Raw genomic sequence first — 230,686 nt, 5'->3', positions numbered from 1 at the left:
TTTCAAAAGAGAAGTTAATTAGCCAGTAAGTATAAACCTAAAGATTATCCCTAATGAAATTTAAATGTGTGTTCGTTAATAAAAGAACAAATAAAATTATAAACAAAGATTTTACTGTAGCCCAAATTGATAAGTATCTGGGCGAGTATATAAAAGATCGTGCAATCAAAAGAGGTCACACAACTACTACTGTTGTTAAGAGAGGTGATAATTGGAAAGTAACAATTACATATTCAAAGTAATTATTTTTCCACAGAATTTTTGTGGGATATTTTTATAACTCATTTCAAAACACGTTAAGCTTAAGTCTAAACGTTAGACTAAAGGTAAAATTATTTAACATCCTTTTATGAAAATAAAGGGATGGGGGTGTTAATCAAAAACCTTAAACTCAATCGTTCTACCTCCCCTAAAGGTGTGTGGACTCATAGTTTTGATTCCACCGCACTCTCACCGCAATAGGTGTGGTAAAGAATATACTTATGGGATATTATGATTGTTATAACTTTAACAATTAGTCTAGTGTTGTGAATGTTATTTGTGGATTTAGTTGAGTGATGGTGCCCCCGCACGGAGTCGAACCGCGGACCTATTGATTACAAATCAATTGCTCTACCAGCTGAGCTACAAGGGCACATTGTTTTTAGTTTATTACTTCAATTAGACAAATAAATCAATCTACAAAAATTTGTTTTATAGTTTTTTTAAATGATTACTAAGTTGTTTTATATCCAATGTTTTATTGAGTAGTAGCTTATATTTAGTAATATCAATAAATAATTTAATTTTAATTTATGAAAGAATTACGCAATTATCAGTGGCCACAATGTTTTATAAAAAAGATAAAATTTTCTTATAAAAATTCTACAAAAAAAAATCTTAAACTTATTCATAAGATTGAAAATTTTTTTTATCAAAAGTTTAAAAGAAAAGCTGTCTTATTTCCCTCAGGAAGATCATGCTTAGGAGCCATACTGGAATTTAATAAATTAAACAGATCAAATGAAATTTATTTAAACAAGTGGGTTTCAAATTGTTTATTTAATGCAGTAGGTTATTTTTCAAACCCAACAATCAATTTAGTTAAACCAGATATGATAATTTACAATAATATTTGGGGATCAAAACAAAAAATTTTATTAAAAAAAACGATAAATAAAAAAATACACTTAGTTGATGACTCGTGCGATAGCATAATTCTAAATTCAAATACACTTTTTCCTAATAAATCTGAATATGAATTTTTTTCATTACCGAAAATTATTGGAAGCATATCTGGTGGAATAATTATTTCAAAAAATATAAAGTTTTTAAAATTTTGTAAAAAAAGACAAAAAAAAAATATAAAACTTGGAAAAATTCAATCAATTTTAAAGTTTAATGAGATTAATAATAAATCAAAGTATGATTACAGATATAATGAAGTAATAAATTCATATTTAGATACCAATGCACTGAAAGATATTGATAATAATTTAGATAATTATGAATTAAATAAAAAAATTATTTTAAAAAGAATGAATGAACTTAAAAGCATAATAAGTATAGAAAAAAAACCCAAAAGAGTTGGTCCTTTAATTCCTATAGATATAAATAAATTAAAAAATCACGATCAATTAAAAAAAATTTTTTTATTTAGACATAAGTTATTTAATACTAAAAATAATACTTCAAAGACGTATTTGCTTTTTCCTATACACTATAAAATAACTAGTCTAGTGTTTAATAAATACATAAATACTTTAAAAAAAAATATAAAATGAAATTTAATCTAGATACTTATATTAGTGGAACTAACGTAGACTTATGTATACCTGATGAGAATTTTGTAAATAAATCTAATTGGTATAAGTTCTTAAATAAAAAAAAAATAAATAATTATCTTGAATTATTTGGAAAATTTCCAAATACAAAAAAAGATCAAATTGCATTTCTTCGTAGCTCACAAGAGTCTGGTAAAATAGTACTGGTGGCTTTAAGCAAAGATAAAAATTCATTTTATGGTATCGTGAGTTTATCAGCCATAAATTTTATGTTACGCAAATGTGCAATAAGTTTTATATTTGATGGCACATCTTATAATTCAAATATTTTAATTTCCCTTGAAAGTGTCTCTTTGTTGACAGAACATGCAATTCAAGATCTTGGTGTAGATAGAGTTGATGGATTTCAAAACGTTGATCTACATGCTATGACTGAAATATGTCAACTAATTGGTTATAAAATTGAGTCTATCCAAGAAGATAACTTTATTAAAGGAAGGAGGGTTGAAGATACAATACATTTTACTTGCCTATATAAAGATATTCAAAAAATAAAAAAAAAAGAAACGGCTTGATTTGGGATGGTAACAAAGCAATGTTTAAAAGAATAAAAAAATTAAGAAATATTGAAAGTTTCTATGAAACATTAAAAAAATTGAATAAGAAAAATAAAAAAGAAATATACAAAAAAATATTTGATATGTAAAAAATCATAAAAACTTGATGTTAAAAAAATTGCTAATTCATAAGTCTCTTTCAAGGATAATTCAAAAATTTAATATGCACCAAAGATTTAAAATAATTAATGTTTCTTAATAATTAAAGTGGAAAAATACTTTTTAAAAAAAATTAAATTTGATTTTATTAAAAAAGATATTTTATTTAACTTTGAAAACATTGATGATTCTTATTTTACAGGATTTTGGAATAATTATCCTGACGCAATAACATATGTTTTACAGAATATAAAAAAAGAAAGGATTGGCTGTTTAACTGTAATTAGTAAAAAAATTAATTTAGGCAATAAAAAAATTAAAACTGCTTGTTTAAGTAATATTTGTATATTTAAAAAATTTCAGTCTAAAGGTTTATCAAAAATTCTTTTTTTAGAAACTGAAAAAGAACTTAAAAAAAAAAATTTTGATGTAATGCTTTTAATTGCAAGAAAAAAGTTAGATAATTTTTATAATAAATTTGGTTTCTTAGGAAATTGCAGATTTAGCGAAGTTGAAGTCAAGAATTTAAACAACAATAAATCAATACATAAAAATGATTTTATAAATAACAAGATCAAAAAAATTTATAATTCTAATTATAGATTTAATAATGGATATGTTTTTAGAAATAAAAATGATTGGAAAAACATAGCTTATAAAATAAAAAAACTTAAATTAAATCTTAAATCTATTAAAAAAAATAAAAAGCTAATTGGGTACATTGTTTTCAGGCAAAATATAATTTTAGAATGTTTTTTTGATACAGAAAAAAATTTTTATTTTTTTTACAAGTGTATAAAAAAGTTTTTTAATAAAACTTTTTTTATAAAGTGTCCCACAAAAAATTTAGGAAATCTTATTTCTTCCTATGATCAAGTTTTGTTAAAAAAAAAATATATTTTAAATGGTGGTCACATGATTAAAAGCTTAAAAGATAAATCAATTTATAAATTTAAATATGATATAAGTTTTCTTGATGAATTTTAATTTTTATCTTTTAAATATTTATTTAAGTACATTTATAGATCTCTGATGATTATATTTTTTCTTAAAGTATTATATCAATTAAGATTTTTTTTTAAGATAACTTAAATGATGAAACACAATCGCTGCACTATTTGAGATATTTAAGCTTTCTACATTCTTATTTATATCAATCTTAACTAAAAAATCTGTGTACTTTCCGGTATGTTCTCTCATACCAAATCCTTCAGATCCAAATAAAAGAACATTTTTTCCTTCCCATTTAATATCTGTAAAGTCTTTTTCTCCTCTTGCATCAAATCCATAAACCCAAAAATTCTTTTCTCTTAAATTTTTAAGCGTGGAATTTATGTTTGATACTTCAAAAATATTAATATGTTCCATGCAGCCACTTGCAGCTTTATACATAAGCTTACTATCAGATGGGAATTGTCTTTCTTTAACTATTAATCCGTCTATATGAAATGAAGAAGCACTTCTAATTAATGATCCAATATTTCTTGGATCAGTTACTTCATCTATACAAACAAACGTTAGATTATTTTTTCCTTTTATAAATTCTTTTAAGTCTGGTTGATCGATATGCTCTACTTCAGCAATATAACCACCATGCATCATTTGATCTTTAGAAGTATACTTATCTAATTCTTTTTTTGATTTAAAATAAACCTTAACGTCTTCAAGAACATTTTTCTTTGGGTTTTTTCTGTGAATATTTTTTTTACTTTCTTCTGTTAAAAAAACTTTTAAAACTTTTCTTTTTGGGTTTCTTAAAGCCTCAATAACCGCATGTTGACCAACTATTAAAAATGATGATTTATTCATAAAATTATCTTTGTTTTATACGTATTTTCCACCATTTTCACAGTAAATCTCGTGTTGCAATTGCATAATAAAAATATATAAAACGCATGTTGTTTGAAGCTTTATTGAAGAAGGGGACACTTCCCCAAAAGGAGGGGTTCCAGAGCGGTCAAATGGGGCGGGCTGTAAACCCGTTGACTTCGGTCTTCGAAAGTTCGAATCTTTCCCCCTCCACCACTCAATAAAATTTCTTATAACAGTGGAGTGTTATTCTTGATGTTGTGCGGGTGTAGTTCAATGGTAGAACGCTAGCCTTCCAAGCTGGATGTAAGAGTTCGATTCTCTTTACCCGCTCCAAGAAAAAAAGAAATTATTAATAAAACTAAACTGAGGTAAAAAAGTAATGTCAAAAGAAAAGTTCATAAGAAATAAACCACACTGTAACATTGGTACAATCGGTCATGTCGACCACGGTAAAACAACATTAACTGCAGCGATCACAAATGTTTTAGCAGAAACTGGTGGTGCAAAAGCTGTAGCTTATGATCAAATTGATAAAGCCCCTGAGGAAAAAGAAAGAGGAATTACAATTTCAACTGCTCACGTTGAATATGAAACTGAGAAGAGACATTACGCACACGTAGATTGCCCAGGTCACGCTGACTATGTAAAAAACATGATTACTGGTGCAGCTCAAATGGATGGAGCTATCTTAGTAGTTAACGCTGCTGATGGTCCTATGCCTCAAACAAGAGAACATATTCTTTTAGGAAGACAAGTTGGTATTCCTTCAATTGTTGTTTACTTAAATAAAGTAGACCAAGTTGATGACAAAGACATGATTGAACTTGTAGAAGAAGAAATTAGAGAACTTCTAACTTCTTACAAATATCCAGGTGAAACAACTCCTATCATTAAAGGATCTGCATTAGCAGCTGTTGAAGGTAGAGATGAAGAAATTGGAAAAAATTCTATTTTAGAATTAATGAAAGCTGTTGATGAATTTATTCCTCAACCAACTAGAGATGTTGACAAACCTTTCTTAATGCCTGTTGAGGATGTTTTCTCAATTTCAGGTAGAGGAACTGTTGCAACTGGTAGAATTGAATCCGGTGTTATTAAGACTGGTGAAGAAGTTGAAATCGTTGGTGTTACTGAAACTAAAAAATCAGTTTGTACTGGTGTTGAAATGTTCAGAAAACTTTTAGATTCTGGTGAAGCAGGTGATAACGTTGGCATTCTATTAAGAGGTGTTGAGCGAGATGACATTCAAAGAGGACAAGTTCTTTGTAAAACTGGTTCAATTACACCACATACCAAATTTGAAGCTCAGGCTTATGTACTTAAAAAAGACGAGGGTGGAAGACATACTCCTTTCTTTACTAAATACAGACCTCAGTTTTACTTTAGAACAACTGACGTAACTGGAGAAGTTACATTACCAGCAGGAACTGAAATGGTTATGCCTGGTGATGACGCTAAATTCACCGTCACATTAATTACTCCAATTGCGATGAGCGAAAAATTAAACTTTGCTATTCGTGAAGGTGGTAGAACAGTTGGAGCTGGAGTAGTAACTAAAATTATAGAGTAAACTCTATAGGAGTGTAGCTCAATTGGTAGAGTGCCGGTCTCCAAAACCGGAGGTTGAGGGTTCGATTCCCTCCACTCCTGCCAATAAGCCAAACAGTATATTATGAAAAACCCGATAAAATTTATCCAAGAAGTTAAACAAGAAGCCTTCAAAGTCTCTTGGCCCACTGGAAAAGAGACCATGCAAGGTGCATTAATGGTATTTGCTATGGCAGTTATTATGTCTCTTTTCTTTTTACTTCTTGATCAAGTGCTTAAATTTTTATTGGAAGCTTTACTAAAGGTAAGTATTTAATGAAAAATTGGTATATTGTTCAATCTCATTCAAATTTTGAGAATAAGGTTGCTGGATTAATTAAAGAAGAAGCTGAAAAAGCAAAAATTTCTGATAAAATTGAAGAAATTGTTGTTCCTACACATGATGTAACAGAAGTAAAAAGAGGAAAAAGAATTCAGAGAAAAAAGAAATACTTTCCTGGTTATGTTTTAATTAAAAGTGAAATGGACAATGATCTTTATCATATGATTAAAAATTTAAAGCGTGTTAGTGGATTTTTAGGTTCAAAAGGTATTCCTGTTCCTGTTTCTGATAAAGAAATAGAAAAAATTTTAGGACAAATAAAAGATGGTGTAGCTCAGCCAAAATCTGGTATAGAATACAGCATTGGTGAAAAAGTTCAGGTTGTTGACGGTCCTTTTGCATCATTCAGTGGTATGGTTGAAGATATAGATGAAGAGAAATCAAGACTTAAGGTTTCAGTTTCAATATTTGGAAGACCAACACCAGTTGATTTAGAATATAACCAAGTAGAGAAAGCAAGTTAATGGCAAAAGAAATTAGCGGATATATAAAATTACAAATTATAGGAGGACAGGCTAATCCTGCTCCACCTGTTGGTCCTGCATTAGGTCAACGTGGAATTAACATAATGGAATTTTGTAAAGCATTTAATGATAAGACTAAAGCATTAGCTGGAAAACCAATCCCAGTTATTATTACAGTTTACAAAGATAAAAAATTTGATTTTGAAATTAAATCTCCACCAGCATCTCACTTTATTAAAGAGGCTGCAAAACTTAAAGGTGGATCAAAAGAACCTGGCAGAAGTATAGCTGGATCGATTACAAAAAAACAAGCAGAAGAAATTGCAACACAAAAAATGAAAGATCTTAATGCACATAGTTTAGAACAAGCTGTAAAAATCATTGCGGGCTCTGCAAGATCAATGGGTATAGAGGTTAAAGACTAATGGCATCAAAGAGATTTAAAAAATTACCAGAAAAAACTAAGGATCTAGTTTCTGAATTGATAGAAAAATTATTATCAGATGTTAAAAAGAACTGTACTACAAAATTTGATGAGTCTATCGATCTATCTTTTCAAGTTAATAACAAACAAAAAAAAGGTGAAGTCAATATTAGAACAGTAGTTAATTTACCTGGTGGAACTGGTAAAAAAGTAAAAGTCGCCGTTGTATGTGAGGATGATAAAGCACAAGACGCTAAGGACGCAGGTGCAGATATAGTTGGAAGCGATGAGTTTATTGATAAAATTAAAGCAGGTGAGTTAGATTTTGAAAAATTAATTTGTACGCCAGGTATGATGGTTAAACTTTCAAAACTTGGAAAAGTTTTAGGACCAAAAGGTCTTATGCCCAATCCTAAACTTGGATCTGTTTCTGATGATGTCAAACAAGCGGTAACTGATGCTAAGTCTGGTCAAGCTGAAATTAGAAACGATAAAGATGGAAACATTGGTGTCAGCATTGGAAAAAAATCTTTTCATGACGATCAGCTATTAAAAAATTATTATACTATTTTAGACACTTTAGAAAAAGAAAAAGGTAACCTTACTTTAAAAGGTGATTTAATTAAAAATACTTTTGTAACATCTAGTATGGGTGTTTCGTATAAAGTTAAATTAGGAAAAGTCATATAATTATGCTGAACAAAGAACAAAAAAAAAATTACATTAGTGAAATGGAAAATCAGTTTCAAAATAATGAAGCTGTATTGGTAACTCACTATCAAGGTCTTACAATGTCTCAACTTGATGAGCTTAGATCTCAAATGAGAGAGCATGGCATCAAGTTTACTATAACTAAAAATAAAATTACTAAAATTGCACTTGAAAAAACTAAGTGTAAGGAACTTTCTAGTTTATTTACAGGAGCTACTGCAGTAGCTTTTTCTGATGATGCTATAATGTCAGCTAGAATTTTATCTAAATTTGCAAAAACAAACGAAAATTTGAGGCTTTTGGGTGGAATTATGGGTAGCGATATTTTAGACCAAGCTGGAGTTCAGAATGTAGCTAATTTGCCAACACTAGATGAGGCTAGAGCAAATATCGTGGGTATTCTAGCAGCACCAGCGTCAAAATTTGTGAGTATTTTACTTGCACGTTCCGAAAAAATGAGTAGTTTGAGCCCAGAAAATTCTTAAAAAACAACCTAAAGAGTAAAAAAAAATATGCCTGATCTAAATAAAATTATTGAAGACCTATCAAATTTAACTGTTGTTGAAGCAGCTGAACTTTCAAAACAACTTGAAGAAAAATGGGGCGTTACAGCTATGGCTGCAGCAGCACCAGCAGCAGCAGCAGGTGGAGCAGCAGAAGAAGCAAAAGATGATTTTACAGTTATGTTAATTTCTGCAGGTGAGAAAAAAATTAATGTTATTAAGGAAGTTAGAGCAGCAACATCTTTAGGTCTTAAAGAAGCAAAAGATTTAGTTGAAGGTGCACCGAAAGAAGTAAAATCTGGTGTTAATAAAAAAGATGCTGAAGAGCTTAAAGAAAAATTAGAAGCAGCCGGCGCAAAAGTAGAACTTAAATAAATTAATTAGAAAGAACTTAATTACTGATTATTTTTAATTGGTAACTATTTATAAATGCAACTATCTTTTACTCAAAAGAAAAATGTAAGGAAAAGCTTTGGAAAGCTTGTAGAAACATTATCTATTCCAAATTTAATTGAAGTTCAAAAAAACTCATACAAACAACTTACAGACTTTGATAGTGAAGCAGGGGATTTATCAAAAGGATTTGATAGGGTTTTTAAAAGTATTTTTCCAATAGAGGATCTAAATGATAAAGCAACATTGGAATACGTTTCTTATAGACTTGAAAAACCAAAATTTGATACTGAAGAATGTATCCAAAGAGGATTATCTTTTACTTCAGCATTAAAATGTACTTTAAGATTGGTTGTCTACGAGATAGATCAAGAAAATAATACTAAAGATATTTTATCTGCAAAAGAACAAGAAGTTTACATGGGTGAAGTGCCTATGATGACTGACAGTGGAACTTTTATAACTAATGGTGTTCAAAGAGTTGTTGTAAACCAGATGCACAGAAGTCCTGGAGTTTTCTTTGATCATGATAAAGGTAAATCACATGCAAGTGGTAAATTATTATTTAATTGTAGAGTTATTCCTAACAGAGGATCTTGGTTAGATTTAGAATACGATGTTAAAGATTTCTTATATTTCAAGATAGATAGAAAGAAAAAAATATTTGCTTCAACTCTTTTGATGGCTTTAGGTTTAACTAAATCTGAAATAGCCGATGAGTTTTACGATAAAGAAATTTATTCATTTGATGGAAAAACAGGTAAATGGAAGACTAAATTTAATTCTGAAAATTATAAAGCTAAAAATTTTTCTGAAGAAGTTACCGATGCTAAAACTGGAAACGTTGTAATTAAGCTTGGTGATAAAATTAATTTTTTAAGTGCAAAAAAACTAGCTACTGATGGACTTAAAGATATTTTAGTATCTCAAGAATCTTTAATTGGAAAATATTTACATAATGAAGTTAAAGTTAGCGACGATGAAGAAGAGGGAACCTTTGGAATTGGCACTGAGCTAAATGACACTATTATCAAACAAATTTTAGAAGCTAGCATAAACTCAATTGAGATTTCTATTACAAATTCTATCAATAAAGGTTCTTATTTATTATCAACAATATTACATGATAAAAATAATTCTAAAAATGATGCAATTACTGAAATTTATAAAGTTTTAAGACCAGGTGAACCACCAACAGTTGAGATTGCCACACAAATATTCAACAACTTATTCTTTAGTTCAGATAGGTATGACCTTTCAGATGTAGGTAGAGTTAAAATGAACTCAAGATTGAGCCTTGAATGTTCTGACAAAATTACAATTTTAAGAAATGATGACATAATTGCCATTGTTCACAAAATGTTAGATTTAAGAGATGGTAAAGATGAAGTTGATGATATTGATCATCTAGGTAACAGAAGAGTAAGGTCTGTTGGTGAACTTGTTGAAAACCAAGCTCGTATTGGTGTTTATAGAATGGAAAGAGCTATTAAAGAAAAAATGACAACTCTTGATATTGAATCAGCAATGCCACAAGATTTAATTAATGCAAAACCTTTAACGGTTTCCCTTAAAGATTTTTTTGTAAGTTCACAACTTTCTCAATTTATGGATCAAACAAATCCACTATCTGAAATTACTCACAAAAGAAGAGTTTCAGCTTTAGGACCAGGTGGTCTAACAAGAGAAAGAGCTGGATTTGATGTTCGTGATGTTCACCCAACTCACTACGGAAGAATTTGTCCAATTGAAACGCCTGAAGGACCAAATATTGGTTTGATTAATAGTTTATCTACCTATGCTAAAATTAATAAATATGGTTTTATTGAAAGCCCATATAAAAAAGTAGAGAGTGGTGTAGTTCAAGATAAAGTTGAGTATCTATCAGCGATGGAAGAGACAAAATACACAATCGCACAAGCTAACGCCAAACTTGATAAAAATGGAAAAATTTTAGAAGAACTTGTTCCTTGCAGAGAAAACTTAAACTTTGTTTTATCAAAACCTGAGAAAATTGATTACATTGATGTTTCACCTAAACAGTTGGTTTCTGTAGCAGCATCACTAATCCCTTTCTTAGAAAACGATGACGCGAACAGAGCCCTAATGGGATCTAACATGATGAGACAGGCAGTCCCTCTTTTAAAACCGGAATCTCCATTAGTTGGTACTGGTATTGAAAGTGATGTAGCTCTTGACTCAGGTGTTACTATAGTTGCTAATCGTGATGGTACAGTTGATAAAATTGATGGAAAAAGAATTGTAATTAAAGCAACTGAAGAAACAGATTTCACAAAATCAGGTGTAGATATTTATAACTTACAAAAATTTAAAAGATCAAACCAAAACACATGCATTAACCAAAAACCACTTGTTAGAGTAGGTGATAAAGTTAAGTCAGGTGATATTATTGCTGACGGACCATCTACTAAACTAGGTGAATTAGCACTTGGAAAAAACGTGACTGTAGCATTTATGCCTTGGCAAGGTTACAACTTTGAAGACTCTATTCTAATTTCAGAAAGATGCGTTACAGACGATGTATTTACATCAGTTCATATCGTTGAATATGAAGTTATGGCTAGAGATACAAAGTTAGGTGAAGAAGAAATCACTAGAGATATTCCAAATGTAAACGAAGAAGCTTTAAAAAATCTTGATGAATCTGGGATTGTTTATATTGGTGCTGAAGTAAAAGCTGGAGATATATTAGTTGGTAAAGTTACACCAAAAGGTGATTCAGCATCAGGACCTGAAGAAAAATTATTAAGATCAATTTTTGGTGAAAAAGCAATTGACGTAACTGATACATCTTTAAAAATGTCTAGAGGTAGCAGTGGAACGATTGTTGATGTTAGAGTATTCAACAGACATGGAATAGAAAAAGATGAAAGATCTATAACAATCGAAAGAGCAGAAATTGAAATTGTTCAAGAAGATAAGATCGTAGAGGAAGAAATTTTAGAAAGAAGTATAAAGCAAAGAGCTAACCAGATTTTGTCTGGTGCTTCTTTAACTAAAAAAATTAAAGATTTAGAGGAAGGTGCCAAACTTGACTTTGATATAATTAACAAGATTAACGTTAATGATGTATTCAAAATAACAGTAGGTAATGTTAATGATGAAGCAAGTATTGCCCAATTAAAAGATCAATACAATCAAGCAAAACAAGATATTCAAGAAAGATTTGAAGATAAGGTTTTAAAAATTAGAAGTGGTGATGATTTATTACCAAGTGTTATGAAAATGGTAAAAGTTTTTGTTGCAATTAAAAGAAGATTAAGACCTGGTGATAAGATGTCAGGTAGACATGGAAACAAGGGTGTAGTTAGTAAAATTGTACCCGTTGAAGATATGCCTTATAGAGAAGATGGAAGACCAGTTGATATCGTGTTAAATCCACTTGGGGTTCCCAGTCGTATGAACGTAGGTCAAATCTTAGAAACACACTTAGGGTGGGCCTGTAAAGAATTTGGTGAAGAAGTTAAAAGATTAGTAAATGAAAATAATAAAAAATTTGAAAAAACTCAAAAAATTTCATCCTTTTTAACATCAGTTTATGGAAAAGAAGTTTTTGATGGAGGTATTGACAAATTAAACAAGACTGAATTTGCAGATTTATGTGAAAATCTACAAAATGGTATAGCAATTTCGACTCCAGTATTTGATGGAGCTAAAGAAAAAGACGTCTCTGAAATGCTTGAATTAGCTAAATTACCAACGTCTGGACAGACCAATTTATGGGATGGAAGAACAGGCGAAATGTTTGATAGACCAGTAACTGTTGGAATTATCTATATGTTAAAACTTCATCACCTTGTTGAAGATAAAATTCATGCAAGATCTACGGGACCATACAGTCTTGTAACTCAGCAACCTTTGGGCGGTAAAGCTCAATTAGGCGGTCAAAGATTTGGTGAAATGGAAGTTTGGGCTCTTGAAGCATATGGTGCTTCTTATACTCTACAAGAAATATTAACTGTTAAATCTGATGATGTTGCTGGAAGAGTTAAGGTTTACGAAACAATTGTTAAAGGTGAAGAAAACTTTGAATCAGGAATACCTGAATCATTCAACGTACTAGTTAAAGAAATTAAATCATTAGCACTAAACATTGAGTTAAATTAAATATGAAAAAAGAATTAACAGACTTATTTAAAAATAGTGAAGTTTCTGAAGCGCAAAATTTTAATAGCATTAAAATTACTTTAGCTAGCCCTGAAAAAATTAAATCTTGGACGTATGGTGAAATTAAAAAACCTGAAACTATTAACTACAGAACTTTTAGACCAGAAAAAGATGGCTTATTTTGTGCTAGAATTTTTGGACCGATAAAAGATTACGAATGCTTGTGTGGTAAATACAAACGTATGAAGTTTAGAGGAATTATCTGTGAAAAATGTGGAGTCGAAGTAACAAAATCAAACGTAAGAAGAGAGAGAATGGGTCACATAAATCTCGCTACTCCTGTTGCTCACATTTGGTTTTTAAAATCATTACCTAGTAGAATTTCCTTAGCCGTCGACATGAAGCTAAAAGAAGTTGAGCGAGTTCTTTATTTCGAAAATTTCATAATTATTGAGCCTGGTTTAACTGGTCTTCAAAAAAACCAATTACTTAACGAAGAAGAACTAGCAAAATACCAAGATGAGTTTGGTGAAGAATCATTTGAAGCTGGTATAGGTGCTGAAGCGATTTTATCGATTCTTAAGTCTATGGACCTTGAGCAAGAAAGAAAAATTTTAATTAATACAATTAAAGAAACAAAATCTAAAGTTAATGAAGAAAGATCGATAAAAAGACTTAAGTTAATCGAGTCTTTTATAGAAACTGGTCAAAAACCTGAATGGATGATTTTAACTGTGATACCAGTTATACCACCTGAATTAAGACCTTTAGTTCCATTAGATGGAGGAAGATTTGCAACATCTGATCTTAATGATCTTTATAGAAGGGTTATAAACAGAAATAATCGTCTTAAGAGATTGATGGATTTAAAAGCTCCTGACATTATCGTTAGAAATGAAAAAAGAATGCTTCAAGAGTCTGTTGATGCTTTATTTGATAATGGTCGTAGAGGAAGAGTAATTACTGGAACTGGTAAACGTCCACTTAAATCTTTAGCAGAGATGCTTAAAGGTAAGCAAGGTAGATTTAGACAAAACTTATTAGGAAAAAGAGTTGATTACTCAGGAAGATCTGTAATTGTTGTAGGTCCTGACCTTAAGCTTCATGAGTGTGGCTTACCGAAAAAAATGGCTTTAGAATTATTCAAGCCATTTCTGTATGCCAGATTAAATAAATTAGGATTAGCTTCTACAATTAAACAAGCAAAAAAATTAGTAGAAAAAGAAACTAATGCTGTTTGGGATGCGTTAGAACTTATTGTAAGAGAACACCCGGTTTTACTAAATCGTGCACCAACGCTTCACAGACTGGGGGTTCAAGCTTTTGAACCTAAGTTAATTGAGGGAGATGCAATTGAATTACACCCGTTATGTTGTGCAGCTTTTAATGCTGATTTTGATGGTGACCAAATGGCTGTCCACGTTCCTCTAAGTTTAGAGGCTCAACTAGAAGCTAGAATTTTAATGCTTTCAACGAACAACATTTTAAGTCCATCAAATGGTAAACCTATCATAGTACCAAGTCAGGATATGATTTTAGGTCTTTACTATTTATCTCAAGCACCTTTTCAAACGGAAAAGCCAGATGGTTACTTTATAGATAATGATGAAATTGAGCATGCTTTATCAACGGGTCAGATAAAAGTACACTCTACTATTGTTTCAAGGTTCGAAACACTTGATCAGAAGGGTAATAAAAGGGTTGAAAAACACACAACAACTGCTGGAAGATTTTTATTAGCTAATTTATTACCAAAAAATAAAGACATAACTTTTTCAATGATAGACAGACTGCTTCCTAAAAAAACTGTTTCAGAAATTATTGATAGTGTTTTTAGATTTTGTGGTCAGAAAACTACAGTTATTTTTTGTGATCATTTAAAAGATTTAGGATTCAAACATGCATTTAAAGCAGGTATTTCTTTTGGTAAGGATGATTTGGTTATTCCTGCAAACAAAGGACAATTGATTGATGACACTAAAAAATTAATTGCTGACTATGAAAATCAATATTCAGAAGGTTTAATTACTAGAGGTGAGAAATACAACAAAGTAGTTGATGCTTGGTCAAAATGTACTGACAAAGTAGCTGGTGAAATGATGAGAGGTATTTCTGCTACGGAAAGTACTCCTGATGGCATGAAGATTAACTCAGTATTTATGATGGCGGATAGTGGAGCTAGGGGTTCAGCTGCTCAAATGAAACAGTTAGCTGGTATGAGAGGTCTTATTGCAAAACCATCTGGTGAAATTATTGAAACACCTATTATTTCTAACTTTAAAGAAGGTTTAACTGCTTTAGAATATTTTAATTCAACGCACGGAGCCAGAAAAGGTTTAGCTGATACAGCCCTAAAGACTGCAAGCTCAGGTTATTTAACTAGAAGACTTTGTGATGTAGCTCAAGACCTTACAATTTCAAAAATTAAATGTGATAATCCAGGGTTTATTGAGTTAGCAGAAATTTTAGAAGGTGGAAACGTAGTTGTTAGTTTATCAGAAAGAGCACTTGGTAGAGTTACAGCTTTTGAAGTAAAAAATCCTATTACAGGTGAAGTGGTTATTAAAAAAGAAACTATGATTGATGAATCAGGTTGCGATAAAATTGATGCAGCTGGTGTTAAATTTATCAAAGCTTATTCAGTTATGACTTGTAGCTCTAAAATTGGTGTTTGTGCTACTTGTTATGGAAGAGATCTATCTAGAGGAAAAATGGTTCACGTTGGTGAAGCAATTGGTATGATTTCAGCTCAATCAATTGGTGAGCCTGGTACTCAGTTAACAATGAGAACTTTCCACGTTGGTGGTACCGCTTCTGTTAAGCAAGAGTCTGAAATTGTTTCAAAATCTGCAGGTACTTTGAAAATTATTAACACTAATTTATTAGAAGATTCTAAGAAAAATCTAATTGTTATGGGAAGAAACACCCAACTATCAATTGAAGATAATAACGGTGTTCAAGTTGCAATTTATAAAGTTGCTTATGGATCAAAATTATTTTTCCAAAATGGTGATAAAATAAAAGCTAATGAAAAAATTTGTGAGTGGGATCCTTATACAACTCCAGTTATTGCAGAAAAAAGTGGTATTGCTGGTTATGTAGATTTAATCGATGGTGTTTCTATTCAAGAGACAACTGATGATGCTACTGGAATTTCTTCTAAATCAGTTGTTGATTGGAGAGCGCAATCTAAAAACACAGATTTAAAACCAAGAATTACCTTAAGAGATGAGAAGGGTAATGTAATTAAGAAAGCTGACGACAATGAAGCAAGGTACTACTTGGTACCTGATTCAATTCTTTCTGTTAAAGATGGTCAAAAAATATTTGCTGGTGATATAATTGCAAGACTTCCAAAAGAAACAACTAAAACAAAAGATATTACTGGAGGATTACCACGTGTAGCTGAATTATTTGAAGCTAGAAAAGCAAAAGATAGTGCAATTATTGCTGAGAATGATGGACAAGTGTTATTTGGTAAAGAAGTTAGAGGTAAACAAAAAATTTCAATTCAACCAGATGATGGAGAACCTTCAAATTATTTAATACCCAAAGGTAAACATATCAACTTTAACCAAGGTGAGAAAATTAAAAAAGGTGAGTACCTATTAGATGGTCAGCCTTTACCTCATGATATTTTGAGAATTTTAGGCATTAAAGATTTAACAGAATATTTTGTTAATCAAGTTCAAGAAGTTTATAGATTACAAGGTGTTATTATTAATGACAAACACATTGAAACAATATTAAGACAAATGCTTAAAAAAGTTGAAATTAAAGTGTCTGGTGATTCGTCTTATTTACCTGGTGAAATGATTGACAGAATTAAGTTTGATAATGCAAATGAAAAACTAGTTGCTGAAGGAAAAAATCCTGCATCTGGTGAAAGAGTTTTAATGGGTATTACTAAAGCGTCACTTCAAACAGAGTCATTTATTTCTGCCGCTTCATTCCAAGAAACTACAAGAGTTTTAACTGATGCCGCGATTAAAGGTAAAGTTGACCCTTTAAATGGCTTAAAAGAGAATGTTATTGTTGGTAGATTGGTTCCAGCTGGAACTGGCCATATCAAGAATAAATGGAATGAAAATGCCATTGCAGCTGACAATAAATTTTTAGCTGATCAGGAAAAAATTGAGCCTGTAGAAGCCACAGAAACTCCTGCTAATTAATTAAAAAAACACGTTTGACTTGTAGTTTTAGTTTGACAATCAGAGATTTAATAGTATTTTAACGATGTTTTTGGTTGGAATGTAGTACCTACTTTACGGAACTAAACGCTGCCACAAAATAACCTGTCAGTTATTTTCATTCAAAAATAAATTAATTAATTAATTAAAAAAATTTATGCCAACTATTAACCAGTTGTTAAGAAAGAAAAGAACTAGACCAGTTGCAAGAAATAAAGTTCCTGCACTTGAAAAACAACCTTTAAAAAGAGGTGTGTGTCTTAAAGTTTACACAACAACTCCTAAAAAACCGAACTCTGCATTAAGGAAAGTTGCAAGAGTTAGACTTTCAAATGGCTTTGAAGTTACAGCTTACATTGGTGGTGAAGGGCATAACCTTCAAGAGCACTCAGTAGTTTTAATTAGAGGTGGTCGGGTTAAAGATTTACCTGGTGTTCGTTATCATATTCTCAGAGGAAATCTAGATACACAAGCAGTTGCAAATAGAAAGAAACGTAGATCTTTGTATGGAACTAAAAAAGGTAAATAATTATGTCTAGAAAAAAAACGCAACCAAAAAAAGTTGTCACTCCAGATCCGATTTTTAAATCAACTATTATTCCAAAACTAATTAACTCAATTATGTACGATGGAAAAAAAGTTGTTGCTGAAAAAATTGTATATGAAGCAATTGAAAAAATTAAATCAAAAACTAAAGAAGAGCCAATTAATGTATTTAACGAAGCAATAAACAATATCAAACCTACTGTAGAAGTTAGATCTCGTAGAGTTGGTGGTGCAACCTATCAAGTTCCTGTTGAAGTAAAATCTAACAGAGCTCAAGCACTTGCGATTAGATGGCTAGTTGATGCTTCAAGAAAAAGAAAAGATAAACATATGTCTGATAAAATTTTTAATGAACTGTACGATGCGTATGAAAAAAAAGGATCAGCAGTTAAAAAAAGAGAAGATGTGCATAAAATGGCTGAGTCGAATAAGGCTTTTGCTCATTTTAGGTGGTAAAAAATTATGGCTAGAATTAATACATTAGACACATATCGTAACATTGGAATTATGGCTCATATTGATGCTGGTAAAACCACTACTACTGAAAGAATTTTATACTATACTGGAAAAAGTCACAAAATTGGTGAAGTTCATGATGGTGCAGCAACAATGGATTGGATGGAGCAAGAACAAGAAAGAGGAATCACAATTACTTCAGCTGCAACTACCTGTTTTTGGAATGATCATAGAATTAATATTATCGATACTCCTGGTCACGTAGATTTTACCATTGAAGTTGAAAGATCATTAAAAGTTTTAGACGGTGCTGTATGTGTTTTTGATGGTGTTGCAGGTGTTGAGCCTCAATCAGAAACAGTATGGAGACAAGCTGATAAATATAAAGTTCCAAGAATTTGCTTTGTAAATAAACTAGATAGAACTGGTGCAGATTTTTATAGATGTGTGGATATGATTAGAGATAGACTTGGTTGCAAACCTTTGGTTATACAAGTACCAATTGGTATGGAAGCAGATCTAGTTGGAGTTGTTGATTTAGTTAAGATGAAAGCCCAGGTTTGGAAAAATGAAGCCTTAGGTGCAGAGTGGGAATACAAAGAGATTCCTGATGATTTAAAAGAGATTTCTCAAAAATATAGAACTGAACTTGTTGAAACTGCTGTAGAGCAAGATGAAAAATTAATGGAAAGCTATTTAAATGGTGAGGAAATTAAAGAAGAAGATTTAGTTAAATGTATAAGAAAAGGAACACTAAATTTCAGCTTTGTCCCGATAACTACTGGTTCAGCATTTAAAAACAAAGGTGTTCAACCTTTACTTGATGCTGTTATTAATTATTTACCAAGCCCAATTGATATTGGTTCAATTAATGGAACGATACCAGGAACTGAAGATATCAAAGAAATGAAATTTGATGATGGAGCTGGTTTTTCAGCTTTAGCTTTTAAAGTTGCGAACGATCCATTTGTTGGATCATTAACTTTTATAAGAATTTACTCTGGAACAATTAAAACTGGAACTGCTGTTTATAATACTTCAAAAGAAAAAGAGGAAAGAGTTGGCAGAATGCTCTTAATGCATGCAAATTCTAGAGAAGATATTAAAGAGGCAAATGCTGGTGATATCGTTGCATTAGCTGGTCTTAAATACACAATAACTGGTCACACTTTATGTGATGAGGCTAACCCAGTTTTACTTGAGCCAATGGAGTTTCCTGAGCCAGTAATTGAAATTGCAGTTGAACCTAAAACAAAAGCTGACCAAGAAAAAATGGGTGAAGCCTTAGCTAGATTAGCAAAAGAAGATCCTTCATTTAGAGTAACTTCAGACGAAGAATCTGGTCAAACAATAATCAAAGGTATGGGGGAATTACACTTAGATATTATTGTTGATCGAATGAAAAGAGAATTTAATGTTGAAGCAAATATTGGAGCACCTCAGGTTGCTTACCGTGAAACTATTCAAAACGCATCTGAGTTTGAATACACACACAAAAAACAAAGTGGTGGTGCAGGACAGTTTGCAAAAGTTAAACTTTTAGTAGAACCTCAAGAACCAGGCAAAGGTAGAGAGGTTGATAGCAAAATTAAAGGTGGATCAATTCCTAAAGAGTTTATTCCAGGTGTTGAGAAAGGTATTGAAACAATATCTGACGGTGGAATTCTAGCTGGATTTCCCATGATTGATTTCAAAGTTACAATTTTAGATGGATTACACCATGATGTTGACTCTAGTGTGCTTGCATTTGAACTTGCTGGTAGAGCTTGCTTTAAAGAAGCTTGTACTAGAGGTGGATTGAAATTATTAGAGCCAGTAATGAGAGTTGAAGTTGTAACTCCTGAAGATTACATGGGTGATGTTATTGGTGATTTAAATAGTAGAAGAGGCCAAATAAGTGAGCAAGAAAGCAGAGGAAATGCGACCGTTATAACTGCAATGGTTCCTTTAGCGAATATGTTTGGATATATAAACAGCTTAAGATCAATGTCTCAAGGAAGAGCTCAATACTCAATGTTCTTTGATCATTATTCTAAAGTCCCACAAAACGTGCAGGATGAAGTAACTAAAAAGATTGCTGGATAAATATTATGGAAAAACAAAACATTAGAATTAAATTAAGAGCTTACGACAATAAGATCTTAGACGCCTCTACCGAAGAAATTGTAAACACTGTTAAGAGAACGGGTGCTACAGTTAAAGGGCCAATACCACTACCAACTAGAATTGAAAAATATACAGTTTTAAAAGGACCTCACATTGATAAAAAAAGTAGAGAGCAATTTGAAACAAGAACACATAAAAGATTGATTGATATCATTGAACCTACACCTCAAACTGTAGAAGCTTTAATGAAACTAGATTTAGCGTCTGGTGTCGATGTGGAGATAAAAATTTAATTATGACTGAAATAGCTTTAGTTGGAAAAAAAATAGGTATGACAAGAGAGTTTTACCATACTGGTCGTTTAGTTCCAGTTACAGTAATTAAAATGGAAAAAGCTAGAGTTATCAGTGTGATTGAAGAAGATAAACGTGGATATAAAGCTATACAATTAGGTTTTGGCAACATTAAAAGCTCAAAACTTACAAAAGCAATGAAGGGCATGTATGCTAAAAAAAATACTGAAGCAAAGAAAAAATTAAAAGAATTTAGAGTAAAAGATACAGAGCCATACAAAGAAGGTAATGAATTTGGTTTAGAAATTTTTAATGAAGTCAAATTTGTTGACACTACTTCAAAAACTATTGGAAAAGGTTTTGCTGGAGCGATGAAAAGACACAACTTTGGTGGTTTAAGAGCTACACACGGTGTTTCTGTTTCACATAGATCTCATGGCTCAACGGGTCAAAGACAAGACCCTGGTAAAGTTTTTAAAGGAAAAAAAATGGCTGGTCATATGGGTGACAGAGTTAGAACCATGCTAAATTTAGAGATAATTAAAACTGATTTAGAAAACGAATTATTATACTTAAAAGGCTCAATACCAGGCTCTAAGAACTCTGAAGTATTAGTCAAACAATCAGTTAAAGTTATTAATAAACTAACTATTAAAGAAAAAATTGCTGCTGCTGAAGAGGCTAAAAAAATACCTGATAAAAAGAAAAGATAATGAAAATTGATAAAATAAATTTAGATGGAAAAAAAGACTCGATTGAAGTTTTAGATAAAATTTTTTCAGCAAAAATAAATAAAAAACTAGTAGATAATGTTTTATACAAAACTAATGCTAACTACAAAGGTAGACACGCTAAAACAAAACAACAGAATGAAATTGCTGGATCTACTTCAAAGATTTATGCTCAAAAAGGAACTGGTGGAGCGCGTCATGCCAGTAGAAAAGCCCCTATATTTGTTGGTGGTGGTGTAGCACATGGTCCAAAAGGGCAACTAGCTTATAAAAAAAGAAAACTTAACAAAAGTGAGAAAAAATTAAGCGTAGCATCACTGATTACCGAAAAAAATAAACTTAATAATTTATTAATCTTTAGTGATTTTGCTACTGAAATTAAGAAAACTAAAGAAATGCACTCAATCATTAAAAAATTTGATTTAACTCATTCATTAATAATCCTAGATAAGATTTCAAAAGATAAAGTTGAAAAATCAATGAGAAACATACCAAATGTCAAAGTTACTGATATAAACCACTTTAGCGCCTTTGATATTATTAAATTTAAAAAAGTTGTGTTTACTGAAAGTTCAATAAAAGAACTAGAAAAGAGATATTCTTAAAATGGATAAGATACATTTATATGATAAAATTTTATCACCAATGCTAACTGAAAAGACAACAAATCTTTCTGAGCAAAATAAAATTGTATTTAAGGTTCCAAGAGAAGCTAACAAAACTAATTTAAAAAAAAATATTGAAAAAATTTTTAAAGTAAACGTTATTAAAATTAACATAATCAACAAGCAAAACAGAAAAGTTGTTAAAAGAGGGAAAAAAGTAAATATTCAAGGATATAAAAAAGCAATTATAACTCTAAAAAAAGGTCAAAACATCGATCTAACGACAGGAATTTAAATAATGGCATTAAAAACATTTAAACCATATACAAAATCTACTAGAGGAACTGTTCTAGTTGATAGAACTGGTCTCTGGAAAGGCAAACCTTTTAAAATGCTAGTTGAACCTAAAAATTCAATGCGAGGAAGAAATAACAACGGTCATATTACTTCTAGAAACATGTCGGGTGGCGGACATAAGAAAATGTACAGACTTGTTGATTTTTATAGAAAAAAATTTGATGTACCAGGTACAGTTGAGCGTATTGAGTATGACCCGAATAGATCGTGTTATATTATGCTAATTAAGTTTGAAGATGGAACTCATTTTTACTATTTAGCACCTCAAAAAATTAATGTTGGTGATGTCGTTGAAAATGGCTCTGCAAAAGAGATTAAAGTTGGGAATTGTATGCCGTTAAGAGACATTCCAGTCGGTGTAAACGTGCATAACGTTGAACTACAACCTGGTGGTGGTGGAAAAATAGCTAGATCCGCTGGTACCTCTGTTACTATAAGTGGTTTAGATGGTAATTATTCATTAGTTAAAATGACCTCTGGTGAAGTTAGAAGAATAGATTCAAGATGTATGGCAACAATTGGTGTCTTGTCAAATCCTGATCAAAAAAATATTAAAATTGGTAAAGCTGGAAGATCAAGATGGTTAGGTAGAAGACCTCATACAAGAGGAGTTGTGATGAATCCAGTTGATCACCCACACGGTGGTGGTGAAGGTAAGAGTGCTGGTGGTAGACATCCAGTATCACCGACAGGTCAAGGTGCAAAAGGATTAAAAACAAGAACTAACGCAAGAACAGATAAGTTTATAGTTAAAAGAAGAAACAAAAGAAAGGATACTAAAAAATAATGGCTAGATCTGTATGGAAAGGTCCTTTTGTTGAAGAGAGCTTAATTAAAAAAGTTGAAAAACAAAAATTAGACCCCAAAAAAATGCCAATTAAAACTTGGTCAAGAAAATCAACTATAATTCCTGAATTTATTGGTGTTAGCTTTTTGATTTATAATGGAAAAAAATTTATACCTGTTACCATTTCTGAAGATATGGTGGGGCACAAACTTGGTGAGTTTTCACCAACAAGAACATTTTTTGGACATACACCTGCAGATAAAAAGGCAAAACCAGCAACAGCTAAGAAATAAACATGAATAAGAAAAAGAAAATTAATAGAATTAAAGTAGATACAGTTAGATCAGTAAATAACAATATTAGATCTAGTGTAAGAAAACTTAATCCAATTCTTAAGGCAATTGTTGGAAAAAAAGTTGATGTTGCTATTAGAGAATTACAATTTTCTGCAAAAAGAATAACTAGAGAGATTAGAAAAACTGTTTCATCAGCTATTGCTAATGCTGAAAATAATAATCAATATGATATTGATAAGTTAATTGTTAAAGAAGCTTATTGTGGAAAAAAAGTTGTTATGAAAAGATTTAGACCTAGAGCAAAAGGTAGAGCTGCACCAATTTTAAAACCATATTCAACAATTACAATTATATTATCAGAATCAAAACAAATGGAGAGTCATGGGACAAAAAGTTAATCCGATAGGTTTTAGACTTGGTGTTAATAGAGGTTGGGACTCTGTTTGGTATGCTAAAAAGAAAGATTTTGGAAATTATTTAATTGAAGATTTTAAAATTAGAGCCTATATCAAGAAAAATGTAGTTAACTCTGGTGTATCAAAAGTAATGATAGAGAGAACTTCAAACAAATGTTTTGTTACAATTTATACTTCAAGACCAGGGTTTGTTATTGGTAAAAAAGGTAGTGATATTGATAAAATTAAAAACAATTTATCTAAATTTACAAGCAATGAAGTATCTTTAAATATTAAAGAAGTTAAAAAACCTGAAACTAATGCTTTTTTAGTAGCCGAAAATATTGCACAACAACTAGTAAAAAGAATATCCTACAGAAGAGCAATGAAGAGAGCCATGCAGTCTTGCATGAGATTAGGTGCCAAGGGAATTAAGGTCGCAATAAGTGGTAGACTTGGTGGTAACGAAATCGCAAGAACAGAGTGGTTGAGAGAGGGTAGTATTCCTTCCCACACATTGAGAGCAGATATTGATTATGATGAAGCAGAAGCTTTAACAACATTTGGAATTATTGGAATTAAAGTTTGGATTTACAAAGGTGAAGTTTTTGCAAGAGAATTTAGTCAGGAAACAAATAAAGTTAAACCTAAAGAGGTTAAAGAGTAATTATGTTACAGCCAGTAAGGACAAAATATAGAAAAGCTCACAAAGGTAGAATTCATGGAACAGCTACACGTGCTGCGAAGATTAATTATGGATCATTTGCTTTAAAAGCTATGGCCCCTGATAGAATAATTGGTAAACAAATTGAAGCTGCTAGGGTCGCTTTAACAAGACATATGAAAAGACAAGGGCGTGTTTGGACTAGAATTTTTCCAAATATTCCAGTTTCAAAAAAACCTGTTGAAGTAAGAATGGGTAAAGGTAAGGGTGCTCCTGAATATTGGGCATGTAGAGTTAAACCTGGTAGAATTTTATTTGAAATTGACGGTGTTTCTGAAGCAATTGCAAAAGAAGCTCTTTATAAAGCATCAGCTAAATTACCTATTAAAACTAAGTTTATAAAAAGATTTGCATAATATGAAAATACAAGAAATAAAAAAATTATCTAAAGACGAACTTTTAAATAACATAGACAAATTGAAAAAAGATTTATTTAATTTTAGATTTCAAAGAATCAATTCTGAAATTAAAGATCCATCAAAAATTGGACAAACAAAAAAAACGATAGCAAGGTTAAAAACTATACTAAAAGGAAAATTAAATGCCTAAAAAAATATTAACAGGAGTAGTTACTAGTGATAAGCCTAATAAAACTATTACTGTAGCGGTAGAGAGAAAATATTCACATCCTGTGCTAAAAAAAGTTGTTAAAGTTCAAAAAAAATACAATGCGCATGATGAAAATAATAAATTCAAAACTGGAGATAAGGTTTCGATTATTGAATGTAAACCGTTTTCAAAAAATAAAAAATTTCAAGTAATGGATGGTTCCAAATGATACAGGTACAAACTGAAATGTTAGTTGCAGACAATACTGGTGCAAAAAGAATTGAATGTATTAAGGTTCTAGGTGGATCAAAACGTAGATATGCTAGTATTGGTGACACAATTGTTGTTGCTGTAAAAGAAGCGATACCTAAGGGTAAAGTGAAAAAAGGTTCTGTCCACAAAGCAGTCGTAGTTCGGGTTAAATATGGAATTCATAGAGATGATGGTTCAAAAGTTAAATTTGATAACAATGCAGCAGTGTTGATTGATGATAAAGGTGAACCAGTCGGAACTAGAATTTTTGGACCTGTAACAAGAGAATTAAGAAATAGAGGTCAAATGAAAATAATTTCACTTGCCCCTGAGGTATTATAAAATGATTAAAAAAGGTTCTAAAGTAAAAGTATTAACTGGAAGAGATAAGAAAAAAGAAGGTGAAGTTATTGAAATAGACAGACCCAACAATAGGGCAAAAGTTCAAGGAATTAATATTGTGAAGAAGCATGTAAAGACTACAAAAGAAAAAAAAGGTGGAATTATTTCTAAAGAAAGCTTTATTCATATTTCAAACCTTGCACTTGTTGATGAAAAAGAAAAAATAAAAAAAACTGAGGCTAAAAAATAATGACACCAAGATTAAAAGAGCTTTATTATAAAGAAATTCAACCTGCGCTTAAGGAGCAATTAGGATTTAAAAATACCTTTCAAGGACCAAAAGTACTTAAAGTTGTCATTAATATGGGTTTAGGTCTAGATGGTGCTGACGCTAAGATTATGAAATCTACTGAAGAAGATTTGGGAAAAATTACAGGACAAAAACCTACAATTACAAAATTTAAGAAATCTGTTGCCAATTTTAAAACAAGAAAAGGTAGCAATGCAGGTCTAAAAGTTACTTTAAGAGGTAACAAGATGTATGAATTTATTGATAGATTGGTTAACATTGCGCTGCCTAGAATTAAAGATTTTAGAGGCCTATCACCTAAAGGTTTTGATAAATTTGGTAATTACACTTTTGGAATTAAAGAGCATATTATTTTTCCTGAAGTTAATTTTGACAGAATAGACAAAATTAGAGGTCTTGATGTGGTGGTTGTAATTGCTGCTATGAATAAAGATCATAGTTTTGCACTTTTGGAAAAATTAAATTTTCCATTTATTAAAAAAGGAGATAATTAAAAATGGCTAAAGTAAGTGCAGTTCAAAAAAATGATAAAAGGATTAAACTTTCAGATAGATTGTTTAAAAAAAGATTAGCTTTAAAAAAGATTATTATGGATAAGAAAATTTCTCTTGAAGAAAGATTTAAAGCACAACAAAAATTATCTAATTTGCCTAGAAATTCAGCAAAAAATAGAGTGATGAATAGGTGCCAAATTACTGGAAGACCACATGGTGTTTACAGAAAATTAAAAATATCAAGAATAGCTTTAAGAGACTTAGGATTGCATGGATTAATTCCAGGTATGACGAAGTCGAGCTGGTAGAAAGGAATATATGAGCTTAAGTGACCCAATTGGGGATATGATCGCAAGAATAAAAAATGCTTTAGTGAGAAATCATAAAAAAGTTGCACTGCCTTCTTCTAACTTTAAAGTAAAAATTGCAGATATCCTAAAAAATGAAGGTTTTATTAAAGAATATAAAATTGATACTGAAGATAAAAAACCAGTTTTATCTATAGACCTAAAATATTATTCAGGAAATCCAGTTATTAGCACATTTGAAAGAGTATCAAAGCCAGGAAGAAGAATTTTTTCAAGTGCCGACAGTTTACCGAAAATTAATGGTGGGCTTGGTGTGGCAATAGTTTCTACTCCAAAAGGTGTGATGACGGATGTTGATGCTAGAAAGCAAAAAGTTGGTGGCGAAATAATTTGTAAGGTATTTTAATGTCTAAAATTGGTAAAATAAGTATTTCCATTCCTGAAAAAGTTAAAGCAGTGCTATCCGGTAGTGTGCTTAATATTGAAGGACCATTAGGAAAAAAATCTCTTAATGTTGATTTAGAAATGTTTAATGTTGATATTACTGAAGGAAAAGAAATATCAATCAAACCAAAAAAAGTTGACCAAAATTCAAAAAGACTATGGGGAATGAATAGAAGTTTAATAAACAACGCTGTTATTGGCTCTAGCACTGGATATGAAAAAATATTAGAGTTAGTTGGTGTTGGTTATAGAGCTGCACTAAAAGAAAAACAATTAAATCTACAGCTTGGTTATAGTCATGATATAAATTTTGATATACCAGAGGGTATTAAGATTGTTGTTGAAAAACAAACAACTGTTAAAGTTAGTGGATCTGACAAACAACAAGTTGGTATGGTTTGTTCTGTGATTAAATCTTTTAGAAAACCTGAGCCTTACAAAGGTAAAGGGATTAGAGAAAAAGGACAGTATATATTAAGAAAAGAAGGAAAGAAAAAATAATGAAATTAAATGCAATTGAAAGAAAAAAGTTCAGAGTAACCAATAAAGTAAAAAAGGTTTCTTCTCCTGATAGATTAAGATTAAGTATTTCAAGATCTTCAAAAAATATATCTGCTCAAATAATTGATGATGTAAAAAATATCACTCTAGTTTCTTCCTCTTCAATCGAAAAAGATATTAAAGCTATGAGCAAAGTTAATAAAACGGATATTTCTAAAATTGTTGCTGAAAAATTAGCAAAAAAAGCTGTAGAAAAAAAAATAACAAAAATTTATTTTGATAGAGGTGTTTATAAATATCATGGTAGAGTTAAGGCATTTGCTGAAACGTTACGTAAAAATGGAATGGAATTTTAATTATGGATTTTAAAAAAAAAATTGACGATGGAATTTTAGAAAAACTAGTTCACATTAATAGAATTACTAAAGTTGTAAAAGGTGGACGTAGATTCGGTTTTTCAGCATTAGTTGTTGTAGGAGATCAAGCAGGCAAAATTGGTATAGCTCATGCTAAAGCTAAACAAGTTCCAGATGCAATTAAAAAAGCAAATGAAACCGCTAGAAGAAAATTAATTCATATACCTTTAAGAGAGGGTAGAACTATACACCATGATGTTTATGGTAAAGATGGGGCAGGTAAGATTATTTTAAGGTCAGCTCCAAAAGGAACTGGTATCATTGCTGGGGGTCCCGTGAGAGCAGTTTGTGAAGTTTTAGGAATTAAAGATATAGTTGCTAAATCGATGGGCACATCAAACCCTCATAACATGATAAGAGCTACAATGAAGGCTCTTTCAAAACAAAATTCACCAAAACATATAGCAACAATTAGAAATAAAAAAATTTCTGACGTAATCGAAAAAAGAGGATAATGAGCACATTAAATACTACTGGAAAAGTTTTATATAAAAAGAAAATGAGAGTTGGTAGAGGTATCGGTTCTGGAAAAGGTAAAACTTCTGGTAGAGGAGTTAAGGGTCAAAAATCTAGATCTGGTGTTGCTATCAAAGCTTTTGAAGGTGGTCAAATGCCTTTATATAGAAGATTGCCCAAAAGAGGCTTTAATGCAATTAAGAGATATCAAGCTGTTATAGCAATAATGAATTTAGAAAAAATTCAATCGTACATTGATGAAAAAACTATTAATTCAAGCGATGTTATAAACATAGCTTTGCTTATAAAATTGAAATTAATTAACAAGAATTCTCAAAAATTAAAAATACTTGGCACAGGAGACATTAAAGATAAAGTTAGCATTGAAGCTGATCTAATATCAAAAGCTGCTGTAGTTAAATTAGAAAAAGCTGGCGGCACAATACAATTAAAAAAATAATTAAGATATTATGAGTGCATCTTCTCAAACTAATGATCTTAAAAATCGAATACTTTTTACAATATTTATTCTAGTAGTTTATAGATTTGGTACTTTTGTACCAATTCCAGGTATTGATCCTGAACAATTACAAACAATGATGAGCGGTAATCAAAAAGGATTACTTGGGATGTTTAACGTCTTTTCAGGTGGAGCTGTAAGTAGAATGGCTATATTTGCACTTGGGATCATGCCATATATTTCATCTTCAATTATAGTTCAATTGTTAACTGGCGTATCTGATTATTTTAAAAATTTAAAGGCACAAGGTGAAACTGGAAGAGCAAAAATTACTCAGATCACAAGGTATGGAACAGTTGTTCTTGCTACCATTCAAGGTTATGGATTATCTATAGGTTTACAATCTTCTGCCGACTTAGTTATTAATCCAGGGTTATTTTTTACTGTAACAGCGGTATCAACAATTGTTGCTGGTACAATGTTTTTAATGTGGCTTGGTGAACAAATAACACAAAGAGGTATTGGTAATGGTATTTCATTGATTATTTTTGCTGGTATTGTTGCTGAAATTCCACGTGCTTTAGTTACTACATTTGAACTTGGTAGAACTGGTGCAGTATCTACATTTATGATTATTGGAATTTTTGTATTATTAGTTGCAACAATAATGTTCATTGTTTTCATGGAAAGAGCATTAAGAAAAATTTTAATAAACTATCCTAAAAGACAAATGGGAAATAAAATGTATGGTGGTGAATCTTCTCATTTACCTTTAAAAATTAACCAAGCTGGAGTTATACCAGCAATTTTTGCATCAGCTTTATTGCTATTACCTGTAACTTTTTCTAATTTTAGTTTTTCAGACAATGACACATTTTTAAACTTAAGTTCATACTTTACACAAGGACAACCTCTTTACATGTTACTTTATGCTTCTGGAATAATATTTTTTACTTTTTTCTATACATCGATAACATTTAATCCAACTGAGACTGCTGATAATTTAAGAAAATATGGTGGCTTTGTTCCTGGGATTAGACCAGGTGAAAACACTGCTTTGTATATTGATAAAATTGTAACAAAACTTACAACAATAGGTGCACTGTATTTAACAATAGTTTGCTTAATGCCAGAATTTTTAATTGCTAATTATCCAATACCCTTTTACCTAGGTGGAACTTCTATTTTAATTGTTGTTGTAGTTGCAATTGATACTGTTACACAAATCCAAACTAGATTGATGAGCTCTCAATATGAGCAATTAATTAAAAAAACAAAATTCGGAAAATAACAAAGTGAATATAATTCTTTTTGGTCCTCCAGGTGCAGGCAAGGGGACTCAAGCTCAGTCTATAGTAAAAAAACACAATTACTTTCAACTATCAACAGGAAACTTATTAAGAGATGAAGTTAAATCTAAAACAGATCTTGGTGCTGAAATTGAAAAATTGATATCTAATGGTAAATTTGTTTCAGATGAAATTGTTAATACCTTGTTGAGACAATCTTTAATTAATTTAAAATATAGAGATAGAATTATTTTTGACGGATATCCAAGGAATGTTGAGCAAGCTAACAACTTGGAAGTTATATTAAAAGAGTTTAAACAAACAATAGGGCACACTATATTTTTAAACGTCTCAAGAGACATTATTGAAAAGCGTATTATGGGTAGAATGACCTGTGAAAAATGTAATATGACGTTAAACGAGTATTTCAATAAAGAAGAAATAGAGCTTCATCCATGTGGTGTTGAGCATTTAAAGAAAAGAAAAGATGACAATCTTGACATTGTAATTTCCAGATATGACACTTACATGTCTTCTACAAAACCAGTATTAGATTTCTATTCAAAAAATTCAAATTTCACTGAAATCGACGGAGCAGGTGAAATTGATCAAATAACCAATAAAATTAATGAAATTCTTACGGTTTAAGACGTTGACTTTGGAACATCTTCTTATATAAAAGGCTAAATTTATTTTCAGAAATATGGCTCGTATAGCAGGTGTAAACATTCCACAAAACAAACTTGTCCACATAGGACTAACGTACATCTATGGTATTGGTGATAAATTTTCTAACCAAATTTGTACTTCTTTAGAAATTCCTAAAGCAAAAAGAATTAACGAACTTACCGACGAAGATATTTTAAAAATTAGAGAATATATTGATGCAAACTTTAAAGTAGAAGGTGATCTTAGAAGAGATTATTCTTTGACTATTAAAAGATTAATTGACCTTGCATGCTATAGAGGATCTAGACATAGAAAAAAACTTCCTGTTAGAGGACAAAGAACAAGATGTAATGCAAGAACAAGAAAAGGTAAAGCAATCGCAATTGCTGGTAAAAAATTAACTCCACTTAAAAAATAATTAATTTATGGCTAAAGTAGATAAAGTTGAGAATAAAGAAGCTGTTGTAGAAAAAAAAGTTGATAAAAAATCTAAGAAAAGTTCTTATTCAAAAAAAAAGAAAATAAAAAAAAATATTCTTAACGGTATCGCTTACGTACAGTCTACTTTTAATAATACAATAATTTCAATTGCAGATACTAACGGAAATGTAATTTCTTGGTCATCTGCTGGACAAAAAGGTTTTAAGGGTTCAAGAAAATCAACGCCTTATGCTGCACAAATTGCTGCAGATTCTGCTGCATCTAAAGCTTTAGAATATGGAATGAAAACACTAACTGTGCAAGTCAAAGGACCTGGTTCAGGAAGAGAAACTGCTTTAAGAGCTTTACAAGCGAAAGGATTTAAGATTCTTTCAATAAAAGATACCACACCAATGCCACATAACGGCGTAAGACCACCAAAAAAAAGGAGAGTTTAATAAATGGAAAGTTTAAATGTAAATGCTAAAAATTGGAAAGCATTAATTAAACCAGCTCAATTAGATGTTAAAATTAGTGATGACAAATCACATGCAAAAATTATCGCTGAACCCTTAGAAAAAGGATATGGATTAACTTTAGGTAATTCTTTAAGAAGAATTTTACTTTCATCAATAAGAGGTGCTGCTGTAACTTCAATTCAAATTGATGGTGTTTTACACGAATTTACATCTATTAAAGGTGTTAGAGAAGATGTTACTGACATAGTTTTAAACGTTAAATCGCTAGCTCTAAAAAGCTCTTCAGACGCTACTAAAAAACTTATTTTAGATGCTAAAGGTCCTGGAGAAATTAAAGCTTCAGATATAGTACCAGTTACCGATATTGAGATTTTAAATCCTGATTTAGTTATTTGTAATTTGGATGAAAATACTCATTTCCATATGGAAATGAATGTTGGAACAGGCAAGGGATATGTCCCTGCAGTTATGAATAAGCCAGAAGAGCCACCTTTAGGTTTAATTGCTATAGATTCTTTGTATAGTCCAGTTAAGAAGGTTTCATACTCTATAAGTACTGCAAGAGAAGGGAAAGCCTTAGATTACGATAAATTAACTATGGAAGTCGAAACTAATGGATCTATTTCTGCTGAAGATGCTGTTGCTTATTCTGCTAGAATTTTTCAAGATCAGCTTAATATGTTTGTTAATTTTGACGAACCTGTTGAAGCACCAGTAAAAGAAGTTTCATCTGAGCCTGAATTCAATAAGAATTTATTAAGAAAAGTTGATGAGCTTGAATTATCTGTGCGTTCTATGAATTGTCTTAAAAATGATAACATTATTTACATTGGAGATTTAGTTCAAAAGTCAGAAGGTGAAATGCTTAGAACACCTAACTTTGGAAGAAAATCACTTAATGAAATAAAAGAAGTTTTAACTGGTATGTCCTTATATTTAGGTATGGAAATACCAAACTGGCCACCAGAGAATATAGCTGAAATGTCTAAAAAGTTAGAGGAACAAATCTAATGAGACACGGAATGGCTAATAAGAAGTTAAATAGAACTTCTGAACATAGAAAAGCTTTATTAAAAAATATGCTTAATTCTTTAATAAAATATGAGCAGATAACTACAACGCTTCCAAAAGCTAAATTCTTAAAACCTCAAGCTGACAAAATCATAACTTTAGGAAAAAAAGAAACTCTTCAAACTACAAAAATGTTAATGTCTAAGTTACAAGACATAACATCTGCAAATAAAGTTAAAAAAACATTATCAAAAAGATATGTAGCAAGAAATGGTGGTTATACTAGAATTATCAAAGCTGGCTTTAGATATGGTGATAATGCACCTATGGCTGTAATTGAATTTGTAGATAGAGATGTTGAAGCAAAAAGAGTGGATAGAAAGAAAAAAGATCCAGCAAAAGATAAAACTGAAGAGAAAAAATTAGCTACTGCTTAATTTTTTATATAAAATCATATCATCATGAAAAAGTCTTTTAACGTTGATTCAACGTTTAATGATATGCGTATCGACAGGTGGATACGTAACAACCTAGGTAATTACCCACAAGGCCTAATTGAAAAAAGTTTAAAGAGAGGAAAAGTTAAGATTAATAGTAAAAAAATAAAAAGTTCTCATAAAGTAAAGACAGGCGACATTATAGATTTATTTAATTTTGATTTTAAAGAAACAATTGTTCAAAAAACAATTAAATTTGTGCCTTCGGAAGAAGTTATTAAAGAGAATGAAGAATTAATAATTGATAACAATGATGATTTTATTGTTCTTAATAAAAGTTCTGGTATTTCAGTTCAAGGTGGAACTAAATCTAAAAAAAATCTTGTAGATATATTTGCTCGTAGTGAAATTTTTCAAGATACAAAACCATTTTCTGTACATAGACTTGATAAAGATACGTCTGGAGTTTTTATTATGGCGAAGCATAGAGAGTCTGCCCAGTTATTAACCTCTTTATTTAGACTAAGAAAAGTTCATAAAACTTACTTAGCTATATGCCATGGAGAATTACAGAAAGACTCTGGTGAGTGGAATGATGATTTAACTAGATATGACAATGATAGGGAGGTAGTTGAAAAAGCCAAAACACTATACAAGGTATTAGATAAAAATTCTATATGCAGTCTTGTTGAAATGAAGCCAATTACTGGAAGAAAGCATCAATTAAGAAAACAACTTTATGCAGCTGGATGCCCAATCTATGGAGATCAAAAATATAAATTTAGTAATACTGATAAAGCAATAAATAAAAATTTAATGCTTCATTCATACCAAATTAAATTTATGATTAATGATAAAAAATATACCTATACTGCACTGTTACCAGATTATTTTAAAAAACTTTTAAAGACAAAAAGACTTAGATTTCCAAATTCTTAGAAAACGTATCAATAATAATCTTATCTAAATTCTTATAGTCTTGGTCTTTAATTTCTTTAAGATTGATTACTCCTTTATCTGAAATACCACATGGAATAATGTTTTTATATTTTGAAAGATCGTTATTAATATTTATTGCAAATCCATGATAAGCTATCCACTTACTTACCCTTACACCTATTGCTGCGACTTTGTTAATTTCACCTTTATGGTCAGTCCAAATGCCAATATTTTCTGGATCACAAAATGTTTTAATATTAAATTTTGATAAGCTATCAATAATCGTATCTTCAATTAAAGTTATAAATTTTCTAATATCCTTTTTTCTTTTTTTTAAATCTATAACAAAATAACAAATCATTTGACCTGGACCATGATAAGTAATTTTTCCTCCACGATTTGTTTTTATTAGATTTATATCTTTATTAAGAATTTCTTTTTCTTTATAGCTATTACCAGCCGAGTAAACCTCTTCATGTTCTAATATCCATATTAAATCCTTTTTTTGACCACTGTTTATCTCCAACAATCTTTCCTCAAGGAGTTTTATTGCATCCTCGTATTTTATCGGTTTTATTGACTTTTTAATCTCTATATTCATTTATAAATTGTATTATTCTTATTATACACTATTAGTGCAAAATTGATTTATAGGTAAATTTATGTCTTTAATAAAAAAAATAAAAGATAAAAAAGTTAATTTTGAGTTTAACAAAGAATACATAAAAGTTGTTACTTCCAAGATAGCTAACAATGATGCTCAATTTATTACGAATTCTTTTAATGAAATGCACCCTGCTGATGCAGCTGATATAATTGAACATCTTGGTCAAAATGATAGAGAAAGTTTAATAAAACTTAATAATTTCAATATAGATCCAGAAGTTTTTATTGAGTTAAACGAGTCAGTACAGTCTGAAATCATAGCTTATCTATCACCCGACACTATTGTTAGACTATTAAAAAACCTTGAATCTGATGATGCGATAACAATTTTAGAAAATGTTGACGAAAAAGATAAAAATACAATATTAAGCTCTTTACCTCCAAAAGATAGATTTGCTTTACTAGAAAGCTTAAGTTACCCAGAAGACACAGCGGCTAGAATAATGCAACGTGAGTTTACGGCTATTCCTAGTAATTGGTCAGTCGGCCAAACGATTGATTACTTAAGAGAAAATAAAGATTTACCTGAAGAATTTTTAGAAATTTTCATTATAGATGAGGGTTTTAAGCCAATTGGAACTGTTCCATCATCAAAAGTTTTAACCACTTCGAGAGAAACTAAAATGCTTTCTATTATGTCAGAATCTCAGCTACTTATTCCTGTAGATATGGACAAAGAAGAGGTTGGAAACGTATTTGAAAACTATAACTTAAATTCAGCAGCAGTTGTCGATAAATCAAACAAGTTAGTCGGTATGATCATGTATGACGATGTCCTAACTGTATTAAAAGAAGAAGCTGAGGAAGATGCTTTAAGATTAGCTGGGGTAGGTGATGAAGAGATTACTGACGGAGTATTTAAGAAAACCAGAAGAAGGTTTAACTGGCTTTTATTAAATCTATTTACCGCATTTCTTGCAACATGGGTTATAAGCTTATTTGGTGCAACAATTGAACAAATGGTTGTTCTTGCATTTCTGATGCCAATCGTTGCTTCTATGGGTGGTAATGCTGGAATGCAAACCTTAGCAGTTACAGTAAGAACTTTAGCAACAAATGACTTAACAAAAAATAACTTTTCACAAAATATTTTAAAGGAATTTAATATTGGTATTTTAAATGGTATTATATTTGCTTTAATAAGTGCATTAGTGGTTCAAATTTGGTTTCAAGACTCTTTACTTTCTCTAATAATTTCTATGTCAATGATAGTTACGATGATTGTTGCTGGATTATTTGGAATTTTAGTGCCTATAACTTTAAAAAAAATGGACATTGATCCTGCTATTGCATCAAGTGTATTTGTAACAACTATTACTGATGTTATTGGTTTTGTTTCATTTCTTGGTGTTAGCGCTTATTTTCTCTAAAAATTATCAATTAATCGGACATTATTGATATAGTAAGCCACAAAAAGTTTAAAAGGTTTCTTCAAAATACCAGTACTTAGATTTTGCGTGTTTCTACATTCCAAATATTCAATCTTAATATCAAAATTTTTAGATAGTTCTTTCTTTAAATTGAATATTAATTTTTTGTAATTCTTTTTATTTTTATTGATATCATTTTTTAATTTTAGTAATTTTTTTGAAATTATTCCAGACTCAATAAAACTTTGCTTACTTAATAAAGAGTTTCTTGAAGATAAAGCTAACTTGTTTTTAGCCCTGATTGTTTTACATGCGTAGACTTTGGTATTGTACTTATTTTCAATATAGTTCTTAACTAAGAAAAATTGTTGAAAATCTTTCTCCCCCATAAATATTTTTTGTGGAGAGATTAATTCAACAAAACGATCCAGAACATCAAGTACACCTTCAAAATGTCCTTTTCTAAATTTTGCGCATAATATATTTTGTGATTTATTTAATTTAATTTTATTATTTTTTTTCCAATAAATTTGCTTAATTGTTGGCAAATATATGTAATCAACATTAAGTTTTTTAAGGTAATTCAAATCCTTCTTTAAATTTTTTGGATATGTTTTGTAATCTTTTTTATTATTAAATTGAGTTGGATTAACAAAAATACTTACTAATGTTTTTTTACAGTTTATCTTTGATTTTTTGATTAATGCTTTGTGACCATCATGTAAACTTCCCATTGTTGGCACAAAACCTAATCTTTTATCAAACTCAATTGCCTTAATTAAATCAGTTTTTAATTTTATTAATTTCATTTGTAATAAGAATATTAATAAGTAAAACATTTGTATGATTAAACAAGCTATAATTCCTTTAGCTGGTCTTGGGACTAGACTGCTACCACTAACTAGTGTTTTTGCAAAAGAGCTTCTACCTATCAATGGAAAACCAGGTCTAGAATATATTCTCGACGAATGTATCGAAGCAGGTATTAAGGAAGTTGTATTTATTATTTCTAAAAAAAAAATGATGATAAAGAAATACTTCTATAATGATAAATTTTATAAAGATATAATTAAAAAAAAAGGTGATCCAAAAATTATTAAAGATTATAAAAAAATTCTTAAATACAAAAAAATGATTAAATTTGTTTTTCAAGATAAACCATTAGGAACTGGTGATGCTGTCTATAAGACCAAGAAATTTATTACAGATAAATATTTTTTAATGTTACTGCCTGATGATTTGATAATTAAAAAAAACTGCTCTAAGGCCATGATTCTGGTTCATAAAAAATTTAAAGCATCAGTTATGGCAAGTATGAAAGTTAATAAAAAAGATGTATCTAGATGGGGTATCTACAACATTAAAAAAAAAATTGATAAAAATAATTTTATTATAAATAATGTTGTTGAAAAGCCTTCTATAAAAACCTCGCCTTCTAATAATGCTGTAATTGGAAGATATATATTACCTAAAACAATTTTTTCTAAATTAAAATCATTAAAACCCGGCAACAGTGGAGAATTCCATATCACGGATGCTATTCAAGCTTTAATAGAGGATGATCATCAATTCATTGGTCACAATTTTTCAGGTAAATACTTGGATTGTGGAACAATGAAAGGTTATATTAAATCAACGTTGGAGATTTCTAAACAATGAAACTTTGCATGATAGGAACTGGGTATGTTGGTTTAGTAAGTGGCGTTTGTTTTTCCGATTTAGGAAATGACGTTATTTGTGTTGATAAAGATTTAAATAAAATTGAAAACTTAAAAAATGGTACTATCCCAATATACGAACCTGGTTTAGAGGAATTAGTTATTAAAAATTATAAAAATAATCGTTTAAAGTTCTCTACAGATTTAAAAGATTCAATTATAAAATCAGACATTATTTTTATTTGCGTTGGCACACCCACTAAAAAAAATGGAAATAATGCTGATTTAGGTCAGGTATACAATGTTGCAAAAGAAATTAGTAAATCTATTAAAAAATTTAAAATTATTATAACTAAATCTACCGTTCCAGTGACAACTGGTGATGAAATAGAAAAAATTATTTCAAAAAATGTATCAAAAAAATTTTTTTCAGTAGTTTCAAATCCTGAATTTTTAAGAGAAGGTGACGCTATAAGAGATTTTACCTACCCTGATAGAGTAGTCATAGGTACGAATAATAAAAAATCTAATAAGATTTTAAAAAATCTTTATTCACCACTGATATCAAAAGGTGCAAAGTACGTTAATACGTCTCGTAGAGCAGCTGAATTAATAAAGTATGCTTCTAATGCTTTTCTAGCAACAAAGATTACTTTTATTAATGAACTAGCTAATTTATGTGAAAAAATTAATGTTAACATTGAAGATATCTCCATTGGCATGGGTCTCGATAATAGAATTGGTAGCCGTTTTTTAAGAGCAGGTCCTGCTTATGGTGGATCTTGTTTTCCAAAAGATACTAAGGCCATTACAGCTACTGCAGATAAATTTAAAACAAATTTAACAGTTATTAAAAGTGTTATTAAATCAAATGAAAATAGATCATCATTAATGCTGAAAAGAGTTTTTGATATTTTAAAAAATAAAGTAAAAAATAAAAATATTTGTTTCTTAGGGGTAACATTTAAAGCTAATACAGATGATATGAGAGATTCTTCAAGTCTAACTATGATTCCTGAATTAATTAAAAAAGGTGCAAAAATAAATTATTTTGATCCAACTGGAGAAAAACCAGATTTTAAAAAATTTAAGAGTGTTGTTTTTTCAAATAATATTAAAGATGCAATTAAAAAATCTGATTTAATTATCATTCACACAGAGTGGAATGATTTTAAAACTATTAATTTCAAAAAAGATGTGAAAAATAAAAAGTTCTCAATTTTTGATATGAGAAATATTTACTCAGTTAACAAGATGAAAGTCCAAAAAATAAAATATTTTAGTATTGGAAATTAATTTAATTCAAAGATAGCATCAACCTCAACAGACACACCAAGCGGCAAACTGTTTGTACTAACAGCTGCTCTTGTATGCATTCCAGAGTCTCCAAAAACTGAAACTATTAAATCTGAAGCACCATTTATTACTTTGGGTTGTTCTATAAAGTCTTCTGTTGAATTAACAAACCCTGTGAGCTTTATACAAGATTTTACTTTTGAAAGATCATTGCCACAAGCCTTTTTAACTTGAGATATTATGTTTAGGCCACAACGTTTAGCTGCTTCATATCCGTCTTCAGTTTTTAAATCTTTACCAACCTTACCTTTGATCAATTCTCCATTTGCTGCAATAGAAATTTGTCCTGAGATAAATAACATTTTACCAATTTGTTTTGACGCAAGATATGATCCAACCGGATCTCTTGCCTCTGGTAGCTCTAAGTTTAATTCTTTAATTTTATCTTCATATGACATGATTATTTCTCCATAAATTCAGTTAATGATTTGCTATTCTTAAATTTAACAAGTTTTTTTTTTAAATTAAGTTTGTCAAATTTCTTTTTTCCACTTTTAGCATTAGTAGTTATTTTTTCTTTAAGTTCTTCAGCTCCAACTGTTGCTTTTAATTTAAGTTCTGAAGATTTTTCTTTTAGATTTTTCGTTGAACACTCTATATATTTTGCACTAACTTTATCAAACTGAGTACAATCAATTTTTTCAGCCATAGCATTAGACATAATAAGCACCGATGTAATTAATGTTATAAATATTATTTTTTTCATTTTTTTTTCTTTTTCTTAGCTTTTTTATTTTTATCGTATTCTTTTCTTTTCTCAATTAATATTAAAGCTTCTTCCATATTAAGTTCTAAGGGGTCTTTTTCCTCTGGGATTGTTGCGTTAAGAGATTTATATTTAATATAAGGCCCATATTGACCCTTCATTACTCTAACAGGTTTTTTGTCTTCAGGGTGCTCTCCTAGATCTTTTATAATTGACGCAGATATTCTACCTGGTTTAGCCTCCGCTATCAAAGTTATTGCTCTATTAAGACCAATTGAGAAGATCTCCTCAACATTTTCAATTCTTGCTGATTTGTTTTCACATTTCAAATATGGACCAAATCTTCCTGAGTTTAATATTATATCTTTTTGATTTTCAGGGTTAATACCTAAACTTTTTGGTAATGAGCATAAAAATTTAGCTCTATCAAGATCCACGCTATCTAATGTAATTCCTTTAGGTATAGAGACATTTCTTAAATTATTATCTTCTTTTTCTATCTTCTTTTTTTTTGCTTTCTTTTTCTTTTTTGTTTCAACTGTAATTTCTTCTTTTATTTCCTCAATTTTCTCATACTGTAAGTAGGGACCAAACCTTCCATTTTTAAGGTACATGTCATTTCCATTTTCATGCTTACCTATAAATTTTGGTTCAGCTAGTTGGGATTGAGCTGTTGCTTTTGCTTTAGACAGGGGTCTGGTAAATTTACAATCTGGATAATTTGAACAACCAATAAAAGCACCACCTCTAAAACTATTTTTTAAACTTAATGAGCCACTTTCACATAACTTACATTGTCTATTAATATTTCCATCTGTATCTCTTTCAAAAATTAAACTTCCTAGACTATCGTTTAATAGATCTAAAATTTCTCTAGTTCTTTTCTCTTTAACGTCAGATACATTTTGATTAAAGTCTTTCCAAAATAACTCTAGAACTTTTATCCATCCTTCCTTACCGGTAGTAATATCATCAAGTTGATTTTCTAAACTTGCAGTGAAGTTATAGTCAACATATTTAGAGAAAAGTTTTTCAAGAAAAGCAGAAATTAGTTTACCACGATCAGTCGGGTGAAATCTTTTATTAATTGCTTCTGCATACCCTCTAGTAGATATAACAGATATTATACTTGCATATGTTGAAGGTCTTCCAATACCCAGTTCTTCTAATTTTTTAACTAAACTTGCTTCAGAGTATCTTGGTGGTGGTTGTGTAAAATGTTGTTCATCTAATAAAGCTTCTATATTAACTGGACCTTTGTTCATTTTAGGAAGGATATCTTCATCATCATCTTTTTTTGTATCTTTCATAACCTTTAAAAAGCCATCAAACTTAATTACAGATCCGCTAGCTTTACAGATTGTTCCATTATCGTCTGAGGTTATCGTTATAGTATTTCTATCAAATTGAGCAGGTTTCATTTGAGAGGATAGGGCTCTACTCCAAATTAAATCATATAATTTATGCTGATCTGGACTTAGAAATTTTTTAACTGTTCCTGGTGCTCGCATAATATCTGTAGGTCTAATTGCTTCATGTGCTTCTTGAGCATTTTTAGCTTTTTTCCCAGAGTAACTTGCTGCATTATCTGGAACATATTCATCGCCAAACTCATTTTTTATATATTTCCTAAAGGTGTCTATAGCGTCCGTAGATAAGTTGGTGCCATCTGTCCGCATGTACGTGATAAGACCAATAGTTTCACCGTCTATTTCTATACCTTGATAAAGTTTTTGAGCTATTTGCATTGTACGTGATGCTCCAAATCCCAGTCTACCAGAAGAAACTTGCTGTAATGTAGAGGTAGTAAAAGGGCCCGAAGGGTTTCTGTTAACAACTTTGCTTGAGATGTCATTTATATTGAACTTCTTAGACTTAACTTCATCCATTGCTTTATCAATTTCAGCTTTATTTTTAAAAGAAAATTTTTCAATTTTTTTATCATTCAATTGAGTGATACTTGCTAATATAGAATTTTTATCATTATCGTTGAATTGAACACTTAAAGTCCAAAATTCTTCAGGATCAAAAAGCTCAATTTCATGTTCTCGTTCTGTAATTAATTTTAAGGCAACTGACTGCACACGACCTGCAGATTTAGAACCAGGTAACTTTGTCCATAAAATTGGTGATATGTTAAAGCCAACTAAATAGTCTAAGGCTCTTCTAGCCATATAGGCATCAACAAGTAGTGGCTCTATTTGTCGTGGGTTTTCAATTCCATGAATAACAGCTTTTTTTGTAATTTCATTAAAAACAACTCTTTCTACATGTTTGTCTTTAATTAATTTTTTCTCATTTAAATATTCTTTAACATGCCAAGCTATCGCCTCTCCCTCACGGTCAGGGTCAGTTGCTAATATAATTTTTGATGAAATTTTAGCTGCATCTGTAATTTCTTTAAGATATTTTTTAGAAAAACTATCTACTTCCCATTCCATTTTAAAATTATTTTCTGGATCAACAGAACCATTTTTTGAGGGAAGGTCTCTAATATGACCATAACTTGCTAATACAATATAATCATCACCTAGATATTTATTTATAGTTTTTGCTTTAGCTGGGCTTTCTACGACTACAAGATTCATTACTAAACAAATTACTTATAAGACTTAGATAGTCAAATCAATAAATTTTAGTCTTGGTTTCTTCTTTATTTTTTAATCGTTTGACGTTTTTTCTGTGTGTGTAGAATATGAGCACAAACATTATTATGAAAAAAATTGAATTATAATTTTCAAAAATTATTAAATACATTGGAACCATTAAACTACCAATTAGTGATGAAAGTGATGAATATTTTGAAATAAGAAATGTACCAGCCCAACTAATAATAAATACTAAACCCAAAATTATGTTTATTGAAAATAATATTCCAACATATGTTGCAACACCTTTGCCCCCTTTAAACTTAAGCCATACTGGAAAAACGTGACCTAAAAACGCGCTTAATGATGCAATAAAGATATAATCGGGATAATTAAATTTTACATATAAAACAGGTAATACAGCTTTTGTTATATCCAGTAATAAAGTTGTGTAACCTAATGTTTTATTACCTGTTCTAAGAGCATTTGTAGCTCCAATGTTTCCTGAGCCAATATCTCTAATATCTTTTTTTAAAAATATTTTTGTAAGTATAAAACCAAAAGGTATTGATCCTAATAAATATGAGCTTAATGCAATAATTAAATATTCCATTATTATAACTTAAATAATTCTTCACCTTTTACAAATGTATTTGTGACTTTACCTTGGAGTTTTTTGTCTTCAATGGAGGTATTTTTTGATTTGGATATAAGCTTATCTTTTTTGACAACCCATGGCTTATCAATGTCTACAATACAAAAATCTGCCTCATTACCCACTGAAAGATTACCCTTATCAATTTTTAAAATTTTTGCAGGGTTTGATGTTAAGGCTTTAATTATGGTTTCTAATTTAACAGAGCCATTGTGATATAACTCTAGACTTAGTGATAAAAGCGTTTCTATTCCAGAAGCTCCTGTAGATGCTTGTGCAAACGTTAATCTTTTTTGTTCTTCATCTTCTGGTTTGTGATCAGATACAATAACATCTATCATTTCATCTTTTAATCCTTGTACTAAAGCAATTCTATCTTCTTCAGTTCTTAATGGTGGTGATAATTTTAAAAAGGTTCTGAAATCTCCTATATCATTTTCATTTAATGAAAGATTATTTATGGAGACACCTGTCGTGAATTTAACTTTATTTTTTCTTTCCTCAATAATTTCAACTGATTTTGCGGCTGAGATTTGTGATATATGATATCTGCATTTAATGTTTTCAAGTAACGTTAAATCTCTTTCAATAATTATTCTTTCGGCAACAGCAGGTATTCCAGATAACCCAAGCTTGGTTGCAATAATTCCAGAATTAATCATTCCATTTTTAGATAAATCATAATCTTCAGCATGCTGCATAATCAGTGTGCCTAAATCTTTTGTTGAGTTCATTATACGAGACATCAGTCTAGTATTTTGAATTGTTTTAACTCCATCGGTAAATCCAATTATTCCTCTGCTTTGAAGTAGACCAAATTCAGTCATGGTAGTTCCTTCAATGTTTTTTGTAAGAGCGGCACTTGGAAAAACATTAATTCTAGACTTATCTCTTCCACGTCTTTTTAAAAAATCTACTATTGAAACGTTATCTATAATTGGATCAGTATTAGGCATAGTAACAACTGAAGTAACACCACCTGCAAGTGCTGCATTACTTAGTGTTCTAAAATTTTCTTTATATTCGTAACCAGGTTCACCTGCAAAGACGCGCATATCAACAAGACCTGGGAATATATATTTGCCATTTAAGTCTATTACTTTTTCTCTTGAAGGAATGTTATTAGAATTTACTTTTTTACCAATAGCCTCAATTAAACCATCTTCTCCAATAATTAATCCACCATTCTCATTTATATAATTGTAAGGGTCAATTATATTTGCATTTATAAAGTATTGTTTTTTCATTTATTCACAAAATATTTTTAAACAAGCCATTCTAACAGCAACACCTAGTTCAACCTGTTCCTTAATTACGCTTCTGTTAATGTCATCCGCCAATTTTGTATCAATTTCGATCCCTCTATTCATTGGACCTGGATGCATAATCAAAGCATCATCTTTTGCATGAGCAAGCTTATCTGGAGTTAGTCCATAATATTCATAGTATTCTCTATTTGAAGACAAGAAAGAACTAGTCATCCTTTCACTTTGTAACCTTAGCATCATTACAATATCACAATCTTTCAGACCTTTTTTCATATCTGTAAATGTATTAACTCCAAACTTTTCTATTTCTTTTGGCATTAAGTTTGATGGTGCTATAATGTTAACTTCTGCACCCAACATATTTAGAAGATAAATATTTGATCTCGCAACACGTGAATGAGTTATATCACCACAAATCGCAACTCTTAAACCTTCAATTTTCTTTTTACGATTTATAATTGTTAAAGCATCTAATAAAGCTTGAGTGGGGTGTTCACGGCTTCCATCACCAGCATTAAGTACTGCACAATTTACTTTTTGGGATAAAAGATTACATGCACCTGAATCTTGGTGTCTAATTACAATTATATCTGGATGCATTGCATTTAAAGTCATTGCGGTATCTATTAGTGTTTCACCTTTCTTAATTGCTGAGTTAGCCATATTCATTGACATAACATCTGCACCTAATCTTTTCCCCGCTAATTCAAATGAACTTTGTGTTCTAGTGGAGGGTTCAAAAAACAAATTAATTTGAGTTTTACCACTTAATACATTTAATCTTTTATTTTTACTTTGATTTAATTTAATGAAACTTTTAGCTTCTTCTAGAATGAAATTAACATCATTAATTGAAAGATCTTGAATACCTAGGAGGTGTTTTTGAGAAATCTTAATAGCTTTATTTATTTTGGTTGCCATTAAAATTAACTCTATAACTATTAACCATCACTATGGCAAGTATTAATTATTTAAAAAGTCTATTGCCCCTTGTAAAATAAAGGCTGCAGCGTTTTGATCAATTGTTTTAACTCTTTTTGAAACATTAACGTCTAATAAACTTGATAGATTAAATGCGCCAACTGTTGAAAGTCTCTCATCCCACAATATTACAGGCAGGTCTATAGATTTTGATATATTTGATGCAACGTCATTAACTGATTGAGCAGATCTTCCTAGACTGCCATCCATATTAACTGGGTTCCCTACAATTATTCCACCAATATTATTATCTTTAATTATTATCTTAAGTTCATCAATTAGTTCGTTTGTGTTGGTTTTGTTTATGGTTTTAAAGGGTGTGGCTATGGATTGTCTTTCATCACAAATTGCGACGCCAATTCTTTTAGATCCTAAATCTAAACCAATAAATCTTACCTTATTTGAGTATTTTATTTTAAAATCTTCAATTGTGATCATATTGTATATTTTATACTTAAGTGATAGTTTGCCAACATATTTAATTACCACATGACAATTAATCTTAAAACAATAAAGCATATATCTAAATTATCAAGAATCTCAGTTGATGATGCAAAAGCTAATAAATTAGCTGGAGATCTTAACTCTATATTTGATTTCATTGAAAAATTGAATGAACTCAATACTGACAATGTTGAACCTTTAACCTCTGTTGCAGAAACCACATTAAAATTAAGAGCTGATGAAGTTAAGAGTAAAAATATAAGAGATCAAATATTAAAAAACTCACCAGAAGAAAATGAAGATTTTTTTGTTGTACCAAGGGTTGTTGAATAATGTCAGATATCACATCGCTCACTTTAACTGAATTAGTTAAAAATATTAAAGATAAAAAAATTTCTTCTGAAGAAACTGCTAAAGCTTTTATTGATAGAGGAGAAAAGTCTAGAGATTTAAATGCATACATAACAGAAGATTTTTCTAATGCACTTTTGAAAGCTAAAAGTTTTGATCAAAAACCTAATTTTGATTTAAAGCTTCCGGGCGTTCCAATGGCAGTTAAAGATTTGTTTTGCACCAAAGATATAAAAACTACAGCAGGTAGTAAAATTTTAAATAATTTTATTCCACCGTACGAGTCTACTGTTACTCAAAATATTTGGAATGAAGGTGCAATATTACTTGGTAAGTTAAATTGTGATGAATTTGCAATGGGCTCATCTAATGAAACTAGTTTTTTTGGAAATGTACAAAGTCCAGTAGATAAAGGTTTGGTACCAGGAGGCTCTTCAGGAGGCTCTGCATCAGCTCTAGCAGCTAATTTAACACCTATTACAATTGGAACTGATACTGGTGGCTCTATTAGACAACCTGCTTCATTTACAGGTACAGTTGGATTAAAGCCAACTTATGGAAGTTGCTCAAGATACGGAATAGTTGCTTTTGCATCTTCATTAGATCAAGCAGGGCCAATGTCTAAAGATGTAAAAGATTGTGCATTGCTTCAAGAAGTGATCAGTACTTATGATGAAAAAGATTCAACATCAATTGATTTTAAAAGAAATGAATACAGTAAAGAATTAACAAACAATATTAAAGGTAAGAAAATTGGAATTCCAAAAGAATATAGAGTTGATGGAATGCCAAAAGAGATAGAAGATTTATGGACTAAGGGAATTGAGTATGCAAAAGATTGTGGTGCTGAAATTGTTGAAATTTCATTACCTCATACAAATTATGCTTTACCTGCTTATTATATAGTAGCTCCAGCTGAAGCTTCTTCAAACTTAGCTAGATATGATGGCGTCAAGTATGGTTTTAGATCTAAAGGTGAAAACCTTATTGATATGTACGAAAAAACAAGATCTGAAGGTTTTGGTAGCGAAGTTCAAAGAAGAATAATGATAGGAACATATGTTTTATCCTCTGGTTATTATGATGCTTATTATCTAAAGGCACAAAAAGTTAGAAAATTAATTAAAAATGATTTTGATGAAGCTTACAAAAAAGTTGATGCAATTTTAACCCCATCAACACCAAGTGCTGCTTTTAAAATTGGTGAAAAAACTAATGACCCAGTTTCAATGTACTTAAATGATATATTCACAGTTCCAGTTAATTTAGCTGGATTACCTGCGATTTCTATTCCAGCAGGTGTGGATGCTAAGGGTTATCCATTGGGATTACAAATTATTGGTAAAGCTTTTGATGAACAAAATATTTTAAACATTGCTTATGCTATGGAAGAAAAAATCCAGTTTAAAAATACAATTACTGATTGGTGGATTAAATAAATGACTAAAGATAATTCAGAATATTTAATCGAAAGACGAGACAATGTTTACGAAGTAGTAATTGGCCTTGAAGTTCATGCTCAAGTTACATCAAATTCAAAATTATTCTCATCTTCATCAACAACATTTGGTGCTGAACCTAATACGCAAGTAAGTTTAGTTGATGCGGCATTTCCAGGAATGCTTCCAGTTATTAATGAGTACTGTGTAAAACAAGCAATTAAAACGGGCATAGGTTTAAGAGCTCAAATTAATAAAAGATCAGTTTTTGATAGAAAAAATTATTTTTATGCAGACCTTCCACAAGGTTATCAGATTTCACAATTTAAATATCCAATAGTAGGAGAGGGTACAGTTGTTCTTGATATGGCGCATGGTCAAAAGGAAGTAGGAATTGAAAGATTACACCTAGAGCAAGACGCTGGAAAAAGTATTCATGATATGGACCCACAAAATACATTAGTTGATTTAAACAGATCAGGTGTAGCTTTGATGGAAATTGTTAGTAAACCAGACATGAGAACTCCAGATGAGGTTAGTGCTTATGTTAAAAAATTAAGATCTATTATGAGATATCTCGGTACGTGTGATGGAAATATGCAAGAAGGTTCATTAAGAGCTGACGTTAATATTTCTGTTAGAATTAAAGGTTCAGATAAACTTGGAACTCGTTGTGAGATTAAAAATGTTAACTCAATTAAATTTATGCAAATGGCTATTGATTATGAAGCTAACAGACAAGTTGATTTAATTGAAGAAGGTAAAACAATCGACCAAGAAACAAGGTTATTTGATACTAAAAAAAATGAAACAAGATCTATGAGATCTAAAGAGGATGCTCATGATTATAGATATTTTCCAGATCCAGATTTATTACCATTAGAAGTAACTGATGAATTTATTGAAAAACTTAAAGCAGATATCCCTGAACTGCCAGACGAAAAAAAGAAAAGATTTATTGATAAGTTTAAAGTGTCTTCTTACGAAGCAACAATTTTAGTATCTGATATTGAAACAGCGAAATACTTTGAAGAAGTAGTTGCAAAGATGGGTAAGAACCAAGATATGAAGTTAGCAGTTAACTGGATTACGGGTCAATTGTTTGCTGTATTAAACAATAAAAATTTAGAAATATCTGAAAGCCCAATAAGTGCAAAAAATTTGGCAAAGTTAATTAATCTAATTAAGAATGGAACAATTTCTGGCAAAATAGCTAAAACAATATTTGAGTTAATGATGGATGGAGACATAGATCCCCAAATAATTGTTGAAGAAAAAGGTTTAAAGCAAGAAAGCGACCCTAAAGCATTAGAGGCTTTAATAGATAAGATTATCAATGATAACAGGGAAAAAGCTATTGAATATAAGAATGGCAAAGAAAAACTGTTTGGTTTCTTTGTGGGTCAAGTAATGAAAGCTTCAAGTGGTAAAGCTAACCCTCAATTAATAAATGAGATATTGAAGAAGAAACTTTAATATCATGGGTAAGAACCTTGAAATTACTGAAAAACTTGAAAAATATATAAATAATTTTAGTTTAAAGTTAAATCCCATTCAGCAAGAAATAATCGATTACAATAATACACTTGGAGACGTTAAGAGAATGCAAGTAGCAATATCTCAATGCCATTTTCTTCATTTGATTATAAAAACTTCTAACATTAAAAATGTACTTGAGATTGGTACTTTTACTGGGTTAAGTGCACTTTCTATAGCATTAGCATTACCAGATGATGGTAAACTTGTAGCGCTAGATAAAGATGAGGGAACGAACAAAATCGCATTAGTTTTTTTTAAAAAAGCTAATCTGAATAATAAAATTCAAACAATTGTTAAGCCTGCATTAGATAGTTTAGATGAATTAAAGAATAGTAAATTTGATATGGTTTTTATTGATGCTGATAAAATGAATTATAAAGAATATTATGAAAGATCACTGAAGTTATTGGAGAAAGGTGGGTTGATTATTGTAGACAATGTCCTATGGCATGGTGAAGTTGCTGATGAAGATAATTTAGATAAGTACACAATAAATATCAGAGATTTTAATACTTATGTTGCAAACGATAAAAGAGTGGAACAAATTATTGTACCTTTAGGTGATGGAATGACTGTTTGTAGAGTGTTATAATGTTCGATGTATTTGGTTTTTACAAATTTAAAAAACTTACCTCTTTAAAAAAAAATAAGGTTTTATTACAAGATTATTTAATTAAAAAAAATATCCGAGGAACAATAATTATAGCTAGTGAAGGAGTAAATGCAACAATCTCAGGAAAAGCTAGTGATCTAAAGTCAACCATCACAAAGATTAAAAAAATATTAGATTTTAAAAAGTTTGATAGTGAAAATATTTCAAAAAGTAAATTTCAACCGTTTCATAAACCAAAAGTTAAGATTAAAAAAGAAGTAGTTCCAATGGGTCTTTCTTTATCATCAAAAAATAAAAAAGATAATCATGTAGATCCTAATAAATGGAATAAGTTGATTGGTGATAAAGAAACATTAGTTTTAGATTCTAGAAAACCATTTGAGTATAATGTGGGTACCTTTAAAAGATCTGTTAATCCTGATGTTGATAATTTTAGAGAATTTCCAAAATACTTAAATAAACTAAAAAAAACAAAGCCAATTGCAATGTTTTGTACTGGTGGAATAAGATGTGAGAAAGCTTCAGTATTTTTAGAAAAAAAAGGCTTTAAAAATGTTTATCAATTAAAAGGTGGAATTTTAAATTACTTAAAAAATGTTAAGAAAAAAGAAAGTCTATGGAATGGGGAATGCTTTGTTTTTGATAACAGAATCAGTGTTAAACATGGATTGGTAACTGGCACATACTCAATATGCAGTGGATGTAGAAAACCTGTTTCACTAAAAGATAAGAAGTCTAAAAAATATGAGGAGGGTGTTTCATGTGTAAACTGTCATGATAATTTAACTCAAACTCAAAAAGAGAGATTTCGAATGAGACAAAAACAAATAAACCTTGCTAAAAAGAGTGGTTCAAAGCATATATTTCAAAAAGAATTTAAATAGGAAAAACAATTGTCTAAAGCCATAAATTTAACCAAAGATCCAATTTGGTCACTACTTAAAAAAGTAACTATTCCAGCTAGTGTCGGTTCTTTGTTTCAAACATTCTATAATTTAGTTGATACATGGTTTGCGGGTAGAATTTCTGCAGAAGCTATAAGTGCAATAGCCAAATCATTTCCAATTTATTTTGTCATCATTGCTGTTGGCGTTGGTATTGGTGCTGCAACTAACTCTGGCATTGGTAACTTATTAGGTGCTAAAAAGATTAATAAAGCATCACTATTTATTGCCCAATCAGTAATTTTTGCATTGGTCACGTCAGTTGTCGTTACTTTATTTGGATTAAATGCTTCAGATTTTCTCTTGGGTGTCATGGGTTCTGATGCCACTGGTATCGCTTTAACTAGAGAATATTTAGATATAATTTTTTATGGAACATTTATAGTTATGATCCAAATATCTTTAAATGGAGCTTTGAATGCACAGGGCGATACTAAGAGCTATAGAAATGTTCTTATCTTTAGTTTCTTTTTAAATATTTTTTTAAACCCATTATTTATCTGGGGATACGGAATTGTTCCAGCTTATGGTATAGGTGGTCTAGCAATAGCAACTGTTATTGCTCAATCTATTGGTACAATTTATTTAGCTTACAAAATTAACTCATGTAAATTAAGAAAGTATCTATCTATTAAATGCTTTATTCCTAAATTTATTCTTCTTAAAGAATTGTTCTCACAAGCAATGCCAATAATGATTAGTATGTTGTTTATTGGTGTAGGTATTTTTAATATTTTATATTTTATTGGACAATTTGGTGACCTTGCAACAGCAGGTTATGGTGCAGCTTTAAGAGTTGAGCAAGTTTTTTTGCTTCCAGTAATTGGTTTAAATACAGCAGTACTTTCTATTGGTGGACAAAACTTTGGTGCTAAAAATTACAACCGTATAAGAGAGCTTTATACTAAAGCATTATTTTTTGGATCATCATTCATGGCTGTAGCGGGTATCATTTTATTCTTCGGTGCAGAGTTATTTGTATCTCAATTTACAGATAATGCAGAAGCCATTTATCATGGTGCTATATATTTAAAAGTTGCTGCATTAATTGCTCCTATTTATCCTGTGTTCTTTATTACAACGGCAGTTTTTCAGGCACTTAAAAAGCCAGTTTACAGTCTTTACTTAAGCGTTCTAAGATTAACCGCATTTCCTTTCTTATCATTATGGTATGTAATTAATATTAAAGGTGGAGATTACGAGGATATTTTTTACACCATCATGGCAACCAATTGGTTTATGGGTATTGCAGTAATCATCTTTATTGGATACTTTTTAAATAATGTTTTTAAACAAAAGAAAAGCCATTTTTCTTATTAGTGTTTCAGTACTAATATTCATTTTAACTATTAACCAAGTTAAATCTCAAACAATCAAAATTGTTGATGGAGATACAATTCATCTTAATGGAGAAAAAATTAGATTTACTGGAATAGATACACCTGAATTGAAACAAACTTGTCTTAAAGAAGGTATTAAAGTTTTTTGTGGTGTTACAGCAAAGCAAATTCTTATTGATAAAATTGGAAATAATAATGTTGAATGTATTAGTGAAGGAAAAGATCAATACAAAAGAACACTAGCAGAATGTTTTGTTAATAATGAAAGCCTATCAAGCTATTTAGTTAAAAGTGGCTATGCATTTGCGTACAGAAGATATTCAAAAAAGTTTGTAAGTGATGAAGATTATGCAAGAATCAATAAAATAGGCATGTGGTCTATGGAGTTTGACTACCCTTGGGATTATAGAAAATCTAAGAAAAATTAAAGTTAGAAGGGTAGTTCTGTTACCCAGTGCCCCAGACCGTGCTTCTATAATCCTTATTTTGCAACGATGTTGATGCAACCTAATCTAGAACCTATTTAAAGTTTGAGTGAAATTGTGAACTGTATATGAACTGATTTTGTGCTAGGATCTAATACATGAAAAAGCTTTTAGGAATCGTGGTTCTGGGTTTGTTGTTGAGTGCAAATGCTTACGCAGCAAAATTCTCTGCCAAAGTAGGTGACATAGTTGAAAATGAAGTATCTTTTGGAAAAAGAGATAAGTTTCCGTTACCACCAGGAAAATTTACAGTTGCAGTAATTAAAAAATCAAAAGAATTTAGAGACGTTATGTTGGTTCAAATTGATGAAGATACTGGAGTTCTAAGGTGGTCAATAAAAATTATGGCAACAGGTGGCACTCAATGGGAATGGTGGAACCCTGGAAAAATGTGCAAGAGAACAAATGTTTATTTTATAAAAAAAAAATTAGCTAATAAGAAGTTTGCTTGCTGGATGGTAAATCATTCGAGATCTGATATTGGGGCTAACAAAGGCTTTTGGAAAGAAGTTAGAGACTATGAAATTGCAAATAAAATAAAAAGTCCAGATATATTTGTTTATAGCAAACATGATTATGCAAAGGGATCAAGATTATATGAGTCAGAATACTATTATAACCCTGAACTTGATGGAGTACCAAAGCCTAAAAGTTTAGAATGGGACACAAATGAATTTCATATGCAAAAGGTTATGAATTACCCAAAACATGAGGAGTTTTTAAAAAAGTATATTAGCATTTCAGCAAATTTAGTTGATCGATTTAATAAACTTAATAAAGTTAAAGGTGGACTAACACTTAACCCTGAAGAAAACTTTACACAGGCATCAATTAATGTTGAAAAAGCAGGAACTAAAAAGGTTAAAAAATCTACAGATGCAAATAAAGGTGACATTGTAGGTCAGATAAAAGGTTTGAAAGAGCTACTAGATGCTGGTGCAATAACTCAAGATGAATTTGATAAGGCAAAAAAGATACTTTTAAACTAAAAATTGTGAGCTATGTGTGAACAGGCGCAATTAAAATACCAATCAGCATTATAAATAAAGAGAAGTAGGAGAGTGTGAAGGGGCGTTCTGTTACCCAGTGCCCCAGACCGTGCTTCTATAATCCTTATTTTGCAACAAAGTTGAAATACTAGAGGGTACAAAATTACCTAAAATCCCGACACTAGCCCGACAAAGATATTGGTGCTAGGATCGTGGTTCATGAAAAAGATTTTAGGGATTATAGTTCTGAGTTTGTTGTGGACTAATACTTCTTTTGCTAACGACCATAGGCCAAATAATTTTGATGCTTTTGTTTGGTCAGATGGAAAAAAATTAAAAATTCAGAAAGGTAGAGATATTGAAAACCCAGAAAACAAAATCATAATTATTTTCAATCATGGTGGGTGGGGATGGGATAAAAGCTGGGGACCAGGCTGGGCTTCTAGCTTAGCAAAATTAATGGCACCTAATCTTTCTGGAAAAAATATTAAAGGAAAAGAAACCGTTTTATGGATGAATGGAAGTTTAATTGACAAAAAGAATGATCCTTTTAAAGGGAAAGAAATTGGATATGCTTGTGGATGGAAACTTAGAGGAGGTTATCATCCTCCATGGTATGACTGTGTTATAAATAATTTTCCTACTTATTTAAGAGAAAAAAGAACAAAGGAAGCTATAGATTATTTTGCAAGTAAAGGCACACCTAGAAACCAAATATTTTTATCAGGACATTCTTGTGGTGCATGGAACGCACTTAGACTTAAAGGAAAATACCCTGATGCTTTTAACAGTGCTATCGCTTATATGCCTAATTGTTGGGACAGAAAGCCAAATGGGCCTATAAGAAAAATGTTAATTGATGAAATAAAAACTTTTAAAGAACTTTCTTCAATTAGTTTTTCAAGTCCCGTTGACGGTCATGCAGACTGGCATAGTGATTACAAATATTTAAAATGGATAGGAGATATACCGGGTGCCACTATGATTGAATTAGCTGGTCACAATGCAAAAAATGGTAGAGAAATTTCTGTAAATGGAAAACTGTGTAAAGATTTGCCAAGAATGCAAGCGGGATGGGAAGAGACCCATGATGTTAAAAAAAAACATAAAGGATTTAAGCCAGTTGATAAAAAAGAAAAGAAAGAAATGAAGAAAAAAGCTAGAGGGCATGTAATGCTTTATTATTCTTGTTTTCAAGATTACTATCCTCAAATTTTAGATTTTATTGTTTCAAAAGTTAAATGAAAAAACTTTTAGGGATCGTGGTTCTGGGCTTGTGGTTGAGTGTGAATGCTTATGCAGACTCAAAATTTGATAAAGAATTAAAAAAAATTTCAAAAAACAATGGTTTTGTTGATACTAAAGGAAAAGTTTATTCTAAAGATCAAATAACTGATAAAAAAAATACTATTTTAATTATTTATAATCATGGTTCTGATTATGATCAGGTGACTGACAAGTGCACAAGTCCTTCGAACAATGTTCCTAGAGTTATAAGATATCTGCATAATAAAAAGATAAGAAATTTTAATATAAAAATCTATCGTCTTTGTACAGGCGCAAAAGGGTGGTCAAAAAAAGAACAAACTAAAATGTGGAAAGCCCATGAAAAATCAGGAAAACTAGCAATAGAATTAAAAGATAAAGATGGAACCCCTTTAATTAATAAACAAAAACAAAATCAAAGACGAAGAGTTATTAAAAAAAAAGTTGATAGCTTTATAGAAGAAGGATTCGAAAACATTATTCTTGCAGGTCACTCCTCTGGTGGTTGGCAATCAATTAAAATAAAAGCAGAATTTCCTGAACTAGCAAAAGGTGTTATAGGTCTTCACCCAGGAGCTGGTGGTACAGTTAAAAATAGAAAAGATTGGCCTTGGTGGGAAGACGTAAGATATTATGGTTTTGTTGAAGATTTATCAAAACTAAATGCATTTATTATAACACATGATAAAGATGAATATAATTCTCCAAAAGATTATTCATCATTTTCAAATTTAAATTCTGTTAAATTTTTAAATTTAACTCAATCAGGATGTAAAAAAGGAGAACCCTCAAAAACTTATCATGGTATAGCACTAACTAAATGTTATGGTGATTATGAAACGAAAAACAAAAATATAATTAAATATTTAGAAGGAATATTTTAAAAAACTTTTAAGTAAAATCCCGACCTGTGCCCGACAAAAAGTAATCTAAACGTTAATCAGCATTATAAATAAAGAGAAGTAGGAGAGTGATAAGGGGCGTTCTGTTACCCGGTGCCCTGGATTACCTACTTACACTCTGTCACGGGTAAAGTTTACTGTTTTAATTCTTGTTAATTAATTTTGATTTATATGAAAGAAGAAATTTATTAAATCATGAAAATTAAAGAAATACATAAAGATCTTAAAAAACAAGTAAATATTGCTGAAAAAGAAAGAAAATCAAAAAGAGGACAAAAAACTTGGTATGATTTAAGAACGCTAAAAAAACTTAAATTAACAATGAAGGATAAGCTTTCAAAAATAATTTAAACGTTAATCGATATTATTAACTAAGCTCAAGATAAAGAATGTTGTTACCTGGTATCTCAGAATTTTAACTAACCTCTATTTAGTTGATCTTAAAAAGTTTTTCACCTAGGGGACTGATTGGGTCTTGAGGCGTAGGTTTGAGTTTAGTTTTTTCCTCAACAATACTTAGTAGCTTTTTAGCAAGTCCTTGACGTCTAAACATGGGATTAACAAAAATATATTCTACTTCAGCTGTCTCATTATATCTAACAAAACCAAGTGTAGTATTAATGTTTTTAAATGTAATAACACCATCACTTAGGTCTATATCGTAATTTGTATTATTTAAATTATTCATTAATTATTTCCATCTTGTTCAAGTTTTTTTTCTAATTTTCTCACAAAGAATGAAACAATTAATATTAAAATTAAATACTCTAAAATTAAAAATGTATAAATTTCTAACGGTCTATAAGTTGACACAACTAATTCATTAGCTTTTCTTGTTAAGTCACCAATACCTATAATTGATACTAATGAAGACATCTTTAACACATATACAAACTGGTTACCTAATGCAGGAAGGATGTTTTTAATTGCTTGTGGAAGGATTACTAATCTTAATCTTTTATAGAAAGTTAAACCTAGTGACGAACCTGCTTCCCACTGTGATTTTTTAATTGAGTTTATGCCTGCTCTAAAGATTTCTGCTTGAAAAGCACTCTCACTTATTGCTAGTGCAATTATTCCAGACACAAATGGACTGAAACTTAAACCAGTCATTATAGGTAGACCGTAATAAATCCATAAAATTAAAACAAGTAGAGGTATTGCTCTTACAATTTCTACATATCCAATGTTTATGTATGTTAAAAATTTATTTTTAGCTAAAGAGGGTATTGCAACAATAAAACCTAAAATTGCAGAAATAATTATAGATATTACTGAGATATAAATAGTTGTTGTTAAACCACTTAGTAAAAATTTTAGGTTAGTTAATCCCTCAACATTATTAGGTGAAAGAATAAACCACCCTAACTCTTGACCACTACAAGAGTTAAGGGGTAAAATTAAAAGTAAAAAAAGTAAATTTTTCACTCTTAAAGTTATAATGAATTAGAGATTAATATCTAATTTTTTATAAGCTTTTTAAATTATATTTAGCGAGTAGTTTATTAAAGAAACCAGATGATTTCTTATCCTTAATCCACGCATTAACATAATCATTCCAAATTTGATCATTCTTACCAACCATCATTGCTAAAAAGGCAGGATTTTTCTCTCCATCAGGAACAATTGCTAATTGAGGGTATTTTATAACTAATTTATTGGCCTCTGTTGAACTTGTAATGTTTCCATCTGCTCTTCCAGCTAATACTTCTTGAAAGTCTCTTGCAGGAGATTCAACTGATTGCAATTTAGATTTTGGAAAAAATTCTTTAGCTTTTTCCTCTTGAGAGGTCCCAAGTGTTGTAGCAATAGTTACACCTTTATTGTTCAAAGAGTTCCACGTTGAATATTTTTTTAAATTCTTTTTAAGTACTAGTGGAACAGTTCCATACTTGTAGTAAGTATCTGTAAATCCAGCAACTTCTGCTCTTTTTGGAGTTTTAGTTACACTTGTAGAAATATCATATCTTCCTGCAGTAATTCCTGAAACAATAGTTTTCCATTCTGTAGGTACAAAAGTAATTTTTACACCCATATCTTTTGCTAGTTCACTCATTACATCAATATCAAAACCAACATACTTATTAGTAGCTGGATCCTTCATCGTCATTGGATCCCAGTCGCCTGTAGTTCCAACTTTTAACTCACCAGTAGATATAATCTGATCAAGTTTAGATTCTGCGTTAAGAGAGAAGGGTAAAAGTGCTAATAGCACCACAAGGAGTATTTTTTTCATACACCTCATATAGCAAAGATTTAAGAAAATATAAGGTTATAACCTTGACGCACTATCACTCATCCAAGAGTGTAAATGTTGAGAAAAAGAGCGTCTAACAAATAAATTTACCTCATTTATTTCCGTAAGATAAATAATTACATCAATATGAGATAAAATTGTCTGAACAACTGAACCTTTCTTATTTTTAAATTCATTAAAGTTAAAAGGCGACCCTGTAGCAAATAAATCAAAAACTTTACTGCCTTTTATATTCAGCATTACAAATTGGTCACTCACATCAGTTACTGCTCCCAATTTAACTTTAGATATATTTTTGATTAATTCATCTTCAACATGATAAGTGTTATTATTCTCATTCACAGTTTCATTTGATATCAACATCCATTCATCAGGACTTAACCAAAATGCAGTTAATTTCTCTGCTTTTGTTGATGTATTAGCTTCAGTAGGTAAGGCCATATTAAGATTTTTACCAATAGCCGTAATAAAATCTTTTGTTTTACCTCTTATAATCAATTTCATAATAGGTTTAATTTCTTTAATTACTAAATCAGAATAAGTTATGCCTCCCTTAATAGAGGTTTTATAATTAAGCATTTAACCTCACATTTTCTTTATCAAAAAAAACAGGGTCAACAATAGTTACATTAATATTTTTATCTTCCATAGGAATGAATAATTTTTGTCCTAGCATATTTTTTCCACCTCTAACTACTGCCAGTGCAATTGATTTATTTAAATTAGGACTATAGTAACTTGATGTAACGTGACCTAACATCTCAACAGGTGTTCGGTTTGTATTAGCAACTATCTGAGCTCCTTCTTCTAAAACTTCAGTTGGATTATCTGTCACTAAACCTACTAATTGTTTTCTATCATCTTTCATGGTGTCAGATCTATAAAGAGATCTTTTACCAATAAAGTCATATTTCTTTTTACTAACAATCCAATCCATTTGTAAATCTATAGGTGTCATTGTTCCATCAGTATCTTGGCCAACAATAATAAATCCTTTTTCAGCTCTTAATAAGTGCATTGTCTCAGTACCATAAGGAGTGATATTAAACTCTTCACCTGCTTCCATGCATTTCTTCCACAAATCTTCACCATAGTTCGCCTGAATATTGATTTCATAACTATGCTCACCTGTAAAACTAATACGCATAATCCTACATTTGATATTATCAATTTTTGTGTTCTTGAAAGACATGTGTGGAAAGCTTTCATCTGAAAGATCAAGATCAGGTATTAATTTATTTAAAATTTTTTTACTATTTGGTCCACAAATACTAGCTGTTGCATAATGATCGGTTACTGATGACAAATAAACATCTAGCTCAGGCCATTCTGTTTGAAGGTAATCTTCTAATTTTCCTAATACGTTTGCAGCACCACCAGTTGTTGTTGTCATGATATAATGATTTTCATCAAGTCTAGTTGTAACTCCATCATCATAAACCATACCATCTTCATTAAGCATTAAACCATAACGACATTTTCCTATGGCTAGTTTTGACCATGCATTTGTATAAACTCTATTTAAAAATTCTGAAGCGTCAGTGCCCTGAATGTCAATTTTACCAAGTGTTGAAGCATCTAATATGCCAGCACTATTCCTTGCAGCTTTACTTTCTCTTTGAACTGACTCATGCATAGTTTCGTTATTTTTTGGATAGTACCAAGCTCTTTTCCACTGACCTACATTTTCAAATTCAGCTTTGTTTTTTTTATGCCAGTCATTCATTGGCGTTCTTCTAAATGTATCAAAATATTGACCAACATTTCGACCAACAATTGTTCCAAATGTTAAAGGTGTGTAGGGGGGTCTAAACGTTGTTGTTCCAAGCTCGCCCATCTTAATTCCAGCAGTTTCCGCAATAATACCAAGGGCATGCATATTACCAAGCTTACCTTGATCTGTACCCATTCCAGTTGTTGTATATCTTTTTACATGTTCAATTGATCTAAAGCCTTCTCTTAGAGCAAGTTTAATATCTTTTGCAGTTGCATCATTTTGATAATCAACAAAAGGTTTTGTTTTTCCTAAAACTTTATTAGATGGAAGTAACCAAATAGTTCTAATCTCATTATCTTTTGGACAATTTATTTCTAAATTATCAAATTCAGTTTCTTTTATATTTAGAAATTCTTTTAAAGCTTTTGTAGAATTTTTTATAATATCATCTAATTCAAAATCCCCATTACTTGAGCCAATACTAATTTGATCTGATGGGTATGTATCTGGAATAAAAACTTGATCTTTTTCTCTAAATTTTAACTTACCTCCAGATTGAGTAAATAAATGAACAGCTGGCGTCCATCCACCAGCAATAGCTAGACAATCACAATCAAGTTCTATTTTCTCCTGGTTAGCAAAAGATTGTCCGTCTCTTGATAATTCCATTATCGTAATTTTATTAATTTTTTTATAACCCCTTGTATTTACAACTGTGTATGACCTATAAATTTTAATCCCTAAATCTTCAGCTTCTTTAGTAAATGCGGTATTAGATTGTTCTCTAATATCTATGATAGCTTCAACTTTAATACCTTTTTTATTTAATGACATCACACTTTCATAGGCAGTATCATTATTAGTAAAAAATACATTCTTTTGACCAGTTGCAACACCATAATAATCTGCATATTTTTTAACTGCAGATGAAAGCATAATACCTGGTCTGTCATTATTATTAAATACTAGAGGTCTTTCTAAAGAGCCAGTAGCAACAATAACTTTTTTAGCTCTAATTTTTAACAATCTTTGTCTTATTTTTTTGTTTTTTTCATTTTTTGGAAGGTGATCAGTTAAATTTTCTCTTGCTAATAAATAATTGTATCCATGATAAGCGGCAACACTAGTTCTTGTTTTAATTTCTAAATTTTCAATACTTCTTAATTCATTAATTTCATTTTCTAACCAAGTAGAAGAATTTTGATCATTTATTTTTATATGTTCAGAGTTTTGGAAAATTGTAGATCCTCCAATTTCATTTTTTTCATCAAGTAACAATGTTTTAAGATTATTTTTTGCTGCAGTTTTTGCAGCCATAATTCCACTAATACCAGCTCCAATTACCAAAACATCACAATGAATGTATTTATGATCATATATGTCTGGGTCAGGCTCAGTTGGTGATTTTCCTAGTCCAGCAGAATGTCTTATTACATATTCATATTTTTCCCAAAAGTTAGCAGGCCACATAAAAGTTTTGTAATAAAAACCAGCAGGCAGAAGAGGAGATAGAAAATTATTTATACCTCCAATATCAAAATCAACACTAGGCCAACAATTTTGGCTATTTGCCTCAAGACCGTGATAGATCTCAAGTTCAGTAGCCCTAACATTTGGTTCTGTAAGTGCTGTATTGTTATTAACCTGTACGATTGCATTAGGCTCTTCAGAGCCAGAAGTCATTATTCCACGTGGTCTATGATATTTAAAACTTCTCCCTACTAAATGAACATCATTAGCGAGTAGAGCTGAAGCAAGAGTATCACCTTTGTATCCAAAATATGATTTTCCATTGAATTTAAAAGAAACTCTAGAAGTTTCATCAATATACTTGCTGGTTGTAACTCTTAAATTTTTCAGCATTAAATTATTTTACAGGAGGTTTTTCACCCATTTTATATACGGCTTTAATTTTGTCGTTAGAAGTATCCCTAACCATATTGAACCATTTTCTACAACCATGTGTATGGTTCCATCTTTCAAATTGAATACCTTTAATATTTTTCCTCATAAATAAATATTCTGCCCATTCATCATCGCTTAGTTCTGTAGGTTGTTTAGGTCTTTCAATATGAGCTTCACCACCAGCTTTAAATTCACTTTGTTCACGTTCACCACAAAAAGGACAAGTAATTAAAAACATTAGTGAGCTACCGCCGCTGCACCATGTTCATCAACAAGGTCTCCACTAATGAACCTATTCAAATTAAATGCTGCATTTAACTTATGTGGTTCATCGTTTGCTATTGTGTGAGCAAATAAATCACCTGATCCAGGTGTTGCCTTAAATCCACCAGTTCCCCAACCACAATTAAAATACAAACCCTTTACAGTTGTTTTGCTAATAATAGGACTAGCGTCTGGGCAAATATCTACTATTCCACCCCATTGTCGAAGCATTCTCATTCTACTAAAAATTGGATAAAGCTCTAAGATTGCATTCAATGTACCCTCAACAATATCATGACTACCTTTTTGTGAATAAGAAATATAATCATCAGTACCAGCACCTATTACAAGTTCACCTTTGTCAGACTGACTAACATAAGCATGAACAGCGTTAGACATTACCACTGTATCAATAATTGGTTTAACTGGCTCTGAAACTAGAGCTTGAAGAGGCTTACTTTCTAAAGGCAACCTTAAGCCTGCCATATTCGCTAATACACTTGAATGACCAGCGGCAACTACTCCAACTTTTTTAGTTTTTATAAAACCTTTTGTTGTCTCAATACCTTCTACTTCATCCCCGTTTCTTTTAATTCCTTTAACTTCACAATTTTGAATTATATCTACACCCATTTCATCTGCACCCCTAGCATATCCCCAAGCGACAGCATCATGTCTTGCGGTACCAGCTCTTCTTTGTAAAGTTCCACCCAATACGGGGTATCGAATATCTTGTGAAGTATTAATGATAGGACAAAATTTTTTAACTTCTTTTGTGCTTAAGTAAACTGCATCTATGCCATTTAATCTATTAGCATGTGTTCTTCTTTTTAAATCTCTAACGTCTTGTAAGTTATGTGCAAGATTCATTACACCTCTTTGACTAAACATAACATTGTAATTTATTTCTTGAGATAAACCTTCCCATAATTTTAATGCATGATCATAAAGACCAGCACTAGCATCCCATAAATAATTGGATCGTATAATCGTAGTATTTCTTCCTGTATTTCCACCACCAATCCAGCCTTTTTCTACAACAGCAATATTTTTCATATTATGTTTTTTTGCTAAATAATACGCAGTTGCCAAACCATGACCACCACCACCAATAATAACTGCATCATATTCTTTTTTTATAGCGGGATCTTTCCAAGCTTTTTGCCAATTTTCATGATAGGAAAAAGCATTTTTAACTAATGAGAATATTGAATACTTATTTTTCATAATATTATTCAAGAATTACTTTATAAATATTGAATATTCAATACAATCGGTTATATCAATGTCGCAGTGGAAGAGTGGGTGAGAGGCTGAAACCAGTCGTTTGCTAAATGACCGTGCGGGGAAACTTGTACCGAGGGTTCGAATCCCTCCTCTTCCGCCATTAAAATAAAGGGTGATCTTTAAAAAAGTTCTTCATTTTAATAGGCTTTTTTTCCAAGATATATCTATACACATTATAGTTTTCCATAACACGCTGAACATAATTTCTTGTCTCTTTAAATTTAATTAATTCAACCCAATCTACAAAATCAACTTGTTTTTTTTGTGGGTCTTTATTTATCTTTTTCCAATATTTAACTCTTTTTGGACCAGCGTTATAAGCAGCTGCAGCAAAAGGATAGGCCCCATCATATTGTAAAATTAAACCAGCTATATAATGAGACCCTAGATTAATATTATATTCAGGGTCAGAGGTTAACCTTGATTTTGAATAGGGTAACTTTGCTTGTTTGGCAACCAGCTTAGCAGTGTAAGGCATTAATTGCATTAATCCCTGAGCACCAACATGACTGTTTGCTCTCATGTCAAACTCACTTTCTTGACGAATAAGAGAAAGAATAAAAGCAGTTTCTGGTATTTTTCTTCCATTAACGTATTCTGGTGTACTTATTATTGGATAGTTAAAATTATTGTGAAATCTTTTTTGATAAGATGCAATCTTTGAAACTTGTATTGCAAAATCATATCTTGATATATTAGTTGCAAGTTCGGCTGCTAAAATTTCACTTCCACCTTTAATATTATCATTTGCTAAGTGTCTTAATATATTTTTTGTATACCTATCCTTATTTAGCTCATCTAAAAGATGAACAATTTTTACTAATTCTTTTTTATAAAAATATTTTCTATAATCATCAGATACAATAGCTTGTTCATCTAACTCAAATGTTTCATTGGGTTTAATTTTTAAAAATGCTAGTTGACCATAATATGTTGATAAATATTTAGTTGCCTCTTCATACCATTGTTTAGATTGCTCTTTATCACCAATTTTTTCATAAGATCTCCCAAGCCAATAAGCGCCACGAGATAAACTAATTGGGTAACTCACATTTTGATAAAAATTATTAAAATGGTCTATTGCTAAAATAGGATCATCTAAAAAGCTTAATGCAATCCAACCACTCATCCATTCAGCGTCTGCATATTCTGGGCCTATGTCCAAAGAATGTTTGCTCGCAACTTTATAAGCTGACTCATATTTCTTCTTATAAATAAGAGCTCGTGTCATTATTGCTCTTTCTTTCCACCACTTGTCTGGCCTAACTAAATAATCTTTATTGTTTGGAACTTTAAATATAATCTCCAAAGAGTCATCGACTCTTCCTCTTTTTCTTCTCCATTTAAGTCGATCGTAATTTAGTCCAGCATCATTTTTAAGTTTTGTTGGAACATTTTTGATTGCATTGTCAACACCATAAGACTTGCTCATTAAAATTTGTCTAGCTGTATAAAGCAACTCATAGTCTTTAGGTAAATATCTTAACATTCTTTTTAAATCCCAAGATTTACCTTCCCAAGCCAAATAATCTGCACGTTTAATATAATCATTTGCGTCTAAATATTTTTTATATCTTTTCCTAAAAAATTTCATATTAGCTCTATTTAGATCTGCGGTTATCCAGCCATCTTTAATTAGAGAGGTACCTTTGGCGATATCACCAGATAATATAAAGCTTTCTCCAAGTATTAGTTTTCCATAACCACTTAATGGTTCTTCAGAATTAAACCAATCTATAATCTTATTTGGTGAGATCCTATCTGTTGAAAGCTTGTGTTCAGCTAAATACCTAATTCTACTTATTCTTGGGTAGTTTTCATTATTTTTTATAAATGTTAAATAGTCATAAAAACTTGCTTGGTTTCCCGTGGTTAGCAAATGCCTCCATTGAATAAAATTATATATAGATTTGTCCTTAGCTTTTTTAGACCGTGATAGTGCTGTTGACCACTGACTTTTTTGCATTGCCACAATAGATTTTTTTGCAATTCCATAATCTTTTTGACTGTAGTATTTTGACTTATTCTTGACTGCTGGCTTGTTCTTTTTAACAACCAAAGGTTTACTTTTAGGAATAAGAAAATTAATTTTTTTTAGATCTTTTTTGACTATTGTAGTTTTGGGTTCCTCTTTTTTTTTGGATGGTTTAGGTTTGGGTTTAAGAATACCCTGTGATATTTTTACACTCTGAGCCTCTTCATTTAAAAAAGGTTTTTTTAAAGGAATTATTGATATTTCAGTAGCAAATACATTTCCTATTATTATCGAACTTAATAATAATGATTTTATAAAAAAAAATATCTTTCTGGGCATAAATTTACTAAATGAATCTTTAAACTATGTTATAAGTATTTATGTTCAAAGGATCAAATGTTGCTTTAATAACCCCATTCAAGAATAATGAGCTCGATGTTGAAGCTTATATTAAGCTTATTCATTTTCAAATATCAAATGGTACTAATGGTTTGGTGCCTGCTGGAACAACTGGTGAATCGCCAACATTAAGCCACGATGAACATCAAAAAGTAATAGATTTATGCGTTAAAGAAAGTGATGGAAAAACTATAGTTATTGCTGGTACTGGTTCTAATTCAACTAAAGAAGCAATTTCTCTAACAACACACGCTGAAAAAGCAGGTGCGGATGCAGCTCTAATAGTAACCCCATATTATAACAAACCAACTCAAGAAGGATTATATCAGCATTATAAAGCAATAAACGACAAATGTGGGATACCAATTATAATTTATAATATTCCTGGAAGATCTGTAATTGATATGACTGTTGATACAATGGGTAGATTATTTGAATTGAAAAATATTGTTGGTGTTAAAGATGCTACGGGTGATTTAGATAGAGTTAATCAACAAAAAGATAAAATGGGAACTGATTTTATTCAGCTGACAGGTAATGACGATAACGCTTTAGAATTTAATAACAGAGGTGGCATTGGATCTATAAGTGTAACTGCAAATATTGCTCCTAAGTTATGTTCTGATTTTCAGAAAGCCTCAAAAATAGAAAATGATGAGAGCAAGCTTGAAGCGATCAGATTAGATAAAATTTTACAACCCGTTCATAACTCCATGTTTGTAGAAAGCAATCCAAGCCCGGTTAAGTATGCTGCAAAACTTTTAGGTCTTTGCGATGACGATGTTAGATTACCTTTAGTCAAGGTTACAGACCCAACCAAGGATATTGTTAAAAAAGCTTTAGTATCAGCAAATCTACTCTAATGAACAAGAAAGCCAATTCTGGTTTAAAAATTATTTGCTTAAATAGAAAAGCAAGTTTTAACTTTTTTTTTGAAGACTTAATTGAAGCAGGAATAGTTCTTAAAGGATCAGAAATTAAATCCATTAGAGAAGGAAAGGTGAATATTGCAGACTCTTACGCTGTAGAGAAAGAAGGTGAAATAGTTTTAATTAATTCTCATATTGCAACTTTTAAACAAGCCAGTTATTCAAATCATAACCCCACTGATGAACGAAAGTTGTTGTTAAATAAAAAAGAAATTAACAAATTAATTGGTAAAATGCAGAGAGATGGTTTTACTCTTGTTCCAACAAAGATGTATTTTAAAAAGGGAAAAGCTAAAATAGAAATAGCAGTAGCAAAAGGTAAAAAACAATTTGATAAAAGAGCTACTAAAAAAAATAGAGATTGGAATCGTGAAAAAGCAAGACACATTAGAAAATCAAGTTAAACAATCATATTTAGCAATAGGATCAAATTTAGGTAACAAAATTACTAACATTCATATGGCTATGTCTGAATTAGAAAAAAATAAAATTAAGATAACAAAAGTATCATCTCATTATTCATCAAAATCTTGGCCAAATCCTTTAATGCCAAATTTTATAAATATTGTTATAAAAATTGAGGCAATCTTAGAACCGTTAGAATTATTAAAAATTTGTAACTTTATTGAATTAAAATTAGGCAGGGTTAGATCAAAAAAAAATGATCCACGAACATGTGATATTGATATAATTGATTATGATAAAAAAATTTTGAATATAAACAGCAATAAACTAACAACTCCTCATCCAAAAATGACTAAGAGAAATTTTGTTTTGTTGCCATTATTTGAAATAGATAGGGGTTGGAAACATCCAGAATCTAAGATTAATATAGTTAATTTAATTAATTCTTTACCAATTAAAGATTTAAGATCTATCAAACAAATATAAATTGATGTTATAGTTAAAAATGCTTAATTCAGAAGAGTTAATAAATAAAGTCAAAGTTTATAATAAGTTTTTAAATCCAGAAAAATTAAATAAAGCTTATAATTTTGCTGTTAAAGCACATAGAAATCAAAAACGTGATTCTGGCGACCCATACTCAATTCACCCTATTGCTGTAGCTAATATATTAACAGAACTAAAGTTAGATAGTGCAACTATAGCAACAGGACTGCTTCATGATACCATTGAAGATACACACGCTACTTACGAAACTATAAAAAATGAGTTTGGTCAAGAGGTTGCTGATTTAGTTGATGGTGTAACAAAAATATCAGTTTTTGAAAATCAAGCCACATCTACATCAAAAGCAGAAAATTTTAGAAAATTAATCATAGCAACCTCAAAAGATATTAGAGTTCTACTTGTTAAAATTGCTGATCGATTACACAACATGAGGACCATTGATGCAATTTCAAAAATTGAAAAAAAAGAACGTATCGCTAAAGAAACTATGGAAATTTATGCACCATTAGCAGATAGAATGGGGATGCATAGAATTAGGGATGAACTAGAAGATTTATCTTTTAAAGTTCTAAATAACAATGCAAGAGAACTTATAAAAAAAAGATTAGATGAAATTAAAGATGATAAAGTAAATAGCTTTAATGCAATTTCATTGCAATTCAGTGGATTGTTAAATGAACACAAAATAAATGCTGAAATTATTGGCAGGGAAAAAACTCCTTTTTCTATTTGGAGAAAAGTTCAAAAAAAAAGAATATCACTAGAGCAAATTTCAGATATCATTGGATTTAGAATAATACTTGATAACATTGAAGACTGCTATAAAGCTCTTGGTATATTTCACAAAGAGTGGAATTGTATACCTGGAAAATTTAAAGATTATATTTCGTCGCCTAAGATTAATAAATATCAATCATTACATACTTCAATTATAGGACCCAATAGAAGGCCAATTGAAATACAGCTTAGAACATTGCAAATGCACGAGTATGCAGAAAGAGGCATAGCATCACATTGGAAATATAAATCTTCTGAAAAATTTAATTCATTAACGTGGAAAGAATATGATTGGCTTGCCGATTTAGTTGAGATTATTGATAAGAATGAAAACCCAGAACACTCTTATGAGTATACCAAACTACAAATGTTTCAGGAAAATGTTTTTTGTTTCACCCCAAAAGGATCAGTAATTAAATTACCAAAGGACGCAACACCGATTGATTTTGCATATGCTGTGCATACCAAAATAGGTAATAGTACTATAGCTTGTAAGATTAATGGTAACGATAGTGAGTTACAAAGTATACTTTATAATGGAGACGTTGTGGATATTATCACCTCTAAAAATAAATCACCTTCATTGCACTGGATACCTGTTACAAAAACTGGAAAAGCAAGATCAGCAATTAGAAAGTATTGGTATAAAAAAGGAGAAGAGAAGGCTCAAAGAATTAAAAAATACAATACTACGCTATGGATTTCTTTGCCTGATAAACCAGGGAAACTAGGAGAGATAACAACTTTACTTGGTAGTCATAGTTTAAACATCTCGAGTGTTGAAATGAAAGAAAAGTCTAAAGAATATATTAATTTTAAATTCAATCTAATTATAAAAGACTTGAAAAACTTTACAAATTTTATCAGTGAGTTAAAACAAAAGGAAATAAAATTTAAAATTATTAGACATGAGGATAACTGGTTAAAGGAACGTAATGCTTTCACACGAAAAATCTTTAAATATTTTAAAAAAAACTAACGCACTTTTAGAAGGTCATTTTATTCTTTCATCGGGCTTGCATTCACCTAAATATATTCAATGTGCTAAACTTTTAAGCTTTCCACATTTAGCTAAGGATATTTGTAATTCATTAGCAAAAAATATTAAAAAAAAATTTAAATCTATAGATTTGATTTTAGCCCCTGCAATGGGAGGTGTTATTATTGGTTATGAAATTGGTAAACTTCTAAAAAAAGAAACAATATTCTGTGAAAGAGTTAATGGTAAATTTGCCTTAAGACGTGGGTTTCATATAAAAAAAGGATCAAAAGTTTTAATAATTGAAGACGTTATAACAACTGGTAAATCTAGCTTAGAGTGTGTTAAGTTGATTACAAAACCAGGTGCAAAACTTATTGGCTTTGCATCGATTATTGATAGATCAACCAAGAATTCACTAAAGATAAAAAAGAATATTATCTCACATATGAAGATAGACGTTCCAACATTTAAGAAAAATAACCTTCCAGAAAACCTTAAAAATACTCCAATTACAGTTCCTGGAAGTAGATTTATTAAATGAAAAGACTAGGTGTTAATATTGATCATGTTGCTACAATAAGAAATGCAAGAGGGTCGTTTCACCCAGATCCGTTAACCATTGCTAAGCATGTAACTAAATGTGGAGCTCATTCAGTAACTATACATTTAAGAGAAGACAGAAGGCATATCAAAGATACTGATGTTATTAAGATTTGTAAAAATAAAAAAATAATCACTAATTTAGAAATTTCGCTAAACAAAAAAATAATAGATATAGCATTAAAAAATAAACCTAATTTTATTTGCATAGTTCCAGAGAAAAGAAAGGAAATAACAACAGAAGGTGGATTAAACCTGATAAAAAATTTAAAAAAAATAAAAGAAATAATATCATTATTTAATAAGAAAAATATTAGAACAAGTTTATTTGTTGACCCAACGTTAAAAGATATAAAAATTGCAAAAGAATTAAATGCCACTTGTGTTGAATTACATACTGGGAAAATTTCTAATTTAGTAAAAGAAAATAAAAATTTTAAAAATGAATATCTAAAAATTAAGAAATGTTCAGAACTTGGTGTTAAGCTTGGAATTGAAGTTCATGCTGGTCATGGTCTTGACTATAAAACTACTGCTATACTAAGTAAAATTAAAGAAATTACAGAATTTAATATTGGTCATTTTATAATTGGTGAGTCACTTACTCATGGTTTAAAAAACACCATTAAGACATTTAAAAAAATAACCAATAAATAGATATGAAAATTCTTGGTATCGGTGTTGATATAGTAGAAAATATTAGAATACATAAATCTTTAAAAAACATTAGTTTTATTAAAAAAGTTTTTTCTAGCTCAGAAATATTGATAGCCAAAAAAATAACAAATAAAAAATCCTATTATTCTAAAAGATTTGCCGCAAAAGAAGCGTTTTCTAAAGCAATTGGAACAGGTATTAGAGACAATTTGAATTTTAAAGACATAGCTATAATTAACGATAAATTAGGCAAACCCTCATTTGTAGTCACAGATAAAATTAAAAAAATTGTTAAAGAACAATTTAAGATATCATCTTTTGATTTCTTTCTGTCAATTTCAGATGAAAAAAAATATTCTATAGCCTACGTGATTTTACAAAAAAAATGATAACTAAAATTATTATAATTGATAATATTAAGACAATTTTTTACGCTTTAGTAATAGCTATAGTTATTAGATCACTTTTTATTCAACCATTTTATATTCCATCTTCATCAATGGAACCAACACTTTTAATCGGTGATAGATTGTTTGTTACGAAATATTCCTATGGTTATAGTAAACATTCTTTCCCTTTTAGTCCACCAATAATAAAAGGAAGGTTATTTTCTAACAAACCTAAGGTTGGTGATGTTATTGTTTTTAAAACACCAGCTGATAATAGGACGGATTATATTAAACGTTTAATTGGCCTACCAGGTGATAATATTCAATTCATTAATGGTGATTTATTTGTAAACAATAATCAAATATTAAAATCCAGAACTTCTCAAAATGATAAAATTTATTGTGGAAATGAAACTATAGACGTTAATACATTTGAAGAAAAACTTCCAAATGGCAAAACACATAATAGTGTATATTTAAAAAGTTATAGTTTTAAAAATTCTGATAATTTTATAGTTCCTTCTCAACACTACTTTTTTTTAGGAGATAACAGAGATTGTTCTAAAGATAGTAGATTCTTGACTAGTGTTGGGTATGTTCATGAAGATAATTTAGTAGGTAAAGCTCAATTTATTTTTTTTTCATCTGATTTCAGAATCGCCAATATTTTTTCTTTTTGGAAATGGCATAAAACAATTAGGTTTGATAGGTTTTTTAAGAAAATTATTTAATGAAAATTAATCCCACAACATTAGAAAAGAAATTAAAATTAAAGTTTTCTGATCAAAAAATTTTTATTAAAAGCCTAACACACAAAAGTTTTGACTCAATAAACAATAATGAAAAAATTGAATTTTTAGGAGATAGAGTTTTAGGTTTAATCATTGCAAAAAAGTTACTAGAACTTTATCCTGAAGAAAGAGAAGGGGTATTAGATAAAAAATTTGCTTCATTGGTAAATAAAAAAAAATGCTTAGAAATTGCTAAAAAGATTGAATTAGAAAAATATATTTTAGTTTTAAATCCTAAAAATAAAAAAATTGAAATTGAAGATAAAATAGTTGCAGACTGTTTAGAGGCTTTAATTGGAGCGATTTACCTTGATAAAGGTTTAAATTTCACGGAAAAATTTATTCTCAATCTATGGAGTGAGCATATTACAGCAAGCGTTGTAACTCAAGTTGATTCAAAGACAAAACTCCAAGAATACTCGCTTAAAATTTTTAAAGTTTTGCCTATTTATAAGCTAATATCTAATACTGGGCCTCGACACAAACCACTCTTTAAAGTTGCTGTTAAATTAAAGAATACTAAATTTTTCACAGCAGAGGGATCATCTAAAAAAGACGCAGAACAGAATTCAGCTTCTTTATGTTTTGAGGATGTTTTTAAAAAATGAATTGGGATGATAGTGCTTATTTAGTTTCCAAAAATAGATACAGTGAAAACTCAATAATTGCTGAAGTTTTTACAGAAAACCATGGAAAAATTTCAGGGATAATTTTTGGTGGTACATCAAAAAAAATCAAAAATTATTTACAAATTGGCAATAAAATTTATGTAAACTATAATTCTAAAAGTGTTACTAGAATTGGATATTTTAAAATAGAAATTCTAAAAGCCCTAACCCCACTCTATTTTGACGAAAATCGAAAACTATCATGCATTACCTCAGCAATGCATCTTATAAAGCTTCTTACTGCTGAAGCTCAGTCTAATAAAGAAATTTTTAAATTAATTGATAAATTTTTTGAAATATTAACTTATGATAATTGGATACAAAAATATATTTTCTGGGAGTTAGAACTTTTAAAATTATTGGGATATGATTTAGAATTAAAGAATATGGTTGAAAAAGAGATTGTTGATAGTGAAATCAATTATTTTGTTAAATCGTCAACAGAGAAAAAAAATATTCCAAATTTTTTAATAGATGAAAGCAATCTAGATGTTAATTTAAAAAATTTACTCAAAGGTTTAAAACTTGTTAGTGATTACCTTGAAAAAAGTATTTTAAAACCAAATAATTTAAACCTTCCAACTTCTAGGACTCATTTTATTAATCTTTTAAAATAATTATTTGATTAAATCGTTAATTCTATCAGCGTAGTAGCTTATTATAGCGTTTGCCCCAGCTCTTTTAAATGAAATCAAACTTTCTAATACTGAGTTTTTATCTATTAGCCCTGTTTTTATACTATTACTTAATAGACTATATTCGCCTGAGACTTGATAAGCCAAAACGGGAATTTTAAAATTATCTTTAACTGCTTTAATTATGTCTAGATAAGGCATGCCAGGTTTAACCATAACCATATCAGCCCCTTCTTTAATATCTAGAGCTACCTCTCTTATCGCTTCATCACTGTTTCTAAAGTCCATTTGGTAATTTTTCTTATCATTCTTTAGTAAACCTTTTGAACCAATTGCATCTCTGAACGGACCATAAAAACTTGATGCATATTTTACCGCATAAGAAAGTATCTGAACCATTTTGTGACCTTCTTTATCCAAAGCTTTTCTTATTTTACCAATTCTTCCATCCATCATGTCTGATGGAGCCAAAACATCACAACCAATTTCTGCTTGTAACAATGATTGGTTTATCAAGACTTCAATAGTTTCGTCATTTAATACGTAACCTGATTTTATTAAACCATCATGACCATGAGAAGTGTAGGGATCTAAGGCTACATCACACATAATACCAATTTCATTTTTATATCTTTTTTTAATATATTGAATGGCTTTACAAACAAGATTGTCTTCATTTAAAGCTTCAGTTCCAATAGGATTTTTTTTTGTTTTGTTTGTATTCGGGAATAATGCAACCATAGGTATCTTGTTTTTGATTGCTCTATCAACAATAATTCCAAGTTTATCTATTGTATATCTATAAACATCAGGCATTGTTTTAATGGATTGTTTTATATTTTTTCCATCAATTAAGAATATAGGTAATATAAAATCACTAGATGATAGGCTATTTTCTTGAATTAATCTTCTAGACCAATCGTTTTTACGACTACGTCTAAGCCTTAAATTTGGATAATTTCCTGTAATCATGTTTAAATCTATTTTTAAAATGCGACAAATGTATTATACAAATATATATTAAATTAAGTAAAAAACAATCAGCAATGAGTATTGAAAATAAAAATATTGTAAACTTGGATCTAATAAAAGACGAGAAGGTTTTAGATTTTAGTGATTTTCAAAAACAAAATATCAAGTTTGATATTGATAAATTACAAGAAGCATACAATCAAATTATTCAAACTAAAAAATTTGATGATGGTGGAGGAATTGCGCACTTTGGAGCTATTTCTCTAACACAAATTCCTGGTGACCCAGACTCTGTAAAAGGAAGCAAAGCTAGAGGTGTTTATTGGACAAAACCAGATAAGTCAGGAAAAGAAGTTTCAAGAGATGTTCCAATTGATGAAGCTGCTTATTCAGAATTTATACCTGACTACGAAAACACCTACTTTAAAGAAGTGTTTGATGTGCTTTCTTCAAAATATAAATTGGGTAGAATTAGGATTTTATTAAAAGAACCAAGATCAACATTGAGTTGGCATAGAGATCCAGAACCAAGATTACATATACCCCTAATTTCAAATCCAGGCTGCCTAATGGTTATAGACAATGTTGCAAAACATATGCCTGCAGATGGATCGGTATGGGTTACTAACAATACAAAATATCACAATGCTTTTAATGGTGGAGAAGAAAATAGAGTTCATCTAGTAGCATGTGTTTTAGATTATAACTTTAATTAGATTGAAAAAAATTTTTTTATCATCAGATCACGCTGGTTATAAGTTAAAGGAATTAATTAAACTTCATTTAGATAAAAAAAAAATTAATTATACAGACTTAGGCCCATACAATAGTGATAGAGTTGATTATCCTGATTATGCTCATAAAGTTGCAAAAAAAGTTAGAACTAATAACAATCATACCGGTATATTAGTTTGTGGCTCTGGGATGGGAATGAATATTGCTGCAAATAGACATAAAAATATACGTGCAGCTCAATGTTTTAATTTAAAATCTACTAAATTATCAAGATTGCATAACGATGCAAATATCATTACATTAGGATCTAGACTGCTTACTAAAAAAAATGCTTTAAATTGTGTTAGTGTTTTTTTAAATACAAAGTTTGAAGGTGGAAGACACGCAAAAAGAATTAAGAAAATTTAATTATGTCTAGTGAAAAAAACTATTTAAACGAAAACTATAAAAGCTTTTTTGAAGATAGCTTATCTGTAACTGATCCAGAATTATATAAAGCAATAAGTGATGAATTAAAAAGACAACAACAGCATATAGAATTAATTGCTTCTGAGAATATTGTTTCACAAGCTGTTCTAGAGGCACAAGGTTCTATTTTAACAAATAAATATGCAGAAGGATATCCTGGAAAAAGATACTACAATGGATGTGAGCATGTTGATGTTGCTGAAAACTTAGCTATTGAAAGATTAAAAAAATTATTTGATTGTAAATTTGCAAACGCTCAGCCACATTCTGGAGCTCAAGCGAATGGAGCTGTATTTTTAGCACTATTAAATCCTGGTGATACTTTTATGGGGATGAGCTTAAATTCTGGTGGTCATATTACGCATGGATTAAAAATTTCAATGTCAGGTAAATGGTTCAATCCAATAGGGTATGATGTTGATAAAGAATCGGAACTTATCGATTATGATAATGTTGAAAAACTTGCATTAGAACACAAACCAAAACTTATAATTTGCGGGGGCAGTGCTTACTCTAGAGTAATTGATTTTAAAAGATTTAGAGATATTGCTGACAAAGTAGGTGCATATTTAATGGTAGATATGGCACACTTTTCAGGTTTAGTTGCTGGTAAAGGTTACCCAAATCCATGCGAACATGCACACGTAGTAACTTCAACAACTCATAAAGTTTTTAGAAGTGCTAGAGGTGGAATTATTTTAACTAATCATGAAGACTTAGCAAAAAAATTTAACACAGCAGTATTTCCTGGTTATCAAGGTGGACCGTTGATGCACGTCATTGCAGCAAAGGCGGCTGGTTTTTTAGAAGCATTAAGACCAGATTTTAAAGATTATATTAAATCAGTTTTAGCTAATGCTAAAATTTTATCAGAGACCCTTAAGAGTAATGGCTTTAAGATTTATTCTGGTGGAACAGATACACACTTAATGTTAGTTGATCTAAGACCTTTTAATGTTAAAGGTAATTTAGCAGCCGAAAGCCTTTCTAATGCTAATATTACCTGTAATAAAAATGGAATACCTTTCGATTCAGAAAAGCCGATGATTACTTCTGGTATAAGATTGGGAACTCAAGCCGCTACAACTAGAGGTTTTGGATTAAAAGAATTCGAAAAAGTAGGTGAATTAATAACTAAAGTTGTAAAAGGTTTGTCTGATAACCCTGAAGACAATAGTAAAATTGAAGAAGAAGTTAGAAATGAAGTTACAGAGCTTACCTCTCACTTCCCAATATATAAAAATTTAAAATAATGATTTGTTCGATTTGTAAAAAAGGTGAAACATCAGTCGTAGACTCTAGACCTACAGAAGATGGTACTGCCATAAGAAGAAGAAGACTTTGTGTATGTGGAGCCAGATTTACAACTTTTGAAAGAGTTCAATTTAGAGAAATAATGGTTATTAAAAAGAATGGAAGAAAATCATCTTTTGACAGAGATAAGCTTTCAAAATCAATTTACATAGCATTAAAGAAAAGACCGATTGATACTGAAACAGCAGAAAAGTTTATTAGCAGGACTTCAAGAGCATTAGAGGAACTTGGCCAAAGTGAAATTTCATCAAATACGATTGGCACAATGGTTATGGAAGGTTTGAAAGATCTTGATCCAGTCGCGTACGTTAGATTTGCATCTGTATATCGAAATTTTAGAGAAGAAAAAGACTTTGTGCAATTCGTGGACAAATTAGATGTCTACAAAAAAAGATAAATTTTCAAAAAAAGATAAAACTTTTATGGAGCTTGCCTTAAATTTGGCTAAAGCACGACATGGACTAACTGGTGTTAACCCTTCCGTTGGATGTGTAATTGTTAAAAATAATGAAATACTTTCAATTGGTCAAACAGGTTTTGATGGCACACCTCATGCTGAATTTAATGCAATTAAAAATTCAAATGAAAACCTAGAAGATGCAAAAATGTATGTAACTCTTGAACCCTGTAGTCATTATGGAAAAACCCCACCGTGCACAAATATTATAATTAAAAATAAAATTAAAGAAGTTGTGTATGCGGTAGAAGATACTGATAAAAAAGTTAAAGGTAAAACTTTAAAAATTCTTCAATCCAAAGATATTTTAGTAAAAAAAAATTTACTTAAAAATGAAATTAATAAATTTTATATACCTTATTTCTTTAATAGAAAAAATAACCTTCCTTACGTTACTGGTAAAATTGCAATATCTAAAAATAATTTAATATATAGTAAAGATACAAAAAGAATTTCAGATATTCATACCGATAAATTTACACATTTTCTTAGATATAAAAATGATTCAATAATGACTTCTTCCAAAACTCTAAAAAAAGACAACCCAAAACTTAACTGTAGACTAGAAGGTTTGAATAAATTTTCTCCTAAAAGAATAATTTTAGACAGAAATCTAGAAACTAAAAAAAATTCGTATATTTTTAAAACAGCAAATAAAAACAATACTATAATTTTTTATCATAATGCCAAAACTAAAGAAAAATTAATGTTTAAAAAGAAAAGTATAACTTTAATCAAAGGTAAATTAATTAAAAATAGCTTTGATATTAAGTCAATTTTAAAAAAACTCTATGTCCTTGGCTGCAGAAATTTATTAGTTGAAGGAGGAAATGATCTTTCCAAACACATTGTTAAAAAAAGATTATTTAATGAGTTTTATCTATACAAATGTGCAAAAAGTCTTTCAAAGTTGGTTAACTATAAAGAGTTTAATTTTCTTAATGAATTAAAGAAAAATTATAAAAATAAATTAAAAATTAATAAAAAATTAGGCAAAGACTTAATTACACTTTACAAATAATATTATGTTTAATGGAATAATTTTCAACCAAGGCTTAATCACTAAATTTGAAAAAAGATCAAAGGGTATTAATATTTTTGTAAAAGCTAATTTAAAATTAACACGCAAAGATTTAGGTGTATCAGTTGCTTGTGACGGTGTTTGCTTAACATTAATTGATATTAAAAATAAAATAATGGAATTTTATCTTTCAGATGAAACTATACAAAGATCAAAGTTTAAATTCTTAAAAATTAATGATAAAATTAACCTTGAACTTCCTTTAAAATTTGGTCAAAAAATATCAGGCCACATTTGCCAAGGTCACATTGATGCAGTAGGTAAAATTCAGAGCATTAAGAAGATTGATAAATCATATTTATTTGATTTTGAGCTTGTTAAAAAAGAAAGAGCAAACTTAATTGAAAAAGCTTCTATTTGTATCAATGGAATTTCATTAACAATTTCTAAAGTAACTAAAAAGGGTTTTCAAATATGGGTAATACCACACACATTTAATCTCACCAATTTATCATCCCTAAAGAAAAATAGTCTCATTAATATAGAGATAGATATCTTATCTAAATACGTTAGAAATTATTTTAATGAAAAAAAATAGTTTTACTCCAATAGAAAACATAATTGCCATTGCGAAGAGAGGTGGCATGTTTATTTTGGTTGATGATGAAAAAAGAGAAAATGAAGGAGACTTAATAATATCAACAACAGACTCAAGTGCCAAAAATATTAATTTTATGGCCAAATATGGTCGTGGATTAATTTGTCTAGCACTAGATAGCGTACAGGCAAAACGGTTAAATTTATCCTTAATGTCACCAATAAATCAATCAAGGAATAAAACTGCTTTTACAATTTCTATCGAAGCAAAAAAAGGAATTACAACTGGGATTTCAGCAAAAGATAGAGCTAAGACAATTAAAATTGCATCAAAGAAAAATGTAAATAAAAAAGATATTGTTTCGCCTGGTCATGTTTTTCCAATCATTGCCAAAGATGGAGGTGTTTTAGTTAGAGCCGGTCATACAGAAGCATCTGTGGATATCTCGAAACTAGCTAAAAAAAATAATTCAGCAGTTATTTGTGAAATAATGAATGAAGATGGTACAATGGCTAAGGGTCAAGATTTATTTAACTTTGCAAAAAAACATAATTTAAAGATTGGCAAGATAGAAGATCTTATTGCTTATCGTTTAAAAAAAGAAAAACTAATTAAACTCAAAAAACAATCTGATATCGAAGTTAAAAATCAGAAATATAAAATTAGAATTTATGAAAATCTTTTAGATGGATCTGAGCATTTTGCTCTAATTAAAGGAAATATTAAAAAAGGGATAGTACCAAGAGTTAGAGTAATTTCATCTAACGTAGTTCAAAATTATTTAATCAATCAGCAATTACCAAATTCATTTGATAAAACTTTAAATTATTTTAAGAAATTTAATAACTGTGTTTTAGTTTTTATAAAAGATACAAACTTAAAATCTGTTACACAAACACTCAAGGATTATAAGAACAAAGATTTTTATAAAAAAGGAAATGATAAACTAATAAGAAATTATGGTATTGGGGCTCAAATAATTAAAGATTTAAAGATTAAAAATATGATATTAATTACCAAATCTCTTAAAAAAGTTATTGGTTTAGAAGGTTATGATATAAAGATCACTAAACAGGAAATCATTTAATGAAAAAAAAAATCTTAATAGTTATTGCAGATTATTATAAGGACATTGCTAAGGGGTTACTTCTTAGTGCTAAAGAAGTATTACCAAAATCTAGTTTAATAAAAGTTATTAGTGTTCCAGGTGCTTTTGAAATACCAGTCACAATTTCAAAAAATATTAAGAAATATGATGCTTTTTTAGCACTTGGCTGCGTTATAAAGGGTGAGACACCACACTTTGATTTCATTTCTCATACTTCAACTGAAGCGATAATGAAACTATCTATAGAAAATAAAAAACCTATTGGTAACGGAATTATTACCTGTCTAAATATGCGTCAAGCTATAGCTAGGAAAAAAAAGGGGAGAGAGGCAGCTCAAGCTGTTATATCTGTCTTGTCTCAATAAATATGAGAACTCCATACAATCCCAATCAAAGTCCAAGAGTTATAATTATCCAAAAATTATATGGAAATTTTTTTAATGATGACACAGATTTAACTTTTCCTAAACATAGATTTAAAAAGTTTATTAAGGATGTAGTTTTAGGTACAATAGAAAGAGACGAAGTGATTAAAGAAGAGGTTAAAAAATATTTAAGTGAAGATATTCAACTAACTAATTTAGATAGAGTTTTTCAAATAATTGTTAAATCAGCTATATTCGAGTTTTTATATAAGCCAAAAGTATCTACAAAAATAATTATTAAAGAATATCTTGATGCATCAAATTTTTTTTTAGAAAACTCTCAAACAAAATACTTGAATGCTATACTGGATAAAATAGCTAAAAAAATAAGAACAACTAATGCATGAATTTGAATTAATAAAAAATTACTTTCAAAAACTTTCCGCAAAATCTCCTAGTGCCCTAAATTTAAATGATGATGTTTTTTTTGATAAAAAAAATAGATTAGTTGTTTCAGTTGACACATATACTGAAGGTAATCACTTTATAAATTTTAAAAAACCAGAATTAGTTATTAAAAAGATAATTAGATCGTCCATATCAGATCTTATTTGTAAAGGTGTTAAGCCAAAATATTATTTTATTTCGGGGTCAGGTAATAAAAAAAGTTTTTCTAAATCAAATTTATCAAAAATTAGCAAAGCACTTAACCAAGAACAAAATAAATATAAGATATTTTTAAGTGGTGGAGATACAGTTTTTTCAAATAAGTTAAGTTTTACAATTACCTCAATTGGTTTTGCTAATAATATTATCTATAGAAATAAAGCTAAAATTAATGATGATATTTATGTATCTGGCAATCTAGGTGATAGTTATTTGGGTTTATTAGTTTTAAAAAATAAAATTAAACTTAATCAACGATTAAAAAAATATTTTATTAACCAGTATTTTATGCCAAATATTCAATTACAATTAACAGAAAAAATTAAGAAATTTGCTAACACGTCAATTGATATCTCTGATGGATTATTAGGGGATCTTGATAAAATGATTAATAGTCAAAAATTATCATACAAACTTTTTTTAAAAGATATTCCAATTTCAGATAATCTTAAAAAAGTACTTGATTTTAAGAAACTATCTAAGATCAATTATATTTCTAATGGTGATGATTATCAGATTTTATTTACAGCCTCAAAAAACAAGATGGGAATCATAAAGAAAATAGCTTCTAATTGTAGAGTTAAGCTTACAAAAATTGGCTCAATCCAAAGCTATGTTGAAAAATCATCCATTATTGGTGGCAAAAATCTTAAAATATCCCTTAAAAACATAGGTTATTTTCATAAGTTTTAGCAAGTTAAATATTGCCTTTTATTGCTTTTTTTGTATTGTCCGGACTTTAAATAATAAAATTTTAACAACCAAACAACTAAAAAGGCATCATGAACTCACTTATAGAAACAATATTACTTTACACCATAGCAGCAGGATCACTTGCAATCGTTTATGGGTTTTTTACTGGTTTAAATATTCTTAATCTAAGTGCTGGAAATGCAAAAATGCAAGAAATTGCATCTGCAATTCAGATTGGAGCTAAAGCTTATTTAACAAGACAATATAAAACGATAGCCGTGGTTGGAGTTGTTGTTTTAGTTATCATTTGTGCAGTGTTTAGCCCTTTAGTTGGTCTTGGTTATTTTATTGGTGCAACACTTTCTGGAATAGCTGGATATGTCGGAATGTTAGTTTCGGTTCAAGCTAATGTTAGAACTGCTGAAGCTTCGAGAAAAGGTTTAGCAAGTGGTCTTGCCGTAGCTTTTAAATCAGGTGCTGTCACAGGAATGCTTGTTGCTGGTTTAGCTTTATTAGCTATAGCTGTTTATTATTATATTTTATTAAGAATGGGCGTTGATGACAGAGAAGTAGTTAATGCATTAGTTGCCTTAGGTTTTGGTGCTTCATTAATATCAATTTTTGCTAGATTAGGTGGTGGAATTTTTACTAAAGGTGCTGATGTTGGTGCTGACTTAGTTGGTAAAGTTGAAGCTGGAATACCTGAGGATGATCCTAGAAACCCCGCGGTTATAGCAGATAACGTTGGAGACAATGTTGGTGACTGTGCTGGAATGGCGGCAGATTTATTTGAAACTTATGCTGTAACTATTGTTGCAACAATGGTTTTATCTTCAATATTTTTTGTAGGTGATATGAATATGATGATCTACCCTTTAACAATTGGTGGAGCCTGTATTTTAACTTCAATTTTAGGAACTTTCTTTGTTAAACTAGGAAGAAGCAAGAATGTTATGAATGCTTTATATAAAGGATTTGTTGTCTCTGCCGTTTCTTCATTGGTAATTTTATACCCTGTAACTGATTATGTAATTGGTTTTGCGAGCGAATATACTGTGAATGGTAAAAGTTTTACTGGTATGAACTTATATTATTGTGGAATAATTGGTTTAGTTATTACTGGTTTATTAATTTGGATAACAGAATACTACACTGGAACAGAATACAGACCAGTGAGAAGTATTGCAAAATCTTCAACAACAGGACATGGAACAAATGTTATTCAAGGATTAGCTGTTTCTATGGAAGCTACAGCAATACCTGCATTAATTATTGTTGCTGGGATTTTAGCTACAAACTCAATTGCTGGTCTTTATGGTATTGCAATATCTGTTACTACAATGTTAGCTTTAGCTGGAATGGTTGTTGCTCTTGACGCTTATGGTCCTGTAACTGATAATGCTGGTGGTATTGCTGAAATGGCTAAATTACCTAATAATGTGAGAAAGACCACAGATGCATTGGATGCAGTAGGTAACACAACTAAAGCTGTTACCAAAGGTTACGCAATTGGTTCAGCTGGTTTAGGTGCATTAGTTTTATTTGCAGCTTACGTTGAAGATATTAAACATTTTTCTGGAACAGCAGGATCTAAATTAGAGGGAATAGTTGTAACCTTTGACTTAACTAATCCTTATGTTGTTGTCGGTTTATTAATTGGTGGAATGCTTCCATATTTATTTGGATCAATGGGTATGCAAGCTGTAGGCAGAGCAGGTGGAGCAGTAGTTGTAGAGGTTAGAAGGCAATTTAAAAAGTTCCCAGGAATTATGAAAGGCACTCAAAAACCAGATTATGCTAAACTTGTTGATTTATTAACTCAAGCTGCAATTAAAGAGATGGTAATACCATCTTTACTTCCAGTTCTATCACCAATAGTTCTGTATTTTGTAATTCTACCTATCGGTGGTCAAGCTGAAGCGTTAGCTGCTGTTGGTGCAATGTTATTGGGTGTAATTATAACAGGTTTATTTGTAGCTGTTTCAATGACAGCGGGTGGTGGTGCATGGGATAATGCAAAAAAGTATATTGAAGATGGAAATCACGGTGGAAAAGGTTCTGAAGCACATAAAGCTGCAGTTACAGGTGACACTGTTGGAGACCCGTACAAAGATACTGCTGGTCCTGCTGTAAACCCAATGATTAAGATTACTAATATTGTAGCTTTATTATTGTTGGCTGTAATTGCTGGATAAAAGATTAAGTTTATCTTTTTCTTTTACCTAAAGGGTCATTAATTTTCTGTCTCATACTAGATAGAAAGTCGTATACAAATGTATTTTTCTTGTATTGATTTTTTGTAGTTTGTTCTACAAATTTCAATTCTTGCATATTAGTGAGGTCTAGAAATTCTTTTGTTTCTAGAATACCCATATTATTGATCTCTAATAATAGAACGTTATTAACTATAATTCTTTCACTACCAAATTTTGTAAGAGATGAATTGTCAGTTTTTCTTTCAATATAAATCCATAAATCATTGTCAAAAGTACTTTTTGTTGATGGTGAACCTAATAATTCTAAAATATCATTTTTATTTGACTGATTAACAGTAAGTTTTTCATGTTTTTTATTTAAAAATTGCACACCGTGGTGCTTTACAACCTTTTTTAAAGTACAAGCTGAAATAAATAATGATATTATAATAAATATAAATAATTTTCTCATGGATAAAAACTACATAAATATTTACAACAATTTAGTTAAATTAACTAGAAATAAAGATTTGTATAAAGATTTTAAAAATCAAGATACTTTTTCTGATAGATTGATATTCTTTTTATTGCATTTTGCTTTCTTTTTGAAAGTTTATAGGGAAAATAATGATAAAAAAATACTCCAAGAAATTTATGATTTTACCTTCAGACAAGTCGAATTAAGCATCAGGGAAATTGGTTATGGTGACCAATCAATTAATAAAAAAATGAAAGACTACCTAAACTTATTCTATGGAATGATTGATAAAATTCATAGTTGGGATGAATTAGATATAGAATCTAGAAACTCCATTTTGGTAAATTTTTTAGATAATTCATCTAATATTGAGTATTTGGTTAAATATTTTGAAAATTATAGGTTAAATTTAAAAAATAATACTTTAAATTCTTATATAAAAGGTGTAGTTAAGCATTAATTTTATTATGGCTGTACCTAAACGAAAACAATCACCGTCAAGAACTGGAATGAGAAGAGCTCAGAATATGAAGTTCAAATCTACCAATATTGTTGAAGATAAAAAATCTGGAGAATACAGATTACCTCATCACTTAGATCTAAAGACTGGCATGTACAGAGGTAGACAAGTTTTAGACCCTAAGGAATAAAAGTCCAAAAAATTAAATGAGCAAAATAATAAAAATTGCAGTTGATGCAATGGGTGGAGATAACTCACCAAAAAAAATTATAGATGGAATTAATCATCACTATAAGAGTAATGCTAATACTTTTTATAAAATTTTTGGTGATAAGGAGAAAATCCAAAATCATATCAATGACCAGTTACCCTCATCTTCATTTGAAATAATTCATACTAAAGATATAGTTAAAGGAACTGATAGTCCTTTAGAGGGAGCCAAAAGAGGAAAAAACACCAGCATGTGGTTAGCCATACAAAGTGTAAAAGAAAAAGAATCCGATATAGTTATTTCTGCTGGTAATACAGGGGCGTTACTTGTCATTTCAAAACTTAACCTTAAGATGATTGAAAATATAGATAAACCAGCACTCTCAGCTTTATGGCCAAATAAAAATAACATGAGTGTTGTGTTAGATTTGGGGGCAAATATTGAATGTAGCCCAAAAAACTTAATTGACTTTACTATTATGGGATCTTCATTATTTAAATCTTTATATCCAGATGACACAGCAAAAGTTGCCTTATTAAATATTGGATCAGAAGAACTTAAAGGAAATGAAATAATAAAAGAAACTTATCAGCAACTTAATCAAAGAAATAATACTGGTTTTGAATTTAAAGGTTATATCGAAGGTAATCAGTTAATGAATGGTGATGTAAATGTTATTGTTGCAGATGGATTTACTGGAAATGTTGCTTTAAAAACAGCTGAGGGAACTGCAAACTTTATTACGAGTGAATTAAAGAAAGCTATGACAGGTAATATTATTGGTAAAATTTCATCTTTATTAAACATTTCAAATTTAAAAAAATTTAAAGCAAGACTAGATCCGAGACTTTATAACGGTGCAATTTTTATAGGCTTAGATTCTCCTGTTATTAAAAGTCATGGTGGAACAGATCATATAGGCTTTTCAAACTCTTTAAGTGTTTGTACTAGAATTGTTAGTGGTAATTTAATAGAAAAGATAAGAAACAACATCAGTTAATGCAAAGAACTAACTTAACAAAAAAAGACCTTATAAACTCAATTTATATGCAGATTGGTTTTTCAAAAAATATATCTGAAAATTTGATTGATGATTTTCTAATCACAATAGTAGAAAATTTAAAAAAAGAAAAAAAATTAAAGCTTTCAAAATTTGGTACTTTTTCTATAAGGGCCAAAAAAAGTAGAATTGGACGAAATCCTAAAACAAAAGAGCAAACAACCATATCTAATAGAGATGTTGTTTTATTTAAAGCTTCTAAGGAATTTAAAGATTTGGTAAATTCTAAGAATGATTCATAAAAATAATGATGCTTATAAATCAATAGGGGAGGTTGCTAAAATTCTTGATCTTGTAAATAAGAAAAAAGGAACTCTGAATACTCATACCATTCGTTTTTGGGAGAAGGAATTTAAGCAAATTAAGCCAAAGATTTTAAATGGTAATAGAAGATATTATAACAATGATACAATAGAGGTTTTGAAAAAAGTTAAATATCTCCTTAAAGATCAGGGAATGACAATTATTGGTGTTAAAAAAGTTCTTAATTCTGATAAATCATTAAAACTTGACGAATTACCAAATAATTCTATAAATGCTGATTATAGTATAATAAATAAACTTAAGAAATTTTCTGAATTAATAAAAAAAATAAAAAGCTTAAAATAATATGGCAAAAAAAACACACGTTAAAGTTAGATTAGTACCAGAGGCTAAACCAGATAGTCCATTTTTTTATTATGTTAAAAAACCTGCGGGTGGTGAAAAAGCTAAAGTTAAATTATCTGCTAAGAAATATAATCCTTCTACAAGAAAACATGAAATGTTTGTGGAAAAAAAATTACCTCCACACAGTAAATAATATTACTTTTTTCTAAAATTTCTTTTTTCGTAATCAATAAAAGACCAAATCATATTTTTCCATATTCTATTTGTAATTTTTGGGTCTATGTTGGTTTGTATTGATTTTTTTTTAATCTTTTTAAGAATAAAATTGATCCTTTTTTGATCAATTATTTCTTTCTTATGTATTTTTACTTTTAATACTTCATTAACTAGTGATGATCTTTTTTTGATTAATTTAAGTAAATCATTATCAAGTTTATCAAGCTTTAATCTTATCTGATTTAGTTTTATTTTATTAGTAGGCGACATTTATTCAATTGGTTATTAAGATAATTATTATAAGTATAATTTATGTTTGTAAATAGCGACAACTATATAAAATATTTAAAATTGTGGTTAATAACTTTATTTTCATTAATTGTTCTCATGGTAGTAGTTGGTGGTCTTACTAGATTAACGGACTCAGGTCTATCAATCACAGCTTGGGAGCTCTTTACTGGAATACTTCCTCCTTTGAATATTAATGAATGGAATTTTTATTTTTCAGAGTACAAAAAGATACCTGAATATCAAAATATTAATTACGGCATGTCTTTAGATGAGTTTAAAATAATTTTCTATTGGGAATACGCCCATAGATTATTAGCAAGATTTGTTGGCCTGTTCACATTGGTACCTTTACTTTTCTTTAGTCTATATTTTAAAAATATCCAACATTATTCAAATAAATATTATTGGATATTTTTTCTTGTGTGTCTTCAAGGATTCATAGGTTGGTATATGGTCTCTAGTGGATTAATTGAAAATAACGACGTTAGTCACTTTAGACTTAGCATTCATTTATCTTTAGCTTTATTCATTCTATGTTTAATTTTTTGGTATATTTTAGACATTTATAAAACTAAAAAATTTCACAAAAGAATTCCAAATTTACTTTTATTATTCATACTCAAGTTGATAGTTTTACAGATTGTATTGGGTGCTTTTTTATCGGGCTTAGATGGTGGTCTAATCTATAATTCGTGGCCTGATATGAACGGTAGCTTTTTCCCAAATGATATTGGTTATAACGATATAATTAATACTCAATTATTTAACAACCCATCAATTGTTCAATTTCTGCATAGAGTTACAGCATATTTACTTTTATTTTTTATTATTATCTTAAATTATCTCTATATAAAAAATAATTATGGAACTAAAAATATTATACTATTTGATATTGCAATATTGCTTCAGATCTTTTTGGGAATTATAACTTTACTATCTGGTGTAGAGATTAAATATGCATCACTACACCAGTTAGGTTCAATTTTTGTATTAACTACTTATCTTGCAATTATATATAAAAACTCTAACCAACAGCTTTAGCTTTATTAATGTCTTCAACATTATCTGTTCTTTTTAGAGCTTGTTCTAAATCTTCAATAATGTCGTCAATATGTTCAAGACCAATACACAGTCTTACATATCCTGGTGTTACACCTGAGGCTAAAAGTTCTTCTTCATTTAATTGACTGTGTGTTGTTGTTGCTGGATGAATTGCTAAACTTCTAGCATCACCAATATTTGCTACATGATAAAACATTTTTAAAGCTTCTATAAATTTTTTACCAGCTTCAATACCGCCCTTTAACTCGATACCAACTAAAGCACCATTTCCACCATTTAGGTATTTTTTAGCTCTATTTCCAATTTCACCCTTATATTGATTTGGATAAATAACTCTGGAAACTTCAGTATGTTTAACTAAATAGTCGACAACTTTTTCAGCATTTGAACAATGTTGTTTCATTCTTAAAGCTACTGTTTCAAGTCCTTGGATTAATCCAAATGCATTATCAGGAGATAATGCTGCACCCAAATCTCTTAATAAGACAACTCTAGCTCTAACTGCAAAAGAAACGTTCGCACCAGTTAACTCGGGTACTACTTTACCCCATACCGCACCAGCATAACTTGCATCAGGTTCATTAAATAGGGGCTGCCTTTTAGGATCTGCTGTCCAATCAAAATTACCACCATCGATTAAAGCTCCACCTACAACCGTACCATGTCCACCAATATATTTAGTAAGTGAATAAACAACTATAGCAGCACCGTGCTCTAAGGGCTTACATAGAACGGGAGAGGCGGTATTATCCATTATTAGTGGTATGTTATATTTTCTACCTATGTCAGATACTTCTTTAATAGGAAAAACTCTTAAGTACGGATTTGGTAAAGTTTCTCCATAAAATGCTCTAGTTTTATCATCTATGGCTTTTTCAAAGTTTTTAGGATCAGCAGGGTCTGCATACCTAACTTCAATACCAAGTTTACTTAAAGTATGCGTGAATAGCGAAATAGTACCTCCGTATAGATCTGTTGAACTCACAATATTATCACCGGCCTTTGCAACGTTTAAAATTGAAAAAGTTGATGCCGTTTGACCAGATGATACCGTTAAACAAGCTAAGCCCCCCTCTAATGCAGCAAGCCTTTTTTCTAGGGCATCATTAGTAGGATTCATTATTCTTGTATAAATGTTTCCAAACTCTTTAAGGGCAAACAAATTAGCAGCATGTTCAGTGCTATCAAATTGATAAGAGGTTGTTCTGTATATTGGTACAGCTACCGCTTTTGTTGTTGGATCACTTCTGTAATCACCACCATGTATGGCTATAGTCTCAGGGTTTTGTCTTTTTGTGCTCATCTTAATACTCCTTTTTTAGTACTTTTGCTTAATGCAAGGCGTACAATACAGTTCAAATGTGCCTACCGATAATGTATGTAAAAATCCTTTTTAGCATTAACTAGCCTGCAATAGGAACAAATCGGCTTAATCAAACTATCATTTAAGCATGATATTACAAGGAAAATATAAAATTGACATTATATCTAATAATAGTATTAATCCTCGCACAATGACAAAATTTCTAAAACAAAGTGAATTAACTAGCAACTGGTTTGAAATTGACGCAAAAAATGCTGTAGTCGGAAGACTTGCATCTATAATAGCCATGATTGTTAGAGGAAAAAACAAAACTACTTTTACACCTCATATGGATGACGGTGATTTTGTTGTAGTTAAAAATGTTGAGCAAGCAAAATTTACTGGAAAAAAATTTAAAGACAAAAAATATTACAGACATACTGGTCACCCTGGTGGAATTAAAGAAATTACTCCTGAAAAATTATTAGAAAAAAACAAACCTGATGAGACACTAAAATTAGCTATTAAAAGAATGTTACCTGGAGGAGTTCTTGGTAGAAAGCAGTTAACTAAAGTAAAAATTTATGCTGGTGAAGAGCACCCTCATGCAGCACAAAACCCTAAGCTTTTAGATCTAGGTAAATTAAACAGTAAAAATTTAATAAGAAATTAATATGGAAACAGCAGTTGCACCAACTAAAGTATCTACAAAAAAACCTAAAATTAAACTAGATTTTAAAGATAGTAAGTACGCAACTGGTAGAAGAAAAAAATCTATTGCAAAAATTTGGGTGAAAAAAGGTACTGGTAAAATTTATGTAAATGGCAGAACTATGGATGAATATTTCACTAGTGGAAGTCACAAAATGCAAATTACAAGACCATTTGAAATTATAAACCAAGCAACAGATTTTGATGTAAGATGTAGCGTTGCAGGTGGTGGTCACACAGGTCAAGCTGGTGCAATGGTTCATGGTATTGCTAAAGCATTAATCTTATTTGATTCAGAGAATAGAGCGGTACTTAAGACTGAAAAGCTAAATACCAGAGATTCTAGATCAGTTGAGAGAAAAAAACCTGGTCGTAAAAAAGCTAGAAGAAGCTTTCAATTCTCGAAAAGATAATTCTTTTTTAACACTAAACTGCTATAATATAAAAATGCCTAAGCTTAATGTTTTAGTTGCTGGATCTACTGGTTATATCGGTGTTCAATTAATTAAATTATTAGTTAAACACAGTGATATTAAGATTAAATATCTTTGTGGAAATTCCTCTGTTGGAAAAAAAATTTCTACTTATGAAAAATCACTAAATTCAAAGAAATTACCTAAAATTATTAGATACAATAAAGCACTTTTAAAAAACATAGATCTTGTTTTTACAGCTTTACCTAATGGCGAGGCGCAAGATATTTCAAATGATTTATTAAAACATAATGTATTAATTGATTTAGCTGCAGACTTTAGACTTAATAAAGCTTCTGATTATCTAAAATGGTACAAACAAAAACACAGATCTGTCAAAAATATTAAAAAATCAATTTATTCATTACCGGAAATCAATGGTGACATAGTAAAGAAATTTAATATTATTGGTTGTCCAGGTTGCTATCCCACTTCTATACTTTTACCACTTATTCCTTTATTTAAGAAAAATTTAATAAAATCAGATAATGTTATTATAGATTCAAAATCTGGTTACTCTGGAGCTGGTAGAGGAGTACATGATAAATATAAAGATAAAAACCTTTATGAGTCCCTTAGTGCTTATGGTGTAGGTTTTCACAGACATAACTCTGAAATTCAACAAGAAATTGATAACCACACTAAAAAGAAATTTTCTTTTACATTCACACCTCATTTAAGTCCGATGTTTAGAGGGATACTTAGCACTATTTATGTAGATCTTAATAAAGGTGTAAGTATTAAAAAATTAGAAAATACTTTAAATAGTGAATATTCAAAAAACAGATTCGTTAAAATTTTAAAAACAAATTCATTGTTAAGTACAAACGACGTAATTAACACAAATAATTGCTCTATAGTAATTTGTAAAACTAAGTATAAAAATAGAGTTATTATTTTATCTGTTATTGATAATTTAATTAAAGGTGGAGCAGGTCAAGCAATACAAAATATGAATATCAAATATGGTTTTAACGAAACAAAAGGATTAATTTGAAATACTTATTTTTACCTTTAATATTATTTTTAACTTCGTGCTCATTAAACAAAGACTCTGCTTATTGGAATGAAGATCCCATAAAAAAGTCTACTGATGATAAAAAACTATCAAAGATATTAGAAAAAACTAGTGATTATAAATCTATGACTTTTGATGAATTTAACCTTTTTCTTAAAGATTATTCAAATAACACTGAATACCCAGATATTAACCAATAGATGAAAAATATAATTAACATTGCTGTAGTTGGTCTAGGACAAGTTGGTATCTATTTGTTAAATGAACTTAACACTAAAAAAAAAGATATTGAACTTAAGACGGGTAAAAAGATTAATGTAGTAGCTGTTTCAGCAAGAAGCATTTCTAAAAAGAGAAGATTTAAAGTTAATAAGAAAATATTTTTTAAAAACCCATTAGAAATTTTTAATAAAACCAAAGTAGATATTTTATTCGAAGCTATAGGTATGTCGGATGGGATTTCTAAAAAAGTTGTAGAAACTGCCTTAAAAAATAAAATACATGTAATCACTCCCAATAAAGCTCTCATCTCTAAACATGGCGATTTTTTAGGAAAATTAGCTGAGGATAATAATGTTAATTTAGAATTTGAAGCATCCGTAGCGGGTGGAATTCCAATATTAAGAACCATTAAAGAGGGTCTTGCAACTAACAAGATTTCTAAAGTTTATGGAATTTTAAATGGTACTTCTAACTATATTCTTTCAGAGATGGAAAATTCTAATGATAGTTTTTCCAACGTATTAAAGAAAGCTCAAAAATTAGGATATGCTGAACCAGGGAACCCTAAATTAGATTTAAATGGCTTTGATGCATTTGCTAAAGTAAGAATTTTATCTACCCTTGCATTTAATACTAAAATTTCAAAATATAAATGCCTAATGGAAGGTATTGAGAAAATTGAATTAAAAGATATTGAAATTTCCAATCAATTAAATTTACGTATTAAGCTTCTTGGTATTTCTGAGCTGATTAATGGTCAACTTTTTGAGACTGTACACCCGTGTTTAGTTAGTAAAAATTCATATATCGGTAATGTTGGTGGTGTTATGAATGCTGTTATTCTTGAAGGAAAGCCAGTAGGTGAGAGTATATTGCAAGGGGAGGGAGCTGGTCCTGGCCCTACATCCTCTTCTTTGTTATCAGATTTACTTTCAATTTTAAGAGGTAATATTAAGAAGCCATTTGGTATTCCTGGCAATAAACGTAAATCAATTAAATGTTACAATGTTGATAATTATGTGAATTCATTATATTTGAGATTTGAAGTTAAAGATAAACCTGGTGTTTTATCAACAATCACTAACAGATTAGCTAAGTATAAAATTTCAGTAAAAAGGTTAATTCAAACTCCTGATAAAAAAAATAACAAAGCTACTATTGTTATTATTACTCATAAAACTAATGAGCTTAATTCTAAGAATTGTCTTTCTGTCTTCAAAAAAGATAAAAATATTCTTAAATATCCTACACTTATTAGAATTTATAATTAATGGAAATATATTTAAAACTGTTTGAGGTTTTATTTCCTGTTTTTTTTGTTGTTGGTATTGGGTATTATTTAGGTAAAAATAATCCAAAAATTGACACCACTTTCATAACTAATTTTGCTGCTAATATTGGAACTCCAGCAATGATTATATATGCGTTAACTTCAACTGGTATATCTTTTGAAATATTTAAAGATTACTTTTGGTATTTTTTAATTGCAATTGTTGCCTTTACTTTTATCGGAATTGTCTTTTTATTCTTCTTAAAAACTAAAGACATCATCCGCGAGCTTCCACCATTTATTATGCCAAATACTGGAAATATGGGATTACCAATATGTTTGTTTGCTTATGGATCTCAAGGATTAGGTGTTGCTGCTGCTATTTCAGCTTTAATAATTCTATGTCACTTTACTTTAGGAATTTTTCTTGCTGATAGAAAATTCAATATTAATGTTGTTCTTAAAAATCCACCATTTTATGCAATTATAATTTCAGTGATTTTTCTATACTTCAAAATAGAACTTCCTGTCTTTGTAGAAAACACAACTTTTTTGTTAATGTATGCTACGATTTTTTTAATACTAATGTCTTTAGGAATTGCCTTAACTCGTTTTAAAGTTTTTTCTTTTAAGAAAGCTTTAATTTCATCAATTGGAAGAGTTGTCTTAGGTCCTATTGTTGCTTTATTAATCATTAGATATTATGATTTATCAGGATTTGCAGCGGGTGTTCTGTTAATTCAATGTTCAATGCCTAGTGCTGTTTTAAATTACCTTTTAGCTTCAATTTATTCACCGAAAAAGATTGTAGATAGCGTTGCTAGTACCATTGTTGTCTCTACAGTTATGTCTTTTGCTACTATTCCAGTGGTCGTATTCTTTGCTTTAAAATACTTTAATTAAACTGTATCTATTGGCTTATGAAAGCCATCACATTTAACCTTTTAGCCTGGGTAATGCTTCCAATTATGGATGGTTTTGCTAAATATTTAAGTGCCGATATGCCCGTTTTACAGATTACGTGGGCTAGGTACTTCTTCACGGTCGTATTCACACTTCCAATAATGTTCTTCTTTTATAATAAGCAGCTTGTTTGGACAGATAAGCCTAAATTACAAATAATAAGAGGATTAATACTGCTTTGTGCAAATGTTTGCTTCTTCTATGCAATATCTGTTATCTCTTTAGCTAAAGCTTTAACACTTGCTTTTGTGGCACCCTTAATTGTTACTGCATTTTCTCCCATATTGTTAGGTGAGAAGGTGGGTATAAGAAGATGGACTGCCGTAATTATAGGGTTTATTGGTTCTCTAGTCGTTATAAGACCAGGTTTTGTAGAGATAAACTTGGCTAGTCTAGCTGCATTAGGGACAGGTGTAATGTATGGTTTCTATTTGATAATTACACGTAAATTGAGCACTTCAGATAACCCTTTATTAACCTTATTATTAACAGGATTAGTTGGATTGGTAGCTGTTTCAGGTATAATGCCTTTTATTTGGGTTAATCCAAGTGCCTCACAATGGTCTATGATGGTCTCTATAGGCGTATTTGCCTGCATTGGTCACTTATTTCTTATATTATCCCTTAAATATGCTGATGCTTCTAAATTAGCCCCATTTAGCTACTTTGAAATCATTACTAATATCATTATTGGGTATTACTTCTTTAGTGACTTTCCTGATAATTGGACATTCTTAGGTTTGTCCATTATTATTATGAGTGGAATTTACATTTCAAAAAGAGAATCTTATATTAAATCTAATTAATTAGGTATTATTTGTTTACTAGTACCTGATATTATACATTAATATTATATTTTAAACTATTGAAATCATTAATTTATATGTAATATTATAAATTTATAAAATTATAGATAAAATATATCAATACTTAATAAATAGTCAAATTATAGTTACTAAAATAAGACTATAATACAATAAAAGTAGCATAAGTATTTTTTTCTATAGTTGAAAAAGTGAGAATTGAGAAATTTAAATTTTTAGGAAATCAAATATAATATTTATAGCTAGGTTCAACCGTCATTTAGCATTGATATTAAATGCTTATTTCAATTAATATGGTAGTTAAGTAAAAATTAGATTGCTCAAATGGTAGAATGGAGGGTTAAAAAACCCTTTAAAATGGTCTTTTTTTGTCCTTTTATAATCGTTGCTATTGTTGACAAGTAGAGCAATGCAATATGAGAATATGCCATTTAAACGTCCATAGGATGGCCTATTTTAGCTGAAAGTCCATTTGCAGTACAACTGAAGGATGCATTATATCAATTAGACAAAAATATGGCCAAATAGCTATAAAGTGTTTAATGCCAATGGTTTTTGGTATTTTTTAAGGTTAAAAGTACTATTTTATGAAGACCTTCTCAGATCTCAATAATCTTCTTTTTTCATGGATTCCACCTTTTCCCGAGTATCCGCCAATGCTTCCATCTGATCTGATGACTCTATGACAAGGTATTTTGGGTGGATATGGGTTTTTACCAACAGCATTAGCAACAGCTCTGAATGCCTTAGGTTTTCCAATGGCTTTAGCAACTTCTAAGTAGGTCTTAACTTTGCCTTTGGGTATTTTCTTCAAGTAATTCCAAACTTTTAGCTGAAACTTAGTTCCCTTTAAGTTCATAGAGTTCAAATCCAGTGTTATTGCCTATTTTATCGTATAATTTCTTTGCATTTTCATTAGAAGAGTGGGTGATCCAACGAATTCCATTCCAATTATTTTCTTTAGATAAGGATTTTAGATGACTAATAAGCTTTTGAGCTATTTTTTGACCTCTAAAATCGGGCTCTACAAATAAATCATCTAAAAAACCAACATATTCGCCCTTAATTGGTCTTGGCATTGTTCTATAATGGGCAATCCCAACGATTTTATCCTCTAATTCAAAGCAAATAGCATTAACATCATGAGTTTCATCATGAATCCATCCCCAAATAGTGTCTAAAATCCCTGTATTCATTGGAACTTTATAGAAATCAGCATAACCATTATATAATTTGGCCCAATTTTCCTTATCATTTAGCTCTAATTTCCTAATCATTTACTTAAATTTTAAACTTTAAATTGTTGATATTTAACATTTTAAAGGATTTTGTTAAAAATTTTTCTTATCCATCCAGCTATATTAAATAAAATTATTGGCAAAAAAGCTAAAAATAAACCGTCTTTTGTTGGTATAGAATGTATTCCCCAGGCTATTAAAGTTGGATGATCTATGATTGATATAAGTACAAAGGATGACAAAATAATACTTATAACAATAAATATTTTTTTCATTTTATATATTTAACATATTGACAACATAAGCAACCTAATATATTACTAACGATAATTAATGGTTATCAATAGTAATAGATATGAATAACAATATAGTAACAGACATAAAAGCTTTACAAGAAGAAACGCTATTAAACTTAAAAAGCTCTAAGGCTGATAATACTGTAAGAGCATATAAATCAGATTTTAGAGATTTTGGAATTTTTTGTACTCAAAACGGATTCAAACCTTTACCATCAGAACCAAAAATAGTTTCCTTATATTTAACGTATTTATCAACAAAAGACTTTAAAATTAGCACTTTAAAACGCAGATTAGTATCAATAGGTGTGATTCATAAGTTAAAAGGGCATTATTTAGACACTAAACATCCTGCAATTATTGAAAATATTATGGGTATAAAAAGAAGAAAAGGTAGCATTCAAATAGGTAAAAAACCAATATTAATCAGTAGTTTAAAACAAATAATTAATGTTATTGATCAACAAAAAAAGGAAGAAATTAAGAAATCTAGAGATAGATCCATAATCCTAATCGGTTTTTCAGGTGGATTTCGAAGAAATGAGATAGTTTCATTAGACTATGATGATCTAGATTTTGTTCCAGAAGGGGTAAAAATCAATATTAAGAGTTCTAAAACAGATCAGTTTGGTGAGGGTTTTGTAAAAGCACTCCCCTATTTCAACGGATCTCAATATTGCCCTGTAGTATCATTGAAAAAATGGATAGAAATATCAAAGATAGCCTCAGGTCCAGTGTTTAGAAGGTTTGTTAAAGGTTCAAAGTTATCAGAAAAAAGGTTAACAGACCAAACAGTAGCGTTGCTTATTAAAGAGTATTTAAATTTAGCTGGAATAGATAGTAAAAATTACTCTGGCCATAGTTTAAGATCAGGTTTTGCAACCTCTGCAGCTGAGTCGGGAGTGGAAGAGAGAAATATTATGGCAATGACAGGACATAAATCTTCTGAAATGTTAAGGAGATATATTAAAGAAGCAAATTTATTTAAAAATAATGCACTAAATAAAATTAAACTTTAAATCAATTAATATTTTTTCTAAGTGGGTCGTTTCTAAAGTTATTAGCTAAAATTAGTGAGTTTTTTTTAGCGGCTGATAAGTAATCTTTGTAATTATCTTTGATTTTTATTATTTTAATTATAGCATCATCTAAATTGTTTGATTCTTCATAGGACTTATGAGTAAGAACATCTTTCATATATTTTAAATTTGAAGGAAGTATCATTGGTATTTGATGAGTTATACTTGAATATATAGTAGAGGGGTTTCCATTATTAATTTCTTCCGAACTATGTAAAATTGGCATAATATCAATCATTTGAAGAGTTTCTCTAAACTCCTTATAATCAAGGTATTTTTGTAGGACCTCGATATTGGGATTTGTTTTACACATTTCGTGAAGCTTATCACTAGTAGACTTTACAGAAGGATTTACTTTAGAGTATTGGATTAAAAATTTAAATCTATCTGATTTATTTTGTAATTTTTCTATTAACTCAGGCAATAAATTAAAACCCCTGCTCTCTCTAGCATCTCCCATATATCCAATTGTTATATATTGTTTGTCAAAAGCTCTATCATAAAAGACCCAGGGAATATTAGATTTAAAAATTCCATTATTATTATTAGTGAAATCAATAAATAATTCTAAATTTTTTTGAGTTAATACGTATAAAAAAATTTGATTCTGCTTTAAAAAATATTTTATTTGTTTTAAAAAGTAATAAAAACCACCAAATTTTCTCTTAGCTGAAGGAGTATATAAAATTCTCAAATGAACTTTAGGAATGTCAACTTTAATTCTTGATAAGAAATTTGCTAGAGCCATATGTTTATTTCTAGTTGTTTGAAAGAAAACATGATCATTAGAAGAAAAATTATTTTTTTTAAGGAAAAAAAATAATTCTAAAAAATAACGAGGCAAAATAAATCCATTAGATAATAGTGCATCGAAGTAATTTAATAAATTTTTTTTGTATAAAAAATAAGGAATAAATATGATTGATAAAAGAAATCGTTTTAAAATTGATATTAATTCAAAACATACATAAAGAGATTTATTTTCTTTTTTTTCAAAATTATTTCTATTTAAAATTTTATCAATTTTAAGTTCATCTGGAATAAACGTTCCTTTAGAACTAAATTTTTTATTCAACAAACAATAAATATCAAAATCATTCTTAAAAAAATAAAAAGACTCAAGCAAATTATCTAAATAATGACCACCAGGACCATTCATTTCTGTTTCTAGTAATAATAATTTTTTTTTCATTTATTTAATTTGATATTTTAAAAGTCCATAATTTCTTTTAAGATTTATGCTTATAGATGTTTTGAGTTTCTGATTTGGTTTTATATCATTTATTAGAATTCTTTCACCGTATGGCAAATCAAACATAATTTCATTAAAGCGAATTTTATTTTTGTTTAGAAATTCTATTGTTTTTTTTTTGAATTTTTTTTTTCTACTAGTTGTAATAATTATTATATCTTTTGTGGGGATATTTCTAAAAAAAACACTAACACCATCTAATAACGAATCTTCTTTATCAACTATATACCCATTGTGTTTTACAATTGAACCATCAAGATCAATAAACCAAGTATGTGATAAATTTTTTGATAGTTTAATTTTATTCATTTAATTTAGTGCTTCGTTCATCCAATAAATACCATTATAAAAACTTGCTAAAATTGAGTCTATATCATCTTTAACGTAGCCACTTAATGATAACCAAATTAGAGCGTGAATTAACTCAATCTTAGCTAAGTCCTTCTTAAAGTAAGACTTAAATATGCCCTCAGCACCTTTTGGATAAATACTATCCATCATTATTTCAATACTATTATTATCAATGTATAATTTAAATTTACGTCTATTAAATAAATCATAATTTCCAATTAAAGAGTAATAAAGTTTAGAATAATCGTAATATTTATCACCCAGTATATTGGATTGATTTGAAAAATAACCTCTAGGATCAAAAAAAACAGGTTTTAAATTTTTTTTTATAAGTATATTCGAAAGTGTTGGGTCTCCATGTATTGAATTAAAATTTTTATTAAATAAAATTTTATTAATTTGTTTAAAAACATGTTTATTATTAGGATGTAAATAGTTTTTACATTTTTTTCCATTAATAGTAAAAGTTTCAGTAGAAGAAAAGTTAGGAATTATTTTTGATATTGAGCTTAATCTGTTTAATGTTTTATTAACATAAACTTCATTTAAATCAGACAAAATAGATGGTTCTATTTTTTTTTTATGTAAATTATCAAGGCTATCTAAAATGTTTTCAATTATTTTATAGAATTTTTTTGAATCTAAATCTTTAAAATCAAATAAATGTTTTCCATTTATATTTTCCATTTTAAAAGGTTTATTAGAATAAATTTTTGGCACGTCCTTGAATTTAAGTTTAGAGACCTCGGAATACCATTGTTGTTCCTTTTTAATTAGATGACTAAAATCTTTATTTATTGCTTTTTTTAATACAAAATTTTTTTTAATTTCAATTTTATTAAAATATCTCCCATATCCAATTTTATTATATGAATCTTCTATTGTTGAAAAATCTCCTAATTCTTTCAATGTATTAATTTGTTTGGAGCTAAATTTTTTAAGATTTTGTGAGCACCATTTAACAAATTCTCCAGATTTTGGAATTTTTTTTAAAATTTCTTTATTTTTAAAAAAGAAAATTCCTGGGATACCTGTATTCATTGAAATTAATTCTTGTATTTTATTATCTTTAATTGACCATCTACACATGAAGGATGAGGTTGTAACTATTGTTGGTGATTTCACAAATAGGGGAAGATTATCAATAATTAAATCTGACCATATTATTAATATTTTTTTATTTTTATCTATGTTTTTAAGAACTTTCTTAATACCAGCGCAAGTACCACTTTCCTTAGTTTTATATACTTTATAAGGAACTTTAGGTGGACTAATCAAAAAATACTTATTAATTTTATCAATTTGATAATCAGCAATTATATGAAAATTTGATTTATCAAGCTGTTCAAATAAATTAAAAATAACTGGTTTTCCTTCATAGGAAACCAAGCATTTTGGTTTATTCCATGTATAGTGCCTTAATCTAGAACCACGTCCTCCGGCCTGAACTATAACCTCATAACTTTTATTTTTAATAAACATACCCGATATTAATTATAATTGATTAGAGTTAAATATATTTTTTGTAATTTATTTTTAATTAATTCATAATAAAAAATTATATTTTTATCTGGATCTTTAAGTGGTCCATCATATTCATTAAAATTTAAAATTTTATTTTTATCAAGCCCTGATTTTAAATAAAATTTTTCAAAAAAATTTATACTAATACTCCATTTTTTTAAAAAAATTTTATTTCCCCTATTACCTAAGTAGGTAAATAGATCTTTATTTTTTTTCCTAGTTGTTATAGAACCAAAATGGTAAACTGAACATCTACCCAAACCTTTAAAAATCCTTATATTTAATTTCCATAATTTCATTGCAAAGTCACTATCATCTCCACCAGTAGGTGAAAATTCTTCACTCCACCCACCAACTTTAAACCAGATATCTTTATGAACAAGACCAGGACATTTTGTTGTACCCTGAAAGTTGATAGTTTTGATTTTATCTAGATTATTGAGAAGTTTATTTTCATCAAAGGTTTCTACAGTGTAACCTGCATCAAATAATGGCGGTGCCAATCTATTTTTTAAAACTAAATTCTGTCCAGCATTAATCATGATTCCTGATAAATAAAAATTATTATGATTATACAAAGATAATTCTTTAACAAATTCAATGTCCCAATCTGGACAAAAATAGAAATCATCATGTGAGATTAAAATATAGTCAAATTTTGATAATTTAGAGGATTTATTAAGAGCTTTAGGCATACCAATATTTTTTTCTGAATAAGTATATTCAAAATTATTTTCTTTTACGTATTCTAAAGATCCATCTGTACCTTCATTAATATGCACAATAATTTGATGAGTGTATTTAGAGTTTTTTTTTAAACTATTAATACAGGTTTTTAGATATTCTAAATTATTGTAAGATGGTATTAGTATAGAAAACATTAACTTCTACTTATAAAATCTTTAATATAATTTTTAATATGTACTTTTGCAGAAAAACTAAGTATTTTTTTTGCATTATTATTTGATACAATTGATCCAATAAAACCTGCACCTCCTGTAACTATTATTATGTTTTTCATATATAAACTTTAGTATTAGCTCTTTTTTCCCAAAAATATTTCTTATTAATATTGAAAGTTTTATTTATTATAAATTCTGCAACAATAGTTGAATTGAAAAATTTAAAATACTTATCCTTACCCTTTTTAGCAATTTTTTGTCTTAATACGTCATTATTTGAATATTTTTTAATTTTTTTTGATAAATCATTAATATCGCTATAAGTAACAATTTCATCTTTATTAAAAAAATCACCGTATTTAGTTTTTTTGTCAATTAATACTAGCAATCCATTACCAATTAATTGAGCCAATCTATCACTAGTATAGTATTTAGAGCTATGACCCTGACTTAAATTTAAAGCAATCTTTGATTGAGAAAGCGCTTTGATAAAATTATCAGCCCATATTGGCTGATTACCTTCAATACCATATATATCAAACTTTATGTTTGGTAATTTATCTGTTAATTTTTTAAGAAAATTTTCACGTTCATCAAATTTTCCTTTCTTTAAGACACCCCTATGAACACCGTGGCTCATTGCAAAAAAAACATCATTTTTTAAATTTTTATATTTATAATTATCTAGTTTTTCAAAAGATTCATCTACAGGGTTTGGAATGTAATAAATAGCTTTCTTTCCAGGAAATTTTAAAACATTTGGGTCAGTTGTACAAAAACTTGCATCCATCATATCAATTTTATTAAGAAATCTATTTTTATTTAATTTCCAACTTGAGTCCATTCTGTCTAAAAACCACTGAGAAATTTTTATTTGTGGGTAAAACTTCTTAATGATTCTCAGAGTTTCAATTTTAATTAAATCAGCATGACCTAGTATTATTAAGTCAGGGGTATAATTACCAATTACCGCAAGTAATTTTTTATTTAAATATTTTGAACCATTTAAATCATTCAATTTTCTATGATTACTGAGTATATCCCTATCACTAAACTCCAAAACACTATGGCCTAAACGTACTAAACCATTGTTAATTCTTTTGCCGGTATTGTAAAATAATCTACCATTATGCCTTTCATTAAAATTAGTTATATGAATAATTTTTAATTTTGATTTTAATATTTTGGCGACATTTTCTTTAAGTTTATTATTTAAAATATCTGATCTATATGAATCAATTTCTTTACAAGCATGTGTATTAGTTAAAAAAAAATTTTCATATGATTTTTTTTGCAAATCTAACAATTTTTTTTTATTTTTTATTAATTCATCAATTGCATTAAAAATATTATTGATTGTGTTTTTTTTAATTATAATACCGTCAGTTATAGTTTCCTTTAAACCACCTCGGTCTGATATAATTACAGCACAACCTCTACTAGCTGCCTCTAAGCTAGTACGACCAAAAGGTTCCTCCCATCTTGAACAAGCAACAGCTATACTTGTTTTTTCAAGTATTTTTAAAACTTTTTTATGCTCTTGAAAACCCAATAAATTAAGATTTTTATGTTTAAAAAATAATTTTTCACGAGGTTCATCACCAATAACTAACGCATTCCAATCTTTATGTTTTTTTAAAATTTTTAATATTGCACCACCAAATAAATCATAGCCTTTTGCTGAATTTAATTTTCCAACAAAAGTTATTACTTTATTTTTTTTTGTAAAATCTATTTTTGGCTTGTTGGTAGATTGATTTATGACTTCAAGCTTTGAACTACCACTATAAAAGTTGTCTAAACCATTTATAAATTGGTTTTTAGACCATATACTATTAAAAATAATTTTTTCACATATTTCCAATAAGTTTAATCTGTCTTTAACTTTCTCAGAACCAGCCATTTCTAGTGGATCGTTATGAAAATATAAAACAATTTTAGAATTAAGTTTCCTAATATATTTTAAATAATTCGGTCTATTATGAATTTCAATAATATCTGCTTTAATAGATTTTTGTAATTTAATAAATCTATTTACATAAAATCTACTTTGGCTTTGAAGTAAACTATTCTTATTTAATTCTATATTTTTATAGTTTTTCGATAATTTAGATTTGAAATCTGTACTACCAAATACAGTTATATTCTTTTTATATTTACTTAAATTTGTAGTGTCATTTATAAATAAGGATACAGCACCTGCATAATTATCTGAGTAATTTTCTTTATATGGTAAAAGTATTGAAATTTTCATTAAGATGATTTTTCTAAGATTTCTTTTCTTAATTTTTGATTTTTTTTTAATTTATATTCAAATGACATAGCTTCATTCTTTGTTTTAAATTTTTTACTATAAATTAACAACCATTTATAGCCCATTGTTGATTTTGCACCTTTGTTTGAATTATGCTTATCCAGTCTAGAAATCAGATTATTTGTATATCCTACGTAGGTCTTTTTAAAACCAGGTGAAATAGATTTAAGCATATATGTGTAATAAAACATATTAATGGCGGTCCCTGGGGGAATCGAACCCCCCTTTGCAGGATGAAAACCAGCTGTCCTAACCGATAGACGAAGGGACCGTGTTGTGATCTTTTATTTTAAAAGTGATTATTTATCAAGAGTAATTAAACTACAAGATAAGGTCTCTAATAGTTAATTGAAGAGTTTTTTTATTATTCCAGATATTTTCATTGATTTGACCTATTACATTAATGTTATTTTTAAAGTTCATTAAGTGCTCACCAATCTTAGTATTAATAGAATTAAATGATATTGATTTAATCGAAAATCCTGTTTTTGATTTTAATATTGAAGAAATATGCTTGCTATTTAATACTATGGGCTTAATTATTCTCAAATCTCTTAACATGAAGGTTGGTACTGAGTTTCCTGTACCGAATGGTTCTAGTTTTTTAATATTATCATAAAAATCTTGATTAAATGCTAATGGTGAAACTTCTGATTCATATGTAAATATATTATTATTTACAGTATTAGATTTTAAAAAATCCTCTAATATATAATTTTCAAAATCTTTGAGGTTTGCTTTATTTAGCGTAAATCCTGCAGCCATATTATGACCACCACCTTTTAAAATTATACATTGATCTAGTGAATTTTTAATTACACGACCAATATTATAACTATAAATTGATCTTGCCGATCCTTTTAATAATTCATTAGACGCAGTAATAACAATGGAGGGTTTATTAAAATAATCTTTTAATCTTGCTGCAATAATTCCAATTAAACCTTCATTTATATTTGGATTATAATAAATAATTACTTCTTTATTTTCTTTTTCAATTTTTTGAAAATCAATTTCATTTAATACTAAAGTTTCAATTTCTTTTCTTTTATTATTCAATTTGATTAAATAATTAGACCTATCTTTGATAACTTGATCATTATTAGAAGATAATAATTCTGTAGCATATTGAGACTTACCCAGTCTGCCGCCAGCATTCAATATAGGACCAATTAAATACCCTAAATCATTAATATTAATTTTGTTTTTTTTTTCATTTAATTCAAACAAAGTTTTCAGAGGTAAATTTTTTGTTATATCAAAATTTTTAAGAGCATTTAATGCAATTAATCTGTTAAGCTTTCTTAAAGGCATCACATCACACACTGTAGCTAATAAAACATATATCAAATAATCAGATATATTTATTTCAGTTTTAATTTTTTTAATTAGTAAATCTAAAAAAAAATAAGAAAGTGATGTGGCGCATAAATAATCATATTCTTTATAACCATTATCTTTTTTAGGATTTATAATTGAGTTTGCATTTGGAAATGGATTATTAATTTCATGATGATCAATGATTAGGGATTTAATTTTATTTTCATTTAAAAAATCTATTGCTTCATTAGAAGTAGAACCGCAATCAACCATTATAATCAATCTAGGCTTTTCTAAGATCAGTTTTTGGAATAATTTTTTGGTGGCACCGTAACCATCCTTTTCCCTGTCAGGTATATAATAAAAAAAAGAGTGTTTTATGCTTTTTAAAAATTTTACAAATAATGAGGTAGCAGCAGACCCATCTACATCATAATCACCTAAAATGCATATTTTCTCATTGTTATTAATGCAATTAACAACAAGTTTAATAGATTGATTGAAATCTTCATTATTTAAAAAAACGTTGTTTAAATCTAAATCTGTATTGATTGTTTCAATTTCATCAACTTCAAATTTTCTTGAAATAATTAGTCTAGATAATATGTCACTAAAATTAAAATCTTGTTTTAATTTATCAACTAAGTTTTGATTAATTTTTTTTTGTTCCCATTTCTTACCTGAAACAGAAATCATTCTTCAATAAAATTTGTTCTTTTTATCGTTTCTTTAAAATTTAAACTTTTGTGTGTAACCAATGTTTCGGTTATATATTTATTATCGTTTATTACAACACCATTCAACATCTCGCTTGAGGTAATCCCTGTTGAACAAAATATAGAGTCACCTTTTATAATTTCATTTAATTCATATTTTTTATTTAAATCATTTATTCCCATTTTTTTTGCATCTTTAATATCTTTGTCGTTATCAAATATAAATCTCCCTTGAAAATGACAGTCAAAAGCATCAAGAGCTGATGCTGCCAAAACTCCTTCTGGACCACCTCCTATACCTAAAAATATATCAACATTATATTTTGGATTAGTCACATATAATGCACCAAGAACATCACCATCAGTAATTAATTTAATATTAATATTTAGTTGTTTTAATTCATCAATTATTATTTTGTGTCTTGGCCTATCCATTACACAAGCTGTGAGTGATGAGATATCTTTGTTTAGGAAATCTGCAAGATTTGAAAAATTTTTTTTTAAAGAAAAATCTAGATCAACCAATCCTTTTTCAATTGGTACAGTTGCAATTTTATCCATATATGTTTCTGGTGCATTAAAAAGATTTCCTTTTTCAGCAATAGCAATAACTGAAGTTGCGCCGGGTAAATTATTTGCTGCAAAATTTGTTCCTTCTAAAGGGTCAACTGCTATATCAAAATATGGTCCATTTTTATTTCCAAGTTTTTCACCAGTGTAAAGCATAGGTGCCTCATCGAGTGAACCTTCACCAATAACAACTTCACCATTCATATCTATTTTATTTAACTCATGTCTCATTGAGTCAACAGCTGCTTGATCTGCTGCAATCTTGTCTTTTTTTCCAACCAAATAAGATGATGCTAGAGCTGCCTTTTCAGAAACTTTTATAATTTGATCAACATATTTTTTATCAATAGACATTAATCTTTTTGAATAGCTATTTCAGTAGAATTTATTACACTCTCAAATTCTCTTAGACGTTTATAAACACTTGCCAACTCTATAATGGTAGGCCAAGCTTTCAATAGGTATTGCATAGAACCTTCAACCCTTCCAAAAGCTCTTATAATTTGCTGCATAACACCTAATGTTACAACACCTGCTACAATAGCTGGAGCTAAGAAAACATAAGCAGATAATACATTTGCTTGCAAGTAAGCCATACGACCAATATTAAAATATAAATACCTTGTGTAGCTTAAAAAGTGAATTGAACGAACGTCATCAAATAATTCATTTATTGTTTTAGGTCTAACGTTACCATCATCTTCAGCTACTACTAATATCTTTCTGTATGCAGCCTCTTTTTTTTGTAGATCATATTCCACTCCAACTAAACGCAATATCCATCCTAATCCTATCAAGAATGCTGTACCACCCAATGTCCAAAGTAATGCACCAGTTATCAATCCATATTGCCAATCACCAAAAAAGAAGATTGGTATACCGACTGATAGCCCTAATAAAATTGGAGTAAATTGTATTAATACCATGACTGATTCAATAAAACTTGTACCTAGAGATTCCATAATACGGGTAAACTTAATTGTATCTTCTTGAACTCTTTGTGAGGCACCTTCTATCTTACGAGCTCTATCATAAACAGAATGATACCATTCGACCATTGCAGTTCTCCATCTAAACAAGAAGTGAGCTGTAAAAAAACTAATTACAACGTAAAGAGCTATATATATTCCAGCTAGTGTAATAAATGATGCTAAATTTTCCCAGTACTCTTCAATTGTAATAGCGTTGGGTTTAGCAAGTGCTTTTTGAATCATGTCGTAGAACACGCCAAACCATTCATTTATTTTTACATCAATTTTTACTTGAACCCACAATGAAGATAAAATTACAAATGAACCTAACCAAGACCATAATTGCCATTTTTTTTTTGTAAAAAATTTAAACATATAGATTATTTAAGAAAGTTATCAGCGTATGATTTTTTAATAACTTTTCTTTTTTGTGGTTCAATAATTTCAAAATCTATTTTATTTTTTTTTGCATATTCAGTTGCTAGTTCTTTGGTTGAAAATTCTAAATTTAATTCTGAAAGAGTATTGGTGCTTGTCTCCCAACCCATTAGAGGGTTAACACCAGCATTTTCAGTATCAAATTTGATAACCCATTTGTCTGATTTACTCAGGCCTGACTGCATGGAATTTTTTGTAGGAATATAAATTTTTGCTTTTTTCATAAATTGGTCGGGGCGGCAGGATTTGAAACTAGTGATCATATCGCCTCGATACGTTGTTATATAACACTTCAACCCCTGTTAGCAAAGATCTAGTTGTCACTTATGCCTATTAAATAAGGGTTGTATTTATTGTGATATCTCAAATTGAGACATCGCACACTGTCGCTTTACTGTCGCTTTTTTTTGATTTTAAAATGTGGTTTTTAATGGGGTTGCAGGTTTCTATCCTGCCGCCCCTACTCAGATCAAATCTATGAAATTATTAGAGTCATTTATAGAGGTGTATCTTTTTTCTCCTCTTTATCTTTTGGTTTATTCTTTAAAAACTTATTTGATAAATCTTTACCGTCGATCGTTGAGCCTAAATTAGTTATTACCTCTACACAATTATATACACCTGCAATAGAGTTTGGTTTTAAATTATAAAGCTTAACTTCAGCTTCAGATCTCATAATTCTACCAATATTACCGTCAATGGCTACTCTGTTTTCTCTATTATGAATTGAAAAATAATTGAATCCATTATTTAAACAAATCTCAGCACCCTTAACCATAATATAGTTTTCTAATTTTGACATACTGTCGTTTAAAGCTCTGAAGGCTATTCTGTAACTACTACTCTCTATTTTTGTAACAACAGCCTTATCGTAACGACCAGTTGCACAGCCATTTAAAGAAATCAGGATAAATAACAAAATTAATAATCTCATCAAAAAATATTTTATTTCTAATAATATATTATTGCTTTTTAATAACCTTGTAACCTCTTTTTGCATAAACCCATATAATAGGAAAAGAAATCACCATTAAAGCTATTTTAGAGACGAAATTTGTGTCTATCACGCAGTAAGTAACTCCTACAATCAAAATATATATCAACAATCTATTTCTACTTTTAGTGTCGACATTTTTTTCTTTAATTTTCTTAAATGCAATTTTAAGAGCAAAAAACATATTTCCAAACATCCAAACAAAAGAGAGAGGTGCTCCTATTGGTATCCAGAAAGGTAATTTGATTAGAGCAAATCCTATGTAAGCTTTAGGGAAAATATCAGCACACAAGTGAATAGCAATACCAATTAAAAAACCAATATAAACATAATCTAAAAAATCATTTTTAATTTTTTTATTAGTTATAAACTTTGATAAATATTTACTTAAGAAAGGTTTGTCAGAATATTTTGTTAGAAATCTATAGATAAAAAAAGGAACAAGTATTCCATGAGTAATTATTGATCTATGTCCAAGAAAAATTAAAGCTAAATCTAAATCAGGAAAGTTAATTCCAGCTAACAACGAAACAAATAATACTAGTAAGTATTTTTTTTCCATGAAGAAAGTTAGCAAAAAAAATAAAGGTTGTCTTGCTCACTGTCGCTTTTACTGTCGCTTTTATCTTTTTATGAAATAAGTATTGTGTGACAACACTTATTTGGTCGGGGCGGCAGGATTTGAACCTGCGACCCTCTGGTCCCAAACCAGATGCGCTACCAGGCTGCGCTACGCCCCGATTGAGGTACTAATACATTAGATATTGATAATTTCAAAGAATAAAGAACATCAAAAATAAGGCTTTTTTATAAGAATCAGATATACATCATTTATGATCATTACTTGTAATAATTGTAATAAAAAATTCGATATAGACTCAACTTTAATTCCAGACAAGGGTCGTTTGTTGCAGTGTGCTAGCTGTGATCATAAGTGGTTTTTTAAAAAAGATGTTCTTGAAAAAAAAATAAGCCCAATTAATGATAATACTAGTATTGATAATGTTAATATTTTTGACCAAAATAATTCATCGATCAATGATGAAGAAAGTGTATTAAATACACCTAAAGATGAAGTTGAAGTAGATTTAGAAGAAGAAAATAAAGAAAAAATTGAGATTAATGTAGATGAAAGCCCACAAGAAAATACTAAACCAAAAAAACAAAAAAACTTTAAAATATTAAATATTTTTGTTGTAACAATTATTTCATTCGTAGCTTTTATAATTATTGTAGATACGTTTAAATATCCTATCGGGAAAATTGTCCCAAATATTGAAATTATACTTTATAATCTGTATGAAAGTATTAAAGATATCTCATTATTTATTAAAGACTTAACATAAAATTATGATCAAGAATCTTTCAAAGCCTTTTAAATGGTTTTTTCAGCTAGAAGCAGCAAGTGGTCTTGTATTATTAATTGCTGCAATTATTGCTCTTGTAATAAGTAATTCTATTTTTAGTAATTTATATTTTGACACATTAAACCAATACCTTTTTGTAGGTATTAATAATTTTGGTTTAAAACTTTCCGTACATCACTGGATTAATGATTTATTAATGGCAATTTTCTTTTTCTTTGTAACTCTGGAAATTAAACGTGAATTTATTCAAGGTGAACTTTCTAACTTAAAAAAAGCGTTACTTCCAATAATTGGTGCTGTCGGAGGAATGGTCGTCCCTGCTCTAGTTTATGTTTTTATAAACCTTGGGAATTCTGAAACATTGAATGGTTGGGCAATTCCATCTGCTACTGACATAGCATTTTCACTTGGAATTTTATCTTTACTTGGTTCAAGAGTTCCAATTTCTTTAAAAATTTTTTTAACGGCTCTTGCTATTATTGATGACCTTGGTGCGATATTGATTATCGCTTTTTTCTATTCTGGCGATTTAAGCATAAGTTATTTGAGTTTAATCTTAATTTCATATATTTTATTACTAACTCTAAATAAATTTGGTGTTAAAAAGTTTATTCCCTATTTATTAATTGGTGCCTTCATGTGGTTCTTCACATATAAGTCTGGAATTCACGCGACAATAGCAGGTGTTCTTTTAGCATCAACCATACCTCATAGAATTAAAGACAAAGATTTCTCTTTATTAATTAAACTTGAGCATGCAATCAGTCCTTATGTTGCTTTTATGATAATGCCTATATTTGCATTCGCTAATGCAGGTGTATCTTTAGAGGGATTATCATTAACTTCATTATTAGAACCGGTTCCATTAGGTATTCTTTTAGGGTTATTCGTGGGTAAACAAGTTGGAGTAATGTTGATTTCTTTCGTTGCGGTTAAATTTGGCGTAGCTCAGATGCCTGATAAGTCTAACTGGTTAAGTTTATATGGAGTTTCAATATTAACAGGTGTTGGTTTTACAATGAGTTTATTTGTTGGAAACTTAGCCTTTGCAGAAAATATACAGTATATCGATGGTGTAAAAATTGGTGTACTTGCAGGATCTTTACTTTCTACAGTATTTGGATATTTTATATTATTGTATGCTTCAAAAAAGTAAGTCATGTTTTATAAAAATAATTTATTAATCTTACTAATTATATCTATGTTTACTTTTTTTGAAAAAGCTGAAGCTAAATATGAAAAGCTTTTTTTTGATCACTCAATAAAAAATATTAATAATGAGACCATGGATCTAAATCAATACAAAGGAAAAACTATACTTTTAGTAAATGTTGCTAGTAAGTGTGGCTTTACTAAACAATATACAGGCCTTCAAGATCTATATGAAAAGTATAAAGGCAGGGGCTTCTATGTAATTGGTGTCCCATCAAATCAGTTTGGTGGGCAAGAACCAGGTACTAATTCAGAAATTAAAGATTTTTGTGAAACTAATTTTAATATTACATTTCCGATAACTGACAAAACTGATGTTAAAGGTAATAATGCTCATGAACTATATAAATGGGCAAAAAAAAATTATGGCAACTCAACTGTTCCTAAGTGGAATTTTCATAAAATTTTAATTAATAAAGAAGGAAAAATACAGGACACGTTCAATTCTTTTATTACACCAATGTCAGATAAGATAACAAAACAAATAAATTTAATTCTATAGTCCAACAGTCATACCATCAAAACCAGGAATGATATTTTTAGGTAATCTTTTCTTAAGTTTTGCATAATCTAAATCACTATGCATATTTGTTAATATAGTTTTTCTAGGTGTAAGGATTTTAACTAATTCCAAAACTTGATCTAAATTAAAATGTGCTGAATGATTACGGTACCATAAACAGTCAATGATTAAGTATTTTAAATTTTTTAATTTTTTGTAATCTTTTTTAAAGAATAAACTAATGTCACTTGCATAAGCTAATTTATTATTAATTAGATAGCATATGCTTTTAATTTTACCATGTTGAACTGGTATTGATTCTATTTTAATTTTTTTATTTTTATTTGTAAATCGATGTTGTTTTTTAAGACTATTGATACTTAAAGTTGATGGATAACCATAAGATGATTTAAAACAATATTTAAAAGTAGAAAATAAATATTTCTTAGTATTAGAATCTGCATAGATTGGAATTTGTTTCTTGTTTATTAAAAAAAATGGACGAAGGTCATTAATACCATGTGTTTGGTCAGCATGGGGATGAGTATAAAATACTTTGCTAATGGATTTAATTTTATTTTCAAGAAGTTGCGATCTCAAATCAGGTGATGTGTCTATTAAAATATTTTGATTATTAAATTTGATTAAAGCAGAACATCTAGTTCTAAAATTTTTTTTATTATTTAAATCACAATCACCAAAATATCCATCTGCTCTAGGCACACCCATTGAGCTACCACTACCCAAAATGACAAATTTAAGAGACATTATAGATTAAAAAGTTTATTAAAATTTTTAGTAGTTAAATCAGACATTTCTTGATCGGTCTTTCTTTTTAAAATAGATAATTTTTCTAGAGTATATTTAATAAAACTTGGTTCATTTTTTTTTCCTCTCATCGGTATGGGGGCCAAGAATGGACTATCTGTTTCAACAAGTAGTTTATCTAAAGGAATATTTCTAAAAGTTTCCTGAAGATCTAAACTATTTTTAAAAGTAATTATTCCACTTGCCGAAAAAAAGGCATTTAATTCAAGTAATTGATTTGCAAAATTTAATGAACCTGTAAAACAATGCATTAAAATTTTAAGCTTTTCTGATTTATATGATTTTAAAATTTCATATGTTTCATCCTCAGCATTTCTAGAATGTATGATAATAGGCATATTAAGGTCTATAGAAGCCTCTATATGGGCTTTAAAGCTATCAATTTGTCTTTCTTTGTTACTATGATTATAAAAAAAATCTAAGCCTGTTTCACCAATACCAATAATTCGTTCATTTTGATTTATTTGATTTATTATATAGCTTTTATCAATTAAATGGCTTTCCTCAGTCTCGTGGGGATGAATGCCAAAAGTTCCATAAATCATTGGATCGATTTTAATAATTTTATTGATCCTATTAAAACTTTCTACTGTAGTGCATATGGTTAATAGTTTTGAGATACCAACTTCTTTAGACCTTTTTATAACTTCATTTAAATTTTCAAGTAAAGGTTCGTGATCTAAATGACAATGAGAATCAATCATTTTTCTTTTCAATTTTTTTAAATAAAATATCTATTTTGTTGATAGGTTTTCCGGATAGAAGATAGTCATGTTTTGCAATAGATTCTAAATTAATTGCATCAACGTCTAAATTAAAAATCTTTAAGGCTTTTTCTATTGAGCTTGGGATTATTGGATAGAGCATGAAAGAAATTTTTCTAATCATTTCTAAAGATGTATAAACAATTGTATTTAATCTATCTTTATCACCTTTCTTTTTCCAAGGTTCTTGATCATTAAAATACTTATTTGCTTCAAATAAAGCACTAACAATGAAATTAATATAATAATTAATATTTTGATTATCAATTTCAGTTCGTATTACATCTAAATTATCAGTAAATTTATTTAACATAACTAAATCTTCATCATTAAATTTTATATTATCTGGTACTAATGAAGAGCAATTTTTCTCGGCAAATGCAGTCACTCTTTGACATAAATTACCATAATTATTAGCCAAATCACTATTGATACAATCCTCTAATCTATCTTGTGAAATATTACCATCATTTCCAAATGAAACTTCTTTAATCAAATAATATCTTAATGGGTCAAGTCCATAAATTTCAATAATGTCTAAGGGGTCAAGAATATTTCCTTTTGATTTTGACATCTTTTCATCACCAGATAAAATCCAGCCATGACCATATACTTTCTTAGGTAAAGGTATTTTCGCAGCCATTAAAAATGCAGGCCAATACACAGAGTGAAATCTTAATATATCCTTACCTATTAAATGAACAGATGCAGGCCAAAATTTTTTAAACAGTTCATCACTTGTATCTGGGTAGTTTAAAGCGCTTATATAATTAGTTAGAGCATCGAGCCAAACATAAATTACATGATCTGAACTATTAGGAACTTTGATGCCCCAAGAGAATGCTTTACGGCTTATAGAGAGGTCTTTTAAACCACTTTTTACAAAACTAACAACTTCATTTTTTCTTGATTTTGGTGCAATAAAGTCTGGATTTTTTTCATAATAATTTAGTAGTTCATCTTGCCACTTAGATAATCTAAAAAAATAAGACTCTTCCTCTATCCATTCAACCGGTGAACCAGATGAAGTGGCTGTTTTAACATTTTCTTTTTCACTAATTTCTTCATCACTATAATAAGCTTCATCAGAAACAGAATACCAACCAGAATATTTTGATAAATAAATATCGTCATTTTTTTCAAGCTCATTCCATAGATGTTGAACTGTTTTTTTGTGTCTTTCTTCAGTAGTTCTAATGAAATCAGTATTAGATAAATTCAATGTTTTTGAAAGATCTCTAAATGTTTGGCTAATTTCATCACAAAAAGCCTGAGGATCAACATTTTTTTTCTCAGCTGCTCTTTGTATTTTTAAACCATGCTCATCAGTACCCGTTAAAAAATGTACATCGAAACCATCTATACGTTTAAATCTTGCAAAAAAATCTGCGGCAATACTTGAGTATGCATGACCCATGTGAGGTTTCGCAGATGGGTAGTAAATTGGTGTAGTGATATAATAATTTTTATTCATTTATAATAACTTTGATTTAAATTCTAAAAACAAACTTTCCTCATCCAGATTGAATTTTTCAGTATTATAAATTTTTTTTGTAAATTTATAATAAAAATTAATTAATGAAATTTTTGTTTTTGTTATCATATATTTTTTTAAAAAGAATAGCTCAATTAAGTTTATTAATAAAACTTTAATAGGTTTATTTTTCTTGTAATAATTATTTTCTATTATTAAGTTTATAAAGCTTGAAATAGTGTGATCTTTTAAATTAATTGATTTTTCTTCAGCAAAATTAAATAAACTAATGATTTCACCAGGAGAATTATAATAACTTAGTAAGTCATAATTAACAAATTCAAGTACATTTTTTTTAAGGATTGAGTTTGAGATATTCATAGAATCATTAAATGTTAAATTAATCTTAAATGTTAAACATCGTGATTTAAGAGTTGGTAGTATATTTTTTTCACTATTATTTATTAAGATAAAAAAAACATTTTCATTTGGTTCTTCAATGATTTTAAGTAGTGCGTTAACAGAATTCTTATTTAGATTTTCAACATTATCTATTAAAATAAATCTTGCCATATTATTAAATGTTGATTTATTTGTGTAATTAATCATTTCACGTATTTGACCCACATCAATACTTTTTTTTTCAGTTAATAGATCTATTAAATAGAAATTAGGATGTGAGTTATTTTGTAAAAGTTTATAAGATTTATTATCCTTATTGATGCTAAAATTTTCTAAATTATATTTGTACTCCTCATTTTCGGATAAAATATAGTTGATTAAATGATAGGCTAATGTTGATTTTCCTAATCCTTTTTTTCCAGATAGTAAAATTTTATTAGGTATTTTTTTCTGTTTATATAATACAGCTAACTCGTTAAAGAAATTTTCCATACCATAAATCTTAGTATTTTCTGATGGTTTTAAATTCATAAATCTAAATTAAATCATTAATTTTATTTAATATTATATTTTCATTAAGATCTATATCTAGATTTGAATTTATTTTAATATATTTTTTGGGATTTTTTTTTAATATTCTTATAAAACCATTTTGTACTTTTTCATAAAACTTACTGTTAAATTTATCGTACCTATTAAGCTTTTTTCTTAGTCTAAGTCTTTTTTTCATATTTGATAAATTAACGGTATTTAAAAAAGTAAAATCAATTTTAATATTTCTTAAAAGATGATTGTTGATATTTTGGATAAATTTTAGGTTTACACCCATTCCATAATGTTGGTAAGCAATTGTTGAGTCTGAAAACCTGTCTATCAGTATGATTTTTTTACCAGCATTTTGTCTTATAATTTCTACATTTTCACTTCTTGCTGAAAGATAAAGTAGTAAATCAGTTTCTTTATTAAATGTAGACTTGTTATCTAGAATAAGATTTCTAATTTTTTCTGAATTTGCACTGCCGCCAGGTTCTCTAATTTTAATAAATTTAATTTTTTTACGTGTTAAGTAATTTGCAATTTTCTTTATATGATGGGATTTACCAGTACCCTCTATACCTTCAAATACTATTATTGGTTTCTTAGACATCGCCCCAAATTAAAAAATTAATTGATTTCATTAACCTTGAAAAAACATTTAATTTTTTAACATCTTCATAAGCAAGTAAATCATATTCTTCGATAAGTTCACCATCAAAGCTTAACTTTAATTTTCCCAAGATATCATCTTTTTTAATAGGAGCTTGAATTGGACCATTGTAATTCAATGATACTTTCAATAGTCTTTTTTTTGCTTTTGGAATAGTTTTATAGATATCATTTTTTATATAAGCTTTAACAGTATCTTTTTTACCTAACCAAACATCTATATCTTCTATTGGTGTGTTTGCTTTTGTGATTTCAACTAAGTCAAAATTTGTTAAGCCCCAGGTTAAAAGTTTAGCACTTTCGCGAGATCTATCATTTTTAGTATTGAAGCCACTGCCTACTGCTATTAATCGTCTTCCATTTCTTTCTACAGATGACGCTAGAGAATATTTTTCAACAGCTAAATAACCAGTTTTGATTCCATCTGCTCCAAGTTTTTTATATAATAGAGGATTTCTATTACCTTGAGTAATGGGGTCACCCCCTGTTCTGTCCCAAGTAAATTCTCTTTCTGCAAAATACTTATATTCTTCAGGAAATTCTTTAATAAGATATCTGGACATGATCATAATATCTCTTACCGTTGATACGTTTTCGGTATTATTAATCCCTGATGAATTAGCAAAATTAGTATTATCCATTCCTAATTCTTTAGCTTTAGCCGTCATCATCACTGCAAATTCATCCTCTGTACCAGCTATACCCTCAGCTAAGGCAACACATGCATCATTACCAGATACAATAATTATCCCCTTAAGTAAATTTTCTACACTAACTTCATCACCCACCATTATAAACATCGAAGAATAGCCAGCTGACGAAAGTCTCCAAGCATTCTCGGACACTAAAAATTTTTCATCCAGATTTAAATCACCACTTCTAATTAAATCAAACGCAATAATGGTAGTCATAATTTTTGTCATTGAAGCTGGATAAATTGATTTATCAGCATCTTTTTCAAATAATATTTCACCTGAAAGATAGTCTTGTAATATTGCTGTTCTAGCCTTTACATTAAACGCAGCATTAGAATTGGCTGTTAATAAGAGTGTCAATAAAATTGTTATAAGTTTTAATTTAATCATTTTTTATAATTACGATATTTTCAAATTCAAGTATGCTTATATCATTAAATGATTTTTGTAGAGAGTTAATGTTATTAAAAGGACCAGCATATACTCTATATTTTTTTTCATTAATTTTTTTGATTTTAGCATCCCTAATCGTTGTTTCTTTAATGATTCTATCAACTAGCAATAATGCTGTATCATTAAAATAAAAATCAGCTATTTTTATTTTGTAAGAGAATTTTTTACTTAATTCATTTTTGGTATTTTTTTCTTTAATGTTAAGATCACTAATATTGATATTGTTAACTGGAGCCTTGTTGGCAACTTTTTTTTCTTCTTCAAATGTTTTCGTTCTTTTTGCTACAAATAGTGCATCTTCTAGTATTTCTAAAATTTCTACATAAGGTTCATTTTCATTTAACCCTATTTCATCTGCTATTCTCAATGATAATACTGCATTATTAAATAAGGGATAATCAGCATTACTACCAACAGTGGCTATAACAGATTTATTATTTAAAATATTGGTAATTTTAACAATTGTATTTTTTTTTAAATTTTTTTGAAAAATAACTAGGCTTCGTTTGTCAATTTTTTTTGAAATAATCTTATTATCATAAAACTTATCACTATAAATAAGACTAAATCCATTGTTTATAAATGGATTATCCAATGAATTAGAAATTGTATTTTTTGTTAAGTTGGTTGCCGTACAGTTATTTAACAATATGAAGCAGCATAAGATTAATAGTTTCTTATAAAGCATTTTCAAATTTTTCCTTTAAAGTACATACCGCAAGTCCAAATCTTAAGGATCTATTCCATTGTAGTATTTTTTCATAATTTTCAAAAACTATATAGGCTGGATCTAAATTTTGAGCATCAGGTATAATATCTTTATCTGGTGTTATTATTGATGCAATCAAATTTTCATCAACAACATTAAAACTTTCATCATTAATTAAATATTTTTTTAGTAGTTTAAATTTATTTTTATTGTGAAGTTTTTTTGCGGATGTGTTTAATATATTGTTAGGTATATTTTTTTTTAATTTGACTTTTATGAAACAAGGTTGGTTTTTCTTCCATCCTATTTTATTTATATAGTTGGCTGCAGAAGCAAATGAATCTATAGTTGATTTAAGCTCAATAATGTTATTTTTATCATAGTCTATCGCATAGTTGTCTATAGTAGAGGGCATAAATTGGAAAAAACCGAAAGCTCCTGCCCACGAACCATATAAAATATTATGGTCTATTTTCCCTGCATCTATTAATTGAAGAATTGTAATTAACTCATTAGTAAAAAAATCAGATCTTCGTTGATCATAACTTAAAGTTGCAAGAGATGATAATATATCCATTTTTCCTACATAAGTTCCAAAATTAGTCTCTATCCCCATCAAAGCTAAAAGTAACTCTTTCTCAACTGAAAATTTATCATCTATTATATTTATGAAATCTTTATTCAATCCATAAAGTTGAGCACCCATATTTACTTTTTGTTTAGAGGTTCTCTTCGATATGTAAGTTTTTGTATCTTCATAGAACTCGGGTTGAAAACGGTCATATTTTATCACCTTGGGTAAAAATACAACATCAGACATTGCTAGATTGAATGTCTTTTCTGAAATTTTTTTTTCTAAAGCATAAACTTTAAAATTTACCAACCACTCGTTAAATTCTTTTTCATTGGCATTTAATGTTCCGTGGATAATTGTGAAAAATATAATTATAAAATATTTAATTATTTTCATATAAATCTTTTAAATAAATAATTACAGCAATCCATATTAAAATGAAACTTAATGATTTATCGAAAGAAAAAGCCTCCTCATAATAAAAAAAGCCTAATAAAAACTGAAAAGTTGGAGTTATATAGAAAATCATTCCAGTGGGTCCAAGACCACACAGCTCAACACCTCTTACGTATAGAAATAGAGGTATGACAGTCATTGGCCCAGCTAACATTAATATAAACATCAACGAAGGATCATTCAAACTAAAGATATTTAGATTGTTTTTAAAAAGTAAAAAAAATGAAAATAAAGCAAACGGTAATATGAAAAGACTTTCTATTAAAAGGCCAACATCAGTATCAACATTAACTTTTTTTCTAAGAAGGTTGTAAAAACCCCAACTTAGAGCAACAATTATTCCGACCCAAGGGATTGAGTGAAAACTTTTAAATAAGAGAAATAATATAGATAACAAAACTAGCAGTATGGAAAGACCTCTTCTTTTATTTATTTTTTCACCATAAAAAATATACCCTAAGAATACACTTAAGATAGGCATAATAAAATAACCAAAACTTGCATCAATAATTTTTTCTGTACCTACAGCATAAATCCAAGTTGCCCAATTTATAAAAATTAGTAAGCTTGAAAAAAATAAATAAATTATGCTCCTTTTATTTTTTATAATTTCAAAAAAAACATCCCATTTAGAAAAATAAAAAGTAGTTATTATTAAAACTACAGATGTCCATACGCAACGATGGATCACTACCTCTATAGACCCAGCAAAAGAAATATATTTGAAGTAAATAACCCCAATAACACCCCACCAAAAAGATCCTAATGCAGTTAAACCTATACCTTTATTGAATTTTTTCTTTTCCATAGTAATAAAATTATACTTATTAAATGATTATCTGTTCAATTTATCAATTTTATTGTTGAATTAAAAATTTATAATAATAAAACGTTGCTAACGGAGAGATGGCAGAGCGGTTGAATGCACCGGTCTTGAAAACCGGCAAAGGGGCAACTCTTTCCTGAGTTCGAATCTCAGTCTCTCCGCCACTATTCACTGATGTATTTATAATTTTTAAAAATCTCCGTAACTTTATTTAGCTTAATTTGAATTGTTAAATTTTGACCTTGATTAAATTTATAAAGATTTTCATCATCATAATCCAGCAAATCACATAAAAGCTTTAACTCTTGCTCTTTAAAATGATCAATATATTTTTTAGTAAATGAACCTAGCAGTTTATCCATTTCTTTAGTGCCTCTATAGTTGGCTCTATAAATTATTTTATTTTTTAAATCCTTTATATTAATGGTCATAAAAATTATTATATTACATCTAACATGAAAAATAAGAATAATTACGATTATTTATTGGCTGATCTCACTAAATTAAATGGGGTGGGTAAAAAAACCATGGAAATTTTAAAGAAAAAAAAAGTAAATAATATTTTTGACTTACTGTGGAGATTGCCTAAGTCTTATACAGACAGAACCCTAGTTAGTAAAATTTGTGACCTACAAATAGGTGTTATTCAAACTATCAGAATTGTTCCACTAAAATATCAATTTCCAAGAATTCGAAACTTACCAAATAGAGTAAATTGTATTGATGAAACTGGAAAGATTGATTGTATATTTTTTAATAGTCACGAAGGATATGTGAGGAAAATTTTACCGTTAAATGAAGAGGTGACAATTAGTGGTAAGATAAGTAATTATAAAGGGCGATATCAAATAACAAATCCCACGTATATTTCACAGGACAGCTCTTTAATTGAAAATATTGATAATAAGTATTCGCTAACGGATGGGATTACTGAAAAAACTTATAATAAAATCATTAATCAAATATTAAAAAACTTACCTACTTTAACTGAGTGGCATGACAAAGACATATTAAAAAATTTTAATAATCAAAGCTGGAATGAATCAATAATAAAATTACATGATCCAAAAAATATTGAAAATTATAAATCTGATTTTTATAAAAGGCTTGCTTATGATGAAATACTGGCATCATTTTTAGTTAATTCAGAAATTAGAAAAAAAATAAAAAAAATAAAAAAAATATCAAAAAATTTTACTGAAAAAGCCCATAATAATATAGTTAATAAATTAGATTTTACTCTTACTAATGATCAAAAAATTTCATTAAATGATATCAATAATGACCTAAATTCTAAAAGTAAAATGTTTAGACTTTTGCAGGGTGACGTTGGAAGTGGCAAAACTATTGTTGCATTAATTTCTTCTTTAAGTGTCATTAGTTCAGGGTTCCAAGTTGCATTAATGGCCCCTACTGAAATATTAGCTAGACAGCATTATAGTTTGGCAAAAAAACTATTTCCTAAAAATATTAAAATTGAATTACTTTCCAGTAAGAGTGAAAATAGTGAAAAAAAAAGAATTGTAAAAGAATTAGAAAACAATAAAATTCAAATGGTTTTTGGCACGCATGCAATTTTTCAAAAAAAAATAGTTTTTGCAAACCTTGGTTATATTATAATTGATGAACAGCATAAATTTGGAGTTAGGCAAAGAAAGCTTTTATCAGATAAGGGTGGTGATAATTGTGATGTTCTTTTAATGTCAGCAACACCAATTCCAAGAACCCTAACTATGTCAGTTTATGGTGATATGGATGTTTCTATTATTAAGGAAAAACCAAGTAATAGAAAAGAGGTTAAAACTTATAGTAAATTAGAAAGTAAAATAGATGATGTTATTAATTTTGTAAAAAAAGAAATAAAAGAAGGAAACCAAATTTTCTGGGTATGTCCCTTGATAGAAGAATCAAAAAAATTAGATCACCAATCGTCAGTTACTAAATACAAATTTCTTAATGAAATTTTCCCAAATAATGTTGCATTACTCCACGGAAAAATTGATAATGAAGAAAAAGAAGAAATATTGAATAAATTTTTAAACAAAAAATATTCAATCTTAGTTTCAACAACAATTATAGAAGTTGGTATTGATTTTCCTAATGCCAATGTAATCATAATAGAAAATGCTAATAAATTTGGATTATCACAGTTACATCAATTAAGAGGCAGAGTTGGACGTGGAACAAAACAAGCTAGTTGTATATTGATGTTTAAGTCTAATTTAACCGTTAATGCTAAAAAAAGAATAAATATCCTAAAGAATTCCAATGATGGTTTTGAAATTTCAGAAGAAGATATGAAGTTAAGAGGTTTTGGTGATTTACTTGGGTTTAAACAAAGTGGGGTTAAAAATTTTAGATTGGCGGACCCCATTCAAAACGAAGACTTATTTTTAATGGCAGAGAAACAAATTAAAAAAATAGAATTAGAAAATATTGATATTAAAAAATATAAAGCATTACTCAAGTTATACGATCAAGCAGATATAATTAACGATATGGTTTAGCTTTTTGGCTTAGAGGTTCCCGCCGAAACTATAAATTTTGACGCTTCTTCAAATGTCATATCCAAATAAATCAAATCTTCTTTTGGTATCATTAGCAGAAAGCCACTTGTTGGGTTGGGCGTTGTTGGAACAAAAACATTAACCAAGTTAATATTTGTTTTAGCTTTAATTTCACCTGTATTTTCTTTGGTAGCAAAACCCACGGCCCAAGATCCTTTTCTTGGATACTCAACTAGCACTACGCTTTTTTTATTACCCTCTTGCTCTCTAAAAGAATCTGTCATTTGTCCAATCGCAGAGTAAATAGTTCTTAGTATCGGCATTCTTTTAAATAAATCGTCAATTATTTGTAAAAATTTTTTACCTATAAAAGTTAAAGAAAGGCCACCAACAACCGTAATAAAAATAATTGTTAAAATTATTTCAATACCTGGAATTGCATATGGAAGATAAGTATTAGGATTTAATCCTGATGGTACTAAATTTGTTGAAAAATTTATTAAGAATTTGCTTAGATAAAGTGTAAACCCAATCGGTATTAAAACAATTACCCCTGTGAAAAAATAGTTTCTTAATTTAAGAGCTAATGATTTTTTTTTCTTAATAGGCATAGATAATTTAGCTATAACTTGAATAAACAACAAATGAAACAGCTATAATGAAAAGTGTAACTAAGATTTTATTGTTTAAATTCATAAAAGTATATATTTATATGATTATCAAAATTTTAATAAAATGAATAGAAGAAAATTTTTAAATTATGTTGGGTGCGGATGTTCAGGCTTGATGTTAGGTGCTTGTTCTACAGCGCCAATTACTGACAGAAGGCAATTAAAAATTATACCTGAATCTAAATTAAACGCTCAAGCAGCTCAAATTTTTGAAAAGGTCAAAGAAAAAGAGAAAATGAGTGATGACACTAAAACACTAAATGAAATTAAAGATATTGGAAAAAGAATGGAAGACTCTATATCTGAATATTTTTATAGAGTGGGTTTAAACGATCCTACTGTTAATTTTGATTGGGAGTATATTTTAATAGATAATAAAAAAGTTAAAAATGCTTGGTGTATGCCTGGTGGTAAAATTGCTGTGTACACAGGAATACTTGATGTTACAAAAAATACAAATGGTCTTGCATCAGTCATGGGTCATGAAATTGCACATGCTGTTGCTAAACATTCAGTTGAAAGAGCTAGTAGAAGTGCACTTTTACAAACTGGAACATCTTTGATTGATATTTTTTCAGGTGGAAAATTAGGACAGATCAATCAAGCAACCGGCATGAACACTGTAGGACTATTATCCCAAATAGGTATAATGAATCCTTTCTCAAGAACCCAAGAAAGTGAGGCTGATTACCTGGGAATGATTTTTGCTTCATTATCTGGTTTTGATATCAGGGAAACTAAAAGGTTATGGGAAAGAATGAAAGCAGAAAATAAAGGCAAAGAACCCCCTCAATTTATGAGCACGCACCCATCTTCCTCTAAAAGAATAAAAGATTTATCAGAATGGGAAAACAGTGTCATTTTAGACTATCCACCGATTACGATTAGTTAATATTTTAGAAATTATTTTAGTGGTGAGCCCTGATGGACTCGAACCATCGACCCATTCCTTAAAAGGGAATTGCTCTACCAACTGAGCTAAGGGCCCACATATAAATTAATGAAGTTAAGATAAATGTTTTTTTTTATTTAATTTTAAAAAAAAACTTTTGGTGAAGTCTTCTTTAAAATTTTTAAATTTCTTTACACTTAAAAATCTAAACAATAAAAAAATATCAAACTTGAATAATTTTTATTACCAAAAAACAATTATTTATTCCATAACATCACAAATTGCAAATATTTAAATTACAACTTATCAATGTATTCATCATGAAATTTATCAAATGTACCTTTTTTAATATTTTCTCTAATAGAAGACATTAATTCTTGATAAAAGTTGATGTTATGTAAGGTTAAAAGTGTAGAACCCAGTATTTCATTCGTATTAAATAGATGATTTAGATAGTTTTTTGAATACTTGTTAAGATTTAGATTTGAACAATTTGGATCAAGAGGCTCATTATCATTTTTAAATTTATTATTTTTAATATTTATACGACCTTTCCAAGTGAAAGCTAAACCGGTTCTTCCAGATCTCGTTGGCATTACACAATCAAACATATCAACACCTCTCTTAACAGCACCCAGAATATCAGCTGGCGTCCCTACACCCATTAAATATCTTGGTTTATCATCAGGCATAATATTTTTTAAATCATCTAGAACACTAAACATTTCATCTTGACTCTCTCCAACTGCAAGACCTCCTATTGCATAGCCATCAAAGCCAATTTTAATTAACTCATTAAGAGATTTTGTTCTTAAATCTTTGAATAAACCACCCTGAACTATTCCAAATAAAGCTTTATGTGGGTTTAAACCAAAAGCTGTTTTAGATCTTTCAGCCCAATATATGGATAATTCCATAGATTTATTAATTATATTATAGTCAGTAGTTTTTTTAGGACACTCATCCATGATCATAACAATATCTGAGTCTAATCCTTTTTGAACTCTAATGCTCTCTTCGGGACTTAATATGAATTTTTTACCATCTACATGAGAGTTAAATATTGCACCTTTTTCTCTGTCTACTTTGTTTAATTTTGAAAGTGACATAACTTGAAACCCACCAGAATCTGTAAGTATCGGAAGCTCACAATTCATAAACTTATGAAGTCCTCCTGCAGAAATTATTCTATCTACACCAGGTCTAATCATTAAATGATAGGTGTTAGATAATATTATTTCAGAACCAGTTTTAATAACATCATCAATAAGACAAGCTTTTACAGTTGCCTGAGTACCGACAGGCATGAAAGCAGGTGTTTGAATGTTGCCTCTATGGGTTTCAATAATACCAGTTCTGGCAAATTTATCATTTTCAATGACATTAAATTTGAAATTTTTTAATGTCATTGAAAGGTGTATTAATATTATTTAAAGCTAATAATTTTATCTGGGTTAGTAACGGAACCGTTATTATTTTGGTCTCCTCTTTTAATTTTATCGACCAGGTCCATACCTTCAATAACTTTACCAAAAACAGTATATTGCCTATCTAGGAATGATGCCTCTTTGAAACAAATAAAAAATTGACTATTAGCACTATTTGGATCTTGTGATCTAGCCATAGACAAGGTTCCTCTTTCATGAGGTAAGTCGCTAAATTCTTCTTTAAGATCTAGTAAATCAGAACCACCCATTCCAGCTCTTTTTAAATCAAATTGGTCATTAGAAGAGTTACCAAATTGTACATCTCCTGTTTGAGCCATAAAGCCATCAATTACCCTATGAAATACAACACCATCATATTTTCCATCTTTGGCTAATTGTTTAATTCTTTTAACATGGTTGGGGGCAACATCTTCAAAAAGTTCTATTTTAATATCTCCATCTTTAAGTTTTAAAATCATTATATTCTCCTGTGCGATTATATTATTGGTTAGTATAAAAAATAAAATTAAAAATTTTGTTATAAATTTATTCATATTTCTCTTTTAAAGACTTTATTGTACTTTTTGTAGTAAATTTTTTTATATCACCTTTTAGTCTCACTATTTCTTTAACAAATCTTGATGAAATAATTTGATTTTCAACATCAGACATTAAAAAGATTGTTTCTATATTGTTGCTTAATTTTCTATTCATTCCAGCTAATTGAAATTCATATTCAAAGTCAGATACAGCTCTTAGACCCCTTAAAATAATATTAGATTTGTATTTTTTACATAAATCAGTTGTTAAAGATGTAAATGAAATAACTTCAATCTTTTTTTTATCAAACTTTAAATCAACAAATAGAGCTTTTTTAATTAACTGTATTCTTTCAAGTGAATTAAAAAGATAATTTTTATTAGTACCATCAGAAGCAGCAACAATAACTTTATCAAATAACTTTAAAGCTTTTTTTATAACGTCAATATGACCAAAAGTTATAGGGTCAAATGTTCCAGGATATACAGCAACTTTTTTCATTAGTCCAAGTTATCATCAATTTTTATTGCCGAAACAACTTTTTCATCACCGGATAATTTGATAATTCTTACACCCTGAGTATTTCTTCCAGCTGTTCTTATCTCTTTAACAGCAACTCTAATTACTCTTCCTTTATTTGTTGAAATCATTACATCATCGCCTTCAATAACTGGAAACGACGAGCATATACTGCCGTTTCTTGGTGAGTTAATAATTCCAATTATACCCTTACCACCTCTATTGGTAACTCTATATTCATTGTTCAAAGTTTTTTTGCCGTATCCATTTTCTGTAATAGATAAAACAAATCTTTCTTCAGACTTTGAATCTTTTTTTGTTTTTTCTTTATTTGCTATTGATAGAGAAACGATCTCATCGTTAGGTGATAACTCAATACCTTTAATACCTTTAGACGATCTACCCTTAAATATTCGTAGTTTTTTTGATTCAAATCTAATGCATTTACCATTTTTTGTACTTAACATTACATCCTGATCATCCTTACAAATTTCAACGCCTACAATTTTGTCATTAGGGTCTAACTTTATTGCAATTTTTCCAGCTGAATTAATTGAAGAAAAGTCTTCTAAACTATTTTTTCTAACTTTGCCTTTTGCAGTTGCAAAAACAATTTGAAGATTTTTCATATCGCTCTCATCATCTGGAAATGGCATTATTGAACTGATAGATTGATGATTTTTTAATGGTAAGATGTTGAATAGAGATTTACCTTTTGATGTAGTTGATCCTTCAGGTATTTTCCAAGTTTTAATTTTGTAGACAAGTCCTTCTGTTGAAAAGAAAAGAACAGAAGTACGAGTATTAACTGATAAAGTTTGAACCACAGAATCTTCATCTCTCGTTGTGATCCCAGATTTTCCTTTACCACCTCTTTTTTGCTGTTTGACGCTACTTAAAGCTCCTCTTTTAATATAACCCTGAAGAGTAACTGTAATAATCACTTCTTCTTTTTGAATGGTCTCTTCGATATCATAGTTTAAAACGGCATCTATAATTTTAGTTCTTCTTGGAACTGCAAACTTTTCTTTGATAGTTTTAAGTTCTTCACTTATTACGTTTAAAAGTTCTTTTTTAGAATTAATTATTTTTTTATAACCTTTGATCAGGTCAGCTAATTTTTTAATTTCAACTTCTATTTCATTAATTCCAAGAGCTGTAAGTTTTTGAAGTCTAAGTTCTAAAATAGCAATTACTTGAGGATCGGATAGTGAGTATAAATTTTTTCCCTTTTTATCTTCAACAAGTGAAATTAGCTTTAAAGATTTATTTATTTTCCACTTAGTGCTTAATAATGATTTTTTAGCATCATCAGGAGTTTTTGAAGACCGTATAATTTTTATAATCTTATCTAAATTCTCAACAGATACTGATAATCCAATAAGGATATGAGCTCTGTCTTCAGCTTTCTTTAAATCAAACTTAGTTTTTTTGATTACTACGTCTTCACGGAATGTTAAGAAATTTGATAAAAATTCTTTTAAATTACAAATTTTAGGTTTCCCGTCAACAATAGCTAAAGTGTTAAAACCAAAAGAGCTTTCTATAGATGTATTTTTATAAAGTAATCTTTTAATAGTTTCTGGTTCAACACCATTTCTTAAATCAATAGCAACTCTAATCCCTTCTCTGTTAGATTCGTCTCTAATATCTTTTATTCCCTCTATTTTTTTCTCTCTAACAAGTTGGGCAATTCTCTCATTTAAAACTGATTTATTTACCTGATATGGTACGGAAGTTATAACGAGTCTCTCTCTACCATTTTTTTGTGCTTCAACACTAATTTCACCTCTAATTTTAAACGACCCACGACCCACGTTATATCCAGCTTTAATAATTTCTTTTCCGATGATGACACCACCTGTTGGAAAATCAGGACCTGGTATATGTTTCATTAACTCTTTAATTTTAACATCTTTATTTTCAATTAAAGCTAATGTTCCATCTATAATTTCACCCAAATTGTGTGGTGGAATGCTTGTAGCCATTCCCACGGCAATACCACCTGCACCGTTTACTAGTAAATTAGGATATTGAGCGGGTAAAACTGTAGGTTCTTTTTCAGTTTCATCATAATTACTTTTATAATCAACAGTATTTTTTTCTATATCATCAATTAAGTATTGAGAAACTTTAGCTAATCTTGTTTCCGTATATCTCATAGCCGCAGCTGGATCTCCATCAATAGATCCAAAGTTACCTTGACCCTGAACAAGAGGTAAACTCATAGAAAAATCTTGTACCATTCTAACAAGAGCGTCATAAACAGATTGATCTCCATGTGGGTGATATTTACCAATAACATCACCAACTATTCTTGCAGATTTTCTAAATTGTTTTGACCAATCGTAGCCACCTTTATACATGGCAAATAATATTCTTCTATGAACGGGTTTAAGTCCATCTCTGACATCAGGAAGAGCCCTACTCACAATTACACTCATTGCATATGACAAGTATGATGAGCTCATCTCATCATGCATTGAGATAAGTTTAATATTTTTGTCTTTAGGTATTTCTGTGTCTTTCATAGAAACTAAAATGGAATTTCGTCATCCATATCATTAGGTGCTTGGGGGCTATCATCAGGATTGCTAGCAATAGCTTGCGAATTGTCATTTTGAATACCACCACCGCCAGTGTTTCCACCACCCAACATAGTAAGTGAAGAATTGTATCCTTGAATTACAATTTCAGTTGAATACTTGTCTTGACCAGATTGTTCATCTTTCCATTTTCTAGTCGTTATCTGCCCCTCAACATAAATTTGAGCACCTTTTTTCAAATATTGTTGAACAACATTGACTAACCCTTCATTAAATACAACTATTCGGTGCCATTCTGTTTTTTCTTTTTTTTCGCCAGTTGCTTTATCTTTCCAAGATTGGCTAGTAGCTAAACTTAAGGTAGCAAGACTTTTGCCATTCGACATTTGTTTGATTTCTGGGTCTGCGCCTAAACGCCCAATTAATAATACTTTATTTAAACTTCCAGCCATAATATTTATAATTCTTTATTAATTTAATTAATTTTATATCACAATATAAACTCAATATTAATTTTATTAATTTAAAGCAACTAAAATTATGATCAAAAAGATAGTTATCAAGGGTGCTAAGGAGCATAATTTAAAGAATGTTTCTGTAGAAATACCCAAAGATCAATTTGTTGTAATTACTGGTCTTTCTGGTTCAGGAAAATCCTCACTAGCATTTGACACTGTCTATGCAGAAGGACAAAGAAGATATGTTGAAAGTTTATCAGCTTATGCTCGTCAATTTTTGGATAAAATGAAAAAACCAAATGTTGATCTTATCGAGGGATTAAGTCCTGCGATAGCCATAGAGCAAAAAAATACATCTAAAAATCCAAGGTCAACTGTTGCAACAGTTACTGAAATTTATGACTATATGAGGGTGTTGTATGCAAGGGCTGGTGTTCCCTATTCACCATTCACAGGAAAGCCAATTACATCACAAACAATTACACAGATTGTTGATTTAATAAAAAAATTACCAAAAAAATCTACAATTTATATTTTTGCTCCTGTGGTCAGAGGTCGTAAGGGTGAGTATAGAAAAGATATTTTAAGCTATAAAAGAAGAGGTTTTAGAAAAATTAAAATTGATGAAGTCATATACGAAATAGACAATGCACCTAATTTAGATAAAAAACTCAAGCATGATATATCTGTTTTAGTTGATAGAATTGTTTTGAATTCCAATCTTGGTAATAGACTTGCTGAAAGTATTGAGACAGCTGTAAATTTATCAAATGGATTGGTATTTGTTGAGTATGAAGATGAAACATTACCACAAAAATTTAGAAAAATTGAAAAATTAATTTATTCTACAAAATTTGCCTGTCCAGAAAGTGGTTTTACAATTGAAGAGATTGAGCCAAGACTTTTTTCTTTTAATAGTCCGTACGGAGCGTGCGCAGAATGTGAAGGTATAGGTATTAAATTGAATGTAGATCCAAATTTAGTAGTTCCTGATGAGAAAAAAAGTATAGCAGATGGTGCTATAGAACCATGGGCCAAATCTACAACACTATATTATGCTCAAACCTTGGCCTCTATTGCTAAACATTATGGAATTTCTTTAGATGAGAGATGGAAAAAACTTCCAAAAAAATTTAGAGATGTAATATTGTTTGGATCTGATGAAGAAGAAATTAAGTTTGTTTATGATGATGGTTATGAAAAATATTCTCATAAAAAAACTTTTGAAGGTGTAATAAATAATCTTGAAAGAAGATTTCTTGAATCTGATAGTGAATGGAAAAGAGAAGCAATAGCTGAATACCAATCCGATTCTGCTTGTGAAGGATGTAACGGTAATAGATTAAAAGAAGAAGCCTTGTGTGTTAAAATTGATAATCAGAATATAAGCGAAGTAACTAAAAAATCTATTTTAGATGCAGCTAAATGGTTCAAAGGTCTAGAGCAAAACCTTGATAAACGACAATTTAAGATAGCAGAACATATTTTAAAAGAAATTAATGAAAGACTAACGTTCCTTTTAAATGTTGGTCTTGAATATCTAACATTATCAAGAGAGTCAGGAACTCTTTCTGGTGGTGAGGCTCAAAGAATAAGGCTCGCATCACAAATTGGTTCTGGATTAACTGGTGTATTATATGTTCTTGATGAACCTTCTATTGGATTGCATCAAAAGGATAATGTTAAATTAATAAATGCATTAAAAAGACTAAGAGATTTAGGTAACACTGTAATTGTTGTTGAGCATGATACAGAAACTATGGAAAATGCAGATCATATAATAGATATGGGTCCAGAAGCCGGAACTAATGGTGGTGAAATAATTGCACAAGGTACTTATGATGAAATACTGAAAAATAAAAACAGTATTACTGGTCAATACTTATCTCATAAAAAGTATATAGAAATTCCAAGAACCAGAAGGCTTGCAAAAAATGGAAGATTTGTTGAAATTAATGGTGCTAGTGGAAATAACTTGAACAACGTTAATCTTAAAATTCCAACAGGAAGTTTTACTTGCGTAACTGGTGTTTCAGGTAGCGGTAAATCAACTCTAATATTACAAACATTATATCATGCATTAAATTTAACCTTGAATAACAAAGCTAGAAAAGTCCCTAAAGAGTTTAAGAGTTATAAAGGTGTTGAGCTTATAGATAAAATAATTGATATAGACCAGTCTCCTATTGGAAGAACACCTAGATCAAACCCAGCAACTTATACAGGAGCTTTTGGCCCCATTAGAGATTGGTTTACAGCACTACCAGAGTCAAAAACAAGAGGATATAAGCCAGGCAGATTTTCTTTTAATGTTAAAGGTGGAAGATGTGAAGCTTGTGAAGGTGATGGTGTAATTACATACGAGATGCACTTCTTACCTGATGTTTATATCCAGTGTGATGAATGCAAGGGAACCAGATACAATAGAGAAACTCTTGAGATAAAATTTAAAGATAAAAGTATTGCTGATGTATTGGATATGTCTGTCGATGAAGGATGTGAGTATTTTGAAAATATTTCAAATATTAAAACAAAACTATTAACACTAAAAAAAGTAGGCCTTGGGTATATAAAGATTGGACAGCAGGCTACAACACTATCCGGTGGTGAAGCTCAACGTATTAAGCTTGCTAAGGAACTATCAAAAAGATCTACAGGAAGAACTATGTACATATTAGATGAACCCACAACAGGTCTTCATCAACATGACATAAAAAAACTATTAGAAATATTGCACACATTTGTTGCATTAGGAAATACAGTTGTTGTTATTGAACATAATTTAGATGTAATTAAAACAGCTGATTATATCGTTGATATGGGTCCTGAAGGCGGTGTCAAAGGTGGAAATATTATCGCAGAGGGCAAACCTGAAGATATTATCAAAATAAAAGGTAGCTATACTGGAGAATTCTTAAAGCCTATGCTGGAAGAAAAATTTAAAAAGAAGTTAAAGATTTAAACAATTAGTGTATAAGTGATTCTAATTATGGGCAATTTACTATCATCTTTACCAAAAACAATTCATGCATCATTAGCTTTAGCTATAATATTTTTTCTAGGGTTATTTTATGGTAATGGTGGTTTTGATTTTGATACAATTTTTTGGAGTTGGTTAACAAGATTAATTCACGTAACAGTTGCTATTATGTGGATTGGGCTCCTTTGGTATTTTAACTTTGTACAAATTCCAAATATGCCAAAAATCCCTGATGAACAAAAACCTGCTATAGGCAAAGTTATTGCTCCAGCTGCATTATTTTATTTTAGATGGGCCGCTTTACTAACTGTACTATCAGGATTAATTTTAGCTTATTTAAATGGTTATTTACACGATGCTATGACTTTAGGTGGTGGTGGAAAAAATACAGCTATCGGTATCGGTATGTGGCTTGGTCTATATATGGCATTTAATGTTTGGTTTATAATTTGGCCAAATCAAAAAAGAGCACTAGGTATGGTTGAGTGCGAACCTGATGTTAAAGCAAAATCAGCAAGAACAGCAATGTTGTTTTCAAGAACAAACACTCTTTTATCGTTACCAATGTTACTTTCAATGGTAGCAGCTCAAAATCTTTATTAAATCTACTCTGTATCTTCTTTTAGGATTGTTTTTTGTGAAACTCTAAGTTTTACAAGTATAGGATTAGCTATATAAATTGAAGAATAGGTTCCAAATATAACACCCATTATCATGGCTAAAGAAAAACCTTTTAATATTTCTCCACCAAATAAATAAATTGAAACTAAAGCAAGCAATGTTGTGGCTGACGTAATTATAGTTCTGGAAAGAGTTTCATTGATTGAGATATTTGTAAGTTCATAAATCTTGATATCAGAAAATTTTCTTAAATTTTCCCTAACTCTGTCATAAATAACAACAGTATCGTTCATTGAATAACCAACTATAGTTAAAACGGCGGCAACTATTGATAAATTTATTTCTAGACTGAATAGCGAGAAAAGACCTAGTGTTATAATGACATCATGGAATAAGGCTAAAATAGCACCTAAACTAAATTGCCATTCGAATCTTATCCATATGTAAAATAACATTGCAGCTAGAGATAGTGCTATTGCAATAATACCAGACTTTAATAATTCAGAGCTAACTTTTGGGCCTACATTTTCAACTCTTCTGAAATTAAAAGAGCCCCCCAAAGAAGATGTTAAATCTTTTTTAATAACCTCTATAGCGTTTGCACTTGTGTCTTTTTTCTCTATCTTAATTAAAAAATCATTTTCATTACCAAATTTTTTAACATTAAAATCTCCTAAATTCATTTTATTAAAAGATTGTCTTAGAGAAGTGACATTAATATTTTTATCATTAGACCTTAGTTCTATTAAGGTTCCACCTTTAAAATCTACACCAAAATTAAGTCCTTTAAAAAATAACAATAGAACAGATGCCACAACTAGAGTTAAAGAGATAAGATTAAATAGTTTATAAAATTTATTAAAATTAATCATTTATATTAGGTTAGTTTTTTCTTTATTTCTTACCACGTAAAGACCAGTAAGCATTCTTGCAATAAAATAAACTGAAAACAGTGTAGTAAAAATTCCTACAGCTAAGGTCACAGAGAAGCCTTTAACAGGTCCGGAGCCCATAAAGAATAAAATTACAGCTGCAATTAATGTAGTTATATTAGCATCTATAATTGCAGTTTTTGATTTCACATAACCTGTATCAAAAGCTATTATATTATTTTTTTCTTTCTTGCATTCTTCTTTAATTCTTTCAAAAATTAATACATTAGCGTCAACTGCCATACCAACTGTTAAAATAATACCAGCTATTCCAGGAAGTGTTAATGTTGCTTCAAATAAAGTTAAAATACCAACTAAAAAAAATAAGTTAATTAGTAGTGTTATATTAGCAATTAGACCAAATATTTTGTATTTAAAAAACATAAAAATTATAACTAATAAAAAACCAATCATAAGAGCAATAACCCCAGCATTAATTGAGTCTTGACCAAGGTCAGGTCCTACTGTTCTTTCTTCAATTATATTAAGTGGAGCTGGTAATGCTCCTGATCTTAATAGTAGAGCTAAGTCTGTTGCAGATTGGAACGTAAAATTTCCACTGATCTGGCCATTTCCACTTGCTATGGTATCTCTAATTACTGGAGCACTAACAATTTTACCATCTAGAACGATAGCTAATTGCTTGCCAACACCGGTACTAGTTGCTTTACCAAATCTTTTAGCCCCCACTCTATCAAGAGTAAATGATACTACTGTTTCGTTTGTTTGATTGTTCATTTGTGGTTGAGCATCCAGTAAATTCTCACCATTTAAGATTATCCTTTTACTAACCATTGCTTCGCTAGTTCCATCTTCAAACTGAAGTATTTCAGTTCCAAAAGTATCATTACTATTTTGAGAAACAAATCTAAATGTCAAATTTGCAGTTTTTCCTAAAAGTGACTTTATACGCATGGGATCATCAAGACCAGGAAGCTCGACTAAAATTCTATTATTACCTCTTTTTAATATATTGGGTTCATTAGTACCAACCTCGTCAACTCTTCTTCTAACTATTTCTATAGCTTGATCTTGTGAAGATGTTTTAATTTCAATAAGTCCATACTTTGAAAGAGTTAAAGTAAATTCATTATCTTGAATATTTACATCAAACTGATGTGATTTATATTGAAAATAATATGGGTTAATATCGCTTTCCTTATCAAGAAAAAAAGATTCAACTAATTGAGCATTATCATTAGAAACATTAAATATTATTTTTTTATTTTCTATCCTCAGATCATTAAAAGTTATTTTCTTATCTTTTAAAAAATTTCTAATAACAGTTGTTGTATTTTGTAATTTTTGAATTTCAACTGGACCGTTATCAATCTCAAGTAAAAGATATGAACCACCCTGTAAATCTAAACCTAAATTTATCTTTTTTGAAATAAAGCTATCTTCAGAGTTCTGAAAATTTGATGCAGCGATAAAAATAAAAAAAATAGATACTAATGAAACTAAGGTAATTCTTAATTTAGAAAAGTATAACACTTTAGTTAAATGTTATTTTTTTACTTCAGGGGAGTTAAGTAATCCTTGGATGCCTGTAGATTTGATAATTTCAACTTTAACGTTGTCAGCAATTTGCACTTCAACTTTTTCATTATCAATAATTCTTTCAACTGTCCCAATAATACCAGCAGATGTTACAACCTTGTCTCCTCTTGATAAGTTTTCTACCATGGCTTTATGCTCTTTAACTTTCTTTTGTTGAGGTCTTATTAAAAAAAAGTAAAAAATAACAAAAATTAAAATTAGTGGTATAAATTGTCCTATTCCTGAATCCATTTTTCTCCTTGATTAAAGTGAATACTTACAACATCTATTAAATTAAAACAACTTTAAATCTTATTGATTTTTTCAATATTATTCATGTAAGGCCTTAAAACTTCAGGTACAATAATAGACCCATCTTCTTGTTGATAATTTTCTAATATAGCAACTAATGTTCTACCAACTGCTAAACCACTCCCATTTAAGGTTCCAACAAGGACAGTTTCATTTTTTTCGTTTTTATATCTAGCTTTCATTCTTCTTGCTTGAAACGATCCACATGAAGAACAGCTTGAGATTTCTCTATATTTATCCTCAGATGGAAGCCACACCTCAATATCAAAAGTTTTTTCAGCACTAAACCCCATATCACCAGTACACAAAACTATTTTTCTATATGGAAGTTTTAGTAAATCTAAAATTTTAGTTGCACAATCAGTCATTCTATCGAGTTCTGGTAAACACTTATCAGCCTCAACAATACTCACCATTTCAACTTTGTAAAATTGGTGCTGTCTAATCATGCCTTTTGTATCTTTACCATAACTACCTGCTTCTTTTCTAAAACATGGAGTTGAAGCAACCATTCTCATTGGAAGTTTTTTTTTATCAATAATTTGATCTTTTACAATATTGGTTAAAATAACTTCAGCAGTTGGAATTAAAAACTTTCTGTCAGTAGAATCATCTAATTTAAGTTCAAACTGATCATTATCAAATTTAGGTAATTGTCCTGTACCGTACATAGTAGCATCTGTTACAATTAGTGGCGGTGATATCTCTTCATAACCATTAGTATTGACATGTGTATCAAGCATAAAATTTGATAAAGCTCTTTCTAACAAGGCCAATTTATCTTTTACAAAAACAAACCTAGAGCCAGTAGTTTTTGTTGCTAGATCAAAATCAAGCATTTTTAAGTTTTCACCTAATTCATAATGAGATTTAGGCTTAAATGTAAAATTATGTATTGTTCCTGATTTAGAAATTTCTATATTTGAGTTTTCATCCTTACCTGTAGGAACGTCAGAATGAGGTATATTTGGTATTGATGATAAAATAGTTTCTAATTCATTTTTAACATTAGTTTGTAATTTACTAATATTATCTATTTCAGATGAAATTTTTTTAGATTTTTCAAAAAGTGACTGATCTTTAGACTTAGAAATATCTTTTTTTTCTTTTTCAAGCAATTCTCTTTGTTGGATATACTCTCTATTGCTCTCATCCAATGATAAAATCTTATCGACATCTATATCTAGGAATCTTTTATTCAAAGCTTTTTTAAAGGCTTCAATATCATTTCTAATTTCTTTTGTATTATGCATTTTTTTTATTTTTCTTATCAATAATGTTTACAGAAAATATAGATAATTCATATAAAATCAATAATGGTATGGCTAGTCCAATTTGAGTTATAGGATCAGGCGGTGTTAATAGTGCGGCTGCTGCAAAAATCATTACAACAACATATTTTCTTTTTTCTCTAAGAAATTTAGCATTAACTATGCCAACTCTAGCTAACAAACTAAGAACAACTGGTAGCTGAAAACTTATACCAAATGCAAAAATTAATTTCATCACAAGTGAAAGATATTCACTAACTTTTGCTTCCAATTGGATGGGTAAGCCTGTTGAAGCCCCTGTGCTTTCGAAAGAGAGAAAAAACTTTATAGCCAGTGGCATTATTAAATAATAAACAAGCATTCCTCCTAGAAAAAATAATATAGGCGTTAAAACTAGATAAGGAACGATTGCAATTTTTTCATGCTTATAGAGCCCTGGTGCAATAAATTTCCATATTTGTACCAGTATATAGGGACAAGTAACAAAGAATGCTGCAAAAAAGGAAACTTTTAAGTATGTTAAAAATGTTTCCTGTAAAGCTGTAAAAATTAATCTTCTATCAGTTCCACTTTCATTTACTGCTTTAGCAAAAGGCTCAACTAAAAAACCATAGAGATGTTCTGAAAAAAAATAACATCCAATAAAAAAGATAAACAAAAAAATAAAAGAATGAATTAATCTTTTTCTGAGTTCAGTTAAATGACTTACAAAGCCACCTTCATTTTCAGATTTTGTCATTATCTTTTTTTTCTTCTATAGGTTTTTCTATTTCATTAGAATTAATATCAAGGTCAGCTACCTCATTTTGTATATTGCTAATATATCTTTTTGTGGTTCCAATCCATGAGCCAACTTTTTTTAACATATGTGGAAAATCTTTTGGTCCAATAACAATGATTGCAACAGCTACTACTATTAAAATCTCAAACCAGCCAATAGTGGGCATTTAATTTATTCTTTGTCTTTGCTGTCTTGATTATTTTCTGAAACATTTTTAGGCTCAGGTTCAGACTCATCAGTAATATCTGTAGCCATACCTTTTTTAAAACTTTTTATACCTTTGGCTACATCGCCCATTAAACTAGAAATTTTACCTCTACCAAATAAAAGGACAACTAAGATTACTACAATTGCTATTTGCCAAATTCCAATGCTCATAATATTTTATACCTCTTTTAAATTTAATTTTAAAGTAACATTTTACTTTTCTTCTTCTGGACTAAGTGTTCCACCCAGCATCTCATCGATATTTTCATAAATATCTTCTTTTTTCTCTACTTGTTTCTCTTTGTAAAATTTACCAGTACCAAATATTGCATTATCTATATTTGTACTATCAATCAGACCTGCAGATCCTAATTCATCAACCGTAGGTAAATCTGATAACTTCTGAAGACTAAAATGACTTAAGAAATCATCAGTAGTTCCATACTGAATTGGTTTACCAGGTACATCTTTACGGCCCTGTGGTTTTACCCAATTAAGTTCCATTAAAATTTCAAGTGTATTCGTTCCAAAAGCAACACCTCTAATTTCTTCTATTTCAGCTCTAGTAACAGGTTGGTGATAAACAATTATAGCTAATGTTTCAACTGCAGCTCGAGATAGTTTTTTTTCTACAGTTTTTTCTTGAGACATAAGGTTTGATAAATTTTCAGAGGTTCTAAAAGACCATCTCTTAGAAATACAAACTAAATTAATTCCTCTTGATGAGTATTCTTTTTGAAGTTTCTCTAATGATTTTAAAACATCAATTTTTTTTGAAATTTTAGACTCAATGGTATCAATATCTAATGGTTCAGCAGCAGCAAAAATTATTGCCTCAACTTCTCTTTCACCATCATTCATTTTTGAAGGAAAAGTAACTATATTGTTATTTGTTTCTTTTTTTATTTTTGTCATTTTAGTTCTTTAATATAAATATCATCAAATAAGTTTTCTTGCTTTATAGTTAGATTGCCCTCTTTAACCAGCTCTAAGGAACCAGCAAAAATTCCTGCTTTACCTGATGTTTTATATTTTGAACCATTTTTAAATGAAGATGGTATTAATTCATTAATATTTCTCCAATCAATTAACTTACCAAAGAATTCTTTTATTCTTTTGATGCCATCTTCAGTGGTAAAAACTGGAAGTTTAGGAATATTCATCCTTTGAAAATCTTTGGTCATAATAATTGAGGAATAAGATTTTAAAAGTTCGTAAAGATTTAGTTTATATTCAGTACTATATATAGATCGTATATTTCCTTTAATTCCTCTAACTCTTATTTCTCTTCCAAGTCTTTTTCTTTTTAACATTTGGTCAGAAAGTAATCTAATCAACTCTAATTTTTTTAATTGTAATTTTAATTTTTCAGCAACTTCTAAAACTTTAAATTCTTCTTCTGGATTTCCTGGCAACAAAAGTTTTGATTTAAGATAAGTTAACCAGGTAGCCATCAATAAATATTCTGATGCAGACTCTAGATTAAGATTTTTTTCGTTAGTAATATAATTATGAAATTGATCAGCCAGCAATGTTATTGAAATATCTTCAAGATTAACCTTTTGAGCTTTTGCCAAATCCAATAAAACATCAAGCGGGCCGTTATAATTATCAAGATCTACATTAAAATTTTTAGAATCGGTATCAGACATAGTAAATATTAACTTATAATCTTATAAAATTGTGATGTTTTTTTGATAATAAACTTACTTATAAATGGTGAATACAGAGCCACATCATTCATTTCTTTTAAATTTCCATTACAATGAAGAACTAGATCGCAACCAGCGCTAAAGGATCTTTTTGTATTAATTGCTGTAGAGCCTTTTAAACTCTTCATTGATATATCATCAGACATCAAAATATTTTTAAATTTAATTTGATTTCTTATTAATTTTATAATTTTCTTCGAATGTGTTGCTGTATTTGCTTTATCGATATTTTTATAAATAAGATGCGCTGTCATTGCAAACAGACTGTTTTTATTTTTGAATGCCATAAAATCATTATTATTTAGATGCCTTAATTCTTTATTGATTGTAGGAGTTTTTTTATGACTATCCACTTTTGCCAAACCGTGACCAGGTATATGTTTTATTACAGTGGCAATTTTATTATTATGAAATTCTTTAATACAAATATCTCCAATTTGTGAAACAATCTTTGCATTACTTGAAAATGCTCTGTCACCAATTATTGAGCTAGACCCTTTTGATCTTACGTCAAGAACGGGTAAAGTATTAATATTTATGCCTATAGTATTTAATAATAAGACAGTTTTATTTATAAACTTTTTATATTCAGTATAAAATTCTTTTTTATCTTTAAGATAAAGATTGCCAAAAAATTCTCCTGTAAACTTATCTGCTTTAAAAAATTTACTTAATCTATTTACTCTCCCACCCTCTTGATCAATTAAAATAGGGTATTTCTTATCATTAAATATTTTTCTAATTTCATCTGTTAATTTTTTAACTTGTGCAATATTTTTGATATTACGTGAAAAAAGTATTATTCCCCAGGGCTTATGTTTAATTAGAAATTTTTTTTCTTTAATCAATAATTTAGTTGATTTTAAACCAACTATAAAACTTTTACGATCATCCATCATTATTTATTAATTTCCAAAAATTGTAATTCTTTTTGTTTTTATCTATGCTTTTTTCAACATATTCTACGATATTAACAGTATCACTATTAAGTAAAATAAGATTACGAGAATAATTTTCAGTTTTATCTTCAATATTTTTTAAAGATCTATATGAATTTTTTTTATTTTCATTTGAAAAGTAGTATTTGAAAGATATAAAAAAAAATAAAACTATAACAATTAAAAATAAAAGATATTTAAGTTCTTTTAACATTACATTTTTTGCGGAGTATCCACTCCAACAATATCCATTCCAGATTTGATAACATTAGATATAACTTTTAAAAGAACTAACTTATCATTTGATATTTTCTTTTGTTCGTTAATAAATCTTTTTGATGGATCATCTTTACCCATATTCCAATAAGAATGGAATTCTGATGATAGCTCATAAAGATAAACTGGTATTCTGTGAGGTTCAAGTCTTAAACTTGCAGCTTCAATACACTTGGGCCATTCAGCTATTTTTTTTAATATCTTTATTTCATCTCCAGTATAATCAAACTCGTAATCATTTATATTCAAATTATTTTCTATATTAAGATCTACGTGTTTAAAAACAGATGATATTCTAGCATAACAATATTGGACATAGTAAAGAGGGTTATCTTTTGATTTTTCTTTAACTTTTGTAAAGTCAAAATCCAACTCTACATCGCTACTTCTATTAAGCATAATAAATCTAGTAGCATCCCTACCAACTTCAGCAATCAAGTCTTCAACAGTTATATAGTCGCCTTTTCTTTTCGACATTTTGAAAGGTTTTCCATCTTTAATTAGTTTAACAAGTTGGCTTACCTTACAAATTAATTTTTTTTTATCTCCAGATAACGCTTCAACGACAGAAGTTATCCTTTTTATATAACCAGCGTGATCTGCTCCTAATATATTAATAAGTGTATCATAATTTCTATTTAATTTATTATCGTGATAAGCCACATCACTAGCAAAGTAAGTCCACGATTTATCAGATTTTTGAAGTGCTCTATCTTTATCGTCACCAAAATCTGTTGACTTAAATAAAAGTTGCTCTCTTTCAACCCAGTTTTGATCATCCTCGCCTTTAGGGGCCTTAATTTTTCCACTATAAACTAGTTTTTTATCCTTTAATTTGTCAATTGCTTTTTGAACTTCATTATTTAGGACAATATCAGTTTCACTGATAAATTTATCGTGCACTATTCCAAGGTTTGATAAATTGTTTTTAATTAATTTTAAAGATTCAGAGACCGATAATAAAGTTAGTTCTTTTGAAACATCCTCAAATTTATCAAATTTTAAAACTTTGTTAGATTCTATAATATTCTTAGCAATATCAACTAAATAATCACCAGGATATAAATCTGAGTTTTCAATGGGAAATTTTTCATTAAAAAGTATTTCTCTAATTCTAAAAAAAACAGACTTTGTAAAATTTATGATCTGATTGCCATAATCGTTTACATAATATTCCTTAGAAACATCATGCTTGTTAAAAATTAATATATTTGAAATTACATCCCCTAATATTGCACCTCTACAATGTCCTACATGAAGAGGACCTGTCGGATTAGCTGAAACAAATTCTACAAGATATTTCTGTTTTTTTTCTTTAATATTAATACCAAAATCTTTGTAATTTTGGTTAACATTTTTAATAAAATTGTTCCAATATATTGTTTTAAATTTAATATTAATAAATCCAGGTTTTGCTACAGAAATAGTTTCAATTTTTTCATCTTCATTTTTAATAAAATCAATTAGGGTATTTGCAATATCGATTGGAGATTTTTTATTGGCTTTAGAGAGTACCATGGCTACATTAGTTGATATATCGCAGTCAAAATTTGATGGTGGTATATCTACATTAATTCCTTTTAAAGATTCAGGTACTTCTAAAGAGCCATCTTTATTTAGTTTTTTAATCAAAATTATTATTTTATCTAAGTAGAGATCAAAAATGTTCATTAAATACTTTTGTTTAAATTAATTGCATATCTATCTGTCATACCTGAAATAAAATCAGCAATTGCTCTATTGGGGTCATTTTTTAATTGGTCAGCATTTAAGAATTTTTTGGGCTTATTCTTAATTTTATAAAAAAGTTTATTAACAATTTTTTTTCCATGATTATTTTTTAATAATACTTTCTTATTGTTGTACATTTTACTTCTTAGAAAAAACCTAACTTCTTTTTCAATTTTTAGAAATTTACTAGAAAAACATACTATAGGATTATCTAATTTATAAACATCATTTAAAGATTTGATCTTATTAGTTTTTAAATTATTTTTAGTATTTTTAATCAAATCTCTAACCATTAAATCAATTGAATCTCTTATTATTTGATATATCAAAATATCTTTATTATTATTTTTAATATTTTTTTTGTGAGATTTATAAATATCTTTAAAAAAATTAATTTCAATCAAGTCGTTTAAATTAAACATTTTAGCTCTGATTCCATCTTGTATGTCATGATTATTATAGGCAATGTCATCAGAGATTGCTGATATTTGAGCTTCCAATGATCCAGAGTTAGTAAATTTTATTTTATTTTTAAAACTTTTCAATCCAATCAGCCTATTAACTGTAGAAAGATCATTAATTGGGCCATTGTGCTTTAATAATCCATCTAAAGTTTCTAATGTTAAGTTTAGGCCTTTAAATTTAAGGTATTTATGCTCAAGAAACATAATTATTCTTAAAGTTTGAAGGTTGTGATCGAAGCCTCCAAAATTAACCATGCATTCATTAAGAGCATCTTCTCCAGCATGTCCAAACGGTGTGTGTCCCAAGTCATGAGCCAAACTTAAAGTTTCAGCCAGATCATCGTTTAAACCTAAATGCTTAGCTATTGATCTTGCAATTTGCGCAACTTCAATTGAATGAGTAATTCTAGTTCTAAAATGATCCCCTTCTGTATTAACAAAAACTTGTGTTTTATGCTTTAGTCTTCTGAATGAGGCGCTATGAATAATCCTATCTCTATCTCTTTGAAATGGTGTTCTATAAAGTGAATTGGCTTCTTTAAAAATACGACCTTTACTTTTAGATAGAGCTAAATTTGAGTAATTATTCATACTTTAAATTTAATAAATTGATATTATATTAGTAATATCAGTGTTGTTATATGATTAAAGAAATTAAATTTACAGATAAAGCTATAAAACAGATTAATAATTTGTTGTCTCAAAAAGATCCAGGGTCATTTTTTAGAATCGCTATTAAAGGTGGTGGTTGCTCAGGTTTTCAATATGAGTTTACTTTTGACAAAAAATTAGAAGCAGACGACTTAAAACATGAAAATATTCTCATTGATAAAACTTCAGCAGACTTATTAAAAGGTTCAGAAGTGGACTTTGTCTCGGAACTAATCGGTGATCAATTTAAGATCTCTAACCCACAAAGCAAATCTTCTTGCGGTTGTGGTGTTTCGTTCTCCATATAATGATTATCACATCTTGGAATGTTAATTCTGTTAGAGCAAGAATAGAAAATATTAAAGAATACCTTCAAAAATTTTCTCCTGATGTTGTTATGATGCAAGAGATCAAAACTCAAGATGAAACTTTTCCATATGATGATTTTTCAGCATTAGATTATGAAAGTCATGTATTTGGACAAAAAAGTTATAACGGAGTTGCAATCATTTCTAAGCATAAACTAGAAAATGTTAGAATAGATTTGATTAAAGATAAATTGAAACAATCTAGAATTATTTCAGCAGAATTAAAACATAAGAAAAAAAATATTCAACTGATTAACATTTACACTCCAAATGGTAATCCTGTAGATACTGATAAATATACTTATAAAAAAGATTGGTTAGATACTTTGATTAAACAACTAAAAACTCTTTCAAAGAAAAATGAAAATATTATTTTAGCAGGTGATTTTAATATTCTTCCTTCAGCAGAAGATGCTTATAATATTAAAGGTTTTGAAGATGACGCTTTATACAGACTTGAGATAAGAAAAAAATTTAGAGAAATGATTAATCTAGGTTTTCATGATGCTTACCGTCATATTCATGGTGAAATTGAAGGTTATACTTATTGGGATTATATGAGAGGTGCTTGGCAGAAAAATAATGGATTAAGAATTGATCACTTCTTAGTATCAAATTCTTTATTAAATATAGTTAAGAATGTTAATATTAATAAAGACCCCAGAGGAAAAGAGAAACCTTCAGATCACACACCTATTGAAATTGAATTAACTTAAAGATTTAATTTTATTAACAAGTTCTTCATTAATATTTCTTGGTCCTTTATCTAGCCTATTTTTATGCCTTCTTTCACCTGGAAGTCTAACACCCTCCATAGCTGACATTTTACTAAAAAACTCATCAGCATGTTTATCCCAACCTTTACCAGAAATTTTCTCAGGTGAGATTGCTATAATAAATTCACCACCACTTGGAGGACCGCCATCGTTATTATCTTTAGCAGCAGTTTCAAAACTAAAATTTTCACCAATTAATGCACCAGCTAATAATTCAACCATCATTGCTATGCTAGATCCTTTATAGCCACCAAAAGGAAGTATAACTCCACCATCAGCAATTTCTCCAGGATTGGTTGTTTCTTTACCTTCTTTAGTTAAACCTGTTCCAAGAGGAACTTTGTGCCCTTCTCTTTTTGCAATCTGAACTTCACCCATTGCCATTGAAGCAGTTGCCATATCGTAGACAACTGGAGTTTTACCAGGTCTAGGCCAAGCAAAAGAAATTGGATTTGTGCCATATAAAGGTTTCGTAGCACCCGCTGGTGCAACGGCTGGTTTGTAAGATGTACAAGCGATACCAACAAGACCTGCTTCTGCAATAGCTTCAGTTTCAGGCCAAAGAGCTGCCATGTGATGTGAATTTTTTATAGCAAGAGCAGCGACACCATTTTTTTTAGCTAAATCAATAACAGCTGGTAATCCTAAACTTAAAACCATAGGGGCAACAGCATTATTGCCTAATACTTTAATAATACTTGGAGCAACATTTTCTAATTCAGGTCTTGCTTTACCATTAATTTTTTTACTTTTTAAACCAGCCACATAAGCGGGCAATCTAAACAAACCATGAGAAACAGAACCATCTCTTTCAGCTCTCATAATAGTATCTGCTAAGATACTAGCATTTTCCTCATCACATCCATTAGCTAGTAATGTTTTTTTAGCTAATTCTAAAATTTCATTTAATGTTAAGGATACTGTATTCATTTATTTTGTTTTACATTTTTTGCATAAACCAAAAAACTCTAAATTATATTTATTATATTGCATTCCGGTATCGTCTTCAAAATTAGTTAAATATTTTGAAAGTTTTGGATTATTAATTTCAGAAACATTTTCACACTTATTACATATTGAAAAGGCCGTTGCTTGTGAAATTTCACAACTTGAACTTTTACATGCTATAAAAGCATTTCGACTTTCTACTTTATGTATTTTTCCAATCTCTACTAATTTATCTAGTGCTCTATAAACTTGTAGCGGTGCTTTAATTCCTTTTTTTTTAACATTAAATAAAATGGAATAAGCCTTAAGTGGTTCTTTAGCTTTTTCTATAAAATCAAAAATAATTTGCTGATTTTTAGATAAAAATTCTTCTTTATGATTCATATGTACTTCTAACAATTACACGTTAGTTTTTCAATCGAGTGAATTTATTTATTTTTGTTAATGACAAGATAAACAAAACTAATGCAGCTGTGATTATGGATGGTCCTGACGGTGAGTTTAACTCTAATGAAGCAAATAAACCCACTATTACTGACAGCAATCCACCTATTACAGAATAAACAACCATTTGAATTGGATTATTAGAAAGATTACGTGCCATAGCAGCAGGAATAATTAACATTCCTGTAATTAACAATAGTCCAACCATTTTAATAGAAATTGCAATTATAGCAGCCATTAGAATGGTAAAAATTGCATTTACTCTCGCTGGGTTCATTCCCTCAGCTTCAGCTAATTCATAATTAACTGTTGAAGCAAAAAGTGGTTTCCAAATAACCTTTAAAACTAATAATATTAATACTCCACCAATCCAAATAATAAATATGTCATTTGGAGCTACAGCAAGAATATCACCAAATAATAATCCCATTATATCAAAACGAATAAATGATAAAAAGCTAATCACCACTAAACCTACAGCTAAAGATGAGTGAGCCAGCAATCCTAATAAGGCATCACCAGGTAAATTGGTAGTCTTTTGTAGTTTTAACAAAACTAGCGCTACAGCTGAAGAAACAAAAAAAACTGATAAAGCAATATTAATATCAAAAGATAAAGCTAGAGTTACGCCAAGTAATGCTGAATGAGATAAAGTATCACCAAAAAAAGATAGTCTTCTCCAAATAACAAAACATCCAAGAGGACCAGCGACTAAAGCAATGCCTATGCCAGCAATTAGAGCTCTTATAAAAAAATCATCTAGCATTATCAATGTTTCTTTTCTTTAATACTACCATCAGTAGAATGGGTATGATCATGCTTATGCTCGTATACAGATAATAGTGTAGAAGCTTGGTCTCCAAATAATTCTTTATAGTTTTTATTGTTTGCAACATTCATTGGTGTACCTGAGCAACAAACATGCCCATTTAAACAAACAACATAATCAGTTTTAGACATAACCACATTTAGATCGTGAGAAATTAATAATATTCCACAATTAAGTTCATCAGAAATTTTTTTAATTAATTCATAAAGGGCAATTTCTCCTGTAAAATCTACACCTTGAACAGGTTCATCTAACACAAGTAAATCAGGTTTTTTTGCTATTGCTCTAGCCATTAAAACTCTTTGGAATTCTCCACCAGAGAGACTTCTTAAATCATTATGTTTAAGGTGCTCTACTTCTGTTAATTTTAAAGCACTTACAACTTCATCAAATTGAAGCGTTTGAGTTAAACTCATAAAATCAATTACTCTAATTGGCAACGTCCAATCGATTGATATTTTTTGGGGCACATAACCAATCTTATTTGTATTTTTTGTAACTTTTCCTTCAATATTTTTGTGAATTCCTAATGCAATTTTTGCTGTAGTGGTTTTTCCAGAGCCGTTTGGTCCAATCAATGTTAAAATTTTACCTCTTTCAATTTCTAAAGATACATCATGGACTAACCATTTATTATCTTTAAAAATTCCAACGTTTTCTAATTTTATTAATATTTCTTTTTTATCTAAATTCATTTTATTTTAAAAAACGGCTTGACTAATTAAATATGTTATATTATTACGCTTTGTTATATTATAACATTAACTTAAAGCAAATTAAAACTATGAAAAAAATACATTTAATATCAACGTTAATTGGACTATTAGCATTTTCAACATTAGTAAAAGCAGACTTAAAAGTTGTAACATCTATTAAACCTATCCACTCATTGGCTAGTTATATAATGGATGGTGTAGGTTCGCCAGGATTAATAGTTGATGGTTATAATTCACCTCATAGTTTTCAGTTAAAGCCCTCTCACGCTAAAATGTTAGAACAGGCAGATATCATATTTTGGATTGGAGAAGACTTAGAAAATTTTTTAGAAAAACCGTTAGCTACAATTGCTAAAAAAGCTGAAAAGATTGAATTACTAGAAATTAAAGGCATTAAGAAATTAAAATTTAGAGAAAGAAATATTTTTGAAGAACATGAAGGTCACGATGATCACGGAGATGATGCTAAAAAAGAAGAACACGATGATCACGGACATGATGCTAAGAAAGAAGAGCACGATGATCACGGACATGATGCTAAGAAAGAAGAGCACGATGATCACGGACATGATGCTAAGAAAGAAGAGCATGACGATCACGATGATCATGGACATGGTGAATATGATCCACACATTTGGTTAGATCCAATTAATGCAAAAGTGATATTAAATGAGATAACTGAACATTTAATTGAATATGATTCAAAAAATGCAGCTACTTTTAAATCTAATTTAGCTAAAGCTATATCTGAAATTGATAAACTAATAATTGATGTAATTACTGAAACTAATACAGACCTTAGTTACGTAGTATTTCATGATGCATATCAATATTATGAAAATAGATTTAATGTAAATATACTTGGAGCAATGACTGTTAATCCTGATGTTATGCCTGGTGCAGAACAAATTCATGAAATTCATGAAGTTATTGAACATGATAATGTGAGTTGCATATTGTCAGAGCCTCAATTTAATCCTGATATAATCAAATCTATTGCCAAAGATACAAATGTAAAAACTGGTGTCTTGGATCCACTAGGTGCCAATCTAAAACCAGGAAAAGATTTATATTTTGATTTAATCAGAAATATGTCGGCTTCTTTTAATTGCTAATATTATTTAGTAATTAAATAAAGATTTCAGTCTCTTCTATATTGTAATAAAATCCTCATAAACTTACATATAGAGGAGACTATGTTTATTAAAAAATACCTTAAATGGATCAGTACTGCTTTAGTATTAACTGGAATATTATTAACTAATTTAAATATCTACCCTATTAACATCTACTTCCATGGTCTTGGAGTTATTGGTTGGACAATAGCTGGGTTTATATCAAAAGATAAAGCTATATTAACTAACTTTGGATTACAGATACCACTGTTCTTAATAGGTATTTATAAGGTGATATTTTAGTATCTATAAAGCCCTAATAAGTTGTATTTAAAATATTATACAACTAGACAAAATTATTAATTAATATAATTAACGATGAATCATCATCTCTCAAATAATATTAATAAATTCTCTATATAGACTTCAACTTTGAATAATATAATGATCGATGAATCAACTCATCACAAAAAATATTAATAAATTTACCTATAGATAAAATTTCTCTTCTCTATTAAATCGACATCAAGAATAAGAATCGTTCGAAATGGAAAACAATAAAGATAAATTAAAAATAGGAAAAATAAGATGGAAATGACAACAATATATACGATCATCGGCTTTGCTTTAGCGGGATATAGCGTTATAGCAAATGATTCAATTCAAACGCTTGGAACATTTATAGCGTCAAAACAAAAATGGTTTAAATGGTATACGCTTGCAAGCGCTGCTTCATTTGTGATGATACTTGCAATCACATGGGGCTGGTACAGTAATGCTGGTGATATATCTTATGGAAGATTAACAAGAATTCCTTTCCAAGAAATACAGTGGTATCATGCTGTGGCTCCTGGAATACTTTTAATATTAACAAGAATAGGTATACCTGTTTCAACTACCTTTTTAGTTCTGTCAGCATTTGCATCAACTGTAGTTCTTGAAAAAATGCTTATGAAGAGTGTTGTAGGATATGGCTTAGCAGCTGTTGCAGCATACATTTGTTGGATAGTAGTATCTAAATTTATCAATGAGAAATTTGATGAAGTTGAAGATAAATGGATAGGTTTTTGGAGAAATTCTGTATGGGTAACTTCTGCTTGGTTATGGTGGGTTTGGTTATCTCACGACGTAGCTAATATAGCCGTATATCTTCCAAGACAAATAGGTGTAAATTTATTATTAATTGTTCTTGCATACTTTACAGCTCTTCTTTTTTATATCTTCTACATAAACGGAGGAACAATTCAAAAAGTTGTTTTAGATAAAACTGGAACTAGATACGCAAGATCAGCAACAATAATTAATGTGATTTATGCTGCTGTTCTTTACTACTTTAAAGAACTTAATGATTTACCAATGTCAACAACATGGGTATTTGTTGGCTTGTTGTGTGGTAGAGAGCTTGCAATATCTACAATGAATAAAGACTATAAGTTTAAATATGTCTTTCCTTTGATTGGTAAAGACTTTCTTAAAATGACTGTAGGATTAACGGTGTCAGTTGCAATTGTACTTGCAATTCACTACATCATTATTCCAAATAATTGGTTTTAAATATTAATTATGTGGTCGTATTATTATTTAATACGGCCATATTTGTTTTTAAAAAAGTTTAAAAAGATCTCTACTTAATTAAATAAGTTTAAAATAGCTGAACACTTGTAGAACTTAATCTAATTCTGCGGTATAGTTATTTCTCAAATCACCGCAATTATTTCAGCTATCTGCTGACCATCAAAAAATAAATTTAACAATTTAAAGTGTCAAAATTATGTTTTTGAAAATGATAAAAATACTCTGTTTTATGGTCATACATGACTACAAAACGTTAAATATTGAGTTTGGTTTTGCACCAACAGATAGAGTTACAACACTTGAATGTAAAAGATGTGGCTACACTACAATTAAAGGAGGTTAATAAAAAATACTTGTCATGAAAAGTATTGAAAGAAATATAGATATAAGAAGATATCTTAATTGGTCAAGAATAGTTAAGGGCAAACCCATACATATAAGATTGTATGAATTAATTTATTACGAATTACTTATAATGTGGTTTGAGATGAACAAGCCTCCTTTAAGAAGATTAATTTATGAAACTATTAACTCTCAAGACTTTGAAAATAATTTTATTAGAGGAAAAGTTTTTCAAAAATATATAGATGAAGTTCTAGAAACCCCCTGTGAAGATGGTTCTGGATATTACAATCCAGACTCAAGAGAAATTTTAACAGAAGTTAATATTAAGGAATTATATGATATTAAATTTTTGATAAAAGATGAATTAGATAATGTAAGAATGATTGATAGATACAATGGGATATTCACATTTTGTAAAATTTATGAAAAATGGTGTTTAGAGAAAAAAGCTAAACAGGTTGAAGATATAACAAAAAAAGAAAGATTTGATGTAACATTAGATCTGCCATTAAAAATTTCTGAAAAACCTTAAAATCTATTTTACTCTGCCGTATACGTCTTGATACCTAACAATATCACTCTCTTTTAAAATTGAGCCAACTTGAGCTTCAATAATCTTAACAGGTTTATTACCAGGATTTTCAATTCTATGAACTGCTTCTAATGGAATGAAAATATGATCGTTTTGTTTTTTAGAAAAGCTATCTTTATTAAGTGTAATTTTGGGAGTTCCTTGAGTTACCAACCAATGTTCTGATCTATGATGATGTTTTTGTAAACTTAAAATACCTTTTGGTTTAACAAATAATTCTTTAATTAAAAAACCTTTGCCTTCAAACAAGTTAACGTACCTACCCCATGGTCGATAAAAAACATTTTTTTTCTTATAATACTTGTTCTTATTTTTATCATACATTTTTAAGATTTCTTTCCAGCTGCCAAGATCTGACCACGGAATATCTAATTTAATTGCATTAATCTGTTTCGTTTTTTCTAAAATTGCATAATCAAAAGATTTAGCAGTAGCTTTTTCAAAGGATACTTTATTTAGATAATAAGTTTTATCTTTAAGTTTAGCTTTTAAAACAGCATTAACACAATTTTTATATATTGTAGGTTGGTATTTTTTAAAGTTATTTATTATTGAGTCTTTTCTTAAAAAAAACATACCAGAATTCCAATAACCTTTTTGCTTAATAACTTGTTTGGCTTTAGCTTCAGTTGGTTTTTCAATAAATTTTGTTACTTTATTAATATTACCTTTAATTTTTTTTGTTAAAAAATAACCATATTCACTTGATGGAGATATTGGTTTAATTCCGAAAATGAAAATATTTTGATCTGTTAAGTTAGTTTTATTCTTATTAATAGCTTTATTAAAAATACCTGCTTTTTCTATTAAGTGATCTGCTGCAAAAAACATTAAGGGTTGTTCGTTTGGAATATCTTTAATTAATGCTGATGCAAGAATTGCTGGTGCTGTATTTCTTTTTGCAGGCTCTAAAATAATCTTATATTTACTTATCTTATGTTTTTTAAGATGTTTTTTTACTTCTTTTAAATATTTAAGATTTGTACTTATGATAGGTGCATCAAAAGTTGAAGATTTAACTCTATCAAGAGTTTTGCCTAATAAAGTCCAATTACCAAAATCAATAAATTGCTTTGCTTGATGATTTTTAGAATTCGGCCAAAGTCTAGTTCCTGCTCCGCCACATAAAATAACGGGTCTAATTTTCATTAAATATCAGCGTAAACTTTTACTTCTTTTCTTTTACCAGGATGTGTTGGTGCACCTAAATAAGCGGGACCTACTGTTTGAGCATATTTCCAAATAGTACCAGATCCAAAGCTTGATTTTTTTGCTTTCCACTGTTTACGTCTTTTAGCTAATTGTGATTTAGTTAATCTAACGTTAATAGTCCCTTTTTTGGCATCTATATCAATTACATCACCATTACGTAAAAGAGCTAAAGGGCCTCCTAAGGCCGCCTCAGGGCCAACATGACCCACACAAAAACCTCTCGTAGCACCTGAAAACCTTCCATCTGTAATTAAGGCAACCTTCTCACCCATACCTTGACCATAAATAGCACCAGTTGTTGAAAGCATTTCCCTCATGCCAGGACCACCAACTGGTCCTTCATAACGAATAATAATTACATCGCCTGCTTTATATTTTTTCTTTTGCACACAAGCCATTGCCGATTCTTCGTTATCAAAACATCTAGCTTTACCAGTAAATTGTAATTTCTTTAAACCAGCAATTTTAACAATTCCACCATCAGGAGCTAAATTACCTTTAAGACCCACAACACCACCATCTGGTGATAAAGGATTGTCATAAGCTCTTAAAACTTTTTGCTTAGGATTAAATTTAATATTTTTTAAATTTTGTTTCATTGTTTTTCCAGTAACAGTCATGCAATCACCATGTATAAAACCACCATCAAAAAGAGTTTTTAATAACATAGGAACTCCACCAGCTAACCACATATCTTTTGCAACATATTTTCCACCAGGTTTTAAATCAGCAAGGTATGGAGTTTTTTTAAATATTTTAGCTACATCCATTAAATCAAACTTAATTCCAATTTCATTAGCAATAGCTGGTAAGTGTAACGCGGCATTTGTCGATCCACCTGTAGCCGCAACTATTGTTGCAGCATTTTCTAAAGATTTTTTTGTAACAATATCTCTTGGACGAATATTTTTTTCTAATAAATTCATCACAGTTTTCCCACTTAATAATGCATATTTATCTCTTTCTTCGTATGGAGCAGGTGTTCCAGCTGAATAAGGTAAAGCTAATCCAATAGCTTCAGAAACACAGGCCATAGTATTTGCAGTAAATTGTCCTCCACACGCACCAGCACTTGGACATGCAACTAACTCTAATTTTCTTAATTCTTTAGCAGACATTTTTCCAGCTGAGTGTTTTCCAACCGCTTCAAAGACATCAACAACAGTTACATCTTTACCTTTGTATTGTCCTGGAAGTATTGATCCACCATAAATAAACACACTTGGAACATTTAATCTAACCATTGCCATCATTAATGCAGGTAAAGATTTATCACAACCAGCAATACCAACTAGTGCATCATAACAATGACCACGTACAGTAAGTTCAGTTGAGTCGGCAATTACTTCGCGAGAAATTAAAGATGATTTCATTCCTTCATGGCCCATAGCAATACCGTCAGTTACAGTTATTGTGCAAAATTCTCTAGGAGTTCCACCTGAAGCTCTAACACCTTTTTTAACAGATTGAGCCTGTCTCATTAAAGCAATATTACAAGGAGCAGCTTCATTCCAAGTTGAAACAACACCAACAAATGGTTTTGCTACATCTTTTTCCGTTTCACCCATCGCATAATAAAAAGATCTATGTGGAGCTCTATCAGCACCTAATGAAGTATGTCTGCTTGGTAATTTTTTTTTGTTAAATTTTGCCATTATATACCCTTTATAGTTATTGATATTCTCTCAACATCATTTTTTAAATTATTATAATTAGTTTTTTCCTGATCAACAATATCTTTTGGCGCTCTATCAACAAAGCTTTTATTGGCTAATCTTTGTGATATTTTATTCATTTCTTCTTGGTATTTATTTTGTCTTGTAGTTAGGTTTTTTTTAATTAATTCTAAATCAATATCTTCATCAAAATATACTTTAAAAAGATCTCTTGAAACTACTAAAGTAGCAGCTGGTTTATCTAAATCTTTATTATGTAAGTTTTTAATACGACCAAGTTTTTTTAGAATAATTTCATTTTCAGTAAAAAATGATTGTTCTTTTTCACTAACACTCTCTACTGAAATATCTATAAATGACCCAGGACTTATACTTAATTCATTTTTAAATGACCTTAATTCAGAGACTATGCTAATAATTTTTTCAACTTGATTAGTGGACGAGTCTCTTTCAATCTCTCCAGAGGGCCAATTCGCTAACATCAGAAAATCTTTACCTGAGTTATCAAATTTATTATTTAACCAAATTTCTTCTGTAACGAATGGAATGAATGGATGTAATAATATTAATATTTGTTTAAACACATAAGCTGATACTTGTCTTATTTCATCTTTTACTTTTTCATCTTCTGAAAATAGTATTGTTTTAGATAACTCTAAATACCAATCACAATAAGAGTGCCAAGTAAATTGATATGCATTTTTTGCGGCTTCATCAAACCTGTAATCTCCTAAGTTTTTTTCAATTTTATTCTTAGTTTCTATAAGTTCAGCATAAATCCATTTGTTAATATTAATTGATAAAATTGGTTTTTCTTCAATTTTAGAAAAGTCACAATTATTGGTAATCAAAAAATTGTTTGCATTCCATAATTTATTTAAAAAATTTCTATATCCTTTAACTCTATCTTCAGAAAGTTTTACATCAGTGCCAGGTGATGCCATTGACAGTAAAGTAAATCTCAAAGCATCTGCACTATATTTTTCAATTAAATCTAAAGGATCAATTACATTTCCTTTTGATTTTGACATTTTCTGACCCTTCTCATCCTTAACAAGTGCATGAACATAAATATCTTTAAAAGGCTCTTTATCTAAAAATTCCATTCCAAACATAATCATTCTAGCAACCCAGAAAAATATAATGTCAAAACCAGTTACAAGAACTGACGTTGGATAAAATTTTTCAACATATTCTTTATTGTCAGGCCAACCTAATGTTGCAAAAGGCCAAAGACCAGATGAAAACCATGTATCTAACACATCAGGATCACGTACTAATTCTACATCTTTATTGTAATGTTTTTTTGCAGCAATTTTTGCATTCTCTTCATTAACAGCAACAAATATTTCTTTATCTGGACCATACCAAGCAGGTATTTGATGGCCCCACCATAACTGTCTTGAAATACACCAAGGTTCAATATTATTCATCCACTGAAAATAAGTTTTTGACCAATTATCAGGGAAAAAATTAGTTTTTTTTGAACTAACAACTTCTTTGGCTTTAGTGGATAATTTTTTTGCATCGACAAACCACTGTTCGGTTAAAAAAGGTTCAATTACAGAGTTTGATCTATCTCCATATGGAACTTTGTTTTTAATATTTTCTTCTTTTACAAAAAATTCTTTTGTTTTAAGTTCTTTTAATATTTTCTTTCTAGCTTCAAAACGATCAAGACCAATATAATCTTTTGGTGCATTTTGATTTATTTTACCAGCTTCTGTAAAAATATTTATTATTTCAAGATTGTTTCTTTTACCTACATCATAATCATTAAAATCATGAGCTGGCGTTATTTTTAATGCACCCGTTCCCTGTTCAGGGTCAGCATAATCATCTTCTATAATCTTAATTTTTCTACCAACAATTGGAACTGTAACATTTTTTCCTACAAAACTTTTAAAACGTTCATCTTTTGGGTTTACGGCTATGGCTGTGTCACCAAGCATTGTTTCAGGTCTTGTGGTTGCAATTGTAATAAATTCATTAGAATCATCAATTGAGTATTTTATATAGTACATTAGAGAGTTAACTTCTCTCTGATCTACCTCTAAGTCAGAAATGGCAGTTTTTAAAACCGTATCCCAATTAACTAATTTCTTATCTTTATAAATTAATTTTTTTTTATGAAGTTCAACAAAAACTTTAACCACAGATTTAGAAAGATTTTCATCCATCGTAAAAGCATTTCTTGACCAATCACACGAACAACCTAATTTTTTAAGTTGATTGATTATAATGTCACCGTATTGCTCTTTCCATTCCCATACTTTTTCTATAAATTTTTCTCTTCCAATTTCATTTTTATCAATACCTTCAGCAGTTAATTTTTTCTCTACTAAAGCCTGTGTAGCAATTCCCGCATGATCAGTTCCTGGTTGCCATAACGTTTCATAATTATTCATACGGTGATATCTCACCAAAAGGTCTTGAATTGAATTATTTAAAGCATGGCCCATATGTAAACTGCCTGTTACATTTGGTGGTGGTATAACTACTGAAAATTTCTTTTTATTTGCTGTAGGTTTAAATAAATTATTTTTTTCCCAATAAGAGTAAATCTTATCTTCAACATCAGAATGTATGTATTTATCATTACTCATAAGGTATTCATAAGTTTATAATTTAATAATATCAATTAACAATAATCAATTTGGTAGCTTATTTGGTAGACTAATTATTAATATTTTATATATAAAAGGTTCACTATTTGATTTATTATGACATGTGAGGGCAACGTGGCGGAATGGTTACGCAGAGGATTGCAAATCCTTGTATCCCAGTTCGATTCTGGGCGTTGCCTCCAAAAAAAATCTTGTTTTACTTTAAAAAAAAAGTAGATTGTGATTTTGATATTCCTCGGTAGCTCAGTTGGTAGAGCAGTTGACTGTTAATCAATTGGTCGTAGGTTCGAGTCCTACCCGAGGAGCCAAAACCTTACCTTCAACTTTTTAATAAAAACTTTATTAAGATTATTTTTACTTAAATTTATATGTGTGAGGTAGAGATTGTATTATAAATAAATTTTATAAGTGATTAGACTAAATTAGGGTCTTAAAAAAATTTTTATATTAGCCTACTTTTGAAATTCCAATTTTTGAAACTTGTAAAGATTTACTAAACTTTAGTTTTTGATCGTTATTAAGCTCAGAATATAATTTAACTAAAAAATTATAATTTACGTTCATATGACCTTCTTGAGATCTTTCTAGGTTTAATAAATATTCTGAAAAATCTTCAAAAAAATAATTTACCGGAACTTTTAAATAATTTGCTAATTGAAGAAGTCTTATTGAGCTAACTCCATTAGTTCCTTTTTCATATTTTTGAATTTGTTGAAATGTTACATTAATTGCTTTTGCTACTTTTGTTTGAGTGAGACCTAAAGCTAATCTTCTTAGCTTTAATTTATTACCTAAATGTTTATTAAAATTATCTTCCATTAAGACCCCTCTTAAAGTTAGTTTAAAAAAACCTATTGAACTAATTTTTAGATGTTATCGCAACAGAAAAATTTTTTTATTTTAATAAATTAGGTACAAAAAAGTAAATTGTGTCAAGATATTATAACCTAGTTTAAGAAGAAAAATTGTTGTACCGTATACCTAATAAATGCTTATAAAATTTGGCTTAAGAAAAGTTTAGTACGATCATTTTTTGGGTTAGCAAAAAAGTCTTTAGTTGTGGCTTTTTCCACAATCATACCCTCGTCCATAAAAATCATTTGGTCAGCTACCTCTTTAGCAAAGCCCATCTCATGAGTTACAACAATCATTGTCATGCCTTGTTTCGCTAAATTAACCATAACATCTAGCACCTCTTTAATCATTTCAGGATCCAATGCAGATGTAGGCTCATCAAATAACATAATTTTAGGCTCCATACAAAGTGCTCTTGCAATAGCTACCCTTTGTTGCTGTCCACCTGACAATTGACCTGGGAATTTTTGAGCTTGATCTAAAATCTGTACTCTTTCAAGGTGTTCTAATGCTAATTTTTCTGCTTCTTTTTTAGACAATTTTTTAACCCAGATAGGTGCTAACGTGCAATTATCTAAAATAGACAAATGCGGAAATAAATTAAATTGTTGAAAAACCATACCAACTTCAGCTCTAACTTGTTCTATATTTTTTGTATCTTCAGAAATTTCAGTACCATCAACTATGATTGATCCTTTTTGATGTTCTTCTAATCTATTAATACATCTAATTAGTGTAGATTTACCCGATCCAGATGGTCCACAAACAACAATTTTTTCTTTAAGTTTAACTTCAAGATTAATTTCTTTTAATACATGAAAGTCTCCAAACCACTTGTTTACATTTTGAATTTGAATAATTGAATCTGACATAATTTATCTATCTGTTTTATACTTTAATTCTAATTTTTGACTATATTTACTCATACTATAACAAATAATCCAGAATATTATTCCAGCAAATACATATCCTTCCATTGAAAATCCTAGCCATTTTGGATTTGTTTTAGCTAAATTTAACATACCAACTACCTCCAAAAGACCTACCACAAAAATTAATGGTGTGTCTTTTACAAGTGCTAAGAATGTATTGGCAATTCCTGGTATTACTAATTTTAATGCTTGTGGAAGAATAACAAAGATATGAAGTTTCCAATAACCCATACCAAGTGACTTGGCCGCATCGTATTGACCTCTAGGTAGCGCCTGTAACCCTCCCCTTATAACTTCTGCTGTATAAGCTGCTTCAAATAAAGTAATTGCTACAACTACTCTAATTAGTTTATCGACATACGTTCCATCAGGTAGAAACATTGGAAACATAACTGCTGACATAAATAAAACTGTAATTAAAGGAACACCTCTCCAAAATTCTATAAATGAAAGAGATGAATATTTAACAATAGGTAAATCCGATCTTCTTCCAAGGGCTAACATCATGCCTATTGGAAAGCAAAAAATTAAAGAGAAGAATGCAACAATAAAAGTTAAAGATAAACCACCCCAAGCACCTGTTTCAACCCATTCAAGTCCAAAAGAACCCCCTGAAATCAAATAGTAGATTAAGATAAAAGAAATAATTGGCAGTATAAGTGTGTAGTAAAAAGAAAGGTAATTTCTAAATTTAGCAGGTGTATAGAATCCAGCTGCCATGAAGGCTAATACAGCAATAAATGTTACATTAATTCTCCATTGTTCGGCATTAGGATACATTCCATATATAAATCTATTAAACCAAACTTTAATATAAACCCAACAAGCACCACCACCTGTGCACGCTTCTTTAGTATCACCAGAAATATTAGCATCAAAAATGAACCAATTTAATAATGGAGGAAGTGCAAATATTATAAGAAAAATAATACACAAACTTAAAGCAGCATTGAAATTACTTGGATTAATATTTTTATTAAGACTATCTAGAATTTTAATACCCGAAAATTCAATTCTAATAAAATGAAGCCCAATTACTCCAAAGATTAGAGGAGTAAAAAAGTTGATAAACCTAGGTAAAAAAGAGGTAATATTTGTACCTAAAAAATTATTTAAACAGAAATCAAAAATACCTAAGAAAAAAAATAAAGTTCCTAAAGTCAGAGAAAAATTTCTGCTTTTTTGGTATTTAGATTTTAACAAATTAAAATTATCTGAACTCATTATTTTTCCTTAATCGCTATTTTTTGGTTATACCAATTCATTAATAATGAAATTGCAATACTAATAGTTAAATATGTAGCCATTGTAATACCAACAATTTCAATTGCTTTTCCTGTTTGCATCATAGCAGTTCCAGCAAAAACCAAAACTAAATCTGGGTATGCAATAGCAGCAGCTAGAGAAGAGTTCTTAGTTAGATTCAAATACTGATTAGTAGTTGGTGGTATAATTATTCTTAATGCTTGAGGCATAATTACTAATTTCAAAACTTGGCTTGGTGTTAAGCCAATTGATGCGGCAGCTTCTTTTTGTCCTTTACCAATACCTTGAATACCTGCCCTAACATTTTCTGCAATAAATGTTGCCGTATAAAGGGTTAATGCTAAAGTTAATGCAATCAGTTCAGGTGGTATACCCATACCTCCATCAAATGTGTAAGAAGATTGAGACATTTTTCTTAATTCTGGAAAACTAAATGACAAATCAACACCACCTACTAAAAATGTTAAAAGCGGTAGACCCATAAAAATAGCTAATGAGATAATTAATACCGGTAACTGTTTACCTTCTTGTTCTTGTTTTTTTTTTGCAAATTTTACAAAAAAGAAAACTAAAATCATTGCAACAATTATTGTTATAAAAAAAACATCAAAATTTGTCCAAATCGGAGCTGGTGTAAAAAGACCCTTTATAGTCATAAAAGATGATCCTAATAACAGTGTAGCATCTTGAGGCATTGGCAGTGCTCTAAGTGCAGCAAAATACCAAAAGAAAATCTGTAATAACAATGGAATATTTCTAAAAAATTCTATGTAAAAAGAAGCAGTTTTTCTAATCAAATAATTTGGAGATAATCTTGCAATACCAACAACAAGACCCAACAGTGTAGCTAGAATAATTCCAATGAATGCAACTAACAGGGTGTTTAAAAGACCAACAAGGTAAGCTCTAGCATAAGAGTGTGAACCATCATAATCTATTAAAGAAAATTGTATATCAAATGAAGCTTCTTGACTTAAAAAACCAAAACCAAACTGGATACCTCTTGTATCCATGTTCTCTTGAGCATTCATGGTAAAGAAACCAAATATTAAAATTATAAATAATATTGTTAATAGTTGAGGTAGGATTTTTTTTAATTTCATTAGGTGATATTATAAAAAAAGGGCTAGATAAACCTAGCCCTTTATGTGTTTAATTAGATAATAATTATCTTGCTGGTGGTACGTATAATATTCCACCTTTAGTCCATAATTGGTTTGGACCTCTGTCAGGTAAAATACCAGTATCAGCGATATTTCTCTTGTAGCTTTCACCATAATTACCAACTTGTTTGATAATTCTTAAGCTCCAATCGTTATCTAAACCAAATGCTGCACCTAATTCACCTTCAGAACCAACAAGTCTTTTGATTTGTGGGTTGTCAGAAGATTTCATAGAATCTGCATTTGATGAAGTGATACCGTACTCTTCAGCTTCGATCATTACGTTTAGAGACCATCTTACGATGTCTTCCCAAACCGCATCACCTTGACGTACTACTGGTCCTAGAGGCTCTTTAGAAATAGTCTCTGGTAACACCATATGTTCATCAGGATTAGTCATTTTTGTTCTTTGTGCTGCAAGACCAGATTTGTCAGTTGTGTAAGTATCACATCTGCCTGAATCATAAGCTGCAACAACTTCATCTGCTTTTTCAAAAGCAACTGGCTCATAAGAAATTCCTCTAGAATTAAAGAAGTCTCTCATATTAAGTTCAGTTGTAGTACCAATATTAGTACAAGCAGAAATTCCATTAGCAAAATCTTCAACAGAATTAATTCCTGAATCTTTTCTAACCATGAAACCTTGACCATCGTAGAAGTTAACTCCAACGAATGTTAATCCAATGTCAGCATCTCTAGAAAGTGTCCAAGTTGTGTTTCTTGATAAGATATCAATCTCACCAGAAGTTAGAGCTGTAAATCTTTCTTTAGCACTTAGTGGAGTGTATTTAACTTTACTTGCATCACCCAGTACTGCAGCAGCAACTGCTCTACATATATCAACATCAACACCAGTCCAATTTCCAGCTGCATCAGCATTTGAAAATCCAGGTAGACCTTGAGATACACCGCATCTTACGAAACCTTTACTTTGAGTATTCTTAAGAGTTTTTGATTTACCTTTTGACTGTTTTCCACCTTGTTGGTCGCAAGCGACAACAAAAAGCATAGAAGCAGCAGCTAAAACGGCAAATAATTGTTTTGAGTATTTAAACATTTATATTCCTCTGTTTTTATTTATTTATTTATTTGTTAACAAATAATTCAAAATGATTCGAATTAAGTTAAATGTTTATCATTTTATGAAGTTGATCAAAGTAAAAATGGATTTACTAGAACTGTTTCACCCATATATGGTGTCACGTTAACAATTGAGTGTACTATCTAGTAATGGTGCGCTCTGGTGGACTCGAACCACCGACCCTCGGTTTAGAAAACCGATGCTCTATCCAGCTGAGCTAAGAGCGCAAATTATTATAATCATATTTATAGTACGAATTTAATTTTTAAAAAGAAATTTTTTACAAATAATCAATAGAGTTAAAAGCTCCAGTCTACCAACAATCATAAATAAAATTAGATAATATTTGGTGATAAAATGCAGATCATAAAAACTAAAATCACTTAACCCAAACATTGAAGAATTTACGGTATTCATTATTGTTAAAATTGAGAGCTTAAAAGAGCTTTCAAAATCAATTCCACTTAGGGTTAATAAAAAAGTTAAGATTAATAAAGAAATTATAAAAACTATTACTGATAAAAAATATTTATAAATTTCATTTAATTTAAATGAATCTTTTGAAAACAAGTGTTTGTTTATATAAATATTTTTAGGTCGACTGTAAGAAAGAATTTCGTTAATTGAATATTTAAATAAAGAATAAATTTTTAAGAATCTAATACCTGAGCTTGTAGAAAAAAAAGAACCACCAATAATAACAAGTATTAGAAAGATAAATGATAAATTATTAGAAGAATTATTTAATGAAAATCCTGCATTTGAAATACTGCTCGTTAAAGATAAAAATAATTCACTAAAATTATTTTCAAAGTTTAGAAATACAAAAAAGATAATCAACAAACTTAATAAATAAAATAACAAATGGATATCTTCGTTAAAGAAATTAAGGTTATGATTTTTTGTGAAGATTAAATTGTAAATCAAAAAAATACTAAAAAAAGAAGTTAGTAATAACACAGACGTAATTATAACTTGAGAATTATTGATCAATATATTAGACAAATTATTTGACGGTAAAAAACCACCTGATGAAATTATAGTCATAGCTAGATTTAGGGAATTAAACAACCTGATATCAAAAAAACTTAATATTATAAAAATTGCGAGTGTAATTAATGAATAAAATAGGAATATTTTCAAAGCTTGCTTAAAAGTTTCAGATTTATTAAAAGATAAAAAGTTAGTTAAAGATTTTTTAAAACTATGATCAAAGATATCAATCAATAATATTATAGAAAATAAAAAATAAAGACCACCAACCCACTGTGATGCAGATCTCCATAATATTAAGCTTTGATCAATATGATTAATATTATTAAAAATAGTAAAGCCAGTTGAGGTGAAACCAGAAATTGACTCGAAGAATGAATTAACAAAAGTTATGTTATAAATACTAAAGTAAAAAGGTATTGAAATCACCAGTGGTAACAAAAAATAACCAAGAAGAATTGTTAATATTTTTTCATATATTGTTATTTTTTTTTCATCATTATTTTTTATATAATAAAATAGTATGGCTAAAAAAATTGATACCAAAAATGTATATACGTAAGTATTTAAATTTAGGTAAAGGTTTAGATAATAGGAATAGGTAATATTAAAAAAAGCTAAGATAGAGATAATTCCAAAAAAAACACTCAAGTAAATGAGTTTAAAGTATTTCATTAAATTAAATAGAGCTTATACGAAACATGTTTTCTACAACATGTAAGAAATCTTTTTTAGCCAAAAGAACAACTATATCTTGTTTTTTAAATACAAAATTTGATCTAGGGATAATAACTTCATCATCTCTTAAAACTGCACCAATTCTTATTTCATCAGGCAAATTTGAATTTTTTAATTCTTTATTTACCAATTCAGAGGTTTCAATAATTTCTGCTTCAATAATTTCATATTCACCATTTAAAATACTATAAGCATTTTCAATTGTTCCCTTGTGAATATGTTTTAAGATACTTGAAACGGTATTCATTCTAGGATCAATAAAATCATCAATTTTTAAAGAAGTTTGTAAAAGAGAATAATTGGGCTTGTTAATCAAAGCCATGGTTCTTTTGTCACTTAACTCATCGTTATCTTTAGCGAATTTTTCAACTAATACACTTACCATTAAATTATCTTCATCATCATTTGTAAGGGCCAAAACGGTTTGAACCTCTTCTAAATTTGCCTCTAGTAAAACTTCTTCATCAAGGGCATCACCATTTATAACAATTGTGTTATTTAATTGGCTTGCAATAAGTTCTGCTCTTCCTTTGTCTTTTTCTATTATCTTAACCCTAGCAGAATCAAAACTTTCTTCTAAATTTTTTGCTAAGTTAAAGCCTATATTTCCCCCTCCAATAATCAAAATTTTATTAGAAATTTTTTCTGTATGACCGAAGGCTGCTAAAGTTTCGTTCATTTGTGAGGCATTAATTACAACATAAGCTTTATCATCTTTAAGCATTACATCGGTTTTTTTTAATAAAATAAATTTTTCATCTCTAATTACACCCAATATATTAGAATTTAATTTTGGAAACTTTTTGGTAAGCTCGTTAAGCTTAATATCTTTTATTGGACAATTGCCATCTATAAAAATCTCTAACAATCTAATTTTATTATTTGCAAAAGGGACGTTATCTAATGAGCCAGGTGCTTCTAATTTTCTTTGAAGAGACTTTGCTATCTCTATTTCAGGTGAGATAATAACATCTATTGGTAAATTTTCTTTATTATAAACTTTTGTAAATTTAGGATTTAAATAATCTTGTGATCTGATCCTTGCTATTTTTTTTGGAACGTTAAATATTGAAAATGCTATTTGACATATCAACATGTTAATTTCATCATTACGTGTTACTGCAATAATCATATCAGCATCAGTTGCGTTTGCTTTTTCTAAAATTGAAGGATAAGTGCCTTTACCTACAATAGATTTAACATCTAATGTGTCATCTATCTTTTGTATATCTTCACTGGATTGATCAATTACAGTTATAGAGTGGCCTTGCTCACTTAAAATTTTCGCTATAGTAAAACCCACTCTACCAGCACCACAAATTATAATATTCATTTAATTTAATTCCTTGATCCCTAAACCTTTAAGTTTTCTATGCAAAGCGGATCTTTCCATTCCTATAAAGTCAGCAGTTTTTGATATATTGCCATTAAATTTTTTCAGTTGTGTAGTTAAATACTCTTTTTCAAAATTTTCTCTAGCTTCTTTTAATGGTATAGATAAAGAGTTTTCTGATGATACATTCTTAATATCTGGTGTTTTTAGGGATTCTTTAATAATATTTGAAATTTTATCATCACTATCAGGTGAAAGTATTGCAATTCTCTCTATTAAATTTCTTAATTCTCTAACGTTACCTGGCCAATTATAATTGAGTAGATAGTCATTATTTGTATCGATACTTAATTTTTTTAAATTATAATTTTTTGATATTTTTTCAGAAAAATATTCAACTAATAATGGTATATCGGAAACTCTGTCTTTTAGAGGGTTAATGTTAATTTCAAATACATTAAGTCGGTGATATAAATCCTCTCTAAAATTACCATTTTCTATTTCTTTTTTTATATCTTTGCTCGATGAGCATATAATTCTTACATCCACATTAATATCATGACTACCATTAATTCTCTTAAATTTTTGATCTATTAAAACTCTTAAAATTTTAGATTGTGTATCTAGTGGGATTTCAGAAATTTCATCAATTAAAAGGATACCCTTTGATGATTTCTCTAAAGCACCATAAATTATAGAACCATTATCTTTCTCCTCACCGAATAATTCTAATTCATATTTTTTAATATCTAACAATGCACCATTCAGGATAACAAAAGGGCCCATTTGTTTTTTAGATTCTTTATGTATTTTTCTTGCAATTAACTCTTTACCAGAGCCAGTAGGTCCATTGATAAAAATTCGACTTTCAGAAACTGAGATTTTTTTAATTTGGTCTTTTATATCTTTAATATTATTGCTAACTCCAACTAAATCATACGAATAAAAAAGTTTACTTTCAAATTCCTTGTTCTTATTTTTGAGATTTATATTTTCAACAGCCCTATTAACAAAATTTAATAATCTCTCTTGGTTAAAAGGTTTTTCAATAAATTCAAAAGCACCAGCTTTTAAAGCTTTAATGGCCATTTCTACGTTTGCATGTCCTGTGATTATTATAACTGGAATATTTTTATCCTTAGTTTTAATGTGAGATAGAAGTTCTAGACCATCGTTGTCTCCTTTGTCTAACTTAACATCTATAATTGCAACATCTGGAAGTTTTTTGTCAATCTCATTTAAAGCTTGATTATAGTTTGCAGCTAATCTTGTTTTGTAGCCAGCTTCAATTATTAGATCATTTATTATATTTCTAATATCTGCATTATCATCAATAATTAATATTTCAGTGCTCATTATTTTATAAATACAATTTCTATTTTTGCTCTACTTCCCAATGAAACAAAATTTATTTTTCCATTATGATCATTAATTATTTTATTAACAATAGATAAACCTAGACCAGTACCTTTTTTCTTTGTTGTAAAATAAGGATTTAGAATGTCTTTTATATTGTTTTCAAATATTCCAAATCCTAATCCGTTATCAATAATTATGAAGTTAATTTTTTCATCATTTTCATTTATAGAAATATCAATTTTTCCCATCAAATCGGCATTATCTATCTTTTTATCCTGAATACTTTCAATAGAGTTTTTAATTAAATTGAAGAAAACTCTACTTAATTGTTCACTATCACAGTTTAAAAGAATATTGGATTTACTTGAATTGAAATCAATTATAATTTCATTATCCAATTCATTTATTAATTTAATATTATCTTTTATCAAAAAAACTAAGTTGTTATCTTTAAGAATTGGTTTTGGCATTCTTGCAAAATCAGAAAATTCATTAACTAAATTTTCAATTTGTTTAATTTGTTTTCCAATGATCAGCAAGCTTTTTGAAAAATCATCTTTTTCATGATCTGCTATTTTTTCTGAATATTTACTCTTTAATTTATCAATAGTTAATTGAATAGGTGTAAGTGGATTTTTAATTTCATGAGCTAATTTTCTAGCTAAATTTTCCCAAGCTTCGTGTCTTTCTTTAATTATAAGCTTTTCTTGCTGCGATTTTAATTTATCTATCATTAAATTAAAATTTTGATTTAAAACCTCCATGTCTTTATCGGTTTTAATTTCTGGTACTTTAATATCTAGATTTCCTTTTCCAATATTAGAAGATGCAATAATTAAATTATTAATAGATCTAAAAAATCTTGATGAAAATCTTATGGCAATTGATATTGATAAAAATAATAATAACGAAACTATAACAAGATAAATAAATACAAATGATATTTTAATTCCAGTTTGTTTGTTTAAAACTGTATAGTAAAAATTAAGCGCCTCTTCAGACTCAAGTAAATATTGAGAAATTTTTTTATCTAAATATTTAATTATATACAAATACTTTCCGTCAAAATTTTCAAGTTTTATGATTGATGCTGTTTGATTTTTAAAAGCATTAATAATCTTAAGTGGCCTTTTATCATTTTGGACCATTTCTAAAGCTTCAAGCAAAGGAGGAGTATATAAGGTATTATCTTCTAAAGTTGATAAATATAAATTTCCATTACCTTCAATAATATGAACTTCATCCATACCTCTAATTAGTTTTTGCGTATTTAGAAAACTTTTAAATTGATTAATATTGGTTGTTAAAAAATTTATACTTTTGTTTAAATCAAATGCTATTAAAATTATTTCTGATTGTGTTTTCGTTCTGACTTCTTCTGTATAACTTTTTGCAATTTCATAAGAATTATTAACAGCTGTTGTTATTTTTTTATCTAAATACTTATCAAGTGCAAATGAAAGGAGAAATAATGAAAATAAAGAAATTAAAATTGAGGGAATTAAAGTAAATAATGCAAAAAATGTTATATATTTTCTATTAGCTTTAGAGCCACTTACGTCAACGTCTATTTTTAAAGAATTTCTTACTTCTGAAAATATCATAAAAAAAAGAAGTATTAACAACACAATATTTCCAATTAATAAAATCTGAAGATTATCATCGGATAATTTTAAAAAACTTTTATCAATAAACGTTAAAAAAGTTACAAAACCTATGAATAAAGTGATTAAAAATATTAAAATGATAAAGATATTTTTTTTAATAAAATCAATCATTCTGAACTAAATAATGTGTTATATATTTTTATCATGAATAGTTGCTTTATAATACTTGCTGGTGGCGAAAGTAAAAGATTTAATTCAAATATTCCAAAACCATACACGGATTATAAGGGTAAGCCTTTATTATTGCATTCAATTGATAAAGCTAAAGTATCTAATAGGTTTAATAAAATTGTTCTTGTAATAAATAAAAAACATAAAAATTATATCAAAAAACTTAACATCAAAAATATCAGTATTATTAATGGTGGTAAAACAAGGGCACAGTCTGCTTACATTGCCTTAAAACGTATTAAAAGAAATAATTTTAAAAATGTAATAATTCATGATGCTGCAAGACCAAACTTTTCTCTAAAACTTTTAAAGAAATTGATGGATGGATTAAAAACAAATGATTGTGTAGTTCCTGCAATTCAAACAGCAGATTCTGTTAAACAAAAAACTTCAAATATTGTTAAAAATTTAAAAAGAGAAGATATTTACTTAATACAAACACCTCAAGCATTTAACTATAAAAAACTTTTTGCACTTCAAAATAATAAAAGTGAAGATGTTACTGATGATGCCAACTTATTTGTAAGAGCTGGTAAAAAAATAAAAATTATTAAAGGTGAGTTTACTAATAATAAAATTACAATAAATTCAGATATTAATTTTAATAACTTAATAAAATTTGGACTAGGTTTTGATGTTCATAGGTTGGTTCCTAATAAGAAGCTTTACATAGGTGGAATTAAAATACCCTCATCTATTGGTACATTGGGTCATTCAGATGGAGATCCAGTTTTACATGCTGTAACTGATGCAATTCTCGGAGCTTGCTCTATGGGTGATATTGGTGAAAAATTCTCAGATAAGAATAAGAAATTTAAAAATATTAGATCTACCATTCTATTAAGTGAAATAATTAAGCAAACTATAAAAAAAGGTTATCTAATAAATAACCTCGATATTAATATCATTACTCAAAAACCTAAAATTCAAAAATACAAAAAACAAATAACGAATTGCATCGCAAAAATCTGTAATATTTCTCCTGCTCAAATTAATATAAAAGGTAAAACAACTGAAAAATTAGGTGTGATTGGTAAGGAAAAAGCAATAGCTTGCGAAGTAATAGCCTCAGTTATTAAAAATGATTAAATCTTTCAACTCATTATTTGTGACAATGTTTGGTCTTGGTAAAATTAAATATATGCCTGGAACTTTTGGGTCTTTAGCAACTATAATTATTCTTTATTATCTATTCCACACTTTAAATATTTCACCAAATATAATTTTAGTTGGGTTAACAATAATATTTATTTACTCATTTTATGCCGTTTCAAGTCATATAGAAAATAATAAAAATAAGGATCCTGGTGAAATCATAATTGATGAATTTTTAGGTCAATCAATTCCTATATATCTTTATGAGATATCCCATGGAACAACAAAAGATGCGGGTGAAGCTATCGTTTATTATGCCCTATTTTTTGTCCTTTTTAGATATTTTGATATCATGAAACCATTTCCCGTAAGCTTTTTTGATAAAAACTTTAAGAATAGTTTTGGTGTAATTATGGATGATATCTGTGCTGGTTTTTATGTGGTCCTAACCCTTGTGTGTTTCATGATTTTAAAAAGCTATATTTTATAATGAAAAATATTGTAAAAAAATTAATCAAAAAAAAACTTAAAATATCTTTTGCCGAGTCTTGCACAGGGGGGATGTTAGCTGCATCTATTACTTCTATTAATGGTGCATCTAAAATATTCAACATAGGTCTTATTACCTATTCTAACCAAGCAAAAATCGATATTTTAAAAGTAAATAAAAATGTTATAAAAAAATACGGAGCTGTTAGTGCTGAATGTTGTGAGGCTATGGTTAAGAATTTAGCGAAGATATCTAAAGCTCAAATAAATGTATCTGTCACTGGCATTGCGGGTCCTAATGGTGGTACTAAAAAAAAACCAGTCGGACTAGTCTATATTGGGGTAAAAAGATCTAATAAATTAATAATAACTAAAAATATTTTTAAACAAAAAACAAGAAACTTAATTCAGAAAGCATCAGTTAAAAGAGCTTTGGATATTGTTAGTTCTTTAATTTGAACAATCTTTTACAATTTTTTTATACTTTTTCGGCTCTTTTTTGGAAAGCATCAGCAATTTTATTTAAGCCAAATTCAAATGATTTTTCCATTAACAAATTTAAAAACTTATTTTTAATTTCAAAATCAACATCAAAATAAACTTCCGTCATGTTATTATTTTCTACAAATTTCCAATTATTTTGCAAGTGCTTTAGTGGGCCATCTATATTAGTAACATTGATCGTATCATCTTTTTTATTAAATCTAACATCGCTTTTATAAGTGTCGCTAAAGGGACCCTTTCCGATTGTTAAATCTGCTATTATTAAGATTTGATTATTTTTTTCTTTTCTATCATAAACTTTCGAGTCTAAGCAAAAAGGAATAAATTCTGGATATTTTTCTATATCTAAAACAAACTCAATAAGTTTATCTTTTTTTTTATTTATGTTTCTTTTAACTGATGCCTTAGGCATTAATGATTGTTAATTCTATTTTGTTGAAGTTTAGCAAAATCTTCATCTGCATGGTACGAAGATCTAGTTAAAGGTGTCGATGAAACTAATAAAAATCCTTTTGATTTTGCAATAGTTTCTAACTCTTTAAATTCATCTGGATGGTAATAGCGGTCTAAAGGGTGATGTCTTACAGATGGTTGTAAATATTGACCAATGGTTAAAAAATCTACCTCAGCTGCTTTTAGATCATCCATGACTTGAACAATCTCTTCTTTATTCTCACCTAATCCAACCATTAAACCTGATTTAGTGAAAACATTTTTATTAACTAACTTTGCATTCTTTAAAAGCTCTAATGATGAAAAATATCTAGAGCCTGGTCTTACTTTTAAATAAAGTCTAGGCACTGTCTCAATGTTATGATTAAAAACATCCGGATTAGCTTCTAGTACTTTTTTATAAGCATCTCCTTTTCTAAGAAAATCAGGTGTTAAAACTTCAATTGATGTATTAGGATTTTTTTTTCTTGTTTGATCAATTACTTCATAAAAATGATTTGATCCTCCATCTTGAAGATCATCTCTATCAACAGAAGTAATTACAACATGTTTTAAATCTAATTTTTTTACAGCTTCAGCAATCTTAACGGGTTCAAATGAGTCTAGTTTTCCAGGTTTGCCAGTTTTTACATCACAAAAAGCGCATGCTCTTGTACAGGTATCACCCATAATCATAAATGTAGCATGACGCTTACTCCAACATTCTGTAATATTTGGACAATTAGCTTCCTGACAAACTGTTACTAAATTATTTTGATTAACAATAGTTTTGGTTAAGAAGAATTCTTTACTGTTAGTTAATTTAGACCTTATCCAATCAGGTTTTTTCTTAATTGGATTTACAGGTTTATTAACTTTTTCTGGGTGTCTTGGTTTAATTGTCATTCTTTTTAATTATATAGAGGGTCTCCCCTTCTTTGCCAAACATAAATTTTTCTCTGATTAAGGTTTCGACATAATCTAGGTCTAATTTAGTACTTAATAGAGAATTTTTAAATTCAAGCTCTTTGATTTTGTTAGATAAATTAGCTTCTTCAATTTTTAGATTGAATAAAATTTCTTTTTTTTTGAAATAAGAAAAAAGACCTCTTTCACCATCTAGAAGGTTAAAGAAAAAATAAAGTATTAAAAAAGTAGAGATCAATAAAAAATAATTTTTTTTTAATTTTCCCAGCATTAATGAATTTTACTCATTGATGCTTTTTTTCCAAGCTCTTCTTCTATACGTAATAATTGATTATATTTTGCAACACGTTCAGATCTAGCTAGAGAACCAGTTTTGATTTGATTTGAATTTGTACCTACGGCAAGGTCTGCTATAAAAGTATCTTCACTGTCTCCAGATCTATGAGAAATTATTGTTTTATAACCGATAATTTGTGCAAACTTAATAACTTCAAGTGTTTCAGATACCGTACCAATTTGATTAAGTTTAATTAATATCGAATTTGACGAGTTGTTTAAGAAACCCTTTTTAAGTCTTTCTAAATTAGTTACATACAAATCATCTCCTACTATTTGTACATTTTGAGTGTTTTTCATTAATTTACTCCATGCCACCCAATCATTTTCTCCAAATGGATCTTCAATAGATTTGATTTTGTATTTATTTATTATTTTTTTATATTCTCTAATAGATTGATCTACCGAAACAAATTTTTTTGAATGAATAGAGTATTTATCTTTTTTAATTAATTCATTTGCTGCAACATCTAAGCAAATCGAAACATCTTTGCCATTTTTAAAACCAGACTTATTAATTGCAGCAACGACTAAATCTAAAGCTTTTTCATTGCTACTAATCATTGGAGCAAAGCCCCCCTCATCTCCTACAGAGGTTGATAAACCCTTTTTTATAATCAGCTTTCTTAAATTATTAATTATAACAAAACATATTCTCATTGCCTCTGAAAAGTTTTTAGCTTTATCAGGTCTAATCATAAACTCTTGAATTCTTAATCCATTATTAGCATGCGCTCCACCATTAATAATATTCATTAATGGGTAAGGTAATCTGTAATTATTTTTTACTAAAAAAGTTTTATATAAAGGAACTCTCTTAATTTTAGCAGAAAGTTTCTTAGCAGCCATAGAAACTGCTAAAATAGCATTAGCACCTAAACTTGTTTTTTGGCGGGTGCCATCAAGATTGATTAAGATTGTATCAATACGTGTTTGGTCGTGAATATTTGCACCTCTTAATCTTTTTGAAATTTTTGTATTAACTAAATTGACTGCACCTAAAACACTTTTACCTAAATATTTTTTATTATTGTTGTCTCTTTTTTCAAATGCTTCGTAAGTTCCAGTTGAAGCACCTGAGGGACAAATAGCTGAGGCACTTAAATTTTTTGAATAAACTTCTGCTTCAATTGTTGGGTTTCCGCGGCTATCAAAGACTTGACGAGCTTTTATCTTTAAAATCTTACTCATTTATTTTTTAATTAGATTATCTATTTCAAATAATTGAGATAGTAATTTTTCTAATTTATCTAGTGGAACCATATTAGGTCCATCTGATGGAGCATTATCTGGGTCTTGATGTGTTTCAATAAAAACACCCGCAACACCAACTGCGACCGCAGCTCTTGCTAAATATTCAACAAACTCTCTTTGACCACCACTGGTCTCGCCTAAACCTCCAGGTTGTTGGACTGAATGTGTGGCATCAAAAATAACAGGATAACCATTTTTTGCCATTATAGGTAAAGACCTCATATCAGAGACAAGGGTATTGTAACCAAAGCTGGCCCCTCTTTCTGTAACTAAAATATTATTATTACCTGAGTCAGCAATTTTTTTTGTAACATTAACCATATCCCATGGTGCAAGGAATTGACCTTTTTTAACATTTATAATTTTCCCAGTTTTGGCAGCAGCAATTAATAAATCTGTTTGCCTACATAAAAATGCAGGAATTTGTAATACATCAACATGAGGAGCTACCACTGCACATTGTTCAGCATTATGTATGTCAGTTAATATTGGAACATTTAATTCTTTTTTAATCTTATCAAAAATAGGTAAAGATTGTTCAAGACCCATACCTCTTTGGCCTTTTAAACTTGTTCTATTAGCTTTATCAAAAGATGTTTTGTAAACAAAACCCATATTAAACTTAGAAGTAATTTCTTTAATCTTACCTGCCATATCCATGGCATGTTGTTCGGTCTCAAGTTGGCATGGGCCAGCAATAATAAAAATTTTATTATTGTTTGAAATTTCTATATTTCCACAATTAACTTTTATATTTTTCATTTATGATTTTTAGCAGCCTTGATAAATGATGAGAATAAAGGATGTGGTGCTAAAGGTCTAGATTTAAATTCTGGGTGAAATTGGACAGCTATAAACCATGGGTGGTTTTTTAGCTCAATAATCTCTGGTAATTTTTTATCTGGAGATAATCCTGAAAAGATAAGGCCATTGTTTTCAAATTGATCTTTATAGCTAATATTAACCTCGTATCTATGTCTGTGTCTCTCTTGAATTGATTTAGATTTATAGATTTTTCTAATCAATGAATTTTCTTTTAATCTGGCCTCATAAAGACCAAGTCTCATGGTACCACCAAGATCTTTATCCGTTCCTTTAATTAATTTACCATCCTTATTCCATTCAGAGATTAATCCAATAATTGGTGTTCCTCCAGATCCAAACTCACTTGATGTAGCTTTCTTTATATTTAACTTATTCCTTGCAAATTCAATAATAGCCATTTGCATTCCAAAACAAATTCCAAAAAAAGGAATTTTTTTCTCTCTAGCATATTTAATTGCTTCTATTTTACCCTCAGTTCCTCTTTTCCCAAATCCACCTGGTATCAAAATTCCAGAAACTCCTTTTAACTTGCTTTTAATTTCAGAAATTTTTAAGTTTTCGGAATCTATTCTCACTAAATTAATTTTCAAATTATTCTCAATACCACCGTGAGTTAAGGCTTCGTCTAGTGATTTATAAGCGTCTTTAAGTTCAACATATTTTCCAATGATCGCAATATTGATTGATTTTTTTGTATGCAGAACAATTTTAGTGATTTTTTTCCAGGGATTTAAATTAACTTTTTTTCTGGATTTTATTTTAAAATATTCAAGTACCTGTTTATCTAAATTTTCTCTATTAAAGCTAATCGGTGCTTCGTAAATAGTTCTAACATCAACAGTTTGAATTACATTTTCAATTCCAACATTGCAGAACAAGGATATTTTTTTTCTATGCTCCAAAGGTATGGCCCTTTCAGATCTGCAAATAATAATATCTGGCTGTATACCAAGACTTCTTAATTCTTTTACAGAGTGTTGAGTGGGTTTTGTTTTTATTTCATCTGAAGCTCTAAGGTACGGAACTAGAGTTAAGTGAATAAATAAAGCATTTTTTTTTCCTACATCATTAGAAAATTGTCTAATAGCTTCAACGAATGGGAGGCTTTCTATGTCACCCACTATTCCACCAATTTCACAAATTACAAAGTCTTCTTTTGATGTGTCACTTTTTATAAAATCTTTAATACGGTCAGTTATATGTGGGATAACTTGAACTGTTTTTCCAAGGTATCCTCCTTTACGTTCTTTTTTTAAAACATCGCTATAAATTTTTCCAGTTGTAATATTGTCAGATTTTTTTGCAGATATTCCAGAAAATCTTTCATAATGACCTAAATCTAAATCTGTTTCTGCACCATCATCTGTTACAAAAACTTCACCATGCTGAAACGGACTCATCGTTCCTGGGTCAACATTTAAATAAGGATCTAATTTTCTTAAACGTACGTTAAAACCTCTAGATTGTAATAAGTATGCAAGGGAAGCCGAAGAAAGACCTTTTCCTAATGAAGAAACCACACCGCCGGTTACAAAAATATATCGCGCCATGGTATTATCTTATAGCGATTAATTAATGAGTTTAAAAGGATTAATTATTGTTTTCAGGAATTGAAGGTGTATCACTAGACTTTTCTTCAATGATATCCAATACGGAAGATGTAGGTGTTAACTCACCTCTAGAAATTATTGTTAAAGCTAAGCTACAAATTATGAATAAAGTTGCAACTACTGCTGTAGCCTTGCCCATAAAATTACCAGCAGATCTGGAAAGCATAAAATTATCTTGAGAAACACCTATACCAAGTGCTCCACCTTCAGATTTTTGGACTAGTATCAACAGCACAAGTACTGTTGCTAGTACTAAGTTGACTACTAATAGAATATTTTCCATGAGGGTTAACTATATGTTTTTTTGACTATATCAATAAATTTTTTAGTATTTTGAGATGCTCCACCAATTAAAAAACCATCAATATTATTAATTTCTCTTAAGATTGTTATATTTTGGGGATTTACAGAACCTCCATATAAAACTTTTGGTAATTTATCTTTAAATTTACTTTTAATGAATTCTACTGTTTTAAAAAGATCTTGAGGTTTCGGTATAAGACCGCTGCCTATAGCCCAAACAGGTTCATAAGCTAGAAAAATATTTGATTTATTTTTAATATTTTTTAAACCGATTTTAATTTGTTTAGATAAAATTGAGTACGTCTTTTTTTTTCTTTTTTCACTTAAAGTTTCACCAATACAAAAAATAACTTTTAATTTGGCTTCAAGAGCACTTTTAATTTTTAGATTAATTAGTTTATCACTTTCACCCTGTTCTCTATTTTCTGAATGACCAATGATTACAAAATGTGCACCAATATTTTTTAACATACGGGAATTAACATGACCTGTGTGAGCACCATAATCTTTACTTTCATGACAATTTTGTCCACCAATACCAATTTGGCAATTACTAAATTTTTTTGAAAAAGAACTTATTAAAGTATTTGGAGGGCAATAAATTAATCTACCTCCCTTTATTTCTTTAGATTTTGAAAATTTAATAACTTTATCCAATGTATTTAAGGAAGATAAATTCCCATACATTTTCCAATTGGCTACAAAATACATATATTTATTTGTCATAATGAAAAATTTAATCTATAGCTTGATATTTTAAAGATCAATAAATTAATAATGTAATGATAAATCCATTTAAAAATTTTACAAAAAAAAAGATTGGTGGCTTGATACTGATTTTTGTTATTATAATAGCTTTTGGCTTTGGTGGATTTGGTGGAGGATTTAGTACTGGAAATCAAAATAATATAGCTAAAATAAATAACACTAATATCTCTACGCAAGATTTCATGGATTACCTAAATCAATCTGGCTTAAGTCAGCAAGTAATAAAAGAGAATATCGATAAAAATGTAATTGAGGAGCTTTTGTCTTCTATGGTTTCAATGACTTTACTTGAACTTGAAATAAAAAATTTAGACCTAGTTATATCAGATGAAGTAATTGTAGAAACTCTTAAGAAAAATAAAAACTTTCTAGATGAAAATGGTAATTTTCAAAGAACTTTTTATGAAAAGTTTTTACTTACAAATAGTATGAGTGCAGCGATGTATGAAATAAAATTAAAGAATAACGTTCTACAAAAAGAATTATTTACATATATAAGTGGTGGAGCGAAATCTCCCGACTTTTTAACTAATAAATATTTTATAGAAAACAATAGAAAATTAGATATTGAATTTATTAAATTAAATAGATTTTATAAAAAAGTGGATGAATTTACCAATCAGGAAATTAAAATTTTTATTGACGAAAATTCAGAAAAACTTAAGCAAGATTATATTGATTTTTCTTATGTGATAATAACGCCTAAAAACTTATTGGGTGTAGATGAATTTAATCAGGCTTTTTTTGATACAATTGATGAAATTGACAACAAGATATCTAAAAACATAGATTTTAAGACAATTACAAATGAATTAAATGTCAATGTGATTACAAAAAAAGATTATATTAATTTAGAAAATAAGGAGACGATTGAAAATAAAATTTATAATTCTAGAAAAGACAAGATTGAAATACTTGAAGACAATGGAACATTCATCTTTTATCAAATAGATAATGTTATTCAAAAATTGCCTAATTTAAATGATGAAAGATTTGTAAAACAAATAACAAACCTTCTATTTCAAAAAGAAAAATTTGAATTTAATAAAGATATACTAAACCAATTAGATAAAAATGAATTTAACCAATCATCATTTGATAAACTTGGGAATGGTGAAGTTGAAAAAACTCAATTAAACTCAATTAAGGACATCAATAAATTTGAAAATAATTCTGTTAAAATTTTATACACACTACCAATTAATACATTTACTCTAATTGCTGATAGAGAAGACAACATATTCATAGCTAAGGTTATGAAACTTGAAGATACTGAAATTTCTCCAGATTCAAATATATTTAATGCAATCTCTAACGAAGCTAGTGCAGAAAATAGAAACGGAATATTAAAATCATATGATTACCTTTTAAACAATAAATATAAGGTGATAGTTAATGAAAAAACTCTTGATAGGGTAAAAAATTACTTCAGATGATGCTTAATCGAAACTTTAAAGATTTTAAGTTTCAACACTCAAGAAACAAAAATCAAATCATATATACCTCTCAAAAAGTACGAAATGATCAGGAAGTTTTAAACTTAATTGATAATTTTCTAAGGGAAAAAAATAGTTTTATCTTTGAGTCAGTTGAGAAAGGTAAGATAAGAGGGAGATATACCATCTTTGGCAAAAACCCAGATAAGATTTGGGAATTTAATAATAAAAATTCTTACCTTACTACTAATAACATTAAAAAAAAAATAAAAGGTGCTCCAGAGAAAATTATAGAAGAAATAATAGAAGAATTTAAGTTCAAAACACCAGTAGGTCTACCACCAATTTGTTCTTTAATATCAGGGTATTTTTCTTATGATTCTATTAGATATGTAGAAAAAATTCCTAATAAATGTAAGGATGATTTAAAGCTACCTGATGTTAGACTTTTAAGACCAAGAACATTGGTTATTCACGACAACTTAAAAAAAAAGATTTTCTATATTATTAATATTTTCAATGATGAAAAGATTCTAAATTATAAAAAAAAATATTTTACAATTGAGAATGAAATTAATGACCTATTAACAAAGGCCTCTCTTATAAGAAATAATTCTAATAGTATTACAAAAACTAATATTAAAGTAAAATCTAACACTTCAAAAAATAAGTTTATAAGAATGGTTAATGAAGCAAAAAAATACATAAAAATTGGAGATATTTTTCAAGTCGTTTTAAGTCAAAGGTTTGAAGCTAAATTATCCAAAACACCACTAGAAATTTATAAAAAACTGAGAATTACTAACCCTTCTCCCTTTATGTATTTTTTTAATTTTGAAGATTTTCAGATAATAGGAGCTAGTCCAGAAATCTTAGTCAGACTAAGAGATAACAAAATTACCGTTAGACCAATTGCCGGAACTAGACCTAGGGGTAAAAATTTAAAACAAGATAATTTTTTTGCAAAAGATTTACTTAAAGATGAAAAAGAACTTTCCGAACATTTAATGTTACTAGATTTAGGGAGAAATGATGCTGGTAAAGTTTCCAAGATAGGAACCGTTAAAGTGACAGAAAGTTTTATGATAGAAAAATACTCACATGTAATGCATATCGTTTCTAATGTGATAGGTGTTTATAATAGTAAATTTTCAAAATTTAAATCATTGCTTGCAGGATTCCCTGCTGGAACTGTTTCTGGTGCACCTAAAATTAGAGCCATGGAAATTATTGATGAACTAGAAACCACTAAAAGAAAAGTTTATGCTGGAGGCATAGGTTATTTTTCTGCAAATGGTGAGTTTGACACTTGTATTGCATTAAGAACTGCTGTTGCAAAAAACAAAAAATTCTACGTTCAAGCTGGTGCAGGGATAGTAGCTGACAGTAGTCCAATTAAAGAATACGAAGAAACTGTAAATAAAGCAAAAGCTTTAATGAATGCATTAAAATAATGAAAATTATATTAATAGATAATTATGATAGTTTTACATTTAACTTATATCACTATGTATCATCTCTTGGTGTTACAGTTGATGTAATTAGAAATGATGAAATTACTCACAAACAAATAATAAAAAATAAATATGACAAAATAATTATATCACCTGGACCTGGTAATCCAAATCAATCAGGGAATTGCATTAAAATAGTAAAAGCACTTTATAAAAAGATACCTATTCTTGGTGTGTGCTTAGGTCATCAAATTATTGGTCAAGTTTTTGGTTCTAAAATTATTCAAGCCAATAAGTTAATGCATGGTAAAACTAGCGTCATAAAATCAAAAAAAATAGGTATTCTTAAAAACCTTCCTTCTAAATTTGAAGCTACAAGATACCATAGTCTTATAATTGATAAAAAAACATTATCCGATCAACTTGAAATTACTGCTGAAACAAAAGATGGAATTATTATGGGTATAATGCATAAAGAATATAATATCCACGGTGTTCAATTTCACCCTGAAAGTATAAAAACTATCATTGGTATTAGAATATTAAAAAATTTTATTAATTACAAAAACAAATGAAAATTTTCATAGATAAATTAAGAAATAACCAGGACTTATCATTTAATGAAAGTAAAAAAGCTTTTGAAATACTAATGAATGGTAAAGCATCAGATAATGAAATATTTGATTTTTTAACACTACTTTCCGCAAAAGGAGAGGTCTCTGATGAAATTGCTGGTGGGGTTTATGTACTAAGAAATAAATCTAAAAGAGTTAATATTAATGATTGTATTGATACATGTGGAACAGGTGGAGACGGCATGAATACACTGAATATATCGACTGCATCAGCGCTACTTCTATCTAGTATGGGCATTAAAGTTGCTAAACATGGCAACAAAGCTGTTTCCTCTAAATGTGGTTCAGGTGACGTTTTAGAAGCTTTAAACATAAAAATAGATTTAGAGCCGAATGATATTGAGGAACAAATTAAAAAAAATAACTTTGGTTTTATGTATGCACCCAATTATCACAGTGCAATGAGATTTGTTGGACCTATTAGAAAAAAGATAGGTAAAAGAACAATTTTTAATATGATTGGCCCTTTAAGTAGCCCTGCACTAGTTGATAGACAAGTGGTTGGTGTTTTTGATAAAAAGCTATTAAAAATTTTTGCTAGTGCCTTGAATAATTTAAACATTAAATTTGCCTGGATTGTAAATAGTGAAGATGGATTAGATGAAATATCACCCTATTCAAAAACTAATGTTGTTCAATTAAAAAATGGTGAAATTTCTGAAATATTAATTGACCCTATAAAACTAAATATAGATGCAAATGAGTTTAAAGATTTGCTTGGAGATGATGCAAAATTTAATGCGAATAAAATGCTAGATATATTTAAAGGTGAGGATAACGATTTTTCAAAAGCTGTTTGTTTAAATGCAGCAGCCGGCCTTATTGTTTCAGAAAAACATACGGTATTTATTGATGCGTATAATGAAGCAAGAAAACATATCTTATCAGGAAAAACATACAATGACTTAAAGGAAATTCAAAATGTCTAAAGACGTACTAAAAGAAATTATTAAAAAAAAAATTGAAAAAATTGATTTATTAAAAAAAACAATTTCATTAGATGCTTTAAATGAAAAAATAGATCAAAATAAATCATTTATAAATTTTAAAGATAAAATTCAAAACAATGTTGATAAAAATAAAATTTCTTTAATTGCAGAAATAAAAAAAGCAAGCCCGTCTGCTGGTGTTATAATGAATAATTATAACCCTATTGAAATAGCAAAAGTCTATAACAATAATAAAGCCACATGTTTATCAATCCTTACAGAAGAAGATTTCTTTTTGGGTAAGCTAAGCCATATTAGTGAAGTAAAAGAAAAAATAAATCTACCAGTTCTATGTAAGGATTTTTTTATTGATACGTTTCAAGTACCTCTCGCCAAAAGTTATGGGGCAGATGCAATATTGATTATATTAGCTGGAGTCTCAGATGACCTTGCTAATGAATTATATGAAGAAGCTCTGAAGCTTAATATGTCAATAATTGTTGAAGTGCACACAGTTGAGGAAGCAAAGAAAGCTCTTAACTTTAAAGAAGCATTAATTGGAATAAATAATAGAAATCTCAAAACTTTAAGAACAGATCTTAATACAACTTATGATATCTATAGCGTGTTAAGTAATCACCCCTCTCCTTTAATTTCTGAAAGTGGAATTAAAACAAAAGAAGAACTTCTTTCTTTAAAGAACAAAACAGAAATAAAAACTTTTTTAATTGGTGAATCACTTTTAAAAAATTTAGATAAAAATTCAATTTTTTCAGTTCTTTAGTCAAATAAACCTTTATTTTAAATACTTTTTAGCTATTGCTGTATTAGAAGAACACTTGTAGAACAGATTTTGTACTTTATTTGTTCTTATGCTAACTAAAAAACAAAAAAACCTGCTTTTATACATCAACAAAAAGTTGAGAGCCTCAGGCGTATCTCCTTCGTACGAAGAAATGAAAGATTCGTTAAATTTAAAATCTAAATCAGGAATTCACAGATTAATAAGTGCCTTAGAAGAAAGAGGTTTTATTAGAAGGTTGGCTCATAAAGCAAGAGCTTTGGAGGTTATAAAGCTTCCCGAAACTGCTTCTGCTAATGATATTTACAATAGCTTTTCACCTAGTGTTATCAAGGGTGGACTAGATATAGATAATACTAACTTAAATGAAATGGAAATACCTGTACTAGGTAGTATAGCTGCAGGAACACCTGTAGAGGCAATACAAAATGAAGTTTCGCGAATACCTCTTCCAAGTAACCTTGAAAAAAATGGTCAATATTTTGGTCTAAAAGTTCAAGGCGATTCAATGATTGAAGCAGGTATTAATGAGGGTGATACGGTTATCATAAAGAGATCCGATACTGCAGATAATGGTAAAATTGTTGTAGCTTTAATAGATGAACACGAAGCAATGTTGAAAAGAATTAGAAGAAAAGGAAAAACAGTAGCACTTGAAAGTGCCAATAGAAACTACGAAACCAAAATATTTGGTCCAGATAGGGTAAAAGTTCAAGGTGTTCTGGTATCTTTATATAGAAACTTCTAAGAAAATAGTCTAAAAAACATTGATGTCAAATGTAGCAACAAGATTTGCTCCCTCACCTACTGGAGCTCTACATATTGGTGGTGTAAGAACTGCTTTATTTAACTGGCTATATTCAAAAAATAAAAAAGGAACATTTCATCTTAGAATTGAAGATACTGATAAAGAAAGATCTAAAGATAAACATAAAATTCAAATTATTAAGTCTTTAAAGTGGATTGGTATTGAACATGATGGTGATGAATATATTCAATCAACTAAAATTGATGATCATATAAATGTGGTAAATGAATTACTTAAAAATGGACATGCTTATAAATGTTATTGTTCAAGTGAAGAAATAGAAGAGCAAAAAAAACGAGCAAGACAAAAAAAGCTTCCCTATATTTACAATAGAAAATGGAGAGATCTTCTAGAATCAGATGCCCCTAAAAATATCAAACCAGTAATTAGATTTAAAAGTAAAATTGAAGGAACTTCTATACTAAAAGATTTGGTGCAAGGAGATGTTGAAATAGAGAATACTACAATAGAAGATTTTATAATTCTAAGAAACGATGGAACACCGACATACAATCTTTCAGCAACCGTAGATGATCATCAAATGAACATGACACATATAATCAGAGGTGACGATCATAAAATTAATACATTCAAACAGATGCAAATCTATTTAGCTATGAAATGGGAGATTCCTTTATTTGCTCACATTCCATTGATACATACTATTGAAGGAAAGAAACTATCAAAAAGAGATAATGCATCAACATTAGATGATTATTCTAAGATAGGAATAATGCCCGATGCTTTAAGAAATTACTTATTGAGATTAGGCTGGTCTTATCAAGATAAAGAAATATTTACACTAGAGGAAAGCATTCAGCACTTTAATTTAGAAGGGATTGGTAAATCTCCATCAAAACTAGATATGAGTAGAATATTATCACTGAATGAACATTATATTAAAACTATTGATGAAAATGTACTTTACGATCATCTTGTCAAATATTGTAAAATTTATAAGGAAAAAATTAAATCAGAAAAAGAAGCTAAGATTAAACCTTCATTAACATTTCTTAAGAACAAAGCAAAGACATTGGAGGATATATTTAATAACGCTAAATATATAATTTTTGATGATGTAAAATTTGAAGATAAAGATTTAGAATTGATTAATGATAAAGCAAAAAGTATTATTAAAGAGTTTAAAGAAAATCTAATTTCAATAAACACATTAGATAAAAAAACACTTGAGCCCATAGTTAATGATTTAATAAAAAAATATGAAACTAATTTTAAGGGTGTAGGTCAACCATTGAGAGTTGCTTTAACTGGATCAAAATTTGGACCTGGTTTATATGATATAATAATTTCCCTAGGTAAAGAGGAAGTAGAACGTAGATTAGGAAATAAGATAATTACTTAATATTAAAGCTGCTTCACTTGATGAAGAAGATTTTGACTTAATTCCCTCTAAAGTTTTTTTACAATCGATTAATTGCTTTTCAATTAACTCTGGATTTTTAAGAAAATATGTAACAGTTTTATATATCTCTTCTGCATTGCATTCCTTTTGTAATAATTCAGGAATTACCTCTTTGTCATTAATAATATTAATGATATTTGCAAACTTAACATTAACCAATAATCTAAATATCATAAAATTTATGAAATTTAATTTGTAAATAATTATTGAAGGAATATTAGCACTAGAAATTTGAAGTGAAATTGTTCCAGATTTAGAAACAGCAAAAATTGAATTAGATAAAACCTGATCTTTTATATTTTCATCTGAAATAACATCTATATTATCTGATTTAGCATTTTTAACCACACCAGTAATAAATTCTTTATTTTCATCTGTAGCATGAAAAACAAATGAATGATTAAGATTTTTTTTGTTCATCAATTCAATAAAATTTAATAAAATTGGCAAAAGAACATTTGTTTCTGATTTTCTACTACCTGGAAATAAAGATATAATTTTTTTATCTTTAGAAATTAAATTATCAAATGTTGTTATTACATTATTTTTTTTTTCAATTAAAGGATGACCAACAAAGGTATTCTTAATATTTTCTTCATCAAAATATTTTTTTTCAAATTTGAATAATAAAAGCATATGATCAATAAATTTTTTAATTTTTTTAACTCTGTTTTTTCTCCAAACCCATACCTGGGGAGCAACATAATGGATTGTCTTAATCTTGTTATTAATATTTTTTACCTTTTCAGCAACTCTTAGTGTAAAATCAGGACTATCAATACTAAAGAGGATATCAGGGTTAAATTTTACAATCTCATCAACAGTTTTATTAATTTTTCTTTTAATTTTAAAGATATTAAATAGCACGCTAGTAAAGCCAAGGTATGTAATGTCTTTGAGATCAAAAATAGATTGAATTCCTAATTTTTTAATATGTATTCCCCCTACTGATAAATATTCAATATCAGGATTATCTCTTTTAAGTTTTGAAATAACTGTTGACGCCAATTTATCACCAGAAGGCTCACCTGTTAAAACAAAAATTTTTTTCATATAATTTTAATAAAGATATTATTTTTATTAGCAAAACTAATGCATTTAGCTTTATCTAAGAATATATTTTTTTTAGATTTTAAAACTATTCCTTTTAAGCCATATTTTTTACAATCTTTTAGAGTTTGAAGACCAATAGTTGGTAAATCCATTCTTAGATCTTGCTTGTTTTTAGGTAGTTTAATCAAGATTCCTTCAGATTTTTTATTTAATTTTGATAACATTTTCTTTGTTCCTTGTCGGTCTTCAATTGCTAAAATAGTATTATCTTTAACAATCACTGCTTGAATGTGATCTAGGTTATTTAGTTTATTAAAGTAAGTAATTCCTTTTTTAATAGAACTATTATCACTGATATTAGGTTTCAATTTAGTATAGTTACCTCTTTTAACAGTTAATTCAGGGTTAAAAAAGATAGAACTAATAACTTTTATATTTTCATTTTCTAAAATTTTTATTATAGCTTTAATAATTGCTGCATCACCTAATTTTGCAGCTCTAATTATACCGGGCATATAATATAAACCCTTTAGATCTAATCTTAATGTTGTAAATTTTGGTTTTACAATTTTACCCGCAAATAAAACTTTTTTTGATTTTTTTTCTTTAATCAAATTTATTATTTTTCCAAACTTGCCAATACTTACTCTGTAAGAGTTTGTGTTGTTTTTGAATTTATTATTTTTTGAAAAATCAAGAATAAAATATTTTTTCTTTAATTTCTTTATTTTTTTAAGGACAATTTCTGAAAAATCAGTATCTCCTAAAAATAGTCCAATCATTTTATTTTGAATACGGTGTGCAAATAGGTCTTTTTTTATCTTTCTCTAAAAAATTCACTACTTCTAGTACAAGCTCGTTCTTTTTAAAGACTTGATTTAGATTAATCAAATTTTGAGTTAAGTTTTCATCCTTAAAAATTTCTTTATATGCATCACTTAGATTCATAATTTGTTTATTTGGAATATTCTTTCTTCTTAAGCCTATTAAATTTAATCCCTGTAGAACACTTCGATTACCATGTGCTATTCCGTATGGTATAACATCTCTTACAACACCACACATTCCTCCTATCATTGCTGATTTTCCAACTCTAGTGAACTGTTGTACAGCTGAATTACCTCCAATTATCACGTTACTTTCTATATGTGCGTGTCCACCTAAAGGAACATTGTTTGCTAAAATAACATTATCTTCGACTAAACAATCATGTGCTATGTGCGAAGAAACCATAAATAAACAATTATTTCCTACTTTGGTTAATCCACCACCACTTTCAGTACCAGGGTTAATGGTTACATATTCTCTAATTTTATTATTATCACCTATTTCAAGCTGTGTTTGTTCGCCATTAAATTTTAAATCTTGAGGATCATTTCCAATTGATGCAAATGAGTAAATCTTATTGTTTTTTCCAATTTTGGTATGTCCAATGATAGCTACATGTGATTGTATTACAGAATTTTCCCCTAGTTCAACATTGGGACCTATTACAGTGTAAGCTCCAATGCTAACATTCGTACTAATTTTAGCTTTAGAATCTATAATTGCTGTTTTATGTATCATTTATTATCTTTTAAAAAATCTCTAATATTTTTTGCTGGATAGCCCATAACTTTTGAATTATCTGAGATATCTTTTATCACACCACTTCCACCTGCTATTTCTACATTATTTCCAATAGTTAGATGACCAGAAATACCAGCTTGTCCACCAATACGAACGTTGTTACCAAGGATAGAACTACCAGCAATTCCTACTTGTCCTGCTATGATTGAATTTTCACCAATTTTAACATTATGTGCGATATGAATTTGATTATCTAAAAATGTATTTTTTCCAATTAAAGTGTTTGACATAGATCCTCTATCAATAGTGCAACCACATCCAATTTCAGAATTTTCACCAATTATGACAATTCCAATATGTGGATATCTTAAATTTTTATCATTAATAGGAAAAAAGCCAAACCCATGCTTACCAATAACGCAATTGTCTAAAATTGTAACATTATTATTAATTAATGTATTTCTTATAATAACATTAGATCCTATTGAGCAGTTATCACCAATTGAAACATTTTGCTCAATAATAGTATTATGTCCAATTAAACAATTAGATCCAAGGGTAATATTGTCACCAATTAAAACATTTTTTCCACATTTAACTTTATCTTTAAAATTAGTTTTAGTTATATCTCTAGCTGTATAATCAAAGTTATCATTAATTGAACTAGGATAAAATTTTGATGTAACTTTAGAGGTTGAAACCAAAACATTCTCAACTATTAATGGTGTGCAACTTTTTGGTAATTCATTTTTTAAAATTTCAGTAGTTATACAAAAAGAAGCTTTAGTATTTTTTGCAATATTTTTATATTTTTTAGAATGAAAAAAAGTAATGTCATTTATTTCTGATGTAAATAAATCCTTGATATCAATAATTTTTAGATCATTAGCAATTTTAAGATCATCAAGGTTTATTAGTTGCAAAATATCTGAAATTTTAAAAGGACCATTGTTTTTAAAAAAAGGATTTATCATCAAAACCTTTTTACCAAAGCAAATTAACCTGTGTTATCAAGATTTGTTGCTGATTATTTCTTATCAACGATAGTAGCTGACCATTGAGCATCAGCCATTTTTTTTCCATCGACAAAAGCATCACCTTTGTACTTCCAAACCCTACCGTGTGTTCTGATCGCTTGAATTTTTAATTCTAATTTACAATCTGGTATTACAGGGTTTCTAAACCTTGCTTTTTCTATGCCCATTAAAAAAACTAGCTTGTTATCATATGTTTCTTTATCTAAACCATGGGCTGTTAATGCTGCAGCAGCCTGACCAAAAGCTTCTACTATTAAAACACCCGGCATAACAGGATTATCAGGGAAATGACCTTGCACAAAAAAACTATCTTTTTTAACATAAACAATAGCTGTGGCTGAAGACAGTTTTTCAATATCATGTAGCTCATCAATTAATAACATTGGCTCCCTATGAGGAAGTAAATTAGTAATTTGTTTTTTATCAAGCATTTCTTTAATCATTTATTTAATCTTAAACTCACTAATATCTTTATTTATAATTTTAATAATTTCATCAGTAATATCTAGCTCTATTTCACCAACGACTAGGTTTTTTTTTTGTAAAATAATTGATATCTCTTTCTCTTTCGAAAATTTAACCAAGATTGGATTAACTAATTTTAAAAAATTGTTAGTATTATTTACTTTTGATTTATTAAAATCTTTAATCATTTTATTTCTACTTTTATTATAATTTTCAATTTCAAATTTTAATTCATCAACTTTTTTTTTAAAATCAGTTTTAGTGATAATATTTTTTTGAGAAATTAGTTTTGCTTCTTTTTCTTTAAATTTTTTTTCTTCACTTTTTAAAAAATTTAAATTATTAATATTAAGGTCATTTAGCTGTTTTAAAATTGAAGAACCTGAATTTGATGTCGAAATAACTCTATCCATATCTATAAAAACAACCTTTTGTTCAGAGTTAACAGGATTAACAAAAAATATAAATATTGTAAAAATATATGTAAAGAAAATTTTCATTAAAATGTAGTTCCCAAATTAAATCTAAATGTTTCAATTATATCATTTTTACTTTTAGTTATTGGTTGAGAAAATGAAAAATTTAAAGGACCTACTGGTGTAAAAAAATCAACTGTTAATCCAGCAGATGATCTAATCTTACTGTCATCTTTGATATTATCATAATCTACACCCCAAACGTTTGCCATATCAAAAAAAATAGAAAAATTTGTGTTTTGTAGATTGGGTAAAATTTGAGGTAATGTAGTGGCTGCATTAAATGTTAAAGCATAATTACCACCGATAAAATCATCACCATCTTTTGGGCCAACTTTGCCACTTTCAAAACCTCTCAGTCTATTCGCGGGTAGAAATAATCTATCTGACAACTTAACATCTTTGTTTCCTAGTGAATTTGTTGTTTTAGCAAAAATTCCATAAGATAATACATTTTCAGCTAACCATTGATTGTAAAATTTTAAATCATAAGTATTCGTTAGAGTATAACCGTCACTAATTAATGGAACATTTTGAGTGAATCTACTTCTAAATCCATCAGTAGGTTGAAATTTTTGATCTCTTGTATCGTAATCAAGGGTATAATTAATATAGTTGTCAAAATATGACCCCTCTTGTTTTTTTAAACTAGCCGATGCAGTACTGTCAGTAGTTAGTTTTTCAACATAGCTGGATACACCTATGTTTAAAGATAATTTATCATAATATTCAAATCCGCTTCCAATTGTAAATCCAGTCTTATTTGATTCATAACCAAAACTTGTTAAATGATCGGTAATCTTACTTTCTAAAGAAAAATTTAAAGATCTATTTGACCCTTTGTAATTAGGATTATCTACGGAAATGATACCTTTTAATGTTTCTGAACCAATTGACAGATCAGCACCAAAGCCAATACCCTCTCCAAGAAAGTTATTTTCTTTAACACCGAATGATAATGTACCACCGCTAGTACCGACACCTGCACCTGCCATAATTTCTCCAGTAGGCTTTTCATTGACATTTATGTTTATAATTTTTTGATTAGCAAGAGTGCCATTAACAACTTTATTTTCAACTTTGCTGAAGAAATTTAATAAATTTAAGTTATTTAATGTTTTTTTGTGTAGTAATTCATTAAACGCATCTCCCTCATCAATAGCTAGTACATTTCTTATAACCTCTTCATGAGTTACATTATTTCCAAATATATTTATTTTTTCTATATAGAATTTATCAGACTCACTGATATTAAAAGTTAAATCAATCAAATCATCATTAATTTCTTCATTAACAGTAGAATTTAAAAACTCATATTGTTCATTTAATACAATTTGATCAATCTCATTCAAGATATTATTTATGGAATTTATGGAGTAAGCTTCACCCTTCAAATTTTGAAAAATTGTATTTAATTTTTTAAAATTATTGTCGTCATAATCAATTGGAAGTTTTAAAGTTAAATCATTAAAATAATATTTTTTTCCAGAATTTATATTGAAAATGAGCTCGAACTCATTGTTACCAAGGTAATTAGCAAATGATGAATCTATGTTTACCTTGTAAAAACCTTTGTTTTTATAAAAGTTTTGCATCAGTCTTTTATCTAAGTTAATTAATTTTTCATTTAAAAATTTTTTTCCTGATACAATTTTCCAAAACTTATACTCTTCACTAAGAATTATATTTCTTAGTGTATTATTCTTAAATTTTTTATCTCCAAGAAATGAAATTCTAGATATTTTAGCTTTTTGACCTAAATCAATTTTATAGAAAAGATTAATTTTATTGCTGCCAAGCGCATCATATGAAGAAATAATGCTTGAAAAATAATAACCTTCATTTTTTAAATAACTTAAAATAACGTCTTCATCAGATTTCACTAAATTTGAATTAAATGAAGACCTGTTTTTTAAAGATAAAATCTCATATAAAGATTCAACTGTTTTTTTTCTCTTAATACCCTCAATAAAAACGCTTTGTATTATGGGGTTTTCAATAACATCAATAATTAAATCTTGATTATCAATTCTAATAATAACATCTTTAAAAAAGCCTGACTCATAAATTTTTTTTAAAATAAGATTAATAGAATTCTCATCTAAAAATTTATCCGTAGGGAGTTCTGAAAAAACAAGTATAGTTTCATCAGAAATTCTTTCATTTCCATTAATTAAAATTTTGTTATATTTTTCAGATTTAGCTGATAGTGTAAAAAAAATAAGTATAAGAAATATTTGAAAGATATATTTTAACATTACGATCTTATACACTTTAGGTATTAATTTTTAAACCAACATATTCAGCCAAATTTTCAATTTCCTCCACATTTTTAGGGCTAATCATCTTAAATCTTTTAAACTCATCAAGACTTATAATCTTTAGTAGTTTTTTTGAAATATCTGTAAATTGTATTTCATTTTTTAAAAACTTATTAACTAAATTATCATTTGCAGCAACAATGACTGTCTCATAAAGCGAATCATTATTTGTTAATTTATTTATTAATTTAACTACTGGAAATCTATTTTTATTAATTTTTTTAAGTTCCAAATTATTAAGTATTTTTATATCAAGTGGGCAAGATTTAATTTTATTATTGTCCTCATGGTATAGCGAATTAAAAATAGGTATACTCATATTGGTATCGTGCATAAGCAACTTAATCAAGCCATTGTTAAATTTAACAATTGCATGCAAATATGAATGAGGATGAATTAGTATTTCCAATTGACTATACTTAAAATTAAATATTTTTTTTGCTTCAATAATCTCAAAAACTTTATTCATCATAGTGGCAGAATCGATTGAAATTTTATTACCCATTTTCCAATTTGGATGTTTTAATGCTTTTTTAGGAGTAATATTCTTAAACTTATTTAATGGATACTTTCTAAAAGGCCCACCAGATGCTGTCAAATAAATTTTTTCAAAATTTCTACTTGGGTCTTTATTAATTAAAGACCAAACAGAAAAATGCTCTGAATCAACTGGAATAAATTTAGTGTTATGTTTATCTAAATTTTTCTTAATTAGATTCCATCCACAAATAATCGACTCTTTATTCGCTATAGCAATAACATTGGTAAATTTTATAATTTCTAAAGTTGGCCTCAAACCTTGAAAACCTGTAATTGCACTCATTGCATAATCAATTTTTTTATTCTTAAATATTTTTTTAAAAGAATCAAAATTATTATAAATATTTATATTTAAATGTTTTAAGATTTTTTGTGTTTTTAAAAAAGAACTTCGATCTGATATAATCAAATTTTTGACATTAAAAAATTTAGCTTGTTGAATTAATTTTTTATAATTTGTGTTTGCTGTAATTAATTCTATTCTAAAATTTTTTTTATCTTTTTTGATTATATCTATTAAAGAAGTTCCAATAGATCCTGTTGATCCAAAAATAGCTATTTTTTTCATATTAAATTAAAATAAATAATAAAAAACCTACTGGTATTGCAAAAATTATTCCATCAACTCTATCTAGAAAGCCCCCATGACCTGGCAATATATCACTTGTATTTTTAACTTTTGCCTTACGCTTAAGATAGGAAATAAATAGATCTCCTGTTTGGGAAATTAAGGATATTAAAATTGTTATTATTGCTAATATCAAAAAATTATATTCACTTAATTTTTCGTAAAAAAAAGGTATTAATGATAATGAAAATAAAAATGACCCAATTGAACCTGATATTGTTTTATTGGGACTTATTCTTGTAAGTTTTTTTCCTTTAAATGTTTTACCGAATATAAGACCTCCAATGTCTGATAATATCGCAACCAAAATAGAATATAGTAAATATAGTTTTAAGTTTGGATGGCCTGAATCAATAATAAGTATAAAACAAACTAACAACAATAAATACAGCAATGAAATTGATTTGTATAAAAATCTAAATAATTTATCTTTAAATCTATTTTTAGGTAAAATTTTTGATATTAAAGCATAGAACTCAATCCATACTATGATTGCTACAATTAAAAGAGCGCTAATCATTATAAATGAATAAAAATACATTAATGTCAATAATGACATCAATAATATAGAGGTAAATATTCTTTTTTTCAATTCACTATTCATTAAACAGATCCAAAATTCCTTTTTATTGATTTAAATTTTTGTATTATCTTCTTAAAATCTTTTATATTGAAATCTGGCCAGAGTTTTTTTACAAAAAATATTTCTGTATATGCCAATTGCCAAAGCATGAAGTTACTTAATCTTTTAGTGTTGCCAGTTCTTAACAGGATATCTGGGTCGTCTATATCTTTAGTATATAAATTTTTATCAATGTTTTTTTCATTTATTTTAATTTTTTTTTTATTAATTATCTTTATGGATTTTATTAATTCACTTTTTGAACCATAGTTTAATGCCACATTGACTTGTAACTTTAAATTTTTTGATGTTTTTAATTCAGACATTTTTATAATATTTTTAAGTTTAATGGGTAGTTTATTTATTTCACCAATAAATTTAAGTTTAATATCTTTTTCTATCAAATCATCAATTTTGTTTATTAAAAAATTTTCTAATAGATTAAATAAAAAAATTATTTCATTTTTGGGTCTATTCCAATTTTCAGTAGAAAACGTATAAAGTGTTAAATACCTTATATTAATTTTTATACATTCATTAATAATAGGTTCTATTGAATTTAAGCCAGCTTTATGACCTGCATTTCTTGAATTTTTATGTTTAACGCCCCATCTACCGTTTCCATCCATGATGATGGCAACATGTTTCACTGGGTTCATATTGTCATTATTTCTTTTTCTTTGGCTTCAACTTTGGTATCTATAATTTTAATATGCTCGTCAGTAAATGTTTGTACTAATTTTTCATTTATATTTTCATCATCTTCACTGATTTCTTTATCTTTAACTAAACTTTTTAAATCATCGTTAGCTTCTCTTCTAATATTTCTGATTGAGATTTTACACTTTTCTCCCATAGATTTAATTAATTTTTTAATCTCCGTTCTTCTCTCTTCATTTAAGTCTGGGACAGGTAACCTAATTAATTGACCATCAATTTGCGGATTTAAACCTAATTCAGATTTTTTTATTGCAGTATCTACAAGTGGAACGTTATTAATGTCCCAAACTTGGATATTAATTGTTCTGGCGTCAGGAGTTGTTATGCTTGATACTTGATTTAATGGCATCACTTGGCCATAAACATCAACTTTAACAAGGTCTAGCATTGAGGCGTTTGCTCTTCCAGTTCTTAGTGAAGTTAATTCTTTTTGAAAAACCTCAATGGTTTTATCCATCTTCTGACTGTATGTTTTGTCATTAAACATTTATTCACCTATTTTAATTCTAAAAAAATCATTAATCTTCAAATCAGGTATATTAAGTTCTTTTACAATATCTTGCACTTTCTTTTTAGGCTCCATAACCCAGGCTTGTGTTAACAAAGCATTTTCCTCTTTAAATTTATTCATTTTACCTAAGCTAATTTTTTGTGCAATTTCTTCAGGCTTACCAGAACTTTTTAACTCTTCCGTGACAAGATCTTGTTCTTTTTGAAGTAGATCTTTATCAATTAAATCAGAACTTAATGCCAAAGGGTTTGATGCTGCAATATGCATTGAAAGTTGTTTACCAAAAGCTTTAACATTATCACTGTCATCTGAAGTCTCAAGTGAAGCTATAACTGATAATTTAGATAAATTATCTTTAACTACAGTATGCAAGTAATTAAAATTTTTAGAACCTGATTGGTTAAATGTCTTAGCTTTACCAACTGTTATCTTTTCACCCATTTTTGAGATTAATGCTACTAGACTATCTTCAACCGTTTCACCATTTCCCATTTTTGATTTATTAAGCTTTTCTAAATCAGATGAATTTTGATTATTCAATTCACTTAATTCTTTTGCAAAGGATACAAAATCATCATTCTTAGCAACAAAATCTGTCTCACAGTTAATTTCAATAACAGATATTTTTCTTTCATCTCCAGAGGTTGCAATAACACCTTCTCTAGCATCTCTTGACATTTTTTTTGAAGCTTTAGAAATTCCTTTAACTCTTAAGATTTCTACTGCTTTATCTAAATCACCACCAGATTCTTTAACTGCCAAGTTACAATCTTTAAATCCAGCACCAGTTGCTTCACGTAATTGTTTTACTTTTTCTAAATCACTCATATTAATTCAACTTTTCTTTATCTTTTTTTAAAAATTTAGCATCCAACTTCTCTCTATCGATCTCTTGAATAGTTTTTGAAGAAGCTTCTTTTACTTTTGTCTCACCGACATCAGGTTTTTCTTCAGATTTAGATGGAGCTGCTTTTTTTGCATTTTCAATAGTTTCTTTTACTAAATTACAATATAGATCAATTGCTCTTCTAGCATCATCATTACCCGGAATTGGGTAATCGATACCATCAGGATTAGAATTGCTGTCAAGTATAGCACAAATTGGAATGCCTAATTTAGATGCTTCAGCAATGGCTAAAGATTCATAATTTGTGTCAATAATAAAAACTAGATCTGGAACTTTTTTCATTTCTGCAATTCCACCTAGTGCTCTTTCTAATTTATCTTTTTTAACACTCATCTTTAATAGTTCTTTTTTTGTAAAGCCTCTATTTTCAGCAACAAGATCCGCCTCATATTTTTTCATCTTTTTAATTGATCCCGAGATTGTTCCCCAGTTAGTTAACATTCCACCTAACCACCTGTAGTTTACAAAGTATTGCCCAGTTTCTTTTGCAACTTCAGCAATTGCTTCAGATGCTTGCTTTTTTGTAGACACAAAAAGAATTTTGCCGTTATTAGCTATTGTATTGTAAACTTTTTCCAGAGCTACATTCGTTAACTGCAGTGTTTGTGTTAAATCAATAATGTGAGTTGAATCTCTTTTTCCAAAAATGTATTTTTTCATTTTTGGGTTCCATCTTAAAGTCTTATGACCTAAATGAACGCCTGCTTCTAATAGTTGTTGGATAGTTAGACTTGGTATTTTCATATTTATTCCCGGTTAAGCCACCACAGTAATTTCCATTTAAGGACCGGAGGTATAAAACCACAAACTGTGTGCGTGTTAATTTAATTTAAGAGTTATTTACAAATTATTTATGGAACAAACAAGTCTTTTTTAATGAATAATGGTGGAAATATCATTGTTTCTGAGGATATTGATAGCTTTCCTATCAATAAGACGCTTATTTTTTAGTTTAAAGCTAATATCATTATTTTCATCATTAATATTTATTGTTATCTCAGTTGTACCCTCCTCATCCACTAAATCAGATATTTTATCAATGTCTTTAATTGACTTGATGTTAAATACAATTTCATTAACAGGTTTATTAAAGAGATCTTTAAGAGATGCTATTTTTTGAACATTTATTCTTTTGGATTTGTTCTCATCTTTAGAAATGGTTTTGATCAAGGTTATGATTAAAGAACTACCCTCAACTAAAACCTCTCTATTTAATTCCAAAATATCAGAGAAAATAAAGAGCTCAAAAACACTAGTTAAATCAGTGAACTTAATAACACCATACGAATTACCTTTTGCAGTTTTTCTTTCAGTGATCTTTAAAAGTGTAGCTGCAATATTTGCATCTTTTATAGTGTCGTCTAGATTAAATTTTGCATAATCAACTATTTTATAATCATTAAAAATTTCTTTAAATTGATTTAAAGGATGGTCGGATATAAAGAAACCAATAGCTTCGAATTCTCTTGATAATCGATCTTCAAACTTCCAATCTTCTATATTAAGAACTATTTCATTATCTTGTTCTTCGTCAGAACCAAAAAGGTCAATTTGATTTGCTGCTTTATTTTCATAAATATTCTTTGTTTTTAAAATAAAATTAGGAATTGAATTAAATAATGCCTGTCTATTATTATCTATATTATCAAAAGCACCAGCTTTAACTAATCCTTCTAACTGCAATTTATTAATATTTTTAGGGCTAACTCTATTTAGAAAATCATTGATTGATTTAAAATTACCGTTTTCTTTTCTTTCCTTTACAACATTTGAGATTGCCTCAAGTCCCACACTTTTAATTCCACCTAAAGCATAATAGAAATTTTCTTCATCAAATTGAAAATCTTCAAAACATCTATTTATATCTGGTCTTACAACTTTGATATCAATTCTTTTAAGCTCTTCATGAAATTCCCCAAGTTTATTTTGATTTGATAAATCCATTGTCATTGAAGCTGCAAAAAACTCTTTAGGATAATATGTTTTTAAAAATGCTGTTTGATAAGAAATGATTGCATAAGCTGCTGCGTGACTTTTGTTAAAACCATATTCGGCAAATGGTTCTATTTTTAGAAATATGCTTGCTGCAACATCTTTGCTAATTCCATTTTTAAGAGCACCTGCAATAAATCCTTGTTTCTGCTTTTCTAGTTCAGCTCTTTTTTTTTTACCCATAGCTCTTCTTAAAATATCAGCTTCACCTGCGGTAAAACCTGAGAGTTTTTGTGCAATTTGCATAACCTGTTCTTGATAGATAATAACCCCATATGTAGGTTTTAAAATATCCTCAAGTAGTGGATGCAAGTAATCGGGCGTTTGTCTTCCATGTTTACAGTCATTGTAAACTGGAATGTTGCTCATAGGCCCCGGACGATAAAGGGCAACTAAAGCAATAATATCCTCAATATGATTAGGCTTCATTTGCAATAATGCTTCACGCATGCCAGCGCTCTCAACCTGGAATAATCCAACGGTATTACCGGAAGACAAAAGTTCAAAAACTTTTTGATCACCAAAGTCAATATCTTCAATTTTAAACTCTTTAACTTTTTTATTAATCAACTTTTGCGTTCTATTAATTACCGTTAAAGTTTTTAATCCTAAAAAATCAAACTTAATTAAGCCAGCATTTTCTGCTGAGTACATGTCAAATTGCGTAGAAGGTAATAATAAATCTGCGGATGCATCTTTATATAAAGGCACGACTTCAGTTAATTTTCTATCGGCGATTACAACACCAGCTGCATGAGTTGCTACATTTCTATTCAAACCTTCTAATTTCAAAGAAAGCTCAGTTAATTTTTTAACACGAGGATCTTCATTAACTAATTTTTGAAGTCTTGGTTCGCTATTAATGCATTCAATTAAGCTTTGAGGTCTAGAAGGATCAAAAGGTATCATTTTTGAAATACTATCAACAAAACCATATGGTAAACCTAATACTCTACCCACATCTCTAATAACCATTCTTGCTTTTAACTTTCCAAATGTAATTATATGAGCAACACTGTCTTTATATTTTGTAGTTAAATATTTAAAAACAAGATCTCTTTTTTCCTCACAAAAATCTATATCAAAGTCAGGCATTGACACACGGTCAGGATTTAAAAATCTTTCAAATATTAAATTAAATTTAATTGGGTCAACATCAGTAATAGATAGACACCAAGCAACAAGTGAGCCTGCTCCAGAACCTCTGCCCGGTCCTACTGGAATATCATTACTCTTGGCCCATTTAATGTAGTCAGATACAATCAAGAAATAACTAGGATATTTCATTTCAATTATGATCTTTAACTCATGATCTAGTCTGTCTTTATATTTTAAAAATTTATTATCAGATTCTAAGTTATTTTCTTCAATTTTAAAAACTTTGAGAAATTTTTCTTTCAATCCGTCTAATGAATCTTTTTTAAGTATTTCATCAGCACTACCTCCTTTTTCAGAACTAATATTTGGAAGTACAGGTTTGGAAAATTGTGGTCTAAAATTACATTTAAATGGTAAATTAAAGTTATTTTCTAAAGCTTCTGGAAGATCAGAAAATAGTTTTGACATTTCTTCATTTGATTTAAAGTAATGCTGGTTACTATATTTAATTCTATTCTTTTCATTAACATAAGTTTTAGAACCAATGCAAGTTAACGCATCATGAGCTTCGTGCATGTCAGGTGTTAAATAATAAACTTCATTAGTAGCAATAATTGGTATTTTAATTTTTAAAGATTGTTCTAAATTGAATTTTTCAAAAGCAATTTCATTTTGATCACCATGTCTTTGGATTTCTAAATAAAAGTTATCATTAAATTTTGATGATAAACTCTTATATAGTTTTGATATTTCGTCTAAACGACCTTTTTCAAACAATTTACCAAATAAACCTTGAATAGTTCCCGAAAGTAAGGACACCCCTTCCGTATCAATTAAAAGTTCCTTAATATCCAAATGTGGGTCAGATAAAGCATCATTTTCAAGGTAAGATCTTGAGGAGAGTTCTATGATTCTCTTATATCCATCTTCATTAAGAGCTATCAAGGGTAATAGTCCTGTTGTATCTTCAAATCTAAAATAAATTTGAGTACCAATAATTGGTTGTGTGCCAACCTTAGAAATATTTTCAGCAAACTCCAATGCACCACATAAATTGGATGTATCTGAAAGACCCAAACAAGGTATTTTTTTTTCTTTACAAAAATCTTTTAAATTATCAATTTTGATAGCTCCTTCACAGATTGAATACTGAGTGTGAATTTTTAAATGATTAAAGTTTTGATTATTAAATTCTGGCATTGATAATTCTTATATTACCATCAATCATTTCTAATTTGCAATCAGCCATATTTGCAAAAAATCTATTATGAGTTGCATAGATTATTAATCTATTTTTATTTTTCAAATTATACAAAACATTAAAAACCTCTTTGGCCGTAGTGTGATCTAGACTGCCAGTAGGCTCATCTGCTAATATAATTTCAGGCTCATTAATGAGTGCTCTAGCCATTGCAATTCTTTGCATTTCACCCCCTGATAATTCCGAAGGAAAATGTGACTGACGCGATGAAAGACCCATTGTTTTTATAATTTTTTTAGCTCGATTGATTGAATTCTTTTTGTCATTAGTTAAAGCTAGACCGGCTAAATAAACATTTTCTAATGCAGTAAAATCTGGAAGTAAATTATTTTGTTGATAGATAATACCAATTTTACTTGATCTAATTTTGTCATTTTTTGAATTATCGTTAAAGTTTATTGGTGTATTACCAATTAACAAAGAGCCAGTAGTAGGTTTATCTATCATTGATAAAACATTTAGTAATGTAGATTTTCCTGATCCAGATGGACCAACTAGAGAATAAATCTTACCTTTTACAAAAGAATAATTGATTTTTTTTAAAACATTTATTTTTCGATTGTTAGAAAAAGATTTTGATATGTTCTTTAGTGATATTAAATTATTCATACTTAAGTCCTTTAACTGGATCTAATTTTGAAGCTTTTATTGCAGGAAAAATTGAAACAATAATTGTTATAAAGATCGAACAAAGAGAAATAATAAAAATTGAAGTCGGGTTGATTTCTGAAGGCATTGTGCTTAAAAAATAAATCTCCTCAGGAAACAAACTAATATTAAATGTATTGCTTAAAAACCCTCTCAAGTTTTCTATATACAAAGAAAACATTACACCTAAAAAAATTCCAAAGAAAGTTGCTGTAGTTCCAATAATAACTCCGACAAGAAAAAATATCTTAACAATGGATTTATTTAAGACACCGATAGACTTTAATATAGCTATATCTCTTGTTTTATTCTTTACCAGAATTGTAAGCCCAGAAATAATATTAAAAGCAGCTACTATAATAATTAAAGATAAGATTATAAACATTACATTTCTTTCAACCTTTAATGCTGAAAACAATGAACTATTCATATCAGCCCAACTATATACAAATTCATTTTTGAATATTTTTTGAATTTTATTTTTTTCTTCTTCAATATTAGATGGGTTATTCAAGTAAATTTCTAGGTTACGCTTTTCTTTTTTAAGATTAAAAAAGTTTTCCAGTGTGTTTAAATTTATGAAAGCTATGTTGGCATCAAAATCAGCTAAACCACTATCAAAGATTGAACTAATAATAAAAGTTTCTTGTCTAGGTAGGCTTCCTATAATCGTTTCTATTCCTACTGGAGACATAATTGATACTTTATCACCCACACCAAGATCTAAACTAAAACTTAATTCTTTACCTATTGATATCGAATTCTTTGTTAATTGACTTGATTTACCAATTAAGTTTCCTTTTTTTACAACATCAAGTTTTAGAAAGTTTTCACTGCTATAACCTCTTAAAATTAGTCCTTTAGTGTAGTCTTTACTAATGACAATTGCCTCACCAGTATTACTAAGTATTAATTCTTCTGAAATTAATTTTAAATTTTCATTATTTAATTGTTCTAGACTAATAGGGCTCTCATATGGCTTAACGGTAACATGAGCATTAAATCCTACAATCTTATTAATTAACTCGGTTCTAAAGCCATTCATAACGGACATCACAATAATTAACACTGCAACTCCTAAGCTAATTCCGATAAATGAAAAAATAGAAATTATATTTAAAAAACCGTCTTTTTTTCTGGTTTTTAGATATCTAAGTGTAATTTCTTTTTCTAATGCAGAAATCAATTTTTTAATTTTTGTTCAGTTAAAATTTGAGTTATTTGATCTATGGTTAAACTTTTAGGATCTTTTCCAATTTCTTTAAACTCTAATAAATCACCACCTGATTTTTTTCCTAAAATTATTTGATAAGGTACACCTATCAAATTAAATTTTTTAATTTTTGATGAAAGATTTTCATCCATATCATCGATAATTGTGTCAATATTTTTACTTTCAAAATGTTTAAAAAGTTTATTTGCTTTGTCTAATGCCGATGTGTCATTTTTATTAATCATGGGTATTATGGCAAGCTCATATGGTGCCACAGAGAATGGCCATTTCATTATTTCTTCTTTTTCATCATATTTTGCTTCTATAATTGCACCAACTAGTCTTGATACACCAATTCCATACGATCCCATTTTAACAAAATCTTTTTTACCACCCGGAAGATCTACAGCTGCATTTAAAGCTTTTGAGTACTTGTCTCCAAAATAAAAAATGTGACCTACTTCTATACCTTTTGTAATAAGTCTATTTTCTTCTGATACTTTTTCTTCAAATTCATCTTTATTAAATTTTTCATCAGCAACTGAATAATACTGTTCATATTTTTTTCTTAGATCTTCTAAGGATTTTCTATCCATGATCGAACCGTCACTATCTAAATCAAAAACCCTTTTATCAGTAAAAATTTTACTTTCACCAGTGTCTGCTAAAATAATAAATTCATGAGAAAGATTTCCACCAATTGGCCCTGTATCAGCAGCCATTGGTATTGCTGAAAGTTCCAATCTTTTAAATGTTTTTAAATATGAAAAAAAGAATTTGTTATATGAGAAAGTTGCATCATCATCACTTATATCAAACGAATATGCGTCCTTCATATAAAATTCTCTACCTCTCATTATTCCAAATCTTGGTCTAACTTCATCTCTAAATTTCCACTGTATATGATATAATAATTGAGGTAATGATTTATAAGATTTAACACTAGATCTAAATATATCTGTAACTAGCTCTTCATTAGTTGGTCCATAAAGCATTTCTCTACCTTGGCGATCTTTAATACGGAGCATTTCATCTCCATAATCATCATAACGACCACTTTCTTTCCAAATATCACTAGGTTGGATAGTTGGCATAAGTATTTCTTGAGCGCCAATTTTATTTTGTTCTTCTCTAACTATTTGTTCAATTTTTTTCATCACTTTAAAACCTAAAGGTAACCATGAATAAATACCTGCGGAAGATTGCTTTATCATTCCTACCCTTAGCATTAACTGGTGTGATTTAATTTTTGCTTCTGAGGGATTATTTTTTAATATTGGTATGAATGATTTTGAAATGTACATTTTTAATTAATTATAGATCTTAAATTTAAAATTTCATATTTTATCAATAGATAAATTATCATGAAAATAACAGTTGTAATACCAGTACAATAGATAAATTTTTTTAACATTTTTGGGTTTTCAGGGGAACCAGCATCTTCACCATTAATTTTAGTAGATTTATGCCTATTTACGTCAATTGGAAGAATTATAAAAAAAACCATCCACCAAATTATTATATAAATTATAGCAAGACCTGTTGCACTCATCTAGATTCTTACTAGATTGATATTTATAAATGGTCTTTTACCAGTTAATTCTTTAGCACATCTTCTACATGTAATTTTTAATGCATCAATTAAATTGTATTCTTGTTTTTTACTTTTTATAGAAAAGGTTCTGGTGGTTTTTTCTATTGCTTCTTCTAATTCATATATAAATTCGTCAGGATCATATACGGGTAAGCCTCTAAAAGTTAATACAGGTCTTTTATGAATATTACCCTTTGGTGTAATTAAAATTGTCACTTCCATATATCCATTAGCAGCTATATTTTTTCTATCTTTAATTGATTGAGCATCTTCCTCGACACTCATATTTCCATCTAAATAAAGTCTACCACTTGGAGCTTTATCAAAAACATGTGGTTTACCTGGAGCTAATTTTACAATATCCCCATTTTCTACTTGAACAGGGTGTGGAACTTTCATTTCATGTGCGAATTTCATATGCTCAATCATATGTCTGTGTTCTCCATGAACAGGGACTGCACATTGAGGTTTAACCCAATCATACATTTCTCTTAGATCGTCTCTATTTGGGTGGCCAGAAACATGAACAAATTCACTTTCCTCTGAAATAACTTCAATACCATCCCTAACTAATTGATTTTGTAATTTGTATAATTTTTTTTCATTACCTGGAATAATTTTAGATGAAAAAATAACAGCATCATCTTTTTCGATGAATACATCTGGATGAGTATAACTTGAAATTCTCATTAGTGCTGCCATGGGCTCACCTTGGCTACCAGTACAAAGATAAACTATTTTTTCTCTAGCAATCTTTTTTGCTTCACGAGCATCAATAGGTTCAATAACATTTTTTAAATATCCACATTGTCTTGCTGCTTTAAATATTCTATGCATAGATCTTCCTACTAAAGATATTTGTCTACCAGTTTTTTCGGCACAATAGAAGGCTGTTTCCATACGTGCAACATTTGATGCAAAAGAAGCCATAACAATTCTTTTTTTAAGGCTACCCATAATATTTAATAAACTTTTTCTAACATCCAGCTCTGAACCAGCTTTTCCCATACTAAATACATTTGTTGAATCACAAACCATAGCAAGGACACCTTCTTTACCAATTTCTTTAAGTCTGTCAGAATTAATTTTTTCACCAATCAATGGTTCTGGGTCAATCTTCCAATCACCTGTGTGTAGTATTACACCTGCTGGAGTTTCAATTCTAAGACCATTAGGTTCAAGAATTGAGTGGGTTAATGTGATGTACTCTATTTTAAAAGGATCTAAATCTACTGTTCCATTTAATTGAACTATTTTTAGATAATTAGTTGCATCAATATTCTTTTCTTTGAGTTTTTCTTTTATTAAAACTGCAGTAAATGGAGTTGCAAAAATTTTGCATTTTAATTGAGGCCAAAGATGTGCAATTGCACCTATGTGATCTTCATGTGCATGAGTTAAAATAATTCCTAAAAGGTCTTCTTTTTTATCTACAATAAATCCAGGGTCTGGGTAAATTAAATCAATTCCCGGTAAGGTGTCATCAGCAAATGTAACCCCTATGTCAACCATGATCCATTTATGTTCACCTGGTTTTCCATAGGCAAACAGGTTCATATTCATGCCAATTTCTCCTGAGCCCCCTAAAGGGCAAAATAATAGTTCATCTTTCATATTTATTTAATTAAAGTGGTGGCTCTGATTAGGCCGTTAATTGTAATGTCTTTATTTAATGTTACTTTCGTTTTTGTTGAATTTTTGAATAAATTAGAAAATCCTCCAGTAATAATTATTTTAAAGGACATCTTGGTCTCTTTCTTAATTAAATTAACAATATTGTCAATTAAACCCTCATAACCCCAAAAAAAACCAGCTCTCACTGCACTAATAGTATTTGAACCCAAGACTTTATTTGTTTTTTTTAAAGTAATTTTTGGAATTTGCGTTGCCTTATCAGTCAACGTATCAAGTGAAAGCTTAACTCCAGGTGCAATAACACCACCATGATAGGTGTTTTTAATCAAAACATCAAATGTTGTAGCGGTCCCAAAATCTAAAATTATAAAATTATCCTTGTTATTAATAACACTAATAGCGTTTGCCAATCTATCTGAACCAATTTGTTTATAGTTGACCTTGATCTTAATCAATTTATTTAACTTAAGTTTCTTAAGCTCGTGACACTTAATTTTATAAATTTTATTAAAAAAGTTTTTAATTTTATTAAATGATTTTGGTACAACGCTGCAAAATAAACACTTATTAATTGATTTGTCTTTTAAACCTAGACCAAATAAAGATTTATTAAGTAAAGAGTGACTTATTTTTTTTGTTGATAAAGTAACTCTTTTAATAATGATATTTTTAGAGTTTACCAAACAAATTTTAGTTTCTGTATTTCCTATATCGCCAACAATAATCATTTTAAATTTCTATCTAAGTTTTTTATATTAAATTTAGGAAACATTGGAATAAAAGTTTCATAAATTTTTTTTAGTTTTAAAGCAGCATTATTAGGGGTAATTTTGATACCAGTTAAGGTGAAAAGATTTGTGGTTAAATAATCTTTTATAGTTGGACTCTTAATCAAATTTATACCCACTCCAATAACAATAAATTTTTCGCCAGATTTAGTTAATATTTCTTGCAAAATACCTGAAATTTTCATTTTTTTTATCAACAAATCATTTGGTTTTTTAATTGTAATTTTACCATTATAAAAATTTGATAATAATTTTTTAACTAAAAGACAGTTAACTTTTGTCAAATCTTTCAATGATAATTGGACTTTGTTAATTTGAAAAAAAATACTAATAAATAAATTTCCCTTAAACGAAGTCCATTTTTTCCCATATTGACCCCTTCCCTTTTTTTGTCTATCAGCAATTACAATTCCTGATTTGTTATTGGTATTTTTAATTATTTGTATAGCTAGGTCGTTTGTACTATTTACAATTTTAAAATTGAACTTTTTTAATTTCATTAAATAATATTAATTCTAGATACAATTTCCACCAATCTGCTTGGAAAAATAAAGTATAAGAGAATTAATAATGTTGAAAAAGTTAACGATCCTTTTAACCAAATATTATGATCAGTGTCGTAACCTTCCTTTTCTTTATCAAAGTAAATAACCTTGATTATTTTTAGATAATAAAAAGCAGCTATTACTGTTGATAAGAGTCCTACAATGGCCAAGAAGTACATTGACTGCTCTATAACAGCCTTAAAAATATAAAATTTTGCAAAAAAACCTGCTAATGGAGGAATTCCTGCCAATGAAAAAAGGATAGCTAGCAATGATAAAGATAAAATTGGATGATTTTTTGATAACCCTGATAAATCATCTACAGTCTCAAAGTACACATCATTTCTCTTTAACATCAGTAAGCAACTAAAAAAAGCAAGATTCATAACCAAGTATATCGACATGTATACAATAGAGCTTTGAATACCTTCGTTTGAACCAGTAGACAAACCAGCTAATGCATAACCCATATGACCAATTGAACTATATGCAATCAATCTTTTGAGATTATTTTGACCTATTGCAGCAATAGCTCCAAAGATCATAGACGCAATTGATAAAAAAATTAATATAGGTTGCCATTGATCGATCATATTAACGAAAGGCACATATAAAAATCTTATGAATACCGTAAGTGCAGCAACTTTTGGCACAATTGCAAAAAATAATGTAACTGCAGTCGGAGAGCCTTCATATACATCTGGAGCCCACATGTGAAATGGTACAGCTGATATTTTAAATGCTAAACCAACAAGTATAAAAACAATTCCAAAAGTTAAACCGTAATGAGAAGAGTTCATTGAGTCACCAATAACATTAAAGTTAGTTGATCCTGAAAACCCATAAACTAAAGAACATCCATATAATAATAATCCTGATGATAAAGCGCTTAAAACAAAATATTTTAGTCCAGATTCAGATGACTTTAATTGATCTCGATTAAATGATGCCAAAACATATAAAGCTAAAGATTGCAATTCAAGACCTATATAAAAAACCATGAGATCATTTGAACTGATCATTACCATCATACCTAAAATTGAAGAAAGGATCAAAACAGGATATTCTATTAAAAAAATCTTAAATATTTTTAAATATCTTGTTGAAATAGATAAAACAAATGCACCTCCTAAAATAGTAAGTATTTTCATAAATGAAGAAAGATTATCCACAATGTAACCATCATTAAATAGTGAAATATTTTGATCTAATGGATTATTAAAAATTAAAATACCAGCAATCAGTAAAGAACCTACCGCAAGATTGTGAACAATATTTGAGCTATTTTTTTTGTACACACCAAGAAGCAATAAAAACATTATAGACAAAGAAATAAAAATTTCAGGTAGTATAAAATTTAAGTTATCCATTAATTTTGTACCTCAGTTATATTTATGTTTAAGTTAAAATTGTACATCTCAATTAAATCTTTTACAGAAATTTCAATTGTATTAATAAGGGGTTCTGGATAGAATCCAAAAAATAAAACTGGTATTGCCAAACACCACAAAATAAATTTTTCTGAGTTATCAAGATCAGGAATTTTTAAAAGTTCTTTATTTTTTACCTCTCCAAATACAACTCTTCTATATAGCCACAACATGTATGCAGCGCCAAAAATAACACCAAAACTTGCTATAACTGCTACTAAAAAATTGTCTTTAAATGCACCCATTAGTATTAAAAATTCACCTATAAAACCACTAGTACCAGGCAAGCCTAATGCAGCTAAAGTGAAAAGCATAAACAATATTGAATATTTAGGCATAACTGAAACTAAGCCACCATAAGTTGCTATCAACCTGGAGTGCATACGATCATAAACAACTCCAACACATAAAAACAATGCTGCCGAAACTAAACCGTGACTTATCATTTGAACTATACTTCCTTCAATACCTTGTTGGGTAATTGTAAAAATACCCAATGTAACAAAACCCATATGCGCAACTGAAGAATATGCTATTAACTTTTTCATATCTTCTTGCATCAATGCGACAAGAGATGTGTATACAATAGCAATCAAACTCAAAGTGTAAACTAGCGGAGTAAACAATTCAGAAGCTACTGGAAAAAGTCCTAAAGAAAACCTAATAAAACCATATCCAGCCATTTTAAGCAATATAGCTGCAAGTAAAACAGAGCCAGCAGTTGGAGCTTCAACGTGTGCATCTGGCAACCACGTGTGTACAGGCCACATTGGTGTTTTAACAGCAAAAGAACTAAAAAAAGCTAACCATAATAAATTTTGATATTTGGTGTCTATACCAAGTTCATAAAGCTGAGTTATATCTGTGGTTCCTGATATCCAGTAGATCGAAATTATAGCAATTAACATTAAAACAGAACCAAGCAAAGTGTATAAGAAAAATTTAAATGCCGAATATACTCTTCTTGCTCCACCCCATATTCCAATTATTAAAAACATAGGTATCAATCCAGCTTCAAAAAATAAATAAAATATAACAAGATCAAGAGAGCAAAAAACTCCAATCATTAAACTTTCCATTACTAAGATAGCAATTAAAAAATCTCTTAGTCTGTCTTTAACTGTATTGTTAACTGAGATTATGCAAAGTGGAGTTATTAGTGATGTTAAAATAATAAATAAGATTGATATTCCATCTATACCTACTTTGTAATTAATAATTCCTTTTAACCACTCTCTATCTTCAACAAACTGAAAATCAGATGTGGTTGGGTCGAACTGGTACCAAAGATATATAGAAATTAAAAAATTAACAAATGAAGTAAATAAGGCAACATATTTACCTGTATTAGAACTTTTATCTTTCGAAAATAATAAGAATAAAGATCCGATCATAGGAAGTAATATTAAAGATGATAAGATTGGAAAATTCATTATTTCAAAATCAAAAAAGTTAACAATGCAGAAAAGCCTAATAATATCATAAATGCATACTGATAGATAAATCCACTTTGAAACTTACTTGCTTTTATAGATAAATTCTTAATTAGTGAAGAAACTCCATCAGGTCCAAATTTATCAATAATTTTAACATCAACAGCCTTCCAAAAAAAGATTCCTAATTTTTTGGAAAATTTAATGAACAAAACATTATAAAGTTCATCGAAATACCATTTATTTATTAGAAAATTGTGTAACGGCTTATTTAATTGAGCAATTTGATGTGGAATATTTTTATCTTTAACGAACAAATAATAAGCAACTGGAATAGAGCTTAACACAAGAGCAGGTGTTGTTAAAAGAAACCATAAAGGAGGATGTTCCGTACTTAATGGATTTAAAAATTTAATTGAATCTCCCCAAAAAATATTTTGTCCACTATGACCAATAAATAAATCTTTAAATAAAAAACCAGCAAAAATAGCTCCAATAGCAAGTATAAATAAAGGTAAAAGCATCACCAATGGAGACTCATGCATTTCATGAATATTGATTTTTTTATTATTGTAGTCACCATGAAATGTTTTAAAAATTAATCTCCAAGAATAAATTGACGTTAAAACAGCAGTCAAAATTCCTATGCCTGCAGCATAATAACCGGTTGTATTTCCCTTTAGATACGCAAATTCTATAATTGCATCTTTTGAATAAAAACCAGATAAAAATGGAAACCCAGTAAGAGCCAATGTTCCAATAATCATAAATGCATAAGTGTATGGAAGTTTTTTATAAACACCTCCCATTTGGTTAATATCTTGCTCATCTTTAAATGAGTGAATTACTGAGCCAGAACCTAAAAAAAGTAAAGCTTTAAAAAAAGCATGAGTAAATAAATGAAACATTGCAACATTATAAGCACCCACTCCTGCAGCAAAAAACATATAACCAAGTTGACTGCAAGTTGAATATGCTATTATTTTTTTAATATCAGTTTGTACTAAAGCTACTGTTGCTGCAAAAAAAGCAGTAGTCATTCCAACAATAGTAATTATATTTAATGTAAGAGGTGAGTATTCAAAAATTGGAGAACATCTTACAACTAAAAAAACACCAGCAGTAACCATTGTAGCTGCATGAATTAAAGCTGAAACAGGTGTGGGCCCTTCCATTGCATCTGGCAACCAAGTGTGTAAGAAAATTTGTGCTGATTTACCCATGGCACCTATAAATAAAAGAATACAAATTAAATCGATTGCTCCAACATTCATTCCTAAAAATAAAATTTTTTTTTCAACTATTTGTGGGATTTGATTAAAAACTTCTACATAATTTACGGTACCAAATAAATAAAAAATTAAAAAAATTCCTAAGGCCAAACCAAAGTCACCTACTCTATTTACTACAAAAGCTTTTATAGCAGCTGCATTTGCTGTTTCTTTCTTAAACCAAAAGCCAATCAAAAAATACGAACAAAGTCCCACACCTTCCCATCCGAAAAATAACTGAAGGAAATTATCAGAGGTAACCAATGTTAACATTGAAAAAGTAAAAAGTGATAAATAAGCCATGAATCTTGGCTTATGTGGATCGTGAGACATATAACCAATTGAGTAAATATGAACTAAAGCTGAAACTAAAGTTACAACAACGAGCATTACAGATGATAAAGCATCAACTTTAATAGACCAATTAACATCTAAGGTTCCAGAGTTAATCCAGGTTGCTACAACTACATTATTTTCATATCCGTTAACAATAACTTGATAGAATAATATAATTGAGAGAAGTGCTGAAACTGACACAAAAAGACTAGTTACAATTTCTGAATTCCTATCACCTAAATATTTACCAAAAAAACCTGAAGTTATTGAGGCTAATAAGGGAAGAAATATTAAAGCTAATTCCATATTATCCTTTTAAACTGTCAATTTTTTCAACATCAATTGTTGATGAGTTTCGGTAATAAACAACAATAATTGCCAAACCTATTGCTGCCTCTGCTGCTGCAACAGTTAATATAAAAAGGGTGAATATTTGACCAGAAATGTCATTTAAAAATATTGAAAATGATACTAGGTTAATATTTACAGCTAGTAATATAAGCTCAATACTCATTAATATTACTATAATATTTTTTCTATTTAAAAATAATCCAACTATACCGATAGTGAAAATTATTGCAGCCAATGTAAGGTAATGACCTAAACCTATATTAATCATCAGATTTAACTCCTTTATTACTCTCTACATCAATCAATTCAACACCATCAGATCTTTCACGGGATATCTGGCTAAAGTAACTTTGTCTTTTAACTCCAGATCTTTGTCTAAATGTAAGAACAATGGCTCCAATCATTGCAACTAATAAAATCATTCCACTTAACTGAAAAACATGAATGTAATCTGTGTATAAAACGTAACCGATTGAATGAGTATTGGTCATATCTCTATCAATTGCTAAAGACATAGCTGAAACAAGATCAGGTTTATATTTCCATCCACCAATTACTATTAATAATTCAAAAAATATTATCACACTAACTATTAGCCCAATGGGTATGTGTTTTGAACTTTTCTCTGCACTGAACCACTGATTTTTTTGTTGGGCTACATTTAACATCATAACTACAAATAAAAATAAAACAGCAACAGCCCCAACATAAATAATTAACATAATCATTCCCAAAAATTCAGCACCAATCATTATAAATAGGCATGAAATACTTATGAAGTCTAAAATTAAAAAGAAAACAGAATGAACAGTGTTTTTAGATACTGTTACCATTATAGCAGAAACAATTGCTATAAATGAAAAAGTATAAAAAAATATTGCGTGCGCTAACATAATTATCTGTGAGAGTTATCAGCTTTAATATTGGCCGCTAAAACATTTTCCCATCTATCTCCATTATCGAGTAATTTTTCTTTATTATAATAAAGCTCTTCTCTTGTTTCGGTTGAAAATTCAAAATTAGGCCCTTGTACAATGGCATCAACTGGACAAGACTCTTCACAAAGACCACAATAAATACACTTCATCATATCAATATCATATCTTGTAGTTTTTCTACTACCATCGGCTCTTTCAGAAGACTCAATTGTAATTGCTTGAGCAGGACAAACAGCTTCACATAATTTACATGCTATGCATCTTTCTTCACCGTTAGGATACCTTCTCAAGGCATGCTCACCTCTAAATCTTGGGCTTATTTTTCCTTTTTCAAAAGGATAATTTATTGTTTTTTTAGATTTAAATATTTCTTTGATTGCAATGTTTAAGCCACCTAAAAAATCTAATAAAAAAATTGTTTTAAATATTCTTGAAATTTTCATAATTAATTGACTGGTAATAAGTTGAAGTAGAACAAATAGCTAGCTGTTAGAACTACCCATGTTAATGATAAAGGTAGAAATATCTTCCATCCTAGTCTCATTAATTGATCATATCTATATCTTGGAACGGTAGCTTTAACCAAGGCAAACAAAACAAATAAGAATAATATTTTAAACATCATCCAAATTGCACCAGGAATTAAGTTAAATGGATAAAGGTCTATAGGTGATAGCCACCCACCTAAGAAAAGTATAGATCCCATAGCACACATTAAAAGAATATTCGCATACTCTCCAAGCCAAAACATTGCATACATCATACCTGAATATTCAGTTTGATAACCCGCAACAAGTTCTGCTTCTGCTTCTGGTAAATCAAATGGTGGTCTATTTGTTTCCGCTAAAGAGGAAATAAAGAAAATCACAAACATTGGAAATAATGGGATTACAAACCATAAATTTTTCTGAGCCATAACTATATCGTTCAAATTTAGAGAACCAACACAAAGTAAAACGTTGATAATAATAACTCCAATTGACACTTCGTATGAAACCATTTGCGCTGCAGACCTAATAGCACCTAAAAATGGATATTTAGAATTTGATGCCCATCCACCCATGATAATTCCATAAACACCTAATGAGGATACGGCAAATAAATAAAGGATACCTACATTGATATCTGCCAATACTTGAGTTGCACTGAAAGGGATAACGGCCCACGAAACTAAAGCCAAAGTCATAGTAACAATTGGTGCTAATATAAAAATTACTTTATTTGAACTTGATGGAATTATAACTTCTTTAAAAATATATTTTAATGCATCAGCTAAAGATTGAAGCAAACCAAAAGGTCCAACAACGTTAGGTCCTTGTCTTTTTTGTACAAAAGCCCAAATACGTCGGTCAAGCCATACAATCATAGCCACAGAAACTAAAACAGGAACTAGTAAAAATAATATTTTGTAAGTTTGTGAAAAAATTATATTAAGATATTCCATAAATTAACCCTCTGTTCCTGTAGATTTTAAATCTGCTTTTAAACCTCTGCACTCAGACATAGTTTTTGAAGCCCTGGCTATTACATTTGAATAATAATAATCACTATCTATTTTTATCAATTCATTTTCAAAAATTAACTCCTTAACTTTTGATGATGTTAAAGAGATATTTTTTTCAATATATAGATTTATTTGATTAATTAAGCTGCTATCTAATTCATCTTTATCATTAAATAATTTTCTATGATTCATAGATTCAGCAAGTTCATTTATTATTGCCCAATCCTCTTTTGCAAGTTCAGGTGGATAAGATGCTTTGTAAGCTTTTTGTAATTTACCTTCTAAATTTGTAAAGTAACCACTTTGCTCTGTATAAGTGGCGCCAGGCAATATGATGTCTGCTATTTCTGCCCCTTTATCACCATGAGAACCTTGATAAATAATAAACTCATTTTTTTTCTCAAAATTAATACTATCTAAACCTAAAAGATAAACAATTTCAAACTTGTGAGCTTCCAAGTTTTTCAAAACTTCATTGTCACCATTAGTTGTTTTGTATATCCCAAGATCAAATGCACCTACCGTAGATGCATTTTCAGAGATAATATTTAATGCATTCCAATCAATAGAAAGTTTATTATTTTCTTCTAAAAATAGCTTGATTGATTCAAAAATATATTTTGATGATTTACTTTTTAATACAGATTGACCCATTATAACCATAGGCTTCTTTGCTTGTTTAATTAAATCGGATACCTCATGTTTACCTTCAATAATTTTTTTAACTGTTTCAGTATTTCCATCTAAAGACTGATATGGGAATGTTAGGTCCCCCATTTCATTTAAGGAAATAATTTTAGTTTTATTTTGAAGATAAGCTTTTCTAATTCGAGCATTTAAGATTGTTGCTTCAAATCTGGGATTTGTCCCTAAAAGAAAAATAAAGTCAGCCTCTTCAATTCCTTTAATTGATGAATTAAATAAATAATTTTCTCTTTTTTCAGGGTTTAAATAAGTATGATTATCTCTAGATTCTATATTTTGAGAACCTAATGTTTTATTAAAAAATTCTTTAAATATATAAAGTGTTTCCATGTTCACTAAGTCACCAGTCAACCCGCAGATTTTTTCTTTATCAGTATTTTTAAATTTGGATTTAATTATACTAAAAACTTCAGACCATGATGCTTTTTCAAATTTACCGTTATACTTAATGTAAGGTGTGTCTAATCTTTGGTTTAATAAGCCATCACACGCATGTCTTGTTTTGTCAGAAATCCATTCCTCATTAATATCTTCATTTATTCTCGGTAAAATTCTTTTTACTTCCCATCCATAAGTATCAACTCTTATATTTGAGCCAATAGCATCCATAACATCAATAGATTCTGTTTTTTTTAACTCCCAAGGTCTTGCTTCAAAAGCATATGGTTTAGATGTTAAAGCTCCAACTGGACATAAATCAACAACATTAGCTGATAATTCTGACTGCATTGATTGCTCAAGGTAAGTAGTTATTTGCATGTCCTCACCTCTACCAATAGCTCCTATTTCTGGAACTCCTGCAATTTCCGTAGCAAACCTAACACATCTAGTGCAGTGAATGCATCTAGTCATTTGAGTTTTAATTAAAGGACCCATGTTTTTTTCAGGAACTTGTCTTTTATTTTCTTTAAATCTAGATTTATCTACTCCATAAAACATTGATTGATCTTGAAGATCACATTCACCCCCTTGATCACATACGGGACAATCTAGCGGGTGATTTGCAAGTAAAAATTCCATTACACCTTTTCTTGCTTTTTCAACAAATTCAGTATTCGTTTTAATATTCATGCCTTCAGCAGCAGGCATTGCACATGATGCAACTGGTTTTGGAGATTTTTCCATTTCAACCAGGCACATTCTACAATTTCCAGCAATTGAAAGTTTTTCATGATAACAAAATCTTGGAATTTCAACTCCAGCTTTTTCACAAGCCTGTAGGACCGTTAAACCATCCTCAACTTCAACTTCAATATTGTTAACTTTTAACTTAGGCATTTTTTTTATCCAATAAATGTTGATCAACTAAATAAGGAACTTCATTAGGTTTTTTTATTGTTGGTTCAATATTGTTTCTTTCTTCAATTTCTTTTCTAAAGTGTCTTAATAAACCTTGAACAGGCCATGAAGACCCCTCACCAAAAGCACAAATAGTATGACCAGCAATTTGATTTGTAACATCTCCGAGCATTTCAACTTCATCTTTTGAAGCCTCTCCTTTAGCCATTCTTTCTAGCATTCTCCACATCCATCCAGAACCTTCTCTACACGGTGTGCACTGGCCACAGCTTTCATGTTTGTAAAATCTCGCAATTCTTGCCATACACTTAATAATATCTTGGTCATTATTTATAACAACAATACCTGCGGTTCCTAAACCACTTTTTTCAGCAACAAGTGAATCAAAATCCATTGTTAAAGTTTCACATGTTTTTTTTGGTATGATAGGCATAGAAGAGCCACCTGGTATAACAGCTTGTAAATTTCCCCACCCACCAATTACTCCACCAGCATGTACTTCGATTAATTCTTTAAGAGATATACTCATCTCTTCTTCAACGTTACATGGTTTATTAACATTTCCAGATATACAAAATATTTTAGTTCCTGTATTTTTTGCTTTTCCTAATGATGCAAACCATTTTCCACCTCTTCTCAAAATTGTTGGAATAACAGCTATAGTTTCAACGTTATTAATTATTGTTGGACATCCATATAATCCTATTAGAGCTGGAAATGGAGGCTTTAATCTTGGTTGACCCTTTTTACCTTCAATGCTTTCAAGAAGTGCTGTTTCTTCACCACATATATAAGCGCCTGCTCCATAGTGGATATAAATATCTAAATTCCAACCAGTACCAGAGGCATTTTTTCCTATAAGTTTTTTTTCATAAGCTTCATCGATTGCTTTTTGTAGTTTTTGTCCATCAATAAAATATTCACCACGTATATAAATATAGCAAACATGAGCCTGAACTGCGTATGCAGCAATTAGACATCCTTCTATTAATTTGTGAGGTTCAAACCTTAAAATATCACGATCCTTACACGTGCCAGGTTCAGATTCATCACCATTTATAACTAGATAATGAGGTCTAGAACCAAGTTCTTTTGGAGCAAAAGACCATTTTAGTCCTGTAGGGAATCCAGCACCACCTCTTCCTCTTAGCTCAGAAGATTTAACCTCATCTATAATCCACTCTCTACCTTTTTTTATTATTTCAGCAGTGTCTACCCAGTCACCTCTAATTATAGAAGACTCAACATCTGAACTTTTGTCGTTATATAGGTTTTGAAATATTCTATCTTTATCTTTAAGCATTTTTTAAATCCAAAAGTGTTTTTCTGTTATTTTCAGGTTCATTATTAACTCTACCTCTATATGATCCTGGCTTTGGTGTCTTGCCATCAAGTATCTCATCTAAAATTTTTAAAGTTTTTTCTTTATCAAGGTCTTCGTAATAGTCATCATTAATTTGCATCATCGGAGCATTAACACATGCACCTAAGCACTCAACTTCCATCCAAGAACATGACTTATCAGCAGATAATTTACTTTCATTTTCTGAAATTTTCTCTTTGCATGCTTCAACAAGTTTATAAGCTCCTCTAATCATGCATGGAGTAGTTGTACATACCTGAATAAAGTGTTTTCCAACTGGCGAAAGATTATACATTGTATAAAAAGTGGCCACCTCATAGACTTTTATATAAGGCATATCTAAAAACTTTCCGATATATTTCATTGCTGCAAGTGGTATCCAATTATCATTTTGTTTTTGAACAATATATAATAATGCCATTACAGCACTTTGTTGTTTTCCCTCAGGATATTTGGAAACTATTTTTTTTGCAGCAGCTAGACTATTTGTTGTAAATTCAAATTTTTCAGGCTGTTCTTTTGCAGGTTTTCTTAAGCTCATTATCTATCAACCTCTCCAAAAACGATGTCTAATGACCCTAAGACTGCAGGTACATCAGCCAACATATGTCCTTTGATTAAATAATCCATTGCTTGTAAATGAGAAAAGCCAGGGGCTCTAATTTTGCATTTATAAGGTTTGCTAGTTCCATCAGAAATTAAATAAACACCAAATTCGCCCTTGGGTGCTTCAACAGCAGTATAAATTTCATCTTTATCAACACGGTAACCTTCGGTAAATAATTTAAAGTGATGAATTAAAGCTTCCATAGATTGTTTAATATCTTTTTTTGGTGGCGGACTAATTTTTCCATCTAGTGATTTAATTGGTCCTTTTGTCATTTTAGCTAAACATTGTTTTATTATTGAAACACTTTCTTTCATTTCTTCAATTCGACATAAATATCTATCAAAACAATCTCCATTTTTTCCTACTGGAATTTTAAACTCTAATTGCTCATAACAGTCATAAGGTTGTGATTTTCTTAGGTCCCATGGAACACCTGATCCTCTAATCATAACTCCACTAAAAGAGTAATCCAATGCATCTTCCTTGGTTACAATTCCTATATCAACATTTCGTTGCTTAAATATTCTATTATCAGTTAATAATGTTTCAAGATCATCTATTATTTTAGGAAATGAGACACAAAATTTACCTATATCTTCTTCAAGACCTATTGGTAAATCTTGATGAACACCACCAGCTCTAAAATAATTGGCATGTAGTCTTGAGCCAGATGCTCTTTCATAAAAGGTCATTAATGTTTCACGTTCCTCAAAACCCCAAAGAGATGGTGTTAAAGCACCAACATCAAGAGCTTGGGTTGTAACATTTAATATATGACTTAATATTCTTCCTATTTCACAAAACATTACTCTAATTAGTTGAGCTCTAATGGGAACATTTATCTTTAAAATTTTTTCTATAGCCAAAGCAAAAGCATGTTCTTGATTCATTGGTGCAACATAATCAAGTCTGTCAAAATAAGGGACAGCTTGCATATACGTTTTATTTTCTATTAGTTTTTCTGTCCCTCTGTGAAGAAGTCCAATATGTGGATCAGCTTTTTCAACAACTTCTCCGTCTAATTCTAAAATTAATCTTAACACACCATGAGCTGCAGGGTGCTGAGGTCCAAAATTTAGATTTAATGTTTTAATTTTTTTTGTCATTTTCAAGGTCAGTTTGATCTTTAATATATTTAGTTCCTTCCCAGGGACTTTCATAATCAAAATTTCTATAATTTTGCTCTAACTTAACTGGTTCACTAATAACTTTTTTTTGCTCTTCGCTATATCTAACTTCTGTATGACCAGTTAAAGGAAAATCTTTTCTTAAGGGGTGTCCTTCAAAACCATAATCCGTAAGTATTCTTCTCATATCCGGATGATCTTTAAACTTAACACCATACATATCAAAAACTTCTCTCTCCATCCAATTTGCAGCAGGATAAATGCGTGTTAGTGAGGGTATAACTTCATTTTCATTTATTAAATAACTTAATATAATTCTCTGATTAAACTCATGACTTAAAAATAAATACACAACTTTAAAACGTTGAGCATTTTCAGGATAGTCAACAACAGTAACATCCATTAACTGTCTAAATTTTGTATTTTCGTTACTTTTTATAAATAACGTAACATCTATCAAATCTTCATTATCAATATTGATATATAGCTGCTCATGTCTAATCTCAGTTTTTTTAATCTTAGTTGTAAGCTCTGAGTTAATCTTTTTTTCGAGATCTATTAAATTTTTCATATAAATTACCTTTCAAAAGATCCTTTGTTTCTAATTTTTTTTTGTAACTGCAAGATCCCATAAAGTAATGCTTCAGCTGATGGAGGGCAACCTGGTACATAAATATCCACAGGAACTATTTTATCACAGCCACGAACTACAGAATAAGAATAGTGGTAATAACCACCACCATTTGCACAACTTCCCATGGAAATAACATATCTCGGTTCTGGCATTTGATCATAAACTTTTCTTAATGCAGGTGCCATTTTATTAGTTAAGGTTCCAGCTACAATCATAACATCAGATTGTCTTGGTGATCCTCTTGGTGCAGCGCCAAATCTTTCTAGATCATATCTAGGCATTGCTGTTTGCATCATTTCAACAGCACAACAAGCTAAACCAAAAGTCATCCAGTGTAGTGAACCAGCTCTTGACCAGTTTATTAAATTATCAAGGGATGTTGTTATAAAACCATTTTTACTAAAATCTTCAGCGAGTTTTTTAAATTCTTCAGGAATTTTTTTATTTCTATCTTCTAAGTTCATAATTTAAAATTTTATTCCCAATCTAGTGCACCTTTTTTCCATTCATAAATAAACCCAATTGTAAGAATAAACAAAAAGATCATCATTGAAATAAAACCAAGACCACCAATATTACCTAAAGATATTGCCCAGGGAAAAAGGAAAGCTATTTCTAAATCAAATATTATGAATAGAATTGCCACTAAATAAAACCTAACATCAAATTCTATTCTTGAATCTTCAAAGGGTTCAAAACCGCATTCGTATGCAGATAATTTTTCAGGATCTGGATGCTTGGGTGATAGTATTAAGTTTACAACAACAAAAGCACAACTCAGACCAAGAGCAATAATCAAAAAAATAATAATCGGTAGATAATCTTTTAAAAATTCTGAAAGCATTTGAGTCTATATAACAGTTTTTATATCATGTTGAAGGGTACTTACGTCACATTTTAAATAATATAAACATTAAATAATAGGGAAAAGTGGCGGGAGTGAAGGGACTCGAACCCTCGACCTATCGCGTGACAGGCGATCGCTCTAACCAACTGAGCTACACCCCCACTTTTACTAGTTTTGGTGGGTAGTAAAGGACTCGAACCTTTGACCCCCTCGGTGTAAACGAGATGCTCTACCAGCTGAGCTAACCACCCTAAACCAAAATTATCGTTTAGTTATAACAATTATTTATGAAAGTCAAAACAGATATTAAACAGAAAAGGATGTAAATTGGTAATTATTGAATACTTGCTTGAGATTTACCTTCAGATTGAGAAATTTTATCAACCTCTACCCACTCAACTCTTTTTAACTCTTTAGTTAATGCTATTTTTAATACTTCATCAGCATGCTCAACTGGAGTAATCTTTATATCATCAATAATCTTCTTAGGCATATCAACAAGATCTTTTTCATTTTCTTTAGGAATTATAACTTGTTTTATTCCAGCTCTATGTGCTGCTAATAGTTTTTCTTTTAATCCACCAATTGGCAATACTTGACCTGTTAATGTCACCTCACCAGTCATTGCAACATCTCTTCTGACAGGGTTATTTGTGATTGCAGAAACTATTGAAGTGACCATTCCAATACCTGCTGAAGGGCCGTCTTTAGGTGTTGCCCCTTCTGGAACATGAATATGAAAATCTTTTTTTTCAAACAAGGGAGGAATAATTCCATAATCTAAACTTTTTGATCTAATGAAAGATTTTGCAGCCTTGATAGATTCCTGCATCACATCTCCAAGTTTACCAGTAATTTGCATTCTACCTTTTCCTGGCATTATGACAGTTTCAATTTTAAGAATTTCCCCACCATATTCAGTCCACGCTAAACCTGTGACAACGCCAATTTTATCTTCACTTTCAAGTTCACCAAATTTAAATTTTTGAATTCCTAAATAATCAGGTAAATTTTTTAAATTAATTTTAACTTCTTTTTCTTCGCCAGAAACTACCTTCTTAACAACTTTTCTAGCTACTTTTGAAATTTCTCTTTCTAAGTTTCTTACACCAGACTCTTTTGTATAACTTTGGATAATTTCTTTAATAATATCCTCAGATAAAGTCATTTCTTTTTCTTTAACTCCATTATCTTTAATTTGTTTAGGAAGCAGATACTTATTTGCAATATTAATTTTTTCATCTTCTGTATAACCAGCCAATCTAATTACTTCCATTCTGTCTAATAATGGTGGCAGGATATTTAAAGTATTAGCTGTAGTAACAAACATGACATCAGATAAGTCATAATCAACTTCTAAATAATGATCATTAAATGTAGAATTTTGTTCTGGATCTAATGCTTCCAATAAAGCAGAAGATGGATCACCTCTATAATCATTTCCAATTTTGTCTATTTCATCAAGAAGAATAAGTGGATTTTTTGTTCCTGCTTTTTTCATCATTTGAATAATTTTACCAGGTAAAGAACCAATGTAAGTTCTTCTATGACCTCTTATTTCAGCTTCATCTCTCATACCACCAACTGAAACTCTTACAAATTCTCTATTAGTAGCTTTCGCAATAGATTTTCCTAATGATGTTTTACCAACACCTGGAGGACCAACTAAGCATAAAATCGGGCCTTTAATTTTTTCCATTCTTTTTTGGACTGCTAAAAATTCAATAATTCTTTCTTTAACTTTTTCTAAACCAAAATGATCAGCATCAAGAACTGCGAGCGCCTTCTTAAGATCTATATCAACCTGGTCTTTTTTATACCAAGGTAGATCTGTCATCCAATCAAGGTAATTTCTCACAACAGTAGCCTCAGCAGACATTGGACTCATATTTTTTAATTTTTTAAGCTCAGCCATACATTTCTTCTCAACATCTTTTGGCATTTTTGCTTTAATAATTAATTTATTTAAACTTGATGTCTCATCTTTTCCATCTTCAATTTCACCTAATTCCTTTTGAATAGCTTTAAGTTGCTCATTTAAATAATATTCCCTTTGAGTTTTTTCCATTTGAGTTTTAACTCTACCTCTAATTCTTTTTTCAACTCCTATAATGCTAGTTTCATTTTCCATTATTTTAATTATAGAATTAAGTCTTTTCTTAACATCTATAGTTTCAAAAATTTGTTGTTTCTCTGAAATAGTAGCCGTTAGGTGAGACGCAATATTATCAGCGATGTGTGATGCGTTAGTTAATTTTTTAATATTATTAATTGTTTCACTTGATATTTTTTTATTAATTGAAGTTAGTTTTTCTAGTCTTCTTACAGCAGTCATTGCTAATGGAATTAAGTCTTCATCTTTAGTAACTGCATCATGTTGATGAGCATATTCACAAATAATAAATTTCTCATTATCTTTAAAATCTAAGATTTTTACTCTTTTGCTTCCTTCAACTAAAACTTTTACTGTACCATCTGGTAATTTTAGTAATTGTAAAATATTACCTTCACAACCATACATAAAAACATCAGTTTTTTTAGGGTCATCTATTTCTGAATTTTTTTGAGTAACTAGAACAATTTTTTTGTCCTTTTTCATAACTTCATTTAAGGCAGCAATAGATTTATCTCTGCCCACAAATAAGGGAATAACCATATTTGGAAAAACAACAATGTCTCTTAACGGTAATAAAGGTCGTTCAATTTTAACATCCATTATCTAAATATGGAGATTAAATATGATATTGCAATAGCTATTTATTACTTATTAACGTGAGATTAAGCAGCTGAAGTTTTTTCAGTCTTAGTTTTGCTGCTATTTTTTGAATGAACTATGATTGGTTGAGATAGTCCTTTGGCCGCACTAGCGTCTACAATAACTTCCTCCACATTGTCTTGACTTGGAAGATCGTACATTGTTTTTAATAAAATATTTTCTAAGATTGATCTAAGGCCTCTAGCCCCAGTTTTCTTGTTAATTGCTTTTTGTGCAATCTCTTTAATCGCATTTTCTTTAAAGCTTAACTTAGCTCCATCTAGTTTAAATAATTCTTGGTATTGTTTAATTAGTGAGTTTTTTGGTTCTTGCAATATTTTAACTAAAGTTTTTTCATCAAGATCTTCTAATGTCGCTATCATTGGAAGTCTGCCAATAAATTCTGGGATTAAGCCATACTTTAACAAATCTTCAGGTTCTAAAGTTTTCATCCATTCACCTGTTTTTTTATCATCTGTTTTTTTAACATTTGCACCAAATCCAATTGATGTACCTTTATCTCTTTGAGATATTATTTTATCTAAGCCAGCGAATGCTCCCCCACAAATAAATAAAATGTTTGTAGTATCTACTTGTAAAAATTCTTGTTGTGGATGCTTTCTTCCTCCTTGAGGTGGAACACTTGCTACTGTCCCTTCCATAATTTTTAATAGTGCTTGTTGCACACCCTCTCCAGATACATCTCTTGTAATAGAAGGGTTTTCTGACTTTCTGCTAATCTTATCAACTTCATCTATATATACAATTCCACGTTGTGCTTTTTCAACGTTGTAATCAGCAGCTTGTAATAATTTTAAAATTATATTCTCAACATCTTCACCAACATAACCTGCTTCAGTTAAAGTGGTTGCATCTGCCATTGTAAATGGAACGTCAAGAATTCTTGCTAATGTTTGAGCTAATAAAGTTTTTCCACAACCAGTTGGACCAACTAAAAGAATATTTGATTTTGAAAGTTCAACTGTTTTACTTGTTTTGCTCTCGTAATTAAGTCTTTTATAATGATTATGAACAGCAACTGATAAAACTTTTTTTGCATGAGGTTGTCCAATAACATAATCATCTAATACAGCACAAATTTCTTTTGGTGCCGGTAATCCATCTTGATGTTTAACAAATGTATCTTTGCTTTCTTCTTTAATGATATCCATACATAGCTCAACACACTCATCACATATAAATACAGTTGGACCTGCAATAAGTTTTCTAACTTCATGCTGGCTCTTGCCGCAAAAAGAACAGTAAAGAATATTTTTATTATTTGTTGTCATAAATTTATAAACGAATCAATTAGGATACTTTAATATAGATGACTCATACTAATCAAGTATCAGTTTAGTGGGGTGTCAAGATGTAGTGTATTAAGATCTATTTTCGACTACTGCGTCAATCAAACCAAACTCTTTTGCAGTATCTGGCTTCATAAAGTTATCACGTTCTAGTGCTTTCTTCACATCATCAACTGATTTTCCAGTATGTTTTGAGTAAATTTCATTAAGTCTTTTCTTTAAATCCATAACTTCATTAGCATGGATCTCTATATCAGTTGCTTGTCCTTGAAAACCAGCCGAAGGTTGGTGGACCATAATTCTAGAATTTGGTAAAGAAAATCTTTTACCTTTCTTACCTGCGGCTAATAAAAATGAACCCATTGATGCCGCTTGACCAATACATAAAGTTGAAACATCTGGCTTAATATATTGCATAGTATCATAAATTCCAAGACCTGCAGTCACTAGTCCTCCAGGACTATTAATATATAAATTAATTTCTTTTTTTGGATCTTCGGACTCTAAAAACAAAAGTTGAGCTGTAACTAAAGATGCGACGTTATCATTTATTGGTCCTACTAAAAAAATAATTCTCTCTTTAAGAAGTCTTGAATAAATATCGTAAGCTCTCTCACCTTTATTTGATTGTTCAACAACCATAGGTACTAAAGTATTCATCTGGTCTAATAAATTTGTTGTCATAAGTTGATTCTCTTACTTATACAACTTGTGATTACTTTTTACTAACTTTTTTTGCTGAAGGTTTTTTAGATGCTGAAGGTTCTGGTTTTTTTTCAATTTTAGCAGGCTTTGAAGCTTTTTTTTCCTCAGAATTATCCTGGTCATGATCATGGTCATGTTCGTGATTATGATCTTGTTTTTGATGTTCTTTTAAAATTTTTTCTGCTTCTTCTTTGCTAATTTCTTTTTTAGATGCTTTCGCTTTAGTTTTTATTAGATCAATAATTTTTTCCTCATACACGGTTCCTCTTAAACTGGCTAATGCTGATGGATTTTTTTGGTAAAATTCCATTACCATCTTTTCTTGACCAGGCATCATTCTAAGTTGTTTTTGAACTTCAGCTTGAACTTCCTGTTCAGTTACTTTAATTTTATTTTGTTCACCAAATTCATTTAAAATTAATCCAACTTTGATTCTTTTTTTAGCAATTTCTTCAAAGTTCTTTCTACTTTTTTTAGAATCATCTTCTGTCATACCTTGTGATAAAATCTTAACTTCTTCTTCAATTAAATTTTCTGGAATTTCATCCACTTTAAAGTTTTCAATTTCCTTCAAGATTTGAGTTTTAACTAATTTATCTAAAGAATTTTTATACTCGTCGTTGATCTGTTTGCTTACTAATGTTTTTAAATCAGCAAGATCTTTTGCACCTAAATTTTTTGCAAAGTCATCATCAATTTTTACCTCTTCTGATTTTTTAACTTCTATAATCTTGCAGACAAAATTAGCTTTTTTATTTGCATATTCTTTTTGTGGATAATTTTCAGGAAGCGTAACGTCAACAGACTTTTCATCATTTTTTTTAACACCAGTCAGTTGTTTATCAAAACCCTTAATAAATAAATCTTTTCCTAAAATTAATTGAGTATTTTTTCCTTCACCACCAGTAAAGTCTTTTCCATCAATTGTTGCTTTGTAATCAAAAATAACCAAATTTTCATCTACTGCTTTAACGTCAGCTGCCACTTCTTTAAAATTATTTTGACTTTTGGCTATTTCTTTAATTCTTTTGTCAGTTTCATTTGCATCAATTTTAACTGAATATTCATCATATTTAATATTTTCAACAGACTTAAGCTCTACTTTTGGAAGTTCTGTTACTGACATTACATATTCCAGATCTTTATCCTCACCATAAGTTTTAAGATCAAGCTTAGGTTGTCCAGCTGGTTTAATTTTATTATCTTCTAAAGCTTTAACAGAAGTGTCTTTAAGAACTTTATCAAGCACTTCACTAAAAATTGCTTGACCAAATTGTCTTTTTAAAATTTCTTTAGGAACTTTTCCAGGTCTAAAACCTTTTAAGTTAACAGTATTTTTAATTTCTTCATATTTTTCATCCATATAAGAGTTCATAGTTTTTTTATCTATGAAAACTTTAATGTCTTTATTTAGACCTTTTTTATTTTCTACTGTAACTTTCATAATTTTTTCAACTTGTTGGTAGGCGAAAAAGGACTCGAACCTTCACATCTTTCAATACTGGTTCCTAAGACCAGCGCGTCTACCAATTCCGCCATTCGCCCACAATTCATGAGGCTTTATATAGGATAGATTCTATTTGTCCAATGAGAATAATTATGAAATATAATAATATTCAATTATATTAACTAAAAATTTAAAAAAAATGATTGTTTCTCCATGTATAAGCATATGTAAAATAGATCCTCAAACTGGATACTGTTATGGTTGTGGTAGAAATAATGAGGAAAAAAAGATGTGGAAATTAGAAGAAACATCAAATGAATGGAAAAAATCTAATCTAACTGATATCCAGGCAAGACTGAGTGGCTGGCAATTAGAAAGTTTTAAAGAATCTTATAATCATAAAGTTGAGAATGGAATTTCACTTTATAAAAAAAATTTGATTAAATGAATAAAACAACACTAGCAACTATAATTTATGTACTTGGTATCTTAATTGGTGCTTTTTTTTTAAAAGTTTGGGGTGCAGAAACATCATTTATAAAAACTATTTCAATATTTGTATGGACAATTATTTTCTTAATCACACTATTTTATGCAGATAAAAATGAGAAAAAATAGTTTTAGTATTAATTTTTTGATAATTTTAACATTTTTACTTAATTTTCAAACAGTAGTTTTTTCAGAAATAATGCTTTTGACGGGATGCAAAAATTTAAATGATAGTTTTATTAAAAATGAATACATCTTAGATTTAGAAAAATCTTTGATGATTAGAAACTATATTTATGACAACAAAACATATAAAAAGCATAAAAGAACAGACTTAAGTATAAAGAAAGACAACACTTTAGAAAGATTTGTTTATAAGGATAAAAATCTAATCTTTACAGATAAAATTGGTTACCCACAATTTTATACTCAACTAGTTTTTGAAAAAAATAACCCCATAATTAACATTAAAACAGTAATTAATGGTGAAGAAGCTATTTCGAAAGTATCAACTTGCAATAATGTAGAGCTTTTTGAAAAAGAAAGTTAAGACTTTTTATTTATAACGCTAGTCTTGTGGGTCTTGATAACAAAATTTAATTTTTTTGCTCCAAATTTAGTATTTGTAATATTGCTTCGATGCTTTGCATAAGCTTGTTTTTGGGCTAACTTCATTGCTTTTTTTGATGACATTTAATTAGTTTATATTTTTTAAAAATTTTGTCGAGCAAGAATATTAAAATTTTTATCTGCTATGATTAGTTCTCCAGAAGAAGGTGTAATATTTAGCACTTCTTGAATTGTTACATAATGTGTAACTAACACTAAATTATTATCACCACTCCATTCATTAATGTATTCTTTTAAATCTTTTATTTGTTTGTTCTTATTACTTGAAAATTTTTCACTAAAAAATGAATTTAAAAAACTTTTTGTTTCATATTCGTTAAAAGCATATTGTGCTGTTTGCTTACATCTACACCACTCACTTGATAACACCTTATCAATTTTAATATTGTTTTCTGAAAAAAACTTCCCAATATTTTTAGATTGTGCAATACCCTCTTTGCTTAAATTTCGTTGAGTTTCACATCTTAATATATCAAAATCTACCGGATCACCTCCACCAGGTGCAGCTGCATGTCTTATAAATATTAATTTTTCACCTTCTTTTAATAAATTTTGTATTTTATCATTTGAATTTGCTTTTACTGAAATATTGAAAGATAAAAGTATTAGTAAAAAAAATTTTATAAGTTTCATATATGAGTATAAAATTCAAAAAATTAAATAATTCAATAGTTAAATGTAAAAGTTGCCCTAGGTTAATTAAATTTAGTAAAAAGATTTCTATAGAGAAAAGAAAGCAAAATATAAACGAAACTTATTGGGCTAAACCAGTCACGGGATTTGGTGATATTGATGCTAAACTATTAATTGTAGGTCTGGCACCAGCAGCACACGGAGGAAATAGGACAGGCAGAGCCTTCACTGGAGATAAATCAGGAGATTTCTTATTTAACTGCTTATTTAAAGCTAACATAACAAATATATCAACCTCTACACATATTGATGATGGGCTAAAATTAAATAAAACTTATATTACAAATATTCTAAAATGTGTCCCACCAGAAGATAAACCTTTAAATGAAGAATTATCTAATTGTTCAAATTTTTTTAAAAGTGAACTGCTGTTGTTAAAGAATTTAAAAGTCATCATAGCTCTTGGTAAAGTTTCATTTGATAATTGTATAAAATTTTATAAAAAAAATTATAATTTTAAAAAAAAATTACCCTTCGTACATGGTGCAAAATATATATTGCCTGATAATAAAATCCTAATTCCAAGTTATCATCCTAGCCCAAGGAATGTTAATAGAAAAATAATTAATATACAAAAAATGGTAAGCTTGCTTAAGAAGGCTAAGAAAATTATTTAATTTTTATACTATCGCAAAAATAGGGTTTAAAATCTTTAAAAATAACTTCTGGAACTTTTATAGGTTTTCCATCTTTATCTACAAAAACTAAATGCACTTTTGCCTCAACAATTAATTCGTCATCTCTAGAAATAAATTGTGACATAAAAAAAGAAGTCTTTGTAACAGATTTAACAAAGGACCTAATTTTTAGCTCGTCTTCAAGATAAGATGGTTTTTTGTACTCAATGTTACAAGATTTAACAACAATTAAGGCTCCATAATCTTCTTTAATTTTTTTATTATTAAAACCGATTGTAAACAATGCTTCAGTTCTTGCTCTTTCAAGAAACTTTAAATAATTTGCATAATAAACAACACCACCAGCATCAGTGTCTTCATAATAAACCTTTATATTGTGAAAAAAATTTTCGTGCATAAATTTATATTATTAAAAATAAATATTTTTAACATCAAACTAAGATATAATATAACAATGAATGTTTATATTATTAGGCTTTTATGTGTAATTGCTTGAAATTTTTTGATCCTAGTGCTGCACCCATTGAAGACGTAATTGTGACTGTACTTTTATCTTTTTAAGTACTGGTCTTAAAAAAGTATTTAAATAATCTTATTCAGCTGAAAAATAAATATCTTGATAATAAGATATAGCTTTTAATTTAGAATTATCAGTATCAGTCATTATAGCAATACCCGAAATTTCTGTAACGTCAATTTCATGAAGTTTCTTAAAATCTTTTTGCACATTAGCTTTAACGGTAACCCATGTATTTTTGTTATCTTTTGTAGTTGAGAGAACGTAATCAATAGATTTTTTTGTATATGGGCTTGGCCAATTTTTTCCAACATCATTATTGCTAGAAAAAACATAATTAATTGCTCTATTAGATAATGCTGTGGAACCTGTTTTCTTTATCACAAATACTCTAGCGGCATAATCGTGCCCTTTTTTACTAGTTTCTATAATGCCAGATAAATCTTTCTCAACTTTCCATGTAATATTAATAAAAGGAGTTTTATTTAGGTCAATTTTAATTTCTTTTCCTAGACCTGACCCAACACCTTTGGCTTCTGCTCTGATAAAATTGCCGTTTTCATTAGATCCAAGTGTCCAATTGGTCTCTCCTTTAACTTTTTTAACTTTTAAAGTGTTAAGCTCATCATTAGTAAAATCAAAAACCTTAACATTTTCAGCTAACAAAGGTTTTGTTATTAAAAATAACCATCCAAATAATATTAAAAAAAATTTCATCAAATTGACGGTATATCTAAATTAAATTTAAAAACAATATTTCAACACACTTTAAGCATTAAATGATCAATATTGGATACTAGATAGATGTAATGAAGTTAATTTCTATATTTGTTTTGCTAATATATTGGTCTGTAATTCTATTGGCACCAGTTATTTCTAAAGAAAGTAAGTCTCTTAATGTAGAAACTAGAGTGTTAGTTAATAAGTAGATCGACCACCACTAATATCAAAAACAGCTGCTGTTGAAAATGAGTTTTCCTCTGATGCTAACCAACAAATTAATGAAGTAAATTCTTCAATCTCTAAAAATCTACCTCTAGGTACCTTAGAAAGCATTCTAGTAACATGCTCTTTTGACATTTGATCAAGAATTCTTGTTTTTGCACCAGCTGGAGTAACTGCGTTTACAGCTATATTCTTATCAGCTAGTTCTTTACCTAAAGATTTAGTTAAACCAATTGCCCCTGCTTTAGCTGCGCTGTAAGCACTAGCTTTAGCATTTCCATCTTTACCAGCTAC

257 protein-coding genes, 15 tRNA genes and 1 riboswitch (2 of these 273 only partly in view) are annotated in these 230,686 nt (G+C 29.1%); of the genes, 129 read left to right on the top strand and 143 right to left on the bottom strand.

Annotation, left to right across the window (positions count from 1 at the left end; genetic code table 11):
- Positions 1-18, top strand: partial view of a DUF4177 domain-containing protein gene (locus tag AC5YGC_RS03985; RefSeq protein ID WP_496138974.1) — the 3' portion only. Its footprint begins 195 nt before the window's first position; 18 of the gene's 213 nt are visible here — the last part of the coding sequence; its start codon lies off the left edge, out of view; its stop codon occupies positions 16-18.
- A 35-nt stretch (positions 19-53) separates the two neighbouring features.
- Positions 54-242 carry a hypothetical protein gene (locus tag AC5YGC_RS03980; protein ID WP_496138973.1) on the top strand — a complete coding sequence of 63 codons (189 nt, stop codon included), beginning with the start codon at positions 54-56 and terminating at the stop codon, positions 240-242.
- A gap of 316 nt (positions 243-558) precedes the next feature.
- On the opposite strand, the gene AC5YGC_RS03975 is transcribed toward AC5YGC_RS03980, so the two are convergent.
- Positions 559-634: transfer RNA gene (locus AC5YGC_RS03975), tRNA-Thr, on the bottom strand.
- Positions 635-794: 160 nt separating this feature from the next.
- Here AC5YGC_RS03975 and AC5YGC_RS03970 point away from each other — a divergent pair.
- The 3 genes from AC5YGC_RS03970 to AC5YGC_RS03960 all read left to right on the top strand — a co-directional run bounded on the left by AC5YGC_RS03970 (position 795) and on the right by AC5YGC_RS03960 (position 3,466).
- Positions 795-1,763, top strand: a complete 969-nt coding sequence (locus tag AC5YGC_RS03970; protein WP_496138972.1) for a PLP-dependent aminotransferase family protein — start codon at positions 795-797, stop codon at positions 1,761-1,763.
- A complete protein-coding gene (locus AC5YGC_RS03965; protein WP_502313994.1) occupies positions 1,760-2,338 on the top strand; it encodes a GNAT family N-acetyltransferase in 579 nt (192 codons plus the stop codon). Before AC5YGC_RS03970 ends, AC5YGC_RS03965 begins: the two co-directional genes overlap by 4 nt.
- Positions 2,339-2,587: 249 nt before the next feature.
- Positions 2,588-3,466 carry a GNAT family N-acetyltransferase gene (locus AC5YGC_RS03960; RefSeq protein ID WP_496138970.1) on the top strand — a complete coding sequence of 293 codons (879 nt, stop codon included), beginning with the start codon at positions 2,588-2,590 and terminating at the stop codon, positions 3,464-3,466.
- A 78-nt stretch (positions 3,467-3,544) separates the two neighbouring features.
- Here the strand turns inward: AC5YGC_RS03960 and rlmB are convergent, their stop codons facing one another.
- Positions 3,545-4,288, bottom strand: coding sequence for a 23S rRNA (guanosine(2251)-2'-O)-methyltransferase RlmB (gene rlmB, locus AC5YGC_RS03955; RefSeq protein WP_496138969.1), 744 nt, complete (start codon positions 4,286-4,288; stop codon positions 3,545-3,547).
- Between the two features lie 130 nt (positions 4,289-4,418).
- Between rlmB and AC5YGC_RS03950 the strand changes: the two genes are divergently transcribed.
- The 42 genes from AC5YGC_RS03950 to AC5YGC_RS03745 all read left to right on the top strand — a co-directional run bounded on the left by AC5YGC_RS03950 (position 4,419) and on the right by AC5YGC_RS03745 (position 34,106).
- Positions 4,419-4,504: transfer RNA gene (locus AC5YGC_RS03950), tRNA-Tyr, on the top strand.
- A gap of 46 nt (positions 4,505-4,550) precedes the next feature.
- Positions 4,551-4,624: transfer RNA gene (locus AC5YGC_RS03945), tRNA-Gly, on the top strand.
- 46 nt (positions 4,625-4,670) lie between these two features.
- Positions 4,671-5,861, top strand: a complete 1,191-nt coding sequence (gene tuf, locus AC5YGC_RS03940; RefSeq protein ID WP_496138968.1) for an elongation factor Tu — start codon at positions 4,671-4,673, stop codon at positions 5,859-5,861.
- Between the two features lie 7 nt (positions 5,862-5,868).
- Positions 5,869-5,944: transfer RNA gene (locus tag AC5YGC_RS03935), tRNA-Trp, on the top strand.
- 19 nt (positions 5,945-5,963) lie between these two features.
- Positions 5,964-6,155, top strand: a complete 192-nt coding sequence (secE, locus tag AC5YGC_RS03930) for a preprotein translocase subunit SecE (protein WP_006996799.1) — start codon at positions 5,964-5,966, stop codon at positions 6,153-6,155.
- Positions 6,155-6,685 carry a transcription termination/antitermination protein NusG gene (gene nusG / locus AC5YGC_RS03925; RefSeq protein ID WP_415285749.1) on the top strand — a complete coding sequence of 177 codons (531 nt, stop codon included), beginning with the start codon at positions 6,155-6,157 and terminating at the stop codon, positions 6,683-6,685. The genes secE and nusG overlap by 1 nt, the downstream gene beginning before the upstream one ends.
- Positions 6,685-7,110, top strand: coding sequence for a 50S ribosomal protein L11 (rplK, locus tag AC5YGC_RS03920; protein WP_496138967.1), 426 nt, complete (start codon positions 6,685-6,687; stop codon positions 7,108-7,110). Before nusG ends, rplK begins: the two co-directional genes overlap by 1 nt.
- Positions 7,110-7,799, top strand: a complete 690-nt coding sequence (gene rplA, locus AC5YGC_RS03915; RefSeq protein ID WP_496138966.1) for a 50S ribosomal protein L1 — start codon at positions 7,110-7,112, stop codon at positions 7,797-7,799. The genes rplK and rplA overlap by 1 nt, the downstream gene beginning before the upstream one ends.
- A gap of 5 nt (positions 7,800-7,804) precedes the next feature.
- On the top strand, positions 7,805-8,305 hold the full coding sequence (rplJ, locus tag AC5YGC_RS03910; protein ID WP_502314039.1) for a 50S ribosomal protein L10: 501 nt from the start codon (positions 7,805-7,807) through the stop codon (positions 8,303-8,305).
- A gap of 27 nt (positions 8,306-8,332) precedes the next feature.
- A complete protein-coding gene (gene rplL / locus AC5YGC_RS03905) occupies positions 8,333-8,698 on the top strand; it encodes a 50S ribosomal protein L7/L12 (RefSeq protein ID WP_496138964.1) in 366 nt (121 codons plus the stop codon).
- 54 nt (positions 8,699-8,752) lie between these two features.
- Positions 8,753-12,844 carry a DNA-directed RNA polymerase subunit beta gene (gene rpoB, locus AC5YGC_RS03900; RefSeq protein ID WP_496138963.1) on the top strand — a complete coding sequence of 1,364 codons (4,092 nt, stop codon included), beginning with the start codon at positions 8,753-8,755 and terminating at the stop codon, positions 12,842-12,844.
- A gap of 2 nt (positions 12,845-12,846) precedes the next feature.
- Positions 12,847-17,016, top strand: a complete 4,170-nt coding sequence (gene rpoC / locus AC5YGC_RS03895) for a DNA-directed RNA polymerase subunit beta' (protein ID WP_496138962.1) — start codon at positions 12,847-12,849, stop codon at positions 17,014-17,016.
- 175 nt (positions 17,017-17,191) lie between these two features.
- A complete protein-coding gene (gene rpsL, locus AC5YGC_RS03890; protein WP_169036396.1) occupies positions 17,192-17,563 on the top strand; it encodes a 30S ribosomal protein S12 in 372 nt (123 codons plus the stop codon).
- Between the two features lie 2 nt (positions 17,564-17,565).
- Entirely contained in the window at positions 17,566-18,036 is a 471-nt protein-coding gene (gene rpsG, locus AC5YGC_RS03885; RefSeq protein ID WP_415277708.1) for a 30S ribosomal protein S7, read from the top strand.
- A gap of 6 nt (positions 18,037-18,042) precedes the next feature.
- On the top strand, positions 18,043-20,121 hold the full coding sequence (gene fusA, locus AC5YGC_RS03880) for an elongation factor G (RefSeq protein WP_496138961.1): 2,079 nt from the start codon (positions 18,043-18,045) through the stop codon (positions 20,119-20,121).
- Between the two features lie 5 nt (positions 20,122-20,126).
- Complete coding sequence (gene rpsJ / locus AC5YGC_RS03875) at positions 20,127-20,435, top strand: 30S ribosomal protein S10 (RefSeq protein ID WP_271492964.1); 309 nt, start codon at positions 20,127-20,129, stop codon at positions 20,433-20,435.
- Between the two features lie 2 nt (positions 20,436-20,437).
- Positions 20,438-21,148 carry a 50S ribosomal protein L3 gene (rplC, locus tag AC5YGC_RS03870; RefSeq protein WP_496138960.1) on the top strand — a complete coding sequence of 237 codons (711 nt, stop codon included), beginning with the start codon at positions 20,438-20,440 and terminating at the stop codon, positions 21,146-21,148.
- Complete coding sequence (gene rplD / locus AC5YGC_RS03865) at positions 21,148-21,771, top strand: 50S ribosomal protein L4 (RefSeq protein ID WP_496138959.1); 624 nt, start codon at positions 21,148-21,150, stop codon at positions 21,769-21,771. Before rplC ends, rplD begins: the two co-directional genes overlap by 1 nt.
- Position 21,772: 1 nt before the next feature.
- Complete coding sequence (rplW, locus tag AC5YGC_RS03860; protein ID WP_415312819.1) at positions 21,773-22,066, top strand: 50S ribosomal protein L23; 294 nt, start codon at positions 21,773-21,775, stop codon at positions 22,064-22,066.
- Between the two features lie 3 nt (positions 22,067-22,069).
- A complete protein-coding gene (gene rplB / locus AC5YGC_RS03855; RefSeq protein ID WP_415271253.1) occupies positions 22,070-22,915 on the top strand; it encodes a 50S ribosomal protein L2 in 846 nt (281 codons plus the stop codon).
- Positions 22,915-23,208 carry a 30S ribosomal protein S19 gene (gene rpsS / locus AC5YGC_RS03850; RefSeq protein WP_271492437.1) on the top strand — a complete coding sequence of 98 codons (294 nt, stop codon included), beginning with the start codon at positions 22,915-22,917 and terminating at the stop codon, positions 23,206-23,208. Before rplB ends, rpsS begins: the two co-directional genes overlap by 1 nt.
- 2 nt (positions 23,209-23,210) lie before the next feature.
- Positions 23,211-23,609, top strand: coding sequence for a 50S ribosomal protein L22 (gene rplV / locus AC5YGC_RS03845; protein ID WP_496138958.1), 399 nt, complete (start codon positions 23,211-23,213; stop codon positions 23,607-23,609).
- Complete coding sequence (rpsC, locus tag AC5YGC_RS03840; RefSeq protein ID WP_271492433.1) at positions 23,593-24,273, top strand: 30S ribosomal protein S3; 681 nt, start codon at positions 23,593-23,595, stop codon at positions 24,271-24,273. The genes rplV and rpsC overlap by 17 nt, the downstream gene beginning before the upstream one ends.
- A gap of 2 nt (positions 24,274-24,275) precedes the next feature.
- Positions 24,276-24,686 (top strand): 50S ribosomal protein L16, encoded by a 411-nt coding sequence (gene rplP, locus AC5YGC_RS03835; protein WP_496138957.1) that lies wholly within the window; start codon positions 24,276-24,278, stop codon positions 24,684-24,686.
- 1 nt (position 24,687) lies between these two features.
- Positions 24,688-24,879, top strand: coding sequence for a 50S ribosomal protein L29 (rpmC, locus tag AC5YGC_RS03830; RefSeq protein WP_496138956.1), 192 nt, complete (start codon positions 24,688-24,690; stop codon positions 24,877-24,879).
- Complete coding sequence (rpsQ, locus tag AC5YGC_RS03825) at positions 24,872-25,108, top strand: 30S ribosomal protein S17 (protein ID WP_271492425.1); 237 nt, start codon at positions 24,872-24,874, stop codon at positions 25,106-25,108. Before rpmC ends, rpsQ begins: the two co-directional genes overlap by 8 nt.
- Positions 25,105-25,473, top strand: coding sequence for a 50S ribosomal protein L14 (gene rplN / locus AC5YGC_RS03820; protein ID WP_496138955.1), 369 nt, complete (start codon positions 25,105-25,107; stop codon positions 25,471-25,473). The genes rpsQ and rplN overlap by 4 nt, the downstream gene beginning before the upstream one ends.
- A gap of 1 nt (position 25,474) precedes the next feature.
- Positions 25,475-25,723, top strand: a complete 249-nt coding sequence (gene rplX, locus AC5YGC_RS03815; protein ID WP_496138954.1) for a 50S ribosomal protein L24 — start codon at positions 25,475-25,477, stop codon at positions 25,721-25,723.
- The gene (rplE, locus tag AC5YGC_RS03810) at positions 25,723-26,277 is read left to right on the top strand and encodes a 50S ribosomal protein L5 (protein ID WP_496138953.1); all 555 of its coding nucleotides are present in this window, start codon (positions 25,723-25,725) and stop codon (positions 26,275-26,277) included. Before rplX ends, rplE begins: the two co-directional genes overlap by 1 nt.
- A gap of 2 nt (positions 26,278-26,279) precedes the next feature.
- Positions 26,280-26,585 (top strand): 30S ribosomal protein S14, encoded by a 306-nt coding sequence (rpsN, locus tag AC5YGC_RS03805; RefSeq protein WP_271492416.1) that lies wholly within the window; start codon positions 26,280-26,282, stop codon positions 26,583-26,585.
- A gap of 10 nt (positions 26,586-26,595) precedes the next feature.
- Positions 26,596-26,991, top strand: coding sequence for a 30S ribosomal protein S8 (gene rpsH, locus AC5YGC_RS03800; RefSeq protein ID WP_271492411.1), 396 nt, complete (start codon positions 26,596-26,598; stop codon positions 26,989-26,991).
- Complete coding sequence (gene rplF, locus AC5YGC_RS03795; protein WP_415289719.1) at positions 26,991-27,530, top strand: 50S ribosomal protein L6; 540 nt, start codon at positions 26,991-26,993, stop codon at positions 27,528-27,530. Before rpsH ends, rplF begins: the two co-directional genes overlap by 1 nt.
- A complete protein-coding gene (gene rplR, locus AC5YGC_RS03790; protein ID WP_415285736.1) occupies positions 27,530-27,886 on the top strand; it encodes a 50S ribosomal protein L18 in 357 nt (118 codons plus the stop codon). The genes rplF and rplR overlap by 1 nt, the downstream gene beginning before the upstream one ends.
- A gap of 2 nt (positions 27,887-27,888) precedes the next feature.
- On the top strand, positions 27,889-28,401 hold the full coding sequence (gene rpsE / locus AC5YGC_RS03785; RefSeq protein WP_496138952.1) for a 30S ribosomal protein S5: 513 nt from the start codon (positions 27,889-27,891) through the stop codon (positions 28,399-28,401).
- Positions 28,401-28,862: a 50S ribosomal protein L15 gene (rplO, locus tag AC5YGC_RS03780; protein ID WP_496138951.1), complete on the top strand. Its 462-nt coding sequence runs from the start codon at positions 28,401-28,403 to the stop codon at positions 28,860-28,862. Before rpsE ends, rplO begins: the two co-directional genes overlap by 1 nt.
- 10 nt (positions 28,863-28,872) lie before the next feature.
- Complete coding sequence (gene secY / locus AC5YGC_RS03775) at positions 28,873-30,153, top strand: preprotein translocase subunit SecY (RefSeq protein WP_496138950.1); 1,281 nt, start codon at positions 28,873-28,875, stop codon at positions 30,151-30,153.
- 4 nt (positions 30,154-30,157) lie between these two features.
- Positions 30,158-30,799, top strand: a complete 642-nt coding sequence (locus tag AC5YGC_RS03770; RefSeq protein ID WP_496138949.1) for an adenylate kinase — start codon at positions 30,158-30,160, stop codon at positions 30,797-30,799.
- A gap of 55 nt (positions 30,800-30,854) precedes the next feature.
- Positions 30,855-31,238, top strand: a complete 384-nt coding sequence (gene rpsM, locus AC5YGC_RS03765; RefSeq protein ID WP_481967969.1) for a 30S ribosomal protein S13 — start codon at positions 30,855-30,857, stop codon at positions 31,236-31,238.
- Positions 31,239-31,245: 7 nt separating this feature from the next.
- On the top strand, positions 31,246-31,698 hold the full coding sequence (gene rpsK, locus AC5YGC_RS03760; RefSeq protein WP_502314038.1) for a 30S ribosomal protein S11: 453 nt from the start codon (positions 31,246-31,248) through the stop codon (positions 31,696-31,698).
- A gap of 3 nt (positions 31,699-31,701) precedes the next feature.
- On the top strand, positions 31,702-32,730 hold the full coding sequence (locus tag AC5YGC_RS03755) for a DNA-directed RNA polymerase subunit alpha (protein WP_496140297.1): 1,029 nt from the start codon (positions 31,702-31,704) through the stop codon (positions 32,728-32,730).
- A complete protein-coding gene (rplQ, locus tag AC5YGC_RS03750) occupies positions 32,730-33,167 on the top strand; it encodes a 50S ribosomal protein L17 (RefSeq protein WP_496140296.1) in 438 nt (145 codons plus the stop codon). Before AC5YGC_RS03755 ends, rplQ begins: the two co-directional genes overlap by 1 nt.
- Positions 33,168-33,191: 24 nt before the next feature.
- On the top strand, positions 33,192-34,106 hold the full coding sequence (locus AC5YGC_RS03745; RefSeq protein ID WP_496140295.1) for a pseudouridine synthase: 915 nt from the start codon (positions 33,192-33,194) through the stop codon (positions 34,104-34,106).
- Here the strand turns inward: AC5YGC_RS03745 and lipB are convergent.
- Positions 34,087-34,707, bottom strand: a complete 621-nt coding sequence (gene lipB / locus AC5YGC_RS03740) for a lipoyl(octanoyl) transferase LipB (protein ID WP_496140294.1) — start codon at positions 34,705-34,707, stop codon at positions 34,087-34,089. The genes AC5YGC_RS03745 and lipB overlap by 20 nt on opposite strands.
- Before the next feature lie 61 nt (positions 34,708-34,768).
- On the opposite strand from lipB, the gene mgtE reads away from it, so the two are divergent.
- On the top strand, positions 34,769-36,142 hold the full coding sequence (mgtE, locus tag AC5YGC_RS03735; RefSeq protein WP_496140293.1) for a magnesium transporter: 1,374 nt from the start codon (positions 34,769-34,771) through the stop codon (positions 36,140-36,142).
- Here the strand turns inward: mgtE and panC are convergent.
- Positions 36,139-36,981, bottom strand: a complete 843-nt coding sequence (gene panC / locus AC5YGC_RS03730) for a pantoate--beta-alanine ligase (protein WP_496140292.1) — start codon at positions 36,979-36,981, stop codon at positions 36,139-36,141. The two genes, mgtE and panC, sit on opposite strands and share 4 nt — an antisense overlap.
- Before the next feature lie 4 nt (positions 36,982-36,985).
- On the opposite strand from panC, the gene AC5YGC_RS03725 reads away from it, so the two are divergent.
- Together AC5YGC_RS03725 and AC5YGC_RS03720 are read left to right on the top strand one after the other, a co-directional pair.
- Positions 36,986-37,801, top strand: coding sequence for a sugar phosphate nucleotidyltransferase (locus AC5YGC_RS03725; protein WP_496140291.1), 816 nt, complete (start codon positions 36,986-36,988; stop codon positions 37,799-37,801).
- On the top strand, positions 37,798-39,096 hold the full coding sequence (locus AC5YGC_RS03720) for a nucleotide sugar dehydrogenase (protein WP_496140290.1): 1,299 nt from the start codon (positions 37,798-37,800) through the stop codon (positions 39,094-39,096). The genes AC5YGC_RS03725 and AC5YGC_RS03720 overlap by 4 nt, the downstream gene beginning before the upstream one ends.
- Here the strand turns inward: AC5YGC_RS03720 and AC5YGC_RS03715 are convergent.
- Genes AC5YGC_RS03715 through ruvX form a run of 7 tightly spaced genes read right to left on the bottom strand, consistent with a single transcriptional unit; the run spans position 39,093 to position 45,792 of the window.
- Positions 39,093-39,554 carry a RidA family protein gene (locus AC5YGC_RS03715; RefSeq protein ID WP_271479709.1) on the bottom strand — a complete coding sequence of 154 codons (462 nt, stop codon included), beginning with the start codon at positions 39,552-39,554 and terminating at the stop codon, positions 39,093-39,095. The genes AC5YGC_RS03720 and AC5YGC_RS03715 overlap by 4 nt on opposite strands.
- 2 nt (positions 39,555-39,556) lie before the next feature.
- Positions 39,557-39,862, bottom strand: coding sequence for a hypothetical protein (locus AC5YGC_RS03710; RefSeq protein ID WP_496140289.1), 306 nt, complete (start codon positions 39,860-39,862; stop codon positions 39,557-39,559).
- The gene (gene topA / locus AC5YGC_RS03705) at positions 39,859-42,450 is read right to left on the bottom strand and encodes a type I DNA topoisomerase (protein ID WP_496140288.1); all 2,592 of its coding nucleotides are present in this window, start codon (positions 42,448-42,450) and stop codon (positions 39,859-39,861) included. The genes AC5YGC_RS03710 and topA overlap by 4 nt, the downstream gene beginning before the upstream one ends.
- A 37-nt stretch (positions 42,451-42,487) precedes the next feature.
- Positions 42,488-43,063, bottom strand: a complete 576-nt coding sequence (gene plsY / locus AC5YGC_RS03700; protein WP_496140287.1) for a glycerol-3-phosphate 1-O-acyltransferase PlsY — start codon at positions 43,061-43,063, stop codon at positions 42,488-42,490.
- 2 nt (positions 43,064-43,065) lie between these two features.
- A complete protein-coding gene (gene pyrC / locus AC5YGC_RS03695) occupies positions 43,066-44,352 on the bottom strand; it encodes a dihydroorotase (RefSeq protein WP_496140286.1) in 1,287 nt (428 codons plus the stop codon).
- Positions 44,353-45,294 carry an aspartate carbamoyltransferase catalytic subunit gene (locus AC5YGC_RS03690; protein ID WP_496140285.1) on the bottom strand — a complete coding sequence of 314 codons (942 nt, stop codon included), beginning with the start codon at positions 45,292-45,294 and terminating at the stop codon, positions 44,353-44,355. It abuts the gene before it with no gap.
- A 42-nt stretch (positions 45,295-45,336) separates the two neighbouring features.
- A complete protein-coding gene (gene ruvX / locus AC5YGC_RS03685; protein ID WP_496140284.1) occupies positions 45,337-45,792 on the bottom strand; it encodes a Holliday junction resolvase RuvX in 456 nt (151 codons plus the stop codon).
- 51 nt (positions 45,793-45,843) lie between these two features.
- Here ruvX and gatC point away from each other — a divergent pair, with 51 nt between their 5' ends.
- From gatC to AC5YGC_RS03630, 11 genes are all read left to right on the top strand, one after another.
- On the top strand, positions 45,844-46,131 hold the full coding sequence (gene gatC, locus AC5YGC_RS03680; RefSeq protein ID WP_496140283.1) for an Asp-tRNA(Asn)/Glu-tRNA(Gln) amidotransferase subunit GatC: 288 nt from the start codon (positions 45,844-45,846) through the stop codon (positions 46,129-46,131).
- Positions 46,131-47,588 carry an Asp-tRNA(Asn)/Glu-tRNA(Gln) amidotransferase subunit GatA gene (gene gatA, locus AC5YGC_RS03675; RefSeq protein ID WP_496140282.1) on the top strand — a complete coding sequence of 486 codons (1,458 nt, stop codon included), beginning with the start codon at positions 46,131-46,133 and terminating at the stop codon, positions 47,586-47,588. Before gatC ends, gatA begins: the two co-directional genes overlap by 1 nt.
- Positions 47,589-49,064: an Asp-tRNA(Asn)/Glu-tRNA(Gln) amidotransferase subunit GatB gene (gatB, locus tag AC5YGC_RS03670; RefSeq protein ID WP_496140281.1), complete on the top strand. Its 1,476-nt coding sequence runs from the start codon at positions 47,589-47,591 to the stop codon at positions 49,062-49,064. It abuts the gene before it with no gap.
- Between the two features lie 4 nt (positions 49,065-49,068).
- On the top strand, positions 49,069-49,719 hold the full coding sequence (locus tag AC5YGC_RS03665; protein ID WP_496140280.1) for a class I SAM-dependent methyltransferase: 651 nt from the start codon (positions 49,069-49,071) through the stop codon (positions 49,717-49,719).
- Positions 49,719-50,624: an oxygen-dependent tRNA uridine(34) hydroxylase TrhO gene (gene trhO, locus AC5YGC_RS03660; RefSeq protein ID WP_496140279.1), complete on the top strand. Its 906-nt coding sequence runs from the start codon at positions 49,719-49,721 to the stop codon at positions 50,622-50,624. Before AC5YGC_RS03665 ends, trhO begins: the two co-directional genes overlap by 1 nt.
- Positions 50,625-50,633: 9 nt before the next feature.
- On the top strand, positions 50,634-52,004 hold the full coding sequence (locus AC5YGC_RS03655) for an MATE family efflux transporter (RefSeq protein WP_496140278.1): 1,371 nt from the start codon (positions 50,634-50,636) through the stop codon (positions 52,002-52,004).
- Entirely contained in the window at positions 51,967-52,452 is a 486-nt protein-coding gene (locus AC5YGC_RS03650) for a thermonuclease family protein (RefSeq protein WP_496140277.1), read from the top strand. The genes AC5YGC_RS03655 and AC5YGC_RS03650 overlap by 38 nt, the downstream gene beginning before the upstream one ends.
- Before the next feature lie 155 nt (positions 52,453-52,607).
- Positions 52,608-53,498, top strand: coding sequence for an SHOCT domain-containing protein (locus AC5YGC_RS03645; protein ID WP_496140276.1), 891 nt, complete (start codon positions 52,608-52,610; stop codon positions 53,496-53,498).
- A 219-nt stretch (positions 53,499-53,717) separates the two neighbouring features.
- Positions 53,718-54,743, top strand: coding sequence for a hypothetical protein (locus AC5YGC_RS03640; protein ID WP_496140275.1), 1,026 nt, complete (start codon positions 53,718-53,720; stop codon positions 54,741-54,743).
- The gene (locus AC5YGC_RS03635) at positions 54,740-55,648 is read left to right on the top strand and encodes a hypothetical protein (RefSeq protein WP_496140274.1); all 909 of its coding nucleotides are present in this window, start codon (positions 54,740-54,742) and stop codon (positions 55,646-55,648) included. Before AC5YGC_RS03640 ends, AC5YGC_RS03635 begins: the two co-directional genes overlap by 4 nt.
- 213 nt (positions 55,649-55,861) lie before the next feature.
- The gene (locus AC5YGC_RS03630) at positions 55,862-56,017 is read left to right on the top strand and encodes a hypothetical protein (RefSeq protein WP_415285707.1); all 156 of its coding nucleotides are present in this window, start codon (positions 55,862-55,864) and stop codon (positions 56,015-56,017) included.
- A gap of 79 nt (positions 56,018-56,096) precedes the next feature.
- Here AC5YGC_RS03630 and AC5YGC_RS03625 read toward each other — a convergent pair whose 3' ends face one another.
- Genes AC5YGC_RS03625 through AC5YGC_RS03595 form a run of 7 tightly spaced genes read right to left on the bottom strand, consistent with a single transcriptional unit; the run spans position 56,097 to position 63,036 of the window.
- Positions 56,097-56,354, bottom strand: a complete 258-nt coding sequence (locus tag AC5YGC_RS03625) for a GNAT family N-acetyltransferase (RefSeq protein WP_415285706.1) — start codon at positions 56,352-56,354, stop codon at positions 56,097-56,099.
- Complete coding sequence (locus AC5YGC_RS03620) at positions 56,354-57,094, bottom strand: amino acid ABC transporter permease (RefSeq protein ID WP_415315785.1); 741 nt, start codon at positions 57,092-57,094, stop codon at positions 56,354-56,356. Before AC5YGC_RS03620 ends, AC5YGC_RS03625 begins: the two co-directional genes overlap by 1 nt.
- Positions 57,095-57,134: 40 nt before the next feature.
- Positions 57,135-57,902, bottom strand: a complete 768-nt coding sequence (locus AC5YGC_RS03615; RefSeq protein WP_496140273.1) for a transporter substrate-binding domain-containing protein — start codon at positions 57,900-57,902, stop codon at positions 57,135-57,137.
- A 36-nt stretch (positions 57,903-57,938) separates the two neighbouring features.
- Positions 57,939-58,502 (bottom strand): sarcosine oxidase subunit gamma family protein, encoded by a 564-nt coding sequence (locus AC5YGC_RS03610; RefSeq protein ID WP_496140272.1) that lies wholly within the window; start codon positions 58,500-58,502, stop codon positions 57,939-57,941.
- Complete coding sequence (locus AC5YGC_RS03605) at positions 58,495-61,503, bottom strand: sarcosine oxidase subunit alpha family protein (protein WP_496140271.1); 3,009 nt, start codon at positions 61,501-61,503, stop codon at positions 58,495-58,497. Before AC5YGC_RS03605 ends, AC5YGC_RS03610 begins: the two co-directional genes overlap by 8 nt.
- Before the next feature lie 4 nt (positions 61,504-61,507).
- Positions 61,508-61,783 (bottom strand): sarcosine oxidase subunit delta family protein, encoded by a 276-nt coding sequence (locus tag AC5YGC_RS03600; protein ID WP_496140270.1) that lies wholly within the window; start codon positions 61,781-61,783, stop codon positions 61,508-61,510.
- Positions 61,783-63,036 (bottom strand): sarcosine oxidase subunit beta family protein, encoded by a 1,254-nt coding sequence (locus tag AC5YGC_RS03595; RefSeq protein WP_496140269.1) that lies wholly within the window; start codon positions 63,034-63,036, stop codon positions 61,783-61,785. Before AC5YGC_RS03595 ends, AC5YGC_RS03600 begins: the two co-directional genes overlap by 1 nt.
- A gap of 68 nt (positions 63,037-63,104) precedes the next feature.
- On the opposite strand from AC5YGC_RS03595, the gene AC5YGC_RS03590 reads away from it, so the two are divergent.
- Positions 63,105-63,196, top strand: a tRNA-Ser gene (locus AC5YGC_RS03590).
- Here the strand turns inward: AC5YGC_RS03590 and AC5YGC_RS03585 are convergent.
- Positions 63,197-65,410, bottom strand: a complete 2,214-nt coding sequence (locus AC5YGC_RS03585; protein WP_496140267.1) for a transglycosylase SLT domain-containing protein — start codon at positions 65,408-65,410, stop codon at positions 63,197-63,199. It lies immediately after the preceding tRNA gene.
- A gap of 41 nt (positions 65,411-65,451) precedes the next feature.
- Between AC5YGC_RS03585 and dapA the strand changes: the two genes are divergently transcribed.
- From dapA to recO, 10 genes are read left to right on the top strand one after another with little or no spacing between them, the layout of a single operon-like run.
- Positions 65,452-66,333 (top strand): 4-hydroxy-tetrahydrodipicolinate synthase, encoded by an 882-nt coding sequence (gene dapA, locus AC5YGC_RS03580; RefSeq protein ID WP_496140266.1) that lies wholly within the window; start codon positions 65,452-65,454, stop codon positions 66,331-66,333.
- Positions 66,333-66,803: an SsrA-binding protein SmpB gene (smpB, locus tag AC5YGC_RS03575; RefSeq protein WP_496140265.1), complete on the top strand. Its 471-nt coding sequence runs from the start codon at positions 66,333-66,335 to the stop codon at positions 66,801-66,803. Before dapA ends, smpB begins: the two co-directional genes overlap by 1 nt.
- A complete protein-coding gene (folK, locus tag AC5YGC_RS03570; RefSeq protein WP_496140264.1) occupies positions 66,769-67,290 on the top strand; it encodes a 2-amino-4-hydroxy-6-hydroxymethyldihydropteridine diphosphokinase in 522 nt (173 codons plus the stop codon). The genes smpB and folK overlap by 35 nt, the downstream gene beginning before the upstream one ends.
- A gap of 19 nt (positions 67,291-67,309) precedes the next feature.
- Positions 67,310-69,067 (top strand): RelA/SpoT family protein, encoded by a 1,758-nt coding sequence (locus tag AC5YGC_RS03565; protein ID WP_496140263.1) that lies wholly within the window; start codon positions 67,310-67,312, stop codon positions 69,065-69,067.
- Positions 69,024-69,611, top strand: coding sequence for an orotate phosphoribosyltransferase (gene pyrE, locus AC5YGC_RS03560; RefSeq protein ID WP_496140262.1), 588 nt, complete (start codon positions 69,024-69,026; stop codon positions 69,609-69,611). Before AC5YGC_RS03565 ends, pyrE begins: the two co-directional genes overlap by 44 nt.
- Complete coding sequence (locus AC5YGC_RS03555) at positions 69,608-70,327, top strand: pyridoxine 5'-phosphate synthase (RefSeq protein WP_496140261.1); 720 nt, start codon at positions 69,608-69,610, stop codon at positions 70,325-70,327. The genes pyrE and AC5YGC_RS03555 overlap by 4 nt, the downstream gene beginning before the upstream one ends.
- A 2-nt stretch (positions 70,328-70,329) precedes the next feature.
- A complete protein-coding gene (gene acpS, locus AC5YGC_RS03550) occupies positions 70,330-70,716 on the top strand; it encodes a holo-ACP synthase (RefSeq protein ID WP_496140260.1) in 387 nt (128 codons plus the stop codon).
- Positions 70,713-71,447: a signal peptidase I gene (gene lepB, locus AC5YGC_RS03545; protein WP_496140259.1), complete on the top strand. Its 735-nt coding sequence runs from the start codon at positions 70,713-70,715 to the stop codon at positions 71,445-71,447. Before acpS ends, lepB begins: the two co-directional genes overlap by 4 nt.
- The gene (gene rnc / locus AC5YGC_RS03540) at positions 71,447-72,115 is read left to right on the top strand and encodes a ribonuclease III (RefSeq protein WP_496140257.1); all 669 of its coding nucleotides are present in this window, start codon (positions 71,447-71,449) and stop codon (positions 72,113-72,115) included. Before lepB ends, rnc begins: the two co-directional genes overlap by 1 nt.
- Entirely contained in the window at positions 72,112-72,792 is a 681-nt protein-coding gene (gene recO / locus AC5YGC_RS03535) for a DNA repair protein RecO (RefSeq protein ID WP_496140256.1), read from the top strand. The genes rnc and recO overlap by 4 nt, the downstream gene beginning before the upstream one ends.
- Here recO and hemB read toward each other — a convergent pair whose 3' ends face one another.
- Positions 72,793-73,782: a porphobilinogen synthase gene (gene hemB / locus AC5YGC_RS03530; RefSeq protein WP_496140255.1), complete on the bottom strand. Its 990-nt coding sequence runs from the start codon at positions 73,780-73,782 to the stop codon at positions 72,793-72,795.
- Between the two features lie 74 nt (positions 73,783-73,856).
- Between hemB and AC5YGC_RS03525 the strand changes: the two genes are divergently transcribed.
- The 11 genes from AC5YGC_RS03525 (at position 73,857) to AC5YGC_RS03475 (ending at position 83,402) form a co-directional block, all read left to right on the top strand.
- The gene (locus AC5YGC_RS03525; RefSeq protein ID WP_496140254.1) at positions 73,857-74,498 is read left to right on the top strand and encodes an aspartyl/asparaginyl beta-hydroxylase domain-containing protein; all 642 of its coding nucleotides are present in this window, start codon (positions 73,857-73,859) and stop codon (positions 74,496-74,498) included.
- A 1-nt stretch (position 74,499) separates the two neighbouring features.
- Positions 74,500-74,925, top strand: a complete 426-nt coding sequence (gene rpiB, locus AC5YGC_RS03520) for a ribose 5-phosphate isomerase B (protein WP_496140253.1) — start codon at positions 74,500-74,502, stop codon at positions 74,923-74,925.
- Positions 74,926-74,927: 2 nt separating this feature from the next.
- Positions 74,928-76,238 carry a serine hydroxymethyltransferase gene (gene glyA / locus AC5YGC_RS03515; RefSeq protein ID WP_496140251.1) on the top strand — a complete coding sequence of 437 codons (1,311 nt, stop codon included), beginning with the start codon at positions 74,928-74,930 and terminating at the stop codon, positions 76,236-76,238.
- Positions 76,238-76,696, top strand: a complete 459-nt coding sequence (gene nrdR / locus AC5YGC_RS03510; RefSeq protein WP_415277649.1) for a transcriptional regulator NrdR — start codon at positions 76,238-76,240, stop codon at positions 76,694-76,696. The genes glyA and nrdR overlap by 1 nt, the downstream gene beginning before the upstream one ends.
- Entirely contained in the window at positions 76,677-77,777 is a 1,101-nt protein-coding gene (ribD, locus tag AC5YGC_RS03505) for a bifunctional diaminohydroxyphosphoribosylaminopyrimidine deaminase/5-amino-6-(5-phosphoribosylamino)uracil reductase RibD (RefSeq protein ID WP_496140250.1), read from the top strand. The genes nrdR and ribD overlap by 20 nt, the downstream gene beginning before the upstream one ends.
- A gap of 4 nt (positions 77,778-77,781) precedes the next feature.
- Positions 77,782-78,375 (top strand): riboflavin synthase, encoded by a 594-nt coding sequence (locus AC5YGC_RS03500; RefSeq protein ID WP_496140249.1) that lies wholly within the window; start codon positions 77,782-77,784, stop codon positions 78,373-78,375.
- Positions 78,362-79,462 carry a 3,4-dihydroxy-2-butanone-4-phosphate synthase gene (gene ribB, locus AC5YGC_RS03495; RefSeq protein ID WP_415277646.1) on the top strand — a complete coding sequence of 367 codons (1,101 nt, stop codon included), beginning with the start codon at positions 78,362-78,364 and terminating at the stop codon, positions 79,460-79,462. Before AC5YGC_RS03500 ends, ribB begins: the two co-directional genes overlap by 14 nt.
- On the top strand, positions 79,462-79,848 hold the full coding sequence (gene ribH, locus AC5YGC_RS03490; protein WP_496140248.1) for a 6,7-dimethyl-8-ribityllumazine synthase: 387 nt from the start codon (positions 79,462-79,464) through the stop codon (positions 79,846-79,848). The genes ribB and ribH overlap by 1 nt, the downstream gene beginning before the upstream one ends.
- 2 nt (positions 79,849-79,850) lie before the next feature.
- Positions 79,851-80,255: a transcription antitermination factor NusB gene (locus AC5YGC_RS03485; protein WP_496140247.1), complete on the top strand. Its 405-nt coding sequence runs from the start codon at positions 79,851-79,853 to the stop codon at positions 80,253-80,255.
- Positions 80,248-81,207, top strand: coding sequence for a thiamine-phosphate kinase (gene thiL, locus AC5YGC_RS03480; RefSeq protein WP_496140246.1), 960 nt, complete (start codon positions 80,248-80,250; stop codon positions 81,205-81,207). Before AC5YGC_RS03485 ends, thiL begins: the two co-directional genes overlap by 8 nt.
- 89 nt (positions 81,208-81,296) lie before the next feature.
- Positions 81,297-83,402, top strand: a complete 2,106-nt coding sequence (locus AC5YGC_RS03475) for a sodium-translocating pyrophosphatase (protein ID WP_496140245.1) — start codon at positions 81,297-81,299, stop codon at positions 83,400-83,402.
- Between the two features lie 10 nt (positions 83,403-83,412).
- Here the strand turns inward: AC5YGC_RS03475 and bamE are convergent, their stop codons facing one another.
- Complete coding sequence (gene bamE, locus AC5YGC_RS03470) at positions 83,413-83,874, bottom strand: outer membrane protein assembly factor BamE domain-containing protein (RefSeq protein WP_496140244.1); 462 nt, start codon at positions 83,872-83,874, stop codon at positions 83,413-83,415.
- Here bamE and AC5YGC_RS03465 point away from each other — a divergent pair.
- From AC5YGC_RS03465 to AC5YGC_RS03440, 6 genes are read left to right on the top strand one after another with little or no spacing between them, the layout of a single operon-like run.
- Positions 83,873-84,340, top strand: a complete 468-nt coding sequence (locus AC5YGC_RS03465; RefSeq protein WP_496140243.1) for a ubiquinol-cytochrome C chaperone family protein — start codon at positions 83,873-83,875, stop codon at positions 84,338-84,340. The genes bamE and AC5YGC_RS03465 overlap by 2 nt on opposite strands.
- Before the next feature lie 7 nt (positions 84,341-84,347).
- Positions 84,348-84,530 (top strand): 50S ribosomal protein L32, encoded by a 183-nt coding sequence (gene rpmF, locus AC5YGC_RS03460; RefSeq protein ID WP_011282128.1) that lies wholly within the window; start codon positions 84,348-84,350, stop codon positions 84,528-84,530.
- 16 nt (positions 84,531-84,546) lie between these two features.
- Positions 84,547-85,551 carry a phosphate acyltransferase PlsX gene (gene plsX / locus AC5YGC_RS03455; RefSeq protein WP_496140242.1) on the top strand — a complete coding sequence of 335 codons (1,005 nt, stop codon included), beginning with the start codon at positions 84,547-84,549 and terminating at the stop codon, positions 85,549-85,551.
- Positions 85,551-85,853, top strand: coding sequence for an HU family DNA-binding protein (locus tag AC5YGC_RS03450; protein ID WP_271493085.1), 303 nt, complete (start codon positions 85,551-85,553; stop codon positions 85,851-85,853). Before plsX ends, AC5YGC_RS03450 begins: the two co-directional genes overlap by 1 nt.
- Positions 85,843-86,220 (top strand): MerR family transcriptional regulator, encoded by a 378-nt coding sequence (locus AC5YGC_RS03445; protein ID WP_496140241.1) that lies wholly within the window; start codon positions 85,843-85,845, stop codon positions 86,218-86,220. Before AC5YGC_RS03450 ends, AC5YGC_RS03445 begins: the two co-directional genes overlap by 11 nt.
- Position 86,221: 1 nt before the next feature.
- Positions 86,222-86,413 (top strand): 50S ribosomal protein L33, encoded by a 192-nt coding sequence (locus AC5YGC_RS03440; RefSeq protein WP_006996892.1) that lies wholly within the window; start codon positions 86,222-86,224, stop codon positions 86,411-86,413.
- Positions 86,414-86,415: 2 nt separating this feature from the next.
- Here AC5YGC_RS03440 and AC5YGC_RS03435 read toward each other — a convergent pair whose 3' ends face one another.
- Positions 86,416-86,706, bottom strand: coding sequence for a chorismate mutase (locus AC5YGC_RS03435; protein ID WP_496140240.1), 291 nt, complete (start codon positions 86,704-86,706; stop codon positions 86,416-86,418).
- Positions 86,707-86,748: 42 nt separating this feature from the next.
- Here AC5YGC_RS03435 and AC5YGC_RS03430 point away from each other — a divergent pair, with 42 nt between their 5' ends.
- A complete protein-coding gene (locus tag AC5YGC_RS03430; protein ID WP_496140239.1) occupies positions 86,749-87,768 on the top strand; it encodes a COX15/CtaA family protein in 1,020 nt (339 codons plus the stop codon).
- Here the strand turns inward: AC5YGC_RS03430 and AC5YGC_RS03425 are convergent.
- The gene (locus tag AC5YGC_RS03425) at positions 87,752-89,092 is read right to left on the bottom strand and encodes a PLP-dependent transferase (protein WP_496140237.1); all 1,341 of its coding nucleotides are present in this window, start codon (positions 89,090-89,092) and stop codon (positions 87,752-87,754) included. The genes AC5YGC_RS03430 and AC5YGC_RS03425 overlap by 17 nt on opposite strands.
- Positions 89,093-89,096: 4 nt before the next feature.
- Positions 89,097-89,165, bottom strand: a riboswitch (SAM riboswitch).
- A gap of 138 nt (positions 89,166-89,303) precedes the next feature.
- Between AC5YGC_RS03425 and rplM the strand changes: the two genes are divergently transcribed.
- Genes rplM through AC5YGC_RS03390 form a run of 7 tightly spaced genes read left to right on the top strand, consistent with a single transcriptional unit; the run spans position 89,304 to position 94,555 of the window.
- Positions 89,304-89,765 carry a 50S ribosomal protein L13 gene (rplM, locus tag AC5YGC_RS03420; RefSeq protein ID WP_415314373.1) on the top strand — a complete coding sequence of 154 codons (462 nt, stop codon included), beginning with the start codon at positions 89,304-89,306 and terminating at the stop codon, positions 89,763-89,765.
- A gap of 1 nt (position 89,766) precedes the next feature.
- Entirely contained in the window at positions 89,767-90,216 is a 450-nt protein-coding gene (gene rpsI / locus AC5YGC_RS03415; protein ID WP_496140236.1) for a 30S ribosomal protein S9, read from the top strand.
- 34 nt (positions 90,217-90,250) lie between these two features.
- Positions 90,251-91,273, top strand: a complete 1,023-nt coding sequence (gene argC, locus AC5YGC_RS03410) for an N-acetyl-gamma-glutamyl-phosphate reductase (RefSeq protein WP_496140235.1) — start codon at positions 90,251-90,253, stop codon at positions 91,271-91,273.
- Positions 91,270-91,494, top strand: a complete 225-nt coding sequence (locus AC5YGC_RS03405) for a hypothetical protein (RefSeq protein ID WP_496140234.1) — start codon at positions 91,270-91,272, stop codon at positions 91,492-91,494. Before argC ends, AC5YGC_RS03405 begins: the two co-directional genes overlap by 4 nt.
- Entirely contained in the window at positions 91,495-92,787 is a 1,293-nt protein-coding gene (locus AC5YGC_RS03400) for a homoserine dehydrogenase (protein ID WP_496140233.1), read from the top strand.
- Positions 92,787-93,689, top strand: coding sequence for an AEC family transporter (locus AC5YGC_RS03395; RefSeq protein WP_496140232.1), 903 nt, complete (start codon positions 92,787-92,789; stop codon positions 93,687-93,689). The genes AC5YGC_RS03400 and AC5YGC_RS03395 overlap by 1 nt, the downstream gene beginning before the upstream one ends.
- 17 nt (positions 93,690-93,706) lie before the next feature.
- Positions 93,707-94,555: an EamA family transporter gene (locus AC5YGC_RS03390; RefSeq protein WP_496140231.1), complete on the top strand. Its 849-nt coding sequence runs from the start codon at positions 93,707-93,709 to the stop codon at positions 94,553-94,555.
- A 598-nt stretch (positions 94,556-95,153) separates the two neighbouring features.
- On the opposite strand, the gene AC5YGC_RS03385 is transcribed toward AC5YGC_RS03390, so the two are convergent.
- Genes AC5YGC_RS03385 through AC5YGC_RS03375 form a run of 3 tightly spaced genes read right to left on the bottom strand, consistent with a single transcriptional unit; the run spans position 95,154 to position 96,086 of the window.
- Positions 95,154-95,432, bottom strand: coding sequence for a methylated-DNA--[protein]-cysteine S-methyltransferase (locus AC5YGC_RS03385; protein ID WP_496140230.1), 279 nt, complete (start codon positions 95,430-95,432; stop codon positions 95,154-95,156).
- A complete protein-coding gene (locus AC5YGC_RS03380; protein WP_496140229.1) occupies positions 95,413-95,850 on the bottom strand; it encodes a GNAT family N-acetyltransferase in 438 nt (145 codons plus the stop codon). The genes AC5YGC_RS03385 and AC5YGC_RS03380 overlap by 20 nt, the downstream gene beginning before the upstream one ends.
- Before the next feature lie 41 nt (positions 95,851-95,891).
- A complete protein-coding gene (locus AC5YGC_RS03375) occupies positions 95,892-96,086 on the bottom strand; it encodes a hypothetical protein (RefSeq protein WP_496140228.1) in 195 nt (64 codons plus the stop codon).
- 80 nt (positions 96,087-96,166) lie between these two features.
- Here AC5YGC_RS03375 and AC5YGC_RS03370 point away from each other — a divergent pair, with 80 nt between their 5' ends.
- A complete protein-coding gene (locus AC5YGC_RS03370) occupies positions 96,167-97,126 on the top strand; it encodes a tyrosine-type recombinase/integrase (RefSeq protein WP_496140227.1) in 960 nt (319 codons plus the stop codon).
- A gap of 1 nt (position 97,127) precedes the next feature.
- Here the strand turns inward: AC5YGC_RS03370 and AC5YGC_RS03365 are convergent, their stop codons facing one another.
- The 15 genes from AC5YGC_RS03365 to AC5YGC_RS03295 form a co-directional block, all read right to left on the bottom strand.
- On the bottom strand, positions 97,128-98,378 hold the full coding sequence (locus AC5YGC_RS03365) for a hypothetical protein (RefSeq protein WP_496140226.1): 1,251 nt from the start codon (positions 98,376-98,378) through the stop codon (positions 97,128-97,130).
- Positions 98,379-98,747 carry a hypothetical protein gene (locus AC5YGC_RS03360; RefSeq protein ID WP_496140225.1) on the bottom strand — a complete coding sequence of 123 codons (369 nt, stop codon included), beginning with the start codon at positions 98,745-98,747 and terminating at the stop codon, positions 98,379-98,381. It lies immediately after the preceding gene.
- Entirely contained in the window at positions 98,748-100,271 is a 1,524-nt protein-coding gene (locus tag AC5YGC_RS03355; protein WP_496140224.1) for a sugar phosphate nucleotidyltransferase, read from the bottom strand. It abuts the gene before it with no gap.
- A gap of 8 nt (positions 100,272-100,279) precedes the next feature.
- Positions 100,280-101,194, bottom strand: a complete 915-nt coding sequence (locus AC5YGC_RS03350) for a glycosyltransferase (RefSeq protein ID WP_496140223.1) — start codon at positions 101,192-101,194, stop codon at positions 100,280-100,282.
- Positions 101,194-101,334 carry a hypothetical protein gene (locus AC5YGC_RS03345; protein ID WP_496140222.1) on the bottom strand — a complete coding sequence of 47 codons (141 nt, stop codon included), beginning with the start codon at positions 101,332-101,334 and terminating at the stop codon, positions 101,194-101,196. Before AC5YGC_RS03345 ends, AC5YGC_RS03350 begins: the two co-directional genes overlap by 1 nt.
- Complete coding sequence (locus tag AC5YGC_RS03340; RefSeq protein ID WP_496140221.1) at positions 101,331-103,469, bottom strand: glycosyltransferase family protein; 2,139 nt, start codon at positions 103,467-103,469, stop codon at positions 101,331-101,333. The genes AC5YGC_RS03345 and AC5YGC_RS03340 overlap by 4 nt, the downstream gene beginning before the upstream one ends.
- The gene (locus AC5YGC_RS03335) at positions 103,469-103,702 is read right to left on the bottom strand and encodes a GIY-YIG nuclease family protein (protein WP_496140220.1); all 234 of its coding nucleotides are present in this window, start codon (positions 103,700-103,702) and stop codon (positions 103,469-103,471) included. Before AC5YGC_RS03335 ends, AC5YGC_RS03340 begins: the two co-directional genes overlap by 1 nt.
- A gap of 23 nt (positions 103,703-103,725) precedes the next feature.
- Positions 103,726-103,800, bottom strand: a tRNA-Glu gene (locus tag AC5YGC_RS03330).
- A gap of 50 nt (positions 103,801-103,850) precedes the next feature.
- Positions 103,851-105,545: a single-stranded-DNA-specific exonuclease RecJ gene (gene recJ / locus AC5YGC_RS03325; protein WP_496140219.1), complete on the bottom strand. Its 1,695-nt coding sequence runs from the start codon at positions 105,543-105,545 to the stop codon at positions 103,851-103,853.
- Positions 105,542-106,489, bottom strand: coding sequence for a class II fructose-bisphosphatase (gene glpX / locus AC5YGC_RS03320; protein WP_496140217.1), 948 nt, complete (start codon positions 106,487-106,489; stop codon positions 105,542-105,544). The genes recJ and glpX overlap by 4 nt, the downstream gene beginning before the upstream one ends.
- Positions 106,489-107,481 (bottom strand): putative transporter, encoded by a 993-nt coding sequence (locus AC5YGC_RS03315; protein WP_496140216.1) that lies wholly within the window; start codon positions 107,479-107,481, stop codon positions 106,489-106,491. Before AC5YGC_RS03315 ends, glpX begins: the two co-directional genes overlap by 1 nt.
- 5 nt (positions 107,482-107,486) lie before the next feature.
- On the bottom strand, positions 107,487-107,768 hold the full coding sequence (locus AC5YGC_RS03310; protein WP_496140215.1) for an NADH dehydrogenase ubiquinone Fe-S protein 4: 282 nt from the start codon (positions 107,766-107,768) through the stop codon (positions 107,487-107,489).
- A gap of 272 nt (positions 107,769-108,040) precedes the next feature.
- The gene (locus AC5YGC_RS03305) at positions 108,041-108,478 is read right to left on the bottom strand and encodes a hypothetical protein (RefSeq protein WP_496140214.1); all 438 of its coding nucleotides are present in this window, start codon (positions 108,476-108,478) and stop codon (positions 108,041-108,043) included.
- Positions 108,479-108,506: 28 nt separating this feature from the next.
- Positions 108,507-109,100 carry a hypothetical protein gene (locus AC5YGC_RS03300; protein WP_496140213.1) on the bottom strand — a complete coding sequence of 198 codons (594 nt, stop codon included), beginning with the start codon at positions 109,098-109,100 and terminating at the stop codon, positions 108,507-108,509.
- A 101-nt stretch (positions 109,101-109,201) separates the two neighbouring features.
- Positions 109,202-109,278: transfer RNA gene (locus AC5YGC_RS03295), tRNA-Pro, on the bottom strand.
- 93 nt (positions 109,279-109,371) lie between these two features.
- On the opposite strand from AC5YGC_RS03295, the gene AC5YGC_RS03290 reads away from it, so the two are divergent.
- From AC5YGC_RS03290 to AC5YGC_RS03280, 3 genes are read left to right on the top strand one after another with little or no spacing between them, the layout of a single operon-like run.
- On the top strand, positions 109,372-109,884 hold the full coding sequence (locus AC5YGC_RS03290) for a zinc-ribbon domain-containing protein (protein WP_496140212.1): 513 nt from the start codon (positions 109,372-109,374) through the stop codon (positions 109,882-109,884).
- A gap of 4 nt (positions 109,885-109,888) precedes the next feature.
- The gene (gene nhaA, locus AC5YGC_RS03285; protein WP_496140211.1) at positions 109,889-111,061 is read left to right on the top strand and encodes a Na+/H+ antiporter NhaA; all 1,173 of its coding nucleotides are present in this window, start codon (positions 109,889-109,891) and stop codon (positions 111,059-111,061) included.
- 45 nt (positions 111,062-111,106) lie between these two features.
- Positions 111,107-111,619 (top strand): redoxin domain-containing protein, encoded by a 513-nt coding sequence (locus AC5YGC_RS03280; protein WP_496140210.1) that lies wholly within the window; start codon positions 111,107-111,109, stop codon positions 111,617-111,619.
- Here the strand turns inward: AC5YGC_RS03280 and AC5YGC_RS03275 are convergent.
- Genes AC5YGC_RS03275 through rarD form a run of 9 tightly spaced genes read right to left on the bottom strand, consistent with a single transcriptional unit; the run spans position 111,614 to position 119,988 of the window.
- A complete protein-coding gene (locus tag AC5YGC_RS03275) occupies positions 111,614-112,387 on the bottom strand; it encodes an MBL fold metallo-hydrolase (protein ID WP_496140209.1) in 774 nt (257 codons plus the stop codon). The genes AC5YGC_RS03280 and AC5YGC_RS03275 overlap by 6 nt on opposite strands.
- Entirely contained in the window at positions 112,387-113,151 is a 765-nt protein-coding gene (locus tag AC5YGC_RS03270) for a YchF/TatD family DNA exonuclease (protein ID WP_496140208.1), read from the bottom strand. The genes AC5YGC_RS03275 and AC5YGC_RS03270 overlap by 1 nt, the downstream gene beginning before the upstream one ends.
- Positions 113,144-114,685 (bottom strand): methionine--tRNA ligase, encoded by a 1,542-nt coding sequence (metG, locus tag AC5YGC_RS03265; protein WP_496140207.1) that lies wholly within the window; start codon positions 114,683-114,685, stop codon positions 113,144-113,146. Before metG ends, AC5YGC_RS03270 begins: the two co-directional genes overlap by 8 nt.
- Positions 114,686-115,618, bottom strand: coding sequence for a DNA polymerase III delta subunit-related protein (locus AC5YGC_RS03260; RefSeq protein WP_496140206.1), 933 nt, complete (start codon positions 115,616-115,618; stop codon positions 114,686-114,688). It abuts the gene before it with no gap.
- A gap of 4 nt (positions 115,619-115,622) precedes the next feature.
- Positions 115,623-116,234: a dTMP kinase gene (gene tmk / locus AC5YGC_RS03255; protein WP_496140205.1), complete on the bottom strand. Its 612-nt coding sequence runs from the start codon at positions 116,232-116,234 to the stop codon at positions 115,623-115,625.
- On the bottom strand, positions 116,227-117,378 hold the full coding sequence (locus AC5YGC_RS03250) for a serine hydrolase (RefSeq protein ID WP_496140204.1): 1,152 nt from the start codon (positions 117,376-117,378) through the stop codon (positions 116,227-116,229). The genes tmk and AC5YGC_RS03250 overlap by 8 nt, the downstream gene beginning before the upstream one ends.
- Positions 117,371-118,129 carry a hypothetical protein gene (locus tag AC5YGC_RS03245; protein ID WP_496140203.1) on the bottom strand — a complete coding sequence of 253 codons (759 nt, stop codon included), beginning with the start codon at positions 118,127-118,129 and terminating at the stop codon, positions 117,371-117,373. The genes AC5YGC_RS03250 and AC5YGC_RS03245 overlap by 8 nt, the downstream gene beginning before the upstream one ends.
- Positions 118,119-119,120, bottom strand: coding sequence for a lytic murein transglycosylase (locus tag AC5YGC_RS03240; protein ID WP_496140202.1), 1,002 nt, complete (start codon positions 119,118-119,120; stop codon positions 118,119-118,121). Before AC5YGC_RS03240 ends, AC5YGC_RS03245 begins: the two co-directional genes overlap by 11 nt.
- A complete protein-coding gene (rarD, locus tag AC5YGC_RS03235) occupies positions 119,107-119,988 on the bottom strand; it encodes an EamA family transporter RarD (RefSeq protein WP_496140201.1) in 882 nt (293 codons plus the stop codon). Before rarD ends, AC5YGC_RS03240 begins: the two co-directional genes overlap by 14 nt.
- Before the next feature lie 92 nt (positions 119,989-120,080).
- Between rarD and AC5YGC_RS03230 the strand changes: the two genes are divergently transcribed.
- Positions 120,081-120,170: transfer RNA gene (locus tag AC5YGC_RS03230), tRNA-Ser, on the top strand.
- Here the strand turns inward: AC5YGC_RS03230 and AC5YGC_RS03225 are convergent.
- Entirely contained in the window at positions 120,171-120,437 is a 267-nt protein-coding gene (locus AC5YGC_RS03225) for a succinate dehydrogenase assembly factor 2 (protein ID WP_496140200.1), read from the bottom strand.
- A 24-nt stretch (positions 120,438-120,461) separates the two neighbouring features.
- Between AC5YGC_RS03225 and AC5YGC_RS03220 the strand changes: the two genes are divergently transcribed.
- A complete protein-coding gene (locus AC5YGC_RS03220; RefSeq protein ID WP_496140199.1) occupies positions 120,462-122,513 on the top strand; it encodes a helicase-related protein in 2,052 nt (683 codons plus the stop codon).
- Here the strand turns inward: AC5YGC_RS03220 and AC5YGC_RS03215 are convergent.
- Entirely contained in the window at positions 122,510-123,124 is a 615-nt protein-coding gene (locus AC5YGC_RS03215) for a DUF502 domain-containing protein (RefSeq protein WP_415324126.1), read from the bottom strand. The two genes, AC5YGC_RS03220 and AC5YGC_RS03215, sit on opposite strands and share 4 nt — an antisense overlap.
- 124 nt (positions 123,125-123,248) lie before the next feature.
- Between AC5YGC_RS03215 and AC5YGC_RS03210 the strand changes: the two genes are divergently transcribed.
- Positions 123,249-124,076, top strand: coding sequence for a M48 family metalloprotease (locus AC5YGC_RS03210; RefSeq protein ID WP_496140198.1), 828 nt, complete (start codon positions 123,249-123,251; stop codon positions 124,074-124,076).
- 20 nt (positions 124,077-124,096) lie between these two features.
- Here AC5YGC_RS03210 and AC5YGC_RS03205 read toward each other — a convergent pair.
- From AC5YGC_RS03205 to ssb, 6 genes are all read right to left on the bottom strand, one after another.
- Positions 124,097-124,172, bottom strand: a tRNA-Lys gene (locus AC5YGC_RS03205).
- Between the two features lie 200 nt (positions 124,173-124,372).
- Positions 124,373-125,485, bottom strand: coding sequence for a tRNA guanosine(34) transglycosylase Tgt (tgt, locus tag AC5YGC_RS03200; protein ID WP_496140197.1), 1,113 nt, complete (start codon positions 125,483-125,485; stop codon positions 124,373-124,375).
- Between the two features lie 17 nt (positions 125,486-125,502).
- Positions 125,503-126,057, bottom strand: coding sequence for a peptidylprolyl isomerase (locus AC5YGC_RS03195; RefSeq protein WP_496140196.1), 555 nt, complete (start codon positions 126,055-126,057; stop codon positions 125,503-125,505).
- Positions 126,050-126,544 carry a pantetheine-phosphate adenylyltransferase gene (gene coaD, locus AC5YGC_RS03190; RefSeq protein WP_415279088.1) on the bottom strand — a complete coding sequence of 165 codons (495 nt, stop codon included), beginning with the start codon at positions 126,542-126,544 and terminating at the stop codon, positions 126,050-126,052. Before coaD ends, AC5YGC_RS03195 begins: the two co-directional genes overlap by 8 nt.
- Positions 126,544-129,093, bottom strand: a complete 2,550-nt coding sequence (gene gyrA, locus AC5YGC_RS03185; RefSeq protein WP_496140195.1) for a DNA gyrase subunit A — start codon at positions 129,091-129,093, stop codon at positions 126,544-126,546. Before gyrA ends, coaD begins: the two co-directional genes overlap by 1 nt.
- Before the next feature lie 5 nt (positions 129,094-129,098).
- Positions 129,099-129,560 (bottom strand): single-stranded DNA-binding protein, encoded by a 462-nt coding sequence (gene ssb / locus AC5YGC_RS03180; RefSeq protein ID WP_496140194.1) that lies wholly within the window; start codon positions 129,558-129,560, stop codon positions 129,099-129,101.
- Positions 129,561-129,648: 88 nt separating this feature from the next.
- Between ssb and uvrA the strand changes: the two genes are divergently transcribed.
- Positions 129,649-132,528: an excinuclease ABC subunit UvrA gene (uvrA, locus tag AC5YGC_RS03175; RefSeq protein WP_415279085.1), complete on the top strand. Its 2,880-nt coding sequence runs from the start codon at positions 129,649-129,651 to the stop codon at positions 132,526-132,528.
- A 27-nt stretch (positions 132,529-132,555) separates the two neighbouring features.
- Entirely contained in the window at positions 132,556-133,149 is a 594-nt protein-coding gene (locus AC5YGC_RS03170) for a urate hydroxylase PuuD (protein WP_496140193.1), read from the top strand.
- A gap of 2 nt (positions 133,150-133,151) precedes the next feature.
- Here AC5YGC_RS03170 and secF read toward each other — a convergent pair whose 3' ends face one another.
- From secF to AC5YGC_RS03105, 13 genes are read right to left on the bottom strand one after another with little or no spacing between them, the layout of a single operon-like run.
- Positions 133,152-134,039, bottom strand: coding sequence for a protein translocase subunit SecF (gene secF, locus AC5YGC_RS03165; protein ID WP_496140192.1), 888 nt, complete (start codon positions 134,037-134,039; stop codon positions 133,152-133,154).
- Positions 134,040-135,593 (bottom strand): protein translocase subunit SecD, encoded by a 1,554-nt coding sequence (gene secD, locus AC5YGC_RS03160; RefSeq protein WP_496140191.1) that lies wholly within the window; start codon positions 135,591-135,593, stop codon positions 134,040-134,042.
- Between the two features lie 12 nt (positions 135,594-135,605).
- The gene (gene yajC, locus AC5YGC_RS03155) at positions 135,606-135,890 is read right to left on the bottom strand and encodes a preprotein translocase subunit YajC (protein WP_168606286.1); all 285 of its coding nucleotides are present in this window, start codon (positions 135,888-135,890) and stop codon (positions 135,606-135,608) included.
- Between the two features lie 53 nt (positions 135,891-135,943).
- Positions 135,944-137,203, bottom strand: a complete 1,260-nt coding sequence (gene serS, locus AC5YGC_RS03150) for a serine--tRNA ligase (RefSeq protein ID WP_496140190.1) — start codon at positions 137,201-137,203, stop codon at positions 135,944-135,946.
- Positions 137,196-137,960, bottom strand: coding sequence for a twin-arginine translocase subunit TatC (gene tatC / locus AC5YGC_RS03145; RefSeq protein ID WP_415276262.1), 765 nt, complete (start codon positions 137,958-137,960; stop codon positions 137,196-137,198). The genes serS and tatC overlap by 8 nt, the downstream gene beginning before the upstream one ends.
- Positions 137,947-138,168: a Sec-independent protein translocase protein TatB gene (gene tatB, locus AC5YGC_RS03140; RefSeq protein ID WP_415272397.1), complete on the bottom strand. Its 222-nt coding sequence runs from the start codon at positions 138,166-138,168 to the stop codon at positions 137,947-137,949. The genes tatC and tatB overlap by 14 nt, the downstream gene beginning before the upstream one ends.
- Before the next feature lie 5 nt (positions 138,169-138,173).
- The gene (gene tatA, locus AC5YGC_RS03135; protein WP_271505205.1) at positions 138,174-138,380 is read right to left on the bottom strand and encodes a twin-arginine translocase TatA/TatE family subunit; all 207 of its coding nucleotides are present in this window, start codon (positions 138,378-138,380) and stop codon (positions 138,174-138,176) included.
- Positions 138,381-138,422: 42 nt separating this feature from the next.
- Positions 138,423-139,124 carry an SMC-Scp complex subunit ScpB gene (scpB, locus tag AC5YGC_RS03130; protein WP_415279077.1) on the bottom strand — a complete coding sequence of 234 codons (702 nt, stop codon included), beginning with the start codon at positions 139,122-139,124 and terminating at the stop codon, positions 138,423-138,425.
- Positions 139,121-139,861, bottom strand: a complete 741-nt coding sequence (locus tag AC5YGC_RS03125) for a segregation/condensation protein A (protein ID WP_496140188.1) — start codon at positions 139,859-139,861, stop codon at positions 139,121-139,123. The genes scpB and AC5YGC_RS03125 overlap by 4 nt, the downstream gene beginning before the upstream one ends.
- Before the next feature lie 8 nt (positions 139,862-139,869).
- On the bottom strand, positions 139,870-140,817 hold the full coding sequence (locus AC5YGC_RS03120; RefSeq protein WP_496140187.1) for a glycoside hydrolase family 3 N-terminal domain-containing protein: 948 nt from the start codon (positions 140,815-140,817) through the stop codon (positions 139,870-139,872).
- Positions 140,810-141,073 carry a hypothetical protein gene (locus AC5YGC_RS03115; protein WP_496140186.1) on the bottom strand — a complete coding sequence of 88 codons (264 nt, stop codon included), beginning with the start codon at positions 141,071-141,073 and terminating at the stop codon, positions 140,810-140,812. Before AC5YGC_RS03115 ends, AC5YGC_RS03120 begins: the two co-directional genes overlap by 8 nt.
- Positions 141,073-142,806, bottom strand: coding sequence for an arginine--tRNA ligase (gene argS, locus AC5YGC_RS03110; protein ID WP_496140185.1), 1,734 nt, complete (start codon positions 142,804-142,806; stop codon positions 141,073-141,075). The genes AC5YGC_RS03115 and argS overlap by 1 nt, the downstream gene beginning before the upstream one ends.
- Positions 142,806-143,921, bottom strand: a complete 1,116-nt coding sequence (locus tag AC5YGC_RS03105; RefSeq protein WP_496140184.1) for a deoxyguanosinetriphosphate triphosphohydrolase — start codon at positions 143,919-143,921, stop codon at positions 142,806-142,808. The genes argS and AC5YGC_RS03105 overlap by 1 nt, the downstream gene beginning before the upstream one ends.
- A 50-nt stretch (positions 143,922-143,971) precedes the next feature.
- On the opposite strand from AC5YGC_RS03105, the gene AC5YGC_RS03100 reads away from it, so the two are divergent.
- Both AC5YGC_RS03100 and xth read left to right on the top strand, forming a co-directional pair.
- Positions 143,972-144,289, top strand: coding sequence for a HesB/IscA family protein (locus tag AC5YGC_RS03100; RefSeq protein WP_168606297.1), 318 nt, complete (start codon positions 143,972-143,974; stop codon positions 144,287-144,289).
- The gene (gene xth / locus AC5YGC_RS03095; protein WP_415324146.1) at positions 144,289-145,065 is read left to right on the top strand and encodes an exodeoxyribonuclease III; all 777 of its coding nucleotides are present in this window, start codon (positions 144,289-144,291) and stop codon (positions 145,063-145,065) included. Before AC5YGC_RS03100 ends, xth begins: the two co-directional genes overlap by 1 nt.
- Here the strand turns inward: xth and AC5YGC_RS03090 are convergent.
- Genes AC5YGC_RS03090 through AC5YGC_RS03075 form a run of 4 tightly spaced genes read right to left on the bottom strand, consistent with a single transcriptional unit; the run spans position 145,057 to position 148,041 of the window.
- Positions 145,057-146,055, bottom strand: a complete 999-nt coding sequence (locus tag AC5YGC_RS03090) for an Ldh family oxidoreductase (RefSeq protein WP_496140183.1) — start codon at positions 146,053-146,055, stop codon at positions 145,057-145,059. The two genes, xth and AC5YGC_RS03090, sit on opposite strands and share 9 nt — an antisense overlap.
- Positions 146,056-146,457: a transcriptional repressor gene (locus AC5YGC_RS03085; RefSeq protein ID WP_496140182.1), complete on the bottom strand. Its 402-nt coding sequence runs from the start codon at positions 146,455-146,457 to the stop codon at positions 146,056-146,058.
- A gap of 22 nt (positions 146,458-146,479) precedes the next feature.
- Positions 146,480-147,283 (bottom strand): metal ABC transporter permease, encoded by an 804-nt coding sequence (locus AC5YGC_RS03080; RefSeq protein ID WP_496140181.1) that lies wholly within the window; start codon positions 147,281-147,283, stop codon positions 146,480-146,482.
- Positions 147,284-147,285: 2 nt separating this feature from the next.
- On the bottom strand, positions 147,286-148,041 hold the full coding sequence (locus tag AC5YGC_RS03075) for an ATP-binding cassette domain-containing protein (RefSeq protein ID WP_496140180.1): 756 nt from the start codon (positions 148,039-148,041) through the stop codon (positions 147,286-147,288).
- Between the two features lie 89 nt (positions 148,042-148,130).
- Between AC5YGC_RS03075 and AC5YGC_RS03070 the strand changes: the two genes are divergently transcribed.
- From AC5YGC_RS03070 to AC5YGC_RS03050, 5 genes are all read left to right on the top strand, one after another.
- Positions 148,131-149,177, top strand: a complete 1,047-nt coding sequence (locus AC5YGC_RS03070; protein WP_496140179.1) for a metal ABC transporter solute-binding protein, Zn/Mn family — start codon at positions 148,131-148,133, stop codon at positions 149,175-149,177.
- An 81-nt stretch (positions 149,178-149,258) separates the two neighbouring features.
- Positions 149,259-149,480 carry a DUF6552 family protein gene (locus AC5YGC_RS03065; RefSeq protein ID WP_271482642.1) on the top strand — a complete coding sequence of 74 codons (222 nt, stop codon included), beginning with the start codon at positions 149,259-149,261 and terminating at the stop codon, positions 149,478-149,480.
- 291 nt (positions 149,481-149,771) lie between these two features.
- Positions 149,772-150,731 (top strand): hypothetical protein, encoded by a 960-nt coding sequence (locus AC5YGC_RS03060; protein ID WP_496140178.1) that lies wholly within the window; start codon positions 149,772-149,774, stop codon positions 150,729-150,731.
- 229 nt (positions 150,732-150,960) lie between these two features.
- Positions 150,961-151,095, top strand: a complete 135-nt coding sequence (locus tag AC5YGC_RS03055; RefSeq protein ID WP_496140177.1) for a hypothetical protein — start codon at positions 150,961-150,963, stop codon at positions 151,093-151,095.
- 15 nt (positions 151,096-151,110) lie between these two features.
- Complete coding sequence (locus tag AC5YGC_RS03050) at positions 151,111-151,629, top strand: hypothetical protein (protein WP_496140176.1); 519 nt, start codon at positions 151,111-151,113, stop codon at positions 151,627-151,629.
- A 3-nt stretch (positions 151,630-151,632) separates the two neighbouring features.
- On the opposite strand, the gene AC5YGC_RS03045 is transcribed toward AC5YGC_RS03050, so the two are convergent.
- From AC5YGC_RS03045 to AC5YGC_RS03035, 3 genes are read right to left on the bottom strand one after another with little or no spacing between them, the layout of a single operon-like run.
- Positions 151,633-152,838 carry a sugar phosphate nucleotidyltransferase gene (locus tag AC5YGC_RS03045; RefSeq protein ID WP_496140175.1) on the bottom strand — a complete coding sequence of 402 codons (1,206 nt, stop codon included), beginning with the start codon at positions 152,836-152,838 and terminating at the stop codon, positions 151,633-151,635.
- Positions 152,838-154,556, bottom strand: a complete 1,719-nt coding sequence (gene ilvD / locus AC5YGC_RS03040; RefSeq protein WP_496140174.1) for a dihydroxy-acid dehydratase — start codon at positions 154,554-154,556, stop codon at positions 152,838-152,840. The genes AC5YGC_RS03045 and ilvD overlap by 1 nt, the downstream gene beginning before the upstream one ends.
- Positions 154,556-157,183, bottom strand: coding sequence for a valine--tRNA ligase (locus AC5YGC_RS03035; RefSeq protein WP_496140173.1), 2,628 nt, complete (start codon positions 157,181-157,183; stop codon positions 154,556-154,558). The genes ilvD and AC5YGC_RS03035 overlap by 1 nt, the downstream gene beginning before the upstream one ends.
- 129 nt (positions 157,184-157,312) lie before the next feature.
- On the opposite strand from AC5YGC_RS03035, the gene AC5YGC_RS03030 reads away from it, so the two are divergent.
- Positions 157,313-157,386, top strand: a tRNA-Cys gene (locus tag AC5YGC_RS03030).
- Positions 157,387-157,436: 50 nt separating this feature from the next.
- Positions 157,437-157,512, top strand: a tRNA-Asn gene (locus AC5YGC_RS03025).
- A 139-nt stretch (positions 157,513-157,651) separates the two neighbouring features.
- Here AC5YGC_RS03025 and AC5YGC_RS03020 read toward each other — a convergent pair.
- The 10 genes from AC5YGC_RS03020 to AC5YGC_RS02975 all read right to left on the bottom strand — a co-directional run bounded on the left by AC5YGC_RS03020 (position 157,652) and on the right by AC5YGC_RS02975 (position 168,702).
- Positions 157,652-158,023 carry a helix-turn-helix domain-containing protein gene (locus AC5YGC_RS03020; RefSeq protein ID WP_496140172.1) on the bottom strand — a complete coding sequence of 124 codons (372 nt, stop codon included), beginning with the start codon at positions 158,021-158,023 and terminating at the stop codon, positions 157,652-157,654.
- A gap of 173 nt (positions 158,024-158,196) precedes the next feature.
- On the bottom strand, positions 158,197-158,931 hold the full coding sequence (locus AC5YGC_RS03015; RefSeq protein ID WP_496140171.1) for an ATP-binding cassette domain-containing protein: 735 nt from the start codon (positions 158,929-158,931) through the stop codon (positions 158,197-158,199).
- Between the two features lie 3 nt (positions 158,932-158,934).
- Positions 158,935-160,215 (bottom strand): ABC transporter permease subunit, encoded by a 1,281-nt coding sequence (locus tag AC5YGC_RS03010; RefSeq protein WP_496140170.1) that lies wholly within the window; start codon positions 160,213-160,215, stop codon positions 158,935-158,937.
- Positions 160,215-161,360, bottom strand: a complete 1,146-nt coding sequence (locus tag AC5YGC_RS03005) for an ABC transporter permease subunit (protein WP_496140169.1) — start codon at positions 161,358-161,360, stop codon at positions 160,215-160,217. The genes AC5YGC_RS03010 and AC5YGC_RS03005 overlap by 1 nt, the downstream gene beginning before the upstream one ends.
- A 64-nt stretch (positions 161,361-161,424) precedes the next feature.
- On the bottom strand, positions 161,425-162,477 hold the full coding sequence (locus AC5YGC_RS03000) for a transporter substrate-binding domain-containing protein (protein WP_496140168.1): 1,053 nt from the start codon (positions 162,475-162,477) through the stop codon (positions 161,425-161,427).
- Between the two features lie 174 nt (positions 162,478-162,651).
- Positions 162,652-162,728, bottom strand: a tRNA-Arg gene (locus AC5YGC_RS02995).
- A 31-nt stretch (positions 162,729-162,759) separates the two neighbouring features.
- Positions 162,760-164,169 (bottom strand): potassium transporter TrkG, encoded by a 1,410-nt coding sequence (locus tag AC5YGC_RS02990; RefSeq protein ID WP_496140167.1) that lies wholly within the window; start codon positions 164,167-164,169, stop codon positions 162,760-162,762.
- A 4-nt stretch (positions 164,170-164,173) separates the two neighbouring features.
- A complete protein-coding gene (gene trkA, locus AC5YGC_RS02985) occupies positions 164,174-165,565 on the bottom strand; it encodes a Trk system potassium transporter TrkA (RefSeq protein ID WP_496140165.1) in 1,392 nt (463 codons plus the stop codon).
- Positions 165,566-166,921: a sigma 54-interacting transcriptional regulator gene (locus AC5YGC_RS02980; protein WP_496140164.1), complete on the bottom strand. Its 1,356-nt coding sequence runs from the start codon at positions 166,919-166,921 to the stop codon at positions 165,566-165,568.
- Positions 166,921-168,702: an ATP-binding protein gene (locus AC5YGC_RS02975; RefSeq protein WP_496140163.1), complete on the bottom strand. Its 1,782-nt coding sequence runs from the start codon at positions 168,700-168,702 to the stop codon at positions 166,921-166,923. The genes AC5YGC_RS02980 and AC5YGC_RS02975 overlap by 1 nt, the downstream gene beginning before the upstream one ends.
- Before the next feature lie 33 nt (positions 168,703-168,735).
- On the opposite strand from AC5YGC_RS02975, the gene ispD reads away from it, so the two are divergent.
- Genes ispD through AC5YGC_RS02960 form a run of 3 tightly spaced genes read left to right on the top strand, consistent with a single transcriptional unit; the run spans position 168,736 to position 170,805 of the window.
- Positions 168,736-169,851: a 2-C-methyl-D-erythritol 4-phosphate cytidylyltransferase gene (ispD, locus tag AC5YGC_RS02970; RefSeq protein WP_496140161.1), complete on the top strand. Its 1,116-nt coding sequence runs from the start codon at positions 168,736-168,738 to the stop codon at positions 169,849-169,851.
- Positions 169,844-170,347: a phosphatidylglycerophosphatase A gene (locus tag AC5YGC_RS02965; protein ID WP_496140160.1), complete on the top strand. Its 504-nt coding sequence runs from the start codon at positions 169,844-169,846 to the stop codon at positions 170,345-170,347. The genes ispD and AC5YGC_RS02965 overlap by 8 nt, the downstream gene beginning before the upstream one ends.
- Positions 170,314-170,805: a nicotinamide-nucleotide amidohydrolase family protein gene (locus AC5YGC_RS02960; protein WP_496140159.1), complete on the top strand. Its 492-nt coding sequence runs from the start codon at positions 170,314-170,316 to the stop codon at positions 170,803-170,805. The genes AC5YGC_RS02965 and AC5YGC_RS02960 overlap by 34 nt, the downstream gene beginning before the upstream one ends.
- A 19-nt stretch (positions 170,806-170,824) precedes the next feature.
- Here the strand turns inward: AC5YGC_RS02960 and AC5YGC_RS02955 are convergent, their stop codons facing one another.
- From AC5YGC_RS02955 to AC5YGC_RS02920, 8 genes are read right to left on the bottom strand one after another with little or no spacing between them, the layout of a single operon-like run.
- Positions 170,825-171,262, bottom strand: a complete 438-nt coding sequence (locus tag AC5YGC_RS02955; RefSeq protein ID WP_496140158.1) for an SRPBCC family protein — start codon at positions 171,260-171,262, stop codon at positions 170,825-170,827.
- Entirely contained in the window at positions 171,262-172,188 is a 927-nt protein-coding gene (gene lipA, locus AC5YGC_RS02950; RefSeq protein ID WP_496140157.1) for a lipoyl synthase, read from the bottom strand. Before lipA ends, AC5YGC_RS02955 begins: the two co-directional genes overlap by 1 nt.
- Entirely contained in the window at positions 172,178-172,480 is a 303-nt protein-coding gene (locus AC5YGC_RS02945; protein WP_415287017.1) for an FtsB family cell division protein, read from the bottom strand. The genes lipA and AC5YGC_RS02945 overlap by 11 nt, the downstream gene beginning before the upstream one ends.
- Complete coding sequence (gene eno / locus AC5YGC_RS02940; protein ID WP_415315897.1) at positions 172,480-173,736, bottom strand: phosphopyruvate hydratase; 1,257 nt, start codon at positions 173,734-173,736, stop codon at positions 172,480-172,482. The genes AC5YGC_RS02945 and eno overlap by 1 nt, the downstream gene beginning before the upstream one ends.
- Positions 173,737-174,561, bottom strand: coding sequence for a 3-deoxy-8-phosphooctulonate synthase (kdsA, locus tag AC5YGC_RS02935; RefSeq protein WP_415314297.1), 825 nt, complete (start codon positions 174,559-174,561; stop codon positions 173,737-173,739).
- A complete protein-coding gene (pyrG, locus tag AC5YGC_RS02930) occupies positions 174,558-176,174 on the bottom strand; it encodes a CTP synthase (protein ID WP_496140156.1) in 1,617 nt (538 codons plus the stop codon). Before pyrG ends, kdsA begins: the two co-directional genes overlap by 4 nt.
- A gap of 40 nt (positions 176,175-176,214) precedes the next feature.
- Positions 176,215-176,517, bottom strand: coding sequence for a preprotein translocase subunit SecG (secG, locus tag AC5YGC_RS02925; protein WP_415314295.1), 303 nt, complete (start codon positions 176,515-176,517; stop codon positions 176,215-176,217).
- Between the two features lie 5 nt (positions 176,518-176,522).
- The gene (locus tag AC5YGC_RS02920) at positions 176,523-177,263 is read right to left on the bottom strand and encodes a triose-phosphate isomerase (protein WP_496140155.1); all 741 of its coding nucleotides are present in this window, start codon (positions 177,261-177,263) and stop codon (positions 176,523-176,525) included.
- A 56-nt stretch (positions 177,264-177,319) separates the two neighbouring features.
- On the opposite strand from AC5YGC_RS02920, the gene AC5YGC_RS02915 reads away from it, so the two are divergent.
- From AC5YGC_RS02915 to gltX, 7 genes are all read left to right on the top strand, one after another.
- Complete coding sequence (locus tag AC5YGC_RS02915) at positions 177,320-178,741, top strand: SurA N-terminal domain-containing protein (protein ID WP_496140154.1); 1,422 nt, start codon at positions 177,320-177,322, stop codon at positions 178,739-178,741.
- The gene (trpE, locus tag AC5YGC_RS02910; RefSeq protein WP_496140308.1) at positions 178,741-180,195 is read left to right on the top strand and encodes an anthranilate synthase component I; all 1,455 of its coding nucleotides are present in this window, start codon (positions 178,741-178,743) and stop codon (positions 180,193-180,195) included. Before AC5YGC_RS02915 ends, trpE begins: the two co-directional genes overlap by 1 nt.
- Positions 180,195-180,770 carry a glutamine amidotransferase-related protein gene (locus AC5YGC_RS02905; RefSeq protein WP_496140153.1) on the top strand — a complete coding sequence of 192 codons (576 nt, stop codon included), beginning with the start codon at positions 180,195-180,197 and terminating at the stop codon, positions 180,768-180,770. Before trpE ends, AC5YGC_RS02905 begins: the two co-directional genes overlap by 1 nt.
- Positions 180,767-181,759: an anthranilate phosphoribosyltransferase gene (gene trpD, locus AC5YGC_RS02900; protein WP_496140152.1), complete on the top strand. Its 993-nt coding sequence runs from the start codon at positions 180,767-180,769 to the stop codon at positions 181,757-181,759. The genes AC5YGC_RS02905 and trpD overlap by 4 nt, the downstream gene beginning before the upstream one ends.
- Positions 181,752-182,543, top strand: a complete 792-nt coding sequence (locus AC5YGC_RS02895) for an indole-3-glycerol phosphate synthase TrpC (RefSeq protein ID WP_496140151.1) — start codon at positions 181,752-181,754, stop codon at positions 182,541-182,543. Before trpD ends, AC5YGC_RS02895 begins: the two co-directional genes overlap by 8 nt.
- A gap of 88 nt (positions 182,544-182,631) precedes the next feature.
- Positions 182,632-183,309, top strand: a complete 678-nt coding sequence (gene lexA / locus AC5YGC_RS02890; RefSeq protein ID WP_496140150.1) for a transcriptional repressor LexA — start codon at positions 182,632-182,634, stop codon at positions 183,307-183,309.
- Positions 183,310-183,331: 22 nt separating this feature from the next.
- On the top strand, positions 183,332-184,732 hold the full coding sequence (gene gltX, locus AC5YGC_RS02885; protein WP_496140149.1) for a glutamate--tRNA ligase: 1,401 nt from the start codon (positions 183,332-183,334) through the stop codon (positions 184,730-184,732).
- On the opposite strand, the gene lpxB is transcribed toward gltX, so the two are convergent.
- The 42 genes from lpxB to AC5YGC_RS02675 form a co-directional block, all read right to left on the bottom strand.
- Complete coding sequence (lpxB, locus tag AC5YGC_RS02880) at positions 184,709-185,845, bottom strand: lipid-A-disaccharide synthase (RefSeq protein ID WP_496140148.1); 1,137 nt, start codon at positions 185,843-185,845, stop codon at positions 184,709-184,711. The two genes, gltX and lpxB, sit on opposite strands and share 24 nt — an antisense overlap.
- A complete protein-coding gene (gene lpxI, locus AC5YGC_RS02875; protein ID WP_496140147.1) occupies positions 185,842-186,627 on the bottom strand; it encodes a UDP-2,3-diacylglucosamine diphosphatase LpxI domain-containing protein in 786 nt (261 codons plus the stop codon). The genes lpxB and lpxI overlap by 4 nt, the downstream gene beginning before the upstream one ends.
- 1 nt (position 186,628) lies before the next feature.
- Positions 186,629-187,411: an acyl-ACP--UDP-N-acetylglucosamine O-acyltransferase gene (gene lpxA, locus AC5YGC_RS02870; protein ID WP_496140146.1), complete on the bottom strand. Its 783-nt coding sequence runs from the start codon at positions 187,409-187,411 to the stop codon at positions 186,629-186,631.
- Positions 187,408-188,388 carry a UDP-3-O-(3-hydroxymyristoyl)glucosamine N-acyltransferase gene (gene lpxD / locus AC5YGC_RS02865; RefSeq protein ID WP_496140145.1) on the bottom strand — a complete coding sequence of 327 codons (981 nt, stop codon included), beginning with the start codon at positions 188,386-188,388 and terminating at the stop codon, positions 187,408-187,410. Before lpxD ends, lpxA begins: the two co-directional genes overlap by 4 nt.
- Positions 188,389-188,441: 53 nt before the next feature.
- On the bottom strand, positions 188,442-188,882 hold the full coding sequence (fabZ, locus tag AC5YGC_RS02860; protein WP_496140307.1) for a 3-hydroxyacyl-ACP dehydratase FabZ: 441 nt from the start codon (positions 188,880-188,882) through the stop codon (positions 188,442-188,444).
- Between the two features lie 12 nt (positions 188,883-188,894).
- Complete coding sequence (locus AC5YGC_RS02855; protein WP_496140144.1) at positions 188,895-189,416, bottom strand: OmpH family outer membrane protein; 522 nt, start codon at positions 189,414-189,416, stop codon at positions 188,895-188,897.
- Positions 189,416-191,650 carry an outer membrane protein assembly factor BamA gene (gene bamA, locus AC5YGC_RS02850; RefSeq protein ID WP_496140143.1) on the bottom strand — a complete coding sequence of 745 codons (2,235 nt, stop codon included), beginning with the start codon at positions 191,648-191,650 and terminating at the stop codon, positions 189,416-189,418. The genes AC5YGC_RS02855 and bamA overlap by 1 nt, the downstream gene beginning before the upstream one ends.
- Positions 191,651-191,666: 16 nt before the next feature.
- Positions 191,667-192,821: a 1-deoxy-D-xylulose-5-phosphate reductoisomerase gene (locus AC5YGC_RS02845; RefSeq protein ID WP_496140142.1), complete on the bottom strand. Its 1,155-nt coding sequence runs from the start codon at positions 192,819-192,821 to the stop codon at positions 191,667-191,669.
- A 1-nt stretch (position 192,822) separates the two neighbouring features.
- A complete protein-coding gene (locus AC5YGC_RS02840; RefSeq protein WP_496140141.1) occupies positions 192,823-193,485 on the bottom strand; it encodes a phosphatidate cytidylyltransferase in 663 nt (220 codons plus the stop codon).
- Positions 193,485-194,162 carry a polyprenyl diphosphate synthase gene (uppS, locus tag AC5YGC_RS02835; RefSeq protein WP_496140140.1) on the bottom strand — a complete coding sequence of 226 codons (678 nt, stop codon included), beginning with the start codon at positions 194,160-194,162 and terminating at the stop codon, positions 193,485-193,487. Before uppS ends, AC5YGC_RS02840 begins: the two co-directional genes overlap by 1 nt.
- On the bottom strand, positions 194,159-194,710 hold the full coding sequence (gene frr, locus AC5YGC_RS02830) for a ribosome recycling factor (protein WP_496140139.1): 552 nt from the start codon (positions 194,708-194,710) through the stop codon (positions 194,159-194,161). The genes uppS and frr overlap by 4 nt, the downstream gene beginning before the upstream one ends.
- On the bottom strand, positions 194,711-195,562 hold the full coding sequence (gene tsf, locus AC5YGC_RS02825) for a translation elongation factor Ts (RefSeq protein ID WP_496140138.1): 852 nt from the start codon (positions 195,560-195,562) through the stop codon (positions 194,711-194,713).
- Position 195,563: 1 nt separating this feature from the next.
- A complete protein-coding gene (gene rpsB, locus AC5YGC_RS02820) occupies positions 195,564-196,385 on the bottom strand; it encodes a 30S ribosomal protein S2 (protein WP_496140137.1) in 822 nt (273 codons plus the stop codon).
- 129 nt (positions 196,386-196,514) lie between these two features.
- Entirely contained in the window at positions 196,515-199,931 is a 3,417-nt protein-coding gene (dnaE, locus tag AC5YGC_RS02815) for a DNA polymerase III subunit alpha (RefSeq protein WP_496140136.1), read from the bottom strand.
- Positions 199,918-200,601 (bottom strand): ATP-binding cassette domain-containing protein, encoded by a 684-nt coding sequence (locus AC5YGC_RS02810; protein ID WP_496140135.1) that lies wholly within the window; start codon positions 200,599-200,601, stop codon positions 199,918-199,920. Before AC5YGC_RS02810 ends, dnaE begins: the two co-directional genes overlap by 14 nt.
- The gene (locus AC5YGC_RS02805) at positions 200,594-201,826 is read right to left on the bottom strand and encodes an FtsX-like permease family protein (RefSeq protein WP_496140134.1); all 1,233 of its coding nucleotides are present in this window, start codon (positions 201,824-201,826) and stop codon (positions 200,594-200,596) included. The genes AC5YGC_RS02810 and AC5YGC_RS02805 overlap by 8 nt, the downstream gene beginning before the upstream one ends.
- On the bottom strand, positions 201,823-203,157 hold the full coding sequence (proS, locus tag AC5YGC_RS02800; protein WP_496140133.1) for a proline--tRNA ligase: 1,335 nt from the start codon (positions 203,155-203,157) through the stop codon (positions 201,823-201,825). The genes AC5YGC_RS02805 and proS overlap by 4 nt, the downstream gene beginning before the upstream one ends.
- A 2-nt stretch (positions 203,158-203,159) precedes the next feature.
- Positions 203,160-203,405 (bottom strand): DUF1467 family protein, encoded by a 246-nt coding sequence (locus AC5YGC_RS02795; protein WP_496140132.1) that lies wholly within the window; start codon positions 203,403-203,405, stop codon positions 203,160-203,162.
- Positions 203,406-205,061 (bottom strand): MBL fold metallo-hydrolase, encoded by a 1,656-nt coding sequence (locus AC5YGC_RS02790; protein ID WP_496140131.1) that lies wholly within the window; start codon positions 205,059-205,061, stop codon positions 203,406-203,408.
- Between the two features lie 2 nt (positions 205,062-205,063).
- Positions 205,064-205,810, bottom strand: coding sequence for a type III pantothenate kinase (locus AC5YGC_RS02785; protein ID WP_496140130.1), 747 nt, complete (start codon positions 205,808-205,810; stop codon positions 205,064-205,066).
- Positions 205,807-206,370, bottom strand: coding sequence for a biotin--[acetyl-CoA-carboxylase] ligase (locus AC5YGC_RS02780; protein WP_496140129.1), 564 nt, complete (start codon positions 206,368-206,370; stop codon positions 205,807-205,809). The genes AC5YGC_RS02785 and AC5YGC_RS02780 overlap by 4 nt, the downstream gene beginning before the upstream one ends.
- Positions 206,370-207,785 (bottom strand): NADH-quinone oxidoreductase subunit NuoN, encoded by a 1,416-nt coding sequence (nuoN, locus tag AC5YGC_RS02775; RefSeq protein ID WP_496140128.1) that lies wholly within the window; start codon positions 207,783-207,785, stop codon positions 206,370-206,372. The genes AC5YGC_RS02780 and nuoN overlap by 1 nt, the downstream gene beginning before the upstream one ends.
- Positions 207,785-209,278: an NADH-quinone oxidoreductase subunit M gene (locus AC5YGC_RS02770; RefSeq protein WP_496140127.1), complete on the bottom strand. Its 1,494-nt coding sequence runs from the start codon at positions 209,276-209,278 to the stop codon at positions 207,785-207,787. The genes nuoN and AC5YGC_RS02770 overlap by 1 nt, the downstream gene beginning before the upstream one ends.
- Positions 209,278-211,191 (bottom strand): NADH-quinone oxidoreductase subunit L, encoded by a 1,914-nt coding sequence (nuoL, locus tag AC5YGC_RS02765; protein WP_496140126.1) that lies wholly within the window; start codon positions 211,189-211,191, stop codon positions 209,278-209,280. The genes AC5YGC_RS02770 and nuoL overlap by 1 nt, the downstream gene beginning before the upstream one ends.
- A gap of 1 nt (position 211,192) precedes the next feature.
- Positions 211,193-211,501: an NADH-quinone oxidoreductase subunit NuoK gene (gene nuoK, locus AC5YGC_RS02760; protein WP_415315937.1), complete on the bottom strand. Its 309-nt coding sequence runs from the start codon at positions 211,499-211,501 to the stop codon at positions 211,193-211,195.
- Positions 211,497-212,129, bottom strand: coding sequence for an NADH-quinone oxidoreductase subunit J (locus tag AC5YGC_RS02755; protein ID WP_496140125.1), 633 nt, complete (start codon positions 212,127-212,129; stop codon positions 211,497-211,499). The genes nuoK and AC5YGC_RS02755 overlap by 5 nt, the downstream gene beginning before the upstream one ends.
- A 2-nt stretch (positions 212,130-212,131) precedes the next feature.
- A complete protein-coding gene (nuoI, locus tag AC5YGC_RS02750; protein ID WP_006997028.1) occupies positions 212,132-212,617 on the bottom strand; it encodes an NADH-quinone oxidoreductase subunit NuoI in 486 nt (161 codons plus the stop codon).
- A gap of 2 nt (positions 212,618-212,619) precedes the next feature.
- Positions 212,620-213,618 (bottom strand): NADH-quinone oxidoreductase subunit NuoH, encoded by a 999-nt coding sequence (gene nuoH, locus AC5YGC_RS02745; RefSeq protein ID WP_496140124.1) that lies wholly within the window; start codon positions 213,616-213,618, stop codon positions 212,620-212,622.
- 3 nt (positions 213,619-213,621) lie between these two features.
- Complete coding sequence (gene nuoG / locus AC5YGC_RS02740; RefSeq protein WP_496140123.1) at positions 213,622-215,661, bottom strand: NADH-quinone oxidoreductase subunit NuoG; 2,040 nt, start codon at positions 215,659-215,661, stop codon at positions 213,622-213,624.
- On the bottom strand, positions 215,654-216,985 hold the full coding sequence (gene nuoF, locus AC5YGC_RS02735) for an NADH-quinone oxidoreductase subunit NuoF (RefSeq protein ID WP_496140122.1): 1,332 nt from the start codon (positions 216,983-216,985) through the stop codon (positions 215,654-215,656). The genes nuoG and nuoF overlap by 8 nt, the downstream gene beginning before the upstream one ends.
- Positions 216,978-217,586, bottom strand: a complete 609-nt coding sequence (gene nuoE, locus AC5YGC_RS02730) for an NADH-quinone oxidoreductase subunit NuoE (protein ID WP_496140121.1) — start codon at positions 217,584-217,586, stop codon at positions 216,978-216,980. Before nuoE ends, nuoF begins: the two co-directional genes overlap by 8 nt.
- Complete coding sequence (locus tag AC5YGC_RS02725; protein ID WP_496140120.1) at positions 217,586-218,761, bottom strand: NADH-quinone oxidoreductase subunit D; 1,176 nt, start codon at positions 218,759-218,761, stop codon at positions 217,586-217,588. Before AC5YGC_RS02725 ends, nuoE begins: the two co-directional genes overlap by 1 nt.
- Complete coding sequence (locus tag AC5YGC_RS02720) at positions 218,745-219,353, bottom strand: NADH-quinone oxidoreductase subunit C (RefSeq protein ID WP_496140119.1); 609 nt, start codon at positions 219,351-219,353, stop codon at positions 218,745-218,747. Before AC5YGC_RS02720 ends, AC5YGC_RS02725 begins: the two co-directional genes overlap by 17 nt.
- 5 nt (positions 219,354-219,358) lie before the next feature.
- A complete protein-coding gene (locus tag AC5YGC_RS02715; protein ID WP_496140118.1) occupies positions 219,359-219,880 on the bottom strand; it encodes an NADH-quinone oxidoreductase subunit NuoB in 522 nt (173 codons plus the stop codon).
- An 11-nt stretch (positions 219,881-219,891) separates the two neighbouring features.
- Positions 219,892-220,260: an NADH-quinone oxidoreductase subunit A gene (locus AC5YGC_RS02710; RefSeq protein WP_496140117.1), complete on the bottom strand. Its 369-nt coding sequence runs from the start codon at positions 220,258-220,260 to the stop codon at positions 219,892-219,894.
- Positions 220,261-220,347: 87 nt separating this feature from the next.
- A tRNA-Asp gene (locus AC5YGC_RS02705) sits at positions 220,348-220,424 on the bottom strand.
- Between the two features lie 14 nt (positions 220,425-220,438).
- A tRNA-Val gene (locus AC5YGC_RS02700) sits at positions 220,439-220,514 on the bottom strand.
- 83 nt (positions 220,515-220,597) lie between these two features.
- Positions 220,598-222,979 carry an endopeptidase La gene (lon, locus tag AC5YGC_RS02695; protein WP_496140116.1) on the bottom strand — a complete coding sequence of 794 codons (2,382 nt, stop codon included), beginning with the start codon at positions 222,977-222,979 and terminating at the stop codon, positions 220,598-220,600.
- Positions 222,980-223,041: 62 nt separating this feature from the next.
- Complete coding sequence (gene clpX, locus AC5YGC_RS02690) at positions 223,042-224,310, bottom strand: ATP-dependent Clp protease ATP-binding subunit ClpX (protein ID WP_496140115.1); 1,269 nt, start codon at positions 224,308-224,310, stop codon at positions 223,042-223,044.
- Positions 224,311-224,400: 90 nt separating this feature from the next.
- Positions 224,401-225,012, bottom strand: coding sequence for an ATP-dependent Clp endopeptidase proteolytic subunit ClpP (gene clpP, locus AC5YGC_RS02685; protein ID WP_415272313.1), 612 nt, complete (start codon positions 225,010-225,012; stop codon positions 224,401-224,403).
- Positions 225,013-225,043: 31 nt separating this feature from the next.
- On the bottom strand, positions 225,044-226,477 hold the full coding sequence (tig, locus tag AC5YGC_RS02680) for a trigger factor (RefSeq protein WP_496140114.1): 1,434 nt from the start codon (positions 226,475-226,477) through the stop codon (positions 225,044-225,046).
- 16 nt (positions 226,478-226,493) lie between these two features.
- Positions 226,494-226,578 (bottom strand) — tRNA-Leu (locus AC5YGC_RS02675).
- A 101-nt stretch (positions 226,579-226,679) separates the two neighbouring features.
- Here AC5YGC_RS02675 and AC5YGC_RS02670 point away from each other — a divergent pair.
- From AC5YGC_RS02670 to AC5YGC_RS02660, 3 genes are read left to right on the top strand one after another with little or no spacing between them, the layout of a single operon-like run.
- Positions 226,680-226,928 (top strand): DUF1289 domain-containing protein, encoded by a 249-nt coding sequence (locus tag AC5YGC_RS02670; RefSeq protein WP_496140113.1) that lies wholly within the window; start codon positions 226,680-226,682, stop codon positions 226,926-226,928.
- Positions 226,925-227,098: a hypothetical protein gene (locus AC5YGC_RS02665; RefSeq protein ID WP_496140112.1), complete on the top strand. Its 174-nt coding sequence runs from the start codon at positions 226,925-226,927 to the stop codon at positions 227,096-227,098. Before AC5YGC_RS02670 ends, AC5YGC_RS02665 begins: the two co-directional genes overlap by 4 nt.
- Positions 227,085-227,519, top strand: coding sequence for a hypothetical protein (locus AC5YGC_RS02660; RefSeq protein ID WP_496140111.1), 435 nt, complete (start codon positions 227,085-227,087; stop codon positions 227,517-227,519). Before AC5YGC_RS02665 ends, AC5YGC_RS02660 begins: the two co-directional genes overlap by 14 nt.
- Here AC5YGC_RS02660 and AC5YGC_RS02655 read toward each other — a convergent pair.
- Together AC5YGC_RS02655 and AC5YGC_RS02650 are read right to left on the bottom strand one after the other, a co-directional pair.
- Positions 227,516-227,662 (bottom strand): hypothetical protein, encoded by a 147-nt coding sequence (locus AC5YGC_RS02655; RefSeq protein WP_415286971.1) that lies wholly within the window; start codon positions 227,660-227,662, stop codon positions 227,516-227,518. The genes AC5YGC_RS02660 and AC5YGC_RS02655 overlap by 4 nt on opposite strands.
- Before the next feature lie 18 nt (positions 227,663-227,680).
- Positions 227,681-228,232, bottom strand: coding sequence for a histidine phosphatase family protein (locus AC5YGC_RS02650; protein WP_496140110.1), 552 nt, complete (start codon positions 228,230-228,232; stop codon positions 227,681-227,683).
- A gap of 2 nt (positions 228,233-228,234) precedes the next feature.
- Between AC5YGC_RS02650 and AC5YGC_RS02645 the strand changes: the two genes are divergently transcribed.
- On the top strand, positions 228,235-228,909 hold the full coding sequence (locus tag AC5YGC_RS02645) for a uracil-DNA glycosylase family protein (protein WP_496140109.1): 675 nt from the start codon (positions 228,235-228,237) through the stop codon (positions 228,907-228,909).
- On the opposite strand, the gene AC5YGC_RS02640 is transcribed toward AC5YGC_RS02645, so the two are convergent.
- From AC5YGC_RS02640 to AC5YGC_RS02630, 3 genes are all read right to left on the bottom strand, one after another.
- Positions 228,902-229,327 (bottom strand): YbgC/FadM family acyl-CoA thioesterase, encoded by a 426-nt coding sequence (locus AC5YGC_RS02640; RefSeq protein WP_496140108.1) that lies wholly within the window; start codon positions 229,325-229,327, stop codon positions 228,902-228,904. The two genes, AC5YGC_RS02645 and AC5YGC_RS02640, sit on opposite strands and share 8 nt — an antisense overlap.
- A gap of 195 nt (positions 229,328-229,522) precedes the next feature.
- Positions 229,523-230,164, bottom strand: coding sequence for a DUF3047 domain-containing protein (locus AC5YGC_RS02635; RefSeq protein ID WP_496140107.1), 642 nt, complete (start codon positions 230,162-230,164; stop codon positions 229,523-229,525).
- 201 nt (positions 230,165-230,365) lie between these two features.
- On the bottom strand, positions 230,366-230,686 hold the 3' end of the coding sequence (locus tag AC5YGC_RS02630; protein ID WP_496140106.1) for an SDR family NAD(P)-dependent oxidoreductase. The gene runs 426 nt beyond the window's last position; the window shows 321 of its 747 coding nt (coding positions 427-747); the start codon falls outside the window, past its right edge — the gene reads right to left on this strand; it ends in the stop codon at positions 230,366-230,368.

It is taken from the genome of Candidatus Pelagibacter sp. uisw_138 (assembly GCF_059512485.2).
The sequence above is the reverse complement of the archived record's forward strand: the minus strand, read 5'-3'. Positions and strand labels throughout refer to the sequence as shown.

Bases quoted from the DNA above. Each gene is read 5' to 3' on its own strand.
- AC5YGC_RS03105 (WP_496140184.1), bottom strand. From the start codon at position 143,921: ATGAATAATTACTCAAATTTAGCTCTATCTAAAAGTAAAGGTCGTATT.
- AC5YGC_RS03650 (WP_496140277.1), top strand. From the start codon at position 51,967: ATGTTTTTAAACAAAAGAAAAGCCATTTTTCTTATTAGTGTTTCAGTA.
- AC5YGC_RS03240 (WP_496140202.1), bottom strand. From the start codon at position 119,120: ATGAAAATAATTAAATATTTTATAATTATATTTTTCACAATTATCCAC.
- gatC (WP_496140283.1), top strand. From the start codon at position 45,844: ATGACAATTAATCTTAAAACAATAAAGCATATATCTAAATTATCAAGA.
- nusG (WP_415285749.1), top strand. From the start codon at position 6,155: ATGAAAAATTGGTATATTGTTCAATCTCATTCAAATTTTGAGAATAAG.
- rpoC (WP_496138962.1), top strand. From the start codon at position 12,847: ATGAAAAAAGAATTAACAGACTTATTTAAAAATAGTGAAGTTTCTGAA.
- lpxD (WP_496140145.1), bottom strand. From the start codon at position 188,388: ATGATAAATCCTTTTTTTAAAAACAATGGTCCTTTTAAAATTTCAGAT.
- gatB (WP_496140281.1), top strand. From the start codon at position 47,589: ATGACTAAAGATAATTCAGAATATTTAATCGAAAGACGAGACAATGTT.
- panC (WP_496140292.1), bottom strand. From the start codon at position 36,981: ATGTTTTACTTATTAATATTCTTATTACAAATGAAATTAATAAAATTA.
- AC5YGC_RS02920 (WP_496140155.1), bottom strand. From the start codon at position 177,263: ATGACAAATAAATATATGTATTTTGTAGCCAATTGGAAAATGTATGGG.
- AC5YGC_RS03970 (WP_496138972.1), top strand. From the start codon at position 795: ATGAAAGAATTACGCAATTATCAGTGGCCACAATGTTTTATAAAAAAG.
- AC5YGC_RS03755 (WP_496140297.1), top strand. From the start codon at position 31,702: ATGGAAAGTTTAAATGTAAATGCTAAAAATTGGAAAGCATTAATTAAA.
- AC5YGC_RS03020 (WP_496140172.1), bottom strand. From the start codon at position 158,023: ATGGAAGATAATTTTAATAAACATTTAGGTAATAAATTAAAGCTAAGA.
- AC5YGC_RS02715 (WP_496140118.1), bottom strand. From the start codon at position 219,880: ATGAACTTAGAAGATAGAAATAAAAAAATTCCTGAAGAATTTAAAAAA.
- tig (WP_496140114.1), bottom strand. From the start codon at position 226,477: ATGAAAGTTACAGTAGAAAATAAAAAAGGTCTAAATAAAGACATTAAA.
- AC5YGC_RS03710 (WP_496140289.1), bottom strand. From the start codon at position 39,862: ATGAAAAAAATAATATTTATAACATTAATTACATCGGTGCTTATTATG.
- secY (WP_496138950.1), top strand. From the start codon at position 28,873: ATGAGTGCATCTTCTCAAACTAATGATCTTAAAAATCGAATACTTTTT.
- AC5YGC_RS03600 (WP_496140270.1), bottom strand. From the start codon at position 61,783: ATGTTTTTAATTACTTGTCCTTTTTGTGGTGAACGTGAACAAAGTGAA.
- recO (WP_496140256.1), top strand. From the start codon at position 72,112: ATGAATTGGGATGATAGTGCTTATTTAGTTTCCAAAAATAGATACAGT.
- rplW (WP_415312819.1), top strand. From the start codon at position 21,773: ATGGATAAGATACATTTATATGATAAAATTTTATCACCAATGCTAACT.
- AC5YGC_RS03665 (WP_496140280.1), top strand. From the start codon at position 49,069: ATGGGTAAGAACCTTGAAATTACTGAAAAACTTGAAAAATATATAAAT.
- secF (WP_496140192.1), bottom strand. From the start codon at position 134,039: ATGATTAATTTTAATAAATTTTATAAACTATTTAATCTTATCTCTTTA.
- rplK (WP_496138967.1), top strand. From the start codon at position 6,685: ATGGCAAAAGAAATTAGCGGATATATAAAATTACAAATTATAGGAGGA.
- fusA (WP_496138961.1), top strand. From the start codon at position 18,043: ATGGCTAGAATTAATACATTAGACACATATCGTAACATTGGAATTATG.
- AC5YGC_RS02895 (WP_496140151.1), top strand. From the start codon at position 181,752: ATGTCTAAAGACGTACTAAAAGAAATTATTAAAAAAAAAATTGAAAAA.
- gltX (WP_496140149.1), top strand. From the start codon at position 183,332: ATGTCAAATGTAGCAACAAGATTTGCTCCCTCACCTACTGGAGCTCTA.
- AC5YGC_RS02650 (WP_496140110.1), bottom strand. From the start codon at position 228,232: ATGAAACTTATAAAATTTTTTTTACTAATACTTTTATCTTTCAATATT.
- AC5YGC_RS03080 (WP_496140181.1), bottom strand. From the start codon at position 147,283: ATGCTAGATGATTTTTTTATAAGAGCTCTAATTGCTGGCATAGGCATT.
- pyrC (WP_496140286.1), bottom strand. From the start codon at position 44,352: ATGAAAAAACAATACTTTATAAATGCAAATATAATTGACCCTTACAAT.
- rpoB (WP_496138963.1), top strand. From the start codon at position 8,753: ATGCAACTATCTTTTACTCAAAAGAAAAATGTAAGGAAAAGCTTTGGA.
- AC5YGC_RS03485 (WP_496140247.1), top strand. From the start codon at position 79,851: ATGAGAACTCCATACAATCCCAATCAAAGTCCAAGAGTTATAATTATC.
- AC5YGC_RS03585 (WP_496140267.1), bottom strand. From the start codon at position 65,410: ATGCCCAGAAAGATATTTTTTTTTATAAAATCATTATTATTAAGTTCG.
- rarD (WP_496140201.1), bottom strand. From the start codon at position 119,988: ATGGAAAAGAAAAAATTCAATAAAGGTATAGGTTTAACTGCATTAGGA.
- nuoF (WP_496140122.1), bottom strand. From the start codon at position 216,985: ATGCTTAAAGATAAAGATAGAATATTTCAAAACCTATATAACGACAAA.
- nuoN (WP_496140128.1), bottom strand. From the start codon at position 207,785: ATGGATAACTTAAATTTTATACTACCTGAAATTTTTATTTCTTTGTCT.
- lepB (WP_496140259.1), top strand. From the start codon at position 70,713: ATGATAACTAAAATTATTATAATTGATAATATTAAGACAATTTTTTAC.
- rplN (WP_496138955.1), top strand. From the start codon at position 25,105: ATGATACAGGTACAAACTGAAATGTTAGTTGCAGACAATACTGGTGCA.
- AC5YGC_RS02785 (WP_496140130.1), bottom strand. From the start codon at position 205,810: ATGATTATTGTTGGCGATATAGGAAATACAGAAACTAAAATTTGTTTG.
- serS (WP_496140190.1), bottom strand. From the start codon at position 137,203: ATGCATAATACAAAAGAAATTAGAAATGATATTGAAGCCTTTAAAAAA.
- AC5YGC_RS03345 (WP_496140222.1), bottom strand. From the start codon at position 101,334: ATGAAAAACATAATAATAGTTACAGGAGGTGCAGGTTTTATTGGATCA.
- ruvX (WP_496140284.1), bottom strand. From the start codon at position 45,792: ATGATCACAATTGAAGATTTTAAAATAAAATACTCAAATAAGGTAAGA.
- AC5YGC_RS03500 (WP_496140249.1), top strand. From the start codon at position 77,782: ATGTTTAATGGAATAATTTTCAACCAAGGCTTAATCACTAAATTTGAA.
- xth (WP_415324146.1), top strand. From the start codon at position 144,289: ATGATTATCACATCTTGGAATGTTAATTCTGTTAGAGCAAGAATAGAA.
- AC5YGC_RS03380 (WP_496140229.1), bottom strand. From the start codon at position 95,850: ATGATTAGGAAATTAGAGCTAAATGATAAGGAAAATTGGGCCAAATTA.
- AC5YGC_RS03300 (WP_496140213.1), bottom strand. From the start codon at position 109,100: ATGGAAAAAAAATACTTACTAGTATTATTTGTTTCGTTGTTAGCTGGA.
- tsf (WP_496140138.1), bottom strand. From the start codon at position 195,562: ATGAGTGATTTAGAAAAAGTAAAACAATTACGTGAAGCAACTGGTGCT.
- AC5YGC_RS03965 (WP_502313994.1), top strand. From the start codon at position 1,760: ATGAAATTTAATCTAGATACTTATATTAGTGGAACTAACGTAGACTTA.
- rplM (WP_415314373.1), top strand. From the start codon at position 89,304: ATGACAAAATTTCTAAAACAAAGTGAATTAACTAGCAACTGGTTTGAA.
- rpsS (WP_271492437.1), top strand. From the start codon at position 22,915: ATGGCTAGATCTGTATGGAAAGGTCCTTTTGTTGAAGAGAGCTTAATT.
- AC5YGC_RS03640 (WP_496140275.1), top strand. From the start codon at position 53,718: ATGAAAAAGATTTTAGGGATTATAGTTCTGAGTTTGTTGTGGACTAAT.
- recJ (WP_496140219.1), bottom strand. From the start codon at position 105,545: ATGATTTCTGTTTCAGGTAAGAAATGGGAACAAAAAAAAATTAATCAA.
- AC5YGC_RS02780 (WP_496140129.1), bottom strand. From the start codon at position 206,370: ATGAAATTAAAAAAGTTCAATTTTAAAATTGTAAATAGTACAAACGAC.
- ssb (WP_496140194.1), bottom strand. From the start codon at position 129,560: ATGGCTGGAAGTTTAAATAAAGTATTATTAATTGGGCGTTTAGGCGCA.
- tgt (WP_496140197.1), bottom strand. From the start codon at position 125,485: ATGACATTAAAAAATTTCAAATTTAATGTCATTGAAAATGATAAATTT.
- nuoG (WP_496140123.1), bottom strand. From the start codon at position 215,661: ATGCCTAAGTTAAAAGTTAACAATATTGAAGTTGAAGTTGAGGATGGT.
- AC5YGC_RS02840 (WP_496140141.1), bottom strand. From the start codon at position 193,485: ATGAATAGTGAATTGAAAAAAAGAATATTTACCTCTATATTATTGATG.
- AC5YGC_RS02635 (WP_496140107.1), bottom strand. From the start codon at position 230,164: ATGAAATTTTTTTTAATATTATTTGGATGGTTATTTTTAATAACAAAA.
- AC5YGC_RS03270 (WP_496140208.1), bottom strand. From the start codon at position 113,151: ATGATTGATTCTCATTGTCATTTAGATCACGAACCTTTACTTGAAAAT.
- AC5YGC_RS03100 (WP_168606297.1), top strand. From the start codon at position 143,972: ATGATTAAAGAAATTAAATTTACAGATAAAGCTATAAAACAGATTAAT.
- AC5YGC_RS03565 (WP_496140263.1), top strand. From the start codon at position 67,310: ATGCTTAATTCAGAAGAGTTAATAAATAAAGTCAAAGTTTATAATAAG.
- AC5YGC_RS03170 (WP_496140193.1), top strand. From the start codon at position 132,556: ATGGGCAATTTACTATCATCTTTACCAAAAACAATTCATGCATCATTA.
- tatA (WP_271505205.1), bottom strand. From the start codon at position 138,380: ATGAGCATTGGAATTTGGCAAATAGCAATTGTAGTAATCTTAGTTGTC.
- AC5YGC_RS03445 (WP_496140241.1), top strand. From the start codon at position 85,843: ATGATTCATAAAAATAATGATGCTTATAAATCAATAGGGGAGGTTGCT.
- coaD (WP_415279088.1), bottom strand. From the start codon at position 126,544: ATGAAAAAAGTTGCTGTATATCCTGGAACATTTGACCCTATAACTTTT.
- acpS (WP_496140260.1), top strand. From the start codon at position 70,330: ATGAAAATTCTTGGTATCGGTGTTGATATAGTAGAAAATATTAGAATA.
- pyrE (WP_496140262.1), top strand. From the start codon at position 69,024: ATGCTTTCACACGAAAAATCTTTAAATATTTTAAAAAAAACTAACGCA.
- lpxA (WP_496140146.1), bottom strand. From the start codon at position 187,411: ATGATACATAAAACAGCAATTATAGATTCTAAAGCTAAAATTAGTACG.
- rpsQ (WP_271492425.1), top strand. From the start codon at position 24,872: ATGCCTAAAAAAATATTAACAGGAGTAGTTACTAGTGATAAGCCTAAT.
- plsY (WP_496140287.1), bottom strand. From the start codon at position 43,063: ATGGAATATTTAATTATTGCATTAAGCTCATATTTATTAGGATCAATA.
- rpsH (WP_271492411.1), top strand. From the start codon at position 26,596: ATGAGCTTAAGTGACCCAATTGGGGATATGATCGCAAGAATAAAAAAT.
- AC5YGC_RS03220 (WP_496140199.1), top strand. From the start codon at position 120,462: ATGAAAAATAAGAATAATTACGATTATTTATTGGCTGATCTCACTAAA.
- hemB (WP_496140255.1), bottom strand. From the start codon at position 73,782: ATGATTACAGGAAATTATCCAAATTTAAGGCTTAGACGTAGTCGTAAA.
- yajC (WP_168606286.1), bottom strand. From the start codon at position 135,890: ATGGATTCAGGAATAGGACAATTTATACCACTAATTTTAATTTTTGTT.
- rpsJ (WP_271492964.1), top strand. From the start codon at position 20,127: ATGGAAAAACAAAACATTAGAATTAAATTAAGAGCTTACGACAATAAG.
- AC5YGC_RS03275 (WP_496140209.1), bottom strand. From the start codon at position 112,387: ATGTCTCTTAAATTTGTCATTTTGGGTAGTGGTAGCTCAATGGGTGTG.
- AC5YGC_RS03075 (WP_496140180.1), bottom strand. From the start codon at position 148,041: ATGAATTTAGATAAAAAAGAAATATTAATAAAATTAGAAAACGTTGGA.
- trkA (WP_496140165.1), bottom strand. From the start codon at position 165,565: ATGAATATTATAATTTGTGGTGCTGGTAGAGTGGGTTTTACTATAGCG.
- AC5YGC_RS03630 (WP_415285707.1), top strand. From the start codon at position 55,862: ATGAAAATTAAAGAAATACATAAAGATCTTAAAAAACAAGTAAATATT.
- AC5YGC_RS03475 (WP_496140245.1), top strand. From the start codon at position 81,297: ATGAACTCACTTATAGAAACAATATTACTTTACACCATAGCAGCAGGA.
- AC5YGC_RS03005 (WP_496140169.1), bottom strand. From the start codon at position 161,360: ATGAAATTAAAAAAAATCCTACCTCAACTATTAACAATATTATTTATA.
- AC5YGC_RS03390 (WP_496140231.1), top strand. From the start codon at position 93,707: ATGAAAGCCATCACATTTAACCTTTTAGCCTGGGTAATGCTTCCAATT.
- AC5YGC_RS03280 (WP_496140210.1), top strand. From the start codon at position 111,107: ATGTTTACTTTTTTTGAAAAAGCTGAAGCTAAATATGAAAAGCTTTTT.
- AC5YGC_RS03315 (WP_496140216.1), bottom strand. From the start codon at position 107,481: ATGTTTAAATTTTTTACAAAAAAAAAATGGCAATTATGGTCTTGGTTA.
- smpB (WP_496140265.1), top strand. From the start codon at position 66,333: ATGAACAAGAAAGCCAATTCTGGTTTAAAAATTATTTGCTTAAATAGA.
- lexA (WP_496140150.1), top strand. From the start codon at position 182,632: ATGCTAACTAAAAAACAAAAAAACCTGCTTTTATACATCAACAAAAAG.
- AC5YGC_RS03120 (WP_496140187.1), bottom strand. From the start codon at position 140,817: ATGGATGATCGTAAAAGTTTTATAGTTGGTTTAAAATCAACTAAATTA.
- rpsI (WP_496140236.1), top strand. From the start codon at position 89,767: ATGGAAACAGCAGTTGCACCAACTAAAGTATCTACAAAAAAACCTAAA.
- AC5YGC_RS03625 (WP_415285706.1), bottom strand. From the start codon at position 56,354: ATGAATAATTTAAATAATACAAATTACGATATAGACCTAAGTGATGGT.
- AC5YGC_RS03615 (WP_496140273.1), bottom strand. From the start codon at position 57,902: ATGAAAAAAATACTCCTTGTGGTGCTATTAGCACTTTTACCCTTCTCT.
- AC5YGC_RS03335 (WP_496140220.1), bottom strand. From the start codon at position 103,702: ATGCTTAAATCTATTTCACCTGGTTTTAAAAAGACCTACGTAGGATAT.
- proS (WP_496140133.1), bottom strand. From the start codon at position 203,157: ATGTACATTTCAAAATCATTCATACCAATATTAAAAAATAATCCCTCA.
- nuoI (WP_006997028.1), bottom strand. From the start codon at position 212,617: ATGAAAATTTCAAGAATATTTAAAACAATTTTTTTATTAGATTTTTTA.
- lon (WP_496140116.1), bottom strand. From the start codon at position 222,979: ATGGATGTTAAAATTGAACGACCTTTATTACCGTTAAGAGACATTGTT.
- AC5YGC_RS03195 (WP_496140196.1), bottom strand. From the start codon at position 126,057: ATGAATAAATTTATAACAAAATTTTTAATTTTATTTTTTATACTAACC.
- lipB (WP_496140294.1), bottom strand. From the start codon at position 34,707: ATGAATATAGAGATTAAAAAGTCAATAAAACCGATAAAATACGAGGAT.
- rpsC (WP_271492433.1), top strand. From the start codon at position 23,593: ATGGGACAAAAAGTTAATCCGATAGGTTTTAGACTTGGTGTTAATAGA.
- AC5YGC_RS03045 (WP_496140175.1), bottom strand. From the start codon at position 152,838: ATGAAAATTAGACCCGTTATTTTATGTGGCGGAGCAGGAACTAGACTT.
- AC5YGC_RS02855 (WP_496140144.1), bottom strand. From the start codon at position 189,416: ATGAAAATTTTCTTTACATATATTTTTACAATATTTATATTTTTTGTT.
- AC5YGC_RS03360 (WP_496140225.1), bottom strand. From the start codon at position 98,747: ATGAATAAAATTAAACTATCAAAAAATTTATCACATACTTGGTTTATT.
- rpmF (WP_011282128.1), top strand. From the start codon at position 84,348: ATGGCTGTACCTAAACGAAAACAATCACCGTCAAGAACTGGAATGAGA.
- AC5YGC_RS03430 (WP_496140239.1), top strand. From the start codon at position 86,749: ATGTTTGTAAATAGCGACAACTATATAAAATATTTAAAATTGTGGTTA.
- AC5YGC_RS02665 (WP_496140112.1), top strand. From the start codon at position 226,925: ATGAATAAAACAACACTAGCAACTATAATTTATGTACTTGGTATCTTA.
- tatC (WP_415276262.1), bottom strand. From the start codon at position 137,960: ATGACAAAATCTGAAAATGAAGGTGGCTTTGTAAGTCATTTAACTGAA.
- AC5YGC_RS03290 (WP_496140212.1), top strand. From the start codon at position 109,372: ATGATCATTACTTGTAATAATTGTAATAAAAAATTCGATATAGACTCA.
- fabZ (WP_496140307.1), bottom strand. From the start codon at position 188,882: ATGCTTGATAAAAAACAAATTACTAATTTACTTCCTCATAGGGAGCCA.
- AC5YGC_RS03365 (WP_496140226.1), bottom strand. From the start codon at position 98,378: ATGAAAAAAAAATTATTATTACTAGAAACAGAAATGAATGGTCCTGGT.
- AC5YGC_RS03250 (WP_496140204.1), bottom strand. From the start codon at position 117,378: ATGATTAAATTAAAACTTATAACAATTTTATTGACACTCTTATTAACA.
- dapA (WP_496140266.1), top strand. From the start codon at position 65,452: ATGTTCAAAGGATCAAATGTTGCTTTAATAACCCCATTCAAGAATAAT.
- AC5YGC_RS03065 (WP_271482642.1), top strand. From the start codon at position 149,259: ATGTTTATTAAAAAATACCTTAAATGGATCAGTACTGCTTTAGTATTA.
- rpsE (WP_496138952.1), top strand. From the start codon at position 27,889: ATGGATTTTAAAAAAAAAATTGACGATGGAATTTTAGAAAAACTAGTT.
- uvrA (WP_415279085.1), top strand. From the start codon at position 129,649: ATGATCAAAAAGATAGTTATCAAGGGTGCTAAGGAGCATAATTTAAAG.
- nuoH (WP_496140124.1), bottom strand. From the start codon at position 213,618: ATGGAATATCTTAATATAATTTTTTCACAAACTTACAAAATATTATTT.
- rpsG (WP_415277708.1), top strand. From the start codon at position 17,566: ATGTCTAGAAAAAAAACGCAACCAAAAAAAGTTGTCACTCCAGATCCG.
- AC5YGC_RS03210 (WP_496140198.1), top strand. From the start codon at position 123,249: ATGAATAGAAGAAAATTTTTAAATTATGTTGGGTGCGGATGTTCAGGC.
- plsX (WP_496140242.1), top strand. From the start codon at position 84,547: ATGAGCAAAATAATAAAAATTGCAGTTGATGCAATGGGTGGAGATAAC.
- rplA (WP_496138966.1), top strand. From the start codon at position 7,110: ATGGCATCAAAGAGATTTAAAAAATTACCAGAAAAAACTAAGGATCTA.
- AC5YGC_RS03395 (WP_496140232.1), top strand. From the start codon at position 92,787: ATGGAAATATATTTAAAACTGTTTGAGGTTTTATTTCCTGTTTTTTTT.
- argC (WP_496140235.1), top strand. From the start codon at position 90,251: ATGCCTAAGCTTAATGTTTTAGTTGCTGGATCTACTGGTTATATCGGT.
- rplL (WP_496138964.1), top strand. From the start codon at position 8,333: ATGCCTGATCTAAATAAAATTATTGAAGACCTATCAAATTTAACTGTT.
- clpP (WP_415272313.1), bottom strand. From the start codon at position 225,012: ATGACAACAAATTTATTAGACCAGATGAATACTTTAGTACCTATGGTT.
- AC5YGC_RS02670 (WP_496140113.1), top strand. From the start codon at position 226,680: ATGATTGTTTCTCCATGTATAAGCATATGTAAAATAGATCCTCAAACT.
- pyrG (WP_496140156.1), bottom strand. From the start codon at position 176,174: ATGGCGCGATATATTTTTGTAACCGGCGGTGTGGTTTCTTCATTAGGA.
- AC5YGC_RS03225 (WP_496140200.1), bottom strand. From the start codon at position 120,437: ATGACCATTAATATAAAGGATTTAAAAAATAAAATAATTTATAGAGCC.
- AC5YGC_RS03645 (WP_496140276.1), top strand. From the start codon at position 52,608: ATGAAAAAGCTTTTAGGAATCGTGGTTCTGGGTTTGTTGTTGAGTGCA.
- rpmC (WP_496138956.1), top strand. From the start codon at position 24,688: ATGAAAATACAAGAAATAAAAAAATTATCTAAAGACGAACTTTTAAAT.
- AC5YGC_RS02755 (WP_496140125.1), bottom strand. From the start codon at position 212,129: ATGTTAGCGCACGCAATATTTTTTTATACTTTTTCATTTATAGCAATT.
- AC5YGC_RS02915 (WP_496140154.1), top strand. From the start codon at position 177,320: ATGATAAATCCATTTAAAAATTTTACAAAAAAAAAGATTGGTGGCTTG.
- AC5YGC_RS02990 (WP_496140167.1), bottom strand. From the start codon at position 164,169: ATGAAATACTTTAAACTCATTTACTTGAGTGTTTTTTTTGGAATTATC.
- dnaE (WP_496140136.1), bottom strand. From the start codon at position 199,931: ATGCCAGAATTTAATAATCAAAACTTTAATCATTTAAAAATTCACACT.
- rpsN (WP_271492416.1), top strand. From the start codon at position 26,280: ATGGCTAAAGTAAGTGCAGTTCAAAAAAATGATAAAAGGATTAAACTT.
- mgtE (WP_496140293.1), top strand. From the start codon at position 34,769: ATGTCTTTAATAAAAAAAATAAAAGATAAAAAAGTTAATTTTGAGTTT.
- gatA (WP_496140282.1), top strand. From the start codon at position 46,131: ATGTCAGATATCACATCGCTCACTTTAACTGAATTAGTTAAAAATATT.
- AC5YGC_RS03260 (WP_496140206.1), bottom strand. From the start codon at position 115,618: ATGAATTTAAAACCATCAGAAAATACTAAGATTTATGGTATGGAAAAT.
- AC5YGC_RS03715 (WP_271479709.1), bottom strand. From the start codon at position 39,554: ATGTCATATGAAGATAAAATTAAAGAATTAAACTTAGAGCTACCAGAG.
- rplO (WP_496138951.1), top strand. From the start codon at position 28,401: ATGAGCACATTAAATACTACTGGAAAAGTTTTATATAAAAAGAAAATG.
- rplR (WP_415285736.1), top strand. From the start codon at position 27,530: ATGAAATTAAATGCAATTGAAAGAAAAAAGTTCAGAGTAACCAATAAA.
- rplV (WP_496138958.1), top strand. From the start codon at position 23,211: ATGAATAAGAAAAAGAAAATTAATAGAATTAAAGTAGATACAGTTAGA.
- AC5YGC_RS03425 (WP_496140237.1), bottom strand. From the start codon at position 89,092: ATGAGCACAAAAAGACAAAACCCTGAGACTATAGCCATACATGGTGGT.
- trhO (WP_496140279.1), top strand. From the start codon at position 49,719: ATGTTCGATGTATTTGGTTTTTACAAATTTAAAAAACTTACCTCTTTA.
- rpsL (WP_169036396.1), top strand. From the start codon at position 17,192: ATGCCAACTATTAACCAGTTGTTAAGAAAGAAAAGAACTAGACCAGTT.
- nrdR (WP_415277649.1), top strand. From the start codon at position 76,238: ATGATTTGTTCGATTTGTAAAAAAGGTGAAACATCAGTCGTAGACTCT.
- ribD (WP_496140250.1), top strand. From the start codon at position 76,677: ATGTCTACAAAAAAAGATAAATTTTCAAAAAAAGATAAAACTTTTATG.
- rnc (WP_496140257.1), top strand. From the start codon at position 71,447: ATGAAAATTAATCCCACAACATTAGAAAAGAAATTAAAATTAAAGTTT.
- AC5YGC_RS03610 (WP_496140272.1), bottom strand. From the start codon at position 58,502: ATGCTTAATTATAAAACCTCTATTAAGGGAGGCATAACTTATTCTGAT.
- AC5YGC_RS02845 (WP_496140142.1), bottom strand. From the start codon at position 192,821: ATGAAAAAAATAGCTATTTTTGGATCAACAGGATCTATTGGAACTTCT.
- rplC (WP_496138960.1), top strand. From the start codon at position 20,438: ATGACTGAAATAGCTTTAGTTGGAAAAAAAATAGGTATGACAAGAGAG.
- rpsB (WP_496140137.1), bottom strand. From the start codon at position 196,385: ATGAAAATACCAAGTCTAACTATCCAACAACTATTAGAAGCAGGCGTT.
- nuoE (WP_496140121.1), bottom strand. From the start codon at position 217,586: ATGAGCTTAAGAAAACCTGCAAAAGAACAGCCTGAAAAATTTGAATTT.
- AC5YGC_RS02640 (WP_496140108.1), bottom strand. From the start codon at position 229,327: ATGCACGAAAATTTTTTTCACAATATAAAGGTTTATTATGAAGACACT.
- AC5YGC_RS03340 (WP_496140221.1), bottom strand. From the start codon at position 103,469: ATGAAAATTTCAATACTTTTACCATATAAAGAAAATTACTCAGATAAT.
- AC5YGC_RS03245 (WP_496140203.1), bottom strand. From the start codon at position 118,129: ATGCTTTATAAGAAACTATTAATCTTATGCTGCTTCATATTGTTAAAT.
- rplE (WP_496138953.1), top strand. From the start codon at position 25,723: ATGACACCAAGATTAAAAGAGCTTTATTATAAAGAAATTCAACCTGCG.
- AC5YGC_RS02810 (WP_496140135.1), bottom strand. From the start codon at position 200,601: ATGAATAATTTAATATCACTAAAGAACATATCAAAATCTTTTTCTAAC.
- tatB (WP_415272397.1), bottom strand. From the start codon at position 138,168: ATGCCCACTATTGGCTGGTTTGAGATTTTAATAGTAGTAGCTGTTGCA.
- topA (WP_496140288.1), bottom strand. From the start codon at position 42,450: ATGAATCTTGTAGTCGTAGAAAGCCCAGCTAAAGCAAAAACTATAAAT.
- AC5YGC_RS02905 (WP_496140153.1), top strand. From the start codon at position 180,195: ATGAAAATTATATTAATAGATAATTATGATAGTTTTACATTTAACTTA.
- AC5YGC_RS03350 (WP_496140223.1), bottom strand. From the start codon at position 101,194: ATGTTTTCTATACTAATACCATCTTACAATAATTTAGAATATCTAAAA.
- AC5YGC_RS03720 (WP_496140290.1), top strand. From the start codon at position 37,798: ATGAAACTTTGCATGATAGGAACTGGGTATGTTGGTTTAGTAAGTGGC.
- glpX (WP_496140217.1), bottom strand. From the start codon at position 106,489: ATGTCTATTGATAAAAAATATGTTGATCAAATTATAAAAGTTTCTGAA.
- AC5YGC_RS02770 (WP_496140127.1), bottom strand. From the start codon at position 209,278: ATGAATTTTCCAATCTTATCATCTTTAATATTACTTCCTATGATCGGA.
- rplP (WP_496138957.1), top strand. From the start codon at position 24,276: ATGTTACAGCCAGTAAGGACAAAATATAGAAAAGCTCACAAAGGTAGA.
- AC5YGC_RS02725 (WP_496140120.1), bottom strand. From the start codon at position 218,761: ATGACAAAAAAAATTAAAACATTAAATCTAAATTTTGGACCTCAGCAC.
- ilvD (WP_496140174.1), bottom strand. From the start codon at position 154,556: ATGGCAAAATTTAACAAAAAAAAATTACCAAGCAGACATACTTCATTA.
- rpsM (WP_481967969.1), top strand. From the start codon at position 30,855: ATGGCTCGTATAGCAGGTGTAAACATTCCACAAAACAAACTTGTCCAC.
- AC5YGC_RS03305 (WP_496140214.1), bottom strand. From the start codon at position 108,478: ATGAGATTATTAATTTTGTTATTTATCCTGATTTCTTTAAATGGCTGT.
- AC5YGC_RS03215 (WP_415324126.1), bottom strand. From the start codon at position 123,124: ATGCCTATTAAGAAAAAAAAATCATTAGCTCTTAAATTAAGAAACTAT.
- AC5YGC_RS03070 (WP_496140179.1), top strand. From the start codon at position 148,131: ATGAAAAAAATACATTTAATATCAACGTTAATTGGACTATTAGCATTT.
- AC5YGC_RS03050 (WP_496140176.1), top strand. From the start codon at position 151,111: ATGAAAAGTATTGAAAGAAATATAGATATAAGAAGATATCTTAATTGG.
- secE (WP_006996799.1), top strand. From the start codon at position 5,964: ATGAAAAACCCGATAAAATTTATCCAAGAAGTTAAACAAGAAGCCTTC.
- AC5YGC_RS02965 (WP_496140160.1), top strand. From the start codon at position 169,844: ATGATTAAATCTTTCAACTCATTATTTGTGACAATGTTTGGTCTTGGT.
- bamE (WP_496140244.1), bottom strand. From the start codon at position 83,874: ATGAGAAAATTATTTATATTTATTATAATATCATTATTTATTTCAGCT.
- AC5YGC_RS03060 (WP_496140178.1), top strand. From the start codon at position 149,772: ATGACAACAATATATACGATCATCGGCTTTGCTTTAGCGGGATATAGC.
- AC5YGC_RS03375 (WP_496140228.1), bottom strand. From the start codon at position 96,086: ATGAAAAAAATATTTATTGTTATAAGTATTATTTTGTCATCCTTTGTA.
- glyA (WP_496140251.1), top strand. From the start codon at position 74,928: ATGTCTAGTGAAAAAAACTATTTAAACGAAAACTATAAAAGCTTTTTT.
- argS (WP_496140185.1), bottom strand. From the start codon at position 142,806: ATGAACATTTTTGATCTCTACTTAGATAAAATAATAATTTTGATTAAA.
- trpD (WP_496140152.1), top strand. From the start codon at position 180,767: ATGAAAATTTTCATAGATAAATTAAGAAATAACCAGGACTTATCATTT.
- AC5YGC_RS03400 (WP_496140233.1), top strand. From the start codon at position 91,495: ATGAAAAATATAATTAACATTGCTGTAGTTGGTCTAGGACAAGTTGGT.
- AC5YGC_RS03450 (WP_271493085.1), top strand. From the start codon at position 85,551: ATGCAAAGAACTAACTTAACAAAAAAAGACCTTATAAACTCAATTTAT.
- clpX (WP_496140115.1), bottom strand. From the start codon at position 224,310: ATGACAACAAATAATAAAAATATTCTTTACTGTTCTTTTTGCGGCAAG.
- AC5YGC_RS03085 (WP_496140182.1), bottom strand. From the start codon at position 146,457: ATGAATCATAAAGAAGAATTTTTATCTAAAAATCAGCAAATTATTTTT.
- AC5YGC_RS02975 (WP_496140163.1), bottom strand. From the start codon at position 168,702: ATGATTGATTTTATTAAAAAAAATATCTTTATCATTTTAATATTTTTA.
- AC5YGC_RS03980 (WP_496138973.1), top strand. From the start codon at position 54: ATGAAATTTAAATGTGTGTTCGTTAATAAAAGAACAAATAAAATTATA.
- ribH (WP_496140248.1), top strand. From the start codon at position 79,462: ATGAAAAAAAAAATCTTAATAGTTATTGCAGATTATTATAAGGACATT.
- AC5YGC_RS03010 (WP_496140170.1), bottom strand. From the start codon at position 160,215: ATGAGTTCAGATAATTTTAATTTGTTAAAATCTAAATACCAAAAAAGC.
- rplF (WP_415289719.1), top strand. From the start codon at position 26,991: ATGTCTAAAATTGGTAAAATAAGTATTTCCATTCCTGAAAAAGTTAAA.
- AC5YGC_RS03310 (WP_496140215.1), bottom strand. From the start codon at position 107,768: ATGAAAAAAGCAAAAATTTATATTCCTACAAAAAATTCCATGCAGTCA.
- AC5YGC_RS02710 (WP_496140117.1), bottom strand. From the start codon at position 220,260: ATGCTTTCAGAATTTTTAAAAGATTATCTACCGATTATTATTTTTTTG.
- rpsK (WP_502314038.1), top strand. From the start codon at position 31,246: ATGGCTAAAGTAGATAAAGTTGAGAATAAAGAAGCTGTTGTAGAAAAA.
- AC5YGC_RS02655 (WP_415286971.1), bottom strand. From the start codon at position 227,662: ATGTCATCAAAAAAAGCAATGAAGTTAGCCCAAAAACAAGCTTATGCA.
- gyrA (WP_496140195.1), bottom strand. From the start codon at position 129,093: ATGAAAGACACAGAAATACCTAAAGACAAAAATATTAAACTTATCTCA.
- thiL (WP_496140246.1), top strand. From the start codon at position 80,248: ATGCATGAATTTGAATTAATAAAAAATTACTTTCAAAAACTTTCCGCA.
- nhaA (WP_496140211.1), top strand. From the start codon at position 109,889: ATGATCAAGAATCTTTCAAAGCCTTTTAAATGGTTTTTTCAGCTAGAA.
- AC5YGC_RS03465 (WP_496140243.1), top strand. From the start codon at position 83,873: ATGGATAAAAACTACATAAATATTTACAACAATTTAGTTAAATTAACT.
- AC5YGC_RS03015 (WP_496140171.1), bottom strand. From the start codon at position 158,931: ATGTCAGATTCAATTATTCAAATTCAAAATGTAAACAAGTGGTTTGGA.
- bamA (WP_496140143.1), bottom strand. From the start codon at position 191,650: ATGTTAAAATATATCTTTCAAATATTTCTTATACTTATTTTTTTTACA.
- AC5YGC_RS03035 (WP_496140173.1), bottom strand. From the start codon at position 157,183: ATGAGTAATGATAAATACATACATTCTGATGTTGAAGATAAGATTTAC.
- lpxB (WP_496140148.1), bottom strand. From the start codon at position 185,845: ATGAAAAAAATTTTTGTTTTAACAGGTGAGCCTTCTGGTGATAAATTG.
- tmk (WP_496140205.1), bottom strand. From the start codon at position 116,234: ATGTCTAAGAAACCAATAATAGTATTTGAAGGTATAGAGGGTACTGGT.
- secG (WP_415314295.1), bottom strand. From the start codon at position 176,517: ATGGAAAATATTCTATTAGTAGTCAACTTAGTACTAGCAACAGTACTT.
- AC5YGC_RS03440 (WP_006996892.1), top strand. From the start codon at position 86,222: ATGGCAAAAAAAACACACGTTAAAGTTAGATTAGTACCAGAGGCTAAA.
- lpxI (WP_496140147.1), bottom strand. From the start codon at position 186,627: ATGATTGGACTATTTTTAGGAGATACTGATTTTTCAGAAATTGTCCTT.
- ribB (WP_415277646.1), top strand. From the start codon at position 78,362: ATGAAAAAAAATAGTTTTACTCCAATAGAAAACATAATTGCCATTGCG.
- AC5YGC_RS03595 (WP_496140269.1), bottom strand. From the start codon at position 63,036: ATGAAAAATAAGTATTCAATATTCTCATTAGTTAAAAATGCTTTTTCC.
- AC5YGC_RS02955 (WP_496140158.1), bottom strand. From the start codon at position 171,262: ATGCCTAAGGCATCAGTTAAAAGAAACATAAATAAAAAAAAAGATAAA.
- AC5YGC_RS02645 (WP_496140109.1), top strand. From the start codon at position 228,235: ATGAGTATAAAATTCAAAAAATTAAATAATTCAATAGTTAAATGTAAA.
- frr (WP_496140139.1), bottom strand. From the start codon at position 194,710: ATGTTTAATGACAAAACATACAGTCAGAAGATGGATAAAACCATTGAG.
- nuoL (WP_496140126.1), bottom strand. From the start codon at position 211,191: ATGGAATTAGCTTTAATATTTCTTCCCTTATTAGCCTCAATAACTTCA.
- AC5YGC_RS03635 (WP_496140274.1), top strand. From the start codon at position 54,740: ATGAAAAAACTTTTAGGGATCGTGGTTCTGGGCTTGTGGTTGAGTGTG.
- AC5YGC_RS03725 (WP_496140291.1), top strand. From the start codon at position 36,986: ATGATTAAACAAGCTATAATTCCTTTAGCTGGTCTTGGGACTAGACTG.
- rlmB (WP_496138969.1), bottom strand. From the start codon at position 4,288: ATGAATAAATCATCATTTTTAATAGTTGGTCAACATGCGGTTATTGAG.
- uppS (WP_496140140.1), bottom strand. From the start codon at position 194,162: ATGAACCCAGTGAAACATGTTGCCATCATCATGGATGGAAACGGTAGA.
- ispD (WP_496140161.1), top strand. From the start codon at position 168,736: ATGAATAGTTGCTTTATAATACTTGCTGGTGGCGAAAGTAAAAGATTT.
- tuf (WP_496138968.1), top strand. From the start codon at position 4,671: ATGTCAAAAGAAAAGTTCATAAGAAATAAACCACACTGTAACATTGGT.
- AC5YGC_RS02720 (WP_496140119.1), bottom strand. From the start codon at position 219,353: ATGAAAAATTTAATAGATCTCGAAAAAAAGATTAACTCAGAGCTTACA.
- AC5YGC_RS03435 (WP_496140240.1), bottom strand. From the start codon at position 86,706: ATGTCGCCTACTAATAAAATAAAACTAAATCAGATAAGATTAAAGCTT.
- rplX (WP_496138954.1), top strand. From the start codon at position 25,475: ATGATTAAAAAAGGTTCTAAAGTAAAAGTATTAACTGGAAGAGATAAG.
- AC5YGC_RS03555 (WP_496140261.1), top strand. From the start codon at position 69,608: ATGAAAAGACTAGGTGTTAATATTGATCATGTTGCTACAATAAGAAAT.
- AC5YGC_RS03370 (WP_496140227.1), top strand. From the start codon at position 96,167: ATGAATAACAATATAGTAACAGACATAAAAGCTTTACAAGAAGAAACG.
- eno (WP_415315897.1), bottom strand. From the start codon at position 173,736: ATGAGTAAGATTTTAAAGATAAAAGCTCGTCAAGTCTTTGATAGCCGC.
- AC5YGC_RS02795 (WP_496140132.1), bottom strand. From the start codon at position 203,405: ATGAGTGCAACAGGTCTTGCTATAATTTATATAATAATTTGGTGGATG.
- trpE (WP_496140308.1), top strand. From the start codon at position 178,741: ATGCTTAATCGAAACTTTAAAGATTTTAAGTTTCAACACTCAAGAAAC.
- metG (WP_496140207.1), bottom strand. From the start codon at position 114,685: ATGAATAAAAATTATTATATCACTACACCAATTTACTACCCATCTGCG.
- AC5YGC_RS03525 (WP_496140254.1), top strand. From the start codon at position 73,857: ATGAGTATTGAAAATAAAAATATTGTAAACTTGGATCTAATAAAAGAC.
- AC5YGC_RS03605 (WP_496140271.1), bottom strand. From the start codon at position 61,503: ATGCTGAAAAATTTAAGAGTTACAACCAGCAAGTATATTGATGAAACT.
- AC5YGC_RS03125 (WP_496140188.1), bottom strand. From the start codon at position 139,861: ATGTCTGATACCGATTCTAAAAATTTTAATGTAGATCTTGATAATTAT.
- AC5YGC_RS03745 (WP_496140295.1), top strand. From the start codon at position 33,192: ATGAAAAAGTCTTTTAACGTTGATTCAACGTTTAATGATATGCGTATC.
- AC5YGC_RS02660 (WP_496140111.1), top strand. From the start codon at position 227,085: ATGAGAAAAAATAGTTTTAGTATTAATTTTTTGATAATTTTAACATTT.
- AC5YGC_RS02980 (WP_496140164.1), bottom strand. From the start codon at position 166,921: ATGAGCACTGAAATATTAATTATTGATGATAATGCAGATATTAGAAAT.
- scpB (WP_415279077.1), bottom strand. From the start codon at position 139,124: ATGACAAAAATAAAAAAAGAAACAAATAACAATATAGTTACTTTTCCT.
- lipA (WP_496140157.1), bottom strand. From the start codon at position 172,188: ATGACAATTAAACCAAGACACCCAGAAAAAGTTAATAAACCTGTAAAT.
- AC5YGC_RS03385 (WP_496140230.1), bottom strand. From the start codon at position 95,432: ATGAACTTAAAGGGAACTAAGTTTCAGCTAAAAGTTTGGAATTACTTG.
- AC5YGC_RS03000 (WP_496140168.1), bottom strand. From the start codon at position 162,477: ATGTTTAAATACTCAAAACAATTATTTGCCGTTTTAGCTGCTGCTTCT.
- AC5YGC_RS02945 (WP_415287017.1), bottom strand. From the start codon at position 172,480: ATGCTGGGAAAATTAAAAAAAAATTATTTTTTATTGATCTCTACTTTT.
- rplB (WP_415271253.1), top strand. From the start codon at position 22,070: ATGGCATTAAAAACATTTAAACCATATACAAAATCTACTAGAGGAACT.
- AC5YGC_RS03115 (WP_496140186.1), bottom strand. From the start codon at position 141,073: ATGTTAAAAGAACTTAAATATCTTTTATTTTTAATTGTTATAGTTTTA.
- rplQ (WP_496140296.1), top strand. From the start codon at position 32,730: ATGAGACACGGAATGGCTAATAAGAAGTTAAATAGAACTTCTGAACAT.
- AC5YGC_RS03355 (WP_496140224.1), bottom strand. From the start codon at position 100,271: ATGTTTATTAAAAATAAAAGTTATGAGGTTATAGTTCAGGCCGGAGGA.
- AC5YGC_RS03090 (WP_496140183.1), bottom strand. From the start codon at position 146,055: ATGAATACAGTATCCTTAACATTAAATGAAATTTTAGAATTAGCTAAA.
- kdsA (WP_415314297.1), bottom strand. From the start codon at position 174,561: ATGAAAAATATAAAAGTTAATTGTGGAAATATAGAAATTTCAAACAAT.
- AC5YGC_RS03690 (WP_496140285.1), bottom strand. From the start codon at position 45,294: ATGGCAACCAAAATAAATAAAGCTATTAAGATTTCTCAAAAACACCTC.
- rplD (WP_496138959.1), top strand. From the start codon at position 21,148: ATGAAAATTGATAAAATAAATTTAGATGGAAAAAAAGACTCGATTGAA.
- AC5YGC_RS02790 (WP_496140131.1), bottom strand. From the start codon at position 205,061: ATGAAAGATGAACTATTATTTTGCCCTTTAGGGGGCTCAGGAGAAATT.
- AC5YGC_RS03055 (WP_496140177.1), top strand. From the start codon at position 150,961: ATGATAAAAATACTCTGTTTTATGGTCATACATGACTACAAAACGTTA.